Source organism: Victivallis lenta (assembly GCF_009695545.1).
In the GTDB taxonomy this organism is placed as follows: domain Bacteria; phylum Verrucomicrobiota; class Lentisphaeria; order Victivallales; family Victivallaceae; genus Victivallis; species Victivallis lenta.
In genome coordinates this window covers 286,668-449,128 of record NZ_VUNS01000002.1, presented here as the reverse complement: position 1 = coordinate 449,128, position 162,461 = coordinate 286,668, and the positions used below count along the sequence as shown (strand labels likewise).

The following is a 162,461-nucleotide window of genomic DNA, read 5'->3' as shown; positions in this document are numbered from 1 at the left end:
CGTAACGAAAGCCCTCCTGCAAGATGCAGGAAAATGAGCCGAAGCAGGTCGGATTCTTTATTCTCTCCTGTAAACTTACGCCCGAATTTCAAGACCTTCAGTTCATGGAACTTTTCCTGCCAGCCTTGGGAAACAAAGAGACAATAAAATCCCAATCCGAAAAATACTCATCCCAAACTGCCATTTGAATACCTCGCTTGTTCTGATAAGAAAATAGCAGTAATTTATCATTTTACAAGAGGTTTAACTAGCGCGTATGGAAGGCGCGCCCCCGGCCCCCGGACCGGCACCGGCACGGTGCCGGCGGCGGCTCCGCTACCTTGACGCGTGAGCGGGCAATGTCTTGTCTGCCGTTTCAAGGGAATTATGAGGGGAGAGGCTTTACTCGGGCATATGTGTCCGGGAATTTCGGTTTTTTCATCGCCGCTTGCGGAAATCTCCCGGAGAAAAGCCGGTTTCACGCTTGAAAATGCGTGAAAAGTGGAATGGACTCTCCCACCCCAGTGTCGCAGCGATTTCCGAGACGGTAAGTTTGCCCTGGAGCAGCAGTTTCTGAGCTTCCCGGATTCGCCGCCGCAGGCGGAACTCTCCCGGCGTCATCCCCGTCTCTTCACGGAAGGTCCGGAAGAACAGTGTACGCGACATGCCGCAGCGTTCGGCCAGCTCCTCAAGGTTCGGCTCTTCGCTGAAGCGGCCCGACAGAAATTCAACCGCCTTTCGGCATCGTTCGGTACGGCGCGGCAGTTCTTCCGCCGGTCGTGGCGGGCAGAGCTTCATCGCCTCCGCGCAGATTTGGAACGTCCCGCACTGCATTTCAATTTCCGTCCGGCGGTTTCCGGCCGGTTGTTTCGCGTAAAGCTTCCGCAGCATATCCGACAGCACGGTCCGGCTCTCGCCGCGGACCGGTACCGTTGCGGGGCGGCAGCGGTCGAAGAAGTCGGTGCCGTCCGCAAACTCCACCGTGATGCCGAGCGCGAGCACCGCCAGGGGATTTTCCGCGTCCGACAGCACGTGGCGTTTCATCTGCGGCGTCATCAGGAACAGGCTGTTCTCCCCCTCATCGATCGGATATTCCCCCGCGCTCTGCACGACAAGCCGCCCGCTGCCCCGCCAGGTCAGCATCAGGACCATGAGCGGAGCGCTGACCCATACCTTCTTTCTCGCCGGATCAAGTTCGAGCAGCGAGAACCAGCAGAGATTGGCAGAGATTCCTTCAAGCATTTTGTGTACGATACGATATGTTTTTTGTACGCCGCTGTCTGTTCCAAATAGTTGAAATCTGGTATACTATACGGCAGGAAACAGATTTTTCAATACAATGAGGCAGGAAAATGAAACCAGTGAAACCATCTTTCGACTTCCTTCGCGCCCGTCTTGAGCGGCAGTATCTCGATCCGGATTTCGATCCTTCGACCGGGCTTGATGCGGCCGGGCTTGATGCCCGCATCGAGGCGTATTGGGACGCGCATTCCGGGGAACCGCTGATCCGTACGCGCGCCGCTCTGCTCGAGCTCGTATTGACCGCCGGACGCATCGGAGTTGATCCGGATGACCGCTTTGCGGACCATATCGAAACCGGCAGCGGCATCCGGGCTTTGCAGGAGAAGCTGCAGAAAGCGGCCCTCGCGGAACTTCCCTCGGCAGAGGATGCCGAACGGCGCGAGGCATGGGAGTGCGGCTGCTTCGATTGCTGGCTCGACCTGAGCCATACCACGCCGGATTGGCGGAGCATCCTGTCGCTCGGCGTCTGCGGGTTGCGCGATCGGGCGCTCGCGGCGGAACGGGCGGCGAAAGAGGAAAAAGCATGTGAATTTTATCGTGCCGCCGCCCGTGTCTTCGAGGCGATGCGGTGTTATATTGTCAGGCTCGCGGAGCTGGCGGAGAAGAGGGGCGCGGCGATCGTCGCACCGGTGCTGCGCGCACTTTCCGAACGGCCGCCGCAGAGTTTTCACGAAGCGCTCCAGCTCGCTTATCTGTACCATGAGGTACAGGAGATCGAAGGGGAACTGGTCCGTTCGATGGGTTGCTTCGACCGGCTCTACATCGACTTCTACCGACGCGATATCGCTTCCGGCGCATTGACGCGCGAAGAGGCGAAGGAGCTGCTGAAGTTTTTCTGGATCAAGTTTTACGCGAAAACGCAGGGCTTGCAGGCCGGGAAGAATTTTTGTTTCGGCGGCCTTCTGCCGGACGGCTCCGACGCGGTCAACGAGCTGACGGTTCTCGCCTACGAGACTTACCGCGAACTGCGGGTCGTCGACCCGAAGCTTACGATGCGGGTTCACTCCGGCTCTGCGCGTGCGATGCTGCGCCAGGTCGCCGACTGCCTGAAGGGAGGACTTACCGCGACCGTTTTTATGAATGACGACGTTCTGTTTCCGCTTTTTCTGAAGCGCGGCAAAACGCCGGAGGATGTGTACGACTATGTGGCGATCGGCTGTTACGAACCTGCAATCATGGGCCGGGAGATGTGCTGTTCGATGACGATCATTTTCAACCTTGCGAAAGTATTGGAGCTTCTGCTGCACGGTGGCGGCGACCCGGCGACCGGCATCCGTCTTTTTGATGTGCATGAGGGGGAACTGACGGACTTCGATGCGTTTTTTACGGCCTATCTTGATGCGTTGAAGCTGCTGCTGAAGCGTGCGATGCACATCGAACGGCTGCGGACCGCGATGTGGAGCCGGGTCAACCCGTCCCCGCTGCTCTCCGGAACGATGGCGGACTGCATCGCAAGCGGCCGCGACGTTTCCGAGGCCGGGACGAAGTACAATCAGTCCGGCATCATGTGCGCCGGAATCGGCACGCTTGCCGACTCGCTCTTTGCCGTGAAACGGCTCGTGTTCGAGGAGAAACGCTGCACGCTGCCGGAACTGGCCGCTGTTTTGCGTTCCGACTGGGCCGGGCATGAGGAGCTGCGGCTTTATGCGAAGATGCGCCTGCCGAAGTGGGGCAACAACCTTGAAGGGCCGGACGGACTCGCCCGCCGCGTTACGGATTTCGCCGCAGAACTCATCAACCGCGAGCCGAACGGAAAAAACGGCACCTTCCAGATGGGGCTCTGGTCGATCGACAACAACCGCCTTTTCGGGAAGAAAACCGGTGCGCTGCCGGACGGAAGCAGGGCAGGGGAGGAGTTGTCGAAGAATACCGGCGCTTCGGCCGGGCTGGATCGGCGCGGGGTGACCGCGCTGATCAATTCGGTCACAAAACTCGACCATACCGGTTTTGCGGATGGGTCGGTGCTCGACATCACGCTGCATCCGAGTGCGGTGTCGGGGCCGGACGGCGCGGAACTGATCGTGGACCTTGTCCGTACCTTTTTCGCCAGAGGCGGCCAGTCGGTTCAGTTCAACATTTTCGATGCGGAGACCCTGCGCCGGGCGCAGCGGGAGCCGGAGAAATATGCGAATCTGCAGGTTCGCGTCTGCGGCTGGAACGCGCGTTTCATCGACCTGTCGGCCGAGGCGCAGGAGGCGTTCATCGCCGCCGCCGGCGGGGAGGCGTGACATGAATACCGTTCCGGTCGCAGAAATCAAGCATATGGCGGTCCACGACGGACCGGGGATGCGCACAACCGTGTTTCTGAAGGGATGTCCGCTCCACTGCATCTGGTGTCACAACCCCGAGTGCATTTCAGCTGCGCCGGAGCTGCTGTTTCGTGCGGCGCGCTGTACGGCCTGCCGCCGCTGCGAAGCCGTCTGCCCGCACCGTGCGCACCGTTTCACTTTGAATGGCCATGAATTTCGGCGCGGGCTCTGTGACGGCTGCGGCGCGTGCGCGGAGGTTTGTCCGGCCGGAGCGCTCACGCTGTGCGGCCGTTCCGCCGCCGCCGGCGAGTTGTATGACGAGCTGATGGAGGATGCCGATTTCTACCGGATTTCCGGCGGCGGCGTGACGCTTTCCGGCGGGGAGCCGCTGCTTTATCCGGCCTTCTGCCGCGAGCTCTTCGCCGTCCTCGGCCGGGCCGGTATCCATCGGGCGCTCGATACTTCGGCGGCGGTTCCGTGGGAGGCGTTCGAAACCGTCCTGCCGGAGACGGATCTGCTGCTTGTGGATTTCAAGCACCCCGATTCCGGCCGCCACCGCGAGCTGACCGGGCAGGACAACCGGTTGATTCGGGAAAATCTACGCCGTCTTCAGGCCGCCGGAGTGCCGATTGAAATCCGCATCCCGCTCGTGCCGGGCTGCAACGATGCGCCGGAAGAACTGGAGGCCGCCGCCGGCTTTCTCGCCGAGCTTCCGTGTGTGGTTCGCGTGAAGCTGCTCGCTTATCACAGTTTCGCCCGTTCGAAATACGAAGCGGTCGGCCGTCCCGACACCATGCCGGAGGTGCCGTCTCCTGACGGGGATGAGATGGAAGCTGCTGCCGCGAGACTGCGCGCCCGCGGGCTTGCGGTTCTGCTGTAAAATGGGGCGGGACGAGCTTACCAGCCGCCCGAGGCTCCGCCGCCGCCGCCGCGGCCTCCTCCGCCGGAAAAACCGCCGCCGCGGCCCCCGCCTCCGGAGAAACCGCCGCCCCCTCCGCCTCCGCCGATGAAGAAGCCGCCCGCTCCGCGTGTCGCAACCAGAAAAATAACGATGAAAATAAGGATCGGCCAGAAGGAGCCGCCGCCGGACTCCGGAGTCCTTTCCTCCTCCGGTTCCGTTTCGGCGAGGCCCTCCGGCGCTTTGCCGGTGACGAATTTCTGTACCATGCCGACCGCGTGTACAGTACCTGCCGCATAGCGGTTTTCACGGAAGTACGGGGCGAGCGAGCGCAGCACGTCTCCGGCACGTGCGTCGTTGATCGCTCCTTCGAAACCGTAGCCGACCTCGAGGCGTGTTTTGCGGTCGTCGACCGCGATGATCAGGATGACTCCGTCATCCTTGTCCTTGCGGCCGATTTTCCATTTGTCCATGACGGCGATGCCGAACGTTTCGATCGGCGTGCCGTCGAGCGTTTTGACGGTGAGGACGGCCATCTGGCCGCCGCCGGTTGCCTGCTCGAACTCCCGGATCGCGTTCTCGATCTCCGCCGCTCCGCCCGTACCGAATATGCCGGCGCGGTCCACCACTCTGCCGGTCAGAGGCGGCACGTCGAGGCCGAATCCGGCCAGTGCAGGCAGAAGCGCAAAGAGCAGCAGCGCTGCCCGGAGACAGGAAGTCATACTCATTTTACCAGCTTCCCGTCATACCGTGACCGCCGCCGCGGCTGTCGCGGCCGGCTCCGTCTTGTTTCTCTTCGTCGTCATCTTCGCCATCGCCATCGTCATCTTCGTCCTGTTCCTTCTCCGCATCGTTCTCCGTATCCGGCGTTTCCTCCGCGTTTTCCTGTTTTGCCGCAGGGATCTGTTTTTTGCGGACCGCTCCATAGATGAAGATGGCCAGAACCGCCGCGACAATGACGATCATTCCGGTCGGAAAACGGTTCTGCGCGGAGGACTCCGGAGCCGCGGGCTTCCGTGCGGCCTGTTCCGGCGCAGCGGCGAGAACGGGCAGCCCGGCGAGGATCGCTTCGCCGTATTTTTTCTCCCGGAAACCCGGCTGCACGGTGCGGAGGAAGCGTTCCATTGCGGCATCGTTCCATTCATCGGTCAATCCGGGACCGACTTCGACCCGTATCCGGCGGTCTTTGACGGCGATGAGCAGCAGCAGCCCTCGGTCCGCCTCCGGCTTTTCGCCGGTCCAGCGATCCATGACCGCGGCGCCGAGCGTTTCGATCGGCATCCCCTCCAGGCTCCCGACCGTCATTATCATTGTTCGGCATGATTTTTCCGCTTCAAGCTTCTCCAGCGCGGCGGCGATGGCGGGCGCCTGCTCCTGCAGCACCTGCGCCTGATCGACGATTTTTCCGGACAGGGGCGGGATTTCCAGGCCCGGCGCCGGGAATACGGCTCCGAGCAACAGAAGAACGGCGCAAATCCGGAAACAGCGGGTGAATTTCGACATGGCTGACTCCTTCGGGTGAATCCGGCTCAGAACTGCACGGCGGGCGGCTTCTGGACCGCCGCGCTTCCTTCCGGCGGCTGGAAATATTCCGCCGGAGAAAGTCCGAGGCCCGAAGCGAATAACGACCCCGGGAATTTGCGGATCGACGCATTGAACTCCCGCGCCGTATCATTGTAACGCGTGCGGGCCACGCTGATGCGGTTTTCGGTTCCGGCCAGCTCGTCCTGCAGGCGGATGAAGTTCTCGTTCGCCTTCAGGGTCGGATAATTCTCGGCGATGGCCAGCAGCCGGCCGAGCGCCGATTCGACCATGGCTCCGGCTTCGGCTTTCGCGGCCGGCCCTTTGGCCGCCAGCAGCCGGCTGCGGGCGTCGGCGATTTCCGTGAAGATCTTCTCTTCGTGCGCGGCGTATCCCTTTACGGTGTTGACGAGGTTCGGAATCAGGTCGGCGCGCCGCTGAAGCTGGGTGTCGATCTGGCTCCAGGCCGCTTTGACTCCCTCGTCCCGTTCGATCAGCCCGTTGCGGATGGAAATGGCCGCGATGACCGATATGATGACGATTGCGACGATGATTCCGATGGTGATGAGCAGGGCTTTCATGATTTCCTTTCGTGGTCAATCGGTTGTACTCCGCAGAGAAAGTAACCCGTTTTTGCCGGATGTCAACAGGTTCCGCCGGAAAAAATCCGATTTCTTGCCGCTCTCGCGGACATTTTCGGGGAAAACCTTGACTTTTACCGGAAACGGGAGTATTATTCATACGGTGCCCAACCACTCACAGAGGAGATTGTATCATGTCCGAAATCAGAGAAATCTACGGGCGGGAAATTCTGGATTCCCGCGGCAACCCGACGGTCGAAGTCGAAGTCGTGCTGGAGTCCGGCGCGACCGGGACCGCCGCCGTGCCGTCCGGCGCTTCGACCGGGGAGAACGAGGCGCTCGAACTGCGCGACGGCGACAAGAAGCGCTACGGCGGCAAGGGCGTCCTCAAGGCCGTTGCCAACGTCAACGAAAAAATCTTTCCGGAACTCGAAGGCATGGAGGCGCTCGACCAGATCGGCATCGACCAGGCGATGATCGAGCTCGACGGCACGCCGACCAAGGAGAAACTCGGCGCGAATGCGATTCTCGGCGTCTCGCTGGCCGTGGCGCGCGCTGCGGCGTCCGAGCTCGATTTGCCGCTTTTCCGCTATCTCGGCGGCGTGAACGGCAAGGTGCTGCCGGTGCCGATGATGAACATCATCAACGGCGGTTCGCACTCCGACGCGCCGATCGCGTTTCAGGAGTTCATGATCCGTCCGATCGGCGCCGACCGTTTTTCGGAAGGACTCCGCATGGGCGCCGAGGTGTTTCACGCCCTCAAGCAGATTCTGAAGAAGAAGGGGCTCTCCACTGCGGTCGGCGATGAAGGCGGCTTCGCACCGAACTTCAGAGGCGGTACCGAGGAGGCGCTCGATTCGATCCTGAAGGCGATCGACCTCGCCGGCTACAAGCCCGGCAAGGATCTGACCGTCGCGCTCGACTGTGCCGCGAGCGAGTTTTATAAGAACGGCATCTACAATTACAGCAAGTTCGAGGGAGATAAGGGGTGTGAACGCAATTCCGCCGCGCAGGTCGAATATCTCGAGGAGCTGATCAAAAGCTACCCGATCGATTCGATCGAGGACGGCATGGCCGAAAACGACTGGGAGGGGTGGAAGCTCCTGACCGAACGCATCGGCGACCGCTGCCAGCTCGTCGGCGACGATCTCTTCGTCACGAACGTCAAGTATCTGGCCAAGGGGATCGAGCTCGGCTGCGCGAATGCGATTCTCGTCAAGGTCAATCAGATCGGTACGCTGACCGAGACGCTCGATGCGATCGAAATGGCGCACCGCGCCGGTTACGCCGCGGTCATCAGCCACCGTTCCGGCGAGACCGAGGATACCACCATCGCCGATATCGCCGTCGCGACGAACGCGGGGCAGATCAAAACCGGTTCGCTGTCGCGCACCGACCGGATCTGCAAGTACAACCAGCTGCTTCGCATCGAAGAGCTTCTGGGGGACCTCGCCATCTACGGCAACTGAGGCGCCGGAACGTCCGCCGCCTCCGCGTTCCGGCAACGCGGGGGCGGGTATGTTTTCCGCCGCGGCCCGGAGCGGATCCGGGCCGCGCGTGTTTTTGCCGGAAACACCTCGGCTGTTTTGTCGATAATTCACGTTTTTTTCTGGTTTCGGGTTGACTTCGACGCATTTCTGAGCCATAATACTACGGGAGAAATAATCGGACACTGTATAACGGTAGAGGCGCCGGTATTCATCGGCCGACCAGGACGGAGGTGACGTATGACTGAACCCAGAAGGCCAGGCCGGATCCAGGGAGAGTGGATCTGGAAAAACTCACTGTTGAACCACCCGGACAGCTTCCTCCTCATGCGCAAGGAGTTCGTCTGCAATCTGGTCGAACTCGAAACCAATCTCTGGATCAGTGCGAACTGCGCCTACCAGCTGTTCATCAACGGCCGTTTCGTCGGATTCGGCCCGCGCGCCCACCAGAACTGCGGAACCAGCTACATCGACCTGCATGAAGTGACCTATTATCTCGAATCCGGGATCAATGTCATCGCCGTGCTCGTCTATTACAACGCCGATCAGGGCGGCTGCAACAAACATACGCCCGGACTCTGGTGCCAGATGGAGGCGCAGGGCAAAATCATTCTGTGCAGCGACTCGACCTGGGCCGTTCGCGAGGGCGGCTGCTTCTGCACGCCGCGCGCCCGCATTTCCAAGGATCAGGGCATGAGCCAGTATTTCAACGCCGACGACTGCCCGCTCAACTGGACGACGCCGGTATTCCTGCCCGACGCGAGCTGGGCGCATCCGGACCACACGACGGCGGTCGGCGAATTCGGCAGCCGGCTTGAGATTCATCCGCTGGCGCCTCCCGGAATCGCGGTCGAAAGTCCGGCGCCGCTGCCGTTTGCGCGCGGCCGCATCACATCGCTGCCGAACTGGACGCAGGTCGCGTTCGAGGAGACCGACTGCGACGGCATGGAGACTTACGCCGCGAATACCTTCCTCTTCTGCGAAGCGGACGAGGAGCTTCCGGTGCGGCTTTATTCCGATGATCCGCTGAAGTTCTTCTGCAACAACCGCCTGGTCCTCTCCGCCCGCGAGACGATGGGCGGCGAAGTGACGCTGCCGCTGCGCTCCGGCTGGAACCGGCTGCTGCTAATCCAGAATCCGAGCCGTCACTCGATGGGGCTGGTCATGCTGCTGCCGGCGGTCGACGAGTTCGGCGGGGAGCGTGAATTCTGGTTCAGCCGCGAACCCGATTCCGGCGCGTCGGAGGGGTGGAATACGGTCGGCCCGCTCAAGCTGTCGCTGGAGGAGGCGACGCCTTCGCTGAAATTCGAACGGCTTCGCGTCAAAGGCTATTCGTCCTCGCTGCCGGAGCTGACCGACCCTTATGCCCTGCTGAATGCGAGCCGCTTCGAGCCGGAGAGCTGCGATGCCGGGGAGGACGAAGCGGCGCTGGCCTGGAGCCGTCCGCTCCAGACCAACGATTATGTGATCTACAAGCTCGATATGATCCGCTACGGCTTCGTTCGGGTCACGCTCGAAGCGACCGCCGGGGACCTGGTCGACATCACCATCGGCTGCCGCCGTACCGAAACCGGTTTCATCACGCCGGGCAAGGATACCCGGGGTACCGGAACCATCCGTTGCCGGAACGCCAGAAACGTCTATCTGACCTTCGTGCCGAACGATTGCTTCTACATCATGATTTCGATCCGTCGCGCCGCCGGCAGCGTCAAGGTGCTCGGCGTCGGGTTCGACGAATTGACCCGCGCTGAACGGCAGGAGACCGTCTTCCACTGCTCGGACGAGCTGCTGAACCGGTTCTGGGAGATCGGCCGCCAGACCTTGCGCCGCTCCGCCGCCTTCGTGCCGCTCGCCGAATCACGCGCCGACAACGACTGTTATATGCTCGATGCCTATATCGATGCGGTCAATATGGCTGCGGTGTTCGGAGACTACGAGTACGCGAATGCGCGTCTGCAGCAGTTCGTCGATGCGCAGCTCGAAAACGGCGACATTCCGGCGCTGACCTTCGGGACGCGCCACGCTTCGCAGGTGCATCAGCTTTTCTTCTTTCCGGTCTGGATTTACTATAATTACCGCTTTTCGGCGAACATCACGCGGCTCAGGGAGATGATTCCGAGTCTCGACCTGACGCGGGAATATTTCGAAGCGATGATCGACGAGGAGACCGGGCTGCTGACCGATGCGGAGATCCGGTTCGGCTTCCAGAGCAAAATCAGTTTCGGCGAATTCAAGGAGGGGGAGATTCCAACCTATCTGAACGCGCTGTTCTGCCGTTTCCTGCTCTCTTCGGCTGAAATTTACCGGACGCTGGAGGATTGGGAACAGGCGGAGCACTGCCTCGCGCTGGCCGGCCGGGTCGCGGCCGCGCTGCGAGACCGCAACTTCGATCCGGCCTGCAGCCTCTTCTGCCGCTGGTCGCTCGAGAGCGAACGCATGCCGGACCACAATCTGTTCGCGAATTTCTGCGCGATGTACGGCGGAGTCCTGCCGCTTTCGTCGTTCGAACACTTCTTCTACAGCTTTTTCAACTACGATCCTCCCTACGACCGCAGCGATGAATCGCGCCATCCGTATTTCCACTTCCTGTTCATGGAGATGATGTTCGCGCTCGGGCAGAGGGAGTGGCCGTTCCGGTACTTCCGCGATTACTGGTCGAAGCGCATGTGCAGCGAGTCGATGGCGTGGCGGGCCGATTTCGACTGCGACGACCCGGCACCGACGAAGTTTTCCGAGGGGAGCGGCGTTTCTCCGAACATTTTTCTGCTGCGCGAGGTCCTCGGCATCCGCATTGCGGAGGCGGGCCATTCGGTCGTCTATTTCAACCCGGCCTTCAAACTCGTCAGGTCAGCGGACGGCATCGTGCCGATGGCGCGCGGACGGCTCAAGGTCAAGTGGGAAGTGCTGGATGACGGTGTGCTGGATGTTACGCTCGATGCGAGCTTCCCCGTAAAAATCCTGCCGGAAATGAGTCACAAGCAGCTCGCCGACACCATTTTCCGGCTCGGCGAAAAAATCACGCTGCTGAATCCGACGCCGGAGTACGACGCGGATGAAGAGGCGGAGGAGAAGGAAGAGCTCGTCGAAAGCTGACGGATGTGGACGGCTCCGGCTTCTTGCCGGTTGCCTGGTACGCCGCGGGCCCGGAAGGGGGAAACGCCCCCCTCCGGGCCCGCGGCGTATTATTTCGTTAAGGCTGAAGGACGGCGGCGCCGTAGCGTGACGGGTCTTTGCCGTCCGCAATGCCGCTGTACCACTCGACCCAGTGGCGGTCACGCGCTTCGTCGCGGTCGTTGAAGAGGACGCTGATTCCGAGCGGCATCTGCGCCGCGGGTTTGACATTCAGGCTCTTCCACGGCACGGCGAACCGGTAAACCGTCTGATTTCCCTCGCGGCGGTTCCGGGCGATCAGGCCCGGAACCGGGGCATTCAGCGGCATTTCATTCAAATTCATGCTGGCCCATACCCACGAATTCGGCGCTTCGCCTCCGGCGTTGATGCCGAATTCGGCATAAGCGGTCTCCTGAATGCCGTCGTTGTTCGGGCGGATCATGAACTTCTGCGGGACGCTGACGCCGATCTGAAGCCCGTCCGCATCCCAGATCGAGGCGCCCGGCCGGGTCTTGAAGACCGCGTCGGCCTGGTCGATCGCAAAGTAGAGATACGTGTCGTCATAGGCGAGGCGCAGCGTTCCCTCCGGCCGGTCGAAGTCGCCGCGCACGGCATGGCGGCTCGGGGTTCCGTCGGCGATCGCATAGCAGCCGCCCGCGGGCCACGCCTCGACCGGCTGGTCGAGCGCGTTGTCGAAGCGCGGAATCGAAACCGGCACGAGCCCGTCCGGCAGCGCCTGGGTCCAGCTGCGGCCGTCCGGCAGCGTGAAACGCGCCTCGTATTTCGCCTTGCGGCCGGAGCGGGTCAGCAGGAGCGGCAGCGTCCCGGTTTCTCCGGCGCGGATTCGTGCAATGGCAAGCACACGTTCGCCGTCTTCGAGGATTTCGAGCACGGCGCTGCTGCTTCTGCCGTCGTTGGCTGCCGCGCGGAATGCGACGGCGGGACCGCCGTCCACCGGAACGGCGCGGAGCTCTTCGAGCGTCATCGGCGGGACGATTTCAAGCGCTTTCTGCCAGATGTAGCGGCTGCGGCCGTCGGATTCCAGGCGGAAGAAGAGGTCGTACCTCCCCGGGGCAAGCCCGATTTCGGGGTTGACGGTCACCTGCCAGTTCCGGCCCGAGCCGGTGACGGCAGGCGTGCCGAATTCTCCGGCCGGAACGCGCAGCTTCACATTGCCGGCGGCCAGCTCCTCGGGCAGCGTGACCTTCACAGTCACCGGAGTTCCGGCGCTGCCGGTCGGGTTTTCGGGCTCGAATGCAGCCGTGAAACGGTCGGTGTTGAAGGAGTCGAGATCGCCGCCTTCGATATAGACCGGCGCCTCGGTGAGCGTCAGGGCAAGAATACCGTCTTTCAGCGGAACGATGCTGCGTTTGCCGCACACCTCGGTGACGGCGGCTTCGGGCAGGTTCAGCGGCAGCTGGAGCTTCGCGGGGTCCGGCGTCAGCGAATAGGCTGCGAGCAGGACCTTTCCGCGCTTGTTGAACAGAAGAACCCGCACCTGGCGGCTGATATTCAGCTCCCGCAGGAATTCCGCGTCATAGGTCATGCGCGAAACGGTCGCCCATGCCGCGAAACCGGGTTTCGGCTCGCGGACCTTCGAATCCTTCGGATGCCCGCGCAGCAGGCCGAAGTCAAGTTCGCGGCGGCTGGTCGCCTCATTCCAGAGCCCGATGTGCCAGACGCAGGCCTGCAGCCCCGGAATCTGGCGGTTCAGCAGCACGACGCGGGCGAGGTAGGCGGCCTGCTGGAGTTCGGTGACTTCGCCCCCCGGCTTGGTCGAGTAGCCGATTTCGCTGATGTACATCGGGATGCGCCGTCCGGCGATGCCGGAGATGTCGCGGTCGAGCCGGTTCAGGACATCGACGTAGCCGGAAGCGTCCGGGCTCTGTGCGCCCGGAATGTACGGGTGCAGCATCAGCGCGTCGATGTATTTGTCGATGCCGTAGTTGCGGTAGTAGCCGACATACTGGTTGTATTGGTTCGCATTCATCGGGTTGATGCAGATTCCGGCGACGGGACGGCCCGGATCGTGTTTGCGGACGACCTCGCTCTCCATGCGGATGATGTCCATGACGTCCTTCATGGTGCCGTGGAAGTTTTCGCCGACCATCGGTTCGTTCTGGGTCTCCCATACATCGACCAGGCCGCGGCGCGAGACGATCTCCTTCGTGAGTTTCGCCCGCTGCTCTTCGAGTTCCGCCGCGGTGTACGGCACCATCTTCTTGAACGGGTGCATGACGTTCATGCAGCGGATGATTTTGACCGGCTCGCGGGCGGCGAGTTTATCCGCGCCGGGAGGTTCCGCTGCGGCGTCCGGTTTCTGGAAGAAGGTAAAAAAAAGTTGCCGGTCCCATTTGGCCCCGGCAATCCGGCGAAGCTCCGGAGTCAACCCGCCCCAGACGCCGAAGGCGGGGTGCGGCGTCGAATAGTAGTCTCCCGGCAGCGGCGTCGTCACCATCAGCGAGGTCTCCGCCGATTTTACGGTTTTGCCGTTCTCGACGACCTCGGCGCGGAGGGCGTAGTAGTCGGGGCCGGGGAGCGTGACGGCGAGCTTCGGTTCGCCGGGCTTCCCCTCCGTGGCGAACAGCCGGCGGCCGAAGGCGTCGGTCCCGGTCACCCGGAGCTGTCCTTTGCCGACCTCCGCACGGACCGTAAATGCCGGGACGGATTCATAAATGCGCACCGGGTCCGGCAGTTCGAAGCGGATCGCCCCCGCGGGGGCCTCCGCGCCGCCGGTTTCGTCTCCGGCGGCGGCCGGTTCGGTCGTGAGCCGCAGGTTGTCGAGCAGCAGCTGCGCGGGCGTGTCTCCCTGCTTCACATTCCAGTAGAACAGGATGTTTTTGACCGCGCGCCCCATCGCCTCCGGCGGGAACGGGCCGATCTTCAGCGTGAAATTCTGCCATTTGTCGGTCAGTGCGACCGGCGTTTTGAGTGCGGCTTTCTGCGCGCCGACGCCGGGGAAGAAGGCGATCGGTTTGTCGCCCTGCATCATCGCGCTCACCGTGAGCAGCGGGCCGCCCTCCGGCACGGTCGAACGCGCGTCGAACGAGATCACGTAGACCTGACCGGGCTGGTATTTCGTCCCCTGCGTCACGTTGACCGTCGCTCCGGCCGGCGGGTCGATGCGGAGACTCTGTCTGCCGTCGCTGGCATCCTCCTTTTCGATTTTGACCGCGGCGGCGCGGTTGATCCAGTATCCGCCGGTCCCCTGTTCGAAAGAGCCGTTTTTCAGCAGCCCGGAGCCTTGGGCCGCCGGTTTCGCGCCACCCTTTTCCGGCACGCTCTGCGGGGTGCTCTGCGGAGCGGCGGCTTCGGCCGTGATTCTGATGTTGTCGAGGAAGAGGCGGGAACCGGGTTCGCCCGGTTTCACATTCCAGTAGAGCATGAGCTTTTTGACCGTTTTGCCCTGCACTGTGGCGGGGACCGGTCCGATTTTTTGCGTGAAGGTCTGCCATTTGTCGGTGACTGCCGCCGGTGTGGCGAGCGCTTTCTTCTGCTCGGCGGAGCCCTCGAAAAAGGCGATCGGCTTGTCGCCCTGCAGCATGGCGGCCATGGTCAGCTGCGGCCCGTTCGCCGGAACGCCGGCCCGTGCATCGAACGAGACCACGTAAACCGTATCCGGAACAAGTTTCACTCCTTGCACGACGCTGGTGGTTCCGGTCTCCGGCGGCGTGATCGCAATGCACTGCATGCCGTCGGTCGAGTCGGTCGAATCGACGCGGACGGCGGCCGGGCGGTTGATCCAGTAACCGCCGGTCCCCTGTTCGAAGGAACCGTTCTGAAAGGCAACCTCGGCGGCTGCGGCTGTCGCCGCCAGCGCGAAGAGAATGGGTGTGATAAAACGGGTCTGAGGCATGGAGTCTCCTTGTTTACAGGTTGTTGGTCTTTATTGAATCAAGAATGAAATATTCCTGGATGCGGGGATAAATCGTCAGAAAAGAGCCCTCATCCACCTTGCGCGTGCTGCCGTCGGAAAATACCATGCTGCACCGGCGGTTGTGACGCAGCGTCGCGTTGTGGTTGGTCCCGTTGTTCCAGCTGATCATCGGGGTCGGGAGCAGCTCGGGAGCCCACCAGCCCTTGCCGATACTGTCCCCGGCCAGCCAGGTGTTGGAGGCGCTTTTGTTTTTTCTGATCTTGTAAAGGTTATTGTAAATGATGATGCTTTCGTCACGGGTCTGCTGCTCCATGTCGCGGTTGATTCCATAGGTGTGAATCGCGGAGTAATCGTTGGAAAACTTTTTGTTCTGCGGGAACGAAGGGCAGTAAAACACATTGCTTTCCGGCACGTAACGGCCGTCGCAGAGAGCATTGCTCCAGTAATAGACCGCACCGTCTTTTTTCCCCATGCCTGCCGGAATCATGCCGTGATAGTCTCCGGCGTACTGGGTCAGGGACAGTCCGATCTGCTTGAGATTGCTCAGGCAATTGGTCGCCTTGGCATTTTCACGCGCTTTCGTCAGGGCGGGCAACAGCATCGAAGCGAGAATCGCGATGATCGCGATGACAACCAGAAGTTCAATCAGGGTAAAGTTCTCCGATCTCTTGCGCATCATCTCGTTCCTTCCGTTTATGAACACCCGGGAAACCGTTGGGATCGTCGCACAATGAATTGCCGGCGCCGCGGCCCGCCGGCCCGCGACGCCCTGTTCCGAGATTTCAGTACGTTGCAAACTCTCCTTGTTCGTTCCGTTCCGGTCTTCCGGGCGGGCCTGCAGCCGTGCAGCTCCGCCCGAGACTCCGAACATTCAGGATTTACATGGTGTCAGAGGCTGTAAGGCGGCAGCTGCATGACGGCGATCATGTCGTCCAGGTACCACGCTTCGAACTGCGGGTGGACCTTGTGCATATCCCCGGCCCCGAGGGAACGGGCGCTGCCGTCGACGAAGCCGAAGTTGGCGCGCCGGCTGTGCCGCAGCGCGGCCCGCCCTTCGCCGCCGGAGTTCCAGCTCAGGTTCGCGCAGGTCTGGCCGAGGGCGACGGAGGTTTCGTTCTTGGCGCGGAGGCTGTCGCCGACCAGCCAGGTGATCGAAGCGGCCTGGCGGCGCCCCTTGAGGACGTTACGGTAGAAGCCGCTGGCCGTCGCTCTTCCGGAAGCCGAACCGTCCCGCTCGACGTCGCGGTTCAGCCCGTAGGTGTAGAGGGCGTCGGAGTTATTTTTGTACGGACGCTTGATCTTCTGTTCGGGGCAGAGAACGACGTCGCTCTCCGGCAGATATTTGCCGTCGACCATGAGGTTCGACCAATAATAGGTGCCTCTCAAATGAGGACGGGTAAGCATTCCGTTGTAGTCCTGCGCATACATGACGCAGGCGGTGGCGACCTGCTTCAGGTTGCTGAGGCACTGAGAGGATTTGGCCCGCCCGCGGGCCTGGTTCAGCGCCGGCAGGAGCATCGAAGCGAGGATCGCGATGATCGCAATCACCACCAGGAGTTCGATCAGCGTGAACCGCGTGGATTTGCGCAGACTCATAATGTACAGTATGTTAGACGACTTCTGCATGTTTCTCATGGTACCGTTCTCCCGTAATTTGAAATTTATGGTTACTGAGCCTCAAAACAACTTGACATATTGTACATTATACGAACCGACTCCGCTCTCTCTCCCGACCTGAAACCCGCAGCTGTTCTTTTTCATCGTCCTTCTCCTTATTATGAATTGACTGGTCAGAGTGCACATCCGCAGGATTGGCGATAGACCGGGTTCGCCGGCACCAGCAGCTCGCGGCACGGCCCGGTTTCGTTGCCGGTGATCCGCTCCATGAGCAGCCGGGCGGCGGTCTGCCCGATCAGGCCCGCGTGCTGGTCGACGGTGGTCAGCGCCGGCCGCAGCTTTTCACAAATCGGCAGATTGCCGAACCCCGTAATCGCCAGCTCTTCGGGAACCCGGATGCCGAGATCGAAGGCGGCGTTGAGTGCATCGTTGGCGAGATAGTCGTTGAAGCAGACGAGCGCGTCGGGGCGCTCTTCCGCCGACAGCAGCTTGCGGATCTCCTCGTAACTGCTTTTGGAATCGGTGACTTTGCAGAGAAAACGCGCATCCACCGGCATGTTGTGCCGGAACATCGCATCAAGAAAACCGGTGCGCCGCTCTTCGCCGGAGCTGACCTCCGTGAAGATGACCGAGCCGATTCTGCGCCGCCCGGCCGCAATCAGCCGTTCGACGAGGGCGGCCGCGCCTCCGCGGTTGTCGCTGCCGACATAGTCGAAATCCGACCCTCTCCAGACCTGGTCGATCAGGACGACCGGATTGTGGAACGAATGCAGCTGCGCGATGTGCGACGGCGAGGGCGGACACTCCATCGGCAGGAGCAGCAGCCCGTCGACGCGGCGGCGGACGAAGCGGCTCAGGAGGTCGATGTCGTCCTTCACCAGCCGGTCCCAGCAGATCACATAGGAATCATAGCCGTAATCGTGAAGCGTCTTATGGATTCCGTCCATGACCGCGCCGGTGAACATGCACTGGAAATTATTGCAGGCGATGCCGATGCTGCGGCTTTTGCCGGTCTGCATGCATTCGACCATCGCGTTCGGCTGGTAACCGTATTTGCGGGCGACCTCGGCGACACGTTCCCGGGTGGCCTGCTTGATGCCGGCATGACCGCGCAGCGCCTTCGACACCGTCGATTCGGTGACGCCGCAGATTTTGCCGATTTCCTTCATTGAGATCATTGAAAAGCCTTCCGTTTCTGTCATCGTTGCTATAATTATACCAAAAACAAATCGTTTTGTCAAGTACTTGAAATTTTTTTCTTCCAATTTCTTTTTTGTTCGGATGAATTCATAAGCGTCTGGTATTCAATAAAAAATCTTGAAGGCATACAATTTTGAGAAACGTATTTTCAATTGTCATTCAAGTACTTGAATTATTTCGGCGCGAAATGAACCCGGCCGGCCGCTTTCCGGAATTGCGATTTGCCGGAAATGCGGCTCCCGGGACGTGCGACGGGTTGCGGAAATCGATTGCGGTCCCGCCTGTTTCCATCGTTGCGGCCCGGCGGCGGAGCGTGGCGGGAATTTTATCATATAAGCAATCCGAAATATTACCGCCCTGCACAACCGTCTGGCGTATCGACGAATTCTACTTTGCCGCCCGGGGGGCTCTCCTCGGCAAACATGAAAATATATGCCTTTTCTCTGTTTTTTCGCGGATTTCATTTGACAAAACGCGAAACAGGCTCTCTATTTAATGATGGAGCGACAAAGCGGCATGGAAAGAATTGAGGGAGTAATGGTTCTTTCGATCCGCGTCCGGAGGAGAGCGTTCCGTCTGTCCGCCCTCTTCCCCCCGACAGGATTTGTGCCGTCGCATTTGAATGGACCCGAAGTTGTTAGTGGAGTAATACTTCGAAGCCCTCCATATCAAAAAAAGAAGAGGAAGCGAAAATGTGGAAAGCATCCATCCGATTCGCGCTGACCGTGCCGGCACTGTTTCTGTCCGCCGGCGCGCTGTGCGGCGCCGACGAGCCCGGAGTCCAGAAGCTGCGTTTCGTCCAGGACGACGCCCAGGACTACATGGTGTCGAAGATCTATACGCTCAAATACACCCAGGCCAATGATCTCATGCCCTGGGTCGCGAGCATGATCAAGCGGTACAACATGAATTCATCGGTCAGCTGCATCGAATTCGGTCCGCAGAACGAACAGTTTCTGACCGTCACCTGTCCGGTCGGCATGATGCCGTACGTCGATGCCTTCGTCGCCATTGCCGACCGGGATGTGAAGGTCGACGGCAGGACGCCGGGCGACGTCATCCGGGGAACCGGCATCACCCGCGCGGTCTACCGGCCGAAGTTCCGTTCCGGCCAGACGCTCGTCAACGTGATCGTGAACGCGGTCATCAACGAAGGCCCCTACGGCTCCGTTTACGGCTGGGATCAGAATTCAAACCAGATTTACTGGAAGGACAATGCGTCGAATTCGGAGTTCATCTATCAGTTCCTCGATTTTCTCGACCGTCCGCCGCCGCAGATCAATCTGACCTTCAACGTTTATGAAGTCCGCGAAAGCTCGCTGCGCGACATCGGCATCGAATATCTCGCCTGGAAGAACGGTCCGGGGCTGAACATCTTCCAGGCCGGATTCGACGCGTTCGGCATCACTTCGGGCGGAACTGCGGCGATTCAGGCCGCCTCCGGGCCGCTCGGCGGATTCTTTTTCGCGCCGCAGTTCGATGCGAGCTTCATCCGGGTCCTTCAGCAGAACGGCAAGGCGACTTTGCAGAACACCTCGAACCTGACCGTGTCGAATTCCGACACGCAGAGCTATGAGATCATGTTCAATCCGCAGCTGCAGAACATCGTCAAAACCAACAACGACCAGACCAGCGTCGGAGCGAGTTCGGTCGCGCAGGACGGGCTCAACCAGATTTACATGAAAATCATCAAGCCGATCGCCTGCCTGCACAGCGGGGAGGAGATTGATTTTTCGATTCCGTCATATCGGCCCGGCCAGTACGACGGCGTCCCCGGCACGCTCTTCTTCGGATATGATGTGCAGGCCGCGAATGTGGTCGAGCGCAACAATTACGGTACCGAGCTCGTCGAGACCACTCAGCTTCAGGGCAACAGCACGATCGATCTCTATCAGGAGAAAATCCTCGCCTCGTGGGACAAGGAGGAGGAGGTCGAGCAGACCATCGGCGTCCCGTTCCTGTCGGAGATTCCGGTCCTCAAGTACTTTTTCGGAACGACGACCACGAGTGTGGAGAAAACCCATGTCTATCTGACCGTGACGGCTGAAATTCTGAACACCAGCCCGAACCGGGAAAAGAGCGGCGTGCTGCAGAGGCTGAAGTGAGGTGGCCATCATGAATATGAAATACATTGTTATCCTTTCCGCTCTCGGATTCGCACTTCCGGTCCTTCGGGCCGCGGAAACCCCGGCGCCGCCGCGCGACTCGAATTTCGGCAATACCGACGCTTACGGGAACACCCGGGTTGAAGTCCATCTTCAGGTTCCGGTCAAAGACGAGGCGAAAGTCGTCCATTTCGTCCGCGACAACAACGATCCGCGCGTCGTGACCAAGGCGTATCTGCTGAAACACGTCGACGCCTATGAAATCCGTGACTACCTCCGCCAGATGGTTCAGTCGAAGCGGGTCGGCAATACGAGCCTGCAGCAGATTTTCCCGATGAACACGACCGCGCTGCCGTATGCGGCCACGACGAGTTCGGCCGAGCTTACGACGCCGGCAACCGCTCAGCCCGGCTACAATCCGCCGCTGCAGCTCGGCAGCAACACGGCCGTCGAATGCCTGAAATACGCGGACGGCACCGGGCTGCTGATCATCAGCGCCGAAGAGTACCGGTTCAAGAACCATGAAAACGGCATGGGGTTCGACTCCCTCGTCGAGTTCCTCGACAAGCCGACCATGGGGGAGAATCTCGGAACGCAGACTTTCTTCTATATTCCGAAATTCGTCCCCGCGCGGAACCTCATGCCGATGATCGAGAACGTCGGCATGAACGTGACTGACGTAACCGAAATCTGGCAGGGGCAGGATCTCGTCGCCTACGATCCGGATCTGAACTGGCTCGTTTTCGATGTGACGAACTATTCGCAGCCGAACATCGAAAAAATGCTGGCCGAGTACGACGTGCCGATTCCGGAGGTCCGGCTCAAGATCACCGTTTACGAGCTCTACCATGAAAACGACGACAAGATCGGCCTCGATTTCCAGGCCTGGAAAAACAATCAGGGCGCGGATTTTTTCAGCGTCGGCGGCCGTTACCGCGACAACTGGGCGGCGACCTACGGCGGCGCCATGGGGCAGACCGGCTCCGAGCGCACGAGCTTCTACAACTTCAACCCGAAATGGAATTCGCGTTATCTTGATTTCCTGACCAGCAAGGGCCATGCGAAGGTGACTTATACCGGAGAGCTCTGCATCCGCAACAACACTCCGGCGCTGCTTGACCGCAAGACGCAGATCTTCTACGTCGATACTTCGAAGCCGGCCGGCGATGCGACGGCCTTTCCGGATATGGGAGTCGGCCCCTACGAGCTTCTTTCGAAGCTGATCGGCCGCGAGATCGCGGACAATGACCTTCCGGTCGGCAAGGGCAACCGGCAGGAGGTCGAAAAATTCACCGGATTCGGTTTTACGATGAAAGTCGAGAACGCATCGGTCAACCTGGCCGAGACCCGCTTCACGATTTCGCTCACGAATTCGAGCCTGATCGGTTTCGAATCGAACGGCACACCCCGCATTTCGAGCAACAGTGTGGTCTCGCAGGATGTGAGTCTGCCGTACGGCAGGGACAGTTTTGTCATCGGCGGACTCAGGAAGCAGGAGGAAGTCAAATCCGAATCCGGCATTCCGATCCTGAAATCGATTCCGTGGATCGGCTATTTGTTTTCGACCAAATCGACTTCGATCAAGCACTCCGAGCTCGTCGTGCTCGGGGAATGTGAATGGGCCGCCCCGATGGACAAGCCGCAGCAGCCGGCCAAGAGCAAATCGCAGACCACACCGTGACGGAGGCGTGCGAAAACACGGCGAAGCCGCCGGAAAACGGCGGCCGGCCGACATGTTTTCCGCCGAAGCAGGGATAAAACGGGACAAAGCCTTCTGGAGAAATGGGCTTTACCTAAAACAAGGAGGAGTAAAAAATGGCAGATTCAAACGACAACAAAAAGCTCGGCGTGATTTCGCTGGCGGCACTCGTGGTTTCGGCCATGATCGGCGGCGGCATCTTCAGCCTGCCGCAGAACATGGCCCAGAGCGCAGCGCTCGCGGCGGTGGTCATCGCCTGGGTGATCACCGGAATCGGAATGTTCTTCATCGCCAATACGTTCCGGACGCTTGCGGATGCGCGTCCGGATGCGACCACCGGCATTTACGCCTACGCCCGGCTCGGCTTCGGCCGCTTTGCCGGGTTTCAGATGGCGTGGGCCTACTGGCTCTGCAACATCTTCGGCAACGTCGGTTTCGCCGTGCTGCTGATGGATGCGTTCAATTTCTTTTTCCCGGGAACCTTCACCGGAGGCAACAACCTCTGGTCGATCGTCGGCGGTTCGATCGTGATCTGGGGCATGAACTTCGCGGTTCTGGCCGGCATGAAGCAGGCGGCCTTCATCAACACGGTCGGAACGATCTGCAAACTCGTGCCGATCGCGGTTTTCATCATCGTCCTGCTTTTCGCGTTCCGCTGGGTCTTCTTCTCGACAGACGTGCTCGGCAACCAGACCATCCCGGAACACGGCATCAAGCCGCTCGGCTCGCTGTTCGATCAGATCAAATCCACCATGCCGGTCACGCTGTGGGCCTTCATCGGCATCGAGGGAGCCGTCGTGGTTTCGGGACGCGCCAAAAGCCAGAGCGCAGTCGGCAAGGCGACCGTTCTCGGTTTTCTGGTCTGTCTCGGCATCTACGCCCTGCTGTCGATCCTGCCGTTCGGCCGGATGTACCAGCCCGAACTCGCCGGACTGGCGAATCCTTCGACCGCGCCTCTGCTGCAGGACGTGGTGCACGGCTCCTGGGGCGGCATTCTCATGAATCTCGGCGTGATCGTCGCGCTGCTGACCAGCTGGCTCGCCTTCACGATCATGATCGCCCAGATTCCGTATGCGGCGGCCATGGACGGAACCTTCCCGCGCATCTTCAAGAAGGAGAACGCCAAGGGGACGCCGAGCGTATCGCTCTTCGTCACGAGCGCCGTCATGCAGCTCACGATGATCGTCGTCTACTTCGCGAGCAATGCCTGGAACACGATGCTGACCATCACCTCGGTCATGATCCTGCCGCCGTATCTGGCCTGCACGCTCTATCTCTGGAAAATCTGTGCGAAGAAGCAGTATCCCGAGAAGATGCCGGTCAGCTACCGCTATGCGTTTCTCTGCGGCGTGGCCGGCTCGCTCTTCGCGCTCTGGATGATCTACTCGGCCGGACTCATGTACCTGATGTTCGCCTTCATCTTCCTGCTGATCGGCATTCCGTTCTACGTCTGGGCGCGCCGGAACGCGCTCGCGGACGACAGGACGGCGACCGACCGCCGCATCTTCACGCGGAACGAGGCGATCGGGGCGATCGTCATCACCGTGGTCGCCGTGATTTCGATCATCGTGATTGCCGTGAAGTCTCCGGCGGTTGACCGCACGTTCCACAAATGGGCTCACTGGTCCGAAACCGAGGTCAAAGCCGCGGTGGACGACATGAAGTGACCTGCGTCCGGCGGCACGCCCCGGGAAAAACGGGGCGTGCGTCCATAGGCGTGAATTCAAAAAGCTGATACGGATGATTATGCCTCTTCATAAGAGGCTTCTGGTCGGAGACGTCCGGCCGCGAAGCAATCCGCTCGCGCCGGAGGCGGAGCCCCCCGTGGACCTCACTTCGGGAAAGCTGCACGCTGCGTCTTTTCTGTCTGACGCATGGGAGGGGGCGCGGCCCCCTCTCTTTATTTACGGCCGGGCGCAGTCAGCTCCGCTTGCGGATTTTAGCGCGGGGATGGGCTTTGTTGTAGACGTTTTTCATGCGCTCGGCGCTGACGTGGGTGTAGATCTGGGTCGTGCTGAGATTCTGGTGGCCCAGCAGTTCCTGCACGCTGCGCAGGTCGGCGCCGTTGTCAAGCAGATGGGTCGCGAACGAATGGCGCAGCTTGTGCGGCGTGAAGTCGGGGGGCAGGCCGCCTTCGATGAGGTAGCTCTTCAGGTTCCGCTGGAACGAGCGGGCGGTCAGCCGTTCTCCGAAACGGTTCAGGAAGATCGGACTCTCCTGCTTCTGCCCCCAGCCGCGTTCGCGGCAGAGCCGGAAGTATTCGGTCAGGGCTTTGTTCGCCCAGCGGCCGATCATGGCGAAACGCTCTTTCTTCCCTTTGCCGCGCACTTTGGCGACGCCGGAAAGCTGATCGAGATCGCTGCGGTTGAGCCCGACCGCCTCGCTGATCCGGAGTCCGCCGGAGTAGATGACTTCGACCAGCGCAACGTCGCGCGCCGAAGCGAATTCGGCTCCCTCGGCGGTTTTGGCCACTCCGGTCTCGACCGCCTTCTTCCAGTAAGCCGGAATCGCGGCCAGGAGCTGATCGATCTGGCTGAGGTTCATCACCTTCGGCAGCGGACGCTCCACCTTGAGCGGCGGCATCCGGCTGAACGGATTCGAATCGAGCTGGCCCGTCTTTTGAAGGTAGCGGAAAAACGACCGCAGCGCGGAGAGTTTCCGCCGCTGCGATCGTTTGCAGTCTCCCGCCTCGAAAAGTTTCATCTGAAATGTGCGCGCCTGGTCGAAATCGACGCTTTTCCAGTTGTTGAAACGTTCGTCCGAATCCCGTACCAGCCTGGCGAACTCGATGATGTCGTGCACGTAAGCTTCGATCGTATGTTCGCTTGCGTTGCGTTCGCCGCGCAGATGCCGGATAAAACCGTTCAGGAGGGAGCCGATTTTCATTTCGCAGTTTTCAATTCGGCCGAACCGGCCTTGAAGGTTGCGAGCTCCTTGCCGTTGGCGTCATAGACGGTCAGGGTGTCCCCGCTGATGGAATAACGGCGGACCGCATTCATCGTTTCGAGGAATTTCGACTCATAGCCGAGATTCGGGCCCGCCATCAGCGTGGCGGCTCCGGGAGCGAACGAGAGTTCCCCCTTTTCCGGGTCGATGGTCGCCTGCGACGAGAAGCGGTTCACGCCGCCGTGGCCGAACACCTTGCCGGTTTCGTAGATCTCGAACCAGACCGGAGTCGGTTCGATGAGTTTCACGTCGCCCTGGTTGTCGAGCTTTTCCGGAACCCATACCGTGTTCTTGAGCGGTGCCGTGGCGCAGCCGCCGATCAGGATTGCCGCGCCGAGGGCGGCCAGAAAGCCGCCGGTTTTTTTGAACTTCATTTTCAGTCCTTTCACTGCTGTGTTACCACGGCCGGGAGGCCTGCGGGGCGGGGATTTTCCATTCACGCCGCCGCCGGAACCGCCCGGCCGGTTTGAATTGACGAATTGTACCCGGTCTGCATGACCGGAGCTTTCCGCCCGGCCGGCGTCCGATACCGGCGGCCGGGCGGAGAAGCGGCTGTTATTCCTTCTCTTTGGTCAGAGACTCCGGCCCGACGGTGAAGGTCGCCAGCAGATTGCCGCCTTTGTCGAAGACCTGAAGCGTCTCTTCCTTGATCTGATACGTGCGCGTCGCATTCAGCGCGTTCAGGAAAATCGCCTCGTAGGCGAGATTCGGACCGGCTTTCCGGGTTGTGGCCAGCGGCTCGAAGACAAGCTTGCCGTCTTCGGCGACTGCGGCGGTTCCGATGATCGTGTTGACGCCGCCGTTGCCGGTGACCTTGTTGTCGCTGCCGACCGAGAACCAGACCGGCTGATCCTGAACCAGGCCGACCGTGCCCTGGTTTTCAAGCTTGACCGGCGTCCAGACCGTCTCCTTCAGCGCCGCGTCGGAAGCGCAGCCTCCGGCCAGGATGAGAATTCCGACTGCCGCACTCAAAATGCCAGATTTCATGAATTTCATAACTCCACCTCTTCTTTTTTCCTCATTTGCAATACGACTTCGGGCGGGAACGGGGACGGGGAATTCCGTATTCCGGGCTCCCGCCGCCGCACGCTCTTCCTTTAAGTTTTTCATTTATCTGTCTGAAAAACATCTGGAGCGAAACGTGCCGGAAACTGATTTATTGATCGCTTTTCACCTCCTCTTCTCCATAACGGCTTTCCTCTATGCAACAAAGCGGCAATGCCGCCCGTCCCATCTAAGAAATAATATAGCAGGTCCGAAAGGTTTGTCAAGTTTCCGGCGGTGCCGGCCGCAACGGAACTGACCGGTCTTATGCCGGGCTAGCGGACGATGAGGCCGAACATCTTCGCCAGCTCGATGGCCTGTCCCGCGCCGACGACCGCGCCGCGCAATTCGGAGGCGGTCTCCGACAGGGTCAGCCCTTCGAGACGGCAGGTCGTGAAGTCGATTCCCCGCAGCGGCGTCCGGAAAAAATCGGTGCGGACAAAGACCGATTCGCGGAGCGCCGGCTCCCGGAACTCCGTCTCCGAAAATGACGCATCGGAGAAGTCGGAGGCGTCCAGACGGCATTTCACCATCCGGCAGCGGCCGAAATTCGCATAAGACATGCCGCAGCTGTCGAACCGTGTTTTTTCGAAACGGCTGCCGGTAAATGCCGTTCCCACTCCTTTGGCGCCGTGAAATATGCAGCCGATGAACCGCGCTTCCCCGAAGTCGCAGTTGCTGATGTCGGAATCCGCGAATGCCGCCGTATGGAAAGAGCAGCCATTGAACGAACATTTCGTGAACCGGCAGTTTTCGAACAGCACCCGGTCGAAATCGAGCCCGGAGAAATCGGCTTCGGCATACGAGCCCGACACCCGCAGGCAGCAGAGCTCGTCTCCTTCGCTTTGCGCCTTCGCTGCTTCCGCCGCCAGATTCCGTACCGGCCGCAGTCCCCGCCGGAACTGTTCCACATCGAACTTGTCGTTCATCCTCATCGCATACTTTCCGGAGAAGTTAAATGAATCATCGCTTTTTCCTGTTTCGTGACACTCTATCACGGAATTCGGAGAAATCAACCGAACCCGCCGGATTTTTCTTGCATTCCGTCTTCCGGAATGGTAGAATAAGACGGTGGGAAATATGACCGCGATTCACAGGAAATACGATCCGGGAGACCGCCGGAAAAGTCGGATGCGATATTTCCGGTTTTTCTGCTATGCTCTGTTTTTTCTCATCATGGCAATCGTCCTTTTCGGCCCGAAGTCATGCCGGCGGCGCATCTGGAATTTCAGCATCGGCCGCCTGTTTCAGTTTTCCGTTGCCGACCGGATCGGGGAATTCGGGCCGGCCGCTCTCGAACGGCTGCAGCTTCCCGGCAATCGGACACCGGATGCTTTGCGTCTCATCGCCCTCAAAGAGGAGAGGCTGCTTGAATTGCAGGGGAAATTTCTCCCTGACCGATCGTGGCGCCTGATTAAAGTCTATCCGATTCGGGCGGCAAGCGGTGTGGCCGGACCGAAATTGAAGGAGGGGGACGGACAGGTGCCGGAGGGGATTTACGAAATCGAATCGCTCCATCCGAACAGCCGGTTTCACGCGGCGCTGAAAATCGCTTATCCGAGCCGGGAGGATATCGAGGCGGCCGGGCGGGACGGACGCGCTTCCGGCTGTCTCGGTTCGGCCATCATGCTTCACGGTTTCGGCGGCTCCATCGGCTGCATTGCGGTCGCCGACCCCGATATCGAGGAAATTTTCACGCTGGCGGCGTCCTGCGGAACCGGGCGGGTCCGCATTCTGATCGCCCCGTTCGATTTCCGGCTCCGTCCCCTTCCTGTCCCCGTCCCCGGCGAGCCGGTCTGGCTGCCGGAACGTTACCGGCGGCTGAAACAGGAGATGATGAAACAGGAATAAACATTTGAAAATCGCATCATTTTTTTCTTTCCGGCTTGATTTACCGTTTCGCGGCGGCTATTGTTATACTCCATCGCACCGGAGTTGAATTGAAACCGGGGAAGCCTGTTTTGAAACGATTTGCCGTTCTTTTGTTTCTCGTGTTTTTTCCGGTGTTCCGGGCTGTCGCCGCACCGCCGGTCATCGTCGTCGAGCCGTTCATGGATCAGCTCGGCTACTGGTTCACTCACTGTTCGCTGTCGCTGCAGAGCCGGCTTTCCGCCGAGCTGCAGCGGCGTTATGACTGCGTGCTCCTCGGGCGGAACGTCGGCATCGCCCTCGGCGTCGAACGGACGCTGCCGGGCATGCATGCCCGGCTCAATGCCATGCCGGAGCCGGAGTGGCGGATCGGCGGGGCGAATGTTTCCGGGAAGAGGCTCTCTTCCGACGTTCAGGAGGGCAATACCGAGCTCGTGGTCGAAAACTTACGCACCGGCGAAGTGCATCGAGAAGTCATCGTCGAAACGGCCGGGAATTTCGACGAACCCGCCGTCCTCGCCGAACGGATCGGCGAACTTCTGAAGCTGGCGCCGCGTCCCGAAGCCGACGGCGCCGCGCGCGACCGCAGCGGCGAAGTCTGGGCCGTGCTGCCGATTCCGATTATGACCGCGGTCACGGAGATCGACAACCCGTCCGACACTTCGCTTTCGGGCATGGTCGAATGCGCCCTCCTGGCCGACGGCCGGCTGAAGGCCCTTGTCGAACGCGGCATCATCCTCAGGCTTCTCAGGGAGCAGAAACTTCTTTCTCTCGGCGCCCTCGACTCCGGCGGAGCGGCCGGAATCGGCCGGCTGCTCGGCGCGGACCGCATTGTGACCGGAGTCGTCACCGCCGCTCCGGACGGCGCCAGGCGGATCGATCTCCTGCTGGTCGACTGCGGCAGCGGCATCGTCTCCGCCGCAGCCACGGAGGTGGTCAAACCGGAATTTCTCGAAAAAAGCTGCGGAGAGCTCGCCCTGTCTCTGCTTGCGGCCGGGGAATCCGCCGCCGTCCCGGTCGCGGATACGCCGTGTACGGCCGGGCGTGAAGCGGACCGTCTGCTCGAGACGATCAGGGCCGAATCCTCTTTCATCCGCTACAACACCGGGCTGACGGCCCAGATCATCATGCAGGCCGAGAGCTATTATCTGCTGAAACATGAGGACGATGCGGCGGTTCTCACCCTGCTGGAGCTGCTGTATGATCGTCTTCTCGCCGGCCACTGCCGGGCCGACCGGTGCCGGTGGCGGGAGTGTTCCTATATCGTCCATCCTGATCTGATCAACGACCAGCAGGAGGAGGCGCTCTATTATTTTTCCTCCTTCGCCCTGGATTCTCTGCGGAAGCCGGAGCTGTATGCAAAACGAATCGCGCGGCTGCGTTTTCTGTTTTCGTTCTGCGCCATGCATGCGGCCGAGGCCCCTGAGCGTCTCGCCGCCTGGGAGAAGCTCGATCCTTCGAACAAAACGATTCCGCGCCATCGCGCGAAGCTGGCCGTCCTTCTGGGCGATCCGGTGAAAGGGGCCGGGCTCTATCTGGCGCTCGGCGACGAGACCAGCGCGGTTCTCGCCTACGGCATCGCCGGCGAGGAACGGCTTGCCTGGGAGACGGCGCGGCAAGCGAAGAATTTCCGCGCGCTCCGGAACTATCATGCGCTGCTGATGTTTCTCACGCTTGAAAGGAAGTTCGCTTCTCCGCAATCCGCGCTCGACTGGCTCGACCGGATTGCGGCGCAGGCGAAGCCGGGAGAGCGGGTTCATCTCGACAGAACGCCGGCAATCCGGCTGCACCGGGCGCTGCTGTACCGCGAAACCGGCCGGAAAGCCGAGGCGCTGCGGATTCTCGAAAAGCTCAGGGAGGAAGAGAGGAAACGGAGCCGGAGCGGAGGCGCGCTTTACAACCGGCTGTATGAAAATGACCGGAAGCTGCTGGAGCGGACGGTGGCGATTCTGCGCAAGTCCCTGCCCGGCCGGGTGCGGCAGGAGGAGACCGGGGTGAAAATGGCTCCCGTCCGGCAGTTCCTCGCTGTTTTTCCGGGGCGGAAAATCTATCTGCAGCCGCTGGGCGAGATTCCGGCAGAGACGCTCGACAGCGCCGCCGGACTGATCCGGAAGAAGCTCGGAATCGACTGCGTCGTCCGGCCCGCGCTGCCGCTGCCGCTCGAGGAGTCCTACGATCACGGCCGCCATCAGTTCGACTGCGACCGGATTCCCGGAGCGGTCCGGAACGCGGCGGGCGATTACCCGGAGGACGCTGTGCTTGTGCTTTACCTGCTGACCGACTCGATTTACTCCGGCAAGTCGCCGTCGCTGCGTTACGTCTATTACGGCTGCAGCCGTGAAGCCGGCGACTGCGGCGTCTTTTCGCGGTCGCGGGGAAGCGTCGGTTTTGATGCGGATATCGCCCATATCGCCGCACGGCTGATCTTCATCTTCTGCGCGCCGGAAAGCTACTGCTCAAACGTGCCGTGCATCATGACTTCGCTCGGCTGCGGCAACCTCCGCGAGCTCGATTTCGTGGTCTGCCCGCAATGCGAAAAGAAGCTGCGGCTGCTCGACCCGGCCGAGAGCAACAGGCCGCGCAAGGAACACCGCTCTCCCCGCGCCTTCCGAACGGGTGCGGAACAACCGTAAAATACGATTCAAGGATCATCGCCATGAAACAATACAGCGATACGGAGCTTCTCGCTCTCGCGGAGGAAAATCAGCAGAAAGCGCGCAGACTCGTCGCGGCAACCCGGATTGTCGAACTCTGGCGGGAGGCCGGGGCCGAGGTCAACCTGGTCGGTTCGCTGCGGACCGGACTCCTGATGACGCACCGCGATGTCGATTTCCACGTCTATACGCCGCATCCGTCGCCGCTGGACGGAATCGGCGTGATGGCCCGCCTCGCCGGGAGCGGCCGCCTTGCGAAATTCCGGTATGGGGATCTGATGGACACCGAAGAACGGTGTCTCGAATTTCACGCCTGGCTGCGCAGCGACGACGGAGAACTCTGGCAGTTCGACATGATTCACATCGAAAAGGGGTCGCATTTCGACGGCCATTTCGAGCGGGTTGCGGACCGGATCGGGGAGCTGCTGACGCCGGAGACCCGCCTCGCCGTCCTGCGGCTGAAATTCGAAACGCCGGAAACGGTCTCCATTCCCGGAATCGAATACTGCCGGGCTGTGCTCGACGGCGGCGTCCGCGATTACGGTTCCTTCGAAGAATACCGCCGCCGCAATACCGGCTCCCTGCTCGAGTGGATGCCGGGAAAGTGACGGCCGTCACATTTTTTCCCGCTTCCGGGAATTGACTTCCGCTGCCGGCCCGGCTATAATTTAGGAAACAGCAACGGGCGGAAAAATGAAAAAAGAACCGAATCCGAACGACGTGAGCCTGCGTGCGGTCGCCCGCAGGCTCGATATCAGCATCATGACGCTTTACCGCGTTCTCAACAATGTGCCGACCGTAAAGCCGGCCACCTGTCGCCGTGTGCTCGAGGAGTTGAACCGGTGCGGCTATTACGCGCACCGGCCGACCCGCCGCCGGCAGGCCGTGCTCGATTTTACGCAGCACTACTACCTCGAGGGGCTCGGGCTGCGGCTCCTGCACAGCCTGTCCGGTAAAAATTGCTCGTGCGTCTGCACCGACCACCGGCGGAATCCGGAACCGTTTTTCAACGCCGCGGCCGAAAGCGACGTGGCGGTCTTCTTTTCGATTCCGGACGACGAAATCATCCGGAAAACCCGCGAAGTCAACCCGAACATCTATACGGTCACGGTCACGACGCGCAGTTCGGCCGATGTGACCGTCACGGCGGACAATACGCGCGGCGGCGAACTCGCCGCCCGCCATCTGCACGCCGCCGGCCATCGGCACGTCGCGGTTCATCTGGCCGAGGAACAGCCGACCCGCCTGGAACGGTATAAGAGCTTCTACGCCGAGCTGAAGCTGCTCGACCCCGCCTGCCGGATTGATGTGATTGCGGAGGAGTCCGGCTCTTCGACTGCCGCGGCGTGCCGGAGTTATCTCGACGCCGTCGACGTCATGCCGACCGTGATCTTTTTCGTCGCCGGCGGCTATGCGCAGAGCTTCTGGGACGATGTGGTCCGGCCCGAGCCGGAGCGATTCGGGGAGCTCAGCATCATGAGCTACGACCGTCCGGAGGACCTTTTCGGCGGCGATGCGAAATTCCATCCGTTCGACCGGATCGAATTCGTTCCGCAGGATATTCTCGACTGGGTCGAATATTACGTCACGACCCGCCCGGTTCTCCAGACCCGCTCCCCCATCCACACCAACGTCGCCGTCCGCCTGGTCAGGGCCGGTTCGGTCAGGACGGTATCGCGGTGAGTTTCCGCCGGTCCGCGGGGGGAGGGGAGGCCGCCTTCCCCCGCTCCCGCGCTTCCGCCGGGGATTAAATTACGATATTCAGCAGACGCTTCGGGACGAAGATGACCTTCTTCACGGGTTTGCCGTTGAGCGCGGCCTGCACTTCCGGCGCGGCGAGCGCGATTTTCTCCGCCTGCTCCTGCGCGGCGTCGACCGGCATCATGAGGCGCGCCTTCGGCTTGCCGAGCACCTGAACCAGAATTTCGACTTCGTCGAGCTTCAGCACGGCCTCGTCCCATTCCGGCCACGGTTCGTAGGCCAGCGTGTTTTCGTGGCCGAGCTGCTGCCAGAGCTCTTCGCCGAGATGCGGCGCGAACGGCGACAGCAGAAGCACGAACTTTTCCGCCGCCTCGCGCGGCAGCTTGTCGAGCTTCGAGAACTCGTTCAGGAAGATCATGAGCTGGCTGATCGCGGTATTGAAGCCGAAGCTGTCCAGATCCTGCGAAACCTTCTTGATCGTCGCGTGCAGCAGCCGCTGCTGATCCTTCGTGCAGGGGACATCGACGATTTCGGCTTCCTGAAACATGCGGTGCGCCCGTTTCAGGAACCGGAAGACGCCCTCCACGCCCTTCGTGCTCCACGGCTTGGTCGCTTCGAGCGGCCCCATGAACATCTCGTACATGCGCATCGAATCGGCGCCGTATTCGCGGATCACGTCATCGGGATTGATGACGTTGCGCAGCGACTTCGACATTTTGGCCGGGAACTCGACCAGCGCTTCGCCGTCGCTCTTCCGGACCGGTCCCGCCGGCGTGAATTCGACCTGGTCGGTCGGAACCAGCGCGCCGCGTCTGTCCTTGTAGCTGACGCCGAGGATCATGCCCTGGTTGATCAGCTTCCGGAACGGCTCTTTGGTCGAAACCAGCCCGAGATCGAACAGCACCTTGTGCCAGAAACGGGCGTAAAGCAGATGCAGCACCGCGTGTTCGGCGCCGCCGACGTAGAGGTCGACCGGCATCCAGTATTTCTCCTTCGCCGGGTCCCACGCCTGTTCGGCGTTGTCGGGGTCGATATAGCGCAGGTAGTACCAGCACGAACCGGCCCACTGCGGCATGGTGTTCGTTTCGCGTTTTCCCCGGCGGCCGGTTTTCGGGTCGGTGTAGTTCAGCCAATCCTTCGCTTTCGAAAGCGGCGGCTCGCCGTCGCCGGCGGGCTTGAAATCCTCCATTTCGGGCAGGTCGACCGGCAGTTCGTCGGAATTCACCAGCTCGATCGAACCGTCCTCGTAGTGGATGATCGGGAACGGCTCGCCCCAGTAGCGCTGGCGGCTGAAGAGCCAGTCGCGCAGCTTGTATTTAACCGCTTCCCTGCCGAGTCCGCGCTCTTCGAGCCAGCGGGTCGCGGCGGGCTTCGATTCGGCGACCGAGAGGCCGTCGAGCTTCAACCCGTCGCCGTTCGACGAATGGATGAGTTTTCCTTCGCCGGTCCAGCACGCTTCGCCGCGGTGAACGGCTTCGACGTCGACGTTTTCGGCTTTCGCCGCTTCCGGATCGGGCTCAATGATGCAGACGACCGGAAGATTGAAGGTTCTGGCAAACTCGAAATCTCGCGTGTCGTGTGCCGGAACCGCCATGATCGCACCGGTTCCGTACGAAACCAGCACATAGTCGGCGATCCAGATCGGAATCTGCCGCCCGTCAACCGGGTTGGTCGCGTAAGCGCCGGTGAAGGCGCCGGTTTTCTCGCTGTTTTCGCCGGTGCGGGCGAGTTCGCTCTTCTTCGCGGCCGCCTCGCGGTACGCATCGACTTCGGCTTTGCGGTCCGGCGTGGTCAGCGCGTCGACGAGCGGATGCTCCGGAGCGAGAACCATGTAAGTCGCGCCGAAGAGCGTATCCGGGCGGGTCGTGTAAACCGTGACCGCTTCTCCGGCGGTGGTCATGAACTTCACCTCGGCGCCGGTGGATTTGCCGATCCAGTTGCGCTGCATCTCCTTGACGCCTTCCGGCCAGTCGAGTTCGTCGAGATCGTTCAGGAGCCGTTCGGCGTATTCGGTGATGCGCAGCATCCACTGCTTCATCGGGCGGCGGATCACCGGGTGGCTGCCGCGCTCGGAGAGGCCGTTGATGACCTCCTCGTTCGCCAGCACGGTCCCGAGCGCCGGGCACCAGTTCACCGGAATTTCATCGAGATAGGCGAGACCCTTCTTATGGAGCTGCGAAAAAATCCACTGCGTCCATTTGAAGTAGGCCGGACGGGTCGTATTGATTTCGCGGCTCCAATCGTACGAGAAGCCGAGCGCCTTGATCTGGCGGCGGAAGTTGTCCACGTTCTTTTCGGTTGTGATCTCCGGGTGCGTTCCGGTTTCGATCGCGTACTGCTCGGCCGGGAGACCGAACGCATCCCACCCCATCGGATGCAGGACGTTGAACCCCTTCATGCGGCGGTAGCGGCAGAGGATGTCGGTCGCGGTGTACCCTTCCGGATGGCCGACGTGGAGCCCCGCGCCGGACGGATACGGAAACATGTCGAGGCAGTAATATTTCGGTTTCGGGGAGAAATCGACCGCTTTGAAGGTCTGATTCTCCTCCCAGTACTTCTGCCACTTCTTTTCGATGGCCGAAAAATCGTATTCGCTTGCCATTTTCATCCCTTTGCCGTAATCGATGTTTCAAACAGACAATTTGCAATTAACATACACGCATTTCGGGCCGTTGTCCAACTTTCCCCCGAAAAATCCGGGAACGGAGAAGAGACGCCCTTCTCCGTTCCCGCAGCGCGCCCGGAAAAGCCGCCCCGCCGGCCGCATCAGGCGTTCTTCTTCGCCGCGATCTCCCGGAGCGCCGTCGCCAGCTGGTCCGGACACGAGGTCGGCTTGCCGCCGCAGCGGATGCCCTGCAGCCGGTCGATGAGCTCTTCCGGCGTCATCCCGGCGGCGAGCCGGCCGATTCCGGCCAGATTGCCGGGGCAGCCGCCGACGAACTGAACGCGTTTCACGCGTTCGCCGCGGTCGTCGAGCTCGATTTCAATCATGCGGCTGCAAACAAGATCGCTGGTCTGGAACTGATAGGTCATTTTAACTTTCCGCTTTTCACTGTTACCCGATAAATGATCCTGCGTTTCTGATTCGAAACGATTTTTTAACCGGTTTTCCGGCTTATTCGCAGAAAAATGCTGGATGATTCGGAAAATCGATGTATATTACCATAATATACGTGACATGTACCGGTTCGTCAACAACACGGCTATTGAAACCTATGGCAAAAGAGAAAAAAGAAAAAAGCAAGTTCAGAATTTACGCGGAATATTACCCGTTCTGCGTTCTTTACGGAATTCTCCACCTCCTTCCGCTGAAAGTCGGCTATGCGATCTGCACGTTCCTGTTCCGGCTGCTTTTCATCGCCGACCGCCGCCACCGGGTGCGCACCATTCAGCACCTCGTGCATGCCGGGCTTTTCGCCAACGAGGCGGAGGCGCGCAGATTCGCCAAAGTCACCTACCTCGAATTCGCCAAGCTGCTGGTTGAAATCGTCAAGATGAACCAGCTTTACTCCAGAGACAAGATCAGCATCGTCGGTTCGCCCGAGGCGATCGAGTATGCGGAGCCGGGTCCCGGGAAGGAGGTCGGCGGGCAGGTCATCATCGTCACGGCCCACTACGGCAACTGGGAGGTCGCCGGAACCGCCTATTCGGAACAGGCCAACCGGCCGATGACGTCGTTCATGCGGCCGTTCGGCAATCCGTTGATCGGCGAAATGATCCTGAACCACCGCGGCGGCGACCTGCACGACCTCGTCGACAAGCACGAGGGCATCCGCCCGATCCTGCGCGCCGCGGCCGCCGGGCGCAACATCACGATGCTGATCGACCAGCATGCCGCCGGAGCCGAGGGGGTCGACTGCGAGTTCTTCGGCCATCCGGCCCGGATTCATATGACTCCCGCGCTGCTGCACCTGAAAACCGGCATTCCGATTCTGCCGGAAATCACCCGCCGCAAACCGGGCAGCAACTTCGAATTCGAACTTGTGTTCGGCGACCTGATCCGCTACAAGCCGACCGGCGACAAACAGCGCGACATCCAGGTGGTCTGCCAGATGTGCGCGACCGCACTCGAAAAACTGATCATGGAGCAGCCGGAGCAGTGGCTCTGGGCGCCGCGGCACTGGCTCGACATCAATCGACGGCAGGCGGCTCAGTACAAAGACTGGACGCCGCCGGTCAAGCTGTTCTGAATCTCGTAATCGCGGGGCGGGCGCGCCGTTCCTCCGCGATGCGGTCCGTCACTTCCGGTTCCGCTGGGTTGCGCTCTGGATGAGCGGGCGTTTCCGCTCGACTTTGCCGGAGACGTCGTACCCGGCTTCCACATCGGCTTCGGTAAAGACGGCGAGCAGAATTTCGCCGTGGGCGCGGAGCCGGTCGTACTGGATGAAGATGCGGCCGTCCGGATGGACGAATCCGTCCGGGTACGAAATGCCATCGCGTTCGTCGAGCAGAAGCCCGCCGCGCCAGCTCTTCCCTTCGTCGGAGGAGAGGAAGGCGGTCAGGTGCGAACGTTCCCCCGCTGTGTCGTGACGGACCATGAGCCAGTTGCCGGAGGGCAGCCGCGTCGTGAAGAAGCGGGCGCTTGCGGTGCGCCATTCGCGGCGGAACGGCGTCCAGCTCCATCCGCCGTCGGCGGAGTGCGAGCTTACGATGCCGTGCTGGTCGCGGGCATACATGACCAGCGTGCCGTCCCGGCGTTCGAGGCAGATATTCTCATCGAAGCACGGATCGACCGACCGCTGTCTGCCGCGGAGCTCCCAGTTCCTGCCGTTGTCGGTGGAAACCAGCAGATTCGCGCCGCGCAGCGGGTCGAGCTCCGCATAAAGCGACGGATCGACGTCGTTCCACGGAAAGCGGCGGTCCACCCAGATTTGTTCGCGCCGCCAGAGCGAGACCGGCAGCGCCCATTCGCCGGTCGAAAGCACGGTCGGCTTGTTGAGCGCGCAGCCGTGCCAGAGGCGGAACGGTTTCCCCCATGCCGGATGTTCGTCGTCCGGATTGCCGCAGACCGCGGCCCAGACCCCGGCGCGGCCGTCGTAATAACCGACGCTCACCGAAAAGAACCACCAGAGACGGCCGGCCGGATCGCACCAGACGGTACCGACGAGGGCGGAAAGATGGTGGCCGTCCGGCGTGAAGCCGGGGTCGATCAGGTATTCGGGCTCGCTCCAGCTTTTCCCCTCATCGTCGCTGCGGGCGAGCAGCATGACCGTGTCGGGACCGTCATCTCTGCCGAACCAGGACAGATAGAATCTGCCGCCCGGCGTGCGCGCGATGCCGCTGCTCATGGTGTAGTCGTCGATTTCGGGATAATACTCGCGCGGCACCGGCGTGATGAGTTCGGGCGGACGCAGAGCGAGGTCGGCATTTTCGAGACAGATGCGGGTTTGTTCGTTCATGACTCATTCTTCCTCTTGTATGGAACGTTGACTCTGCAGCATCGAACGGTAGGCGCGGAACAGTGCATCCGTGTCGGTGGAGAGCGCCTTCCAGTGCAGGAAGCGCGTTCCCCAGAATTCCGGATCCGGACAGAAGCCGCCGAGCAGAAGTCCGGCCGCCAGCGTCTTTTCGCGCACGAGATCGATTGCTGCGGCGATCTCCGGATCGCGGAAATCGCCGGTTTTTCCGTAAGAGGCGGAGAGGTCGAAGGGGCCGATGCAGACGCCGTCCACGCCGGGAGCCGCCAGGATTCCGTCGATATTCCGGACGGCGTCGCGGTGTTCGATCTGGACGAACACCAGCGGTTCGCCATGCGAGTGCTCCAGATATTCCCGGAGCGGCATCCGGCCGTATCCGGTTGCCCGGCGTGTCGCAAATCCGCGTTCGCCGCCGTCAGCCGGATAGCGGCAGGCCGCTGCCGCCCGGCGCGCTTCTTCTGCCGTGTTGACCATCGGAATGATGACGGCGGCGGGCGCGAGGTCAAGCGCCGGTTTCAGCAGGCAGGGCACGTTCCAGGCGACGCGGATGAACGGCGCGCAGCCGGTCCCGCGCAGCGCCATCAGCAGGTGCGCCGCATCGGTGATGGTCAGCGGCGAGTGTTCGAGGTCGATCCAGGCGAAGTCGAAACCGGCTTCGCCGGCCAGCTCCGCGAGCCCGGCATCGGTTGAGGTGAGGACGCAGCCGTATGCGGTCCGGCCCGATTCGGTGATTGAGCGGAAGCGTTCAAGGTGGTTGAGCTGCATCATGCTTTCCTTCCGGGGTTAAAGCGGCCTGATATGTTCTTCGATGAGCTTTTGGAGAAGGCTCTCGTCGCGTTCGAGGACGGCACGCAGCATCCGGCGGTGGGAGTCGACGCTTTTCCGCACCGCTTCGGCCGAGAAATAGGGTCTGCGGTGTTCGCGGTCGAACAGCAGTGTCAGCACCTGCGAGAAGACCTGAAGAATCCGGCTGCCGGTCACTTCGAGCAGCGCAAGATGGAAGGCCAGATCGAGGCGGTCAGCCTGTTCGGGATCGCCTTCCGCCTGCGCCATTTCGTCGATCAGGGCGGAAAGGCGGTCGGCCTGCGCGGGAGTGATGCAGCGGATGAGTTCCGGAATCATCGCCGTTTCGAGCATGAGCCGGGCGGCTTTGAGCTCTTCGCGGCCGCACCCGAGCCAGCGGAGCTGAAAGGCCAGATCGCGCCCGACGGCGCCGACCTCCGGCTCCGCCAGTACCGTTCCACGCCGGGGAGCGCGGGCGAGTACGCCCTGAAGCGTCAGGTGGACGATGATTTCGCGGATGGTGCCGCGCGAAACGCCGAAACGCTGTGCAAGCTCCAGCTCTCCCGGCAGCCGGTCGCCGGGGCGGAAGCCCGCCTCGACCAGATAGGCTTCGAATTGTTCCAGCAGAGTCATTTTTTATTTGTCCATTAATAATATTTTATTTGTTTGACAAATAGAATAACACATGATTCCCGATGGATCAAGCATTGCAATCGAAAAAATATCGAAAAATCCGGCACGTCTGCGCGCGCGTCAAGGCGGCGGAACCGGCGGCTCCGGTCAATCAAGCGCGTGTCGAAGCTGCGTTGCGGATTTTTACGCAAGGGCTTCGCACGGGCCCGCTTGAGGCGCTGCCTCCAACTCCGCAGGCCCTGACCCCGGTCGCTTCGCTCCCCTTACGGACTGCGGTCACGCGGCAGCGGCGCGATATAACTCTGCGCTCCGCCGCGCAACTGCCAGCTCCGGTAAAGAACTCCGAACGCACCGAGCGCCGCCGCCGTAAACAGGAAGTCCCACATGTAGATATACTGGTAATTGCGCAGCCAGTCGAAAAGCGCTCCGCCTCCCGCCCCGCAGATCGCCATGAAAGCCGCCCGCAGCAGTGCGTTCGCCGAACTGAACTGCCCGTAATATGCCTTCGGCAGAATCGCCACAAAGCACGGCAGCGTCGCCGCCCCCTGAATCGTATAAACCACCGCCAGCAGCAGCGATGAGACCAGAAAACTCCTGTAATCGTGAACCAGAAAAAAACTGAACAAATTCACTGCCACCACCAGCAGCAGCCCGAACGCATAAACCCGCAGCGCGTGAAACCTGTCGACCAGCAGGCCGACCGGAAAGCTCAGGAGCACGCCGACCACTCCGCCCCACCCCATGATCTCGCCGAATTCGGCGTAGGAAAGCCCGAGCGTGTTCTTCGCGTAAAGGAGGTTGAACATCGCCCGGCAGACGGTCGAAACATCGCTCAGCGCCATCATGATGAAGAAACTGTAATAGAACGGAATGCTGTAGCAGTCCCGGAAATAGCTCCTGACCATCCCGACCGGCGAAAACGGCTTTCCGGCATCGTCCGGCGGCGGATATGCGCCCTCGCGCACCGTCCGGCCCATGAGAACGATGACCGCGAGGTAGAAAAGCGAAACCGCCGTGAACAGCCAGCCGAGATGATTCTCTCCGAACGGCAGCAGCCAGCGCGAGAAAATGAACCCTGCCAGTGAACCGGTTAAACTGAAAAGCGCCATGAACCGCCCGATAAACCGCTCCGGAATCACGTCCGGGAACAGATAGTAGATGATCGAGCCGACGATCAGGAAAAAGATCTGGTAACCCACCGACAGCATACCGAGCAGAATGCGCGGCAGCCACTGCGGCATCCACTCCGCCCCGGCGCAGAACGCCGGGGTCCAGCCGATCAGAATCAGGAAGAGCGTGACGAACGGAGCGGAACAGAGAATGTACGGCATCCGGCGCCCGAGCCGCGTGCGGAGCCGGTCGCTCTGAAAGCTGACGACCGGCGTGATGATCATGTTCAGCACATACGGAATCGAGGTGATGAAAATTCCGATGAACGTGTTCGATGCCCCCATCTTCTCCAGCTCGACCGGCAGGAACGCCCCGACAAGGGACGACATGAGGAAGTAACCGAAAGCGCCGATTCCGATCAGCAGCACCGTCAGCAGCAGCCCGGGATACGTGTACTGCAGTCCCTCCACCCGAAGCGCGGACGGGAGGCCGGACGCTTCCGCCCGCCGGTAGCGGAAGCCGTTGCGGAAAAGGACGGACTCACTCCCCATCGCCGTCTCCGGCCGCAAGCGGAATGCGCATCCCGTCCCAGGCCGGCTCCATGCCGAGCGGCTTCAGGAGCCGTTCGAACTCATCGTGAAGGCGCGCCCCCCGTCCGTGGGCGAAGTGGACCGGCACAATCCGGGTCCGGCCGTCAGCCGCGCCGACGGCACGCAAACGCCCCGCGATTTCAACGATGTTCGGAATGCCGAGATGGCTCTCGCGGCGGTCTTCCATCCCCCAGGTCGCATCGACGGTCATCGCGGTCAGTTTGAAATTCTCGAGAAACTTCCAGCTCGATTCCGGAAACATGTCGGTGTCGCCGGTGATCAGGAGTTTCCAGCCGGGCGCCTCGAAGGCGTACATGAGCGACTGTTCCGGATACGTGTGGTTCGCGGCAAGCGGAGTCACCGTCAGCCCCTCTTCCGGCAGCTCGATGGGTTTGCCGGGTTCGGCGGTCACCGGAGTCAGGCGGTTCTTCTCCCAGTCTCCGCCGATCATGCGGCCGATCGCGTCGAGCGTCTCGCGGCTGCCGTAGACGTTCATCCGGCCGCCTTCCGGCAGCTGCGACACGCCGCGGACCCAGAAGTCCATCGGGAACAGGTGATCTTCGTGACTGTGCGTGATGAACACGTGCCGGAGTTTCCACGGTTCGAGCTTGAACCGGAAGGTCTGCGCGAGCGCATCCGGCCCCCAGTCGATCCGGATGCGCTCCCCGAGCTGGAATGCGGTGCGGAAGCGGTTGTTCTTCCCTCCCGCCTCCCGCGCCTTCCGGCAGAAATCGCAGACGCAGTACGGTGACGGCATCCCCTCCGAACCGCCGGAGCCGAGCACCAGCAGTTCGGACGGCGTCTCCGCCGCCGCGATTCCGGCGGCCAGCAGGGCGGTGACGAACAGTGCGGACTTCTTCATCTCAATTCGTCTTCCAATTGACGGCATTGCCTCTGACGGTTTTGTCGGGATAGGCGATCTCCCAGTCGCCGGTCTCCTGGTCGACGGTCACGACCGTGCCGTCGCCGTAGGCCGCGCGCTGGCGGCGGCCGTCGGGGGAAAGCATTTCATGATTCGTCATCTCCAGCAGGCCGACCCGTCCGTGCAGCTCGGCGACGATCTTCGCCGCCTCCATATCCTCGGCGGAAGCCTCCTCGTCGAGGTACGGCATTCCGGCCGAAATAAGCGCATGGAGGAACGGAATCTCGCTCTTCGCGTAATAATACGAACCGCGTTTGCGGCCGGTTTCGAACGGCGTGACCAGCGCGTCGTGGTAGACGAGGTTGAACAGCGGGACCGGCTGCGCGAACGTGTTGCGCTCTCCATCCACGCCCCACATCGCATGGTGAACCAGATGCAAGCTGCGCACCGCCCAGTCGACTGGCTCCTCGGAGCTTACGATGCCGAATCTATCCCGGATGTAGTCGAAGCACTTCCGGCGCGCCTCGTAGCAGTCGGTCCGGTTCATGCGGTGTTCGGGGTGATAACACTCGTCGCCGTACACGATGGCGAACACGTCGAGATAGCAGCCGTCCGGAGCCAGCCCGGTGTCGGCGAGAAACGTATTGTTCCTGCGGACGTAATCGAGCGCCAGCCAGGAGCAGAGCACGCCGTTCCGGCCGCCGGCCCAGGTCGTTTCAAAGTGGTTCGTGCCGTCTTCGCGGCGGACCAGCAGTTCACGGTCGCAGCTCGGGGAATCGAGGTACATGTCGCGGTACTGCTGATGGTAGGCGAAGAGCCAGCCCTGTTCATGGCAGTAGTCGATCATCGATTTGAGTCCGGCCGGGCCGCCGGGCTTGGCGCCGACCGGCAGCTGGTCCGGCTCGAGATTGTCGTATCCGCGGTAGCCGATGCCGTCGAGATGCACATAGAGTTTCTCAAGCCCCATCGATTTCAGCCGGGCCAGCCGTTTCAGGTGTTCGGCATAGGTGATCATCCAATCCGTGCCGCGGTTCATATCGGTAAAAAGAGCGGTGGTGTGCACGATCGGGGAGCCGATCAGCTTCGCGACGGAGGGAGTCTGCGCGATCTTCTCCTTCAGCGAGCGGAAGGTCCCGTTTTCGATCGCGGCGGCGCGGTAGGCCTTGGCCATCTGCACATAGTTGCCGTCCAGCAGCTTCAGGCGTGCGCGGCGGGTGTAGCTCATGCGTCCGAGCGAGTGGACCCACTTCGGGGTGATGCGTGTGCCGCTCTCCGGCGTGTGGCGAAAATAACAGCCGCCGTCGTTCGGGGTCTCCAGCACCATCATGGCGGATTTTCCGTTTTTCGAGAAGCCCCACCACGGCATATAGAGCGTGTGGCTGTAGGCGAAAGCGAATTTGTCGGCATCCCCGTAGGGCGCGTCGAGCGCCTTCGGCCAGTCGCGCGGAATCCGTAATCCCTGCTTGTGCGGAATCACCGCTTCTTCGGCTTTGCCGCCGTCGATGCTGCCGGGCCACGATGCCCGGCGCAGCGCGGTTTTCGTTTCATCCGGACGCAGTTCGAAAACCACGTCCCCGGTCGGCCAGTCGATTCCGGCGAACAGCCGCACGGTCAGATCGAGCGGAGTTGCGTCCGCGACGAATTCCGACAGCGTGATCCGGACGCCGCGGATTCCGGCGAACTGCTGAATCTCCGCACGGCGGGAGCGCGCAGCGGAACAGTCAACCGTCTTTTCCGTGCCATCCGGCAGCCGGACGGTGAACGGTTCGGGCGGCAGAATACTCCACTCCGCTCCGTCGCGGGAAACCGTGATCCCGAGTCCGGCGGCATCGACGGAAAGTTCCGTGGACGGCGACTTCAGCGTGAAAACGTCTCCGTTCCGTTCACTCGAAATAAAGTGGTCGGCATTGATCTCCTTCGGCGTCGTGACCGAGTTCAGGAGCCCGGCCGGAACGGTTCCGGCCGGCAGAACCGGAGCGGCGAGCAATACCGCGCCGCACAGTGCAGATGCGAATTTCATGATGGAACAATCTCCGTTGAATTTGGTTTTACTGCTGTCCCGGCAGGACCGGGAGGGCGTTGGACGCCTGCCAGGCGGCGGCCGTTCCCGGGAACGGGTTCGAAACGTGAACGCCGTCCACGGCCTCCGGATAAAACGCCTCCCAGTCGGTATAGATTTCGCCGCGGCCGCGCAGTTTGACGTGTCCGTCCGCGAACAGCATGTTGGCCGAAGTATTGTGACGGACCTCGATCGAATAGGCTGTGTAGATGTTCGGCCCTTCCCATCCCTCGCTGATCACGAATACCGAGGAGGGATTTTTCAGCTGCTTGCCGCTCTTTTCGAGAATGCCGAAGATTTTGGAGATGGAATAGTCGTTCTGGAGATGCTGTTCGACGCTGTAGCCGCGCCCGTTCTCGACCGGACACAGATATGCCTTCGCATTGCGCATATAGGGATAGACACGCGGAATCCAGCTGCCGTAGCTGTCGCTGCGGATCACCCATTTCGCCGGGTCGGTCGGGCAGCCGTCCGCATACCACCAGCCCATATTCACGCCCTGCCCGTCGAAGGTCGGGGGAAACGCGCCGTTGAAGTCATCGATATACTGGCACATGCCGAGGCCGATCTGTTTGAAGTTTCCGGTGCAGGAGGAGGCTTTGGCCGTATCGCGCGCCTTGTTCAGCGCCGGCAGCAGCATCGAGGCGAGAATCGCGATGATCGCGATAACGACCAGAAGCTCGATCAGGGTGAAACGGGTTCTTCTCATGGTTCCATTCTCCGCTTTGTTGATATTGTTAATAAAGGGTGAAGTTTCCCGGATTTCCGGACAGACGGGGTCTTATGAGGACTCCTTTCAGAATTGCATTTCCGGCCCGGTTCAACACCGCGCCGGCAGGCCGGAGGCGCGTTTCCCCGTTCCCGCGGGGAGCCGCGCGACCGACTCCCCTTCGAAGGTCCGCAGATCGACATAGTCGATGCTTCCGTTGCCGGTTGTCCCGGATTCGAGGAACAGTTTCCAGGCCAGCTCCACCGTGTCCCGGACGGAGTTCATCACCGCCGCCGGAACCGGGACGAAGCCCGCCGGTTCCTGTCCCGAAGCCGCGATGATCGAAAAATCCCGGCCGACCGCGATCGATTTCTGTTTGCAGTAGTCGTAGACATATTTCAGAATCCAGTCGAAGGTGACGAGGGCGGTCGGCGGCTCCGAGGAACCGAACATCGCGTCGAGCCGCGGAAACAGCACCTTTTCGTCGGTCGAATAATGCACGACCCAGTCCGGCAGCACCCGGAGATTGCGTTCGCTCATGAAGCGGTAATACTCCTCGCGCCGCAGCAGGTCGGTCAGCGACAGAAAACCGAGGTCGACCGTATGCATCAGGCCGATCCGGCGATGGCCGTGCTCATACAGATACTGCATCATGCGCGTGACCATTCCGGGCGCGTCGATCACGGCTGGCCCCTGCGACGGATAGTAGCGCGGCAGCACCACGATGTGTTTCACGTTCTCGGCTTCGAAGATGCGGCCGATCTCGCAGCAGTGCGGCATGATCAGCATCGCATTGCGGATTTTGTACCTGCGGATCAGCTCGCGGTACTCCTCCAGCGGCGCGTAGTAGCTGACCCGCAGCAGCCGGGAAGCGTAGCCGTTCGGCGCCGACTGCCGCAGCAGCATATTCACCAGCTCCCGCGCATAGGTATTCGGATCGGCGCTCATATAACCGATTTCGGAGCAGGCGATGACGTCGATGATCCGTTCGTCCTGCTCGCCGCTGCAGTCGGAGAGGTAGATGCCGGAACGGTCGCGCGTTTCGAGAATTTTCAGCGCCGCAAGGCGGGCGATGCAGTTTTCAAGCACATTTCGGCCGATTCCGCTCTCCGCAATCATCTGCCGGATCGGCGGCAGAGCCTCACCCGCGTTCAACTGCGCGATTTTCATCTGGATATAGGCTTCCGCCTTCTGCCGCTTCAGCGCGTTTTTTCCGGTCGAATGGTTCATCTTTCTCCGCTTTCTCATGTTCGTTTGTCTATATTATACCAAAAATCAACACAAAAAGCAAGAGAAAACAGCACAATTATTGATTTATTTTTTGTTTTGTGCTGATTTTTATATGAAATACATCCGGAACGGGAGAAAACGTTCTGTTTTCCTCCGCTCTCCGCGATGCAGCCGTCAGGGAGCGGCGGGATCGAGCGGGTACGGGCCCAGACCGACTGCCTCGGGACCGTAGTTGAGCGGCCAGCCGCCGGAAGGAGGAGTCGCAAAGGCGTCGCGGACCGCTTCGTACATTTTGAACTTGTACTCCCGATTCGGTTCGGCGTAGGAGCCTTCTCCCCATTCATTGAGCGGGGCGAGCACGAGACGCCGGATGCCGGTCCGGTCCGCGAAGCGCCTGGCGTCGCGGCAGATCTCCCGGAACAGCTCCGGCGTCCGGTTCTCGACCGCGGTGCCGCCGTAGAAGTGCCAGAGAAAATCGTTCCATCCGGTGGAAAGATTCGGCAGGAAGGGCAGGACGCCGGCTTTGTGGTTCCGGTTCCAGAATTCCGGGCTCGATTCCGCGACAAGGCTGAAGTCGTAGCGGGCGGGATTGGCCGGCGTGCGGTCGCCGGTTCCCATATAGTGATAGATGCTGGTCATGGAAAAACCGTCCGCCTTGAGCGTTTCAATGGCTTGCGCGTCGACGGCCGCTTCCGGCCATTTCATCGCGATGAAGCAGATGCCGGGCAGGCCCGCCTCCTTCGCCATCTCCTGAGAGATGTGCAGCAGCTTATGCGTTCCATGCGGCCCGAGATCGCGCCGCATGTTGCCGGGCTGCCAGATCACGACGACCGGCCTGCCGTCGATGCGGTAATAGTAGGGTTTGTTGAAATAGTTGTCGATCCAGTAACGAGTCACGGCGCGCTGGTCTTCGACGGAGTGGGAGCCGGGCGGCGTATGGTTCGCCCACATGACCGCCCATTTCAGGTATTTGTTGTAGCGGGCCCGGTCGAACGCCCTGACCCAGTGCTCGTGACTGCGGCTGCCCCGGTTCCAGTACCAGTCGACCAGGAGGAAGCTGAATCCGTTCTCGACCAGCCATTTGATCTGCCAGTCGACAACCTCCGGGCTGGTTTCGTCGTAGTAGCCGAGCAACGGTTTGCGTTCCGGCGCGGCGGTCCGGATCTGGTTCCACCGTTTGCCGGTCTCCCATCCCGGAAAATAGAAGGCGCCGATCTCGTACCGGGTGTTGACCGGCCGGGGCTCCGGAACGTAGCCGGCCTTCGGCAGCTGCGGATTCCGGTCGAATTCGACCGGACCGCGGAAGGCTTCGCGCGGGGCCCCCGCGCCGGAGAGCTGAAGCCGGAACACGCCTTTGAGCGGCCGCCCGGCTTTGACCTTCACAGTGTGGGTCGCAAAGCCGCAGGGCGGCACGTCCGGGAATTTTTCCCCGGCGCCGCCCGACAGGACGGTGACGCCGGGAGGAAAGGCGAGCCGGGCGACCGCCAGACCGGTCGCCGCCATTCCGCCGTGGTTGCGGACATGGATGAAGAACTCCCGTTCTTCCCCCGGATAGTTGAAGGTTTCCGTCAGCCCGGCCGAGCGGATCTCAAGATCGGCCGGGCCCTCCGGAACGGGGGAGAGGCGGAATCGGCGCAGCCCGAACTCCTGTCCCGGCAGGTCGAGGAAACGGATGTTGACGGCAGCTCCGAGTCCGGCGGCCCGGCCGTCCTTGTAAAGATCGATGTTGCAGACGTGCCAGGCGTTGTCGCCGGGAACGCGGAAACGCCGTTTGCCGGACTGAAAGAGGATGAGTCCGGTTCCGGGCCGGGCCGAGCGGATTTCGAGGACCAGGTAGCGTTTGTCGGGCCGGAAGGCGTCCGGCTTGAAGAGGAACGGTTTGCCGTCCGGCAGGGTGCGGAGCGTCACGAAATCCGGGTTCTCCGCATAAATCCGCGGCGGCGGCTGAAAAAATGCGGTCAGAAACTCCCGCAGCGCGGCCCCGCCGTTCTCCGCCGCGCCGGCCGGAATGGCGAGTGCGGCAATGACGGCGATGAATTGCGGAAACAGATTGCGAATGGACATGACAACCCTCCGGAATGGAATTGATTTCCGGTTATAGCATACCCTTTTTCCCCGAAAATACAAATGCTTCGTTGAAAGTTTCGAAAAATCATGATATCTTAATACGTACTTTCAATCTACTACATCCTGTTGAGGTTCATTGTGGGACGCGACTCTGAAAAGACCGGAAAGAGGGCTGCCGGCCCGTGGCTCGACCGGAACCGGTGGCTTCTGTTTCTGATTACGCTGATTCTGTTTACCCCGTTCGCGTTCCTGAGCGTCGATCTGCACCATGCCGGCGTCATGCTGAAGCCGGCGATGGATGTGGCGGACGGGATGGTGATCTTCCGCGACTCATTCAACCAGTACGGCTTCCTCACGTCCTTCATTCAGGCGGCGGCCGTGAAGCTCTTCGGCGGTGAAGTGCTGGTCATCAATCTGCTGACCGTGGTGTTTTACGGCCTTTGCGCCGTCGAACTCGACCGGTTCTGGAGCCGGTTCCTCTCCACTCCGTTCCGCTGGCTCATGATGGGGCTCTTCTGGGGAATGGCTCCGTTCTATCTGGTGCCGATGCATCCGTGGTCCTCGGTCTATGCGCTCTATTTCATGCTGCTCGGCGGAACGCTGATGGTCCGCTACCTCGACAGCGGCAGCCTGAAGCTCCTGTTCGGCAGCGGCGTCGCGGCCGGACTCGCCTTCGGCTGCCGTCAGCCCTGCGGGTTCGTCATGGTCATCGCGGCGGTGATGACGCTGGCGCTCGAGGGGTGGACGCGCCGCAGCAGCGCGCGCGTACTGCTGCGGAAAGGCGGAGCCTGGGCTGCCGGCGCGCTGGTCGTTCCGGTTTTTCTCGCCGTCTACCTGACCGTGTACGGTGCGTGGCCGGACTATCTGAAGCAGTGTTTCGTTTTCGTCAGCCGGTTCGGCTGGACGCGGGGCGGCTCCGGATCGCTCGATTCGATCCTCGTTTCGTTTTTTCCGCCGGAGGGATTTCTGGTTTTTCCGCTGGTGTCGCTCGGATTGTTCTTCTATGCGTGCACGATGCTGTATCAGCGGCGCGAAGTCAGGCTGTATCTGCCGCTGGCGGCGGCGGTTCTGGTCGGTCTGGCCTCATGGCACCAATTCTACCCGGTGCCGTGCATCCGTCACCTGTACTGGGGCAGTGTGCCGATGATGGGGGTGCTCGCCTTTCTGGCTGAACGCACCTGGCGCAGCGGCCGGCGCCGGGCGGCGCGCATTGCCGTGCTGGTGCTTCTGCTGCTCCTCCCCGGGCTGGCGATCGGCTATCGGATGTTCGGCGGCACAATGCGGCTCATCTATATTTCCGAGCGGGAACGGGCGGAGATTCCGGGTATGCGCGGCATGCTCATGTTCCCGTGGGAGCTCAACTATTTCCGTAATGCGGGCAAGGCGCTGGACCGGGTACCTCCCCAGTTCCGCAACCGCTATTACCTGAATATGACCGAGCACGCGCTGTTCTGCCGTTTTTTCCCGGAACGGCCGGCGGTGCATCCGATGTTCGTCGACTGGGGTGACGCGGTTTATCCGGATTACAATACCTTTATGATGGAATTTGTGCGCGAGAACCGCCCGGTCGTGCTCTCGAAGAAGCCGGAACCGTTCCCGGGCTACCGTCCGGTCGGAGCGTTCCCGCTGGCGGACCCGGTGTTTTACGTGTCGATTCCCCCGTTTTAGTGGACTTAATTTTATTGGAACTGTGAGGTTTGAATGGCGGCAAAGATCATTGACGGCAAAGCGATTGCGGCGGAGGTGAACGAGGAGACCCGGCGCCGGGTCGAAGCGCTCAGGGCGGCGGGACGGATTCCGGGACTGGCGGTAGTGCTGGTCGGAGACGACCCGGCATCGCAGGTCTACGTGAATGCGAAGGCGAAGAAATGCGCTGAGCTCGGCATTCACTCCGACAAGCGCGTGCTGCCGGCGGATGCGACGATGGAGCAGGTTCTGGAGCTGATCGGGGAATTGAACCGCGATCCGCGCATCGACGGGATTCTCGTTCAGTCGCCGCCGCCGCCGCAGATCGACGAGGAGAAGGTCATCGCCGCGATCGACCCGGCCAAGGACGTCGACTGCTTCAGCGAGCGCAATGTCGGGAAGCTGCTGATCGGCAAGGAGGACGGTTTCCGGCCCTGTACGCCGTGGGGCGTCATGCTGCTGCTGGAGAAATCCGGGATCGACCCGGCCGGGAAGCATGCGGTCGTCATCGGCCGTTCGAACATCGTCGGCAAGCCGATGGCGGCGCTGCTGATGCAGAAGGCGAAAGGGGCGAATGCGACGGTGACCGTCGTTCACTCCGGCACGCCGGACATCGCGCGTTTCACGCGGGACGCCGATATCCTGATCGCCGCCATCGGCAAGCCGGAGTTCGTCCGGGGAGACATGATCAAGCCGGGCGCTGCCGTGATCGACGTCGGCATCAACCGGACTCCGAATCCGGCCGGCGGCCGGGACAAGCTGGTCGGCGACGTGAAGTTCGACGAAGCGGTCGAAGTCGCCGGAGCCGTTACGCCGGTTCCGGGCGGCGTCGGCCCGATGACCATTGCCGTGCTGATGAGCAATGCGGTCACCGCCTGCGAACGGAGAAAATAGACTTCAACCGAGGAGAGGAGAGAAAATATGAATTCTGCAATGGGAGTGCGGTGCGCGGCCGGAATTCTGGCCGCCGCGATGGTGTTGACCGGCTGCCGGGAAAAGGAGGCGCCCGCCGCGCCCGCCGCGCCGCCGGTGAAGGTGGTTCCGGCGACGGAGGGGTACATGTTCGAGTCGGCCTCCTCGATCGCGTCGATCAAGGCGAATGACGAGGTGAACCTCGTCGCGCGGGTCGAAGGATTTCTGGTCAAGCGGTTGTTCGAGGAGGGCAAGCCGGTCAGAAAAGGACAGCTTCTTTACGAAATCGAGCCGCAGATCTACGAGGCGAAGGTCAAGGCGGCCGAAGCCGACCTTGAGAAGGCGAAAGCGAACCTGACCAATGCGGATATCGAGTATGAGCGGCAGAAGACTCTCGTCGGGCAGGATGCAACCAGCAAAAGAGCTTTCGACAACGCCGCGGCGAACAAGCAGGAGGCCGACGCCGAGGTCAAGAGCGCGGAGGCGAACCTCGCGCTGGCCAGGCAGAATCTCTCCTACACGAAGATCTACTCTCCGTTCGACGGCCAGATCGGCCTGAACACTTACAGCGTCGGCAATCTGGTCGACCAGAACTCCGGCACGCTGGCGACTGTGGTGAAAGTCGACCCGGTCCGGGTCGAATTCGTCATCACGGAGTTCGAACTCATCAAACTGCTGAAGCTGCGGAAGGGCGCCGAGGCGCCGAAGGTGCGCGTGCGGCTCTTCCTGCAGGATGGTTCCGAGTACAGCGAACCGGGGGAGATTGCCTACTGGAGCAACCGGGTCAACACGAATACGGGTACTTTCCAGCTTCAGGCGGTGTTCCCGAATCCGAAGCGTCAGCTCATGGCCGGCATGTTCGTGCGGGTCAACATCGGGCCGGCCGATCCGCACAAGTCGCTTTTGATTCCGCTGGTCGCCCTGATGTCGGACCAGGCGGGCGATTATGTCTACGTCGTCGAGCCGGACGGACGGGTGGCGAGGCGCGACCTTGAGCTCGGTTACCGCGACAGCCGGAACATCATCGTGAAATCCGGACTGAAAGCCGGGGAGCGGGTGATCGTCGAGGGGATCCAGAAAGTGCGTCCCGGCAGCCCGGCGCTTCCGGAGACGGATCCGGCGCTGGCCGCGCAGATTCCGCTGACCGCCGAAGCCGCGCTGAAGCTGGATACGCCGAAGGCGGTCAGCCAGGATGTTCCGTCGCCGCTCGGCAACACGCTCGCTCCGGTCGGGGAGGCGATCGAGGAGGATGACGCCGGCGCGACTCCCTCCGGACCGGGGGCCGCGAAATGATCAGTAAATTTTTCATCGACCGCCCGCGGTTCGCATTTGTGATCTCGATCGTGATCACGCTGGCCGGAATCGTGGCGCTCTTCACGCTGCCGGTCACCCAGTATCCGGACATCACGCCGGGACAGGTGTCGATTTCGGCCACCTATCCGGGCGCGGACGCGAAAACCGTGCAGGAGACCGTGATCCAGCCGATCGAGGCGCAGGTCAACGGCGTCAAGCGGATGATCTATATGTCGAGCACCGCGACCGACACCGGCGCGGCCACGATCACCGTCACCTTCGACATCGGCACCGACGGGGATTCGAATACGGTCAACACGCAGAACCGGGTCAACTGGGCCTCCGCGCAGCTGCCGGAAGAGGTGCGCCGCCAGAGCGTGATCGTCAAGGAGAAGTCGCCGAGCATGCTGCTGGTCATCGCAGTCTATTCGCCGGACGGCAAATACGACGATCTCTTTCTCAGCAATTATGCGAGCATCTATCTGAAGGACGAGCTGGCCCGCATTCCGGGCGTCGGCGAAGTTCAGATGCTCGGCGAACACAAGTATTCGATGCGCATCTGGCTCGATCCGGCGAAAATGGCCAGCATGAACATGACCGTTGACGAGGTCACCGGCGCGCTGAACCAGCAGAATGTCCAGGTTTCGGCCGGGGCGCTCGGCGAAGCGCCGACCGGCGGGCATGGAATCTTCCGCTACGCGCTGCAGACGCAGGGACGCATGGCCGAAGTTTCCCAGTTCGAAAATATCGTCGTGCGTTCGACGCCGGACGGGGCCCAGGTCAAGATGAAGGACATCGCGCGGGTCGAACTCGGCGCCGAAAACTACGCATCGAGCGGCAGCTACAACGGCCGCCCGGCCGCGCTGATGGCGATCTACCAGCTCAACGAGGCGAACGGCATCCAGATCAGGCAGGCGTGCGCGGAGCGGCTTGAAGAGCTCAAAGCCTACTTCCCCGAGGGGGTGGATTACGGGATTCCGTTCGACACGACCGCCTTCATCACCGCGTCGATCGACGAGGTGGTCATGACGCTCGTGATCGCGGTATTCCTCGTGATCGCGATCACCTATCTGTTTCTGCAGGACTGGCGTTCGACGATCGTGCCGACGCTGGCGATTCCGGTGTCGCTGATCGGCACGTTCGCTGTGCTGCTGGCGATCGGCTACACGATCAACCTGATCACGCTTTTCGGGCTGATTCTCGCGATCGGCATCGTGGTGGACGACGCGATCGTGGTCATCGAGAACGTCAGCCGCCTGATGGACGAGGAGCATCTCGATCCGAAACAGGCCGCGGTCAAATCGATGGAGGAGGTGACCGGGCCGGTCGTGGCGACGACCGCGGTATTGCTGGCGATGTTCATCCCGATCTGCTTCCTGCCCGGAATTACGGGTGAAATGTACCGGCAGTTCGGCATCACCATCGCGGTTTCGGTATTGATTTCGAGCATCAACGCGCTGACCCTGAGTCCGGCGCTCTGCTCGATCCTGCTGAAGCCGGTCGACAAAAACCGGAAGAAGTTCTTTCTGTTCCGCTGGTTCAACGACGGCTTCGAGAAGGTGACCGACGGTTATGTGCATCTGGTGAAGGTCATCGTCCGGCGCGCTTTGTTCGCGCTGGTGCTGTTCGGCGCGATCGTCTTCGGCTGTTACTGGTTCTATATGAATCTGCCGACCGGCTTCATCCCGAACGAGGACCAGGGCAAGCTGTTCGTGAATATCCAGCTGCCGGACGCGGCGTCGCTCGACCGCACCCAGGCGTTTACCGACCGGCTGGTCGAAGAGGCGCGCAAGGTCGACGGCGTCGTCGACGTGATCGGGGTTTCGGGGTACAGCATCCTCACGAGCGCGCAGGCGTCGAACAATGCGATGATCCTCGTTTCTCTGAAGCCGTGGAAGGAGCGCAAGTCGCCGGAGCTGTCGCAGGATGCGATCCAGCGGAAGCTCATGGCGATTTTCGGCCGCGATCCCGGCGCGATCGTGCAGGTGTTCGGTATGCCGACGATCCAGGGAATCGGCACCACGGGCGGGTTTTCGTTCGTGGTCGAGGATACTTCGGGAACCTATCCGGAGCGGCTTGAGGCGGCGGTCAACGAGCTTTGCGAAGCGGCCCGCAAACATCCGGCGATCGGGTCCGCTTATTCGACCTTCCGGGCGCAGGTTCCGCAGGTGTTCCTGAATATCGACCGTGAGAAGGCGCTGAAGCTCGGAGTATCGATTTCGAGCATCAATACGGCGCTGCAGGGGCTGACCGGCTATACCTATGTGAACGACTTCAACAAGTTCGGCAAGGTTTACAAGGTCGAGATCCAGGCTGCGGCCGATGCGCGCCGCAGCGTTCCTGATGTGCGCAATATCTTCGTGCGCAACGACAAAGGAGACATGGTCCCGCTCGGAACGCTCGTCGAAGTCGAGCAGAAGCTCTCCCCGCAGTACCTGAACCGCTACAACATGTACTCCTCGGCGACGATCAACGGTTCGAATGCGCCCGGCTACAGCTCGGGGCAGGCGATGGCGGCGATGGAGGAGCTTGCACGGCAGCTGCTGCCGGACGGGATGAAGTTCGACTGGACCGATATGTCCTATCAGGAGAAAGCCGCGAACAAGCCTGTCGAGCTCGGCGGCGGTTTGTCGCTGAATATGACTATGATCATCTTCTCGCTCGCGCTGCTTTTCATGTATCTGTTTCTGGTGGCGCAGTACGAGAGCTGGATGATTCCGATTGCGGTGCTGCTGTCGGTGCCGATCGCATTTTTCGGTTCGCTGCTGTTCCTCTGGGTCATGCACGTTGAAAACAACATCTACACGCAGGTCGGCTTCGTGCTGCTGTTCGGGCTTGCCTGCAAAACAGCGATTCTGATTGTGGAGTTTGCGAAGGTCAGTCACGAACAGGGGAAATCGATTTTCGACGCGGCGGTCGAAGCGGCGAAGCTGCGTTTCCGCGCCGTGCTGATGACGGCGATTTCGTTCATTCTCGGCGTGCTGCCGCTGGTGATTGCGACCGGTGCGGGAGCGGCGAGCCGGATCTCGCTCGGCACAGCGGTTTTCGGCGGAATGATCGTTGCGGCGATCGGCGGAACGCTGCTTGTGCCGATGTTCTACGCGGTTGTCCAGCACCTGATCGAGTTCGGAAGGAAAAAGCCGGAAAAGGAGTAAGTTGCGGAACCGCAGGGGGAGTGTGACCGGGCGAAGAGAGCCGCCGGCCGTAAGGGGAGCGAAGTGACCGGGGTCAGGGCCTGCGGAGTTGGAGGCAGCGCCTCAAGCGGGCCCGTGCGAAGCCCTTGCGTAAAAATCCGCAACGCAGCTTCGACACGCGCTTGATTGACCGGAGCCGCCGGTATTCTGAAAAATGCGAAGTCGTATGGTCGCCGACGGGTTTGCGCGCTCCTTCCGGAGCGCGGTCTTCATACACATTCCCGATATGCGTGCCGACGGCTTTTATCCCACGGAAAACGCGAGTTCCGATGCGAGTTCCGCGCCGTCGATTTCACAGACGGCACGCAGACGGCATTCGCCGGGACGGAGTCCGGCCCGGACAACGGCCAGCGCCCGTCCTTCAAAAAGGCGTACCGCATTGCTCTTGAACGGCTGGGGACTGGTCGTGTCGCCGTTCGAAACGCCGAACAGGCTTCCGTCTCCCGATACGCGCAGATGGACGACCGCGTCAGTCACCGCGCAGCGTGTTCCGGCCGCGTCGAAAAGGGCGATCTCGACATGGCCGAGTCCGTCCGGCGCGATGGCGGTCCGCTCGGCGCGGAGCCGGAGCTCGACCGGTTTCCCGGCTGTGGCCAGCGTTCCGGTCGCGGCAAGCTTGTCGCCGTTGTAGCCGTTGGCAGTCAGCTCGCCCGGCGCATAGGCGAACTCGAACGGGATGCGGCAGCAGTCGCTTTCGCTCCGCACCTTCGAGCCGACGGGCCGGCCGTTCAGCAGCAGAACGACACGTTCGCAGTTCGTGTAGACCGCGACCCGCACGGTCTCGCCTTCCTTCCAGTTCCAGTGGGAGCGCATGTTCTCCCATTCGAGCTGCACGTCGTTCCAGTTCCGCACTTCGGCTTTTTCATCGGCGTGGACGGCGATATGGATACGCGGCGCCGGGTCCCAGGCGATCTGCGCCTGATAGGCGATGCTTTTCGGATAGCCGGCCCGGTCGATGAGCCCGCTGTACCAGTTTTTGTGCGGCCAGCGCGCTTCGCCGAGGTAGTCGAAGCCGCCCCAGTAGAAGCTGCCGCCGCCGAGCTCGTGGTCGAAATCGAACCAGCTGCCGACGCCGCGGTTCGTCGTCGCCTCGCTGACCAGGAAGGTCATCTGCGGATATTTGACGTGGTCGCGCGCGAAATATTCGCCCATGTAGTTGGCCGCGACCACATCCATATGGTGCGCCATCTGGTGGATGTCGGCTTTTTCGCGGAAATCGGGGTGATCCCACTTGACGCCGCTGCGGCGCGACGGATAGAGCGCGCAGGTGACCTTGCGGGTCGGGTCGAGCTTGTGGACGAAGTCGCGCATGACGATGAGCCGGTCGACGCCGTAACCGTCCTGCCCGTCGAGCTGCTGATCGACGACTTCGTTGCCGACGCTCCACAGAAAGACCGACGGATGGTTGCGGTCGCGCCGCACGAATTCGGCCACATCGCCGCGCCAGTGATCCTCGAAGGCGACCTGGTATCCGTAATACTGGCCGGTCCACTTGTCGAACGCCTCGTCGAAGATCAGCAGGCCCATTTCGTCGGCCAGTTCGAGGTATTCCGGCGCATAAGGGTGGTGTGCGAGCCGGACCGCGTTCACTCCGAGCGATTTCAGGATGCGGTATCTCCGCGCGACTCCGTCGCGGAAGACGGCCGTCCCGATGCCGCAGAGATCCTCGTGGATGTTGACGCCGCGCAGCAGGAGCTTTTTTCCGTTCAGGACGAAGCCGTGCTCCGGGTCGAATTCAACCGAACGGAAGCCGAATTTCGCAGTGATCCGGTCGACCTCCGCGCCGGTCTCGTCGAAGAGCTGGGCTGTGCAGGTGTAGAGATTCGGCGTGTCAGGAGACCAGAGCTGCGGGTTTCCGACCGTGAAGGCGGCTGCGGGGCCGTGGTGCGCGGCAGTCCTTTTTCCGGACGGGTCGTGAATCGTGAAAAGCACGTTCCCGGGGAGCGAACACTCCGCCGCGATCCGGACATGGCCGTCGATCTTTGCGTCGATGACGAGTCCGTGGCGCAGAAAGTGCAGCGGTCCGATCCGCCGCAGGCGGACGCTGCGGTTGATGCCGCTGCCGGTGTACCAGCGCGAGGTCTGCTCGATCGAGTTGTCGGCACGTACCGCGACAAGGTTTTCTCCCGGCACGAGTGCATCGGTGATGTCGGCTTCGAAGCCGGTATAGCCGTTGAAGTGCTTGAGGATGTGCCGACCGTTCACAAAGAGGTCGGCGGAGCGGTAGACTCCGTCGAAATCGAGCAAAAGCCGCTCGCCGCTTCCGCATTCGGCCCGGAAGCGCTTGCGGTAGTTGACGACTCCGTTCGGCAGGTAGGCGTGCTGCGAGCCGTGCGGCAGCGTGGGGTCGAACGGCTGGCCGATGCTCCAGTCGTGCGGCAGGTTCACTGCCGTCCAGCCGGTGTCGTCGAGACCGGGTTCCTCGAACCGCGGCACGTTCCCGGCGCAGAATTTCCAGTTCGCATTGAAACATTCGCTTCGGTTTCTCATAATGAATCGCGTTCTCCTTGAAGAATGGTTCCGTTCAGGGAAAAATACTCCGCTTTTACGGCCGTGCAACCCGGTTTGGTGAAAAATCGATCTTTTTTTGATTGTCCTCTTGTTTTTGAATATGGAATCGAGTATAATATATATCGAAAATGATATATATCTGATTTGATTTATATATCGCAAGGGACTGCATATGCCGAAATATCTTGAAATCGCCGAGCTGCTGCGGAGCCGGCTGGCCCGCGGCGAGTATCCGGCCGGGAAGCTGCCGCCGCTGCGGAAGCTGGCTGCCGATATGGGCGTCAGCTACCTGACGGCGCGGCATGCGGTCAAGACGCTCAAGGAGGCCGGCTGGAACCGGACGCGGGCGGCGCGGCCGCTGGTGGCCATGGTCACGCCGCTCTGGGCGTTCACCGAGTGGCACCGTGCGGTCCGCAACAGCACGGAGGCGCTCGGCGGGCAGGTCCGCTTCATCGCTTATGCCAGTGATACGGACCCGAACATCTCCGAAGCGATCAACGAGAACGAGTACGACGTGATCTTCCTGTCGCTGCCGGACCGCGAGGATTCGCGGCTGCTCGAGCTGGTTTCGAGGGAGAACGACCGGGTCGTCGTGATGTTCCGGGATATGAGCATGTACGGCATCCGCTCGCTTCTGGGCGCCGATCCGGTTTACATCGAACGGTTTCTGGAGCTTCTCGTCGAGCGCGGACACCGCCGGATCGACGCATTCGGGCGCGACACCGACATCCGCGCCGGAGCCGGCGACCGTTACCGGATCTGGCGCAACTGGCTTGAGCGGCACGGCATTGAAGGGCGTTTTCATGAGATGAAGCATCAGCCGTTTGTGCCGGACGACGCGCGGGCGGCCGATTTCTGCCGCCGGAAGTTCGCGGCGGAAGAGTTCGGGGAGGCGGTTTTCTGCTTCAACCCGACGCTGGCGAGCGGGTTCTACCGCGCCTGTTTCGAGCACGGACTCGTTCCGGGCAGGGACATTTCGGTTTTCGCGTTCGGCGATCAGGAGAAGGCCATGCTGATGACTCCCGCGCTGGCGACGGTCATGAACGTCGGCGTCGAGGAGACGATCCGCGACATTATCGCCGAGTACTGCCCCGGGGCAACCCGGAGCGAAGTATTGACATTTCGGTTGAAACATACGGAAATTCATGAAGGTGAATCGATCATCCAAACATTTGCGGGAGGCAAATAATGAAAAAATATTTTACGCTGATTGAACTCCTGGTCGTGATCGCGATCATCGCGATTCTGGCCTCGATGCTGCTGCCGGCGCTGAATCAGGCCCGGGAGCGCGCTCGCGGCACGTCCTGCATGAACAACCTCAAACAGATCGGCCTCGCCCAGTCGCAGTATGCCGGAGACAGCGATGACTATATCGCCGTCGGCCGGGCGACCGGTGATGTCCCCTGGCCGGAAAACTGCTGGCAGTACCGGCTGCGCAGCTATATCGGCTATAACGGCCGGGTCGGGGTCGGCAACTACAACAACATCATTTACGGGAAGAATCCGGGTTGCGTCATGTTTTGTCCGTCGAATCAGAAGAACATCGTCTCTTACCGGACCAATACGTTCGACAAGAACCAGTTCCGTTCCGACGGCGTGAAGCTGTCGAGCATTCTGACGAAGAACTCCGGCCATTACCGGAAATACGGCTTGTCCCGGACGCTGCTGGCGATCGATGCCGGTTATGACGAGGCCGCGGTGCCGAATTCGGATTATCTGTACAACATCGGCTCCCTCGGTTCGGAAAAGATTTCCCCGATTCGACACTCCGGCAAGGATAATGTCCTCGCGGCCGATATGCACGTGACGAGCGTCCCGTTTAACGGTGTGGATTATTTCCTGGTTATCAATTAAGGAGAATTCAAGAAATGAAAAAGTGTTTTACCCTGATCGAGCTCCTGGTCGTGATTGCGATCATCGCGATTCTGGCCTCGATGCTGCTGCCGGCGCTGAATCAGGCCCGGGAGCGCGCCCGCGGCACGTCCTGCGTGAACAACCTCAAACAGATCGGCCTTGCCCAGTCGCAGTACGCAGGGGATTTCGACGATTACATCGCCGTCGGCCGGGCGACCGGTTCAACTCCGTGGCCGGAAAACTGCTGGCAGTATCGGCTGCGCGACTATATCGGCTATAACGGCCGGGTCGGCGTCGGCAACTACAACAACATCATTTACGGGAAGAATCCGGGCAGTGTCATGTTTTGTCCGTCGAACCAGAAGAATATCGTCTCTTACCGGACCAACACGTTCGACAAGGATCAGTTCCGTTCCGACGGCGTGAAACTGTCGAGCATTCCGACAAAGAATTTCGGAAACTATCGGAAATACGGCTTGTCCCGGACGCTGCTGGCGATCGACGCCGGTTACGACGAAGCGGCGGTGCCGAATTCGGATTATCTGTACAACATCGGCTCCCTCGGTTCGGAAAAGGTTTCCCCGATTCGACACTCCGGCAAGGACAATGTCCTTGCGGCCGACATGCACGTGACGAGCGTCCCGTTTAACGGTGTGGATTATTTCCTGGTGATCAAGTAAGAAGGAAGATGGTATGAACAAAATCGGAATGATTGCGGCGGCGCTCGCGCTGGGGATCTCTTCGGCGCAGGCGGACTTCACCCAGGGGCTGCTGGCCCGCTGGAGTTTCAACGACAATTCGAACGAGGCGAAGGCGCTGACCGACGACGTCGGCGGCCTGACCATGAAACGCAGCGCGATCGGCAGCGATTCGAAGTTCAAGGTCAATGCGGATGGTTCGGTGACGCTCGGCGGCGGTGTGATCCTGTTTTCCGATGCGGTCAATTCCGCGTCGGAGAAGTTCGGCGTCCTGGCCGACGGCGGCACGATCTGGTGCCGGATCAAATATCTGAATGCGCCTGCGGGCGGGCCGTTCTTCAGCTTCGGGCTCGTGAATGCGGTCGCGCCGGGCGACTGGGCGCAACTGGTCCTGACGCCGTTTTTCGCCTCGGAAGGGCTCGGCTCCCGCGCCAAGGGGCCGGGAAAGCTCGAAACCGGCATGGCCTCCGGCCACCTGCCGGTCAAGGTCGGGGAATATGCGAACGTGGCGATCGTCTTCAACGGCAAGACCAAAAAGGTCACTCTCTTCGTGGACGGCAAGACGGCGGATCGCCACTCCCCGATGACGAAACTTGATGCGTTCCAGAGCCTCATGATCGGCCGGCTGAAGGCGAGTTCGGCGCAGCAGATGCAGATCGATGAGATCCGGGTTTACAACACGCCGCTCTCGGCGGAGTGGATCGATGAAATTGAACCGTTGGAGGGAAAATGAAGCATGCATGGATTCCGGCCGCGCTCTGCGGCCTTGGTCTGACGCTCGGTGCGGCCGAACGGCTGCTGATAGAGGATTTTTCCGATGTCGGCACCTGGCGGAGCAATCCGGTCCGCAACACGACGCCGGGCAAATGGTTCGGCGCCGACGTCTATCTCGGTGCGACGCCGGACGCCTCGCGCGACGACGGTTATGCCGGGAAGCTCCTGTTTCACTTCGCGGATGCGTCCAAGGCCGGGCAGGTTGATTTCCTCCGCGCCAAGGCCGGTCAGCCGGAGGTGTTTGCCGACGGAGTCGAGTTCGATATCAATCCGCGCGGGATTTCCGGTTCTCTGCGCTTCACGCTTGAGGATTCGCAGGGCAAGCGGTTCATGACCTCCCCGGCGGAGTTTTCCGGCGAGGGGTGGCGGCGCTGTCGCGCGGAAGTCGGCAAGGCGGCGGAGGGCTTCACCGGCCCCTTCAAACTTTACAAGATCCATTTCGAGGCGAAGGGCGTCTCCGGCAGCAACTATGTCCTGGTTGACGATTTCGCGCTGACCGGCGATGTGAGCCGCCGCCGTACGGTTTCGATCCGTCCCGTCGTCTCCTCTCTGGCGACCGAGCCGGGCAAGCCGGGCAAGGCGTCCTACCGTTTCCGCAGCGCTTCGGCGAAGGCGCTGGAGGGCAAGGTCGTCTACCGGCTGTTCGACTGGGACGGGAAGGAGCTGCTGAACCGCTCGTTCCCGGTGTCGCTCAAACCGTACGGCAGCACGGTGCTCGACGTCGCACTGCCGCCGCTCGGAATCGGCAGCTATAACGCCTCGCTCGAATTCACTTCCGGGAAAATCAAGAGCGATTACACCGACTGGATTGCGGTGTTCCATCCGAACAACGGCCGGAAGAACGACCATCCGATGTGGTTCGGCGTCCAGGATACCTCGATCTGGAACGGCGAGGCGGAGAACGAGCTGCATTATGAGTGGATGAAGATGGCCGGCTTCGACATCGAACGTCTCGGCATTACCGGCAACCGTCTCGACAACGGCAAAACCACGAACTTCGAGGGCTACGAAAAGGTCCTGAAGGGGAATCGCGACGCCGGGATGATCGCCTGCGCCTCCTACACCGAGGGCGTTCCCGATTATACGCAGGAGAAGCCGCTCTGGCGCGGCATGCCGACGAAGCCGGACGCGTTCCGCGGCCACATGGACAAAGTGTTCCGCTGCCTTGCGAAATATCCGAATGTCCAGTATCTCGAATTCTGGAACGAGCCGGACATCGGCTTCATGGTCGGAACCCTCGACCAGTACCTCGATGCGCTGAAAATCGTGCGCGCCTCGCAGCAGGCGAATGCGCCGAAGCTCAAGATCGCGACCGGCGGCGTGACGGTCATCCACCCGAAGGAGAAGAAGAACTTCTCGCGCGACATGTACTGGAAGGGGAAAGGACTCTATGATGTCGCCTGCTTCCATGCCCACGGCAGCCTCAGGGATTACTCCGAACGGCAGGAACTGCTCGAGAAATGGCTCGAAGAGGGCGGTATCGACCTGCCGGTCTGCAACACCGAAACCGGCGACCGCAGCGGCTATACGGTCGATACGATCAAGCGCCACGCGGTCACGCTGGTCAAGAAGATCGTTTACGCCAAGAGCCGCAATACCGAATTCTATGCCTGGTTCACGCTGCAGGATTACTGGGATATGGATTTCGAGGCGGACGACTCTTTCGGCCTTGTGACGAGCGACAACCGCCCGAAGCCGTCGTTCATCGCCTACAATGAACTGATCCGCCAGCTCGGCAACACCGGCCGCGGCGAACTGCTGTCCGGCACCGGCGCGCTTGAGGTCTACCGTTTCGTGAACGACCGCGAGAAGCGGGAAGTGCTTGCGATCTGGCCGAAGGTCGGAGGCACCCGCCAGGTGTTGCCGCTCGAGGGGGAAGGCGAGGTCAAGGCGGCCGGGTTGTTCGGCGCCGTGCTTCCGGTCGAGGCCGGCCACGGTTATGCCGCGATTCCGGTCGACGGGCCGGTTTACGTCAGTTATCCGCAGGGAGCGTTCCGGATCGCGTCCGCCGTCGCCGAACAGAAGCAGGTGACCGGCACGAGTGCCGGGCGCACGGTGAATCTGCCGCTGATGGTCCGGAATCCGTTCTCCGTCGCGGCCACGGTCACGGTCGGCGGTGCTTCGCCGATCGAAGTGAAGGCCGGTGAATCGCGTGAGATCCCGGTGCCGGTCGCGGTTCCGGCCGACCAGCCCAACGGCATCTTCTCCGCCGAACGGACGGTTGTGCTGACCGCCGGCAAAGAGACGCTGCGGCTGACGGTGCCGCTGGCGGTCAATGTCGGCTATCCGGTTGCGGCCGGAACGAAAGCCGCCGCGCATATCGTGCTCAATACGCTTGACCGGGTGCATGAGCTGAGCTTCGACCCGGCGATCCCGCGCTGGAAGGGGCCGGAGGATCTCTCCTGCGACTTCGCGATGACCCGTGTCGGCAGCGATCTGAAGCTGAACATCCGGGTTGCCGACGACCGCCATGTCATGAATGCGAAGCCGGCGGAAACGTGGCTCGATGACAGCATCCAGATCGGTTTCCAGTCTCTCGACGGCGCGTTCACCGAACTGGCGCTCGCCGGCAGGAACGGCAAGGGCGAGGTCTATGCGCAGATTTCGCCCGATCCGTCGCTGCGCGGCGCGTGGGACGTTCCGGCGAAAGTGACGCGGCAGGGGAATGTGACGGTCTATGATATCACGCTCCCGCTCGCGAAGCTCAAAATCAGCGACAAGCCCGGTACGCTGTTCCGCTTCTCGTTCCTCGTCAACGAGAACGACGGACAGGGACGCGTGCGCTGGATCGAATGGATGGGCGGCATCGGCCGCTCGAAGAATCCGGACGAATTCGGCTGGGGCGTTATGCTGTAACTTCCCGCATCCCCTCCGCCCCTTCCGCTCCGGCATGTCCGGCGGAAGGGGTGTTTTTTTCTCCTGTGCATAAGATATGCATTGAGCGGCGGGAAAAAATCCGGAGGCTCGGCCGCCGCAATGTGGAGACGAGGCAAGTCGGATTCGATGGGAGCGCGCGGTCCGCGGAATCATGCTGTTTTACGCGGCTGAAATAAAAAGTGCGCTCGGGAGGGATATTCGTATCAGCCGGAAGGGAAAGGAAAGTTGAAATTTACGGTTGTCCTGTCCGGCAACCGTTCGCACTCCGCCGCTGCAAACGCGGCGGAGTGCGAAAACATCAGTCGCGCGGACGAAGTTTGCGCAGGAAGGAGAGCGACCGCTGCACGGCGGACACCGGGTCCTTCTCTTCCTCATATTCGACGATGAGCCATTCGGTTGCGCCGCGTTGTTCGCAGCTCTCGAGCATCGCCTCCCACGGCAGGTCGTCTTCGCCGACGGCAGGCGCGAAACCGGCGCTCTTCGAGTAGGGCTTCAGGTGGACGGTGCGGGCGCGGTGCGGATATTTCTCAAGCTCCGCCAGCGGGTCGGCGCCGCCTTCGGCCGCGTTGCCGGTGTCAAGCTGGAGGAATACCGGGCCCTCCGTATTCTCCGCCACGATGCTCCACGGAGTTTCTCCATCGACCGGCTGGAACTCATGGGCATGGTTATGGTAGCCGAGGCGGATGCCGTAGCGCGACAGTTTTTCAGCAGCCGCATTCAGCCGCTCAGCGAACGCCTTCCACCCGGCGGCGGAATCCGCGTTGAACCACGGTACCGCGATGCTGTGATTGCCGACCGCGAGGTTGCGGCGCAGCGTGTTGTCGAAATCCTGCTCGAGCGCGTCGATTCCGGTGTGCCACCCGGCGCAGACCAGCCCCGCTTCGCGCAGCAGCGCCGGATAGAGTTCCGTCTGGAAGTGGGTGCCGTAGAGTTCGACTCCGTCATAACCGGCTTCCCGGATGAGCTTCAACGCCCGAAGCGGATTGTCCTCGTAGATGCGGCGCAGCGAGTACGCCTGAAGTGCGATCGGCAGCTGTATCATCGTTATGGATTCCTTCTGTTGGTTGCCGTTACAACATAGCGCCGGAACTCGCGCAATGCAAATCCTGTGCGTCCGGAATGCGGTGTTTCCCCTGTTTCCTATCTTTTTGACGGATGCCTCTTGTCTCCCGTGACGCCGCAGGAAACAGGACCGGGGGAGAAGTCCGGAGAGATTTTCCCGGATTGCGTCCGGCGGGAGGCGCGCGGCCTTGACAACCTCCGTTCCGTGCTGTATGTTACGGAATGGAGGTATTTTATGTTACGGAGAGCTGTTTCTGCATTTCTGCTTTGTTTTGCCGTTTTTCTTGCGTCGGGTGTCGAAACCGCCGAGCTGCTCGGCGATGCGGGCGCGGAGTCCGGAAAAACCGAGGTCCGCAAGCCGGAGACCCCGGAGAAAAAGGATCAGACGGTGTCGGATATCGACCGGATTCTCTCCGGCCAGGAGGCGCTGCCGGTCCTGAACGAGGAGAAGATCGCCGAGAATATGCACGAGCGGTTTGCGAAGATGCGCAGGTGGCTCGACCGGGAGAAGGACGCGCTTCTGACTTTCCTCATCGCGTCGGGGATTTCGATCCTGATCGGCGCCGGGCTGGCCTTCGGCATCCGGCGGCTGATCTCGTACAACGACGCGCAGAAGCGCAAAATGCGCTGGCAGTTTATCGCTGCGCTTTCGGGGCCGCTGATTCTTATGGTGGTTTCGGGCGTGATTTTCCTGTTCCTGCTGCCGGTGCTGCATTCGCTGCCGGAGCTCTATCCGCTCGATGCGCGGCTTTTCTTCACCTGGCTGACGCTGCTGGCGGCCTGGGCCGGATTTCAGCTCATCACGCTCTTCGACCTCAAAATGCGCGCCTTCGCAAAGCGGCCGGACAACAATCTCGACGCATTGATGATCGACATCACCCGGAAGCTGCTGAAGATCACGCTTGCAGTGGTGACCGTGTTCTTCATCGGCCAGAGCATCTTTCAGCTGAACATCACGACGCTGCTGGCCGGCGCGGGGGTGGCCGGATTGGCGGTGGCGTTCGCTTCGCGTGAGACGCTGTCGAACTTTTTCGGTACGCTGGTCATCATTCTCGACCGGCCGTTCCGGATCGGCGACCGGGTCCAGATCGGTGAAGTCGACGGCATCGTGCAGACGGTCGGCATGCGCAGCACACGGATTCTGACTGCGAACGAGAGTCTGTTCAGCATTCCGAACAGCCGGATCGCCGAGGTTCCGGTCGAAAACATCAGCAACTGCGGCGTGATCCGCTATTCGTTCGTGCTCGGGCTCGTTTACGGCACCACCGCCGACCAGATGGAGCAGGCGATGCAGCTGCTGCACGGCATCGCCGACAACTTCAAGGGACAGGATGCGCCCGCATACAAGCCGCGGATTTTTTTCGAGGCGCTCGGCAGCTCCGCCCTGAATATCCGGATCATCATGTGGCTCAAGACCACGAGCTACGTGGTGGAGGAGCAGCTGCGCACCGAGGTGAACCTTGCGATCGTCCGCAAGTTCACCGAAGCCGGGCTCTCGCTCGCCTTCACCACGGTGACCAGCAACCTGACCGGTTCGATTCAGCTGCTTCCGCCGCCGGCACCGTCCGGGGCGGCCGGAGCCGCGAAGCAGGGCTGACCGGCCTGCGGGGAGCACTCCTGCAATTTCTCCGCGCGCATGGAATCCGGAGCGGATCAACGTCCGCCGGATTCCATGTCCGGCTTTTCTTTCTCTCCCCGTTTTTCGCCGCTCTTCCGTCGTTTTTTGCGCAGAAATATTTTAAATGAAAATTACGCGCAGTTGTTGCGAAAACTGCGCATTTCTGGTATAATATCTGTGAAATGCAATCGGGAAAGCTGACGAATGAAACTTGAACCGCAAATAGAGAAGTTGTATCAGACGCTGGATCGGGAGCTTGACAATTTCCCGTCCGGGACGAAGTTTTTTTCGACCCGGAAGCTGATGGATAAGTTCAAATGCCACCGCGGCGTGCTGGATGAGGTGCTCGACCGGCTCGAGGCGAACCGGTTGATCGACCGGATTCCGCAGGTCGGAATCTTCAGTCGCGTGACCCGTCGCCCGAACGCGCACAAGGTCCTTTTCGCCGTGCCGGACTGGCCGAGCGAGATGACGCTCGAATGGAACCGCATGGCCGGCTCCTACGCGGAAACGCACGAAGGCTGGAAACTGTGCAGCGTGATGCTGGCGCCGGAGGACGGAAAGGTTTCCTCTCTTTCGGTTGACGGCTACGACGCCGCGATCATCCGGATGCCGAGCCCGAATGTTTCCAGGGCGGATATGCAGTGGCTCGCCTCTCTCTCCATTCCGGTGGTTCTGCTGAATGCCGATACCGGCAGCTTTGAGATCAGCAGCGTCCGCTCCGCCGATGCCAACGGAGCGACTCTCGCATGCCATCATTTCTACCGGTGCGGCCACCGGAAAATCGCGGTTGTGCAGAGCGAACCGCATACGCTGCTGCCTGAGAAACGGATTTCATCCTTCGCCTGCTCCGCGGAACTGCTCGGCATCCGGCTGGTCAAGATCGACTGCATGACCGTCAGCGGCGAATATGCACAATACAAGGCATATCTCGGCATGAAGCAGTATCTGAAGGAGCACGGCGGCATCGCCGATTTCACGGCGGTCTATGCAGTGACCGGGGAGGCCGTTCCCGGAATCATGACCGCGCTGCGCGAATTCGGCTACGAGCTGCCGCGCGACATCAGCATCATCGCGCATTCGACCGAACTGATCGGCAAATTTTATCACCCGGCCCTGACCGCTGTCTGCGTCGATCTCGGCGCGGAGGTCGAGGCGGTGTTCTCCGGGCTTGCCTCGATTCTGGACCGGCAGGCCGCCTGTTTCCAGACCGAGGTTCCGATGAAGCTCGTCGAACGGGATTCCGTAAGAAAACTCACACCCAACGAAAGGATATGATAAAATGAGAAGCAAGTCGTTTACCCTGATTGAGCTCCTGGTGGTTATCGCAATCATCGCGATTCTCGCCTCGATGCTGCTGCCCGCGCTCAGCAAGGCGAGGAGCAGGGCGCAGTCGACCGGTTGCGTCAACAATCTCAAACAGATCGGCACCGGAATTACTTTTTACTGCAACGGCGAATGGTTTCCGCCGCGCAAGGGTGCGACCGATGCCGCACAAAGCACTCCGGATTCCTGGGATGAATTCGTCGTGTCCGCCCTCGGCGGAGATGGCGCGCACTCCAACCGCTGGAATCTCGTTGCGAAGTACCTGACCTGTCCCACCGATAAATATGACCTGGTCGGCAGCAAGAAGACCCGAGTCAGCTACGCTTTCAACGCCGGCAGCCAGAGCGATGGGAAAGTCCCTTATGCGTATGATGGTTCCGGCAGGACGCTTGCCGCCAATCAGGCATTCCGGCTGGACCGGGTCAAGCCGTATCAGTCCAATATCAAGACCTACAGCACCGGATTCGTGCTGCTGGCGGATCGCATCGTTCCGCACACGGACCCGGATCATGATGCCAATCAGTATAGCGGCGGCCAGTCCGTTCCGTACTGGGGGTTCAAAGCTGAGTACGGTCATGGGGACGGTTCCAGGAATGCGCTCTTCTTCGGCATGCACGTCAAGAGGATCGATGTCTCTTATTTCGCTCCCGGCAATATGGACCCGTTGTTCGGCTCCATCGCGCATTGGGGGCTGTGGTAAGTTTTTCCGGGATTCCGCCGGAATGTTTTTACAGGATGATTGCAGATGCCGCCGGATGTTCCGGCGGCATCTGCAGTAAAATCAGGAGCTTGCCGACGAATCAGGAATGTTGTGGCGCAGCATCGAAATTTCAGCCGTGAAGTTTGAAAAAATCGGCGATCATGGAGCTATTGATGATTTTTACGGACGAACGGATGAATTTACGCTGCAAGCCGGAATATTCCGGTTTATCCGTTGATAAGTTCTGAGGTTTCTTTTGAGGTAACCATGTATTGTTTGAAGGAGTTGTCCCTTTTCGTCGCGGTCTGCGCAAGCTGCGTTCTTCCGGCCGCGCCTGTTCCCGTCGACGGCGGAACTTTGATCATTCCGAAACCGGGCGGCAGCGAAAAAGTGGCCTGTTCCGCGCAGAACGGAGAAATCAGGTTCCCGTTCAATCCCGCGAAGCCGGGTTATGCCGAAGTCGTGCTGCCGCGCCCGCTGCTGCTCGGGAGCTTCCGTTCGGCGCGTGCGGCTGCGAAAGTCCGTGTCCCGGCCGGTTCCCCGGTTCGGAGCATGTCGTTGCGGCTGATTGACCGCAATGATGAGGTGTTTCAGTATATGAGCAAAGCCGACCTCTCCGAAGGCGGCGAGTTCGAGGTGGTCTGGGAGGTGAAGCCGGACGAGTTCCAGCTCTCCTGGGGAGGAGACGCCAACCGCGTCTTCGATATGCCGGGCCGCATTCTGGGCTTTGCCTTCGATTTCGCCGGCGGTGCGCCTGCTTCCGACCTGACGCTCCTCGGACTTGATGTCGATGTGGAAGCGCCGCCTGTGCTGGAGCTGCCGGGCGACAAGGCGGTTTATCCGCTGTATCGCCTCAACCGGGACGAACTTTTCCGGCACCGGGGCGGAAGCGGTACCATTACTCTGGAGGAAAACGGGCTTTTGCTCGACGGCATCCGCAACGAACTTGTCCTCGGTGAGCGCCGGAACGAGATTGTCTATCTGCCGGGGCGGCCTGTCTCCCTGATTTTCGATGCCGAACACCTCGGCGGGGAGATCACGGCTTTCGCCGTCCTCCGCGATGCGAAGAATACGCAGTTCGTCTCTCCGGAGGCGCGGTTGGACCGGGACGGCTCCCCGCTGGTGCTCGATCTGGGCGAGACGCTCGCCGAAGCGGTTCTGCCGGTCAGGATGGATACGCTGTTTTTCCGGAACGCCGCGTCCGGGCCCGGTGCGCTCCGGCTGAAAAGCGCCTCGCTCCGCACCGTGCAGCCGCTGGTTGAAGCGCTGGATTTCGGGATTGTGACCGATACGCCGGTGCGGGTGCTTCGCAAAGGGAACGAAGACGCTCTGGCGCTGCAGTTCACGAACCGTTCCGAAAAAGCGGGTGATTTCACCGTCACGCTCGCTTATGAACATTTCGACGGGACGCGGTTTGTCGAGGAGGTTTCCGCTTCGCTCGCTCCGGGCCGCACGTTTACCGTCAAGCCGCGGCGCCGGCCGGACCGGCTCGGCCACTGGCAGGTTACCGCGACGGTCCGTGAGGCCGGTTCGCCGGGGCAGGCTGCGGAGAAGAGCCGTTCGTTCGCCCTCCTGGAACCGGCCGGGCCGACGGAAGGGCGCGCTCCCGGTTTCCTGTTCAGCATCTGCACGCATACGCAGTGGTGGAGCCCCGGCGAGCAGGAGAAGGAGGTGCTTGCCGCCGCACTTTGCGGCGCGAAGGTGATCCGCGACTCCGTCGAGTGGTACACGCTTCAGCCGGCCGCAGACCGCTGGAATTTCGCGCCGATGGATGCGCTTGTCGAAGCCTACGGCAAGGTTGGAATCGAACTGCAGGCGATGCTTGCGTTCACCGCCCGCTGGGCCGCGCCGGAGAAGCTGCAGAATGCGCAGAACTGGCTGGAGTGGTCGCGCTGCAAGCCCGATTCCGCCGCCTGGCGCAACTATGCGGCGACCGTCTTTGCACGCTACAGGGATAAAATCCGTTTCTGGGAGGTCTGGAACGAACCCGATCTGGTCGGTTTCAACCGGATGAGCCTGGATGAGTACGTCGAGCTTCAGAAGATCGCTTTCGAAGAGGCGCGGAAGGTCTCCCCGGAGTTGAAGCTGCTCACCGGCGGCTACGCCACGCTGACTCCGCACCAGGGGCTGAAGTCTCCGGATTTTCAGCGGGATAATCTGGTGAAGGCGAAAGGGTTTTATGATATCCACGCCTATCATGAGCACGGCAGCTTCCCGGCTTATGTCCGGCTGCTCGATGAGAAATTCCTGCCGATGCGGGCCGGGGCCGGCATCACCGTGCCGTGGTACGCGAACGAGACGGCCATTCATTCCCTCGGCGGTACGGAGCGGAAGCAGGCGTATACGCTGTTCAAGAAGCTGCTGTTCGCCTGGAGCCGGGGAGCGATCGGCTACACCTGGTACGATCTGCGCAACGACGGTTTCGACCCGAAAAACGCGGAGCACAATTACGGGATGCTGGATAACGAGTTTTATCCGAAGCCGGTTTATTCCGTCTACAACATGCTGGCCGGATTGTTCCGCGAGGCGCAGTTCCGCCGCCAGCTCGAGATCGGGAACGGCAGCTGGGCGTTTGAATTCGCCGTTCCGGGCGGAATCCTGATTCCGGCCTGGAACGAGTCCGGTGCGACCCGGACGCTGCCGGTGACGGGCGCCGCCGACTCGGCTTTCGTCATCGACGCGATGGGGAACCGGAGCGCGCTCCCGGTCACGGACGGCATGGTTCTCTTTGAATTCGGGCAGGCTCCCGTCACGCTGTTCCTGCCGGGCGCGACCCGGGCGGAAGTCGGTCAGGAGCTCCTCGCTGTGAAAGCCGACGGCTTCGCGGTGCCGGGGAAACCGTTCCCGGTCCGGGTCCGCCTGCGGAATCCGCTGAATTCCAAACGCACCTTCTCGCTGAAGGCGGAGAGTCTGCCGGAAGGCTTTACGGTCGATCGTGCCGGGAAGCAGGTGAGCGTCAATGCGCGCGGCGAGACGGAGGCCGGGTTCCGGCTGACCGCCCGGCGCGGCGACCGGCCGCAGGCCGGAGACCGGAGGCTGAAACTCTCCTACGCGCTTTCGGGCACGCCGTGGAAGGGGACGGTGGAGATTCCGATTCAGGTCGCCGTGCCGGTTTCGGCAAAGAAGGGCGCCCCGGACTTTGTGCTCGACAGCCGCAGCCAGGTTCATTCGCTGACCGGAGCGGACCCGGCGCTTCTGCACCGGGCCTGGTCCGGCCCGGAAGATCTGAGCGGCAAAATCCGGCTGGAAAACCGTGACGGCGCGTTTGTGCTGAAGGCGGACGTGACCGACGACCGGCACATTCAGCCCTGTCCGGCGGAAGAGGCCTGGAACGGCGATTCGGTCCAGTTCGCATTCGCGCTGCCGGGTCAGGCCGGGTTCTGGGAGTTTTGTCTGTCACTTTCCGATTCCGGCGAAGCGGTGTTGACCGTTCCCCGGGCACCGCGCGGCTATGACTCGGCGCAGGCCGCCGCCGCCGGAACCGTGAAGATTGTCAGGAAAGGCACGACAACCGGCTATGAGTTCCGGATTCCGGACCGGGCCGTCGGGCTGACGCCGGAGCTTTACCGGCAGGGCTTCCGGTTCAATCTGCTGATCAACGACAACGACGGCGAGGGCAGGGACGGCTGGATTCAGATCGCCCCCGGCATCGGGGACGAAAAGAATCCCGGTAAATTCCCGTTCGTCATCTTCGAGTAATCCCCGAAGCATGCAGGCCCTGCCGGCGCATCCCGCCGGCAGGGCCTCTTTCGGTCTTTGCGGCTTGTATTTCGCCTTTCCCGATGTATACTATCTGCAGGAGTAAACGGAGGAGGGGGAATATGTTCGATTTTGCGAATCTGGGGGACATCGTGCTCTATGTCCTGCCCAAGCTGCTGGCCGGCTTCCTGATGATGCTGGTCTACATCCATCTGTCCGGCAAGGGGGCGCTCGCCCCGGTTTCGGCGATCGACCAGGTCGGCAACGTCGCACTCGGCGCGATCATCGGCGGAACCTTGTTCAACAAGGGGGAAACCGTGCTCGGGCTGGTTGCCGTGGTCGGCTTCTGGGCCGGGCTGCTGCTTCTGCTGCGCTATTTCGCCAACAAGCACATGGCCGTGAAAACCGTCATCGACGGAGATTCGATCCGGCTCATGAAGGACGGGAAAATCGTCACGTCGAATTTCGACAAAGCCGGCCTTTCGGTGCGCGATTTCCTGATGCTGCTGCACCAGCGCGGCTACCGGAACCTCGACGAGCTCCGCAACGTCTGGTTTGAGTACAACGGCCAGATGACCGTCGTCCGGAAGGGCGACGAGGCGACGGCTACGGCGCTGGTCGAAAGCGGAGAGGTCAATGAGAAAAATCTCGAGCGGCTCGACCGCAGCCGGGAGTGGCTCGAGGAGGAGCTGAAAAAGCATCGTGCAAAGCTCGAAGATATCTTCTGCGCCGAGTGACACGACGGCAGGCTCTGGGTCTACCCGGTCGAACGCGAGCCGGATGAAACGGCGTAGAACAGGTAGGTTTTCGGGGAGTCAGGATTCGCCTTTGACATTTTCGGAGATGAAAAAACGGGAGGAAGAGCGGTCTCTTCCCCCCGTTTTTCGGTACTCGGCGTCAGAGCATGGCGTCGGGAACCCACTGCAGGCTGTCGCCGTAAGCGACGCCGACCACCCAGTTCGGGCGGGCGCCGGGAGCGACCCGCTGAATGGTGGCGCGCAGCGTGTGCTCTCCGGCGGAGGAGAACTCCAGGAACGCCTCCTGGTTCCACGGCGCGCGGTGGAACGACGGGGCCATGTCGCCCGCCGCGCGGCGGAATGCGAGACGGCCGTCGACCTCGACGATGACCTGCGACTTCGTGTTGAACATGACGACGTAGCGGCCCGGCTTGTCGATCTTGAACTTGAAGTCGATGACGAGCTCGTGCTTGTCCGGAATCGCCTCCGGCCACTCCGCGAAGGTGCCGGGGAAGGTGACCTCTTTCGACGGCGCTTCCTGGCTGCGGGCCGCGCGGACGATCGCACGGGCGTGGACCGGACGCGGCTCGAAGCTCTTTGCCGGCTGCGGATCAAGGATGATGTGCCTGCTCATCTCGCAGATCATGTCCGAAAACGCGTCGATGGTCGGCGGCGGCGTGATGCCGACGATGCCCGGGCTCAGGACCATGTTGCGGCCGATCGGGGCGAGCCACTTTTCGGGGATGCCGTCCGGGTTCATGATGCCGAGGATCGAGCCGACCGTCGCACCGGTGCAGTCAGTGTCTTCGCCGAAGTTGACCGCGTCGCAGATCGACTTGCTGAAATCGCCGTTGCCGAGCAGCAGACCGGCGACCATGATCGGGAAGTTGACCTTCACATCGGTGAAGTTGTCGCTTTTGTACTTCTTCATGATCTTGTCGAAGAGGTAGTCGAACTCGGGCTTTTCATCGAACCAGCGGATCGCGTCTTCAATGCCGGTGCGGAGTTTCAGGCCGGCCGGAATCTGTTCCTTGCCGATCTCGATGATCTTGCGCACATCGTTTTCGACGAAGGCGGCCGATTCCATTGCGGCGAGGAAAACCTCTGCCCACATGCCGTCGCCGTCGTGGTCGACGCAGGCGTCCTCATAGGCGAATTTCGCAGCGCGTTCCGGGTCTCCCGGTGCGAGGCAGGCCCAGATTTCCGAACGGATCGCGCAGCCCATTCCGTCGACGAACCAGTTGTCGTAGCTGCCGGAGAAGGGCGGACGGATGCCGTTCTTGAGGTTGCGGATCGCCACGGCATACTCGTCCCACGGGAAGCCGACGTTCTTGAGCCACGCTTCCGCGAGGATCTGGCTGTTCACGACCGGTTTCGGCTGCGCCGCGATGGTCATGGCCCAGACGACCTGCAGGTCGAGGTCGTCGTTCGGCACCATGGTGGTCGGCACCGGGTCGTAGAACTCGAGATGATGCGGCCCGTCCCACCCTTCGATCGGAGCGCCGAGAGTTCCGCCGACCGCTTTGCCGAGCCAGCAGCCCAGCACCTTCTTCCTGTAAGTTTTTTCGTCCATGTTGTGCTTTCCTGAATTTATGACTGATTGGGGAGCTAACATGTTTACCTTACTGCATCAGTCCGTCGTTTTCAAATCGGCGAGCCGGAAAAAACGAATATTTCCCCCTGAAATCACCTGCCGGCGAACTCATAGCAGGCGTCTGCGCCGCTCAGAACCCGGTTCAGATGGCGGAGTTTGTTGATGAAGGTTTCGAATTCGGGCTGTTCGTAGCGCGGCATTCGCTCCTTCAGCAGGTTTTCGAACAGGGCGTCGATGTTTCTGATGTGCATCCTGGTGTGCGGGGTGAGGTCCACGATATGTTCGCGATGGTCGGCGGTTCCGGGTGTGATGGTCAGGATGCCCTTCTCCGCAAGCTTCTTCGTCGCGACGGAGACGGCGCCTTTGGTGAGCCCGGTCCGGGTGATGATCTTCTGCAGCGGGCACGGGGCGACATCGGCGATATACTGCAGCATCAGCATCTGGATGCGCGTGATATTTTCAAGCGGATTCGGTTCCACGTAATCTTTCCAGTAGACGGCGATGGCTTCGCAGCGCAGCTCGTAGAGGCGATGGTAAATCTGTTCGAGTTCGAGGGCGAGCTTGGTTTGAGCCATCGTTTCCTCCCGCTGGATAAATGGTGGTTCTTATTTGGCAATTCTGTGCAAATATACATGGCAAAACCGTTCTGTCAAGCTTTTTTATATCGGAAATCCGTCATAACGCGGTATTTTCTTCCCTTAAAAGATATGGCGACAGCCGGAGCCGGCAGCGGAGAACGATTACACGCCGCCGCGAATGCGGACGGAGCGGGGCGAAACCCGGCAGTGCTCCTCTGAGCGCCGGGCGGGTTTTATGCGGTCGCCTCTCCGGCCGCCGGAGCCGGTTCGAAGCGCGTTTTCGGCACGAAGCCGATGAATTTGCCGCCGTCGATCACCGGCAGGTAGTCGAGGCCGTAAATCTCGAAGCTGATCTGCGCCTTATTTGCGTCGTCCTTCGGCGACAGGGTCAGCAGCGGCTCCATCATGAGGGCGGCCGCGGTGAGTTTCGGGTCCGTCGCGGCCGCGAGACGATCCGGCATTACGATGCCGAGCAGCTTCCGGTTCGCGTCGATTACCGGCAGATACGTGATTTTCGCACTTTCCCCGGTTGCCCGGAGTTCGGCGAGCGGCGTTTGCGCGCCGACCGCCGAGAAGTCGGTTTCGATTGCGTCGCCGACCGGCGTATGCCGGTTGATCTGCTGCAGCGGAATCGCTTCGATCAGATGCTTTTCGCCGAGCACCTTCGTGTAGACCGAATACGGCTCGAAGAATTTCGCGGTGAAGTACGAGAGCCCCGAGACGATCATGAGCGGAATCATCAGCATGAAGTCGCCGGTCACTTCGACGATGAGGAAGATTCCGGTCAGCGGCGCGCGCAGCGAAGAAGTGAAGACGCCGCACATGCCCGCCGCGACGAAGTTCGCCTCCGAGAGTTCCAGGCCCGTGAAGTCGTTGACCAGCCGGGCGAGCAGGAACCCCGTGAAGGCGCCGGTGAACATGGTCGGCGCGAAAATGCCGCCGTCGCCGCCGCACTCGAGCGTGAAGACGGTGCCGACCACCTTGAGCAGAACTGCGGCGAGGCTCAGCAGCAGAAGATTGCAGCCGTGATTCCAGGATTGCAGATGGTTCTTGTCGGCTCCCGAAAAGAGCATCTGGACGAAGTTGTAGCCGTCTCCCGCGAGAATCGGGAAGAGCCAGAGCAGCCCGGCCAGCCCGGCGCAGCCGATGCCGAGCCGCACCCACCGGTTCGGAAACGCCTTTTTGAGCCGGTTGCCGAAGTGATAGTTGAGCTGGATGATGTAGACGCCGACGAAGGCGCAGAGGATGCCGAGCAGAATGAAGTACGGCAGCGAATGGAACGGCCACGGCGCGGACGGCACCTTGAACATGCTGCCGCTGCCGAAGATCAGTTCCGCGATGATCGCGGCTCCGGCCGAGGAGAGCAGGATCGGCACGAGCCGCCGCCGCGCCTGGCGCGGAAAGACCACCTCGAGCGCGAAGAGCGCACCCGCGATCGGGCTGCCGAACACGGCTGAGATGCCCGCCGCCGTGCCGCAGACCATCAGCGTTCCGCGCTTGTCGACCGACAGCCGGCAGAGCCAGCCGGTTTTGCTGCCGATGGCGGCGCCGGTCAGCACGCTCGGCGTCTCGAGCCCGGCCGAGCCGCCGAGGCCGACCGTCACGGCGCTGGTGAAAATATGCGAAAAGGTTTCGAGCCACGACATTTCGGGCTGCTTCTCCTGCAAATCGTAGATGACCCACGAGAGGCTCGTCGCCGGGCGGCGGCGCAACAGGAGGCGCCCCAGCAGAAATGCGCCGGCGAGTCCGGCCGCCGGAAGCAGCAGCGCGGGCAGCAGCCATCCGTGTTCCCGCAGATACGGGGCGAATTCCGAGAGCCGCGCCGCACCGAGTTTCATCGCGCCGGCGCCGACGCCGGTCACCAGCCCGGTGACGACGCCGAGCAGAATCAGGAACCCGTTTTCGCCGAGATGGTAATACAGGAACACCACGGACCGCAGAAAATAGTGGCGGTAATCGAATACAATCCTCTCCTTGCGCATGGACACCTCCTCTTCTCCTCAAGTGCCGCGGGATGGAATTTCTCTTCTGCGTTAATATAACCGCGGAATGACAAGTTGTCCAACGGCGGACGGGGAAAAGGCGCCGGTTTCCCGGACGGAAGGCGGAAGAAGGAGCTACTGAACCTGGCGCTTGCGCGGAAAACGGCGGAAGCGGACGCTTTTGCCGCGGCGATCCACGCCGGCCATGAACAGAACCGCCGTCGTCGCGGCAACCGCGATGTTCTGCGCGAGGAACTGGCGATTGCACGGTTCGACGCCGGTTTGCAATTCGGCTTCGCGCACGAGCGTGAAGCTGCGGTCCGCGTTCAGATAGACGATTCCCCAGCCGGCTTCGATCTCATCCGGCGCGATGAGTCCGGTCGGAACGGCCAGATAACAGAGATCGGCGGCCCCGGCCCGGCGGATGCGTTCGAGGCGGCTGCCCTGATGCAGCGTGTGCTGGAGTTTTTCGAGCCTGGCGCGGAGCTTGCGGTATGCCGGATTCCGGCTCGACGCATAATCCCAGCTCCGCAGTTCGCTGAAGAGATCGTCGGTCGAAGCGAGTTCCGGCTCGTTCTCCCGGATTTCGGCTTCGAGCCGCTCCTTTTCGCCGCGCAGCGAGTGGATTTCGCCGAGCAGGGCCTGCTGGTCGACGCATTCGCAGAAACAGTTGTCCACCTGATCGAAGAGAACCACGACGGCGGTTTTCACCACATCCTTGCTGCGCGCGTTTTCCCCGCGCCAGAACCCGGCGGCGTTGACCTTGTATTTGAACCGGCGGACCGGGACCGAGGTGGCGACGGCATGCGGCGCAAGCGATGCGAGAAAACCGACGCAAAGCTGCTGGAAATCGCTGCGGGTCAGCGCTTTCGGCGGAGGTACGCGCGCCGGGAACGTGAGTCCGCTCTCCGGATCGGCTGCCGGAGGCGTCTCTTCGGCTCCGGCGGCGGGAACAGCCGGCGCTGCGGCGGGTTCCTCCGCCGTCTTTTCGGCCTCCTGCGCTTCGGCAAAGCTGAACAGATCGAGTTCTTCGTCGGGGTTGCTCATATCAATTCCTGTGGTTACGCCTAACATAACACGAAAACGGCGGTTTGTCCACAGCTCCCGGAGCGGAAACCGCGAAAAATTCGGATTTTGTGCGGAAAAAACGCAGTTGCGGCACGCGGGGCCGGATTCGTGTCAGCGCGGCAGCAGCAGAAGCGTTCCGAAACGCCCCGGCGAACGGTGCGGGCGGCCGGAGACGGTTGCGGACCAGAAAACCATATCCGGCTCCGCTTTTCCCGCGGCGTAGTCGTAACGGACGAAGTTGGCGAGGAGGCGTTTCCCCGCTTCGAAACTGCCGCGTCCCGTGCGGCGCAGCAGTTCCTCGGCCGGAAGCGCCGCTTCGACGAACCAGCCGCAGACCCGGCCTTCCCCGTCGCGGAGCATGCCGGCGGCGTGGCGGAGCCCGGAAAGAATGCAATCCTGCCGTTCCCCGACCTTGTCCCATTCGGTCCAGAGGCCGTCTGCATCGAGCCGGAGCTCCGTTCCGGTGAAAAAGTGCTCCGTGCCGCGGAGAAGTCCGGCCGGGTTGAACTGGAGCTCGAAGAACCGGCGGCGGTCGCCGGTTCCGTCGATGAAGAGTTCCGCCACGTCTCCGGTGTGCAGCAGCCCGTCCGGGCCCGCGGCCGGCCGGATGTCGTCGTCCCGGCAGACGAAGGCGACGTAAAGCGTCGTTTCATCGTAGGCGAGCCGGATTTCAGTGAAGGGAACCGGCGCTGCCGCCGGTTCTCCGAGGGGAGGGCGGTCGAGCTTGAGAACGGCCGCCGCCTTCCAGCCCGGGTCGTCCGGCCTGCCGTCGATTTCGATCGCTCCGGCCCGGAACGGTACACCGGTCTCCGGCGGCGCGGGCGCGGCCGCCGGCAGCCCGGCCGGAACAAGCGCGGCGAACAGGAGAAACAGAAGGCGTATTTTCATTCTGCGATCTCCCGGTTGAACGATTCCGGCAGGGTGCTCATCAGCAGGTAACGGCCGCGGCTGAAGCAGTTGACGGGCGGTTTCTCGGGATTTTTCCCGTCGTTTTTGCGGCTCGTTTCGATCCGCTTTTCGCGATTGAGCTTTACGGCGGCCGTTCCGGCCTGTTCCGGGGTTGCGAATTCCGCCACGAGCAGCGTGTTGCCGTAAGCGGCCCGGTGCAGTCCGGCGAGGTAATTTCCGATGGCGTGTTCGGCTCCGGCCCCGTCCCAGGCGCCGGGCCGGTGGTATTTGACCGCGCAGACCCGCAGCGGTTCGCTGCCTGTGTGTTCGAGGAGGCCGCGTCCGGGTTCGGCGGAACAGTCGGTGACGCCGATCCGCGTCCAGCCGGCGGCGCTTTGCGGCACGAAGCCGGGCAGCGCGATCCTGTGCACGAGCGGTTCGCGGTCGAGCAGCGTCGTTTCGAGGCGTTCGACGCGTCCGGCCGCGACGAGCCCGTTGACGAGGCCCGAATCGAGGAACCGTTCGGCCGCGGCCGCGATTCCGGCCGGCGTCGTGCCGGTGATCAGCACCAGTTCGGTTTCAAACGGCGGCCGGTCGATATAGCGGCTGTGCAGGAACGGGTTCGGGCCGCTCTCGATCCAGCCGAGATTCCCGGAAAAACGGCCGAAGCCGAAGGCGTAGACGGCGCCGTTTTCGAACCGCGCCTCGTGCTGCAGAATCCGCCTGACGAGCGGGTCGTCCGGTTCCCCGATGACGACGAGGTGGCGGTACGCGAGCCGCTCCGGGTCGCCGGCGGCGAAGGCTTCGTTGAAATGGCCGCTTTCGACGTTTTTTCCCTCCGACAGTACCTTCAGGAGCGGATGGCTTCCGGCCGCCGCGGCGATGCGTTCGAAGGCCGTCCGGACTTCCGGCGGCGCGTTTTTCGCGGCGGTGATTGCAAGCGAACGCTCCGGTGCGGCGAATACGGCCGGACACAGAATGGCGGCGAGCAGAAGTTTCGACAGGTATTTCACGGCAGTTCCTCCAGCATGACGAGTTCCCCGTCTCCGTTGCGGAGCGGCACTTCGATGATCCATTCGTCGTTTTCCTGACGGACGGCGAACGGCAGGTGGTCGTTCAGCCCGGTCGCCGCGGCGCTTCGCGCGCCGGGGGATTTCCGGACCCGCAGTTCAACCCGGCGGGCGGATTCGGCCAGGTCCTCGACCGTGAGGAATGTTTTTCCGGCCGAGGTGAAGCCGTATCCGGCGCTTCCGGCCGGATAGCGCAGACGGCAGCGCGGATCGCGGTAGGCGGCACGCACGATTTCCCCGGCGAGTTCTTCGGTCAGCTCCTCCGGGCGGATGCCGACGGCGATGCCGTGCCTGCCGGCGGAGACCCGGCCGTCTCCGGCTCCGTCCGGGAACAGCGGAGCGAGCAGCGGCGGCAGCGGCCTGCGTTCGGTGAAGACGATCAGCATGTCTCCGTCTTTGACCCGGCCGGCGACCGAAGCGAGTTCACCGTCGTTCAGCGTTGACGGCATCGGCAGGATCAGCGGCAGCCTTTCGCCCGACTTTGCGAGGTTCGCCGTATTTGCTGCGCACGGGATGCTGAGCCCGGCGTTGTGCAGTTTGCCGATCACTCCGGCGAGTTTGCGGACCAGCTCATCCGCTTCGCGGCTGTCGCCCATGCCGCCGCCCGAAAAGATGGTTTTGTCCGGATTGCTCAGAAAGTCGGTTCCGACGATCAGCGCGAAGCCGACCGCTCCGTCCGGACCGATCAGGCTCTGGCGTTCGGCTGCGTTCCAGTTCTGCTGCCAGTCGTTCGCGGTCTGGACATAGGAGTTGTAACCGTTCATGCCGTAGCCGTAAGTGTGCATCGAGCCGTAACTGCCGTCGGAGCGCAGCGTGCCGCGCCAGCCGCGGACCAGCTGGTGGCGGCGGGAGCTTTCGGTCGTTCCCGCAGGCCCGTACCAGTGCGGATTGTTCAGCAGCGTGTTGTCCCAGCCCCAGACGAAATTGGCCTGAAGCCGCCACTCCGGATTGAAGGCCTGGTGGATCATCTGCCGTCCGGCCGTCAGGGCGAAGTCCTCCTGAAGCGCGCCCCAGGTGTCGTCGTCGGACATGCCGGAGAGACATTCGCCGATCTCGGCCGCGGCTTCCGGCGGCAGGAGCGGGATGCCCTGTGCATTCATGACCATCCGCTTGCCTTCTCCCTCGACGGCGGAACGCAGGCTGCGGAACGACGCAAGGTAGTTGTCGAGCTGCCGCCGCGCGAACGGGTGGCTGTGAAAGCGTTCGATCTCCTTCAGCAGCTCCCGGCGGGTCCGGCCGGTCAGTCCCCGGCGGCCGGTACGGCGCAGGTGACGGTCGAATTCGACGATCTCCTGCATCGAATACATTGAATTCAGCGACGGGCCGGTATCCCAGCGGTCGCCGTTCGAGATATCGACGGTTTTCGCCTTTTCCCATGCCGGAGTGCCGCGATTCAGCGCGACGAGGCTCGGCGCGGCTGCCTCGAAGAAGCGTTGTCCGTTCGGAAAACATCCCCACGGATTCGCGTAGTGGCTGAAGTCGTTTTCGGTGAGAAACAGCTTCTCGGGCGCGATCGAGCCGTTGCGGCTGACCTGCTTGAGCCGGTTCGCATAGCAGTAGACCTTGTCTTCTGGCTCCCCCCAGTTTCCCCGGGTGTCGCGCGAACCGGTGCCGAGCGCGAAGTAGGAGCGCACGCCGCGGGTCACGATCGCCTGCACCCGGAAGGTGTCGCGGACCGGGCGGGCTTCGAGGACGTTCCGCAGCGGTGCGGCCGGGTCGATCACGAGCAGCGGCAGCGCCGCGACGACCGTGCCGGAGCCGTCCACCGCTTCGATCCGGCACGGTGCGATGCCGTGCGCGGGCAGCTCCGGGAGCCGGACCGCGAATTCCCGGCGGAGCTGTCCGCCCGGCGCGGCCGTCAGTCCCGGCAGAGACGCGATGATGACGGGGGCGTTTCCCGGCGCGAGCAGCCGGAGCGTGAGGTCCACGCTCCGCGCTCCGGCCGGAATGGGAGTTTCGGCGCCGTACAGTTCGATTTCGGTGAGCGCCGGTTCGACGCGCCGGAGCTCCCTGCGGCCGCTTTCGCGCCACGGAAATTCGAGCACCCACTCTTTCGCTTCGGCCGGCTTGAAGTCGAGCTCGGCACGCAGGCGGCGGAAGGCGGCGTCGAGCCGGTCGTTCCGGTACACCTCGCGGCCGTCGGCGCGCAGCGTGAGGGCGCCGGGTGTATTCAGCAGCTCTTTGCGCCGCTCATGGGCGCCGGAAAGGACGATGCGGCTCAACCGGACCGGCTCGGGGAAGCGGAAGGTCACGCGGCTGGTTTCGCCCTTGCGCCCGCGCCAGACCGCCGAATCGCGGATCATGTCGCGCGGCTCCATGCCGGATGACGCGCGGTCGTTCAGCATGCGGCCGGAGCAAATGGCCAGCGGGGCGAGATTGCGGAAGTTGCGATTGAGTTCGAGCGTCAGTTTCGCCGTTTCACCCGGACGGTAGGCGTAATTGGAGACCCGGAAACCGCCGCGGTATTCCATGCGGAGCTGCTCCGGTCCCGGCCCCGGCAGCGTCCGCCGCTTTTCGCCGAGTTCGTCGGCTGAGAGCCGTATGGAAAATTCCGGCGTGAAATCGGCCGGGAGCCGGGTTTCGGCCAGGATGGCGTCTCCGGCGGGCGTGAGGATGGCGGCCCGAAGCTGGAGTGCGTCGCATGCGTCGAGCAGCTGCGGCGAAAGCGGCCCGGGAGCCGGCAGCGGCAGCGGCAGTGTTCCCCGGCCGCCCGGCGGCAGATGCAGGGTTCCGCCGAGGTCATCGAGCAGTGTGCCGTCCCAGCCGGAGGGACGGACCACGACCGGCAGAGCCAGCGCGTTCTTTCCGGGATTGGCGGCTGAAATCAGGAGCGCGCGCTTGTCGCGGTCGACGGTGAATTCGACTCCGGCGATCGCGGGCGCTTCGGCTCCGGCCGGTTCGGCTCCGGCCAGATAACGGAGGACGTCGGCCCAGAATTCCGGCGTGCCGGAATTGAGTTCCGAGGCGAAGAGCGCGACGCGCCCGGCACCGTACTGCCCGGTGATGAGCAATGATTCTCCGGCAGGGTCGTCGGCCCTGAGCCGCGTTTTCCAGTTCCGGTTCAGCAGCGGGCGGCTGTGGAACGCCTCGCCCGGCTTGCGCGGAAGTTTCAGGTACGGAATGTCGCGTTCAAGGCATTCGAGGCGGGTTTCGCCGCGTTCCGCCGCGTGGACCGGGCGCAGCCGCCAGCGGTAACCGGTGCGGAACACGGGAGCTTTCCGGAAAAACGCGCGGTCGTATTCTCCGGTTCCGATGCCGGGTTCCGCATTGCCGCGATGGCCGAGCTGCATCAGGCTCTGCCAGGCGGAACTCGGGGAGAGCGGCGTGAAGCGGAACGCCGCGCTGCCGGGCGTGCGCCCGAGCGTGATCAGCAGCGCATTGCCGCGCCGGACGTGCTCCGCGATCGCCTCGAGCCGCGGCTGGTCGAGCTGCGTTCCGGCGGCGTCGGCCTGCCAGACGAGGATTTTCGGCAGCCGGTCGAGCCCGGTGCTTCGGGCGGCGGAGAGCTTTGCGCGCCCGGCTCCGGCCGCGAATGCGGCAGCGCCGGACGGGTCGGCATTCACGCATTCGATTGTGGCCGCCGCTGCTGCGGCGCCGGAGAACAGGAGCAGTCCGAGCGTGAGGCGGATGGTATGGAAAATCATCTGATCAATATCCGATCTGCCAGTCGAAGAGGTTGCGCTTCAGCGACTCCGTGAAGAATACCGCGGACGGGATCGCCTTGACGTTCAGCCCCGACATCAGCGCATTGCGTCCGCCGCCCTGGCCGGGGTGGCCGTTCTCGGGCTTGAAATCCCACCATGCGGCGGTCGGCCCGGCGCTGTACTGGTTCTGGGAGGCGCCGCCGTCCTGATACCGGTCGGCCAGCAGTACGGCATTGCCGCGCTGGTTGGAAGCGGCCAGTTCGGGCGAATTGATTTTGACCCTGTCCAGCCGGAACGCCTGATCGTTCGGGATGGGCAAATTTCCGGTGGTCAGGACGTTTTCGGCGCTGCGTCCGTTGTTGAACGCATAGCTGAGCTTGGTCTTCTTCCCGCCGGCGGGCGGCAGCGGGTCGAGCGGGCAGGCGAGGTATTTGACCGAGGTGGAGAAACGTTTGTCGTGCCGCCCGTCGCCGCCGGCCGCAGTGACGATGTTTTCCTCCCACGAGAACCACTCCGTTTTGGAGTCCTTGCGCGGCGGAAACCATTCGCCGGTATCGTAGTTCAGCAGGGCCACGCCGATCTGCTTGAGGTTGTTCATGCAGGCGGTCGATTTGGCCCGCGTCCGCGCCTGGTTCAGTGCGGGCAGCAGCATCGAGGCGAGAATCGCGATGATCGCGATGACGACGAGGAGTTCAATCAGTGTGAACGGTTTCGGGACTTTCATGGTGGATTCCTTTCTGTTCCTGAGACAATATGGGGTCTTTGAGAAGTGTATTCTCTGCATTTGGGTCTGATTCGGTTGTGTGCTGCGTTCAGACGACTTCGCGCAGGAAGTCGCGCAGGTGATGTTTCCGGGCCATATTCCGGGCGCGGTGAAAACGTTCGATGATCGGGGCTGCGGTGCGGATGCCCTCTTCCGTGGAGATTTCCCCCGCGATCAGCGGCAGCAGGACCGGATCGATCAGGAGGTCGCCGAGCTCCGTCCAGGCCGCCTCTGTGCAGCGCCGGAACGGCTGGCGGCGGTACTGGCGGATCAGCGCCGCGAGTTTCGGGGCGCGGAGAAGCTCCGTCTCAAGCTGTCCCGCGAACGGCGAAAGACCCATCAGCGCATCCATCTGCGCAAGCTGGAATTCGGCGGAGACGAGATATTCGAAGAACCTCCGTTCGGCCGCGCTGACCGTCGCCGTGCCGAACAGGGCGGCGCGGGCGATGAATACGCCGTTGGTTGCTCCGGCCGCATAGGGCAGGGGGGCGATCTGAAACCCGTTTCCGGGTTCGAGCAGCCGGAAGCTGTTCCAGTGGTGCGTGAAGTCGATGAGCCCGGAGAGCCGGCCGCTTTGCAGCAGCGGCGCGTGCGGTTCCTCCGGCGAAATCTCATGGTTGATCAGATCTTGCCGCGCATAGAACGCGAGCGCATTGAAATAGTTGTAAAGCTCTTCGCTCGTTTCGATTCCGGCGGGCGTGCGGCCGACCGCGTCGACGACGCCGCAGGCGGCGGCGAGCCAGTCGTTGCGTGGCGGCAGCAGACTCCGTCTGCCGAGTGCGGCACGGACCCGTTCAAGCCAGGCCGCAACCGTTTCGCCCTCGGCCGGAACCAGCGGATTCCGGTCGGAGCCGCGGTAGACGAATGCGTGCATCTGGACCTGATACGGCAGACAGAGACTCCAATCCCAGTCGGCGAACTGTTCGAGCGCTTCCCTCCGGACGGCATCGAGCCGGTCGTTCCCGAAGATTTCGTTCAGCGGGACCGCGGGGGGCCGCTTGGCCAGCCGGGGCAGGCGGAGCGCCGCCCGGGTGCCGGCCGGAATTGCGGACGACCCGGAGTCGCAGAACCGCGCCCGAATCCGGCAGGACGGATTCTTCTGCTCGAATGAGCGGAAACGTTCGAGCCAGAAGCCGGTCTGGTGCGGCAGATTTTCGAACACCGTGACCTCGATGACCTCCTCCCGCGCGGTTGCGGCCGCAACCGCGCAGCCCGGGCGCGGATTGACCCGGCTGCCCTTCTGCGGATAATTCGTCACGAGTCCGCGTTTTTCGAGTTCCTGCAGCGCAATCTGGACCGAGGCGGGCGAGATGCCGTATTGGGCGGCCAGTTCGCGGCGGCTCGGCAGCCGGTCGAGAAAGCCCGGCGCACCGGCCTGGATCAGCGCGGAGAGCGTTTCTATGAATTCCTGTATTTTAGTCGTGTTCCGCATGGGATAAACTCCGTTTTTTAATCATTTGTATAATATTATGACATAAATCCTCCCGGAAGTCAAGAGCCGAACCCAAAAAAAATTGGAAAAAAATACAGATAAGTTCGTTTCTGAATCGATATTTGAGCTTGGATTTCGTTTTTGATGATTTTAATTATTCAATTGTATAATTAACGTGCCATGAAAAAGCCGCTTCCCCGGCAGGAAAGCGGCGGGACACGTCTTTAAACTTGTCAGTTCGGGGTAATAACACGATTTCTGCGGACGAAGATGCCGGAGCTGTTGGAAGAATCATACTCGATGAAATAAGTTTTGGCGCCGGAGGAACGGATAAACACATTGTCGAGAATGAACACATTGGAGGCATTCCAGGCGTAAATGCTCCCTCTGTACGGCAGGTTCCGCTGCTTCGTCCGCGGCGCGAGAATGGTGTTGCCGCGGAATATGACGTTCCGGGCATTGGCGGCATAGAGGGCCAGGCCGGTCGGATTTTCGAAGCGATTCCCCTCAATCAGGATGTTGGTCAGGATCGGATAGGTGCTGTCCAGCGGGTCCCAGCGGTTATAACCGCCGATCCAGAAGTCCCGGACCCGGCCTCCTGTTGAGGCTTCCAGCCCGTTCTGCCCGGAAAATGTGTTGTTCCTGACGACCACGTTATCCACACCGTACCCTTCGCTCCACGCATCGGTCGTGAAGCCGGTGGAGATTTCGACGGCAGCCTGCTGCTGATGAAAAAATTCGTTGTTTTCGACCGTGATGTTCCGGCCGAGCAGCAGCAGGGCGCGGGCGCGGTTATTGTGGAATTTGTTGTTCCGGATGATTACATTGCTGCTGTCGTAGCTGTGATTGAACATGACGAAGCCCTGTCCTGTCGGCTGCGGCAGAGGCCGGTCGAAGATGAATTCCGTCCCGTTGTTGCTCCTGAGTTCGGCGATATAACCGGTCGGGGAGAAATCGTCATTGCGCAGCTCAATCCGGTCTCCGGCCTTGAAGAGTTGAAAATACCAGTCCTGCATGCAGGGCTTGAGCGTATGGTCATCCCGACGCAGTGCGAAGCCGGAGCAGTCATGCACATTGAGGCAGTCGTCGCCGCCGAAGGAAAAATCACAGCCGATCATTTTGAAGTAACCGTTGGACTGCGAAATATGAAGATGGTCGGCGCTGCAGGTGATGGGGCGCCGGGGCGCGTAGGGGGGACGGATGACGTTGGTGTTGAGAAATTGCCAGTAAGACTGATGCCCGCCGACTCCGAACGCATGGGCCGGAGCGGAATAGACATTGACGTTTTCGAGTGTCAGATGGGTGTTGTCATGCATATCCACCCCGATCATGTCGTACACGTAATGACGCATCCGGAAAAGTTCCCGCCGGGCGGCGCGGTCGAGCCAGTCGGCGGCCAGTTCCGGCGTGCGGACATGGAAGCGAAGCAGGTTGGGGCCGAGCCATTCCGACTCCGGGGACTTCTGCCCCGGACTGAATTCGTAATAACGGTTGACGCCGCCCTCTACTCCAACGGACATGGTTTCCGGGTCGACGGAGTCTATGTCGGCGACACGGATCTTTTTTACCGGAAACTCCTTATAGTCGATGAATTCAAAATCGATGTAGGCTCCTTCCGGATGGGCATTCACCAGCCGGACATAACTGGCCAGCGGTGCAGCATCCCAATCCCAGTCGATGGAGAAATTGCGAAAGGCGACGGTGCGGCAGCGGTCGATGGTCAGCAGGGAGTTGTGCTTTTTATGGAAGACCAGTATGGAACCGCCGCCGTCGAACTGGAAATTTTTCAAGCCGGAGAAGGAAACCGGGCGGTCGCTCCGGAAAAAGTATTTTCCCGGAGAGAGTCGCAAATCCGCTTCCTGTTCGGCTGCCGCCCTTATGGCTGCGTTCAACTGCGCGGTATTGTCGTCATTGCTTTCGGAGACTCCGAATGCTGCGGCGTCGATAACCTTTCCGGACGGAACCGGCAGGTTGATTTTGAATTCCGGCGAACCGGTCGGCAGAGGCGGCAGGACAAAATCGCCGGTGTTTCCGGCCGCGGCATCGATTCGCACGTCATCCGGATTTCCGGCGACAACCCGCACATCGGACAAGACGGCTTTCACTTTATTACGGACATGAATCTGGAATGTGTAATCCCGGATGTTTCCCGGTACGGTAAATTCCGCTTTGAAGCGATATTCGCCCGGGCGGGAGTATTCCCGGGAAACGATGTCGGCGGTGTGGTCAGGTGCGGCGGCCGGGCGGATCAGAAAGAGCAGCCGGGAATCATCTCCCAGTTCCTTCAGGTCGATTTGAGCGGTAGCTGTATACCGTTTGCCGGGTTCCAATTTCCCGGGGAGATCGGCATACAGCCGCGACCAGCCCCCGGGAAGGCTCGCAGAGTCGATGGTAAAAGTGCCGTCGGCAGCGGCACGCACGGCATGCGGATGCAGTTCGGGAAGAACGTCAGCCCGGAGTGCCGCCGCCATGAGGCAGGCGGCCGGCAGGCATAGCCTCCAAAATGACTTTTTTCTCATTGAGCCGCCTGCTATTTCCATTTTGTAAGTTCATCGGGATATTCGTCCGGATCGAGTTGTCCGGAATAAGGCTGGCCGGGGGTGGCGGGACGCAGTGCGGCGACATGCCCGTCAAGAAACAGCGCGTTGGCTGCCCCGTTATGCCGGATGTCCGGTCGTTCATTTGCCGCGGAAATGTCTCCCGGGCGGAAGATCCAGCACCCCCGGTGATTATCGGGGGTGCCGGTATTGACGGCGTCGATGAACATCACCTTTCTCCCCGGATTGCCTGCGGTATTGATTCGTGCGCTGTGCCAGGCGCTTTCTCCAAACATTCCCGGGCAGTCGCGCATGACCGCATCGTTATAACCGTAATCAGGACTCCACATATAGTTATTTCCTTCCATCGTGTCGAAGTTACTCGATGGACAGAGCAGAAGATTTTTGGATAGATACACTCCCGGCGGTGTGTAATCCGCATCAAGCTTATTGGGGAGAAAATTTCCTTCCAGAATGGCATTGGTCCAAAGACGCATCTGGTCGAATGCGGCCGGCGCATTACGGGTCGGGAGCACGAAATCCCGATTGTCCAGCGCATACATACTGTAACCGTGTCCGAGTTGCTTCATATTGCTGAGGCATTTGGACGCGTGGCCGGCGGCACGTGATTTATTCAGTGCGGGCAGCAGCATGGAAGCGAGAATGGCGATAATCGCAATCACGACCAGTAACTCTACCAAGGTGAAAGATTTCCTTTGCATGAGCCGTTTTCCTTTCGGTAATGTGCTTGATTTCAATTATGATATCGTACCTGGCTGTTTTCACTCCGGACGCATCCGGAATTTCACAGCCTCAGCTCTCACTCATGATACTTCAACGATTTATGGATTGGGGATGTTGCTGCATCATCTTCTTTCATTTGGACAGAGGATTCAATTTACCGGTTTTATTCCAGATTCCGCGCGAATTGCGCAGCCGCTGCGGATAAAAGAAGAAATTTTTGGCCACTAAAGCCGCGCCTAATTGAATATTCTCCGGAGAAGGGTCTCCCTGTCGAATGGAGAAGACGGCAAATTCCTCGTCCGTGTAGAAACTTTTCAACCGATCACAGAAGGCGCGATGGTAATATTCAAATGCGGAAGCCAGAGTCCCGGAGAAAATGACGGTGTCGATTCCGAAGAGTTCGATGACCCAATACAACTGTTCCGCCAGCGCGGCCGCTGCTTCGGAGACGACCCGGCGCGCTCCGGCGGCGTCGTTGATGACGGCATTCGCCAGTTCTTCAGCGGAAGATACATGAAGTTCCGGATTCAGCTCCACCAGCGCATTTCCGCCGTAATAAGCCTCCAGGCATCCCCTTTTACCGCAATGGCAGAGACGCCCCTCTTTGACGATGCGGATATGGCTGAAATCCCAGAGACCGCGAAATCGTTTGACATTGACGGCCGGCCATTGAAGGGGAACTCCGTTGCAGATGACGGAAAGGCCGATCCCGTCGGACCAGTTGAGGATCATGATGGTTGAATCCTGGCTGATATTGCGGCACTCCGCCGCGATATAGGCATTGCTGCAGGCATCGCTGAAAACCGGAATGCTGTAGCGTTCGGCCAGCAGTTGATCGAGATTCAGTCCGTCAAGAGCGTGGAAATTGGGACAGTTGGTGATAAGCCCTTCCTGATCGATCATTCCCGGGATTGCCGCAAAGCACTGCAGCAGCCGTCCGCCGAGTTTGGAGATCTTGTTCAGAATGGTTTTCAGCAGATCATCCAGCAGTTTCAGCAGTGCGGTCTGATCGGCACGATCGTGGAGATGACGATTGGCGCGAATCAGGACGTTCTCGCTGAAATCCGTCAGAACCGCTCCCAGCGCACCGTCTTCCACGGTAAGGCCGAGAAAAAAGTTACGTGCGGAATCAATTTGCCACACCTGTGACGGCCGGCCGCGCGGATTCGGCTGAACGGCGGACTCCGTGATGTAATTTTCCTCGATCAGCCGTGAGAAATGCTGATTGCTGGCGGCTTTGGTGATCCTCAGTTTCCGGGCGATCTCCATCTGAGATGCCGGGCCGTTCTCGTAGAACAGGCGCAGTACCGTATGCGCACTGCTGCCGGCCATGACCGGATTTTCTTCCGAAAGCTTTATCATAATCTGTTTCCACTGTTATGTTTTATTTATATAGTAAACTAGACTTTACTATATTATGACATATTTCTGCATAAAAAGCAATACCGGTTAAAATTTTTTTTGCTTTTTTCTTGCGCTCGTACATGATGCGTTGTTTTTCAAATCGCATCAGGAAGGGGGCCCGGTCTCGCTGCCGGGTTTTCAGGGCCGGTCAGCAGGAGTCGCAGGAAAGCACGAAGCGCCATTGAAACATTCAGTGGCGCTTCGTTTGCCGTGCTGCCTGATGCCGGGTGACGTCTGGCGTGTCGGGGGGGCGGTTATTTCAGCGGGCGGCCGTAGATCTCCAGCTCGTCGAGATAGCCGCCCTTCGCGGTCGGGTACTTGATCCGGACGAGAACGTAACGGCCTTTCGCCGGTTCCGTTTTCACCATTGTCCAGCCGCCCTCGTCCCAATCGGGCTTCGGCGCTTTCGCAACTGTCCGGAAACTCTTTCCGTCCTCACTGACTTCGACTTCAATGCCGTTCGGAAAAGCGGGTGCGCCTTTTCGCAGATTGACGGCGGTGACCTCATATGCCGACTTCAGGTCGAACACGACCTCCGCCTCCGGCATCGCAAAGGTGACGCGGCGGCTCCACCAGTCGAGCCCGTCGGTCAGCCCGTTTCCGGAGCGGCCCGGCGTTTTGTTCGAGCTCGGGTCCTTGACATATTGTCCGTCCGGCAGTTCCTCCGGGAAGTTGTAGATATATTCGGCTCCGGTCCGGATCGCGAAATCGCGCGGAAAGCGGCCGTCCGTGGCGTTGTCCGAAAGCAGGTGGTCGAACTTCTTCGGGTCGAGCCGCATGCCGACCGACTGATGAATCACCCCCGTGCGCGCTCCCCCGGCCGTAAACTCCGCCACCAGCGGATAGACGAAATTCGGGCGGAAATGGGCGCTCGACTCCGGAATCGTGACCTGAAAGGTGAATTCGCGCAGTTCGCCCGGCTTCAGGGCGGCAGTGTCGAACTTCGCCGGTTCCGCCTTCCAGTCCGCCGGCGCGCGAAGCGTCACGGCGCCCGCCGCAAGTTCGGTCGTCCCCGGGTTCGCCAGCTGCACTTTCACCTTCACCGTTTCGCCCGGGACAAGCTCCGGCGTCGCCGGGTCGGACTTCGCGGCATGCCGCGGATTCAGGACCGCAATGCCGAGCAGCGGTTCCGGCGTCGTGAAGCAGTAGAGGATTCCGGCGGTCTTTACCTCCGGCAGCGCGAACGCCGCGCCGTCGGCCGTGCGGGTGAACGCGACCTTCTCGAGCAGCGCGCTTTCGGCCGGAGCCCAGAAGGCGTGCGTGAATTTCGCGGCGGCGGGCAGCGCGACGGTCAGCGTTCCGGCCGGAAGTGCAAAGCGGGTCGCGCCGGCGACGGCGATTGCGAGGTTGCCGTCCGCCGTCATCTGCGGCTGCTCGACCCGGAGCCGGTCTCCGCCGGCGGTCGAATGCGCATAGGCCGGTTTCACTCCGCCCCGCTTCAGCCAGCCGCCGAAGAAGTTCGACACCACCATCGGTTCGACCGATTCGGGGCGCAGCGCGCCGAGGCGGGTGGTGAACCAGAACGATTTCCCTTTGCCGTAATCGTTGCCGACCACCTGGGCGGCCTTCGCGTTGTGGAACAGATCCTCCGCATTCAGCAGCTTCCCGGTCGTCGTCTCATACAGGATTTTGCCGTCGCCGCGGATCACGTTGCCGTATTCGGTGTTGTACCAGACGTCGTCCGGCGAAACCTCGATGCCGGTATAGACGCCCTTGTGCCGGAGCCCGAGCACCTTTTCCAGCCCGCGAGCTTCGAGATGGTGTTCATCGAAACTGCCGGCGCGCATGTCGGAATAGAGTTTGCCGCCGGCCTGCACGAATGCTTCGATGTCGGCGCATTCCTTCGGACTCAGGTGTTCGGCGCCGACCAGGAACAGCGCGCCGTACTGCTTCAGGAAAGCCGGATTGAGCTTTCCGTACGGAATTACATCGACCCAGTAGCCGGCGTTGCGCAGATGGCTGTAGACCGAAAGACGGTTGTTGGTCGAATAATCCCAGCGGCTGACGCCGGTGTCGTTCGCAAGCAGAATGTCGCGCTGCGGCATCAGCATTGCGATGCGCGGCACGCCGGCGGCCGGTTCGGCCTTCGCCCAGAACGGTTCGGAGCGGTGGATCATCGCCGCATAGCGCGTCAGGTAGTGGAAGCGGCTGCGGCGCACGCCGTCCGGAGCCGTGAGCCCGAAGGTCGAATAGTCGTTCTTTGCGCCGAAGTATCCGAGCACGAAAAAGTTGCCGCCTTTGTAGCCGTTCGACGGCAGCCGCCAGTAGCTCTGCGCGAACTGCCAGCCGGGACCGGCGTGATTGTTCGCCTCGCCGGAAAATACGCCGTAACGGAACTTGCGCTCCGCCGGGTCGTTCGGCAGGATGCAGTGGTAAAGATAGTTCATCTCGTAGGTGTTGCGGTCGCCGTGGCCGTACTGGTCGATGCCGTACCATCCCTTGCTGAGATCACGGGTGCGGTCGGCGAGAATTTCGTGGTTCAGCGCACGGTTGCGGACGACCGACTGCATCTCGATCGTGCACTGCGTCGATTTGGTGACGACGGCGCGATGGTCCGGGTCTCGTTCCTGAATCGCCTTGAAGTAGTCGCGGATGAAATCGGCGTAAGCCTCCTCCTGAAACCGGCGCCAGTCGAGCCACGCGCCGGGCTTCAGGGTGTATTCGGCGACCTTCGGCGGCTGCGCGTCGGCAAACGCCTTGTACGTTTCGCCCCAGGCGCGGTTCAGTTTCGAAAGGTCGCCGCCATACGCCTTTTCGAGAAATGCGCGGAACGCCGTTACGGCCTCCTCCGAATAGTCGAGCGGCGGCTCCCATTCGTTGTCGATCCCCCAGATGAAGACGCTGCCGCGGTCTCCCTGCTTCATGACGGAGTCGACCGTCGCGGCGGCGGCGTCGAGCACGTACTGGCGGGTGGCCGGGTCGAAGTAGCGGATCATCTGGCGGCCGTATTCCCTGCCGGAGTCGCTGACCGGGCGCTTGATCGTCCCGTAGTGCTTCGTTTCCGATGAGTTGTAGACCGTGTGCGCGGCCCAGACGTTGAAGAAGAAGAGCCCCTTTCCATTCCCGGCCTTCCGGTAGGCGCACGGTTTGCCGTCCTTGAATTCGTAACAGCAGTGCGAGGTTTCGCAGAGATTCAGCCCCGCAAACGGCAGCAGCCGGAAACGGTGGTCGCCGAGAACGCCGATCGGGAAATAGCCCTCCGCAGGAACGAGCTCCGGCGAAAGCTGCGTCGAGCAGGCGTCGGCCTTTTCGAGCGGATCGAGCGCGAATGCCGCCGAGGCCGCCGCCAGCGCGGCCAGGGTCAGTCGTAGTTTCATAAGTCGATTCTCCTTAAAATCTGATTCCGTAAACCATGAGCGGGGCGCCGGAAAGCTCGAGTGTCACTTTGCCGTTGACCGCCCGGACCGTCTTCGCGCGGCCGATCGGGTCGATGACCGTGACGGTGTCGCCGGCCGCGTCGAAGACCGCCTTCCGGCGGCTCTTCCAGGTGTCGACCCACGGCTCGGTGCCGGCGAACTCCTTCGTCCGCTCGGTCAGGAAAAATCCGTCGGTGCGGTCGTAGACGAATGCGAGCGGCCCGCGCGGCGTCGAAAAGCCGATGCCGCGTACCTTGCCGCCGAAATCGAGGTATTTGACGAACTTCGCGCCGTCCAGCGCTTCGGCGACGGCCGCGTAGGCGAGCAGCGACGGCTTGACCGTGCCGTCCCGCATCAGCAGCCCGTAGTGGTATTCGCTGTCCTTGTGGTTCACGCCGCCGAGGTCGTGCCAGACCGAATCGTGGAGCTGGTAGAACTGGATCGACTCCGCTCCTTCCGCCAGGCCGATCGCGTAGGTCAGGATCACGTTCTCCGCCGCATGCCGGTACGAATCCTTCCAGGAGTCGTTCGGACAGGTGGCGGCGTAGACCTCCGAAAGATGCATCGTCTTGATGCCGAGTTCATCCATCGCCTTGCGCCAGCGGCGGATCGCGCCGAGGTAGGTCCAGCCGTCGCCCTCATAATCCGGCGTCATGTTGCCGCGGCCGGGATGCATCGCCACTCCGCCGTCCATCAGCGGAACTGCGCCGTTTTCGGCCATGAGCTTCAGGAACGCCGTGTCGGCTCCGGCCATACCCATGCCGATGATTTTGAGCTCCGGATCGTGTTCGTCACGTACCTTTTTGAGCTCCCGCAGGAGTTCGACGTAACGTCTGGCGCGGCGCCGCTTCTCTTCGGCGCTTTTTGCGCTCATGTTCCACTCGTTGCAGAATTCGATCTCCGGATTCCGCCGTTCCGCGGCGCGTCTGACCATCTCGCCGATCCGTTTCGCCGCCTGCGCCGGGGAGTCGTCCGGGCCGATGCCTGCATGGTCGAGCGCCAGAATCCCGTACTGTCCGGTCACGCGGTTGTCGCCGTGACGAAGAATCCGGACCCCCATGCGCTGCATCAGCGCATACACATCCTTCTCGGACGGGATCATGAAGTAGGCCGACAATGCGAATTTGCTCTCCCGCCGATGCCGATACTCGTGCGGCGGCAGGATCGCCAGATTCGTGCGGCTGAAAATCTCCTTCTCCCCCGGAATGACGGCCTTCGCCTCGACGAAATAGATCGTCCGCTCCGCTTCCGGCAGCCGGAACGTGAGTTCCTTCGTTTCGAACGGCTTCAGCATGAGCTGCTTGGACTCTTTCAACACGGTTTTTCCGTCGAAGTCGCGCCCGATAATCTCGAACGCCACGCCCTGTTTCGGGCGGTTGTACGGATTCGACACCTGGACTTTCAGCTCCGGAGAGCCCGATTCCCAGAGGTTGAACGGCTTCTCCGTCGAGAGCCGCAGCCCGAGCGGGCGCTTGTGGAAAAGCGCAACCGCCTCGTAATCCTCCAGTTCCGGCGCGCAGACCAGGAATTCGAGCGAAGCCGTGAACTTTCCGTCTTCCTTCTTCGTGAAGCCCGGATGCTCGGACCAGCCGTTCGAATAGTTCGCGTTGCCGCCGAGCAGCAGCCAGAGCGCGGTATTTTCGTTCCGGAAGCTCCGGAAATAGCCGTCGCGCACTTCGAACGGAATGCCGCCGTGCTCATGACGGGTCCAGAGTCCGGACTTGTAGACCTTCGCCGACTTCTCCGTCCCCTTCAGCGGCAGGAGTTCGAGCATGATGCCGCCGGTTTTGACCGGCTTCGGCGCGTCGAGCCGCCAGTCGAGCCGGATATGGCCGTCCGGCAGCGCCCTGAGCGTACCTTCGAGGGCGACCTTGCCGGAGTCGTCCCGGTCGATGCGGTAGACGATTTTGAACGTGTCCTTCGCGGTCTGCTCGACCCTGACCGGAACCGCGACGGGGGAAGACCACGCGAAGTCGAGCTTGCCGATCTTCAGGACGGGGGTTCCCTCATAGTCGCGGACGATTATGTCCCCGCCGGAAGCGAGCACCGCGTATTCCGGATAGACGATTTGGGATTCAGGGGCCGCAAAGACCCCGGCCGCCCCGAGCAGGGCGGCAGCGAACAGCAGAAATTTTTTCATCATGAAGCCGGATTATTTCTTTGGGTTCTGAGCGGCGGCGTAGACCTTTTCGCCGATTTTCAGGGTTGCGGAAACGGCGGAGCCGCCGGGTTCAAATGCGAATTTTTTTACTTCGCCGGGCTCGAACGAGACGGTCCGGTCTTTGCCGTCCAGCGACAGTTCGGCGTCCCTGACCGCCTTGTAGCCGAGGTTGCGGATGACGAGTTCGTTTTCCGTGAAGCTCATCGAAACCGGGTCGTTGCGGAAAACCGCCGCGACGTCGGCGCCGGAGAAGTCGGAGGGCGTGATGATGAAATCGAGTTCCGACGTATAGGTGCCGTCGCCGTTCTTCCGGAAGCCGCCGTGTTCGGCCCAGCCGCTGCTCCAGCCCGCATTGCCGGGCAGCCTGAGCCAGAAGGTTTCGTTCCCGTTCGCAAACGGGCGGAAGGTGCCGCCTTTTGCCGGAGAGAGCCGGCCGCCGAAGGGGCGGACCTTCCAGACCGTCGCCTCGTAATTCGGCTTCTTGGCCGTGCCGTCCTGCCCGAGAATCTCCATCATCATGCCGTCCGGCCTGACCTTCGGGGAGACGAGCGTGTAGACGATCTTCACGCGGTTGTCGCCGGTCGTGCAGAGCGCCGAAAGCGTGATGCCTTCGGCGTCGGCCTTCGCCTTCGCATTCTGTTCCGGCGTCTTTTTCGGGTCGTCCGGCACCGAGACCGCATAGTCGATCTTCATCGTATTGTCGTCGACGACCTCGGCGGAGGCGGGCGTCGCGGCTTGCGGCGTCCAGGTGTAGAACAGTTTCCCGATCAGCATTCTGCGGCGATTCTGACTGTCCTGGATGAACAGTTTGTCTTTCGCAAACTCCAGCGTGTAATCGTCTCCGGCCTTGATTTTCGCCTGTTCGGCGGCGTGGCCGAACGTCCCGGCGAAGATGGCGGCGCAGAGCGTCAGCTCCTTCCAGCTCATATCGTGTTTCCTCCCTTATGAACGTTTTTGCATGTCAGGCAAATCCTGATCGGATATCCGTCTTAAAGCGCCAGCTGCCAGACCGTTCCCCAGTACCAGTCGGTCGGGACCAGCAGGTCGCGGCGCGGAACCAGGTGGATCCGGTTCGGGTTCTGCATATAGCCGAGCCCTTCGACGTGACCGTCGACCATCGCGAAATTGCTTGAGGCGCCGAAGTGGTCGCGGATCGAATTTTCGGACGTCGCAATCCGCGACGACGTGTTTTTCAGGTTCGACACGCCGTCGATGCAGGTCGGCGTCCCGTACTCCAGCACCGCCACGGTTTTGGAGGGGGCGTCGCAGCGCGAGACCTTCCCGCCCGCATTTGGTTTTTTCCACTGGTCCACGTGCATGAGCAGCCGGCCGTTCATCGAATAGAAGGTCCTGCTGTTGTCGGTCATGCACCAGTCCTTCAATTTGCCGAGGCCGAGGCCGAGGCGCCAGCCGTCGGTATTGTCGCTGACCGGATTGTGGCCGTTGTACGGGCAGGCGAAGATCTTTTCCCCGAAACCGTAGCGTTCGATCGAATAGTGCATCCAGTAGGTCGACTGGTATTTGATGCCGTCTCCCTGCTCTTTATCCGTCGGCGCCGGCAGTCCCTTGTGAGTCGGAAACTGGTCGTTGAAGTCGCCGGTATAGAGAATCAGTCCCTGCGCCATCTGCTTCATGTTGCTCTTGCACTTGGTCACATGGGCGGATGTCCGCGCCTTCTGCAGCGCCGGCAGCAGCATCGAGGCGAGAACTGCGATGATCGCGATCACCACCAGGAGTTCGATCAGTGTAAAGGCGGCATTTTTCTTCATGGCTTCCTCCGTCACATAATGATGAATAGGTCGGGTGCGACTCTAAAGAATACCGACTGCGATTTGACGCAATGAAAAGAGATCCGATTTCCCGGCCTCCGGCCGCGACGCTTTTCCATTTCTCCCACTGCCGATTTTTTCCTTTATACGGAGCCGACCGCGTTTTTTCCATATCGGGCCGTATTGTTTCGTCTGCATCACGCATTCATCGTTATGCTGCGCCGGATCATTTCGCCCGGCATTTCACGGAATTCCCCATCGTCAACTCAAGCGGGAGCACGATTTTATAGGGGCGGTCATCCTTGCCGCTCGAACTCATCATCTGGTAAATGCGCTGGGCCGATTTGATTCCGAGCTCGCGCGGATAGATGTGCAGGTGCGTGATTTCGAGTCCGAAAACATTGTCTATCGTATCGTCGAATGTGATGATGCTGTAATCCTCGGGGCAGGAGAGTCCGCACGACTTCAGCTCCCGGCAGACCACCGCCGCCGCGCTCGCGTGCGAAGTGATGATCGCCTCCGGACAGTGCCCCGATTCGAGCCATTCGCGGAAACAGACCGCGACCTCGCTGTCGTCGGAGGTTTTCGGGGTGCGGCTCTCGAAGTTCTCGAATCCGAGCGAATCGATCGTCTGGACCATCACGCCGCTGCGGCGGCGCAGGAACGAACGGGCTTTGTCGGAGCCGCAGAGAAATCCGATCCTCCGGAAACCGCACTCCACCAGATGCCGGGCCGCCATCACGCCGCCGGCGAAATCGTCGAAGCAGACCGAGTTCAGCGGGATATCCTGCCGGTCGGTCGAAATCAGCACCGGCATGACGCCGGCCTCCACCAGCCGGTCGATGATTTCGCTGGCCGGATTGCCGATCACCAGCACGCCGTCCGCATTGACCAGGCGGTTGAAAATCATCTCGTTTTCCTCGTGGTGCATGATCTCGTCCGGCTCCCATGTGCAGATATTCATCCGCACATTGCCGTGCCGGCTGAAAAAGCTCTGCACGCCGCGCAGCGCCTCCGCCATGAAGTCGAGGAGCAGCATGTTCTTCTGTTCGGCCAGCGGGCAGAGCAGAAGTTCGACATTGAACATGCGCTGCTCGATCCGCGCCTCGCGCTTCCTCGCAATCGAACTCGCATCATACCCGAGATTCTCCACCGACGTCATGACGCGGCGGCGGGTGTGCTCGTCAACCTGTCCGCGACGGTTCAGAACCCGGGACACGGTTGCGATCGACACTCCGGCGGCCTCCGCCACCTGAGTCAATGTCACCGGTTGTCTAACTGCCATTTCCATCTCCAGACATTTTTTCTGAAATTTACTGTAAATATTATGACTTATGTTTCGCCGGATGTCAAGCCTTCATCCGATATTTTATCTGAAAAAATGATTCGTGTCAGTTCGGTGGCCCCGAAATCCAGAGCGGCCGCCAGTAGTCTTCGACCGGACGCAGCCAGCTTTCAAGCGGGGCGAACACCAGGCCGCGCGGGTTTGCTCCGAACGAAAGGGTTTCGAGGTGGCCGTCGGCCATCGCGAAATTTGAGCCGGTATTCTGGTGGTCCCGCAGGTTGAACTCCGCGCCGTAACGGCTCAGGCTGCTGTTGTATTTCTTCGTGCCGTCGACGAAGGTCGGCACATGGTATTCGAGCACCATGATGCTTCGGCTCGGAATATCGAATTTACTGACCTTGCCGGAGTTGCCGTTCCGGTTCCACTTTTTCTGCATCGACAGCAGCCCGTTGATCGAATAATTCGTCCGGCCGGAATCCATCCGCTGGGAATCTCCGATCCAGCCGAGTCCCGGGACGAAGTTTTCGAGGGTCGTCACCGGACGGACCACATTACCGGGACAGGCGAATATTTTGTCCCCGCTGCCGTAATGGTTCCTGAGCTGCCACATCCACCAGGTCGAATTGTAGTCGCCGTCCACCGTCGCGCGGCCGCCGTGACACGGCATCTGATCTTTGTAATCCGAGGCGTAGAACTGAATTCCGGAGACCAGGTTCTTCATGTTGCCTTTGCACTTCGACGTGTAGGCCCGCAGCCGCGCCTTGTGCAGCGACGGAAGCAGCATCGACGCGAGAATCGCGATGATCGCAATCACCACGAGCAGTTCGATCAATGTGAAACGGGAGGGGCGCCGCACTCCGTTTTTCCGGTTCATCTCCTTCATGTTTTTTCTCCCTGCCATGGTTTTGATTCGGACAGACATCTCGGGTTTTCCTTATTTGACCTGTTGGTGTTTTTTTTGGTTTTGCTGTAAAACTACTTTTATTTTCTGTAAATATTATGACTCATTTTACAGAAAATGTCAAGTCGATTTTGAATAATAACCGGAAAAAAACAGGATTTCAACTGTGTTCGGAAACCGGCCGCCGATCCGGAACTGTACCGCCGCCGCCGGGGTTTTCCGTGCATTTTCCGCCGGAACGCTTGATTTTTTAACGGAAAATACTATAATAATTAGGTACAGCTAATGCGTAAGGGAGGATCATGATCATGGAATTCTATTTCGGCTTCATCCATCATTGGGACAAAATCCTGGTCGGACTGCTGGCGCTCGGCGCGCTTTATCTGCTGATCCGGAAATTCCGTAAGGGCGAGTGCAACTGCGGCAGCTGCTCGAAAAGCTGTCCGGCGAAGAAATTCAAGGAGCGCTGAGTCTTTATGAGCAAATTGAGTTTCGACGTCACCGGCATGCACTGCGCGTCGTGCGCGGCGGCCGTGGAGCGCGCTGTGAAAAAGCTGCCGGGCGCTTCCGATGTCTACGTGAATTTCGCGGCGAACCGCCTGACGCTCGAAGCCGCGCCGGAGCTCACGCCGGAGCAGGTCGCCGATGCGGTCAGGAAGGCCGGATTCGGGGCGAAGGCGGCGCATCCCGCCGGGACGGCTGCCGTACCGGCGGAACGCAAGCTGAGTTTCGACGTCACCGGCATGCACTGCGCGTCGTGCGCAGCGGCCGTGGAGCGCGCCGTGAAAAAGCTGCCGGGCGCCTCCGATGTCTACGTGAATTTCGCGGCGAACCGCCTGACGCTCGAAGCCGCGCCGGAGCTCACGCCGGAGCAGGTCGCCGATGCGGTCAGGAAGGCCGGATTCGGGGCGGAACCGGTTCCGGCGCTCCCGGTTCAGACTGCCGCGCCGGAAGAGGAGGCCGAAGCCCGCCGGGAGACCTTCCGCTTCACGGCGGCGATCGTCTTTGCGGCGCTGCTGAGCTATGTCGCAATGTATGAGATGCTGCATCTGCCGTTCTTCCCGCTGAAACCGGAGTGGAATGCGCTGATTCAGATCCTGCTGCTGCTGCCGGTCGTCGTCGCCGGATTCCGTTTCTACACGAGCGGCTTCCGGGCGCTTTTCCGCGGCAGCCCGAACATGGATTCGCTGATTGCCTCCGGCACCGGAGCCGCGATCGTCTATTCGCTGTGGCTCTGCGCCGAAGGCCGGTTCGGCCACCTCTATTTCGACACGGCCGGGATGATCGTCGCGCTGATCATGCTCGGCAAATATCTCGAGGGACGCTCGCGCCGCAAGGCTTCGGGCGCGATCCGCGAACTCATGCGCCTCGCGCCGGAGACGGCGATCCGGATTGAGGACGGCCGCGAGCGTGAAATTCCGGCCGCCTTCGTCCGCAAAGGCGACCTGCTCCGCGTAAAGCCCGGCGCCCGGATTCCGGTCGACGGCACGACGGTCGAAGGCACGACGTCGGTGGATGAGTCGATGCTCTCCGGCGAGTCGATGCCGGTCGACAAGGTTCCCGGCGATCCGCTGACCGGCGGCTCGATCAACCGGAACGGCTCCATCGTCATGCAGGCGACCCGGGTCGGGGACGAAACCACGCTCGCGCGCATCATCAAACTCGTCGAGGATGCGCAGGGGTCGCGTCCGCCGATCGCCCGCCTCGCGGACCGCATCTCGGGTTACTTTGTCTGGTGCGTGCTGTCGATCGCGCTCGTCACGCTGCTCGCCTGGCTGCTGGCCGGAGCGGGATTCGCGGCGGCGCTTGAATTCGCGCTGGCGGTGCTGGTCATCGCCTGTCCCTGTGCGCTCGGGCTCGCCACACCGATCGCGATCATCGTCGGAATCGGCCGCGGCGCCCGCTCCGGCATCCTGATCAAGAGCGGCGCCGTGCTCGAAAACGCCGGGAAGATCAGCGCGGTCGTCTTCGACAAAACCGGCACACTGACTGTCGGCGAACCGGTTGTGAATCTGGTCCGCGCCGCCGACGGTTTTACGGAGGGCGGCGTGCTTGCGGCCGCTGCTGCGGCGGAAAAGAATTCGAGCCATCCGCTGGCGGAAGCGGTCGTCCGCAAGGCTGAAGCCGAAAAGCTTCCGCTCCCGTCCGCAGGGCAATTTGAGGACCGCCCCGGTTACGGCGTATCGGCCGTGATCGCCGGGAAGAGGTGGCTCTTCGGCAACGCCCGGCTTATGAAAACCGAAGAAATCGATCCGGCCGCCTTTGAAAAGCTCGGCGTTCCGGCCGGACTCTCGCTCGTTTACGCGGCGGAAGAGGGCCGTCCCGCCGGTGTGATCGGCATCGGCGACCGGTTGAAGCCCGGAGCTGCCGATGCGGTCGAACGGCTCAACGCGCTCGGAATCGAAACCGTCATGCTGACCGGCGACAACCTGCCGGCCGCGCGGGCGATGGCCGACGAACTGCATCTTGCAAGCTTCCGGGCCGAGCTCCTGCCGGGCGACAAGGCCGGCATCATCCGGGAACTGCAGGCCGACGGAACGAAGGTCATCGCCATGGTCGGCGACGGGATCAACGACGCTCCGGCGCTGGCGCAGGCCGACGTCGGCATCGCGATCGGCTCCGGCACCGACGTTGCGATGGAGTCGGCCGACGTGGTCCTGATGCAGAGCGGCCTCGACGAAGTTCCCGCCGCAATCGAGCTGAGCCGGGCCACGATGCGGATCATCCGGGAAAATCTGTTCTGGGCGTTCTTCTACAACGCGGTCGGCATTCCGCTGGCGGCGGGCGCGTTCTACGTGCTGCTCGGCTGGCGGCTTTCGCCGGTGGTCGGAGCCGCCGCGATGGCGGCGAGTTCGGTGACGGTCGTGCTGAATGCGCTGCGTCTCCGGAACATCCGGCTGCATCGCGCCGGGCGGAAATAGCCCGGCCGCCGTTCGGCGTCATGCGCGGCGGAGGAGGGGGCGCGTCTCTTACAGGCTCCGCCGGATCTTTTCTACGATGCGGGTGGTCGAAAAACCCGGAATGAACGGCTTGAAACAGATTTTCGTCCCGGCCGCCTCGAGCGCGGCGCGTTCGGCCGGGTCGAGCTTGTCGAGCGTATAGTCGCCGCCTTTCACGTAGAGGTCGGCGGCCAGCTCGCGCAGTTCGCGGTCGCACCGTTTTCCGTCGAACACCACCGTCGCGTCGACGCAGGCCAGCGCCGAGAGCAGGTAGCAGCGGTTGTACTCATCGACCAGCGGCCGCTCCGGCCCCTTCAGGTTCCGGACGCTTGCATCGGAATTCACCAGGATCAGCAGGGCGTCGCCGAGCTCCCGGCTCTCGTAAAGATATTCGGCATGGCCGCGGTGCAGAAGATCGAAGCAGCCGTTTGTGACGACCAGCCGTTTTCCCTCCCGCCGCAGCCGGGCCCGCCACGCTTTCGCCTCTTCGAGCGTCATGATGCCGTCCGCCGGATTCTTACTCATCGTCTTCCTCCGCGAGCGGGCGGACGACGACCCCGGCTTCGTGCAGCAGCGCGAGCGACACGTCGTCGATGGAGTAGCGCGTGTGATAGACCACCTCCTTGATTCCGGCGTTGATGATCATCTTCGCGCAAAGCAGGCACGGGCTGAAGGTCGTATAGAGCGTCGCCCCCTTGACGGCGATGCCGTGATAGGCGGCCTGCACGATCGCGTTCTCCTCGGCATGGCTGCAGAGGCACTGGGTGAGGTTTGTGCCGGACGGCGTGTCGGAATTGCAGCGCGGGCAGCCGCCGTCGGAACAGTTCCGCACTCCGCGCGGCGTGCCGTTGTAACCGGTCGAGATGATCCGGCAGTCCCGGACGAGCACCGCGGCGACCTGCCGCCGCGAGCAGTTGCTGCGGCTGGCCGCCACATGTGCGATATCCATGAAATAGCGGTCCCAGCTCGGACGTTTGTGACTGGTCATGGCTTTTTCTCTTTCGTTTCGTCGGGTTGAACTTTTTCGCGGGTGTCCTGCCGGTCGGAAAGTGCGAATTGCAGAATCGAAACGACCAGCAGGAACAGGAACGCCTGGGCGACCAGAATCGCCGCAGTGCGGAAATCTCCCCAGAATACCGGCAGGATGCCGAGCCCTACGCTGAGCGCCATCAGGTGCACGAGCAGCACCGCCTGCCGCCGCGACAGCCCCATGCGGACGAAACGGTGCGAAATATGGTTGTGGTCGCCGATCCAGAACGGCTTGCCCCGGCAGGTGCGGATCAGCACCACCATGCCCGTGTCGAAAAGCGGCAGCGCGAGGATGAAGAGCGGCATGAGGATCGGAAAGCGCGACAGCGAGTAATCGATGCCGAACCAGCTGACCCCCGCCGAAATCACCGCCGCCAGGTAGCCGAGGAAATGGCTGCCGGAATCCCCCATGAAAATCATGGCGGGGGAGGTGTTGTAATACCAGAATCCGGCTGTGACGCCGCAGCTCATCGCCGCGAGCGCCGCGATGAAATACTGGTTGTTCAACGCCGCGATCACGCAGAAGAAGCCCATGGCGATCGTGATCGTGCCGACCGCGAGCCCGTCCATGTTGTCGAAGAAGTTGATCGAATTCATGAGCAGCATGAGCCAGAAGACCGACGCGCCCCAGACCAGCACCGGATTCGTGAAGAAGATGTTGACCCGCACTCCGCCGAGTCCGACCGCGAGCAGCGCGATCAGGAACTGGCCGCCGAACTTGGCGGCCGCCGAAAGCGCGTACTTGTCGTCCACCAGCCCGAGCAGGACGGCCAGAAAAGCCCCGAGCACGAGAAATCCGAGCTGCGGCAGCGTGGAGTTGATGCCGGCCAGGTGAGCTGAAACCGCTTCGCTGAAGCCGGGCAGCTGCACGAAAAACGCCGCGCCCAGCCCCGCCGCCAGGCAGAAGAGCCAGCCCGTGAACATGGCGGCCCCGCCGAGGAGCGGGGTTGCCCGGCCGTGTCCTTTGTGGTTGGCCTGCGGCCTGTCCATGAAATCGAACTTCCGGGCGATCCGGCCGAAAACCGGCGTGTCGAAAAGCGTCGACACGGCTCCGGCAAGAAACGCGAACAAATAAATCTGGCACCAGACCGGCATGACCGTCATTTCACTCCGTGTTCATTGTTCTTCGCACATATTCAAACAGAAAAATCGTGGCGGCCTGCGCCGCATTCAGCGATTCGTAGTTGCCCGGCATCGGAATCATGACCCGCTGCGCTCCCGCAAGCGGAGTCACGCCGTTCGCTTCGCCGCCGATCACGATCACGCTGCGCTCGTACAGTTTCGCGGCGGAGAAGCAGCTCTCCCCGCCGTGCGGATCGGTCAGCCAGACGGACGGGTAGCCGTACGATTGTGCGGCCGCCCGCAGCGCCTCGAGGTCGTCGAAGCCGCGGAGCTTCAGCGCGAACTGCGCGCCGAGCGCCGAGCGGATCGCCTTGTCGCCGTACGGATCGACCGAACCTTTCGTATACCAGAGTTCGGTGAGCCCGGCCGCCCGCAGCGTCCGGCAGATCGTGCCGAAGTTGCCGGGGTCGCCGAGACGGTCGATCGCGAGCAGGAACGGATCGGCCGGAGCCTCCGCGGCGTCCGGTTCGGGCGGAATCGCGGCGACGGCGAGGATCCCCTGCGAGTTGACCGTTCCGGCCAGCTCCCGCAGTTTTCCCTCCGGAACCCGGTGGAGTTCTCCCGGAATCGCCAGCTCTCCGGCCGCGGCTTCCGTCGCGACGGTGAAGCGGACCAGTTCCGGCGCCCGCATGAAGAGTTCCCCCGCGGCCCGCAATCCTTCGCAGACGCAGAGCCCCGCTTTACGCCGGCCGTGCCGGGTGTAAAGCGAACGGATCAGCGATTCCTGTTTGCGGGTGAGCTCCATGACCTGCGGAATTACAGCTTCGGCTCCGCCGGCTTGAGCGGCCCGTATTCGCCCGCATTGATCGCCCGGAGCAGCGATGCGGAAAATTCATCCCAGGTGGCGGTGACGCTCCGCATATCTTCCGGGCTGCCGGCCGCCGACAGGAGGGCGATGGCGCGGTCGAGCTGTTTCTGCTGCGCGTAAAGCCGCCCCGCGGCGAACCGTGCCTCGGCGCGCATCGGAGCGGGGAGCGCGGTGTCGCCGGCGGCGGCGGCGAATTTCGCCGCCGCGTCGTCAAGCTTGCCGGAAAGCTCCAGCACGTACCCCTCGGTGATTGCGATATTGCCGGCCGTATACGGGTCGCTGCCGCCTTCGGCCAGCTTCAGCTCCTCGAGCGCCTTGTCGAATTTCTTGTCCTGAAGATAGAGCCCGGCAAGCCGGAAATGGGCGGCGGGCGCGGCAGGCGAGCTGCCGTAGGAAGCCAGCGCGGCGGCCAGTTCGTCCGCCGTTCTGGCGCCGGACAGCGCTTCGCGCGCGTTCTTCGCGGAACTCCTCTGGTAAGAGGCGGCCCAGCAGATCGCGGCGATCAGCACGGCGAGGCCGACGGCCGCGCAGGCGATCAGCTTCCAGTAGGTGACAAATCCCATTCCGACCCGTTCAAAATCGTTCATCATCGCCTTGGAGATCTCGGCGTTCAGCGCCTTTTTGTCGATTTCCTTCTTCGCCATAAAACGGTTCCTTATTTGATTGGTTTCAGCCGATGGACTCAGTGATGCGAGAAAATGCGTTCCGGCGCATAGTAGAGCGCCACGCCGAGTTCGTTCGCGCGTTTGATGACGTCCGCGTCGCGCAGCGAGCCCGACGGGGCGATGATCGCCGTGATTCCGGCCCTGGCCGCGGTTTCGACACCGTCCTCGAACGGGAAGAAGCCGTCGCTGGACATGACCGCGTCCCGGAGGACGCCGCTGCCGGAGTACTTCTGCCCGAATTTCGCGATCGCCTGTTCGATCGCCCCGACCCGGTCCTGCTCGCCGGTGCCGACCGAAAGCGTCTGGCCGTCCTTCACGATCACGACGCCGTTCGACCGGACGCTGAGGTTGATGCACCAGGCCGCGACAAGGTCGCGCTTCTGCTGCTCCGTCGCTTCGACGGCGGACTTCTGGAACCCGCAGCGCTTGTTTTCGGCCTCGGCGGGAACCAGGTCCCCGACGCCGTGCAGCGAAGTCAGCAGCGGCTGGGCCACGACCAGCGAGCCGTCCGCGAGCACCTTCATCGTATTGTGCTCGGGGCCCGCGTCGCCGACGAAACGCGGCAGCGATGAAATCGCGCCGCAGCGGATGATCCGGATATGTTTGTTGAGCTTGTAGGTTTCGCCGTCGTTGAAGATGTCGAGCACGCCCGGCGCATAGGACGGGGCGACGACGCATTCGGCGAAGGTGCTCATGATCTCCCGCGCGGTTTCGGCGTCGACCTCGGTATTGAAGGCGATGACGCTGCCGAAGGCGGCGCGGGCGTCGGCGTCGCGCGCCTTCAGGTAGACCGACTTCACGCTTTCGCCCGGCAGCCCGACCGCCGCGCCGGACGGATTCACGTGCTTCATGACCGCGCAGGCCGTGTCGTCGAAGAACTTCACGATGTTGAGCGCGTAGGAGATATCTTCGAGGTTGGTCTGCGAAAGCCCGCTCTTGCCGTTCTTCAGAATCTGCATGTCGCCGATCGCGCAGGCTTCGTCCGCCGGTTTGTAGTAGCAGGCGGCCTGGTGCGGGTTCGTGCCGTAGCGGAGGTCGTCCACCTTGACGTAACGTTTCGTGCCGATGGTGACTTCGGAGGGGAAGTCGCCGACATGCTTCGACAGGTAGCTGTCGCGGGTCAATTCTTTTGCCATGATCTCATTTTCCGATGAATGTTGAAAAAAATCATATCGTAAAATATATCACCGGTTGAACTTTCCGGCAAATGGAGCTATCTTCTTTTTGCAAGGAAAAAGCGAGATTTTATGAAACAGAGACCACTGAAACACTCTTACAAAGGATTTTTCATCACATTCGAAGGGCCGGAAGGCTCCGGGAAAAGCACCCAGGTCCGGCTTCTCGCCGGGTATCTGGAGTCGCGCGGCCGCGAAACGCTGGTTACCCGGGAGCCGGGCGGAACGCCGCTGGCCGAACAGCTGAGGACGCTCGTCAAGAACTTCGACGGCCCCGAGAAGATGCACGCCAGCACCGAACTGCTGCTGATGGAGGCCGCCCGCGCCCAGCATGTGCGCGAGAAGATCCGTCCCGCGCTGGCCGCCGGCAAGGTCGTCCTCTGCGACCGTTTTTCGGATTCGACCACCGCCTACCAGGGCGGCGCGCGCGGCATCGAGCTGCCCGCCATCGAGTTTCTGAACAGCTTCGCCGTGGCGGAGTGCGTGCCGGATCTGACGATCCTGCTCGATTTGCCGCCCGAGGCCGGCTTCGCCCGCACGAGCGTCCGGGCCGAGACCCGCGGCGAGCACGACCGGTTCGAGGAAGAGGAGCTGGAGTTTCACCTGCGGGTGCGCGAAGCATTTCTCGCCATCGCCCGCCGCGAGCCGGAGCGGGTCCGGACCGTCGGCGCGAACCGCGCGCCGGAGATTATTCACGAGGAGATCAGGACCATTGTCGACCAGCTTGTATAACAGCTATCTCGAACGGTATCCGGTTATTCTGCGCCATCTCGAAAATGCCCGGAGGAACGGGAGGCTCTCTCACGCCTTTCTGCTGCAGGCCGACACCGAGCGTGCCCGCCGCGAATTTGCGACCGTGCTGTCGCAGCTGGCGGCCTGCCCGGAGAGCCGCGACGGCAGGCCGTGCGGCGTCTGCCGGGTCTGCCGCCAGATCGAGGAGCGCAATTACGCGGAATTTTATACGCTGACCCCGGTCGGCAAGATGTATGAAGTCAAGATCGGCGACCGGACCAATCCGGAACCGAACACGCTGCGTTATTTTGAAAAACAGTTTCATCTGACCAGCACGTCGGGGGGGCGCTGCAAGGTCGGCGTCATTTTCGACGCGGACCGCATGAACGAGGAGTCGCAGAACGCGCTGCTCAAGACGCTCGAGGAGCCGCCGCCGGAGACGCTGCTGATCCTGGCGACCGGGAATCCGGCCGCGCTGCTGCCGACCACCCGGTCGCGCTGCCAGCTGCTGCCGCTGCTGACCAACCGCTGCGAATATTCGTTCCCCGGAGCCGCGGAATTGATCGGGGCGCTGAATCTCCTGGTAACGAAGGCGCGCGGCGACCTCGCGCTCGCCGAAGAGCAGGCCGCCGCGATCTGCCGGGTCGCCGCCGGACTCAACAGCGATGCGACCGGGCGTACCGCCGCGGAGTGGGAGGGGCGGCTCAATGCGGCGGCCCAGACCGGCGACGCCGCGTTCGTCAAGCGCGTCGAGGCGCAGGCGCTCGATGCCGGATACGGTGCTTATATGAAGGAGCGCGGGCTCTTTCTGAGCGCGATCCACAGTTTTGCGTCGGAGCTGTATCTGCTTTCGTCGGGCATTCCGTTCGGGGAGCTGCCGAATCCGGAGCTGTTTCCTGACGGGCCGCCGTCGGGCGTGCCGCCCGATCTGGGGGAGCTCGTGCTGAAGGAGGCGGACGAACTGTTGTTCACGCTCCGGTTCAATGTCAATGAAGAGCTCGCGCTGCGTTCGTTCGCAGTCAGCGCGGCTATGAAATAAGGAAGAAGTGAAACTCATATGAAGAAAAAATTATTCGGAACGGACGGAATCCGCGGCAAGGCCAACCAGTACCCGATTACGCCGGAGATCGCGATGCTTGTCGGCAAGGCGACGGCGAAGGTGCTCGGCGGCGGTTCCGGTCATAAGCGCGTCGTGCTCGGCAAAGACACCCGCATTTCGGGCTATATGCTTGAAAACGCGATCACGAGCGGGCTTCTGAGCATGGGGATGGATGTCCTCGCGGTCGGCCCGATGCCGACGCCGGCCGTCGCCCACCTGACCCGGTCGATGGGCGCGGTCTGCGGCATCATGATTACCGCCAGCCACAACCCGGCCTGCGACAACGGCATCAAGATTTTTGCCGAGGACGGCTTCAAGCTGCCGGATTCGGTCGAGCTTGAGATTGAAAAGGAGATGCTCGAAGGCACGCTCGCGGAAGAGGGCGTTCCCTGCGAAAACATCGGCAAAGCCTACCGCATCGAGGATGCGCGCGGCCGCTATATCGAGTATGCGAAAGGCTCCATCCAGAATCTGAGCCTGCGCGGGCTCCGGATCGTGCTCGACTGCGCGAACGGCGCGGCCTATTCGATCGCGCCGCTGATCTTCCGCGAACTCGGCGCCGAGGTCATCGAGACCGCGGTCCGTCCGGACGGGCTCAATATCAACGACGGCTGCGGCGCGCTCTATCCGGAAAACATCGGCCGGCTTGTCCGAGAGCATCGGGCCGATGCCGGAATCGCGCTCGACGGCGATGCGGACCGGGTCATCTTCTGCGACGCGAACGGCGAAGAGGTCAACGGCGACCGCATCATCGGCATGCTGGCGCTCGCTTATCAGCGGGAGCGGAAGCTCGCCTCCGACACCATCGTGGTGACCGGCATGAGCAACCTCGGGCTCATGCGGGCGATGAAGCAGGCCGGAATCAACGTCGAGGTCACCGACGTCGGCGACCGTTACGTCATCGAACGCATGCGCGGCGGCAGTTTCAACGTCGGCGGCGAACAGTCCGGCCATATCATCTTCATGGACTACGCCACGACCGGCGACGGCATCATTTCGGCGCTGCATGTGCTGAAACTCATGAAGCAGACCGGCAAGCCGCTCGCCGAACTGGCCGGCTTCATGAATGTGTTTCCGCAGGAGATCCGTTCGTTCGGCGTCGCCCGGAAAACGCCGTTCGCGGAGCTTTCGCGCCTGCCTGCCGAGATCGATGCATGCCGCGAGGCGCTCGGTGAATCCGGGCGCACGATCGTGCGTTACTCAGGAACCGAGAACAAGATCCGGATTCTTGTCGAAGCCGAGCAGAGCGACGATGTCCGGGTCTGGATCGAGCGGCTGTCGGCCGCAGCCCGCGAGGAGCTGAACTGACCGGCCCTGCGGCGGCCGCTATCCGCGCGTGCGACGGACAAATCCCCGATTTTTGTAACTTCCCTTGTGGTAAATTACAGGAATCGGGTTTATATTATAGACGCTGTTTTGTGTTTTCAAACCGTTATGGAAAGGTTTCGCCAATGAAGTGTGTTGTGCTTGCGTACCATAATATCGGGCGCGCCGGGATCGAAGCGTTGCGGAAGAACGGCTTCGAGATCAGTGCGGTCTTCACTCACCAGGACAACCCGGACGAGAACATCTGGTTCGGTTCGGTTGCGGAGCTGGCCGGCGAGTACGACATTCCGGTGTTCGCTCCCGAGAGCGTCAATCATCCGGTCTGGGTGAACCGCATCCGGGCGATGAAGCCGGATTACATCTTTTCGTTCTACTACCGCGACATGCTCGGCGGGGAGATCCTTTCGATTCCGTCGAAGGGCGCGATCAACCTGCACGGCTCGCTGCTGCCGAAATACCGCGGCCGCGTGCCGCTGAACTGGGCGATCATCAACGGCGAAACCGAAGCCGGCGTGACGCTGCACTACATGACGAAGAAGGCCGACGCGGGCGACATTATTTCGCAGGAGAAGTTCGCGATCACCGACGACGATACCGCGAAGACGGTTTTCGACAAGGCCGCCGAAGCGGCGAAGGTCCTGCTGGACCGGGAGCTGCCGAAGATCGCGGCCGGAACCGCGTCGCGCACGCCGCAGGATGAATCGAAGGCGACCACGTTCGGCGGCCGCAAGCCCGCCGACGGTGAAATCGACTGGACGAAAAGCGCGAAGGAGGTCCGGAACCTGATCCGCGCGGTCACCAAACCGTATCCGGGCGCATTCAGCTACATCGGCGACCGCAAATGCTTCTTCTGGTCGGCCGACGTGGCGGACCAGGACCGCAAGGCGGCTCCCGGTACCGTGCTTTCCGCCGCGCCGTTCACGATCGCCTGCGGTGAAGGAGCGCTCCGGATTCGGACCGCCCAGCTCGAAACCGGCGTTTTCATGACCGGCGACCAGCTGGCGGCCGAGGCGCGCATCGTTCCGAACATGGTGTTCGGCGCGAATCCGAAGAAGCTGCGCGAGCAGGGACGCAAGAAGTCGGTCCTGATCCTCGGCGTCAACGGCTTCATCGGCAGCCATCTTTCGGAGCGGCTGCTCGACTCCGGCAAATACGAGGTCTACGGCCTCGACCTGCGCAGCAACTACATCGATCATCTGCTCGGCCGTGAAGGGTTTCACTTCCGCGAGGGCGACATCTCGATCCACCGCGAATGGATCGAGTACCACATCCGCAAATGCGACATCATCCTGCCGCTGGTCGCCATCGCGACGCCGATCGAGTACACCCGCAATCCGCTGCGCGTCTTCGAACTCGACTTCGAGGAGAATCTGCGGATCGTGCGTTATTGCGTGAAATACAACAAGCGGATCATCTTCCCGTCCACCAGCGAGGTCTACGGCATGTGCCAGGACCCGCAGTTCGACGAGGACAACTCGAAGCTGGTCACCGGCCCGATCCGCATGCAGCGCTGGATCTACTCGACCAGCAAGCAGCTGCTCGACCGCGTGATCTGGGCCTACGGAGCGAAGGGGCAGCTGCAGTTCACGCTGTTCCGTCCGTTCAACTGGATCGGACCCCGGCTCGACAGCCTGACCAGCGCCCGCATCGGTTCGTCCCGCGCGATCACGCAGCTGATCCTGAATCTCGTGCAGGGGTCTCCGATTCAGCTCATCGACGGCGGCGAACAGAAGCGCTGCTTCGTGGACATCTCCGAAGGAATCGAAGCGCTTTTCCGGATCATCGAGAACAAGGACAACAAGTGCGCCGGCGCGATCATCAACATCGGCAATCCCGAGAACGAGGCGAGCATCAAGGCGATGGCCGAAATGCTCGTCGAGAAGTTCGACAAGCATCCGCTGCGTTCGAAGTTCCCGCCGTTTGCGGGTTATCTCGTGGTTGAGTCGGGCGCGTTCTACGGCAAGGGCTATCAGGATGTGCAGCACCGGGTTCCGTCGATCAAAAACGCGAAGCGGCTGCTCGGCTGGGAGCCGAAAATCCAGCTTGAGGAGTCGATCGAAACCACGCTCGACTTCTTCCTGGCCGAAGCGATCAAGTCCGGCGAATTCAACCTCGACTGAGCGGCGATGAAAACGATTGCGCTCCGCATCGATGTGGATACCTGCCGCGGCACCGGCCGCGGCGTTCCGCGTCTCTGCGGGATATTGAAGAAACACGGCGTCCGAGGGACGTTTTACTTTTCGGTCGGACCGGACAACATGGGCCGCCATTTGTGGCGGCTGCTGAAACCGTCGTTCCTCTGGAAGATGCTGCGTACCGACGCGGCCGGGCTCTACGGACCCGAAATCATCCTGATGGGAACCGCCTGGCCCGGACCGAAGATCGGGAAGAAATATGCGGATGTGATCCGCAGCACGATGGAGGCCGGCCACGAGATCGGCTTTCACGCCTGGGATCACCACAAGGCGCAGGCGAAGCTCATGAAGATGAGCGCGGCCGAAATGGCGAACGAGCTTGAGAAGGGGCTCGCTTTCCTGGCCGGGGTGACCGGCGGAATCGTGCGGACCAGCGCCGCGCCGGGGTGGCGGGCCAATGCGCAGCTGCTCGAGGTCAAGATGCGCTTTCCGTTCGAGTACAACAGCGACTGCCGCGGCGTCTCTCCGTTCTACCCGGTGGTGGACGGGAAGCGGCTCGGGCAGCTTCAGATTCCGGTCACGCTGCCGACTTATGACGAAGCGCTCGGGCGCGACGGGGTCACGAACGAAAATTACAATGACCGCCAGATCGGGCTGCTCTCCGAAGAGCGCCCGAATGTGCTGACCGTCCATGCGGAGGCCGAGGGCGGCAAATGTGCGCCGATGTTCGACGAGTATCTGACGCGGGTGATCGCGGCGGGGTACGAGGTGATTCCGCTCGGCGAGCTTGCGGCCCGCGTGAAGGATGAGGCGCCGGAGGGCGAGATGGAGCTCGCCGAATTTCCCGGGCGCGAAGGCGTTCTCGCGGTCCAGAAAAGGTAGTTGCAGACAATCTAAAATGCAGTAGGGAGGGGGCTGCCGTGCCCGGCGGTCCGCTTCCGGAATAGGTGAAACAGGAGTTTCAAAGGGTAATGAATCAAAAGTACGCGTTTCTGGAGAAGGTCGGCCGGGAGCCGTCGAACCTCATCAAGGGGTTGCAGGCGGTTCAGGGGGTCGAAGGTTACGTCTCCGACGAAAGCATCGTCGCGATCGCCGACTACTTCGGCATCCCGGTGGTCGAGGTCGAGGGCGTGTTGAGCTTCTACGCTCAGTTCAAACGGGTCAAGCCGGGTAAATACAAGATTGCGGTCTGTGACGGCACCGCCTGCCATATCAAGGGTTCGACCCAGGTCGAGGAGTGGCTGACCCGCGAGCTCGGCATCAAGTCGGGCGAAACCGATGCGCGCGGACACTTCTCCCTCGAAACCGTCGCCTGCCTCGGCTGCTGCAGCCTCGCTCCCGTGATGAGCGTCAACGGCCGTGTCTACGGGAAGCTCGACCGCAAGAGCATGATCAAAATCCTGAAGGAGTACGAGAACAAATGAGCCAGGCGAAAATCAAGAAGATCCGGGTCGGCGTCGCAAGCTGCGGCGTGGCCGCGGGCGCCGATGCGGTGCTCGAACTCCTGCGTTCCCGTTCCGAATCGGTTCCGGTCGAAGGCACCGGCTGTCTCGGGCACTGCTATGCCGAGCCGATGGTCGAAGTCGTGCTCGACGGCGGGGATTCGGTTTTTTACCGCAATGTGAAGGCCGAAAACGGCTATATCGACAATATTCTTTCGCTCGGCGAGAAGGACCGGTTCGAGATTCCGCCGGCGCGCAAGGCGAAGGAGCTGATCAAGGTTCTGGCGCTGGCCGGGCGGATCGACCCGACCCGCTTCGAGGATTACGTCGAGAACGGCGGCTATGACGGGCTCAAGCGGGCGCTGTCGATGACGCCGGCCGAGGTAGTGAACGAAGTCAAGCTTTCGGGCCTGCGCGGCCGCGGGGGCGGCGGTTTCCCGACCGGCACGAAGTGGAGCTTCCTCGCGGCGAAGGATACGCCCGAGAAGATTCTGATCTGCAACGCCGACGAGGGCGACCCGGGCGCGTTCATGGACCGTTCGCTGATGGAATCGGTTCCGCACCAGGTTCTCGAGGGGATGCTGATCGCGGCTTATGCGACCGGCGCGACCAAGCTTTTCATCTACTGCCGCGCCGAGTATCCGATGGCGATCAAGCACCTGAAGATCGCCATCGCCCAGATTCAGGAGCACAAGCTCAATGTCATCGCCGGGCGCGAGCTTGAGATCATCATCAAGGAGGGAGCCGGCGCTTTCGTCTGCGGCGAAGAGACCGCGCTCATCGCGTCGCTCGAAGGGCAGCGCGGCACGCCGCGTTTCCGCCCGCCGTTCCCGACCGACCGCGGCTGGCAGGGCCATCCGTCGATGATCAACAACGTCGAAACTTTCGGCAACGTTCCGCTGATTCTGCGCGAGGGAGCGGCGGCGTTCGCTTCGATCGGCACCGAAGGCAGCAAGGGAACCAAGCTTTTCGCGCTGGCCGGCGACCTGAAGAATCCGGGTCTGGTCGAGGTTCCGATGGGGACCACGCTGCGCGAAATCGTTTTCGATATCGGCGGCGCGGACCCGGAGAAGGTCAAGGCGGTCCAGACCGGCGGTCCTTCCGGCGGCTGCATCCCGGTCGAGCTTTTCGATACGCCGGTCGACTACGACTCGCTCAAGAAGCTCGGCGCCATCATGGGTTCCGGCGGCATGATCGTGATCGGCAAGGACCGCTGCATGGTCGAGACCGCGCGTTACTTCCTCGACTTCACGCACCGGGAAAGCTGCGGCAAATGCACGTTCTGCCGCGTCGGCACGACCCGTATGTTCGAGACGCTCGAGCGCATCGTCGCCGGCAAGGGCGAGATGGCCGACCTCGAATTCCTCGAAGATATCGGCCCGAAGATCCGCATGGGATCGCTCTGCGGCCTCGGACAGACCGCGCCGAACCCGGTTCTCGCCACGCTGCGCTATTACCGGCATGAGTACGAAGCGCACGTGAAGGATCATCAGTGTGACGCGCTGCAGTGCAACGCGCTCGTCGACATGTACCTCGACAAGACGAACTGCATCAAGTGCAAGCTCTGCATCAAGACTTGTCCGGTCGGCGCGATTTCCGACGATTTCGTGATCGACAACGACAAATGCACCCGCTGCAACGCCTGCAAGGACGTCTGCCCCAAGAAGACCATTCACCGGGTCAAGAAAGGTTCCGAACAATGAGCATCGAATTTATTCTGGACGGCCGGACGGTTACGGCGGAACCCGGCCAGACCATCCTTGAAGTTGCGACCGCGAACGGAATTAAGATTCCGACGCTCTGCCGCGAAAGCCGTATCTCCAAAACCACCAGCTGCTTCGTCTGCGTGGTCCGTGACAGGAAGACCGGCCGGTATATGCCGAGCTGCGCCGCGGTGCCCGCTCCGGGGCAGGAGATCGAGGCGTCGAGTCCCGAAGTGCTGGATATGCGCAAGACCGCGCTGTCGCTCCTGCTCTCCGAGCACACCGGTGACTGCGAGGCGCCGTGCACGATGGCCTGTCCGGCCCATGCGAATGTCGAAGAGTATGTCCGCGCCGGCCGCAAGGGTGAATTCCTGCACAGTCTGCAGATCATCAAGAAGCGGATTCCGCTGCCGATGTCGATCGGCCGCGTCTGCCCGCGTTTCTGCGAAAAGGACTGCCGCCGCAATGTCTACGGCGAGCCGGTCGCGATCAACGATTTCAAGCGCCTTGCGGCCGACCTTTATTACGATGAGTACATGGAAGAGCTTCCGGAGCTCACCGGGAAGAAGGTCGCGATCGTCGGCGCGGGGCCGGGCGGACTTTCCGCCGCGTACTATCTGCGTCTCGAGGGGATCGAATCGACGATTTTCGAAGCCCAGCCGAAGGCCGGCGGCATGCTGCGTTACGGCATTCCCGAATACCGTCTGCCGAAGGCGACGCTCGACCGCGAGCTCGCGCACTTTCCGAAGATGGGCGTCAAGTTCGAATTCGGCAGAAAACTCGGCGAAAACCTTTCGCTCGACGAGCTGAAGAGCAAGTTTGACGCGGTCGTCGTCGCGGTCGGCTGCTGGAAAGCTTCCGGTCTCCGCTGCGAGGGCGAGGAGCTGGCGAAGCAGGGCATCGAGTTCCTGTACGAAGTCGCCTCCAACGGCAACTCGGCGCCGAACCCGGGCAAGGTCATCGTGGTCGGCGGCGGCAATACCGCCATGGACTGCGTGCGCACGAGCGTTCGCCTCGGCAGCCCCGACGTGAACTGCTTCTACCGCCGTACCGAGGCCGAAATGCCGGCTGAGAAGATCGAGATTCACGAGGCGCGTGAAGAGGGTGTGAATTTCCATTTCCTCGTCGCCCCGGTCAAGGTCGAAAAGCGGAACGGCCGGCTGGTCATGACCTGCCGCCGCATGGAGCTCGGCGAACCCGACGCCTCCGGGCGCCGCAAGCCGGTTGAAATTCCGGGCAGCGAATTCGAGACCGAAGCCGACACCATCATCGCGGCGATCGGGCAGGGGACCGTCGTTCCGGACGGCATCCCGACCAACCGTTTCCGCAACGTCGACGTCAAGGAGAACAGCTGCTGCTTCGGCGACAGGCTTTATGCCGCCGGCGACTGTCTCTCCGGTGCGGCAACCGTGGTCGAAGGCGTCGCCTCGGGCCGCCAGGCCGCGCTCGAAATTGCGAATGAGCTGCTCGGCAGGGAGCTTCCTGTGGAGCATACCGTCTACGTCAGCCGCGGCAAGTGGCAGAATCTCGCGAAGGAGGACCTCGTTTTCCTGCGCGACGACGTCTCCGAAGACCCGCGCGAGCAGCAGAAGCTCATCAGCCTCGAGCTGCGCAAGAACTCCTTCAAGGAGGTCGCGGCGACCATGACGAAGGAGCAGATCATGCACGAAGGGCAGCGCTGCATCGAATGCAGCTGCACCGATAAGAAGGACTGCAAACTCCGCGAGCATGGCGATACCTACGGCTGCAAGGCCGACGCGATCAAGGGCAAGCGTCTGCCGGTCAGCTATGACATCCGCCACCCGTCCATCATTCAGGACCGCGGCAAATGCATCAAATGCGGCGTCTGCGTGAAGGTCTGCAAGGAGGTCGTCAACCGGACTCTCCTGTCGCCCAAGAAGCGCGGATTCTTCACCTGCGTCGGAACCGCCTTCGACAAGGGCTTCCCCGACAGCTGCGCTGAATGCGGCGAATGCATCAACGCCTGTCCGGTCGGCGCCCTCGACTGGCGCATCAAGAAGTAAGTTTTTGACTGTTCTGCGGGACTCGGAGGGGGCATTCGTCCCCCTTCGGGTCCCGCGGCGTATCTGCCCGGAGGCTGCGTGAATCCGGATCGGGGGGGAGAGACGCGAATGGCGGCGGAATCTCCGGATCGGCAGTTCCCGCACAGCGGTTCACCAGAACGCGAAACCGGAATCCGCCTGAATTACTTCGTTCCCGATGTCGGAAGGGGCGTCTGTTCCTGTCTGGCGGGATTCATCATGCAGAAGCCGGCGGTCAGGCCTGCTTCCTGACGGCCGAGAGGATCAGCATCATCGGGCGGCGCAGTTCGTCGCGCATGCCCGGCACGGTGTCGAGCAGCGCCGCTTCGGGCTGCGGTTCGACCAGCCCTGTGATTTCAAAGCCGGCCGCCAGCAGGCCGTTCACGTAGGCGGTCAGCGTCCGGTGATATTTGGCGACCGGCTCGCCGAGGAAGACGGCACTGCGTTTCCCTTCGATATAGTAGTTGTCAACCGGCCAGTGGAGCGGTTCACCCGCATCGCCGCGAATCCACTGCTGGCTGCCCTCGGCCGTAAAGACGGGGTGCTCTGCCGAGAAGACGAAACTGCCGCCCGGCAAGAGAGTCCGGGCGACCTTGCGGCAGATGTCGTCGAACGATTCGATGTAGTGGAATGCAAGGGAACTCAGCACCGCGTCAAACTGTTCCGGCGGGTAGTCGTAATCTTCGATCGGCATGCGGAGGAAACGGATGGCCGGCGATGGGAACTTCCGCCGGGCTTCATCCAGCATTTTTTGCGAAATGTCGATGCCGACCGCTGATGTTGCACCGTGCTCGATTGCGTATTGGCAGTGCCAGCCGAAGCCGCAACCAAGGTCGAGGATGCGCTTGCCGCGGAAGTCAGGAAGGAGTTTGCGCAATTCATGCCACTCCCCGGCTCCGCGCAGTCCTTCGGTCGACCGGGCCATCCGGCTGTATTTGCCGAAAAACGTCTCGTCGTCGTATTTGTTTTCTTTCATCAGGCAGCATGCTCCTTTCATGTTGGCCGGGACGGGGGTCAGATGTGCTGCCGGCGCAGGTTCGACGACGGAATTCCGAGCGCTTCGCGGTATTTGGCGACCGTGCGCCGGGCAACGGCGATGCCGCCGGCCTTCAGCATTTGCGCGAGCTGTTCGTCGGAGAGCGGTTTGGCCGGGGGCTCCTTCTGGATCAGCTCGCGGATTTTCTCCATGACCGCCCGGTTCGACAACTCGGCGCCGTCTTCGGAGGTGAAGCCGGCGCTGAAAAAGAATTTCAGCGGGAAAATCCCCTGAGGCGTACGGACATATTTATTGGCCACCGCCCGGCTGATCGTGGTCTCGTGCAGTTCGAGTTCCTCGCCGACCTGCCGCATGGTCAGCGGATGCAGCGCCTCGACGCCTTCCGCGAGGAAATCGCGCTGCGTCCGGGCGATGACCTCCGCGATGCGGACGATCGTGCTCTGGCGCAGTTCGAGCGCGCGCATGAGGTCCCTGGCCTGCTGGAGCTTTTCGCGCAGATAGGCGCGATCCTCGCCGGAGAGATCCGGCGTTTCGAGCATTTTAAGATAGCGCTCCGCCAGGAACAGGCGCGGCGCGGCGCCCTTGCAGGAGTGTACCGCATAGCCGTCGCCGGATTTCACGATTTCGACTTCGGGCGCCACGAATTCGGAGTGCTCCGGCGCGAGGGCCGAACCCGGAAAAGGGGAGAGTTTGCGCAGCTCCCCGAGACAGCCGTAAAGTTCGTCGAGCGAAATCCGGAGCGTTCTGGCCAGTTGCGGCAGATGATTCCGGGCGATCTCCTCGAGGTGGTGGTCGAGAATCTCTTCAAGCACCGGGGTCAGCGCGTTCTTGCGCCTGAGCTGGAGCTTCAGGCATTCGGGAAGGTCACGGCAGCCGACGCCGGGCGGATCGAATCCCTGCACGAGCTCGAGCGCTTTTTCGACGACTTCGACCGGCTCGCCGGTGGACATTGCGATGTCCGGCACGGTGCTGCGCAGATAGCCGGAGTCGTCGATGCCGCCGATGATCTCGGCGCCGACCCGCCGCAGGTTCGCGGGTGCGTCCGAAAGCGCCAGCTCCTGCAGCAGTTGTTCCTGCAGCGTCGGCGCATCGGTCAGCGAGTTGAGCAGATATTCGCGGCGTTCGGCGTCGTCGTCCCGGGCGCAGTTGTCGGAGGGCAGCGGCAGGTCGTCGCGCCATTCGTCGGCCTCGGCCGCTTCTGCATCGAAGTTCGCCTCGTCCTCGGCTTCGGCCGGGGCGGGGGGCTCGGGTTCCGGCAGGTCGTCGGCGCTTTCCGCCTCCAGCAGCGGATTGGCCGCCATCGCCTGCATCAGCCGTTCTTCGAGTTCGAGCAGCGGCAGGTTCAACAGTTCGAGGCTCTGGAGCTGACGCGCCGAGAGCTGCTGTTCCTGCCGTAAAGTTGTACTTAATGTTTGCTGATTTCCGGACATGGCGGTATATTATGAACAATGGTTGAAAAAACTTGCGCTTTCAGGCGAAAAACATTTGCTTTTTGCCCGAATAGAATTTAAATTTGAAAATGGTATTTTTCCAGCCGGAAACAGTATTTTTTCGTTAAAAAAACAAAATTCGCCGATATCCGGCGGTTTTTCAGAAAATCGGGACAAATTTCAGTCATGGTCAAGTTGAGTGTGCTCGGCAGCGGGAGCCGGGGCAATGCCCTCGTTCTCTCCTGCGAGGAAGGAGCGGTTATCGTCGACATGGGGTTTTCGCGGAAGGAACTCCGCTGCCGCATGGAAAAGCTCGGGATCGACCCTTCCGGAATCCGTGCCGCGCTCCTGACCCACGAGCACGACGATCATTCGAAGGGGTGCCGGGTCTTCTGCAACGAGTTGTCGATTCCGCTCTGCGCGGCGGGGCCGACTGCGGCCTACCTGAAACGGAAGGGCAAGCTTCCCGACCGCGTGCTTGAGTTCGAACCGGGGCAGGATTTCCATATCGCCGGCTTCGAAATCTCTCCGTTCGCGGTGCAGCACGATGCGGTCTGTCCGGTCGGTTTCGTGATCCGGCGCGGCGGCTGCACGGTCGGCATCGCCACAGACCTCGGGGACGTCAACGCGCTGGCCCGGCAGCGGCTCTGCGACTGCAGCGCGCTGATCCTCGAGAGCAACTACGACGCGAAGATGCTGCGCGATTCGGATCGGCAGATCTACCTGAAACGCCGCATTCTCGGCCGCCACGGCCATCTCGACAACGTGGTTGCGCTGAAGGCGCTCGAGGAGCTGCTGACGCCGCGGACTTCGGTGCTGATGCTCGCCCATCTGTCGAGCGAATGCAATTGCCCGGAGCTGGTCCGGAATCTGTTCGAGACGAAGCTGCGCGAGCTCGGGCGTACCGACCTGAGGTTCGAGGTGCTTTCGCAGGAGCGCCCGGTCGGTCCGGTCGACCTGTTCGACCACATGGTGGCGGAGGAGTACGGATATGCCGCAAACTGAAGGGGAAGAGCCGATCAAGGTGTTCTGCCGCGGCTGCAAGGCCAAGCTCGATATGACCGGGCTTGAGCCGTTCAGCAAGGTCGCCTGCCCCGAGTGCGGGACGGTGCTGCGTGTGCCGATGCGGTTCGAGCGTTATCTGCTCGAGTCGCTCTGCGGGCAGGGCGGCATGTCGTGCGTCTACCGGGCGATCGATCCGCAGCTGGCCAGGCGCGTCGCGGTGAAGATTCTGAATCCCTCCAACGACGACATCAGGGCGCAGGTCGTCAATTTTCTTGAGGAGGCGAAGGTCGTTTCGCGGCTGAGCCATCCCGGCATCATCCCGGTTTACAACTGCGGCGTCTGGAACGACCAGGCGTTCATGGCCATGCGGTATATGGACGGCGGCAGCCTCGAGCGTCATCTGAAGGCCGGCACACTGCCGAAACGGCCGCTGCTTCTGGCGCAGCTGGCCACGGTTGCCGAGGGACTGGCCTACGCCCGGAGCCGCGGCGTGGCGCATCACGACGTGAAGCCCGGCAATATCCTGCTGACGAAGGAGGGCGAAGCGAAGCTCGGCGATTTCGACCTTGCCGACGTTTCGGCAGAAAAAGGGTTCAGCGCGGTGCGGGGCGGCTTTGCAAGCCCCGCCTATGTGAGCCCGGAGCGGCTGTTTTTCGGCGCGGAGGATTACCGCGGCGATATCTTCAGCCTCGGGGCGACGATTTACGAGCTGCTCTCCGGCAATACGCCGTTCGGCACGGTCGGGGAGCCGGAGGACCTGCTGGACCGGCGGCACAAGAAGGCCTATCCGCCGCTGGCGAATCTGCCGGGCGGCTGTTCCTTCCTGCTGTCGGACCTGGTTGACCGCATGCTCTCCTATTCGCCCGAAGAGCGGCCGGAGTACGCGGAGATCATCCGGGTCCTGCGCCGCGAGGCGGACCCGCAGGCGGCGGAGCCGGAGCAGGGAACGGAAACCAGAGCGCTTTTCAGCCGGCTGCTGAAACGGTTCGGCAAAGGCAACTCATGACGGCGGAAGGAGTCTGACGCGCGATGAAGATAGTCCGAAAAATTTCGACGTGTATTTTTCTGCTCGGCTTTCTGTGCGGAGTCTGCGCGATTCCGATCGTGATTCTCGGATTGCCGGAGCTGACCAATATCTACCGCTCCCGGGTCGATACGAATCTCGGCGACTGGGTGGCGATTCTCGGCCTGGGCGGTGTGCTGCTCGGCTTTTTCATCACGGTCCTGATCCTGATCCGGGTGATCCGGCAGGTCGTGCTGCCGGTGCGCATCGCGGCGGAATTTGCGGACAAGCTGGCCAACGGCGAGTTCCCCGACCGGCTTTCGGAGGAGCGCAAGGCGAACGACGAAATCCAGACGCTGTACACGGCTTTGAACCTGCTCCGCGACCGGCAGCAGAATCTGAACAGCAAGCTCAAGCTGAGTCTGTCGCGCGAAGCGGACATGCGCCGGGGCGCCGAATCGTACAGTCTGCTCCAGCTCAAGATCATTGCGCGCATGCTGCCTGAAATGCGCATCCCGCTCGGCTCCATCAAGGGATTCAGCCGGATTCTGATGCTCGAACTCGAAAGCGGGAAGCCGGATCGCGCCGAAATCGGCCGGCTGCTCGAAGAGACCGGCCACCGCGTCGGCGCTCTCTCGCGCCAGATCGACCGCCTGGTCGACATCGCGGAGCTGGACCGCGACCGCTGGGAACGCGCCGAGGTCGTCGAATTCGACACGGCTGAATTCATGCGCGAACTGGTCGCCTTCAACCAGATTTCGCTGCAGGAGCGCGAGGTCATGCTGGTCAACCATTTTTCGGCGAGCGCGCCGGAGCGGCTCGTGCTCGACCGCGAGCTGCTGCACCAGCTGCTGATCATCATGATTCTGGCAGTCGGCCGGGCCGCTGCCGCCGGAGAGACGCTTGTGGTCTCCTGCCTGCACGAAGAGAACAAGATCATTTTCGAAGTGCGCGATTCGAAGCATGCGCCGCTGCGGGAGCCGCTGGCGGAGCAGTACCGCCGTTTCGAGGAGAGCGACGGGGCGGACGGCGTCGCGGCCGATGCCCTTTCGGTGCCGATCCTCGGGCTGGTGTTCGCACGGGATCTCGCCGCCAAGCTCGGCGGCGTGCTGCGGGTTTCATCCTCGGCGCAGGCCGGCGCCGTGCTCCGCTTCGAGCTCTCCGACAGCTGCGCGGCGACCGGCGGCGAGAGTCGCCGCGTGCACAGCAGCGGCCGTGCTCCGGTCAAGAGAGGCGCGCACGCAAAGGAGGAGCCGGAGGAGCCCGGGCAGGGGAGAGTGCTGCGTGTGCTGCACGGCACCGAAGTCGCCGATGCGCCGCTTCTGCTGCGGCGGCTGCTGGGCGCCGGAAACATCGAGGTCTGCAGTTTCAGCACGGCGGAGGAGCTGGTCGAACAGGCCGGGCAGGAGAGTTTCGACGGTTTGATCCTGTCGCCGACGCTGAAGAACTGCGAGCTGTCCGAGCTCATCGGGGAGCTGCGCCGGGTTTCGGGGCGGCGCGATTTGGCCGCCGTGGTCATCAGCAGCAGTTTCCCCGACGAATTGCGCAATGAACTTCAGATGCTCGACCGGGTTTTCCTGCTGAATGTTCCGGTGAATTTCGCTCTGCTCAGCCGGATTCTGCGCGAATCGGCCGGAGCCGGAAAGAGGACGCAGGCATCCTGAGATGAATCAGATTTCCGGCAGCTGGCAGCGCAACCTCGCGGTGGTGTGGCTTTCGCAGTTCATTTCGATGGCGTCGTTCAGTTCGGCTTATACGTTCATGCCGTTTTTTTTCCGCCAGCTCGGGGTTACCGGAGACGAGGAGCTCAGCCATTATGTCGCGCTCTTCAGCGTGGCCGGCAATCTGACTTTCTGCATTTTCGCCCCGATCTGGGGAATGGTCGCCGACGTCTACGGGAGACGCATGATGCTGATCCGCGCGAACTTCGGCGGCGCGCTCCTGATGCCGCTGCTGGCGGTCATCACATCTCCGGACCTGATCATCGTGCACCGGCTCTTCCTCGGCGCGCTGACCGGTACGGTTTCCGCCGCTCAGACGCTGATCATCAGCACGACGCCGAAGGAGCACCGCTCCTTCGCTCTCGGCGCGATTGCTTCGGCGTTGTTCGGCGGAATGATGGCCGGGCAGTTTCTCGGCGGCGGCCTGGTGCAGCGTTTCGGGTTCAACTGGACCTTTGCTGGCAGCGGCGTGCTGCTTTTCGTCTCCGGCATGCTCGTACTGATCTGGGGGCGCGAGAATTTCACGCGGACCGAGACGCTTCGGGAACGTGTCCGCAGCATCCGCTGGCGGATTCCGCGCTTCGGCGTGATCTGGTATCTGATGGTGCTCTTCATCTGCCTCGGGCTGGCGCGGGAGTTCGACAATCCGTTTCTGCCGCAGCTCGTGATGGAGATCATGGACCACAGCCCCGACGCGCTTTCGTGGAGCGGCTGGATCAGCGGATTCTGTTCTCTGGCCGGTATTGTTTCGGGGCTGCTGCTCGGTTTTCTGGCCGGAAGGCTGCCGTTCATCCGGGTGCTGGTCGCGGCGATCGTGATCGCGGCAGTTCTGCGGATCGTGCAGAGCATGAGCCACCATGTCGCCGGGCTGCTCGTCGAGCGTTCGCTGATGATTCTGGCGATCGGCGGCGTTGAACCGCTCTTTCAGGCGTGGCTGGCCGGCGCGACGCCGGAGCGCGAGCACGGCAGCTACTTCGGCTGGGCGGCCTGCGCGAAGGCGGTCGGCTGGATATCGGGCGCCTACCTCGGCGGCATCGTCGCCGGATGGTTCGGCACCGTCCGTTACGTATTTTTCGGGTCGGGACTGCTGTTTCTGCTCCTGGTTCCGCTGATCGTCGCGACGGCGCGGATCGTCCCGCCGAAAATCGCGCGGAAGAAGCGGGTTTGAGAAGAGGGGGAAGGGAGATCGTTTGGATTACCGTTTGTCCTTTTGCAACGGCCGCTCCATCGGCTGGAGCTCCTGCGGAGCGCGAAGCGCGCGGCTGCTGGCGAAGATCGCGGCGTGTTGCGGCTGGGAAAGCTTCGCGGGCGGGGTTCCGGCGGAGGCGGGCGCGTTTCTGCATGACGGCGCGCCGCCCGGCGATGTGCCGTCGCCGGCGCTGTGGCCGCAGCTCTTCCACGGTCTTTTCCGGGTGGTCCGGCCGGGGAATGCCGAACTGCATTTTTACCTCGAACGCGACCCGGAGACGCCGCGCGAGCTTCTGTTTTTCCGGCGCAGCATCTCGTTCCTGCCGCTGGCGTGGCTGCTGGCGGGGGACGATGCGGCGCTGGTGCACGGCGCCGTCGCCTCGAAAGGCAATCGCGGCATCCTGATCTGCGGCGCGAGCGGAGCCGGAAAGAGCACGAGCATCCGGCGGCTGCCCGATGCGGAGTGGGAGAAACATTGCGACGACGCGCTGCTGCTGATCCGGCACGGTTCCGGTTATTTCGCCCATCCTCTGCCGACCTGGTCGCGCTGGTTCCGCCGGTTGCCGGAGATTTGCTGCGAAGGCGGCCGGGCGGTGCCGGTGGACCGGGTTTTCCTGCTGGCGCAGTCGCAGCGCGACGCGGTCGCCGCACTGTCGCCGGTTCAGCAGGTGCTCGGCATCTCGCAGAGCTTTGTGTTTCTGCATTACATCCTGGAACAGGGAGTCCCGGCCGAAGAGGCCCGGGCGCTCAAGCTGCGGGGCTTTGAATTCGGCCGCCGCCTCTGCCGCGAACTGCCGGTGCGGCGGCTCGAAGCGACGCTGGACGGAGCATTCTGGAACTGTTTCGATTGCGGAAACAGCTGAGCCGTGCTATTGTATGAAAGAGTGAATTTACAGGAAGGAGGCTGTTCGATATGAAATATTTTCTGATTCCGGCCGCTGCCGTCTGCGCCGCTTTGTTCGCGGGCTGCGCTTCGCAGCCGTCCGAAGAGAAGGCGCTTGATTTCCCGGCGCCGTCGGTTACGCTGACGATTCAGGAATCCGGCGACGCAGTTCCGCTCCGGGTCGGCCAGTATGCGAAGATCACGCTGAAGGAGAATCCGACTACCGGTTACAGCTGGTACTTCAAGCTCGACAACGGCAAGCGCGGCCCGCAGCCGAAGAGCGGGCAGGCGGTCGAGCTGGTCGGAGAGCGTTATCTCGCGTCGAATACCCGGCTGGCCGGAGCGCCGGGTGTGCGCGAGGTCATGGTCAAAGCGGCGCGTCCGGGGTCGATCTACGTGGTCGGCAACTGCATCCGGGAGTGGGAGAAGAATCCGCAGCCGGAACAGACGGTCCGCTACCGGTTCGACGTGACCCGCTGACCGCCGTGCTTCAGCCGCGGCGGAGCCGGGCCAGGGTAAGCTGAACCGGCGACGGCTTCTCGCGGCCGCTCCAATCCTCCGACTCCATTTCGGCGGCGGTTTCGAAGAGGGCGAGGCACGCTTCGCGGTACGGAACTCCGCCGAGTTCGGAGACGAGCCGGATCGCGCGGTCGATCAGCTTCTTGTTCGAGATGCTGACCCAGCTCATCCAGTTCCCGGCCACCCGTCCGAGCCGTGCCATCGTGCCGGTCGAGATGGTGTTCAGCGCGAGCTTGAGCGCCATATGGTTCATGAGGTGGAGCGGGGAATCGGATGCTCCGGAGGAAATTTCGAGCTTCCGAATCACTTTCCACTGCTTCGCGGCCGCTTCAAGCGCGGCGTTGCCCGCGCTCCCGGCCACCTCGACGAGTATGGCGCCGGAGGCGGCGCCGGCGAACCGCTCCGGTGCGGGCTCGTTGCCGACTTCGAAGCGGTAGAGCGCCTCCGCATCGATCTGCGGCGGATTGTCGACGATCTTCTGAGGCGACTCCATGGCGATGTAGTCCTGCCGGGTCCAGTTCAGGCAGCGCGGCGCGCGGTGCAGCATGTTCCGCCAGGTGCCGCGCGTGGTGTGAAGCGGATTCTTGACGAAGGCCCACGGCATCGGGGAGGCGGTGTCGTCGTTCCGGCGGAACGGCGGCAGCATGAAGGTCGGGGAGCGTTCGGTCGTGTCGGTGAAGATGTCGAGCAGATAGTCGTCGGCAAGGTAGGTCACTTTGCCGCCGCCGCGGTAAAGCTCCGCTTCGAAGTCGATGGCTTCGGCGAGCTGCCGGACCGACTCCTCCGATTCGAGGTGGTCGAGCACGCGGCCGAATTCCGCCGCAAACTCCGGAGCCGGGCGCCCTTCCAGGCCGGCGAGGACGGTTTCGAGCAGCGCGCCGCCGACGAGCTGCTCGCTGGTTGTCGCCTGCATACGGGTTGAACCGGCCAGCGCCATCGGTCCGCAGGAGAGATCCAGCACCGTCACGCGCGGGTCGTCGATGACCTCGCGGCAGCGGACGAGCCGTTCGCGCAGCAGCGCGGCCGGATTGTTGAAGAGCAGATAGACCGCCGCGCCGCGTTCGGCCGACTCCTTGACCGTGCCGATGACCGAGCTGGTTTCACCGCCTTCGGTGATGGCCACGAGCATGTCCTTCGGGCCGATGCCGAGGTCGGCCGCCTGCCGCCTGCCGAAGTTCTGATAATCTTCGAACGCCTCGACCGACTTGACCAGTGCATAGTCGCCGCCGGTCATGATGCCGGCGGCCGCATCGGCGAGGGGATCGCCCGCCGGAGCAAAGTATTCGCGCCACATCGATTCGAGCAGGATGCTGAGCCGCCCGGTTGCGCCGCAGCCGGAGAAGACGATGCGCCCACCGTTGCGGACCGTGCGGATGCCGTCGTCGGCCATCCGGGCGAAGGCGGGGGACCCGAGAACGCGTTCGGCCATAGCGAGCACGTCGCGGTCCGGTTTCTGGAGTGTGCGGACGCCGTCGGCGGTTGAACGCGCGAAATCGGCTTCCATGCTGCGCGTTTTCGGGTTGGACTGTTCGGTCGGCAGGAAACCGAGGTGGAATTCGGTTTCGTTCTCGATGAAGTGTTCGGCGGCGGCCAGGGTTTCGGGTTTCATTTTTTATTTTCCATTCACGTGTGTTAAGTTGCGGTTGAATCCGTGTGCTGCGGAGAGATCAGGGTCTGGACGCGTCCGGCAGCAGGAAGTCGGTGTAGAACGTCCCGTGATCCGATGGGAAAAGCGCCTTGTGCGTGCCGAGGTAACGGCTTTCGACCGCCCGGGCTCCGAGCAGGTAGATGTAGTCGATCCGGGCCTGGAGCGTATAGGTCTGGTAACGGCCTCCCGGAACCGTGGCCCAGACGCACCAGGAGAGCGCCTCGTTCCGGCGGACATCCGGATTCAGCGCGCGGAAGGTGTCCGTGAAACCGGCCTCCTCCATGCGCCGGCTTACCGGCCAGTCGACGGCGAAACCGCGGTGAAGGTCCCGGTTCTCCTCGGTCCAGTCGAGGTGCGAGGCGACGTTGAAGTCACCCGCCACCACCAGCGGCACACGCGCGGCGTTGTCGCGGAACGGCTTGAGTTCTTCCAGAATCTGCCGGATCTCCGGCTCGCGGGTGGCCGCTTCTCCGGCGCGGAGCGATTCCGGAGTCGCTTTCCCTTCGGCGATCTGAGCGGCGAAGTCGGGCAGGTAGTTCAGCCACGATACGTTCAGCACCATCGAACGGCCGCTGCCGAAGTCGATCGCCGCCGCGCCGGAGTTGAACGGCTTGAAGATTTTGATCGCCTCCGCGATCGGATAGCGGCTCAGGATCGAGAGGTTGCTGCTGATCAGATAAAGCTGATAGTCCATTCCGTCGGCGAGGATCGCGCCGGAACCGTAGGTTTCGATGACTCCGATCACGTCCGGATCGATCGACTTCATGATTTCGACGATGCGCTGCGGGCCGACGTGCCTGCCGGTGTGGCGGCCGCCGTGCCAGATATTCCAGACCATGCAGCGGACCCGGTCGCCCTCCAGCACCGGGACCGGCCGGACCCGGCCGGGCTGCAGCGCGGCGAATTCGGCGGCGAGATCGGCATCGCTCCGCACCGTGTCGGAGAGGTACAGCTCGTCGATGCAGCCGTTGAACGCCTCGATCATGCCGGCGTCGCCCGAGTCGAACGAATCGTCGCTGCCGCCGAACACCGTCCATTTGCCGGAATCGAGCGGTCCGAGACCGTCGATGTTGTAGATGGCGACGCAGCGGCCGTCGTAGTAGAAGCGCGCGAGGCCGCGCCCGGTGTCGATGGTGAAGGCGAGCTGATGCCACGCGCCGTCGTTGATTTTCCGGAGGGGAGGCGCGTATTCAAAAGAGGTTTCGCCGCTGCGGAGCTTGACTGCCCAGCTGCCGTTCTCCCGGGCGAGAATCTGCCAGCCGGATTCCCGGAGCGTCCCGTTGGCGGCGATCGGCGTGCCCTGAATCGCGCCGGGAGCGCTTTTGACCCAGAGCGAGACGGAGAAATCCCGGTTGCAGGAGAACGGCGGCTCGATGCGCACCGGGCGGCGCTTTCCGGCTGCGGAACTGAGGTCCAGAGCCCGGCCGCGGACACCGTCGGCGAACGTGCTTTCGAGCTGGTCGCTCAACGCCCACGCCTTGTCAGCCGGCATGGCGCAGGTGTAAGGTTCGCCGTCGAACGACTGCCGCCACTCGGCGCCGTACAGAGTCGCCGCCGCGCAGCACAAGGCGGCGGCCCATCTTCCCGCATGATTCATGGCTTTTTCCTGTATATTGTGTCTGTTCCGATAAAATACCACGACTCGCGGCTGAATTCCACTCCGGCCGCCCGGAAATATTTCGCCGCTTGCGGCCGACGGAAATTTCCGCCGTGCCGGGAAAATTCCGCGAGGACATGCGATGGAATCTGTCGATGGCTCCATCGCCGGGAAATGGAACCGGCGCTTTTCCGCATTTTGCGTAGTTCGGGCTGTCTGCTTGTTTTCAGGTTCTCATTCAGCCGCCTGAGTTCATTGAGAATTCCGGAAAAACATCCGCCGGCAACGCCATCCCTTCGAAAAACTTTTTCGGCTGCAAAACTGCCGCAATTCAGCCCGTGAAAAAATAATGTTTTTATTGCAGGCAGTTCGTATATCTGAGGTTGAATTATGGTGCGCGAAGGGGGATTTGAACCCCCACGCCTTGCGGCACCGGAACCTAAATCCGGGGCGTCTGCCATTCCGCCATTCGCGCGTCCGGAGGCTTACTATAGCCCGGATTGCGGCTTTTCGCAATCGGGAGGGAGGGTTTTTCCATATATTTTCCGCCTTCCTTCTGGAAAATCCCGCGGAACGGTGTATTGTTAAGAAATGTGTAATCGTTTCCATCAGAAAGAATTTGTCCTCATATGATCGATATGGCAGAAGACTCCCGAAAGAAGGTCGAACGCGCTTTGCTCGTCGGCATCCGCACTCCGGATGAGACTGCGGCCGAGGTGGAAGAACATCTCGATGAACTGGCCGATCTGGTCCGGAATCTCGATATCGTTCCGCTCGAACCGGTCGTCGTCAATCTCCACTCCCCCATGCCGCAGTATTGCGTCGGTACCGGCAAGGCGCGGGAAATCGCGCAGCTGCTGCAGGAGTGCGAGGCCGACTGCCTGATTTTCGACAATCCGCTCACTCCGTCTCAGCAGCGCAACTGGGAGAGGCTGACCCATAGCTGCGTCATCGACCGCGAAGAGGTCATCCTCGATATCTTCGCCGAACGCGCTTCGACCCGCGAGGCCGTGCTTCAGGTCGAGCTCGCCCGCACCCGATATTCGCTGCCGCGGCTGACCCGTGCCTGGACCCACCTCTCCCGCCAGCACGGCGGCGGCGCGACGACCCGCGGCGAGGGCGAGGCGCAGATCGAAACCGACCGCCGGCTCCTGCGCCGCCGCATCCGGCAGCTCGAAGAAGAGCTCAAAACGGTCCGCAAACAGCGCGAAACCCAGCGCAAGTCCCGGCGGCGCAACCTCGTGCCGCACGGCGCGATCGTCGGCTATACGAATGTCGGGAAGTCCTCGCTGCTGCAGGCGCTCTCCGGTTCCGAGCTGCTGGTCAAGGACCAGCTCTTCGCCACGCTCGACCCGACGACGCGCCGGGTTCCGCTCGGGGAGAATCTCGAGGTGCTGCTGACCGACACGGTCGGATTCGTGCGCAAGCTGCCGCATTCGCTTGTCGAGGCGTTCAAGTCGACGCTGGAAGAGGCGGTGCTCGCCGATTTCCTGCTGCTGGTCCTCGATATTTCGTCCGGCCAGCTTGACGCCCAGTGGGAGACGACGCTCTCCGTGCTGAAGGAGCTCGGCGCCGATGAGAAGAAGATCATCGTTGTCTTCAACAAGCTCGATCTGCTGGACCGCGACGCGGAGCTTGTGCTGCTGGCCCGGCTGAACGGACTCTTTCCGGGAGCGTATTACATTTCAACCCATACCGGCGAGGGAGTCGATGCCCTGAAGGCGCGGCTGACCGCCATCGCCGCCGAGAATTTCCAGCTGCTCCGGGTCAAGCTTCCGCCCGGGCGGCACGATCTGGCCGCGCTCGCTCACGCCAGCGGCCGGATCTACGAGGAGCGCTATGACGAAGCCGGAGAGCTCGAGCTGGTTTTCACCATCGGCCCGGTGCACCGGCATAAATTTCTGGAGTATACGATATGAGACGCGTTATTTTGCTGGCTCTGCTGGCGGCCGCCGTGCCGTTTCTGTCCGGCGCCGCCAAAAATGCCTGGGACACCTGGCGGCAGGGATATGAAACTTACCTGAAAGGCGAGGCTTCGCGTGACCGCGGCGAGTATACGCGGGCGCTTGAGTTTTTTCAGAAATCGCTTGAACTGTATCGTGAAATCCAGCGGACGCGGCCGGATTGGGATCAGAACGTCATCCGGACCCGGATCGCCGACAGCGAGCGCGAAATCGCGAATGTCCGGAAGCTGCTCGGTGCCGAAGCCGCGCCCTCCGCACCGGAGCCCGAGGTTCCGGCCGCGCCCGGCGGCATCGACTTCGTCGAGCAGGAGAGCCGGAAGAACGAGCTCGAGCTTTTCCGCAAGAAGCTGTTCGACCTGACTGCGGAGAACGAGTTGCTGCGCAAAGAGAACGACCGGCTGAAGGCCAGCGAGGTCGATGCCCTGAAGCTGCTGCGGGAGCAGCGGGTATTGCAGGAGAAGTGTACGCTGCTCGAACAGCTGAACAAGGCGCAGGAGAGAAAACTGCAGGAGCCGGACGCCCGGCTCGAGGAGCTCCGCAAGCAGCTCGTCGAAGAGAAGCTGAATTCCGGGCAGCTGGCCAAGCGCCTGCAGCTGGCGGAGACGCGCGGCCAGAAGCTCGACAAGGACCTGATTGAACTCGACCGGCAGAAAAGCTTCGCCGAGGCGGAGTCCCGCAAAAGCGCGGCCGACGTCCTGCGCATCACCCGCGAACTCGAGGAGCTGCGCCGCTATAAGGACGATTCGGTCAAGCAGCTGGCCGCCGCCGAAGCCGCTGCCGCCGAAACCGGCCTGAAGCTCAAAACGGCCGAGGAGAGTCTGACCGCGCGCACCGCCGAGGTTACGGTTCTGAACCGCCGCCTCGCCGATGCCGTCAAAGGCGGCGGCTCCGGCCTGAGTGCGGAGATGCTGGCCGAGAACAAGAGACTCAAGGAGGAGGCCGCTGCTGTCGGGAAGGCGCTCGAAGCCGCCGCCGTCGAGGCGCTTACGCTGAAAAACCAGCATCGCGCCGCACAGCTTGAGCTGGTTCAGCAGCGCGAAGCGCTTCAGAGGATCGAAGTGCTCCGTCTTGCGGTCGAAAAGGAGAATGCCGCATTGACGAAGCAGCTTGAGCTCGAAAAAGCCTCCGGAGAGCTTTCGTCGGTTGAACTCAGGAACCTGCGCGAGCGCAACGTGAAGCTCGAGGGCGATATGAAAAGCTGGAGCGAGCGCTGCGCCAAACTCGAAGAGCAGCTGAAAAACCGCGATTCGGCCGTGTCGAAGAGCATCGAAGCGGGTGACGCCGCGAACCGCGAGCTGGCTGCGGAGATCAAAGCGCTCAAGGAGCAGCTCGCAACCCAGAACCGGGAGCTGAAAGTGCTGCTCGACCAGAAAAGTTCTCAGGAGAAGGCGCTGGCGGCCGCGACGACGGAGCTCGCCGGGAAGAAGTCCGCTCTCCTGCTTGCCGAAGAGAAGCTCAAAAAGGCCGGGGAGGGTCTGGCGCGGCTCGGAAAACTCGAGCCGGAGTTCAAGACGCTGCAGGTCAATTTTCAGGCGATGCAGAAGGAGCTTGCCGCCGGCCGCAAGGCGGCGGAGGAGCTGAATGCGTCGAAGACGGCGCTGGCGGCCGCGCAGACGCGGTTGAAGGAGCTGGAGGCCGTTGCCGCGAAGTTCCTTGCGGAGCAGAAGCGGAATCAGTCGCTGGCGGAGGAGGTCTCCAGACTGAAGGGTGAGCTTGAAGCGCGCCCGGTTGCCGCGGCGGTTCCGGCCGAACCGGTTCCGGCTGTTTCGGGCGTCGCCGCGCCCGCCGACCGGACGCCGGCGGAACTGCTTGCCGCCGGCCGCCGGGAGGAGGCCGCGGAACGTTGGGAGCTCGCGATCTGGAATTATGAGGCTGCGCTTGCCGCCGAGCCCGGCAACGCCGAGGCGGCGCTGCGGCTCGGCAATCTCTATCTGCGGCGCGAGGAGTTCGCCCGGGCCGAACCGCTGCTGGCGAAGGCGTCGGCCCGCAATCCGAACGATCCGGTGGTTGCCGCGGCCCGCGCCGAAGCGCTGATCGGACTCGGTAAATTCGGCAATGCGCTCGGTGTGCTCGAAACGCCGCTGAAGGAGCGTCCGAAGGATTTCCGGCTCCAGATGGCCCGCGCGAAAGCGTTTGCCGGCAGCGGACGGCAGACGGATGCCGCCGCCGGTTTCGAACTGGCGGCGAAGCTGGACCCGGCTTCGCCGGAGCCGCTGCTCGGCCTGGCCCGGCTGCGGCTGGCGGACGGTAAGGAGAAAGAGGCCGCCGAGTTCTACCGGCAGGCGCGGCTGCTCGGGGCCGGGCCCGATGCCGGGCTCGAACCGAAACTCGGCAAACAGCTCTCCGAGCAGCGCGAGCTGGCCGCCTTCATGTCGACCGCCGCGGCCGAGGCGGCCGCGAACGGCGACTGGACCAGCGCGCTCTGGTATTACCGCCAGCTCTCCGAGATCGATACCGGCAACCGGCTGCTGCCGCTGCAGATGGCCTTCGGACACATTCAGACCGGCAGCTGTGCGCAGGCGCTGGAGATCGTTGCCATGAATCCGGCTTCGGCCGAAAGCGACGCGGTGAAAATACTCGCTTACCTGAAGCAGAACCGTTTCGAGGAGGCGCGGAAGGCCGCCGAAGAGGCGCTGGCGCGCAGCGGCGGCAAACCGCTTGCACTCTCTCCCGCCTGGCCCGGACTCGGGGCGGAGCTTGAGGCGCAGAAGAAGCTGCCGGAGCTCGGCAAATCGGTGGCCGGCATGGCATGTGCGAAGCTGCTCGATAAACTTCTGCCTGGAGCAGAAAAGTGATTCCGCCCGGCCGCCGGCCGCGGAGCGAAATCGCAAAAACGTGATGTTTGAACTTGATTTGCAGGCCTCCGCCGTGTATATTACGTAATTTGAGTACCGATATCAGAGGAGGGCCTCATCAAGTTGCTCATCACCACGCCACAGAATTTCCTGCTTGCTGAGCCGCTGCCGCTTGATTGCGGCCGCGAGCTCAAGCAGGTCAACATCCGCTACGAGACGGTCGGAACGCTGACGCCGGAGGCGGACAATGCGGTTCTGATCACCCATGCGCTTTCGGGCAACGCCCACGTCTGCGGCCGCTACACCGAGAACGACCCGAAACCGGGCTGGTGGGACGATATGGTCGGTCCCGGCAAGGCGATCGACACGGACCGGTATTTCGTAATCTGCAGCAACGTCATCGGCAGCTGCGCCGGTTCCACCGGTCCGCGGTCGATCGATCCGGACACCGGCAATCCGTACAACCTGACCTTCCCGGTGATCACGATCCGCGACATGGTGCGCGCCCAGAAGCGCCTTGTGGAGTTTCTCGGAGTGCGGCGGTTGCTGTCGGTGATCGGCGGTTCGATGGGCGGTATGCAGGCGCTTGAATGGGCGATCAATTTTCCGGATATGGTGGACAGCGTCGTGCCGATTGCGACGACTTCGCAGCTTTCCCCCCAGTGCATCGCATTCGACTGGGTCGGCCGCGAGGCGATCAAGAACGATCCTCGCTGGAACAGCGGGAATTATTCGGCCGACCGGGTGCCGGAGGGCGGCTTGTCGACTGCGCGCATGCTCGCCCACATCACCTATCTCTCCGACGAATCCATGAGCCGCAAGTTCGGGCGCGAGCTTCAGGATGCCGACAGCTACAGCTTTGACTTTCAGCGCGACTTCGCGGTCGAGAGCTATCTGGAACATCAGGGGAGAAGGTTCGTCGAGCTCTTCGACGCGAACAGCTATTTTTATATCACCCGGGCGATGGACTACTTCGACATGGCCCGCCGCAGCGGCGGCGATCTGGCGAAGACCTTTTCCGCCGCGAAGGCCGCCTTTCTGGTCGTCTCGTTTTCGAGCGACTGGCTGTTTCCGACGGCGGAGTCGCGGAAAATCGTCAACGCCCTGCTGAAAAACCGGCTCAATGTGTCGTTCTGCGAAATTCAGTCGGGGTACGGGCATGATGCGTTTCTGCTGGAGGTCGATGCGCTCGGACGCATGGTCCGCGACTTCCTGCGCAATCGACTGGAGGTGCGCCGTGGCTAAAAACTACCATTCCGAACTCCGGAACCGTCCGGATCTCGCGATCATCGCGGAGCTGGTCGAACCGGGTTTCCGCGTGCTCGACCTCGGCTGCGGCGACGGCAGCTTCCTGAAAATGCTGAAAAACGAACACGGCGCCGAAGTGCTCGGCATGGAGATCGACCCGGATCTTCTCGCCGAAAGCATCGCCAACGGCGTTCCGGTCGTCCAGAGCGACCTTGATGACGAGCTGGATTTCGCCGAGGACAATTCGTTCGACCTCGTGATCCTGAGCCAGACGCTCCAGCAGATGCGCCGCCCCGACCAGCTGATGCGGAAAATCGTCCGGGTCGGCAAGCTCGCGGCAGTCAGTTTCATCAATTTCGGCTTCATCACCTGCCGGATGCAGCTGCTGACGCTGGGAACTATGCCGCGGACCAATCAGATTCCGTACCAGTGGTACAATACGCCGAATATTCACCACGGCACGATCAAGGATTTCCGCCGGCTCTGCAGGCATCTCGGCATCAGAATCATTCAGGAAATTCCGATCGGCCACTCGTTTCCGCTGCTGACCCGCTATTGGCCGAATCTCTTTGCGGTCGGGTGCGTTTTCCTGCTCGAAAAGAAGGAGCGCGCGCCCCGGCGCGACGCCGCTCCCCCGCACGCATAGGAAGAGAGCCGTGCCGGCCGGAACCGCAGGCGCCGGAGAGGGGCTCCCGCATCCGTGCGGAGGCGCCGTATGAACGGTCAGGGGGCGGCTGTGGCCAGGAGCGCATAGGCGGTTGGGTCGGAGGCGTCGGACTGGACGGAGAGCGCGTAGGAGCCGCGGGCCAGTTCGATGGCGCAGCTCTCTTCCTCTGCGCCGGGCTCGGCCTGGAGCCGGAGCAGGGAACGGCCGTTCGGCGCAAAGAGTTCGAGGCGGACCGGACCGGTTTCCGCGCGGAGGCGGAAAAGGTAGCGGCCGGTTGCGGAGACGACCAGCCGTCGCCAGTCGGCGAGCATTCTTCCGCCGGCGATTCCGCGCGGAACCAGTTCCCGGGCGCCGGTTTCCGGCAGGGATAATTCGAAGCGGGCGTTTTTCCCGATCAATTTGAGTTCGTCCTCGCCGGTCATCGGCAGCTTCCCCTTTTCAAAACGGATGTACATAAATGTGGGACATATTTATTATGCGATTTTGGGACTCTTTTGTCAAGCTGCTGTGATGATTTTCTGAAAAATATTAGCTCCGGAGGTGGATGAAACTCATCCGAACCCGAAGAATCCATTGGGCACAGGAAATCACAGCATCCCTGCCCGGCAACGGTTCCCGCCGTCTGCGGAGGCGTTTCTTTCCGCTTCTCGCGTTCCGGTACAGGATCCGGGGCGGCCCGGTGTGACGGAGTGCGGGAGGCCTCAGGCGATCCGCCCGGAGAGTTTCAGTGTATAACCGACCGGTTCCGGGGCCGGGGACGTGATCGACAGGGCGTATTCGCCCGGCGCCAGTTCGATGCCGTCGATGCTGCCGTCGTTTTTCGGACTTGCCGTCGTCCGGGCGAGACTGCCGCCGTCGGGGGAATGGATTTCAAAAGTGACTTCCCCCTGCCGGGAGGATAAACGGAAACAATACTGCCCCGCCGCAGAGACGATAAGCCGGTGCCAATCGGCGGATTTACGGCCGCCTGCCGTGCCGCAGGGAATCAGTTCGAGGTCGATCTGTTCGCCGACGGGAAGAATGAGCTCGAACTTCGGGTTTTCTCCGAGCAGCTCAAGGGTGTAATCGTGGTTTGTCATCGGGTAGATCCTTACTCGGAAAGCCTGCAGCGACACTCTTGTGGTACATATTAATATTATGACGCATCAATCCCCCTTTGTCAACCCCTTTTCCTCCCCTCTCTCCTTCTTTTTTGCGTGAAAACTCATATTCCGCAGAAAAAAGCAGGCCGGAGTTTTCCCCCCGGCCCGCTTTTCATTCCCATCCGCTTTACCGGATGGTTATTCCGTTTCCTCCGCTGTTTCCGCCTTCGCCGCCTTGCCGATTCTGCGGAATCTCATCGCCACACCGATCGTGATCGCTCCGTAGAAGATCAGGAAAAACGCGAACAGCAGGTTGAAAAATCCGATCGCCGCGATCGAACTCGTCGCAATCAGGATTCCGAACGCCAGCGTCACAAGTCCGTTGAGCGCGACCAGCCAGCGGAAGCCGACCGGGTGGAGTTTGTCTGCCAGCGCCGCCGTGAACAGCTCGATCGCATGCAGGACGAACCAGATGCCGAGCACGATCATGAGAAAACTTGCTCCCATGAGCGGATCGATCACCAGGAACAGGCCGGCGATGAACCAGAAGAGCGAGTAGAGCGCATAGCCGATCTTGAATTTCCGGTTCAGCGCCATCAGCGCGAATCCCTGCACGCCGCAGCCCAGCAGCATGATGCCGAGCAGGATGGCGAAGATGATCAGGGCGGAACCGAAATTCAGCGCGAAAATAATGCCGAGCAGGATCGAAATGATTCCCTGCGCAAGCATGAATTTCCACGAGTGCCCGGCCAGCAGATTGGTCGAAAAGTAGAAATAAGGTTGCGGTTTCATAAGTGTCTCCTTCCCCAAAGTGTGTTTCCCGCTGCTTGAAATATAATCCGCATTTGCTTCCGGTGCAAGCAGAATGCCGGAAAAAAGCGGATTCCGGTGTATGCCGGCCGCAAATGGAAGGCGGAATGATGGGGGGGAGATCAGCCGTTTCCAGTGGCGGGCGCCCGTCTCATTTTATGCGAGGGAAACGGCGCATGAGAGCAGATCTGTACCTGGGGCCCGTCTGTCGGGCGGTACGCTGCGAGAGGCTGTTCCGGCGCCGTGGGAACCGTCGCGTACCGGACCGGCCGCACGGAACCGCGTTCTTCCTGCCTGCCGCAGCGGATTTGTACTCCGGAACGGCCTCGGCAGGTACTTCGGATTGTATGTATACTGCAAAACCTGAACGCACAGCTGAATTTCATCGAAGCGGGGGAGAAAGACAGCGCGCCGAAGCTGCGGACGGCGGTTTGTACTTTCCGCTTTCCGGTGCTATCTTACGGGAAAGGGGATTGATCTGATGAAGTTATCCGGCATTCTGCTGTTCGCCGCGTTTCTGTTTTGCGCGTTTCTCTGCGCGGGGGAGGAGCGGGAGATCGGGTTCGGCGCCGAATGGCCGCTCAAGGGGACGCTGACCGTTCCGGACGGCGGGAACGGACCGTTTCCGCTGGTGGTTCTGGTCCACGGCTCCGGGCCGCAGGACCGCGACGAGACGCTCGGGCCGAACCGGCCGTTCCGCGATATCGCCCGCGATCTCGAGCGCGCCGGCGTCGCAACGCTCCGGTACGACAAGCGCACACGGGCGCACGGAGCCCGGGTCGCAAAGCTGAACGACTATTCCCTGGACGAAGAGGTCATCGACGATGCGGTGCTGGCGGTCGAGTTCGCCGCGAAGCAGGAGCGGATCGATCCGGGCCGGATTTTCGTTCTCGGCCACAGCCTCGGCGGGATGCTGCTGCCGCGCATCGCCGCGGCGACCGCAATTCCGGCCGGATACATCTTTATGGCGGCTCCGTCCCGGCCGATGAAGACGGTGCTGGAGGAGCAGTTCCGTTATCTGATCGGGCTGCGGGGCACGCCGGCCGCCGACTTCGAGATTGCGGCCGGACTCGGCGAAATGAAGCGTTCCGTTCCGGCCGGCTACTGGCGGGAGTTCAGCGAATACGTGCCGCTCGACGATGCAAAGCTCGTCGGCAGGCCGATGCTGTTTCTGCAGGGCGGCCGGGATTACCAGGTGACGGAAGAGGACTTCAGCGGCTGGAAACAGGCGCTCGGCGGCAGTCCGTCGGCCTCATTTCGTTTCTACGGGAATTTGAACCACCTGATGCAGAAGGGGATCGGAAAGGCGAAGCCGCAGGAGTATTTCGTTCCCGCGCCGGTGGATTCCCGCGTGACCGGTGACATTGCGCTTTTCGTCTCCGCGGCGGCGGCGCGGCGGGAACGTGCGGAACCGTAATTTGGACAGTTGAATTTTCCCGAACGAATGCTATGTTTCCCAACAATGTAATTTTGTTTATTTGTCGATGAGCTTTCAATTCCGGGGAGATGAGATGTCGAAGACGGTCGTTGGTATTTCGCATGAGAATCCGCACTATTTCACGATCAACGGGGAGCTGCGGCTTCTGATCAGTTCGGCCGAGCATTACGGCGCGCTGGTCAACCGCGCGTTCGATTATGTCCGTTATTTCCGGGAGCTTCGGAAGAACGGCTTCAATCAGACCCGGCTGTTCGCCGGCAGCTATTTCGAGCGCGCGAGCGACTTCAGTTTCGATTCGAATCCGCTGGCGCCGGGGGCGGAGAATCTGGTCCCGCTCTTTGCCGGGCCGGAGAAGACCCGGCTGCATCCGGAATACGTCGAACGGCTGCGCGCGATCCTCACCGCCGCCGACGAGGCCGGGGTCGTGGTCGAGCTCACGCTCTTTTGCGTCTTTTACAACGAGGGCAATTATCTGGATTCCCCGCTTCATGACCCGGCGGTTGACCGCCGGGAGTTTTTCGAGGCGCTGACCGAAGAGCAGAAGCGGTATGTGCGTCTGGTGCTGGCCGAGCTTGAGCCGTTCGACAATGTGATCGTCGAACTCATCAACGAGCCGTACTGGATGGTCCGCCGCATGGAGCCGGTGCTCCGGTTCCAGCAGGAGCTGGCCGAGCTGATCCGGGAGTGTGCGCCGGGCAAACCGGTCGCCTGGAATGTCGACAATACGTTGTCGTGCGCGTTCGACGGTGTTCCGGGAGCGGACGTTCTGAACTTCCACTACATGCGCCCCGAATGCGTGCTGGCGAACTGGCACCGGCAGCGTCCGATCGTCGATGACGAGACCGGTTTCTGCGGTTCCGCGAACCGTCCGTACCGGGAGGAGGCGTATCTGGCGCTCCTGGCCGGTGCGGCGGGATACAGCAATCTCGACATGGCTTATACGGTCGAGGCTCCGGACGGAACCGAACGGTGTTCCGAACAATGCACGCACGGCGGCGGGAAGAGCTTTCACCGCGAGCTTGCGGCGCTGGCGGCCTTTCTCGGGCGGTTTGATTTTTCGAAGGCGCGCCCGGCGTTCGAGATGTTCCGGCCGGAGTGCCGTTCGGCGGCGCTGTCTCTGGGGGGAGGGCGCTATCTTGCCTATGCGGCGGAGACGGCGGGGAAGGTGCTCGCCGTGTCGCTTCCGGCCGGGGAGTACTGCCTGCGCTGGTTCGACCCGGTGACAACGGAGCTGCTGAAGGAGGAGAAACACGTTTCGAATGAACTCTGGATGCGCCCGGTGACGCCGCCGACCGAGGGCGAGATGCTGCTGGAAGTCTGCCGGGTTGGAACAGGCGACTGAAAACGCAAGGGGAGCGCAAGCGACCGGGTTCAGGGCTGTCCGGCCCCGGCGGGATTCTTAAGGACGCGCACTCCTTGAGAGCTTATTCAGGGATAAGCTCCGAGTGGAGTTTGAGGCGACGCCTCAAGCCGGACCCGGGCAAAGCCCCTGCGCAAAAATCCGCAGCGAAGTTGCGGTGCTTTGCCCTGTGTGAGCGAAAGCGGCCGGAGGCTGCGGAGCGACTAAAGGGTTTATTGCGTTGTATCAGGAAAATACGATGAATAATCGGAGCCGCAGGCAACGTTTGAATGCGGGTAATCTATGGGACGGATAGGGCGGCGCGCCTGTTTTTCATCCCCCGACCCGGTTGCGGTCGCGATAAGCGCTCGCCGTCTCGCCGTTTTCCAGCCGGAACCGGCGTGAAAAATAGAACGGGTCCGCGAATCCGCACCGCCGGGCGATCTCCGCGACCGGCAGCGTCGTTTCGATCAGCAGCCGCCGCGCCCGGTCGATCCGGGCGTTCAGCAGGAACTCCCCCGCCGGCAGATTGAGGTAGGCCAGAAAAAAGCGCCGGAACGTCGTGCGGGAAATTCCGAGCTTCGCCGCCTCCTCGTCCCAGTCGTACGGCCGGGACGGATTCCGCCGGATCTGCCCGGCCAGCGCCCGGAGCTCCGGCTCCAGCCGCCCCGGTACGCCCAGCTGCTTCTCCAGCAAACTCTCGAGGACGAGCCGTACCGCGCAGCAGTCGAGCCGGTCGGTGTTCGATTCGAGCTCCGCGTCGGCCGCGAGCGTTTCGAACTCCTCGGCCAGTTCGAAGAGTCGGTGCGGATTGCCGACCTGCCAGAACGGCCGGTTCTCCCGCATGAGCCCGAGTTCCCGCAGCTTTTCCCCGCAATTTTCCGGGTAGATCAGGAAGATTTCACGCCAGGCGGAGTCGGGCCCGTAGTGCATCGGTTCACCGGGCCACTGGGTCAGCACCGCCGGCGCGCGGACTTTGTGCCGGACTCCGCCGAGCTCGTAGAAGCCTTCTCCCGCCAGGACGAACGAAAAGTTCCAGCTCGGGAAAATCCGGTCGACGATATCCCGCTTCTCCGGGATGAAGCCGATCGAATCGAGCTGCGGCGCCACATTCAGCCGGCGCGGCAGTCCGGCCAGGTGTCTGGATAAATAATCCATTTTAATAAATTTTTTGTCTATTGGTTTGCGGGACGATGTAAGGTATACTATATCCGTCGTCCATTCAAGTCAAAATCGAGGTGATTCATGAAAAATGCCGTTGCAATCGGGGTGATCGGGTGCGGGAACATCAGCGACGCCTATTTCCGGTCGCTGCCGTCTTTCCCGGACGTGCGGCTCGCGGCCGCGAGCGATCTGGTGATGGAGCGGGCCAAAGCGAAGGCGGAACAGTACGGCTTCCGCGCGATGACGACCGAAGAGCTGCTGAACGATCCTGAGATCAGGCTGGTCATCAACCTCACCACGCCGGAGTTCCACACCGCCGTCAACAAGCGGATTCTGATGGCCGGCAAACATGCTTACACCGAAAAGCCGTTCGGCCTGGACCGCGAGGCCGGACGTGAAGTGCTCGCGCTCGCCGCTTCGAAAGGACTCCGGACCGGCGGCGCTCCGGATACGTTTCTCGGCGGCGCGCACCAGACCTGCCGCCGGCTGGTCGATGCGGGCGCGATCGGGAAGGTGGTCGCCGGAACCGCATTCATGCAGTGTCACGGCCACGAGAGCTGGCACCCGAACCCGGCTTTCTACTACCGGCGCGGCGGCGGCCCGCTGTTCGACATGGGGCCCTATTACCTGACTGCGCTGGTCAATCTGCTCGGCCCGGTGGCCGAAGTTGCGGCGTTCGGCGGACGCGCCTTCGACGAACGCGAAATCACGGCCCCTGCCGCGACCGAAAAAAGCTGCAAAGTCGAGGTCGACACGCATATCGCGGCCGTGCTGCGCTTCGCGTCGGGCGCACTGGTGAATCTCGCGATGAGCTTCGACGTCTGGAAGCACTCTCTGCCCTGCATCGAGCTGCACGGCACGGCGGGATCGTTGTCGGTGCCGGACCCGAACTGCTTCGGCGGCGAGGTCCGGCTTTTCCTGCCGCATCTGGCCGAGTGGGCGAAACTGAAGCTCACGCACGGCTACACCGACAATATGCGCGGCATCGGGGCGGCGGATCTGGCCCGCTCGCTTTCAGGCGGCGTTCCGGCCCGCGCCTGCGGAGAACTTGCGTTCCACGTTCTCGATGTCATGTGCGGCATCAGTGATTCCGCGCGGACTGGCGCATTCGTCAAAGTGCAATCGACCTGCGAACGCCCGGCGCCGTTGCCGGTCGGACTCCGGCACGGTCAACTTGAATTGGAGGCATGAAAATGAACCGGAAAGCATTCATCACCTGGGGCGGCTGGAGCGGCCATGAGCCGGAGCAGACTTCCGCCTTGTTTGCGAAGCTGCTGGCGGAGAAGGGATTCGCGGTCGAACGCGTCGATTCGCTCTCTCCCCTGGCGGATACGGAGAAAATGAAGACGTTCGACCTGATCGTGCCGGTGTGGACCATGTCGTCCATCGCGAAGGAGGAACTCAGGGGGCTGCTTGAGGCGGTCCGCTCCGGGGTCGGCATCGGCGGCTGGCACGGCGGCATGGGCGACGCGTTCCGGCAGGAGACCGAGTATCAGTGGATGGTCGGCGGCCAGTGGGTCGCCCACCCCGGCAACGCGATCGACTATACGATCGAAGTCGTGAAGAATGATCCGATTACAGCCGGAATCGGCACGTTTGCGATGCATTCCGAGCAGTATTACATGCACACCGACCCGGGCAATGAGGTGCTCGCCGTCACGCGCTTCGACGGCCGGCACGCCGACTGGATTGCCGGGACGATCATGCCGGCGGCATGGAAGCGGCACTACGGAAAAGGCCGGGTGTTCTACTGCTCGCTCGGACACGTTGCGGCGGATTTCGATGTCCCCGAAGCGCGCGAACTGACGCTGCGCGGACTGCTCTGGGCGGCACACGCACTCTGACCGCGCTTTTGCGCCCCGGGAGTCGGAGCGGGACGAAACGTCCCCCTCCGGGGCCCGGAAGGGGACGCGGACCGGTCAGGCGTTGGCGAGGGCCTGATCGAAGTCGGCTTTGATATCGTCGATGTTTTCGATTCCGACGGAAAGCCGGATCATATCCGGGGAGACGCCGGCGGCTTTGAGCTCGGCGTCGGAGAGCTGGCGGTGGGTCATGCTGGCCGGATGCAGCACGCAGGTGCGGACGTCGGCCACATGGACGACGATCGCCGCGAGCTTCAGGGAGTTCATGACCCGTTCGCCGGCCGCCTTTCCGCCCTTCACTCCGAAGCAGATCACGCCGGAGCAGCCCTTCGGCATGTATTTTTTCGCCAGTTCGTACTGGCTGCTCGATTTGAGGCCCGGATAGTTGACCCAGCTGACCTTCGGGTGATTCTCGAGGAACTCCGCCATCGCCATCGCATTTTCGCAGTGGCGCTGCATGCGGATGTGCAGCGTTTCAAGCCCGAGGTTGGCGAGCAGCGCGTTGAAAGGCGCCATCGGGACCCCCATGTCGCGGATGAACTGCACCCGCAGCTTGACCGAGAACGGGGCGGCCTTGAAGTTCTCCATATAGACCAGCCCGTGATAGGCCGGATCCGGCTCCGTGAAGTCCGGGAACTTGCCGTTGCTCCAGTTGAAATTCCCCTTTTCGATGACGATTCCGCCGATGGCCATGGCGTGGCCGTCGGTGTATTTGCTGGTCGAGTGGGTCACGATGTCCGCGCCGAAGTCGAACGGGCGGCAGAGATAGGCGGTCGGAAAGGTGTTGTCGACGATGAGCGGAATCCCGGCTTCGTGGGCGATGCCGGCGAACCGCTCGATATCGAGCACGATGAGGGCCGGATTCGCGAGCGTCTCCGCGAAGATCGCTTTCGTGTTCGGGCGGATTGCCTTGCGGACCGTCTCCGAGTCGGCGTCGGGCTGGACGAAGGTGAATTCGATTCCGAGCTTGCTGAAGGTGTTGGTGAACAGCGAGACCGTTCCGCCGTAGAGGCTCGCGACGGCGACGATGTGGTCTCCGGCCCGGGCGATGTTCAGTATGGCGAGCATCGAGGCGGTCTGCCCCGCGCTGACCGCAACGGCGGCGACGCCGCCCTCGAGCGCGGCCATCTTCTTCTCGAATGCGTCGACGGTCGGATTTGCGAGCCGGGTGTAGAAGAACCCTTCGCTCTTGAGGTCGAAGAGGTCGGCGACGCTCTGGGCGTCGTCGTATTTGTAGGTCGTGCTCTGGTAGAGCGGCAGCGTGCGCGGTTCTCCGTTGCCGGGCCGGTAGCCGGCCTGGACCGCCTGTGTTTCAATATGCCAGTTCTGATTCATGATGCGGTGTTTCCTTCTATTGCCGATGCAGATGGTTTTTGAGGATTGTGTGTTGAATATAGCGTTGAAATCCGTATTTTACAAGCCGGACGCGGTTGCTTTATCCGTGAAAACGGTATATATTAATCACCCGTGAGGCATGGAGCGGAAACAACAACCACGATGGAGCTGGATGACATTCATGGGCGAAAAGAACGTTTTCGAGCAGGAGATCACGGTGGATAACGCCATGGGGCTGCATGCGCGCCCCGCGGCGCAGCTGGTCAGGATCGCCTCCGGCTACGATGCGTCCATGAGTGTGGAGAAACTCGATGACGGCGGCGAGGTCGCCGACTGCCGCAGCGTGCTTTCACTGCTGATGCTGGCGGCCGGGCGGGGCACGAGGCTGCTGCTGCGCGTCTCCGGCCCGCAGGCGGAGGAGGCGTTCCGCGCCGCGGTCGATTTCTTCACTTCGAAGTTCGGGGAAGAGTAGGAGGTTCCCATGGCGCTTCCGACACAGACGATTCAGGCGCTCGCCGTTTCTCCCGGCATCGCCATCGGGCGAACGATGCGCGTGACCGGCCAGACCCGATACCGCGAGCCCGAGCCGCACCGGATCACCGAAGATGAAATCCCGGCGGAGCTCTCGCGCCTTTCGGCCGCCCTCGCGCTGACCCGGACCCAGCTGGTCGAGCTCCGGCAGGAGGTCCGCAACAAGCTGAAGGCCCAGGAAGCGGAGATTTTCGACGCGCATATCATGATCGTCGACGACCGTACCATGATCGCCGAGGCGGAGAAGGGAATCCGGGAGAAACACTATGTTGCCGAATACGCGCTCTATCTTGCCAGCGAACATTTTGCAAACGTTTTTGCCGGGATGGCGGACGAATACCTGCGCGAGCGCGCCGCGGACATCCGCGACGTTTCGGCCCGCATTCTGTCGAACCTGACGAATATCCATGTGCACGGTCACGAGATCGACCTCGACGACCGCCGTATCATCGTCGCACACAATCTGTCGCCCTCCGAAACCGCCCAGCTCGACGTCGAAAAGGTGCTCGGCTTCGCGGTCGAAACCGGCAGTGCGACCAGCCATACCGCGATTCTGGCCCGGTCGATGCGGCTCCCGGCCGTGGTCGGGATTCCGCCCGAACTGCCCGAACAGCTTACGGCGGACGACAAGCTCATCATCGACGGTTACAGCGGCAAGCTCCTGATCAATCCGGATGCCCGCACCGAAGAGGCGTACCGCCTGAAAAAAGCCGAGGCCGGCCAGCTCTGGAGCCGGCTCGAGAGCGAAAGCGAGCTGCGGCCGGAGACGACCGACGGCTTCATCGTTCAGCTGGCCGCGAACCTCGATTCTCCCGACAAGGTCGGCGAGGTCAAGCGGTGCGGCGCCAGCGGAATCGGCCTTTTCCGCACCGAATATCTGTATATGAACCGGCAGACCCTGCCGGATGAGGAAGAGCAGTTCGAGGTTTACAAGAAGCTGCTGGTCGAGTGCGACAACGCGCCCCTGATCGTGCGCACGCTCGACGTCGGCGGCGACAAATTCAATACGAACATCTACCGGGCGAACGAGCAGAATCCGTTCCTGGGGCTGCGCGGAATCCGGCTCTGTCTGCACGAACGGCGCGATATTCTCGAGACCCAGCTGCGTGCGCTGCTGCGGGCCGGGGTTTTCGGGAATCTGCGGGTCATGCTGCCGATGGTGAGCAGCATCCGCGAGGTGATCGAGGTCCGTTCGATCATCGGGCAGCTCCAGCAGCAGCTTGAGAACGAGAAGCTCGAATATATGTCGCACCTGCCGCTCGGCATCATGATCGAAACGCCCGCCGCGGCGCTGATGGCGGACAAGTTCGCCCCGATGGTCGACTTTTTCAGCATCGGGACCAACGACCTTGTCCAGTACACGATGGCGATCGACCGCGGCAATGAGCGGGTGGCCTATCTGTACCGGCCGTCCCACCCCGCGATCCTGGGGCTGATCCGCAACTGCGTCGAGGCGGCGAACCGGCACAATATCTGGGTCAGCGTCTGCGGGCAGGCCGCCGCCGACGCATATATGGTTCCGCTGCTGGCCGGGATCGGCGTACATGAGCTCAGCATGGCGCCGTCGTCGATCGCGGTGGTGCGCCGGGTGATCCGCAGCATGTCGATGTTCGAGATGCAGGAGACCGCGCAGGCCGCGCTGGCCTGCACGAATGCGACCGACGCGCTGGCCATTTCCGAGGCGCTGATTCATCTGCGCGCGCCTGAAATCGTCAATATCTGAAGAAGCTGTTATTTGATGGATAAAAGGGAAAACAACCTGAAAACGATCTATCTGTCGGGCCCGATCATGGATGAGCATGCGGGGGCGGCGCGGGAGTGGCGCGAGTGCGCGAAGAGCCTCCTGGCGGGCCGCTACCGGCTGCTCGACCCGATGCGGCGCAAATTCGTCGACCGTGAAGTGGACAGCGCGAACGAGATCGTCGAATTCGATTTGCTCGACGTCCGCAACGCGGATATTATTCTGGTCAATTACAGCCGTCCGAGCATCGGAACGAGCATGGAGGTTTTTTACGCTTCGCACGTGCTCGGCAAGTTCGTGGTGGCGTTTTCTCCCTATGAATACCGGGAGTGCAGTCCGTGGATGGTCCGCTACTGCACCAAGATTCTCGGTTCGCTGGAAGAGGCGGCCGAATATATTGCAACTCACTTTTCGCAGGAAATGGAGTAGAAACGTCTTATGTGTGGAATTATCGGATATACCGGCGCCCGCGCCGTTCCGCCGATCCTCCTGGATGGTCTGAAACGTCTGGAATATCGCGGTTATGATTCGTCCGGCATGGCGCTGGCCGGGGCCGGGATGATGGCGGAGCTCAAGGAGGTCGGCAAGGTGGCGCGGCTCGAGGCGGCGCTTCAGGCCGAGTCCGGGCTCCGGGAGTTTACCGGCTGCGGCATTGCGCATACGCGCTGGGCCACGCACGGGGTGCCGTCGACGGTCAACGCGCATCCTCACTGCGACGGGAAGCGGGAGTTCGCGATCGTCCACAACGGCATCGTCGAAAACCATCATGAGCTGCGGAGCCATCTGGAGAAGAAGGGGTACCGCTTCCGTTCGCAGACCGACTCCGAAGTGATCGTCCACCTGATCGCCGACGCGTACAACGGCGATCTGCTGGCCGCGACGGCCGCCGCGCTGCGGCAGGTCTCCGGCACCTACGGTCTCGCGGTCGTTTCGGTGCACCACCCGGGACTCATCGTCGCCGCCCGCAAGGGCAGCCCGCTGGTCATCGGGCTCGGCAGCGGCGAAAACCTGATTGCGAGCGACATCGCGGCGCTCCTGACCCACACGCGGCAGGTCATTTACCTGAATGACGGCGACATCGCGGCGATTTCGCCCGAAAGCGTCGATCTGCGCGATATCTCGAATGTCCCCGTCGAGCGGGAGGTCGCGAATATCGACTGGGATGCGGCGGCGGCCGAAAAGGGCAACTATCCGCACTTCATGCTCAAGGAGATCTTCGAGCAGCCCGAGACCATCGAAAATGCGATCCGCGGACGGATCAACTACGAGATGGGCACGGCCATCCTGAACGGCCTGGGGTTTTCGCCGTGCGAACTGGCGCAGATTTCGCGCATCGTCATCGCGGCCTGCGGCAGCAGCATGCACGCCGGCATGGTGGCGGAGTATTACTTTGAGGACATCGCCGGAATTTCGACTTCGGTCGAGCAGGCGGCGGAGTTCCGTTACCGCAACCCGATCATCGAGCCGAATACGCTCGTGATTCCGATCAGCCAGTCCGGCGAAACCGCCGACACGATCGCGGCGGTCCGCGAGGCGGTCGGCAAGGGGGCCTATATTTCGGCGCTCTGCAACGTGGTCGGTTCGACCATCGCCCGCGAGGCCGGGCGCGGCGTCTATCTGCATGCGGGGCCGGAGATCAGCGTCGCGTCGACGAAGGCGTTTTCGAGTCAGGTCGCCGTGCTTCTGCTGATGGCGCTGCTGCTCGGGCGCAACCGGCGGCTGAGCCGCAGCGAAGGGTGCGAGCTGGTGCGCGAGATCGAGCAGACGCCGGAGCTGATCCGCAGCGTGCTGGCCCAGGCGGAGGAGATCCGTGCGATCGCGAAGCGTTACGCCGGGTTCGACGATTTCTTCTATATCGGCCGCGGCTGCCTCTACCCGACCGCGCTTGAAGGGGCCCTGAAGCTCAAGGAGATCAGCTACGTCCATGCCGAAGGGTATCATGCCGCCGAGCTGAAGCACGGCCCGATTTCGCTGCTGGACGAACGCCACCCGGTGCTGGCGCTGGCCAATGACATTCCGGGGCGCGACAAGATTCTCGGGAACATTCAGGAGTGCCGCGCGCGGCGCGCTCCGGTGGTCGCCGTGGCGACGGCCGGCGACCGCGAGGTCGAGAACCTGACCGACGATGTGATTTTCATTCCGCATTGTTCGCGTTTCATCGCTCCCCTCCCGACGACGGTGGCGCTTCAGCTGTTTGCCTACTACATCGCGGTGGAGCGCGGTTGTGAAATCGACCAGCCGCGCAACCTCGCGAAGAGCGTCACGGTGGAATAAATGTTTCGCTTGATCTACAATCTGTTCATGCCGGTCGGCTTTCTCTTTTACGTGCCGGGGCTTTACCTGAAATACCGGCACCGGCCGGGCTGGAAAAACACGTTCATGGAGCGTTTCGGCTGTTTCACCCCGGAGCGGGTGAAGGAGCTTGAGGCGTTTCACGGCGCGGTCTGGGTTCACGCGGTCAGCGTCGGCGAGGCGGTGGTGGCGCTGTCGCTGCTGCGCGCCTGGCAGGCGAAGCATCCGGAGCGGAAGTTCATTTTATCGACCACGACCACGACCGGTCAGGAGCTCGTGCGGAATCAGGCGCCGGCGAATACGGCGGTGATTTTCTGCCCGATCGATTTCCTCTGGATGGTCCGGCGGGCTCTTTCGGTGCTGAAGCCGTCGATGCTGGTGATTTTCGAAACCGAAATCTGGCCGAACCTGGTGGCGGAAACGCGGAAGCGCGGCATTCCGGTCACGCTGGTGAACGGCCGGATGTCGGACCACTCGGTCAAGGGCTACCGGAAAATCCGTTGTTTTTTCGGCCCGCTGCTGAAGATGTTCAATTTGATTTCGGTGCAGACCGAGGCGGATGCGGAGCGTTATCTGTCGGTTTCGCCCGAAGCGAACGTCGTTGTCTCCGGCAATCTGAAGTTCGACCAGAAGGCGCCGGGCGAACTGCCGGACGCGGGCTATTCCGCCTGCTTCGGCCCCGGGAAGCATCTGGTCCTGCTGGCCGCCTCGACCCATCCGGGCGAGGAGGAGCTCGTGACGGAAACCTATCTCCGGCTCCGGAAGGAGATTCCGAATCTGAAGCTGGTGCTGGTTCCGCGTCACGTCGAGCGGGCCGCCGATATCGTCGAGATGCTGAAGCGCCTCGGGGTTCGTTTTTCGCGGCGGAGTTCCGGCGGGGAGGCTGCCGAACCGGCGGATGTGCTTCTGGCCGATACGACCGGCGAGATGCTGAAGCTCATGAACGGCGCCGACCTGGTCATCATGGGCAAGAGCCTGGCCGGGCATGACGAGGGGCATAACCTCATCGAGCCGGCGCTGCTGTCGAAGCCGATCGTGACCGGTCACGTGCTGCGGAATTTCCGTTTTATCCTGAAGGTGCTGCTGCAGGAGAACGCAGTGGCGACCGTCACCGGCGACGGCGAACTTTACGAACAGCTGCGGAAGCTGCTGACCGACGAGAAGATGCGCGTGGAGCTCGGTAAACGGGCCGGGCAGGTGATCCGCCGCCATGCCGGCGCGGCCGACCGGACCATCGCGGCGCTCGAAAATTTGTTGGAGAATCCATCGAAACATTAACAATGCCTTTCTCGGAGGAGAGAGTACGGCGGAGCCGCCCGACACGCAGTGCGGGGCACGGTCTCTTCAGAGAGCGGGGCCCCCGAAAAGAACCCGGAGCTTTTGGGCGCAGTGCCCGAAAGACCTGAGGCCCGTGGCCGAAGAAAAAGCAACTTTTCGGGGAACAAAGGAGTACGAATGAAGATCATGACGCAGCCGGCACAGGCGAAAGCCGGCATCATTACCGCGGCCATGCAGCGTGTGGCCGAGCTTGAAAAGCTCCCGGCGGAGACGATCCGCGCGGGGGTTGCGGCCGGTACGATCGTGATTCCGGCGAACATCAACCACAGAAACCTCGAGCCGATCGGCATCGGGCGGATTCTGAAAACCAAGATCAATGCGAATATCGGCAACTCCGCCGTGGCGAGCTGTCCGCGCCAGGAGCTCGAGAAGCTCAATTATTCGGTCAGATACGGCGCCGACACGGTCATGGACCTGAGCACCGGCGGCAACATCAACGAGATCCGGCGCTCGATCATCGAGCACAGTCCGATTCCGGTCGGCACGGTGCCGCTCTACGAAGTTCTCGCGCGCTGCGGCACGGTGGACAACCTGACCGAAGAGCTGATTCTGCAGGTCATGCAGGAGCAGGCGGAGCAGGGGGTCGATTACATGACCATCCACGCCGGGCTGCTCAGGGCGCAGGTTCCGGCGGCGAAGAAGCGGCTGCTGCGCATCGTCAGCCGCGGCGGCTCGATCCTCGCGGCCTGGATGAACAAGTTCGACCGCGAAAATCCGTTTTACACGGCGTTCGACAAAATTCTGGAGATCTGCCGCCGCTATGACGTGACGCTGTCGCTCGGCGACGGCATGCGCCCCGGCTGCCTCGCGGATGCGAGCGACGAAGCGCAGTTCGCCGAGCTCGACGTGCTCGGCGAACTCGTGAGCCGCTGCCGCGCCGCCGATGTGCAGGCCATGGTGGAAGGGCCCGGCCATATCCCGTTCAACGAGGTCGAGATGAATATGACCCGCGAGCGCGAGCGCTGCGGCGACGCGCCGTTTTACGTGCTCGGTCCGGTGGTGATCGACTGCGCGCCGGGTTACGACCATATCACGAGCGCGATCGGCGCGACGATGGCGGCTTATTCGGGCGCGGCTATGCTCTGCTATGTGACGCCGAAGGAGCATCTCGGGCTGCCGAACGCCCGCGATGTGCGCGACGGGGTGGTCGCCTACAAGATCGCTGCCCATGCCGCCGATGTGGCGCTCGGCAAGCCCGGCGCCCGCGACCGCGATGACGCGATCAGCCGCGCCCGCGCCGAGTTCGACTGGGAGAAGCAGTTCGAGTGCGCGCTCGATCCGGAGAAAGCGCGGGAGCTGCGCGCCGAAGCGCTGGCGGAACGCGACCTGCCGCCGGACCACGGCCACGGCGACGAGCAGTTCTGCACGATGTGCGGGCCGAACTTCTGCTCGATCCGCATCAGCAGGGGGCTGTAGGGGAGAGGAGGCGCCGGGCGGGATATGGATTTCCGCCCGGTTTTCCGTATTCGGATTCAATCCATGTGGAACACTTCGACAAGCGGGGTAAAGACGGGGGAGTTGTCCGGGTTGACCTCCATGAGGTCGCGGTTGTATTCCCACCACTTTTTGACGATGTCGAGTTCGCCCATGCGGTCGGCGGTGTTCTTTTCGGTGAGGCGGCGGAAGGCGAAGAGCGTGAGCGTCTCCTCGTCGAGATAGATCGAATAGTCGCAAATGCCGCAGTCGGAGTGGGCTTTGACCAGCTCGGGCCAGATCCGGTCGTGGCGTTTGCGGTACTCCTCGATGCAGCCGGGTTTCAGTTTCATTCTGAATGCGTCGCGTAACATGGTGTCCTCCTGATTGACTCTCATTAATCTGGCATGCCGTTTTGGAAAATTCAAGTGCCTTGTCCTTGAATATCAGGTTGTTTGTGATATATTAAACTGTTTTGTTCAATCCATGACGGGAGACGATGACGGAGTTCGCGCAAAATATCCTCGCTTTGCTTGGAAAAAGTGAGGCGGAGATCAGGCCGCTGCTGCCGGAGAAACACGGCGGCTTCTCGCCCCGTCCCGCTTCGCTCCATCTGCTCGGGCGCAGCGCGGTCCTGGCCGGTTCCGAAGACGGCGTTCCGCTCCTGCTGGTCGTCGCCGACAGCCGGAGGCGTCTGCCTGACGGTTTCGAAGGGGAGCAGACGGCGCTGGCGGACGGCGGCGTTCTGTTGCGCTGCGGGCATTCCGCGGCCAATGCTGCCGCGCTCCGGCGTCATTTCCCCTGGTGTGCTCCCTCGGCTCCCCCCGCGTGCGCTCTTTCGGCCGGAGTCCGGCTTGACGGCGAAGCGGCGGAGCGGATCGGCCTTTTTGCCCGCAATGGCGTGTTTCCGGTGCTTTCGGGAGATGGGACGGCTGCCGTCCGGGCCGTGTTCGAGATTTTTTCCTGCGACTGCCGGAGCGGGTACGCCGTGGACGGCGGCCGCGCCGGGACGGTCTCCGCCTGTGAGGCGGCGCTGGCCGGCGGGGCGACGTTCATTACGCTGTCTCCTTCCCCGGCCCCGGCCGCTCTTTCGGCCGCGGCCGATTATGCCGGAAAGCATTTCATCACGGAGGACCGGCAGGCGTTTTTCTTCAATTCCGAGACCGCCGGGGCGTGCGTCGCCCGGTTCGGAACGCTCGCCGACTTTGCCGCGAAGGTCCGCGCCCTGCCGTTCGGAAAACGCGGCGCTTTCGGGCTCGGCATCGCGCTGGACGGCGGTCCGGAGCCGACGTGCCCGGCGGAGCATCTGTTCGTGATCCGGGAGCTCCGGCGGAGAAATCTGGAGATTTCCATTCTTTTTTTGCGCTGGCCGGAGGAGCCGGAGGCGTTCGCTTCCGCGTTTCGGCAGCATGTATCGATCGCCCGCACCTTCGGGGGGTACCGGCTCGCGGTTCCGTTTAGCCGGGAACTGCCGGCGAACGGTTCCGGCCGGTGCGAAATGCTTCATCTGGCGCCGGATGGGGAGCCGATCGAACAAATTCAGGCGCATTTTCAGGCGGCGGGCTTGAAAGAACGTTGAAAAGATGTCATATTAGTTCCATAACGCAGTCACGCAACAACCATACGTTTAAGGAGAAGACATGAGTTTGAATTTCATTCTGGCGGACGCTGCCCCGAAAACAGTTTCGATCGGTCCGGGAGCTCCGGCCCAGGCAGGCAATGCGGCGGTTTCGAACGCGGTGAAGGCGACTGAAACGGTTGCGGTCGATCCTGCGGCCGCCGCGGGGCAGGAACAGCCGCCGCAGCAGGTTCCGTTCTTCGCAAATCCGATCATCCTCATGCTGGTGGTGCTCGGCGTGATGTTCTTCTTCACGTTCCGTTCGCAGAAGAAGCAGCAGCAGAAGCGCCAGCAGATGCTCGACACCATCGTCAAGGGGACGCGGGTCATGCTGAACAACGGCATCTACGGCACGGTCACCGAAGTGAAAGACAAGACCTACATGGTCGAGATCGCCGACAAAGTGGTGGTCGAAGCGCTGAAGAGCGGTGTTGCCGAGGTCATCGGGACGGCTGCTCCGGCCGAAAAGAAATAAACGTTACGGAACGGCAGGACTGGAATGGACAAGAGACCGTTGATTTTGCGCACACTCATCACCCTCGTGGTGGTGGCCGTGTTCGCTTCCGCGATTCATCCGTTGTTTGAACGCGATTACTACGTGACCTTCCTCGGGCTGCTCGTGAAGCCGGCTTCGCCGGAAGAGGCGAGGAAGGTGCAGGAGGAGGCCGATGCGCTCGTGGCGGACGCCGAAAAACTGCGTGCCGAGGACCCGAACCTCTATCAGTCGCAGGCGCTGCTGAAGGCGGCCGACGACAAGGGCGTCGACCTGACCAAAATGGTCAGGGGCAATGATCTGCAGGACAACCGCGACGTGATGAGCGTCATCCGGAAGCACGCTTCGAGTTCGATCCGTCTCGGGCTCGACCTCAACGGCGGTGTCGAATTCATCCTGCAGCTGGTTCCCGACGAAGGGTTCCTGAAGGAGCTCGAGAAGGGCGGCGATGACGGGAAGAACCGCAGCCGCAAGGATATCGAGGCCGATATCAGGCGCAACTTCGACCGTTATCGCGATATCGCGATCGAGACGCTCCGCAAGCGGCTCGAGGGGCAGAAGATCTTCGAGGCGGAAATCGCTCCGTCGGGGGATTCGTATGTCGCGCTGCGGGCGCCGGTGGTGGCCAAGGACGAAAAAGTCAAGCTGATGAACCTGATCAAAATGAGCGCGAAGCTGAATTTCCGCATGGTTCACCCGCAGAACCTCGAACTGGTTGCCGGCATGACGGCCGACAAGGAGAAGAGTTTCGTGCCGCCCTTCGGTTACGAACTCATGAAGACCAGCGAATTCCGGGCCGGCCAGGAGCCGCTGGTGACCTACTATGTCGTCGAGAAGCGCCCGGCCATGACCGGCAAGGATGTGGTCAGCGCCTATCCGAACAAGGATCAGTTCGGGCAGCGCATGATCGCGCTCTCCTTCAATGCGCGCGGCGCGGCGCAGTTCGCCGAGGTGACCCGCGCGAACGTCGGCCGCCAGATGGCGATCGTGCTTGACGACCATCTCTACTGCGCTCCGGTGATCAAGGACGCGATCACCGGCGGCCAGGCGACGATTTCGGGCCGTTTCTCGGACGAGGAGATCAAGAGCATCGCCGATGCGCTCGTTTCGGGCAGCTTCCCGTTCCAGATCAAGATCGACGCGGTGTTCGACACGGATCCGAAACTCGGTGCGGCCAACGTGGCCAACGGCATCTGGGTCGGCGTCTTCTCGCTGCTTTTCGTCGCGGCGTTCATGTGCATCTATTACCGCCTGGCGGGTGTGATCGCGGTCTGCGCGCTGGGGCTCAACATCGTTCTCGTGCTCGGCGCGATGGCGGCGTTCAACGCGACGCTGACGCTGCCGGGCATCGCCGGCATCATCCTGACCATCGGCATGGCGGTCGATGCGAACGTCCTGGTGTTCGAGCGTATCCGGGAGGAGATGGCCGGCGGCAAGAATCTCCGCACTTCGGTCGACCTCGGGTACAGCCGGGCGTTTTCGGCCGTGTTCGACGCGAACGTGACGACGCTGATTACCGCGATCATCCTGATGTACGTCGGCACCGGTGCGATCAAGGGGTTCGCCGTGACGCTGTCGATCGGCATTCTGTCGAGCCTCTTCACGGCGCTGTTCGTGACGCGGCTGATCTTCGACTACCTGTTCCGCTACTTCCACCTGCAGAAGCTGACCATGATGCAGTTCTTCAAGAACGCGCATTTCAACTTCCGGGCCATGCGCGGCAAGGTGTTTGCGATTTCCGGGTTCCTGATCGTCGCGTCGCTGGTGCTGGTCGGCGTGCGCATCCACAACAGGAGCATGCTCGGCATCGACTTCACCGGCGGCACGGTGGTTTCGTTCAACTATGCGGAGCAGATTCCGCAGGGCGAGATCGAAAAGGCGCTGCAGGCGGCCGGGTATGAGGCGACGGTCACCTACAAATACAACGCGATGTCCACGACCGATGACCGCAAGCTCGAAATCCTGGTCCGCGGCGATCTGACCAAAGAGTCGGTCGATACGACCGCGAGCCCGAAGGACGTGCTGATGAACCTGCTCAACAAGGAGTTTCCGAAGGCGCAGCTTTCGGGCGGCCTCGAGTCGAGCGTGGGCGGACTCATCGGAGATGAATTCACGAAGGCGGCGCTGATTGCGATCGGGCTTTCGATCATCGGCATCGGCGTCTACATTTCGCTGCGTTACGAATTCACGTTCGCGCTGTCGAGCATTCTCGCGCTGGCGCACGATGTGATCATCGCGCTCGGCATCTTCCTGGCGACCGGCCGGACCGTGTCGCTGACGGTGGTTGCCGCGCTGCTGACCGTCATCGGTTATTCGATCAACGACACGGTGGTCATCTTCGACCGCATCCGCGAAAATGCGCGTCTCGGCGTCTGCGGGACGTTCGACGAAAATGTGAATCTGTCGGTCAACCAGACGTTGAACCGGACGATTCTGACCAGTTTCACTACCTTTATCGTGGTGTTCGTGCTGTTTCTCGGCGGCGGCATTGCGATCAACGATTTCGTGCTGATCATGATGCTCGGCATCGTCATCGGCACCTATTCGTCGATCTACATCTCTCCGCAGCTCGTGTCGCTCTGGCACGCGAAGGAGCCGGTTTCGACGAACAACAACGTGAAATCGGTCAGAAATCCCGAGCCGAAGAAGGCCGGTGAGAGCAAATAATTCCGGTGATGCGGAATTCCGGAGCCGGCTTGAATCAGTTGCAAGCCGGCTTTTTTTTCAGCTGACAACAAACAGGGCAATGCAAGGATGAGCAATATGTTCGGAAATCTGGGCGAACTCGCTAAAATGATGTCTAAGGCGAAAGATATTCAGGCCAATCTCAAGAAGTTCAAGGAGGAGATGCCGACCATGGAGTTTTCGGCGTCGAGTCCCGGGTGCCAGGTCCGGGTGACTGTGACCGGCGACTTCCGGATCAAGGAGATCAGCCTGACCGACGAGGCGCTGAAGGACCGGGCGCTTCTGGAGGAACAGATTCTGGTGGCGGCCAATTCGGCGCTGGCGGCAGCAAAGGCCACGGCGCAGGAGAAGATGAACGAAGTCACCGGCGGCCTCGGCGTCGACATGCCGGGTATTTTCTGAGGATTCGGCGCGGATGATGCACTATCCGGAAGCGGTGGAAGCCCTGATCGCGGCTTTGAAGCAGCTCCCCGGCATCGGCCGGCGCGGGGCCGAACGCCTCGCGCTGTCGCTTCTGGAGTGGGAGCCGGAGAAACTCGAATTTCTCGGCCGGCTGCTCGGCACGCTGCCCGAGACAGTCGGCAGCTGTCCGGTCTGCGGCGCGCTGGCCGACGCGGGGGAGCTCTGCATGGTCTGCGGCCGCCCGGACCGGGACGGCGGCACCGTCTGCGTCGTTGAGACGATGGCGCAGATGTTCGCGATCGAATCGAGCGGGAACTTCCGGGGCAGGTATCATGTGCTCGGCGGCCGCATTTCTCCGATGGATGCGGAGAACGGGGCCGGGCTGAATCTGCCGAAGCTGCTTGAACGCGCCCGTTCCGGCGAGGTGCGCGAGGTGATCCTGGCTTTGAGCAGCGATGTGGAGGGGCGGGCGACCGCGATCTATATCGCCGAGCTGCTGAAGGGCGCGCCGGTCCGGGTGACGCAGCCCGCGCTGGGGCTTCCGGCCGGGGCGAACCTCTCATATGCCGACGGCGCGACGATCACCGCGGCGCTCACCGGCCGCACCGAGGTGAAGTAATGGCGGAGAAAAAAGTGACCAGCTATGTCTGCACCGTGACGGAGGAGCAGGCGGAGCAGCTCCGGCTCCTGCTCGACGGACGCGGCTGGAAGTTCTCGGAGCAGCCGTACGCGCGCTGGAAGGCGGAGCTGGAAAAGACGAACGTCGTGGCCTACAACTCCGGCAAGCTGACCGTGCAGGGCGGCGGCACGGAGGATTTCGTGACCTTTCTGCTCGAGCCGGAGATTCTGCATACGTTCACGTTCGGGTATGAGGAGGAGCCGGCGGAAGAGGCGGTCGATCCGCACGGCGGGGTCGACGAAAGCGGCAAGGGAGATTTCTTCGGGCCGCTCTGCATCGCCGGCGTCTATGCCGACGAGGTTACCGGCCCGAAGCTTCGCGCGATCGGCTGCTGCGATTCGAAGCTGATCAAAAGTTCGAAGAAGATCATGGAGCTATCGGCCGGGATCCGGGAGATCGCCGGGAACGGCTGGACGGCGGTGGTGATCGGTCCCGAATCCTACAACCGGCTTTACGCCAAATTCGGCAACCTGAACCGGCTGCTGGCCTGGGGACATGCGCGGGTCATTGAAAACCTGCTCGAAAAAGTGCCGGCCTGTCCGCGCATGCTGTCGGATAAATTTGCGGACGAACGGCTGATCCGGCGCGCGCTTCTGACGCGGGGCCGGGAGATCCGGCTCGACCAGCGGACCAAGGCCGAGAGCGACGTCGCCGTGGCGGCTGCGAGCATCCTTTCGCGCGAGCAGTTCCTGCGCGGCATGGCGAAGCTGGAGGCCGAGTTCGGAATCGAACTGCCGCGCGGCGCCGGGCCGCAGGTCAAGGCGGCCGGCCGGAGCCTGATGGAACGGTTCGGCGCATCCGTCTTCGAGCGCTGTGCGAAGACACATTTTAAAACCTGGAACGAATTGACCGGCACGCCGGTCGAAGGAGGCGAATCATGGTAGTGAAGGATTTTTTCAAGACGCCGGACGGCCGGACCGCAAAACTGTACCGGCTCCGCAACAGCTCGGGTTTCGGCGCGGACATTACCGATTTCGGCGGCGCGGTGGTCAGCATCTGGGCGCCGGACCGGGATGGCCGCATGACCGATGTCCTGCTCGGCTTCGGCAATCCGGCCGATTATATCGAAAACGGGCCGTTCTTCGGCGCCGTGATCGGCCGGGTCGCAAACCGCATCGCCGGCGGCCGCTTCACGCTTGACGGCAAAGAGTACGAACTTGCGCTGAACGACAGCAACGGAAAAAATACGCTGCACGGCGGCGACTGCTGGGGGCGGCGGCTCTGGAAGGCCGACGTGATCGACAATACGATGCTGGCGCTGCGGCTTACGAGCCCGGACGGCGACGCCGGTTTTCCGGGTGAAGTCGAGGCGACGCTGGTCTACATGGTGACCGAGGCGAACGAACTGATTCTGGATTACACCGCGACGTCGGACCGGCCCACGGTGGTCAGCATGACGAATCACGCCTATTTCAATTTGAGCGGGGAATCCGCCGGAAACTGCCTGGACCACCGGGTCCAGCTCCGGGCGGACCGCCGGACCGAAGTGGACGAGTTTCTCGCTCCGACCGGCAGCTGTCCCCCGGTGGCCGGGACGCCCTACGATCTGAATGCCGGCAAAAGCTTCCGGCAGATCTTCGCGGACCTGCCGTGCGGCTTTGACGACAACTTCGTGCTCGGCGACGTCGACGGGGTCATGAAGCGCGATGTTGCGGTGGTCAGCTCCGACACGACCGGGATTGAGGTGCGCGTGTCGACCTCCGCTCCCGGAATCCAGTTCTACATGGGCTATTTTCTCGACGGGACCGCGGTCGGCAAGAACGGCGGCGGCTACCCGCAGTTCGGGGCCTTCTGCCTCGAGACCCAGCTCTGGCCGGACGCCGTCCACCATTCGGAGTTCCCGAGCGCGCGCCTTGAACCGGGCCGCCCTTACAAGCAGACCACGGTTTACCAGTTCGGGATCGCGGAATAATGGCGGTCGAAATCGAACGCAAGTTTCTGCTCGCTTCGGAGGCATGGCGTTCCGGGGCAGAGTCGGCCGTGCGCATGGTGCAGGGGTATTTCGAGCTTCTGCCGCCGTCTCCGACGGTGCGGGTCAGGATCGCCGGCGAGAAGGCGTTCCTGACCGTGAAGGGGCCGGTCAGGAACATCTCCCGCAGCGAATTCGAATACGAAATTCCGGTTGCGGACGCCGAAGCGATGCTCCGCGAATTCTGCGGCGGCCGCGTGGTCGAGAAGGTCCGCTACCTCGTGCCGTACGGCGGGTTCGTCTGGGAGGTCGACGAATATTTCGGCGAGAACGAGGGGCTCTTCACTGCCGAGATCGAACTGGACGGCGAGGAGGCTTCGTTCTCCGTCCCCCCGTGGCTCGGCCCGGAGGTCTCCGCAGACCGCCGTTACAGCAACGGCGCGCTGAGCCGGAACCCGTACCGGCGCTGGAACAACGCGCCGAAACAGGCATAGTTCGCAACTTTGCCGAAAAATCCATAAAATCCCCTCAAACATCCATTCGAAAAAGCAGGGTTCCGGTGTATTTTTATAACAGGTAAACCATTTTAACGAAAGGTTTCGTCATGGAAGTCATTATCCGTCCCACTACGGAAGAGGCCGTCAGACTCACTGCCGAACTGATCGCCGACGCGATCCGGCAGAAACCGTTTTTCAAGCTCGGGCTCGCGACCGGTGCGACGATGGAGGCGGTCTACGCCGACCTCGCCGAAATGAACAAGGCGGGCCGCGTCGATTTCTCGCGCGTGCACACCTTCAATCTCGACGAATACATCGGGCTGCCGCCGGAGGACCCGAATTCGTACCGCTACTATATGAACAAGCATCTGTTCAGCAAGATCAACATCGATATGCGGAACACGAATCTGCCGGACGGGCTCGCCGGGGATGAAATCGCCGAGGGGCTCCGCTATGAGGAAGCGATCGAGGATGCGGGCGGCATCGATCTTCAGCTGCTCGGCATCGGCAACGACGGGCACATCGGTTTCAACGAGCCGATCTCGTCGCTCGGCAGCCGCACCCGGGCGAAGGCGCTGACTCCGGCGACCTACGCGCAGAACTCCGTCTATTTCAACCCGCCGGAGTCGATGCCGAAGCGCGCCTTCACGATGGGCGTCGGCACGATTCTCGATGCGGAGCGCATCGTCATGCTGATCACGGGGGCGAAAAAGGCCGGCATTGCCGCGAAGGCGATTGAGGGTCCGGTCACTTCGATGGTCACGGGCAGCGCGATTCAACTGCATCCGAACACGGTGGTGATTCTCGACGAGGCGGCGGCGGCGGAGCTGACGCAGACCGAGTACTACAAGTGGGTTTTCGATAACGAACCGAAATGGGAGCCGTACCGGTAGGAACTTATCCGGTCGGAAAGGGGGAACGATGGCGATTCAGATTACGATGAAATGTGTGCCGGAGCTCGATCCGGAGTTTGTGCCGGCGGCGCTCTGGAACCGGGAGTACGGAAAGCTTGCCGCAGCCGATGCCGGCCGCCGCAAACTGGCGCTCTGCGTGGAACGGGCCAACGGCTGCGTGTCGCGCTTCGATACGGTGATCCTGGCCGATACGCCGGAGAACCGGGCGCTGAATCTGCGTTACGTCGAACGGATCGTCAAGTTCCTGCTCTGGGCGCGCGGCGGATGGAAGCTGACGGTCGCCGGAGCTCCGGAACTGGTCCCCGAGCTGGCGAAGATCTACTCCGCCGGCGGCGAACGGAAGTTCGATTATGCCGTGATCGGCAAAAAAATCTACGATCATCCGTTCACCGTCGTCGGCTGCGCGTATGAAGCCGCGCCGGAAGCGAAGGAGATCGGGCTCAGGCTCGGCGGCCATTTCGACGGCTGCCGGATCGGTTTCGACCTCGGCGGTTCGGACCGCAAATGCGCGGCGGTCATCGACGGCGAAACCGTCCACAGCGAGGAGGTCGTCTGGGACCCGTATTTTCAGGGCGACATCAATTATCACATCGAAGGGATCGTCGATTCGCTGAAGCGGG

127 protein-coding genes, 1 tRNA gene and 1 pseudogene (1 of these 129 only partly in view) are annotated in these 162,461 nt (G+C 61.9%); 69 read left to right on the top strand and 60 right to left on the bottom strand.

Translation table 11 applies throughout. The features are described 5' to 3' along the window. Positions 1–417: 417 nt before the first annotated feature. The gene (locus FYJ85_RS03840) at positions 418–1,221 is read right to left on the bottom strand and encodes a helix-turn-helix domain-containing protein (protein WP_106054720.1); all 804 of its coding nucleotides are present in this window, start codon (positions 1,219–1,221) and stop codon (positions 418–420) included. A gap of 119 nt (positions 1,222–1,340) precedes the next feature. Between FYJ85_RS03840 and FYJ85_RS03835 the strand changes: the two genes are divergently transcribed. Beyond that, entirely contained in the window at positions 1,341–3,509 is a 2,169-nt protein-coding gene (locus tag FYJ85_RS03835; RefSeq protein ID WP_206212955.1) for a pyruvate formate lyase family protein, read from the top strand. Position 3,510: 1 nt separating this feature from the next. Then, positions 3,511–4,410: a glycyl-radical enzyme activating protein gene (locus tag FYJ85_RS03830; RefSeq protein WP_158704206.1), complete on the top strand. Its 900-nt coding sequence runs from the start codon at positions 3,511–3,513 to the stop codon at positions 4,408–4,410. Between the two features lie 17 nt (positions 4,411–4,427). Here the strand turns inward: FYJ85_RS03830 and FYJ85_RS03825 are convergent, their stop codons facing one another. Genes FYJ85_RS03825 through FYJ85_RS03815 form a run of 3 tightly spaced genes read right to left on the bottom strand, consistent with a single transcriptional unit; the run spans position 4,428 to position 6,530 of the window. Then, positions 4,428–5,156, bottom strand: a complete 729-nt coding sequence (locus tag FYJ85_RS03825; RefSeq protein ID WP_154417041.1) for a TPM domain-containing protein — start codon at positions 5,154–5,156, stop codon at positions 4,428–4,430. A 1-nt stretch (position 5,157) separates the two neighbouring features. Further along, positions 5,158–5,931 (bottom strand): TPM domain-containing protein, encoded by a 774-nt coding sequence (locus tag FYJ85_RS03820; RefSeq protein ID WP_106054724.1) that lies wholly within the window; start codon positions 5,929–5,931, stop codon positions 5,158–5,160. 26 nt (positions 5,932–5,957) lie between these two features. Further along, positions 5,958–6,530 (bottom strand): LemA family protein, encoded by a 573-nt coding sequence (locus tag FYJ85_RS03815; protein ID WP_106054725.1) that lies wholly within the window; start codon positions 6,528–6,530, stop codon positions 5,958–5,960. 194 nt (positions 6,531–6,724) lie between these two features. Here FYJ85_RS03815 and eno point away from each other — a divergent pair, with 194 nt between their 5' ends. Together eno and FYJ85_RS03805 are read left to right on the top strand one after the other, a co-directional pair. Further along, positions 6,725–7,999: a phosphopyruvate hydratase gene (gene eno / locus FYJ85_RS03810; RefSeq protein WP_154417040.1), complete on the top strand. Its 1,275-nt coding sequence runs from the start codon at positions 6,725–6,727 to the stop codon at positions 7,997–7,999. A 258-nt stretch (positions 8,000–8,257) separates the two neighbouring features. Continuing rightward, entirely contained in the window at positions 8,258–11,110 is a 2,853-nt protein-coding gene (locus FYJ85_RS03805) for a hypothetical protein (RefSeq protein ID WP_154417039.1), read from the top strand. A gap of 97 nt (positions 11,111–11,207) precedes the next feature. On the opposite strand, the gene FYJ85_RS03800 is transcribed toward FYJ85_RS03805, so the two are convergent. The 4 genes from FYJ85_RS03800 to FYJ85_RS03785 all read right to left on the bottom strand — a co-directional run bounded on the left by FYJ85_RS03800 (position 11,208) and on the right by FYJ85_RS03785 (position 17,800). Next, the gene (locus FYJ85_RS03800; RefSeq protein ID WP_154417038.1) at positions 11,208–14,984 is read right to left on the bottom strand and encodes a carbohydrate binding domain-containing protein; all 3,777 of its coding nucleotides are present in this window, start codon (positions 14,982–14,984) and stop codon (positions 11,208–11,210) included. Positions 14,985–14,997: 13 nt separating this feature from the next. Beyond that, positions 14,998–15,684 (bottom strand): type II secretion system protein, encoded by a 687-nt coding sequence (locus FYJ85_RS03795; protein ID WP_106055779.1) that lies wholly within the window; start codon positions 15,682–15,684, stop codon positions 14,998–15,000. Positions 15,685–15,893: 209 nt separating this feature from the next. Continuing rightward, positions 15,894–16,640, bottom strand: a complete 747-nt coding sequence (locus FYJ85_RS22930) for a prepilin-type N-terminal cleavage/methylation domain-containing protein (RefSeq protein ID WP_106054729.1) — start codon at positions 16,638–16,640, stop codon at positions 15,894–15,896. 155 nt (positions 16,641–16,795) lie between these two features. Then, positions 16,796–17,800, bottom strand: a complete 1,005-nt coding sequence (locus FYJ85_RS03785; protein WP_158704209.1) for a LacI family DNA-binding transcriptional regulator — start codon at positions 17,798–17,800, stop codon at positions 16,796–16,798. A gap of 714 nt (positions 17,801–18,514) precedes the next feature. On the opposite strand from FYJ85_RS03785, the gene FYJ85_RS03780 reads away from it, so the two are divergent. From FYJ85_RS03780 to FYJ85_RS03770, 3 genes and pseudogenes are all read left to right on the top strand, one after another. Then, positions 18,515–19,927 (top strand): type II secretion system protein D, encoded by a 1,413-nt coding sequence (locus FYJ85_RS03780; RefSeq protein ID WP_106054732.1) that lies wholly within the window; start codon positions 18,515–18,517, stop codon positions 19,925–19,927. A gap of 16 nt (positions 19,928–19,943) precedes the next feature. Then, on the top strand, positions 19,944–21,608 hold the full coding sequence (locus FYJ85_RS03775) for a type II secretion system protein GspD (RefSeq protein WP_158704210.1): 1,665 nt from the start codon (positions 19,944–19,946) through the stop codon (positions 21,606–21,608). Positions 21,609–21,742: 134 nt separating this feature from the next. Next, positions 21,743–23,203: pseudogene (locus FYJ85_RS03770) on the top strand (basic amino acid/polyamine antiporter); the annotation flags it as partial. Positions 23,204–23,546: 343 nt separating this feature from the next. On the opposite strand, the gene FYJ85_RS03765 reads toward FYJ85_RS03770, so the two are convergent. From FYJ85_RS03765 to FYJ85_RS03750, 4 genes are all read right to left on the bottom strand, one after another. Next, a complete protein-coding gene (locus FYJ85_RS03765) occupies positions 23,547–24,512 on the bottom strand; it encodes a tyrosine-type recombinase/integrase (RefSeq protein ID WP_106054735.1) in 966 nt (321 codons plus the stop codon). Next, entirely contained in the window at positions 24,509–24,946 is a 438-nt protein-coding gene (locus FYJ85_RS03760; protein ID WP_106054736.1) for an META domain-containing protein, read from the bottom strand. The genes FYJ85_RS03765 and FYJ85_RS03760 overlap by 4 nt, the downstream gene beginning before the upstream one ends. A 181-nt stretch (positions 24,947–25,127) precedes the next feature. Then, positions 25,128–25,559, bottom strand: coding sequence for an META domain-containing protein (locus tag FYJ85_RS03755; protein ID WP_206212954.1), 432 nt, complete (start codon positions 25,557–25,559; stop codon positions 25,128–25,130). 332 nt (positions 25,560–25,891) lie between these two features. After that, entirely contained in the window at positions 25,892–26,551 is a 660-nt protein-coding gene (locus tag FYJ85_RS03750; RefSeq protein WP_154417035.1) for a pentapeptide repeat-containing protein, read from the bottom strand. Between the two features lie 196 nt (positions 26,552–26,747). Between FYJ85_RS03750 and FYJ85_RS03745 the strand changes: the two genes are divergently transcribed. The 4 genes from FYJ85_RS03745 to FYJ85_RS03730 all read left to right on the top strand — a co-directional run bounded on the left by FYJ85_RS03745 (position 26,748) and on the right by FYJ85_RS03730 (position 31,822). After that, the gene (locus tag FYJ85_RS03745; protein WP_206212953.1) at positions 26,748–27,467 is read left to right on the top strand and encodes a L,D-transpeptidase family protein; all 720 of its coding nucleotides are present in this window, start codon (positions 26,748–26,750) and stop codon (positions 27,465–27,467) included. A 110-nt stretch (positions 27,468–27,577) separates the two neighbouring features. Beyond that, positions 27,578–30,118 carry a hypothetical protein gene (locus FYJ85_RS03740; RefSeq protein WP_154417033.1) on the top strand — a complete coding sequence of 847 codons (2,541 nt, stop codon included), beginning with the start codon at positions 27,578–27,580 and terminating at the stop codon, positions 30,116–30,118. Between the two features lie 23 nt (positions 30,119–30,141). Further along, a complete protein-coding gene (locus tag FYJ85_RS03735) occupies positions 30,142–30,747 on the top strand; it encodes a nucleotidyltransferase domain-containing protein (protein ID WP_106054741.1) in 606 nt (201 codons plus the stop codon). 85 nt (positions 30,748–30,832) lie between these two features. Then, entirely contained in the window at positions 30,833–31,822 is a 990-nt protein-coding gene (locus tag FYJ85_RS03730) for a LacI family DNA-binding transcriptional regulator (RefSeq protein WP_154417032.1), read from the top strand. 64 nt (positions 31,823–31,886) lie between these two features. On the opposite strand, the gene leuS is transcribed toward FYJ85_RS03730, so the two are convergent. Both leuS and FYJ85_RS03720 read right to left on the bottom strand, forming a co-directional pair. Beyond that, entirely contained in the window at positions 31,887–34,442 is a 2,556-nt protein-coding gene (gene leuS, locus FYJ85_RS03725) for a leucine--tRNA ligase (protein WP_154417031.1), read from the bottom strand. 164 nt (positions 34,443–34,606) lie between these two features. Then, the gene (locus FYJ85_RS03720; protein ID WP_106054743.1) at positions 34,607–34,873 is read right to left on the bottom strand and encodes a TIGR03905 family TSCPD domain-containing protein; all 267 of its coding nucleotides are present in this window, start codon (positions 34,871–34,873) and stop codon (positions 34,607–34,609) included. 182 nt (positions 34,874–35,055) lie between these two features. Here FYJ85_RS03720 and FYJ85_RS03715 point away from each other — a divergent pair, with 182 nt between their 5' ends. Further along, entirely contained in the window at positions 35,056–36,030 is a 975-nt protein-coding gene (locus FYJ85_RS03715; protein ID WP_206212952.1) for a lysophospholipid acyltransferase family protein, read from the top strand. Between the two features lie 48 nt (positions 36,031–36,078). On the opposite strand, the gene FYJ85_RS03710 is transcribed toward FYJ85_RS03715, so the two are convergent. From FYJ85_RS03710 to FYJ85_RS03670, 9 genes are all read right to left on the bottom strand, one after another. After that, positions 36,079–37,239: a sialidase family protein gene (locus FYJ85_RS03710; protein ID WP_154417029.1), complete on the bottom strand. Its 1,161-nt coding sequence runs from the start codon at positions 37,237–37,239 to the stop codon at positions 36,079–36,081. A 3-nt stretch (positions 37,240–37,242) separates the two neighbouring features. Next, positions 37,243–38,025, bottom strand: coding sequence for an HpcH/HpaI aldolase family protein (locus FYJ85_RS03705; RefSeq protein WP_106054746.1), 783 nt, complete (start codon positions 38,023–38,025; stop codon positions 37,243–37,245). A gap of 15 nt (positions 38,026–38,040) precedes the next feature. Continuing rightward, complete coding sequence (locus FYJ85_RS03700) at positions 38,041–38,673, bottom strand: FadR/GntR family transcriptional regulator (RefSeq protein ID WP_154417028.1); 633 nt, start codon at positions 38,671–38,673, stop codon at positions 38,041–38,043. Positions 38,674–38,936: 263 nt separating this feature from the next. Then, positions 38,937–40,334: an MFS transporter gene (locus FYJ85_RS03695; protein WP_154417027.1), complete on the bottom strand. Its 1,398-nt coding sequence runs from the start codon at positions 40,332–40,334 to the stop codon at positions 38,937–38,939. After that, on the bottom strand, positions 40,324–41,235 hold the full coding sequence (locus FYJ85_RS03690) for an MBL fold metallo-hydrolase (protein ID WP_177995326.1): 912 nt from the start codon (positions 41,233–41,235) through the stop codon (positions 40,324–40,326). The genes FYJ85_RS03695 and FYJ85_RS03690 overlap by 11 nt, the downstream gene beginning before the upstream one ends. A gap of 1 nt (position 41,236) precedes the next feature. Beyond that, positions 41,237–43,255, bottom strand: a complete 2,019-nt coding sequence (locus FYJ85_RS03685) for a DUF5696 domain-containing protein (protein WP_154417025.1) — start codon at positions 43,253–43,255, stop codon at positions 41,237–41,239. A gap of 28 nt (positions 43,256–43,283) precedes the next feature. Continuing rightward, positions 43,284–44,003, bottom strand: a complete 720-nt coding sequence (locus tag FYJ85_RS03680; RefSeq protein WP_154417024.1) for a prepilin-type N-terminal cleavage/methylation domain-containing protein — start codon at positions 44,001–44,003, stop codon at positions 43,284–43,286. A gap of 111 nt (positions 44,004–44,114) precedes the next feature. Then, positions 44,115–45,233, bottom strand: a complete 1,119-nt coding sequence (locus tag FYJ85_RS03675) for a substrate-binding domain-containing protein (RefSeq protein ID WP_177995325.1) — start codon at positions 45,231–45,233, stop codon at positions 44,115–44,117. Between the two features lie 174 nt (positions 45,234–45,407). Continuing rightward, positions 45,408–47,297, bottom strand: a complete 1,890-nt coding sequence (locus FYJ85_RS03670) for a glycoside hydrolase family 99-like domain-containing protein (protein WP_154417022.1) — start codon at positions 47,295–47,297, stop codon at positions 45,408–45,410. Between the two features lie 141 nt (positions 47,298–47,438). Between FYJ85_RS03670 and FYJ85_RS03665 the strand changes: the two genes are divergently transcribed. The 4 genes from FYJ85_RS03665 to FYJ85_RS03650 are packed head-to-tail and all read left to right on the top strand — an operon-like array spanning position 47,439 to position 54,346. Then, on the top strand, positions 47,439–48,968 hold the full coding sequence (locus FYJ85_RS03665; protein WP_154417021.1) for a glycosyltransferase family protein: 1,530 nt from the start codon (positions 47,439–47,441) through the stop codon (positions 48,966–48,968). A gap of 33 nt (positions 48,969–49,001) precedes the next feature. Further along, positions 49,002–49,880 carry a bifunctional methylenetetrahydrofolate dehydrogenase/methenyltetrahydrofolate cyclohydrolase FolD gene (gene folD, locus FYJ85_RS03660; RefSeq protein WP_154417020.1) on the top strand — a complete coding sequence of 293 codons (879 nt, stop codon included), beginning with the start codon at positions 49,002–49,004 and terminating at the stop codon, positions 49,878–49,880. Positions 49,881–49,907: 27 nt separating this feature from the next. Then, entirely contained in the window at positions 49,908–51,191 is a 1,284-nt protein-coding gene (locus FYJ85_RS03655; protein ID WP_154417019.1) for an efflux RND transporter periplasmic adaptor subunit, read from the top strand. Continuing rightward, positions 51,188–54,346 carry an efflux RND transporter permease subunit gene (locus tag FYJ85_RS03650; protein ID WP_106054748.1) on the top strand — a complete coding sequence of 1,053 codons (3,159 nt, stop codon included), beginning with the start codon at positions 51,188–51,190 and terminating at the stop codon, positions 54,344–54,346. The genes FYJ85_RS03655 and FYJ85_RS03650 overlap by 4 nt, the downstream gene beginning before the upstream one ends. Positions 54,347–54,628: 282 nt before the next feature. Here the strand turns inward: FYJ85_RS03650 and FYJ85_RS03645 are convergent, their stop codons facing one another. Then, entirely contained in the window at positions 54,629–56,875 is a 2,247-nt protein-coding gene (locus tag FYJ85_RS03645) for a glycoside hydrolase family 2 protein (protein ID WP_106054758.1), read from the bottom strand. Between the two features lie 193 nt (positions 56,876–57,068). On the opposite strand from FYJ85_RS03645, the gene FYJ85_RS03640 reads away from it, so the two are divergent. From FYJ85_RS03640 to FYJ85_RS03620, 5 genes are read left to right on the top strand one after another with little or no spacing between them, the layout of a single operon-like run. Further along, entirely contained in the window at positions 57,069–58,085 is a 1,017-nt protein-coding gene (locus tag FYJ85_RS03640) for a substrate-binding domain-containing protein (RefSeq protein ID WP_106054759.1), read from the top strand. Then, positions 58,085–58,750: a type II secretion system protein gene (locus FYJ85_RS03635; protein WP_106054760.1), complete on the top strand. Its 666-nt coding sequence runs from the start codon at positions 58,085–58,087 to the stop codon at positions 58,748–58,750. The genes FYJ85_RS03640 and FYJ85_RS03635 overlap by 1 nt, the downstream gene beginning before the upstream one ends. 14 nt (positions 58,751–58,764) lie before the next feature. Then, positions 58,765–59,430 (top strand): type II secretion system protein, encoded by a 666-nt coding sequence (locus FYJ85_RS03630; RefSeq protein WP_154417018.1) that lies wholly within the window; start codon positions 58,765–58,767, stop codon positions 59,428–59,430. A 13-nt stretch (positions 59,431–59,443) separates the two neighbouring features. Further along, positions 59,444–60,181, top strand: coding sequence for a LamG-like jellyroll fold domain-containing protein (locus FYJ85_RS03625; RefSeq protein ID WP_106054762.1), 738 nt, complete (start codon positions 59,444–59,446; stop codon positions 60,179–60,181). Continuing rightward, complete coding sequence (locus tag FYJ85_RS03620; RefSeq protein ID WP_154417017.1) at positions 60,178–63,078, top strand: hypothetical protein; 2,901 nt, start codon at positions 60,178–60,180, stop codon at positions 63,076–63,078. Before FYJ85_RS03625 ends, FYJ85_RS03620 begins: the two co-directional genes overlap by 4 nt. A 319-nt stretch (positions 63,079–63,397) precedes the next feature. Here FYJ85_RS03620 and FYJ85_RS03615 read toward each other — a convergent pair whose 3' ends face one another. Next, the gene (locus FYJ85_RS03615) at positions 63,398–64,141 is read right to left on the bottom strand and encodes a sugar phosphate isomerase/epimerase family protein (protein ID WP_154417016.1); all 744 of its coding nucleotides are present in this window, start codon (positions 64,139–64,141) and stop codon (positions 63,398–63,400) included. 255 nt (positions 64,142–64,396) lie between these two features. Between FYJ85_RS03615 and FYJ85_RS03610 the strand changes: the two genes are divergently transcribed. The 6 genes from FYJ85_RS03610 to FYJ85_RS03590 all read left to right on the top strand — a co-directional run bounded on the left by FYJ85_RS03610 (position 64,397) and on the right by FYJ85_RS03590 (position 72,241). Continuing rightward, complete coding sequence (locus tag FYJ85_RS03610) at positions 64,397–65,758, top strand: mechanosensitive ion channel domain-containing protein (protein WP_154417015.1); 1,362 nt, start codon at positions 64,397–64,399, stop codon at positions 65,756–65,758. Between the two features lie 225 nt (positions 65,759–65,983). Beyond that, on the top strand, positions 65,984–67,057 hold the full coding sequence (locus FYJ85_RS03605) for a substrate-binding domain-containing protein (RefSeq protein ID WP_154417014.1): 1,074 nt from the start codon (positions 65,984–65,986) through the stop codon (positions 67,055–67,057). 4 nt (positions 67,058–67,061) lie between these two features. Continuing rightward, the gene (locus FYJ85_RS03600; RefSeq protein ID WP_106054767.1) at positions 67,062–67,805 is read left to right on the top strand and encodes a type II secretion system protein; all 744 of its coding nucleotides are present in this window, start codon (positions 67,062–67,064) and stop codon (positions 67,803–67,805) included. 106 nt (positions 67,806–67,911) lie between these two features. After that, positions 67,912–68,043 (top strand): hypothetical protein, encoded by a 132-nt coding sequence (locus tag FYJ85_RS23945; RefSeq protein WP_268878696.1) that lies wholly within the window; start codon positions 67,912–67,914, stop codon positions 68,041–68,043. A 29-nt stretch (positions 68,044–68,072) separates the two neighbouring features. After that, positions 68,073–71,504 (top strand): endo-1,4-beta-xylanase, encoded by a 3,432-nt coding sequence (locus FYJ85_RS03595; protein WP_154417013.1) that lies wholly within the window; start codon positions 68,073–68,075, stop codon positions 71,502–71,504. Positions 71,505–71,626: 122 nt separating this feature from the next. Beyond that, positions 71,627–72,241, top strand: coding sequence for a DUF421 domain-containing protein (locus FYJ85_RS03590; RefSeq protein ID WP_206212951.1), 615 nt, complete (start codon positions 71,627–71,629; stop codon positions 72,239–72,241). Between the two features lie 160 nt (positions 72,242–72,401). Here the strand turns inward: FYJ85_RS03590 and FYJ85_RS03585 are convergent, their stop codons facing one another. From FYJ85_RS03585 to FYJ85_RS03500, 18 genes are all read right to left on the bottom strand, one after another. Further along, positions 72,402–73,814, bottom strand: coding sequence for an ADP-ribosylglycohydrolase family protein (locus tag FYJ85_RS03585; protein WP_158704219.1), 1,413 nt, complete (start codon positions 73,812–73,814; stop codon positions 72,402–72,404). Positions 73,815–73,927: 113 nt separating this feature from the next. Beyond that, positions 73,928–74,410: a MarR family winged helix-turn-helix transcriptional regulator gene (locus tag FYJ85_RS03580; RefSeq protein ID WP_154417011.1), complete on the bottom strand. Its 483-nt coding sequence runs from the start codon at positions 74,408–74,410 to the stop codon at positions 73,928–73,930. 236 nt (positions 74,411–74,646) lie between these two features. Continuing rightward, positions 74,647–76,395 carry a chloride channel protein gene (locus FYJ85_RS03575; protein WP_154417010.1) on the bottom strand — a complete coding sequence of 583 codons (1,749 nt, stop codon included), beginning with the start codon at positions 76,393–76,395 and terminating at the stop codon, positions 74,647–74,649. Positions 76,396–76,530: 135 nt separating this feature from the next. After that, the gene (locus FYJ85_RS03570) at positions 76,531–77,442 is read right to left on the bottom strand and encodes a hypothetical protein (RefSeq protein WP_154417009.1); all 912 of its coding nucleotides are present in this window, start codon (positions 77,440–77,442) and stop codon (positions 76,531–76,533) included. Between the two features lie 132 nt (positions 77,443–77,574). Then, positions 77,575–78,351: a carbohydrate-binding family 9-like protein gene (locus FYJ85_RS03565; protein WP_154417008.1), complete on the bottom strand. Its 777-nt coding sequence runs from the start codon at positions 78,349–78,351 to the stop codon at positions 77,575–77,577. Beyond that, entirely contained in the window at positions 78,348–79,364 is a 1,017-nt protein-coding gene (locus FYJ85_RS03560) for a hypothetical protein (RefSeq protein WP_154417007.1), read from the bottom strand. Before FYJ85_RS03560 ends, FYJ85_RS03565 begins: the two co-directional genes overlap by 4 nt. Then, the gene (locus tag FYJ85_RS03555; protein WP_154417006.1) at positions 79,361–83,065 is read right to left on the bottom strand and encodes a hypothetical protein; all 3,705 of its coding nucleotides are present in this window, start codon (positions 83,063–83,065) and stop codon (positions 79,361–79,363) included. The genes FYJ85_RS03560 and FYJ85_RS03555 overlap by 4 nt, the downstream gene beginning before the upstream one ends. 4 nt (positions 83,066–83,069) lie before the next feature. Further along, on the bottom strand, positions 83,070–83,789 hold the full coding sequence (locus FYJ85_RS03550; RefSeq protein WP_154417005.1) for a type II secretion system protein: 720 nt from the start codon (positions 83,787–83,789) through the stop codon (positions 83,070–83,072). A gap of 88 nt (positions 83,790–83,877) precedes the next feature. Continuing rightward, positions 83,878–85,260, bottom strand: a complete 1,383-nt coding sequence (locus tag FYJ85_RS03545; RefSeq protein WP_154417004.1) for a GntR family transcriptional regulator — start codon at positions 85,258–85,260, stop codon at positions 83,878–83,880. Between the two features lie 233 nt (positions 85,261–85,493). Then, complete coding sequence (locus tag FYJ85_RS03540) at positions 85,494–87,779, bottom strand: right-handed parallel beta-helix repeat-containing protein (protein ID WP_206212950.1); 2,286 nt, start codon at positions 87,777–87,779, stop codon at positions 85,494–85,496. Positions 87,780–87,790: 11 nt separating this feature from the next. Continuing rightward, the gene (locus FYJ85_RS22925; RefSeq protein WP_177982850.1) at positions 87,791–88,519 is read right to left on the bottom strand and encodes a prepilin-type N-terminal cleavage/methylation domain-containing protein; all 729 of its coding nucleotides are present in this window, start codon (positions 88,517–88,519) and stop codon (positions 87,791–87,793) included. Between the two features lie 154 nt (positions 88,520–88,673). Continuing rightward, positions 88,674–89,903 carry an ROK family transcriptional regulator gene (locus FYJ85_RS03530; protein WP_154417002.1) on the bottom strand — a complete coding sequence of 410 codons (1,230 nt, stop codon included), beginning with the start codon at positions 89,901–89,903 and terminating at the stop codon, positions 88,674–88,676. Between the two features lie 296 nt (positions 89,904–90,199). After that, complete coding sequence (locus FYJ85_RS03525; protein WP_154417001.1) at positions 90,200–93,262, bottom strand: beta-galactosidase; 3,063 nt, start codon at positions 93,260–93,262, stop codon at positions 90,200–90,202. Between the two features lie 13 nt (positions 93,263–93,275). Next, positions 93,276–95,444, bottom strand: coding sequence for a hypothetical protein (locus FYJ85_RS03520; protein WP_154417000.1), 2,169 nt, complete (start codon positions 95,442–95,444; stop codon positions 93,276–93,278). Between the two features lie 9 nt (positions 95,445–95,453). Continuing rightward, entirely contained in the window at positions 95,454–96,389 is a 936-nt protein-coding gene (locus FYJ85_RS03515; protein WP_106054781.1) for a hypothetical protein, read from the bottom strand. A gap of 62 nt (positions 96,390–96,451) precedes the next feature. Next, positions 96,452–97,231, bottom strand: a complete 780-nt coding sequence (locus FYJ85_RS24165) for a type II secretion system protein (protein ID WP_154416999.1) — start codon at positions 97,229–97,231, stop codon at positions 96,452–96,454. Positions 97,232–97,457: 226 nt separating this feature from the next. Then, complete coding sequence (locus FYJ85_RS03505) at positions 97,458–98,516, bottom strand: LacI family DNA-binding transcriptional regulator (RefSeq protein ID WP_158704220.1); 1,059 nt, start codon at positions 98,514–98,516, stop codon at positions 97,458–97,460. A 106-nt stretch (positions 98,517–98,622) separates the two neighbouring features. Next, complete coding sequence (locus FYJ85_RS03500) at positions 98,623–99,399, bottom strand: type II secretion system protein (RefSeq protein ID WP_106055781.1); 777 nt, start codon at positions 99,397–99,399, stop codon at positions 98,623–98,625. 326 nt (positions 99,400–99,725) lie between these two features. Between FYJ85_RS03500 and FYJ85_RS03495 the strand changes: the two genes are divergently transcribed. Further along, positions 99,726–99,887: a FeoB-associated Cys-rich membrane protein gene (locus tag FYJ85_RS03495; RefSeq protein WP_106055782.1), complete on the top strand. Its 162-nt coding sequence runs from the start codon at positions 99,726–99,728 to the stop codon at positions 99,885–99,887. Between the two features lie 6 nt (positions 99,888–99,893). Beyond that, positions 99,894–102,338 (top strand): heavy metal translocating P-type ATPase, encoded by a 2,445-nt coding sequence (locus FYJ85_RS03490; protein WP_154416998.1) that lies wholly within the window; start codon positions 99,894–99,896, stop codon positions 102,336–102,338. 48 nt (positions 102,339–102,386) lie between these two features. Here FYJ85_RS03490 and FYJ85_RS03485 read toward each other — a convergent pair whose 3' ends face one another. Genes FYJ85_RS03485 through FYJ85_RS03460 form a run of 6 tightly spaced genes read right to left on the bottom strand, consistent with a single transcriptional unit; the run spans position 102,387 to position 107,116 of the window. After that, positions 102,387–102,881, bottom strand: a complete 495-nt coding sequence (locus FYJ85_RS03485) for an adenylyltransferase/cytidyltransferase family protein (protein WP_206212949.1) — start codon at positions 102,879–102,881, stop codon at positions 102,387–102,389. Beyond that, positions 102,874–103,344, bottom strand: coding sequence for a deoxycytidylate deaminase (locus FYJ85_RS03480; RefSeq protein WP_106054785.1), 471 nt, complete (start codon positions 103,342–103,344; stop codon positions 102,874–102,876). Before FYJ85_RS03480 ends, FYJ85_RS03485 begins: the two co-directional genes overlap by 8 nt. Next, complete coding sequence (locus FYJ85_RS03475) at positions 103,341–104,489, bottom strand: MraY family glycosyltransferase (RefSeq protein ID WP_154416997.1); 1,149 nt, start codon at positions 104,487–104,489, stop codon at positions 103,341–103,343. The genes FYJ85_RS03480 and FYJ85_RS03475 overlap by 4 nt, the downstream gene beginning before the upstream one ends. Before the next feature lies 1 nt (position 104,490). Beyond that, positions 104,491–105,252 (bottom strand): TrmH family RNA methyltransferase, encoded by a 762-nt coding sequence (locus FYJ85_RS03470; protein ID WP_106054787.1) that lies wholly within the window; start codon positions 105,250–105,252, stop codon positions 104,491–104,493. Positions 105,253–105,263: 11 nt separating this feature from the next. Next, complete coding sequence (locus FYJ85_RS03465) at positions 105,264–105,959, bottom strand: tetratricopeptide repeat protein (protein WP_106054788.1); 696 nt, start codon at positions 105,957–105,959, stop codon at positions 105,264–105,266. A gap of 38 nt (positions 105,960–105,997) precedes the next feature. Continuing rightward, entirely contained in the window at positions 105,998–107,116 is a 1,119-nt protein-coding gene (locus FYJ85_RS03460; protein WP_154416996.1) for an IMP cyclohydrolase, read from the bottom strand. 111 nt (positions 107,117–107,227) lie between these two features. On the opposite strand from FYJ85_RS03460, the gene tmk reads away from it, so the two are divergent. The 9 genes from tmk to FYJ85_RS03415 all read left to right on the top strand — a co-directional run bounded on the left by tmk (position 107,228) and on the right by FYJ85_RS03415 (position 117,886). Continuing rightward, on the top strand, positions 107,228–107,887 hold the full coding sequence (tmk, locus tag FYJ85_RS03455; RefSeq protein ID WP_106054790.1) for a dTMP kinase: 660 nt from the start codon (positions 107,228–107,230) through the stop codon (positions 107,885–107,887). Further along, complete coding sequence (locus tag FYJ85_RS03450) at positions 107,868–108,926, top strand: DNA polymerase III subunit (protein WP_154416995.1); 1,059 nt, start codon at positions 107,868–107,870, stop codon at positions 108,924–108,926. The genes tmk and FYJ85_RS03450 overlap by 20 nt, the downstream gene beginning before the upstream one ends. Positions 108,927–108,944: 18 nt before the next feature. After that, a complete protein-coding gene (gene glmM, locus FYJ85_RS03445) occupies positions 108,945–110,294 on the top strand; it encodes a phosphoglucosamine mutase (RefSeq protein WP_154416994.1) in 1,350 nt (449 codons plus the stop codon). Positions 110,295–110,437: 143 nt separating this feature from the next. Next, entirely contained in the window at positions 110,438–112,432 is a 1,995-nt protein-coding gene (gene arnA, locus FYJ85_RS03440; protein ID WP_154416993.1) for a bifunctional UDP-4-amino-4-deoxy-L-arabinose formyltransferase/UDP-glucuronic acid oxidase ArnA, read from the top strand. 6 nt (positions 112,433–112,438) lie between these two features. Then, positions 112,439–113,329, top strand: a complete 891-nt coding sequence (locus FYJ85_RS03435; RefSeq protein ID WP_154416992.1) for a 4-deoxy-4-formamido-L-arabinose-phosphoundecaprenol deformylase — start codon at positions 112,439–112,441, stop codon at positions 113,327–113,329. Between the two features lie 89 nt (positions 113,330–113,418). Next, on the top strand, positions 113,419–113,871 hold the full coding sequence (locus tag FYJ85_RS03430) for an NADH-quinone oxidoreductase subunit NuoE family protein (protein ID WP_106054795.1): 453 nt from the start codon (positions 113,419–113,421) through the stop codon (positions 113,869–113,871). Then, a complete protein-coding gene (locus FYJ85_RS03425) occupies positions 113,868–115,592 on the top strand; it encodes an NADH-ubiquinone oxidoreductase-F iron-sulfur binding region domain-containing protein (RefSeq protein ID WP_154416991.1) in 1,725 nt (574 codons plus the stop codon). The genes FYJ85_RS03430 and FYJ85_RS03425 overlap by 4 nt, the downstream gene beginning before the upstream one ends. Continuing rightward, entirely contained in the window at positions 115,589–117,616 is a 2,028-nt protein-coding gene (locus FYJ85_RS03420; RefSeq protein ID WP_158704221.1) for an FAD-dependent oxidoreductase, read from the top strand. The genes FYJ85_RS03425 and FYJ85_RS03420 overlap by 4 nt, the downstream gene beginning before the upstream one ends. A 108-nt stretch (positions 117,617–117,724) precedes the next feature. Then, entirely contained in the window at positions 117,725–117,886 is a 162-nt protein-coding gene (locus FYJ85_RS03415) for a hypothetical protein (RefSeq protein ID WP_154416990.1), read from the top strand. Here FYJ85_RS03415 and FYJ85_RS03410 read toward each other — a convergent pair. Together FYJ85_RS03410 and rpoN are read right to left on the bottom strand one after the other, a co-directional pair. Beyond that, positions 117,870–118,610, bottom strand: a complete 741-nt coding sequence (locus FYJ85_RS03410; protein ID WP_106054798.1) for a class I SAM-dependent methyltransferase — start codon at positions 118,608–118,610, stop codon at positions 117,870–117,872. The genes FYJ85_RS03415 and FYJ85_RS03410 overlap by 17 nt on opposite strands. Positions 118,611–118,648: 38 nt before the next feature. Then, entirely contained in the window at positions 118,649–120,061 is a 1,413-nt protein-coding gene (gene rpoN, locus FYJ85_RS03405; RefSeq protein ID WP_106054799.1) for an RNA polymerase factor sigma-54, read from the bottom strand. Here rpoN and FYJ85_RS03400 point away from each other — a divergent pair. The 7 genes from FYJ85_RS03400 to FYJ85_RS03370 are packed head-to-tail and all read left to right on the top strand — an operon-like array spanning position 120,060 to position 126,341. Next, the gene (locus tag FYJ85_RS03400) at positions 120,060–120,260 is read left to right on the top strand and encodes a hypothetical protein (protein WP_154416989.1); all 201 of its coding nucleotides are present in this window, start codon (positions 120,060–120,062) and stop codon (positions 120,258–120,260) included. The two genes, rpoN and FYJ85_RS03400, sit on opposite strands and share 2 nt — an antisense overlap. After that, positions 120,248–121,066 (top strand): MBL fold metallo-hydrolase, encoded by an 819-nt coding sequence (locus FYJ85_RS03395; RefSeq protein WP_106054800.1) that lies wholly within the window; start codon positions 120,248–120,250, stop codon positions 121,064–121,066. The genes FYJ85_RS03400 and FYJ85_RS03395 overlap by 13 nt, the downstream gene beginning before the upstream one ends. Beyond that, positions 121,053–122,072, top strand: coding sequence for a serine/threonine-protein kinase (locus FYJ85_RS03390; RefSeq protein ID WP_106054801.1), 1,020 nt, complete (start codon positions 121,053–121,055; stop codon positions 122,070–122,072). The genes FYJ85_RS03395 and FYJ85_RS03390 overlap by 14 nt, the downstream gene beginning before the upstream one ends. Before the next feature lie 23 nt (positions 122,073–122,095). Beyond that, the gene (locus FYJ85_RS03385; RefSeq protein ID WP_154416988.1) at positions 122,096–123,733 is read left to right on the top strand and encodes a sensor histidine kinase; all 1,638 of its coding nucleotides are present in this window, start codon (positions 122,096–122,098) and stop codon (positions 123,731–123,733) included. 1 nt (position 123,734) lies between these two features. Beyond that, a complete protein-coding gene (locus FYJ85_RS03380; protein WP_154416987.1) occupies positions 123,735–124,958 on the top strand; it encodes an MFS transporter in 1,224 nt (407 codons plus the stop codon). Between the two features lie 22 nt (positions 124,959–124,980). Further along, on the top strand, positions 124,981–125,841 hold the full coding sequence (locus FYJ85_RS03375; protein ID WP_154416986.1) for a hypothetical protein: 861 nt from the start codon (positions 124,981–124,983) through the stop codon (positions 125,839–125,841). 50 nt (positions 125,842–125,891) lie between these two features. Then, the gene (locus tag FYJ85_RS03370) at positions 125,892–126,341 is read left to right on the top strand and encodes a protease inhibitor I42 family protein (protein WP_106054805.1); all 450 of its coding nucleotides are present in this window, start codon (positions 125,892–125,894) and stop codon (positions 126,339–126,341) included. 10 nt (positions 126,342–126,351) lie between these two features. On the opposite strand, the gene FYJ85_RS03365 is transcribed toward FYJ85_RS03370, so the two are convergent. From FYJ85_RS03365 to FYJ85_RS03355, 3 genes are all read right to left on the bottom strand, one after another. Then, entirely contained in the window at positions 126,352–127,989 is a 1,638-nt protein-coding gene (locus FYJ85_RS03365; protein ID WP_154416985.1) for an N-acetylmuramic acid 6-phosphate etherase family protein, read from the bottom strand. A gap of 58 nt (positions 127,990–128,047) precedes the next feature. After that, positions 128,048–129,625, bottom strand: a complete 1,578-nt coding sequence (locus FYJ85_RS03360) for a LamG-like jellyroll fold domain-containing protein (protein WP_206212948.1) — start codon at positions 129,623–129,625, stop codon at positions 128,048–128,050. A 391-nt stretch (positions 129,626–130,016) separates the two neighbouring features. Next, positions 130,017–130,100: transfer RNA gene (locus FYJ85_RS03355), tRNA-Leu, on the bottom strand. 154 nt (positions 130,101–130,254) lie between these two features. Between FYJ85_RS03355 and hflX the strand changes: the two genes are divergently transcribed. The 4 genes from hflX to metW all read left to right on the top strand — a co-directional run bounded on the left by hflX (position 130,255) and on the right by metW (position 136,278). Continuing rightward, the gene (hflX, locus tag FYJ85_RS03350; protein ID WP_106054808.1) at positions 130,255–131,544 is read left to right on the top strand and encodes a GTPase HflX; all 1,290 of its coding nucleotides are present in this window, start codon (positions 130,255–130,257) and stop codon (positions 131,542–131,544) included. Next, positions 131,541–134,384, top strand: coding sequence for a tetratricopeptide repeat protein (locus FYJ85_RS03345; RefSeq protein ID WP_154416983.1), 2,844 nt, complete (start codon positions 131,541–131,543; stop codon positions 134,382–134,384). The genes hflX and FYJ85_RS03345 overlap by 4 nt, the downstream gene beginning before the upstream one ends. A 123-nt stretch (positions 134,385–134,507) precedes the next feature. Further along, positions 134,508–135,629 carry a homoserine O-acetyltransferase MetX gene (gene metX, locus FYJ85_RS03340; RefSeq protein WP_154416982.1) on the top strand — a complete coding sequence of 374 codons (1,122 nt, stop codon included), beginning with the start codon at positions 134,508–134,510 and terminating at the stop codon, positions 135,627–135,629. Next, positions 135,622–136,278: a methionine biosynthesis protein MetW gene (gene metW / locus FYJ85_RS03335; RefSeq protein WP_158704223.1), complete on the top strand. Its 657-nt coding sequence runs from the start codon at positions 135,622–135,624 to the stop codon at positions 136,276–136,278. The genes metX and metW overlap by 8 nt, the downstream gene beginning before the upstream one ends. Positions 136,279–136,355: 77 nt before the next feature. Here the strand turns inward: metW and FYJ85_RS03330 are convergent, their stop codons facing one another. The 3 genes from FYJ85_RS03330 to FYJ85_RS03320 all read right to left on the bottom strand — a co-directional run bounded on the left by FYJ85_RS03330 (position 136,356) and on the right by FYJ85_RS03320 (position 138,173). Further along, positions 136,356–136,721, bottom strand: coding sequence for a hypothetical protein (locus FYJ85_RS03330; RefSeq protein ID WP_154416981.1), 366 nt, complete (start codon positions 136,719–136,721; stop codon positions 136,356–136,358). Between the two features lie 279 nt (positions 136,722–137,000). Next, positions 137,001–137,378, bottom strand: a complete 378-nt coding sequence (locus FYJ85_RS03325; protein ID WP_154416980.1) for a hypothetical protein — start codon at positions 137,376–137,378, stop codon at positions 137,001–137,003. Between the two features lie 201 nt (positions 137,379–137,579). Continuing rightward, positions 137,580–138,173 carry a DUF308 domain-containing protein gene (locus FYJ85_RS03320; protein ID WP_106054814.1) on the bottom strand — a complete coding sequence of 198 codons (594 nt, stop codon included), beginning with the start codon at positions 138,171–138,173 and terminating at the stop codon, positions 137,580–137,582. A 499-nt stretch (positions 138,174–138,672) separates the two neighbouring features. Here FYJ85_RS03320 and FYJ85_RS03315 point away from each other — a divergent pair, with 499 nt between their 5' ends. Together FYJ85_RS03315 and FYJ85_RS03310 are read left to right on the top strand one after the other, a co-directional pair. Next, positions 138,673–139,608 carry an alpha/beta hydrolase family protein gene (locus FYJ85_RS03315; RefSeq protein WP_154416979.1) on the top strand — a complete coding sequence of 312 codons (936 nt, stop codon included), beginning with the start codon at positions 138,673–138,675 and terminating at the stop codon, positions 139,606–139,608. Between the two features lie 94 nt (positions 139,609–139,702). Next, positions 139,703–140,971, top strand: coding sequence for a hypothetical protein (locus FYJ85_RS03310; protein WP_106054818.1), 1,269 nt, complete (start codon positions 139,703–139,705; stop codon positions 140,969–140,971). A gap of 330 nt (positions 140,972–141,301) precedes the next feature. On the opposite strand, the gene FYJ85_RS03305 is transcribed toward FYJ85_RS03310, so the two are convergent. Continuing rightward, positions 141,302–142,126, bottom strand: coding sequence for an AraC family transcriptional regulator (locus FYJ85_RS03305; RefSeq protein WP_106054819.1), 825 nt, complete (start codon positions 142,124–142,126; stop codon positions 141,302–141,304). A gap of 87 nt (positions 142,127–142,213) precedes the next feature. On the opposite strand from FYJ85_RS03305, the gene FYJ85_RS03300 reads away from it, so the two are divergent. Both FYJ85_RS03300 and FYJ85_RS03295 read left to right on the top strand, forming a co-directional pair. Further along, a complete protein-coding gene (locus FYJ85_RS03300; protein ID WP_106054820.1) occupies positions 142,214–143,323 on the top strand; it encodes a Gfo/Idh/MocA family protein in 1,110 nt (369 codons plus the stop codon). Between the two features lie 2 nt (positions 143,324–143,325). Further along, positions 143,326–143,976, top strand: a complete 651-nt coding sequence (locus FYJ85_RS03295) for a ThuA domain-containing protein (protein WP_154416978.1) — start codon at positions 143,326–143,328, stop codon at positions 143,974–143,976. A gap of 75 nt (positions 143,977–144,051) precedes the next feature. Here FYJ85_RS03295 and FYJ85_RS03290 read toward each other — a convergent pair whose 3' ends face one another. Further along, the gene (locus FYJ85_RS03290) at positions 144,052–145,329 is read right to left on the bottom strand and encodes an O-acetylhomoserine aminocarboxypropyltransferase/cysteine synthase family protein (protein WP_106054821.1); all 1,278 of its coding nucleotides are present in this window, start codon (positions 145,327–145,329) and stop codon (positions 144,052–144,054) included. A 181-nt stretch (positions 145,330–145,510) separates the two neighbouring features. On the opposite strand from FYJ85_RS03290, the gene FYJ85_RS03285 reads away from it, so the two are divergent. From FYJ85_RS03285 to thiC, 6 genes are all read left to right on the top strand, one after another. Continuing rightward, positions 145,511–145,801, top strand: coding sequence for an HPr family phosphocarrier protein (locus FYJ85_RS03285; RefSeq protein WP_206212947.1), 291 nt, complete (start codon positions 145,511–145,513; stop codon positions 145,799–145,801). 9 nt (positions 145,802–145,810) lie between these two features. Then, positions 145,811–147,583, top strand: a complete 1,773-nt coding sequence (gene ptsP, locus FYJ85_RS03280; protein ID WP_154416976.1) for a phosphoenolpyruvate--protein phosphotransferase — start codon at positions 145,811–145,813, stop codon at positions 147,581–147,583. A 15-nt stretch (positions 147,584–147,598) separates the two neighbouring features. Beyond that, a complete protein-coding gene (locus FYJ85_RS03275; protein ID WP_106054824.1) occupies positions 147,599–148,030 on the top strand; it encodes a TIR domain-containing protein in 432 nt (143 codons plus the stop codon). A 9-nt stretch (positions 148,031–148,039) separates the two neighbouring features. Then, positions 148,040–149,875 carry a glutamine--fructose-6-phosphate transaminase (isomerizing) gene (gene glmS, locus FYJ85_RS03270; protein WP_106054825.1) on the top strand — a complete coding sequence of 612 codons (1,836 nt, stop codon included), beginning with the start codon at positions 148,040–148,042 and terminating at the stop codon, positions 149,873–149,875. After that, on the top strand, positions 149,876–151,171 hold the full coding sequence (locus FYJ85_RS03265) for a 3-deoxy-D-manno-octulosonic acid transferase (protein ID WP_106054826.1): 1,296 nt from the start codon (positions 149,876–149,878) through the stop codon (positions 151,169–151,171). Positions 151,172–151,348: 177 nt separating this feature from the next. Further along, on the top strand, positions 151,349–152,647 hold the full coding sequence (gene thiC, locus FYJ85_RS03260; RefSeq protein ID WP_106054827.1) for a phosphomethylpyrimidine synthase ThiC: 1,299 nt from the start codon (positions 151,349–151,351) through the stop codon (positions 152,645–152,647). A 56-nt stretch (positions 152,648–152,703) separates the two neighbouring features. Here the strand turns inward: thiC and rhaM are convergent, their stop codons facing one another. Continuing rightward, entirely contained in the window at positions 152,704–153,018 is a 315-nt protein-coding gene (gene rhaM / locus FYJ85_RS03255; RefSeq protein WP_106054828.1) for an L-rhamnose mutarotase, read from the bottom strand. Positions 153,019–153,143: 125 nt separating this feature from the next. Between rhaM and FYJ85_RS03250 the strand changes: the two genes are divergently transcribed. The 10 genes from FYJ85_RS03250 to FYJ85_RS03205 form a co-directional block, all read left to right on the top strand. Beyond that, the gene (locus FYJ85_RS03250) at positions 153,144–154,223 is read left to right on the top strand and encodes a tagaturonate epimerase family protein (protein ID WP_154416975.1); all 1,080 of its coding nucleotides are present in this window, start codon (positions 153,144–153,146) and stop codon (positions 154,221–154,223) included. A 61-nt stretch (positions 154,224–154,284) separates the two neighbouring features. Then, positions 154,285–154,737, top strand: coding sequence for a preprotein translocase subunit YajC (yajC, locus tag FYJ85_RS03245; RefSeq protein WP_154416974.1), 453 nt, complete (start codon positions 154,285–154,287; stop codon positions 154,735–154,737). 24 nt (positions 154,738–154,761) lie between these two features. After that, positions 154,762–157,422, top strand: coding sequence for a protein translocase subunit SecD (gene secD / locus FYJ85_RS03240; RefSeq protein WP_106054831.1), 2,661 nt, complete (start codon positions 154,762–154,764; stop codon positions 157,420–157,422). A gap of 96 nt (positions 157,423–157,518) precedes the next feature. Continuing rightward, positions 157,519–157,842: a YbaB/EbfC family nucleoid-associated protein gene (locus FYJ85_RS03235; protein ID WP_158704225.1), complete on the top strand. Its 324-nt coding sequence runs from the start codon at positions 157,519–157,521 to the stop codon at positions 157,840–157,842. Positions 157,843–157,855: 13 nt separating this feature from the next. Continuing rightward, positions 157,856–158,461: a recombination mediator RecR gene (gene recR / locus FYJ85_RS03230; protein WP_106054833.1), complete on the top strand. Its 606-nt coding sequence runs from the start codon at positions 157,856–157,858 to the stop codon at positions 158,459–158,461. Continuing rightward, positions 158,461–159,405: a ribonuclease HIII gene (gene rnhC / locus FYJ85_RS03225; protein WP_154416973.1), complete on the top strand. Its 945-nt coding sequence runs from the start codon at positions 158,461–158,463 to the stop codon at positions 159,403–159,405. Before recR ends, rnhC begins: the two co-directional genes overlap by 1 nt. Further along, a complete protein-coding gene (locus tag FYJ85_RS03220; RefSeq protein ID WP_154416972.1) occupies positions 159,399–160,433 on the top strand; it encodes an aldose epimerase family protein in 1,035 nt (344 codons plus the stop codon). Before rnhC ends, FYJ85_RS03220 begins: the two co-directional genes overlap by 7 nt. Then, a complete protein-coding gene (locus FYJ85_RS03215; protein WP_106054836.1) occupies positions 160,433–160,924 on the top strand; it encodes a CYTH domain-containing protein in 492 nt (163 codons plus the stop codon). Before FYJ85_RS03220 ends, FYJ85_RS03215 begins: the two co-directional genes overlap by 1 nt. A gap of 110 nt (positions 160,925–161,034) precedes the next feature. Further along, positions 161,035–161,820, top strand: coding sequence for a glucosamine-6-phosphate deaminase (gene nagB, locus FYJ85_RS03210; protein WP_106054837.1), 786 nt, complete (start codon positions 161,035–161,037; stop codon positions 161,818–161,820). Positions 161,821–161,848: 28 nt separating this feature from the next. Beyond that, positions 161,849–162,461, top strand: partial view of an ROK family protein gene (locus FYJ85_RS03205; RefSeq protein WP_154416971.1) — the beginning only. The gene runs 776 nt beyond the window's last position; 613 of the gene's 1,389 nt are visible here — the first part of the coding sequence; its start codon is at positions 161,849–161,851; the stop codon falls past the right edge of the window.

What these genes read in the sequence shown, in the direction of transcription:
- FYJ85_RS03840 (WP_106054720.1), bottom strand. Translation starts at nt 1,221, where the DNA reads ATGCTTGAAGGAATCTCTGCCAATCTCTGCTGGTTCTCGCTGCTCGAA.
- FYJ85_RS03830 (WP_158704206.1), top strand. Translation starts at nt 3,511, where the DNA reads ATGAATACCGTTCCGGTCGCAGAAATCAAGCATATGGCGGTCCACGAC.
- FYJ85_RS03825 (WP_154417041.1), bottom strand. Translation starts at nt 5,156, where the DNA reads ATGAGTATGACTTCCTGTCTCCGGGCAGCGCTGCTGCTCTTTGCGCTT.
- FYJ85_RS03820 (WP_106054724.1), bottom strand. Translation starts at nt 5,931, where the DNA reads ATGTCGAAATTCACCCGCTGTTTCCGGATTTGCGCCGTTCTTCTGTTG.
- FYJ85_RS03815 (WP_106054725.1), bottom strand. Translation starts at nt 6,530, where the DNA reads ATGAAAGCCCTGCTCATCACCATCGGAATCATCGTCGCAATCGTCATC.
- eno (WP_154417040.1), top strand. Translation starts at nt 6,725, where the DNA reads ATGTCCGAAATCAGAGAAATCTACGGGCGGGAAATTCTGGATTCCCGC.
- FYJ85_RS03805 (WP_154417039.1), top strand. Translation starts at nt 8,258, where the DNA reads ATGACTGAACCCAGAAGGCCAGGCCGGATCCAGGGAGAGTGGATCTGG.
- FYJ85_RS03800 (WP_154417038.1), bottom strand. Translation starts at nt 14,984, where the DNA reads ATGCCTCAGACCCGTTTTATCACACCCATTCTCTTCGCGCTGGCGGCG.
- FYJ85_RS03795 (WP_106055779.1), bottom strand. Translation starts at nt 15,684, where the DNA reads ATGATGCGCAAGAGATCGGAGAACTTTACCCTGATTGAACTTCTGGTT.
- FYJ85_RS22930 (WP_106054729.1), bottom strand. Translation starts at nt 16,640, where the DNA reads ATGAGAAACATGCAGAAGTCGTCTAACATACTGTACATTATGAGTCTG.
- FYJ85_RS03785 (WP_158704209.1), bottom strand. Translation starts at nt 17,800, where the DNA reads ATGATCTCAATGAAGGAAATCGGCAAAATCTGCGGCGTCACCGAATCG.
- FYJ85_RS03780 (WP_106054732.1), top strand. Translation starts at nt 18,515, where the DNA reads ATGTGGAAAGCATCCATCCGATTCGCGCTGACCGTGCCGGCACTGTTT.
- FYJ85_RS03775 (WP_158704210.1), top strand. Translation starts at nt 19,944, where the DNA reads ATGAAATACATTGTTATCCTTTCCGCTCTCGGATTCGCACTTCCGGTC.
- FYJ85_RS03765 (WP_106054735.1), bottom strand. Translation starts at nt 24,512, where the DNA reads ATGAAAATCGGCTCCCTCCTGAACGGTTTTATCCGGCATCTGCGCGGC.
- FYJ85_RS03760 (WP_106054736.1), bottom strand. Translation starts at nt 24,946, where the DNA reads ATGAAGTTCAAAAAAACCGGCGGCTTTCTGGCCGCCCTCGGCGCGGCA.
- FYJ85_RS03755 (WP_206212954.1), bottom strand. Translation starts at nt 25,559, where the DNA reads ATGAAATCTGGCATTTTGAGTGCGGCAGTCGGAATTCTCATCCTGGCC.
- FYJ85_RS03750 (WP_154417035.1), bottom strand. Translation starts at nt 26,551, where the DNA reads ATGAGGATGAACGACAAGTTCGATGTGGAACAGTTCCGGCGGGGACTG.
- FYJ85_RS03745 (WP_206212953.1), top strand. Translation starts at nt 26,748, where the DNA reads ATGCGATATTTCCGGTTTTTCTGCTATGCTCTGTTTTTTCTCATCATG.
- FYJ85_RS03735 (WP_106054741.1), top strand. Translation starts at nt 30,142, where the DNA reads ATGAAACAATACAGCGATACGGAGCTTCTCGCTCTCGCGGAGGAAAAT.
- FYJ85_RS03730 (WP_154417032.1), top strand. Translation starts at nt 30,833, where the DNA reads ATGAAAAAAGAACCGAATCCGAACGACGTGAGCCTGCGTGCGGTCGCC.
- leuS (WP_154417031.1), bottom strand. Translation starts at nt 34,442, where the DNA reads ATGGCAAGCGAATACGATTTTTCGGCCATCGAAAAGAAGTGGCAGAAG.
- FYJ85_RS03720 (WP_106054743.1), bottom strand. Translation starts at nt 34,873, where the DNA reads ATGACCTATCAGTTCCAGACCAGCGATCTTGTTTGCAGCCGCATGATT.
- FYJ85_RS03715 (WP_206212952.1), top strand. Translation starts at nt 35,056, where the DNA reads ATGGCAAAAGAGAAAAAAGAAAAAAGCAAGTTCAGAATTTACGCGGAA.
- FYJ85_RS03710 (WP_154417029.1), bottom strand. Translation starts at nt 37,239, where the DNA reads ATGAACGAACAAACCCGCATCTGTCTCGAAAATGCCGACCTCGCTCTG.
- FYJ85_RS03705 (WP_106054746.1), bottom strand. Translation starts at nt 38,025, where the DNA reads ATGATGCAGCTCAACCACCTTGAACGCTTCCGCTCAATCACCGAATCG.
- FYJ85_RS03700 (WP_154417028.1), bottom strand. Translation starts at nt 38,673, where the DNA reads ATGACTCTGCTGGAACAATTCGAAGCCTATCTGGTCGAGGCGGGCTTC.
- FYJ85_RS03695 (WP_154417027.1), bottom strand. Translation starts at nt 40,334, where the DNA reads ATGGGGAGTGAGTCCGTCCTTTTCCGCAACGGCTTCCGCTACCGGCGG.
- FYJ85_RS03690 (WP_177995326.1), bottom strand. Translation starts at nt 41,235, where the DNA reads ATGAAGAAGTCCGCACTGTTCGTCACCGCCCTGCTGGCCGCCGGAATC.
- FYJ85_RS03685 (WP_154417025.1), bottom strand. Translation starts at nt 43,255, where the DNA reads ATGAAATTCGCATCTGCACTGTGCGGCGCGGTATTGCTCGCCGCTCCG.
- FYJ85_RS03680 (WP_154417024.1), bottom strand. Translation starts at nt 44,003, where the DNA reads ATGAGAAGAACCCGTTTCACCCTGATCGAGCTTCTGGTCGTTATCGCG.
- FYJ85_RS03675 (WP_177995325.1), bottom strand. Translation starts at nt 45,233, where the DNA reads ATGAACCATTCGACCGGAAAAAACGCGCTGAAGCGGCAGAAGGCGGAA.
- FYJ85_RS03670 (WP_154417022.1), bottom strand. Translation starts at nt 47,297, where the DNA reads ATGTCCATTCGCAATCTGTTTCCGCAATTCATCGCCGTCATTGCCGCA.
- folD (WP_154417020.1), top strand. Translation starts at nt 49,002, where the DNA reads ATGGCGGCAAAGATCATTGACGGCAAAGCGATTGCGGCGGAGGTGAAC.
- FYJ85_RS03655 (WP_154417019.1), top strand. Translation starts at nt 49,908, where the DNA reads ATGAATTCTGCAATGGGAGTGCGGTGCGCGGCCGGAATTCTGGCCGCC.
- FYJ85_RS03650 (WP_106054748.1), top strand. Translation starts at nt 51,188, where the DNA reads ATGATCAGTAAATTTTTCATCGACCGCCCGCGGTTCGCATTTGTGATC.
- FYJ85_RS03645 (WP_106054758.1), bottom strand. Translation starts at nt 56,875, where the DNA reads ATGAGAAACCGAAGCGAATGTTTCAATGCGAACTGGAAATTCTGCGCC.
- FYJ85_RS03640 (WP_106054759.1), top strand. Translation starts at nt 57,069, where the DNA reads ATGCCGAAATATCTTGAAATCGCCGAGCTGCTGCGGAGCCGGCTGGCC.
- FYJ85_RS03635 (WP_106054760.1), top strand. Translation starts at nt 58,085, where the DNA reads ATGAAAAAATATTTTACGCTGATTGAACTCCTGGTCGTGATCGCGATC.
- FYJ85_RS03630 (WP_154417018.1), top strand. Translation starts at nt 58,765, where the DNA reads ATGAAAAAGTGTTTTACCCTGATCGAGCTCCTGGTCGTGATTGCGATC.
- FYJ85_RS03625 (WP_106054762.1), top strand. Translation starts at nt 59,444, where the DNA reads ATGAACAAAATCGGAATGATTGCGGCGGCGCTCGCGCTGGGGATCTCT.
- FYJ85_RS03620 (WP_154417017.1), top strand. Translation starts at nt 60,178, where the DNA reads ATGAAGCATGCATGGATTCCGGCCGCGCTCTGCGGCCTTGGTCTGACG.
- FYJ85_RS03615 (WP_154417016.1), bottom strand. Translation starts at nt 64,141, where the DNA reads ATGATACAGCTGCCGATCGCACTTCAGGCGTACTCGCTGCGCCGCATC.
- FYJ85_RS03610 (WP_154417015.1), top strand. Translation starts at nt 64,397, where the DNA reads ATGTTACGGAGAGCTGTTTCTGCATTTCTGCTTTGTTTTGCCGTTTTT.
- FYJ85_RS03605 (WP_154417014.1), top strand. Translation starts at nt 65,984, where the DNA reads ATGAAACTTGAACCGCAAATAGAGAAGTTGTATCAGACGCTGGATCGG.
- FYJ85_RS03600 (WP_106054767.1), top strand. Translation starts at nt 67,062, where the DNA reads ATGAGAAGCAAGTCGTTTACCCTGATTGAGCTCCTGGTGGTTATCGCA.
- FYJ85_RS23945 (WP_268878696.1), top strand. Translation starts at nt 67,912, where the DNA reads ATGTTGTGGCGCAGCATCGAAATTTCAGCCGTGAAGTTTGAAAAAATC.
- FYJ85_RS03595 (WP_154417013.1), top strand. Translation starts at nt 68,073, where the DNA reads ATGTATTGTTTGAAGGAGTTGTCCCTTTTCGTCGCGGTCTGCGCAAGC.
- FYJ85_RS03590 (WP_206212951.1), top strand. Translation starts at nt 71,627, where the DNA reads ATGTTCGATTTTGCGAATCTGGGGGACATCGTGCTCTATGTCCTGCCC.
- FYJ85_RS03585 (WP_158704219.1), bottom strand. Translation starts at nt 73,814, where the DNA reads ATGGACGAAAAAACTTACAGGAAGAAGGTGCTGGGCTGCTGGCTCGGC.
- FYJ85_RS03580 (WP_154417011.1), bottom strand. Translation starts at nt 74,410, where the DNA reads ATGGCTCAAACCAAGCTCGCCCTCGAACTCGAACAGATTTACCATCGC.
- FYJ85_RS03575 (WP_154417010.1), bottom strand. Translation starts at nt 76,395, where the DNA reads ATGCGCAAGGAGAGGATTGTATTCGATTACCGCCACTATTTTCTGCGG.
- FYJ85_RS03570 (WP_154417009.1), bottom strand. Translation starts at nt 77,442, where the DNA reads ATGAGCAACCCCGACGAAGAACTCGATCTGTTCAGCTTTGCCGAAGCG.
- FYJ85_RS03565 (WP_154417008.1), bottom strand. Translation starts at nt 78,351, where the DNA reads ATGAAAATACGCCTTCTGTTTCTCCTGTTCGCCGCGCTTGTTCCGGCC.
- FYJ85_RS03555 (WP_154417006.1), bottom strand. Translation starts at nt 83,065, where the DNA reads ATGATTTTCCATACCATCCGCCTCACGCTCGGACTGCTCCTGTTCTCC.
- FYJ85_RS03550 (WP_154417005.1), bottom strand. Translation starts at nt 83,789, where the DNA reads ATGAAAGTCCCGAAACCGTTCACACTGATTGAACTCCTCGTCGTCATC.
- FYJ85_RS03545 (WP_154417004.1), bottom strand. Translation starts at nt 85,260, where the DNA reads ATGCGGAACACGACTAAAATACAGGAATTCATAGAAACGCTCTCCGCG.
- FYJ85_RS03540 (WP_206212950.1), bottom strand. Translation starts at nt 87,779, where the DNA reads ATGAGAAAAAAGTCATTTTGGAGGCTATGCCTGCCGGCCGCCTGCCTC.
- FYJ85_RS22925 (WP_177982850.1), bottom strand. Translation starts at nt 88,519, where the DNA reads ATGCAAAGGAAATCTTTCACCTTGGTAGAGTTACTGGTCGTGATTGCG.
- FYJ85_RS03530 (WP_154417002.1), bottom strand. Translation starts at nt 89,903, where the DNA reads ATGATAAAGCTTTCGGAAGAAAATCCGGTCATGGCCGGCAGCAGTGCG.
- FYJ85_RS03525 (WP_154417001.1), bottom strand. Translation starts at nt 93,262, where the DNA reads ATGAAACTACGACTGACCCTGGCCGCGCTGGCGGCGGCCTCGGCGGCA.
- FYJ85_RS03520 (WP_154417000.1), bottom strand. Translation starts at nt 95,444, where the DNA reads ATGATGAAAAAATTTCTGCTGTTCGCTGCCGCCCTGCTCGGGGCGGCC.
- FYJ85_RS03515 (WP_106054781.1), bottom strand. Translation starts at nt 96,389, where the DNA reads ATGAGCTGGAAGGAGCTGACGCTCTGCGCCGCCATCTTCGCCGGGACG.
- FYJ85_RS24165 (WP_154416999.1), bottom strand. Translation starts at nt 97,231, where the DNA reads ATGAAGAAAAATGCCGCCTTTACACTGATCGAACTCCTGGTGGTGATC.
- FYJ85_RS03505 (WP_158704220.1), bottom strand. Translation starts at nt 98,516, where the DNA reads ATGGCAGTTAGACAACCGGTGACATTGACTCAGGTGGCGGAGGCCGCC.
- FYJ85_RS03500 (WP_106055781.1), bottom strand. Translation starts at nt 99,399, where the DNA reads ATGAAGGAGATGAACCGGAAAAACGGAGTGCGGCGCCCCTCCCGTTTC.
- FYJ85_RS03495 (WP_106055782.1), top strand. Translation starts at nt 99,726, where the DNA reads ATGGAATTCTATTTCGGCTTCATCCATCATTGGGACAAAATCCTGGTC.
- FYJ85_RS03490 (WP_154416998.1), top strand. Translation starts at nt 99,894, where the DNA reads ATGAGCAAATTGAGTTTCGACGTCACCGGCATGCACTGCGCGTCGTGC.
- FYJ85_RS03485 (WP_206212949.1), bottom strand. Translation starts at nt 102,881, where the DNA reads ATGAGTAAGAATCCGGCGGACGGCATCATGACGCTCGAAGAGGCGAAA.
- FYJ85_RS03480 (WP_106054785.1), bottom strand. Translation starts at nt 103,344, where the DNA reads ATGACCAGTCACAAACGTCCGAGCTGGGACCGCTATTTCATGGATATC.
- FYJ85_RS03475 (WP_154416997.1), bottom strand. Translation starts at nt 104,489, where the DNA reads ATGACGGTCATGCCGGTCTGGTGCCAGATTTATTTGTTCGCGTTTCTT.
- FYJ85_RS03470 (WP_106054787.1), bottom strand. Translation starts at nt 105,252, where the DNA reads ATGGAGCTCACCCGCAAACAGGAATCGCTGATCCGTTCGCTTTACACC.
- FYJ85_RS03465 (WP_106054788.1), bottom strand. Translation starts at nt 105,959, where the DNA reads ATGGCGAAGAAGGAAATCGACAAAAAGGCGCTGAACGCCGAGATCTCC.
- FYJ85_RS03460 (WP_154416996.1), bottom strand. Translation starts at nt 107,116, where the DNA reads ATGGCAAAAGAATTGACCCGCGACAGCTACCTGTCGAAGCATGTCGGC.
- tmk (WP_106054790.1), top strand. Translation starts at nt 107,228, where the DNA reads ATGAAACAGAGACCACTGAAACACTCTTACAAAGGATTTTTCATCACA.
- glmM (WP_154416994.1), top strand. Translation starts at nt 108,945, where the DNA reads ATGAAGAAAAAATTATTCGGAACGGACGGAATCCGCGGCAAGGCCAAC.
- arnA (WP_154416993.1), top strand. Translation starts at nt 110,438, where the DNA reads ATGAAGTGTGTTGTGCTTGCGTACCATAATATCGGGCGCGCCGGGATC.
- FYJ85_RS03435 (WP_154416992.1), top strand. Translation starts at nt 112,439, where the DNA reads ATGAAAACGATTGCGCTCCGCATCGATGTGGATACCTGCCGCGGCACC.
- FYJ85_RS03430 (WP_106054795.1), top strand. Translation starts at nt 113,419, where the DNA reads ATGAATCAAAAGTACGCGTTTCTGGAGAAGGTCGGCCGGGAGCCGTCG.
- FYJ85_RS03425 (WP_154416991.1), top strand. Translation starts at nt 113,868, where the DNA reads ATGAGCCAGGCGAAAATCAAGAAGATCCGGGTCGGCGTCGCAAGCTGC.
- FYJ85_RS03420 (WP_158704221.1), top strand. Translation starts at nt 115,589, where the DNA reads ATGAGCATCGAATTTATTCTGGACGGCCGGACGGTTACGGCGGAACCC.
- FYJ85_RS03415 (WP_154416990.1), top strand. Translation starts at nt 117,725, where the DNA reads ATGGCGGCGGAATCTCCGGATCGGCAGTTCCCGCACAGCGGTTCACCA.
- FYJ85_RS03410 (WP_106054798.1), bottom strand. Translation starts at nt 118,610, where the DNA reads ATGAAAGAAAACAAATACGACGACGAGACGTTTTTCGGCAAATACAGC.
- FYJ85_RS03400 (WP_154416989.1), top strand. Translation starts at nt 120,060, where the DNA reads ATGGCGGTATATTATGAACAATGGTTGAAAAAACTTGCGCTTTCAGGC.
- rpoN (WP_106054799.1), bottom strand. Translation starts at nt 120,061, where the DNA reads ATGTCCGGAAATCAGCAAACATTAAGTACAACTTTACGGCAGGAACAG.
- FYJ85_RS03395 (WP_106054800.1), top strand. Translation starts at nt 120,248, where the DNA reads ATGGTCAAGTTGAGTGTGCTCGGCAGCGGGAGCCGGGGCAATGCCCTC.
- FYJ85_RS03390 (WP_106054801.1), top strand. Translation starts at nt 121,053, where the DNA reads ATGCCGCAAACTGAAGGGGAAGAGCCGATCAAGGTGTTCTGCCGCGGC.
- FYJ85_RS03385 (WP_154416988.1), top strand. Translation starts at nt 122,096, where the DNA reads ATGAAGATAGTCCGAAAAATTTCGACGTGTATTTTTCTGCTCGGCTTT.
- FYJ85_RS03380 (WP_154416987.1), top strand. Translation starts at nt 123,735, where the DNA reads ATGAATCAGATTTCCGGCAGCTGGCAGCGCAACCTCGCGGTGGTGTGG.
- FYJ85_RS03370 (WP_106054805.1), top strand. Translation starts at nt 125,892, where the DNA reads ATGAAATATTTTCTGATTCCGGCCGCTGCCGTCTGCGCCGCTTTGTTC.
- FYJ85_RS03365 (WP_154416985.1), bottom strand. Translation starts at nt 127,989, where the DNA reads ATGAAACCCGAAACCCTGGCCGCCGCCGAACACTTCATCGAGAACGAA.
- FYJ85_RS03360 (WP_206212948.1), bottom strand. Translation starts at nt 129,625, where the DNA reads ATGAATCATGCGGGAAGATGGGCCGCCGCCTTGTGCTGCGCGGCGGCG.
- hflX (WP_106054808.1), top strand. Translation starts at nt 130,255, where the DNA reads ATGATCGATATGGCAGAAGACTCCCGAAAGAAGGTCGAACGCGCTTTG.
- FYJ85_RS03345 (WP_154416983.1), top strand. Translation starts at nt 131,541, where the DNA reads ATGAGACGCGTTATTTTGCTGGCTCTGCTGGCGGCCGCCGTGCCGTTT.
- FYJ85_RS03330 (WP_154416981.1), bottom strand. Translation starts at nt 136,721, where the DNA reads ATGACCGGCGAGGACGAACTCAAATTGATCGGGAAAAACGCCCGCTTC.
- FYJ85_RS03325 (WP_154416980.1), bottom strand. Translation starts at nt 137,378, where the DNA reads ATGACAAACCACGATTACACCCTTGAGCTGCTCGGAGAAAACCCGAAG.
- FYJ85_RS03320 (WP_106054814.1), bottom strand. Translation starts at nt 138,173, where the DNA reads ATGAAACCGCAACCTTATTTCTACTTTTCGACCAATCTGCTGGCCGGG.
- FYJ85_RS03315 (WP_154416979.1), top strand. Translation starts at nt 138,673, where the DNA reads ATGAAGTTATCCGGCATTCTGCTGTTCGCCGCGTTTCTGTTTTGCGCG.
- FYJ85_RS03310 (WP_106054818.1), top strand. Translation starts at nt 139,703, where the DNA reads ATGTCGAAGACGGTCGTTGGTATTTCGCATGAGAATCCGCACTATTTC.
- FYJ85_RS03305 (WP_106054819.1), bottom strand. Translation starts at nt 142,126, where the DNA reads ATGGATTATTTATCCAGACACCTGGCCGGACTGCCGCGCCGGCTGAAT.
- FYJ85_RS03300 (WP_106054820.1), top strand. Translation starts at nt 142,214, where the DNA reads ATGAAAAATGCCGTTGCAATCGGGGTGATCGGGTGCGGGAACATCAGC.
- FYJ85_RS03295 (WP_154416978.1), top strand. Translation starts at nt 143,326, where the DNA reads ATGAACCGGAAAGCATTCATCACCTGGGGCGGCTGGAGCGGCCATGAG.
- FYJ85_RS03290 (WP_106054821.1), bottom strand. Translation starts at nt 145,329, where the DNA reads ATGAATCAGAACTGGCATATTGAAACACAGGCGGTCCAGGCCGGCTAC.
- FYJ85_RS03285 (WP_206212947.1), top strand. Translation starts at nt 145,511, where the DNA reads ATGGGCGAAAAGAACGTTTTCGAGCAGGAGATCACGGTGGATAACGCC.
- ptsP (WP_154416976.1), top strand. Translation starts at nt 145,811, where the DNA reads ATGGCGCTTCCGACACAGACGATTCAGGCGCTCGCCGTTTCTCCCGGC.
- FYJ85_RS03275 (WP_106054824.1), top strand. Translation starts at nt 147,599, where the DNA reads ATGGATAAAAGGGAAAACAACCTGAAAACGATCTATCTGTCGGGCCCG.
- glmS (WP_106054825.1), top strand. Translation starts at nt 148,040, where the DNA reads ATGTGTGGAATTATCGGATATACCGGCGCCCGCGCCGTTCCGCCGATC.
- FYJ85_RS03265 (WP_106054826.1), top strand. Translation starts at nt 149,876, where the DNA reads ATGTTTCGCTTGATCTACAATCTGTTCATGCCGGTCGGCTTTCTCTTT.
- thiC (WP_106054827.1), top strand. Translation starts at nt 151,349, where the DNA reads ATGAAGATCATGACGCAGCCGGCACAGGCGAAAGCCGGCATCATTACC.
- rhaM (WP_106054828.1), bottom strand. Translation starts at nt 153,018, where the DNA reads ATGTTACGCGACGCATTCAGAATGAAACTGAAACCCGGCTGCATCGAG.
- FYJ85_RS03250 (WP_154416975.1), top strand. Translation starts at nt 153,144, where the DNA reads ATGACGGAGTTCGCGCAAAATATCCTCGCTTTGCTTGGAAAAAGTGAG.
- yajC (WP_154416974.1), top strand. Translation starts at nt 154,285, where the DNA reads ATGAGTTTGAATTTCATTCTGGCGGACGCTGCCCCGAAAACAGTTTCG.
- secD (WP_106054831.1), top strand. Translation starts at nt 154,762, where the DNA reads ATGGACAAGAGACCGTTGATTTTGCGCACACTCATCACCCTCGTGGTG.
- FYJ85_RS03235 (WP_158704225.1), top strand. Translation starts at nt 157,519, where the DNA reads ATGTTCGGAAATCTGGGCGAACTCGCTAAAATGATGTCTAAGGCGAAA.
- recR (WP_106054833.1), top strand. Translation starts at nt 157,856, where the DNA reads ATGATGCACTATCCGGAAGCGGTGGAAGCCCTGATCGCGGCTTTGAAG.
- rnhC (WP_154416973.1), top strand. Translation starts at nt 158,461, where the DNA reads ATGGCGGAGAAAAAAGTGACCAGCTATGTCTGCACCGTGACGGAGGAG.
- FYJ85_RS03220 (WP_154416972.1), top strand. Translation starts at nt 159,399, where the DNA reads ATGGTAGTGAAGGATTTTTTCAAGACGCCGGACGGCCGGACCGCAAAA.
- FYJ85_RS03215 (WP_106054836.1), top strand. Translation starts at nt 160,433, where the DNA reads ATGGCGGTCGAAATCGAACGCAAGTTTCTGCTCGCTTCGGAGGCATGG.
- nagB (WP_106054837.1), top strand. Translation starts at nt 161,035, where the DNA reads ATGGAAGTCATTATCCGTCCCACTACGGAAGAGGCCGTCAGACTCACT.